The organism is Bythopirellula polymerisocia, from assembly GCF_007860015.1.
Classification (GTDB): domain Bacteria; phylum Planctomycetota; class Planctomycetia; order Pirellulales; family Lacipirellulaceae; genus Bythopirellula; species Bythopirellula polymerisocia.
This window is the reverse complement of the sequence record NZ_SJPS01000002.1, coordinates 576,717-807,402: the sequence shown is the minus strand read 5'-3', so window position 1 is coordinate 807,402 and position 230,686 is coordinate 576,717. Positions and strand designations below refer to the sequence as shown.

The window sequence follows — 230,686 nt, the reverse complement described above, 5'->3', positions numbered from 1 at the left end:
TGAGAAACATAGTGGGGCCCACCGTGTAGCAGTCCGTCGGCAGTACATCGCTGCAACAACTCGGCGTTCTTGATTGCAGCAGTTCCAAATGCCGGGTTGTAGCCAGCCATCAGACTGAAAGCCGGCTGACATCCATCGGAAGTCCGGCTGCCCCAGTAGCTCCACTTCGCCGATCGAGTGCCCCAACTGTTATCCCAGGCGCCATCGGGTAGCATGAATTCGAGGTGACCGTTCATCGAATGGACCAACAGATCGAGCAACTCAGTATCATTCTCTTCCAATGCATACAACACGGCTCCATTGAGGGATTCCTCGACGTTGTATCCTAGGTCGACTGGCAACAGTCCGCGCTCGCTGCGATTGTCACTCGGTTTGCCTTCGCCGTAGATCAACTTGTTCGGTTCTGTGAAGAATTCTTTAATTCGTTTTGAAAACTGCTGGCTGCGGCCGAAGTACTTCTGTTTTCCGAGGACTCGACCGAACAGATTGAAACCGTAGAGTCCGGTCATTCCGTAATTGAGATTTGTGAAGTCGATCTTCTTGAAATCGCGAAGGAGATAGCCGCCAGCAGCTTTGTCGAGCCGGGCGGTCCACGCTTTTTTTCGCTCTTCGTCAAGAACATCTCCGTGATGGTGCAGGGCTTCCGCAAGTGCGATCGCACCGAAGATAGTAGTTCCTCGCCAGGATTTTGGGTTGATATCGTTGGTCCAACTTCCATCCGGCTGGCTTACGTTGTTTTCTGCCCACTCGTAGACATTAATCGCAGCATCGAGGTACGTTTGCTCTCCAGTCACGTGCGCCATGCGCAAGAACGGATACAGTGCGTCGGAACACCGGCCATGAATGTGGCTGCAAGCCGGGCACTTCAAAGCACCATGAAGCTTGGGATTGCCTGGTTCATTAATCTGACACCTGATCATGCCGTCGCACCAATCGGTGAGCAAATTCTTGGTCAACGTGTTGAAGTCGATAGCCTTGTTTTCAGCAGCAAAACCAAGTGGGCCCGTCAACAAGCCTCTTGCACTAAAGGCCAATCCTGCACTTCCGAGTGAAAAAGTTCCCAAGAATTTTCGACGATCCTGCATGTATACGCTCTCTGGTTCTTCTAAATGTGGAGCTTAGTAAACAGGGGTGGAAGTAACCATTCCCCCCTCTTTGAGTCATTTTTTCTTCCTAGTCCGGAGGGGAACTGGTGGATTCGGAAGACCGCGTCATGTGGCCCTCTCCATTCGGTACTTGGATCTCGAATTCTTCTCCCTTCGGCTTCATTGTCGCTTCGATTCTTGTCTTGGTTGGAGTACTAACTTAGCTTCGTAGTTGGTTGGGACTGAAAGATTGTTGATCACTTGCGCGCTCTTGTCCGTATTCTAGGCAATGGATATCTTCCATGGATCGAGTCAAGCTGGTTTTGGCATTGTCAAGATACTCGCATTAAAGGCATCCGTAGAAGCCGCTGTATAAGAAGGTGCGGTCAGGAAACAACAAGCCAATACGATTTATAGTCTCTTCAAAGTGTGACTCAGCCTGATTGCTTTTATGCCTACTGGGAACTAAAGAGATATTGCATTGTCAAATCGAGTTAGACACCAGCCAGATCACTGTTGATGCGTAAACAATTCAAGCGTCAATTCGTTGTCGGCATCTGGTTTTACGTCTACCGTAATTCCAGACGTCCTAGCATTTGTATAGCGCTGCGGTAAAGATTTCGCAGTGGTCGATATAGGCATTCCTTCCTGTGCAGGTGGTGGAATTACGGAGACCGGGTGGGTGCCAATCTTCACCCCATCGGAATTGGTGTCAGTGCCAAGAACGAATGCTCCGTCCGCCTGAATCGTGCCCTTGGCCATTTTGCCCTCAGCTGGCGTCACAAGGACGAAACCTTCGGTAAGTGGCTTTCCATCGAGTGTAACCACACCATGAACGGGTGCGAGGCCGTCTCCACTTCCCCCACATCCTACCAAACACAAAGTGTTAACCATTAGCAGAGCGAAGCACCAAAGACTTCCCAAATCGCACAATTGTTTGCCAAGCGATCTCTCCGCAGTGAGTAACTGCCTGCATGCACCATGTAAACGCAATACGAGGTTTTTTGTTGGAGGCATCATGAAATCATTCCTTAAGTGTTAGCTGAAACCCATTGACCTTGAAAGATTCAAGCAAAGCATGCATCACGTAGGCGGCTAAAAGTACACCATAAACTGAGGCTGATCAGCATCAAGTTACTAGGCTCAGGTACAGGTGCTGGTGATGTGTATGGCTGTGCAGGCACACCATAGTTGTTTTGCCATGCCGCGAGACCAGCTGGTGTGCCATCGTTACGCTGCCACTCGAGGAAGTCGGCCCCATCGACATCGCCGTCGCTGTCGAAGTCGCCGGGGATTACGTCAACCACAGCAGTGATGGCGACATTGTCGATCCAGAGATCGTGGCCACCGGCTCCATCACCGTCTCCACTCGAGAAAGCCAGCAGAAATTCAACGCTTCCACCCACTTCGAGGGTGTGGTCTGCGAGCCCTAGCAAGGAGTGGCTGATATCGTCATGAGCACTGTTGTCCCAGGCACCAGCAACGCTGGTGATCTCATCGTCAGTTGAAGTGTAAATCACACCGTTGGTGATAGCTCCGCTGGAGACACTCAATTTGTAGGCCCGGGCTGCCTTGGGACGGAAAGCGTAGGCATCGAAATGAAAGCCGTCCAAGTCGAGGTCACTCGTGCCATTATTGGTGATCGTGAAGGTGATCGTGCCTCCGGTAGTCGCGTTAGGCAATTCCAGGTTTTCATTTTGCACACCCTCCCCGGCTACGGTGCTTGCTGTTGGGGGGCCCGCGAAGGTTCCCCACGTACCGTCGGCACTGGCGCCCCGCCCGTCGGTAGTATGCCAATTGAGCCCTTCGGTGGTCGTGACAGCTGCCCCGGTGACCCCTGGCGCGGTTAGGGATGCAGTAGGAGTAGCACCACTATCCCAGGTATCCCAGCCCGCGATCAGATTTCCATAGGTAGGGGCGGGGGGTTCGGTGGGGAAGTCAATGTCCGGGTCCACGGAAGCATGACTGACGAAGATCATCGCTTCACTCAAGACCTCTTGGGCTCCGACGTAGATGCCCCAGCGGAAACGTGTGAGAGAATTGTCCCCAGGCTGCTGATTGCGAACGTATTGGCCCGTTGTGAAGGGTTGATCTTGGGCACCAAAATACACCTCGTATTCCAGCCCATTGTCTCGAATGCGAATGTCAAATGGCTGGCCAACAGCATTGTCGATGAGTGTCTCGAATTTTGGTTGTCCCGGCGCCGGAGTCCTGTGTTGGACCTTGACTCTGCCGCTGCTTTCCATGTTGAGTTGCATCGACCATGCTTCGTCGTCGACGTCTTTGGCCTGAAAAATCGCTGCATTGATCGGCTTTATGATTGTGTAACGAGCGACCCATTCGTGCCACTCGCCACCAGCGACATTCCAGCCCGTATTTGCGTCGAACGACTCGACGCGAGCCGCCAATGGTCGACTGTTCCGAACATTCTCTTCACCAGGAAAGAGCCGAAAGATTTGCGTTGCTCCGTCGGTCTGATACCAGCGACTCCAGTTGTCGAAGTCGCTTTCGGGAAGCGAACTATTCGCAAGGGTGTGAAGCCTGAGATTGTCCTCAATCCCAAGCACGCCGAAGAGTCCCCCCTCGACTGCTTCGTTATTCACGTCGATTGTAGTTCCCAAGTAGCCGTTTGTGATACTGTCTCGTATGTCCTCGAATGGTGGATTGATGCCAGGCCCCTCGGTGTACAGCAAGCTTTGACCTATAGAGATTGAATTGCCGCATATCACTGCGAAAAACGCACAAGTAACCACAAAAGGTCTAGTACTCAAGAAATCAACCATTTGATAACACTACTGGTTAAGACTCTCAAATATACGCCGAACGCTCTGAGCTGGTACGCACGAACAAAAAACTGAGTTAAGTAAAAAATACCAATTCCTCGCCCCGCGGTATTGCATGCTATGACCTAGAATTTCGATGGAGGGATGGCAATAACAGCAGTACAAGTAAGTTTAGCGATTGGCTATGACCTCGCTTCCCTCACGACTTGCGTAAGCGATAAGCTCTCGGAGGCCAATATCTTCTTGAATAAACTGCACTGAGCCATCAGCCATAGCGAAGTGGCAGCCTCCCGGATGATCTGAACCGAAGCCGACGTCATTTCTAAGGACGCTTGAGGGGGTCGCACTATTAAGCGGATACGTGAGGTTATGGGCGGTGTAGAACCACGTTGTCGCGGCCCCGATCCACCAGGGGCGTGTACCCTGGTTTTCTGGCGGACCGAATGCTGACTCACCGATGAGAAACGTGTTACTTGTGCCGTCAGTGATCCTGCGAAAACCGATCTCGCCCTGGAAGGTAATCACGCCGTTGATTGCCACTTTACCTTCTCCGCCACTATGGCATCTGCCATTCCCAGCCGAATTTTCAAGCATGGTGTAAGGACTGCCTTCACTGATTCGATTGCCTGCCCCACAACCGGGCACAAGATCTGTCCCTGTATACTCGTCGAGATTGGCCCCCATCACAGCGCAGTAGGCCGTTGCGAGGCCAGAATCTAAAGCCGTTGGGTCTCCGCTCCCAAAATCCGAAGTGTTCACAGGTTGTGTCAGAGAGAAAGACGGACACTTGAACTCTTCGATGGGAGTGTTGTCCAAAAAGTCCCGGACGGCTTGAGTTTGCTGATCGTACTCAAACTCGGGGTCTATCAAGTTTTTCACGTTGGCCTGCTCTACATACGGCGTCAAGAAAGCAAGATAGCCCCAATTCCCCGAATCACGAGAATTTCGCTTCTGTGCGGTAGGAGACAACTTTCCGTTCGCAGGTGGAAACATTTTGCGAGCGTCCGCGAAGTTCTGGCATGCGATCCCAAGCTGCCGAAGACGGTTCTGACACTGGGTGCGTCTTGCAGCCTCTCGTGCCGCTTGGACTGCAGGCAGCAGCAAGGCGACAAGTACTCCAATGATCGCGATTACGACGAGCAATTCTACGAGTGTAAAACCATGTAGGGGCCTGGAGAATAAGTCTTGGTTCTTTGTAGTAAGTCGTCTTCTTCGCGCCTGCTTATCCGCTTTTACCACCTGGCTAGTATTCCGAATCATCTTTTTGAATCCTCCTTAGATTAGATATGCTGGCATTAATATAAACGCATGTACACTAAATGACACTATTTCGACGAGACCGTTAGAGCCAGCCTGACGAGAGTAGATCCGCCCTTGACCACCAAAAAACACGTCAGGAATAACTTAATTGGGCGGCTGGCATCAACTGACGCTACCCTGTCAAGTACGGCCAGCAATGACCTTCTGATTACTAACCACGTCTTGACGCAGGCAGAGTGGACAGGAAAAATTCTTGGAAACATGACCCCAAAGTCCACAAAACCAGTGATTCGATGTACTTAAGGCTGCTTAGTGGGGGGCCCTCAGCTTGCTGAGCCAATGCGCCCACCACGCCATTCCTGCGGCTATCGAAGCTTTCAGGTAGATTTTGCATTATTTTTTCTGGTTTATTAGTCCATTTCCTCACTTCAGGGGCGTGTTATTGGAGATGAAAGACTCCACAGCAAAATCTGGCACTCCCAATGACCCTCAGAGGTACGAGCTATTTGTCAAGCTCTTGCTCGAGAATGAGTCAAGTGTGCGCGCATATTTACGTGGGCTGCTGCCAACTTGGCAGGATGTTGAAGAGGTGGCACAGGAAGCCAGCCTAGTGGCGTGGCGGAAATTTTCAGATTTTGAGGAAGGCACTTCATTCGGTGGCTGGTTCCTGACAATTGCTCGATATGAGGCTATGAGCTATCGCCGTCGCCTCGCGCGAACACCACTCGTTTTTTCGGATGATGTTTGGGGACTTTTGGCGGCAGAAGCTGCTGAGGATGAGGGCGGTCAAATACGTCGCCAGCACCTCGAAAAATGCCTGGATAAATTAGATGCGGCCAGTCACGAACTACTGCTGAAAGTATACTCACCCGGTGTTATGATGCGAGAGGTGGCTAAGCAATCCGGCAAAGGTGAGCAAGCGTTCTATAAGGTTGTTCAGCGATTGAGATCTGCGCTCTTGAAATGCATTTCGAAGGCCATGGCTTTGGAAGGGATAGGATGACTGACAGGGACATTGATAAGCTGATTGCCGCGTGGCTAGATGGCCATCTCGATGCCGATGATTCACAGGCACTCCAAAAAGAATTGCAGGGTTCGGCGGAAGCTAGAGAGAAGTTTCGCAAGTATTCTCACCTGGATGTGGCTCTCCATGAGTACGCTGACACCAGTGGCATGCTGGGCCACGGGCAACTTATTGCCAACTTGACCGAACAGTTGCCCAGCCGCACACAAGGGTCTCAGTTCACAACTTTCGAGAACGCGAGAGGAGGGCAACCCCAAGTTACGTTGCATCCGACGAGATTTGATACTAAAGGTATGTCCGCATTCCGACGGGTGTTGTCATGGTACACGGCCCTTGCTGTTGGGGTTTTGCTTGCGGTTTCGCTAGTTAGCTTCTTTAATTATGGGGAGCGGCGAGCAGGGCATTCTGCTCAGCTTCGGTCCGCTAAAGATTTGGAGGCCGCTGAGGAAGCAAGCGTTGCTAATCTGCGCAAGCCACCTGCGCCAGTTGCCACTTTGGCATCGGAAGTGCGGTCTCTATGGGAGAACTCGCAACTTGAGGTTGGGCAGGCTTTCTATGAAGGTGAGACGGTCAGTTTGCAACAGGGCAAAGCTCGCATCAGTGTCGGGTTCGGGGCAGAAATCGTCGCTGAAGCACCCTTTTCACTGACCTTCGTTGCGAGGGATCAAGTCAATCTGCATCAAGGCAATGTCGCTGTCCATGTCGCGCCCTGGGCTAAAGGCTTCACGGTAGTTACTGAGGAAATGGATATTGTCGACCTCGGAACTACGTTCACGGTTTCTGCTTTTCCTGGCGTTAAGACAAAAACTACGGTCCTTAAGGGGGTCGTGCGAGCATCGAGTACCCGCAATTCACAGCCGAGAGGGTTGCTGATATCGGAAGGTCAACAGGTGTCGATTGATGGCGAAGGTCTGTTCGAAAGTGTTCAGCAACAGGATGTTAAGCACCTACTTGCTAGTTTGGATTTTGGTGACTCGGGAGCATACCGCCCTGTTGCTTTGAACAATACTGGCATTGGGCTTGAAGTTGGTGACGAAGATCTGCATTGGCGGGTGGTAGCCGGGCCGGAGGGAAGTTTTAGCGGTAAGCAATTCGCAACGGTTTGTACACCTGAACGTGGGTATTTACCCAATAGCCCTAATACGTCGCAGTGGTTATCCATTTCAGACTGGCAAACTGCTTCGCCTAATTCCATTTACACATTTCAAACAGAATTCGATCTGGAAGGTTACGATCTTTCCACAATGCAGCTATTCGGTCGATTCTTGGCAGACAATGGCATTGCCGCCGTTCGCGTCAACGGCAATCCAGTGGAAGTTAAGTCTTGGGTTGACAACGTGAAATATCAACCGTTTGGTGATCAACAATTCCGTTTCGTAAATATAACTAAAGGTCTAGTCAAGGGTCAAAACATTATCGAAGTCGATGTTCAGAACGGAATGATGAGGAGTGGTATTGGTAAGAATCCGCCGATAAAGGCAATTCCGAATCCAATGGCGTTGCGTGTTGAGTGGTATGCGTTTGGTCGACAGCAAACTTTTGCGGAGGCTGCTGGCAATGCAAAGTTATTTCACGAATTTCAGAATGATTACTCATCAAGATTGACGCTTTCTGGTGGTCTTCCAAGCATGTGAGATTGGATATTTGCTTTGAACATGTCCCCTGCCTATCTATAGCCAACCACCAGTACCGTGAGGACGTCACGCCGACTTCTAAGTATCTACGAGAAATAAAGCAGCTACTGCGGTGCTCGTCTCTCTATTGATCTTTTTGGTCTGATCGGAGCAGGCCCCACACGAAATAGTCTTCTTTCACGTTTTTTAGCAATACAATTCGAATGCCACTACAAGTTGTGATTAAGGAATGTGCATAGGTGAAAGTTTTCGTGATTAAACCTGCTTGGATTTTCGCATTAGCTCTGGTGGTGCAGTTGGCATTCATGCCGCTTGTCAATGCAGACCCATTCAAGTCGTCCCAGGTGAGTAAAGTTGCGATGCGAGCCTCCTTACCAAAGCTCGATCCCTCAAAGCCCCCTGCTCGTGAGACTGTCGCGATTACTCGGCAATCTCCGCAAACTATAAAATTGGTAGACTCTGACGTAGTGCTAATCGATTTCGGGCGAGTTGCCTTCGGGAATCTTGAGTTGACATCACCCGCAGACTTCGAGGGCACCCTGAAGGTTCGTTTTGGCGAGAAACTGCTAGACGGTTTGATCGATCGTGAGCCTCCAGGCACTGTGCGATGCAGCGAGGTTGAGGTGGAAATCACCCCCGGCGCGACAACGGTTATCGCTCCACCAGCCGACGAAAGGAACACTCAGCAGACAGCAGAGATTGGACGATACGGCAAGCCTACACCGCCAGCAGTGTTAACTCCCCCGGAGTGGGGCGTTCTTACACCATTTCGATGGGTCGAGATCGAGGGCTTGCCCGATGCTTTGAGCGCCAACCAAATCGTGCGTAGAGCAGCTTTCCCTAAGCATTGGGATGAGAACTCTGCCGCATTCGTGTGCTCAAACGAAACTCTCAACCGCGTTTGGGAGCTTTGCCGCTATTCAATTAAGGCGACGATGTTTGCGGGAGTGTACGTGGACGGTGATCGGGAGCGCATTCCCTACGAGGCTGATGCCTACCTAAATCAATTGAGTCACTACTATGTGGACGGTGATCCAGTTATGGCGCGCCAGACTTTTGACTGGCTAACGGCGTATCCCACTTGGCCATCCGAATGGGGTCCACACATGGTTTTTATGGCACATGCTGACTGGATGCGTAATGGCGATGATCAGTGGATTTCTCAGCGGTACGAAAACTTAAAAACTAAAACGCTCATTGAACGGTGTGGCGACTCCGGACTTGTTCACAGCGATGAATTGCAGAGAGAATGGAACGATATCGTCGATTGGCCGCCTCCCGAACGCGACGGCTACGTCCGGACGGAGGTGAATACCGTTATCAATGCGTTTCACTTTGCTGCCATTGAAAAAATGGCTGAGCTCGCTGATGTGGCCGGTTCCGAAGTTGACGCAAAACGCTACAAAGATCATGCAGAGCGGGTTAGGCAGATTTTTTACGATCAATTATTTGACGTGGAGGCAGGTCTCTTTCGCGACGGACTTGGCGTGGATCATCACTCGCAGCACGCCAATTTTTTCCCGCTTGCCTTTGGGCTCGTCGAAACCAAAGACCGCCAGCATGTGGTGGACTGGCTTACAAATCGTGGCATGCAGTGCTCAACATACGCTGCCCAATATTTACTGGATTGCCTTTTTAAGAATGGAGCCGGTGAGACCGCAGTTAAACTCATCATCGCGCCCGGGAAGAGGAGTTGGCGTCACATGCTCGACTCCGACGCGACGATCACATGGGAAGCATGGAACGAGTCCGTTAAACCAAACCTTGACTGGAATCATGCCTGGGGAGCAGCTCCTGCCAATCTGTTGCCGCGATATGTTCTGGGCGCCGAACCTCTTGAGCCAGGTTGGAGCCGTGCGATTATTCGCCCTTATCCAAGCGGCCTAGATTTCGCCCGAGGCATCATACCTACGCCATATGGGCCAGTCTCTGTCGATTGGAATCGCAAGAACTTTTTTGAAATGGAACTGAAGTTGCCCGACAACATGTCTGCTTCAGTTCACGTGCCGACGGTGCCTGGCACCGATAGCGTATTCGTTAACGGTCAACTCGTCGAAGCCAAAATGGAAGACGGCTATTGGATTCTCAAGGAGGATCTGACAGGCGAATCGATTGTCGAACTCCGTTCGGTAGAATTGCAGCAAACTACTGAACAGTCTGCGAGCCAATTGTAGAGGTTTTTCCCGGAGCAGAGCAGAGGGTGGGGTTTCTCATGCGCCGATACGTCAGATGCAAAATAAAAGCCGCGACTAGACCTAGTTTGCATTGTCTAGTTAAAACTTTTATGGCAAGCATCCTTCAGGCCTGCACAGTTCTCTTCTTTTGTCAGTCGATATCTCAAGCGACAGCGCAGCTCATCGTCACTCCCGTGCACGATATGGTACTGGACTCCAATGCGTTGGTGATGCCCACAAGCGGCTCATTCGGCCGCATACTCAATGGCACCACATTTCAGCAAGAGGCACTGATTACGCACGGGGGCTATCAGTATACGGCCTGGTACCACAATGGCTCGAGCGACGAAGATATCTTTGTATCGCGTCGCGATTTGAGCGGAACTACCTGGGAAACGATTGATACCGGGTCCGGTTTGGAAAACGGCGACGCGACTGCCTCTTCAGATAGCCGCCGATGGGATGGGCACAATAGCATCTCCCTGGGTATCTCTGGCGATGGACGAATCCATCTCAGTTTCGACCAGCACGTTGACGAGTTGCGTTACCTAACCACGGATCCCGGCTTCGCGACGAGTGCGAGTAACATTTGGAATCAAGCGGGTTTTAAGCCAGAACGCGATGCACTGAACGTCAATGGCGCTCAGATTCCGAAGGTCACTTATCCTCGATTTACCAATGTGGGGGATGACCTGGTCTTTACCTACCGTGATCGCGTTAGCCAAGATGGCGACCACTATATCGCAACCTACAACTCGCAGACCGGCATTTGGAATGCTCCACATCAATTCACCGATGGGCGACTTGGGAGTTATACCGATGAAACCGATCCTGTGGGTCAGGAACCCTCGCTTGCGCGCAACGCGTACCTAAACGGGTTCGACATCGACACCCAAGGAATGATGCACATCACTTGGACTTGGCGTGAACAGGCAACGAACGCAAACCACGACATCAACTACGCCTATAGCGATGATGCTGGTGTGACCTGGAAAAACAATGCTGGCGTAGGTCTCGGAAGCATCATCAGCCTGAATTCCCCCGGCATAAAGATCGTCGACCTGAATTACCAACAAGCTTTGATCAACCAGCAGGGCCAAGTCGTCGATCAGGAGGGCAGAGTCCACGCACTGATGCGACATCGTCGACAAGAACCCGGTTTTGAATGGCAGCCCGGTGACGCCACGTACGACACGGTTGATGCCGCTTATCACCATTATTATCGCGACCCAGTATCCGGGATCTGGAACGTCAACCGATTGCCCGTAGATGAGCCGGTAGGTAGCCGTCCCAAGATCGGGGTCGATCCCAATGGCAATCTCTTAGGCATCTACAGATCAGGTCGCAACCTAATCGTAGCGGGCGCTGAAAAAACAATAAATGGTTTCACAGATTGGCAAATCCTTTACAAGGACGAAACGGATTATGAAGGCGATCCGCTTTTAGACCCAGTGCGGTTGACGGAGGAAGGGATTCTCTCGGTGTTCCTTCAAGAACGAGCTACGACCAGTTCTGAAACGATCCCAACCGGCAGCCCGCTCCACGTGCTTGAGTTTAATATCTCGGAACACGTGGAGACTACTTATTACCTGCAAGCAAGTCATCCCGGTGGCACAAGTATCTTATCTGCCGAGTTGTGGTTTGACGCTCCCACCGGAGGCACGTCGCTGGCTGATTTGAATGGCTATTTTCCGGGCAACATATTTGTCGTTGATGGACTGAACGCTCGCACTCCAAGTACAAGTGGCACTAGTGTGTTTGCGGGCACGTTGGTGCTACAAGGAACCAGCCCACAATTGATCAACCACACTGGCACAAACATTTCGATTTCGCGAATGGTCGTCAACAGCGACACGCTTTTCGGACAACGCGTGGACGGTCAACAGGCGACTATAGGAGAGCTTGAGTTGAACGCAGAACTCTTGATTCGCCAGCAGTTAGATCCTGGAGGAGACGCAGCTTTTGTTTTTGATGAAATTAGTGGTAACGGCATGTTGAAGTTTGGTCTAAATACACAAGACATCGATAACCATTGGGGGTTCGACGCAGCGGACACCGACGGCGATTTCACCGGTTCCATCCTTCTTGATAAGGGCATCCTGCAGTTCATCTCCAGCGATCTGGAACTGCCACTGGCAACCTTGCAGATTCTCAATGTTGACGCCAATAGTCAGATATCTCTAGTCAGTGACGCGACATTCAAGGCATTTCAGGAGCTAAACGCAAACAACCTAGGTGTCGTCACGCTGTCCGTCGCGCCGGGCACCTACACCGCTGCGGACTTGAACACGCTGTTCGGCACTACCAGTAGATTCACTGGTAGTGGCACGCTGACAGTTCTCATCCCCGGCGACTTCGACGGCGACGGCGATGTCGACGGGGCGGACTTCCTGGAGTGGCAGCGCAATGATGGCACACCAGCTGGTCTCGCGGCATGGCAAAGCAATTATGGTGCCCCCCAGTTGCTAGCTGCTTCTGCAGCAACTGTACCTGAGCCAAGTGCGATATTACTCATTGTGTTCGGAACCAGTCTTCTAGTGAATAGGGGCTACAAGAATTTTACAAGAGAAACGCACCTTCATGAAACACATCTGTAAAGCGAAATACGACTTAGTAAAGAAGCAGAACTTCATTGTAGCTATGCTGCTTGTCGGCTTATTGGCCACCCCTTCTTTCGCTTACGAGGTCTGGATGGGTACGCACCTAGCTCAATCCTCGATGGCGAACAATTTGGATGACTGGGCGCTGACGGCCAGCCTCTTGGATGGGGTGAACATCAACCGCGCACCCAACAATACTGACCCCGCCAGCAACAATGACTGGCGAACGATTTTTGGACAGGTTTCGCACGTGAACAACACATTGATCCCTCTCCCTCGCTCAGGAGTAACGCGTGACACCAGCCAGATTAATGAGCTGGCGTTTGATGAAATTGAAGAGGAAATGCAACATCAGTTCGACCTCGCCGACACCTACAACTACGACTTCGATCACCTCATGTTCTACGACAACGCCACTGGCGGGAATTCGTACAGTTGGACCGAAACCGAAGTCCAGCACATGCGTAGTTGGCTGGACACCAACGGTCATCAAGACATCAGTCTCATGTGGAACGCTCGCAATTTCAGCCAGGCAAATCAAAACTGGAGCGCAAACTCGCTGGTCGATCACGTGATGATCGAGGGCAGCGCTGATGACTTTCTCAACAACTCCAACAACAAGAGCACGCTGCTGAACTGGCTCTGGACCAATCCCAATACGATCGACAAAGACGTCATCTTGCAGATCCCCCGCTCTGAAAACTCGATGACGCAGTATGCCTCGACGCGACGCGTAGCGGTCAAACTTGGCCAAGAGCTCGGCTATGAGAACGGCATGCAGTCCGACCGACTGGTCTTTCTGCCGGTCACCTACAACGACAATTATGATTACCTCCCAGAGACAACTTCTAATGGCACGTCCTACACCGATTCGCTCACCAGCCTCGCGCTCTCGCTGATCGAACAGCGTCCCCTGTTCGAGGGACGCAGCGGGATACCGACCAACGCAGACGCCGATAGCTTTGTGCGGGAGGTTATAGTGCCTACCTACGGCACTCTGATCGCGGGCTGGGATACGTGGGATAGTGCTACCAATCCCTCTGCATCCGTCCTTGCGCCAGGGGTCACCGGGTCAGCCGTGACGACCACAGAACAGCAAGCTTGGAATATTGTCGACGGGCGGGGCGCCAGTGCCGACGGTACGTGGGGAACCTTCGCGGGCCCCCCAACAGCAAGCACCGTAGCCGGGGAGGGTGTGCAAAATGAAAATCTGGAGTTGCCTAACGCTACCACCGGAGGCACGATCACCTTCACGATCACCAATAATGGCACGAGTGACCTCGACTTGGACGGCTTTCATTTCGATGCCTACGCCTTCCGTCCCAAGGCAGCCCGAGCCTACGAATTAAGCGTCTCTAGTGGTGCTATCACCAACGGTGTGATTTACACCTCAACTGACGATGAGATCACCAGCGTTGCTGGTGCCTGGGACAACAGTGCTCATGACGATATCAGCCACTCCTTGCTAGGGCTCGCCGACCACACCCTCGAAGTGGGTGGCAGCGTCGATTTTTTGCTGGCTTTCTCGAGTGGAGACGGTGACGGTTCCGGCGGCCACGATCTCTGGATCGACAATGTCGCCATCACTGCCGTGGTTGACGTAATCCCCGGTGACTTCGACCACGACGGCGATGTCGATGGGGCCGACTTCTTGGCTTGGCAGCGTAACGATGGCACACCAGCTGGTCTCGCGGCATGGCAAAATAATTACGGTGCCCCTGCAATGCTGAGTGAGATGGAAAGTGCCTCGCTGGCGGTGCCAGAGCCATCAAGTGTCACTTTCCTCTTGCTGAGTGTAGCTGCTTGGTGTCGAAGTCGGAAACATAACTCTGGCAACCGAAGATTTAACTTGTGCTTCAGTGCAGCATACTAAGATGGGAAATGCCTGGCAGCAGTTCCCAGCACAAAACGGCCCTGACCCCTTTGGAATATTGATGCGATTCAATGCAATAGGCAGACTGAAGGCTATTTAAAGTCAAATCGAGGAATAGCAGCAAATTGAGGACTAGCGTATCGCTGACGATTCAGATCGTTGTATGTACTCGTGCGAATCAAAGTCACCCCATAATAACTCTGTACAGCCCATGACCTTTCTAGGAGTCAGTGCTCGAATGTTTCGATTCTCCGGCAATGTGATTGCGATCATGCTTTGCTGGGCAAGCGTTGGGCTCGCTCAAGTTCCCTACCCATTTGACTTGCCTACCAACAATTTTAGTGCAACGCTTAATATCGATACGAAGCAGAAGACAGTCCCGGTTCATCACATGCTATTTGGCCTGAACTGCAATTGGCCTGAAGGACTCTATGGTAAGACAGGGTATAATCACCCGAGCGCGCAGAAATTGATTCGTCAGCTAGAGCCCAGCTCGCTTCGGTTTCCTCATGGCGTCTGGTCTAACTTTTATGACTGGGAATCTGATGGGAGGCGAATAACTGACGATTACAAGACTCCTTACGATAGCGCGGTGAAAGGTCATCCGGATCTAAAGTATGGCTTCGATGGATTTAACGCCTTGCATCAGGAGCTTAGTTTTGACGTGGTCTTTACATGGAACGTGAACTACGACAGTCCCGAAAAAGGAGTGCGTCGTTTGATCGACCGACGAGACAAGAACTTTGATGTCAAGTGGATCGAGCTTGGCAATGAGCCGTTTTGGAAGACTCAGCGTAGTGAGGCAATAAGTGACGTTGACAAATACATCGTGGTCGCAAAACAACACACCGAAGTCTTGAAGAAAGCTGATCCGGACATCTTGGTCTCTGTCCCCGTGCATTGGCGTCAGGCTATCACGAATCCTTGGAACCTTGAGATAAAAAAGCATCGCTTTTACGACGCAGTTACGTTGCACAAGCACATTAGGAACAAAGAGAATCGTGACGGTGCGGCAAAGACTCTAGCCGCTGGACGAGAGATGGTTGAAACGGGGGAAGCACTCAGGAAAGTCTTCCCCGGTCGCCCCATCTGGGTTACAGAATGGTCCGTTGGATGCGGCGAGAACGCGATTAGTATTCTGGGCATGGCCGACGTGTATCTGGGTATGGTTGAGCGCCCCGATCTGTTCACAATCGCTGACTACTTTCAGATCAACGCGAGTCATGCTTTGATTAACTATGACAAAAAGACTCAAACACACACAAGAACTAGTTACGGAGCAGCATATGAGATTATCCGAGACATTTTCGAGGGCAGTGAGCGCTTGGTGAGCCACGTCGAATCAACAGTTCTCGGAGACAAGGTCAAAGCAGTCAGCGCGGACGCTGTCTTCAAGAATGGTAGAGTCACTGTATTCGCGATCAACAAAACCACCAAAGCAGTGCCATTGCACATTTTCGTCGACGGAGCCTCCTACACGAAACTCCTCAAGCATCAAGCCTTTTCTTTTTCAAATCTGAATGAATTGAGGACTTTTAGGATGGAAGAAAACGTGCTTTCTGAGGTATCGACAGTGAGTGGTACCCCGGAAGGAGTTCTGTTGCTACCTCCCTTGTCTCTCAATCGGTTCGATACCTCCAGTTTGCACATGTCAGGCCAGCAGAATCCTTAGGCGATCGTAGAATAGGGCTACTTAATCGAAATCTTAACCTCAGCCTCCCCCGGAATAACCATGATGTACATAAAATGTGCCGCCGCAATTCTTTCCCAACTGATTGTGTGTAGTTGTTCCTGGGTATGGGCGTCTTTTCCGCAACAACTGGTAGTTGGTGAGGGGTTCGTGGAACCCGTAGGATTCTATGACGCAACACCAACATTTTCCTGGAAACTCCCTGTCGGCACACTTCGTCAGACGGCCTACCAAATCGAGGTGCGAGACATCCTTGTGGGAACAATTGTATGGGACAGTGGATGGGTCGAGTCAGATCAATCAGTATTAGTTCCCTATGGTGGTGAATCACTCGCTTCGCGACAACAGCTGAGTTGGCGAGTTCGGTTCCGCGATGAATCCCTGACGGATTCCGATTGGAGCCCCCCCGCACATTTCGAGCTTGGACTGCTCTCATCAGAAGATTGGAAGGCAAAGTGGATCGGACTCGACGATGGGGCCAATGCGTTTGAAGAAAGAGTGGCTTTGCTGCGTCGCAAGATCACAGTATCCGACAAAGTGAGCCAAGCACGCCTCTATGTGACAGCGAGAGGGCTGTACGAGGTTTACTTAAACGGTAAAAAAGTCGGTAAAGATGCTTTTACTCCCGGTTGGACATCTTATGCGAATCGGATCGACACTCAGACCTATGATGTGACCGAAAGTATCCTTAAAGGGGCCAATGTTCTAGGAGCGTCGTTGGGCTATGGTTGGTATGCTGGACGTATTGGTTGGCAGAGTCAAAAGCAATTCTATGGCACCTACCCTGAATTCCTGGGGCAGTTGGAACTCACCTACCATGATGGCCGGAAAGAATTAATAGTTACCGATCATTCATGGAAAGCGACCGTGGACGGACCGATCCGTGCATCGAGCATCTACGACGGTGAAGTCTACGACGCCCGAAAAGAGATGCCTGGTTGGAAGAAGTCCGGCTTCGACTCTTCGACTTGGGATCCGGTCGTTGCCAGAGAAGAACTGGGAGCCGTCCAACTTTCACCTAAACCTTTTGCGCCGGTTCAACACACAGATACGTTAGTAACTCAGAAGATAACTGAACCAGAGCCTGGGCGATTTATTTTCGATTTGGGACAGAATATCGTTGGTTGGCCACTGCTAACAATACCAGTAGAAAAAGATCAAACGGTCACGATTCGGTTTGCTGAAATGCTCAACCAGGACGGCAGCATGTACACAGCGAATTACCGGTCTGCCAAGTCGATAGACTTTTATACCCCGGCTAAATCAGGAACGATTTCGTGGAAGCCGACGTTTACCTTCCACGGATTTCGATACGTGGAGCTCTCGGGACTACCCAAGACAGCACTGCCAAAGACCGACTGGGTAAAGGGATTGGTCCTGCATACAAATCTGAATCCTATTGGAGTATTTGAATCGTCTCATAAAAAACTCAACCAATTGCAAAGCAATATAACCTGGGGACAGCGGGGCAATTTCCTAGACATACCGACTGACTGTCCTCAACGAGACGAGCGTTGTGGATGGACCGGCGACGCACAAGTATTCTGCCCGACAGCCATGTTCAACTATGACTGTCATGCGTTTTGGAAAAGCTGGCTCAGGTCCATGCGAGATGATCAATTCCAGGATGGCCGTGTTCCCCACGTAATCCCCGACGTATTAGATAACCGTGGTGGAAGTCCTGGTTGGATGGATGCAGCCACGATCATTCCTTGGCAGGTGTATATTCGAACAGGAGACAAGGAGTTATTAGCCGATAATTATGAAATGATGGAGCGGGTCGTTGGGTGGTACCGCAAGCATGCTCAAGCGGGGATTGTCGAGAATGTAGCTGGCTTTGGGGACTGGCTCCAACCCTACGCACCCAACAACAAGGGCGATACTCCTCACAACTTATTAGCTACGGCTTTCTACGCCCAAAGCGTTCAGATTCTAGCTGATGCTGCCAGCGTGCTAGGAAAGAATTCTGATGCGGATAAGTACAGTGCTGAAGCTGTTGCCACGAAAGCAGCCTTCGTGGCCCACTTTTTTGATGCGAAGGGAAAACTTCGTAATGCACCGGAAACACAAACCGCATACATTCTTGCGATCGCTTTTGACTTGATTCCCTCCGATCTTCAAGAGCAGGCTGCGACGCACCTCGTTCAACTTATTGATGAAGCTGATGGTCATTTGCGTACTGGTTTTCTTGGCACTCCATCCATCACTCAGGTGCTCGATCAAACCGGCCATTTGGATATCGCATATTCACTACTATTCAGGGAGACTTATCCTTCTTGGTTCTTCTCGATTAATCAGGGTGCGACGACGATGTGGGAGCGTTGGAATAGCTACAGCCACAAGGACGGCTTTGGCGACGCGGGAATGAATTCCTTCAATCACTATGCCTATGGTGCCATCGGCCAGTTCATGTATGAGCGAATCGCTGGGCTCGCTCCCGATCCAGCCAATCCCGGTTATAAGCACTTCTTCGTGCGTCCGGTTATAATTGGCCCGCTCACTTCAGCAAAAGCTCAACTCAAAACTGCATACGGCGAGGCTAGCAGCAGCTGGAATAAGGTTGAAGATATGATTGAAATGAATGTCGTGGTTCCGCCAAACACTACAGCTACAGTTCAATTTCCAGATGGCCGCCCTTCGAAGTCGGTTGGCGCAGGCCGTCATCGTTTTGAATGTGAGTTGGTTTGGCGTGAGTGAACTTTGCTTGACGCACTATTTGATTTCTACCGATCCTTTCCAAGAATAGAACACATGAAACTACATCTACAATTCGTTTTCTCACTCTCCTGTTTCTTTGTTCAAGTAGCAGTGTGTGGCGTTCTGACCGTCGTGGCAAATGCACCTCAGATGAACATACTGGTGCTCTATGCGGATGACTGGCGACATGACACATTGGGAGCGGCTGGGAATCCAGTAGTGCAAACGCCTGTGCTGGACCAATTGGCTAGTCAGGGAATGAGGTTCACAGAGAACTGCGTAACCACCTCAATTTGTGGTATCAGCCGGGCTACTCTGTTTACCGGTCAATGGATGTCCCGCCATGGCAACGAAGCATTTGGCTCTTTCAAGACTCCCTGGTCAGAAACTTATCCAGGGTTGCTCAGCGAAAACGGATACTATGTTGGCCACGTAGGCAAATGGCACAATGGAAAGTTTCCTGCTGAGCACTTTGATTTCGGTCGCTCATACGCCGGCAAGCACTGGACACAAATGCCCGACGGCTCAAAAGTCCACGTGACAAAGAGAAACGAAAAAGACGCCCTCGAGTTTCTTCGCACTCGACCAAGCGAGAAACCGTTTTGTTTAACGGTTGCGTTTTTTGCCACACATGCTGAAGACGACAATCCACTCCAATTCCTGCCTCAGCCTCAAAGCATGGACTTGTACAAAGATGTAACAGTCCCAGTTCCTCCAAATGCGACGGCTGGGTCTTTTCATCGCTTACCGGAGTTTATTGCCAACAAAAAGAACGAGGGACGTAATCGCTGGCACTGGCGTTTCGATACGCCTGAAAAATTCCAAACGATGATGAAGAACTACTATCGATTGGCCACGGAAGTTGATTCTACCTGCGGTCTCATACTCGAAGAACTCAAGAATCAAGGGGTTTCGGATAACACTTTGGTCATTTTCACAACGGATAATGGCTACTACCATGCTGAGCACGGCTTAGCCGACAAATGGTACCCACATCAAGAAAGCATTCGCGTGCCACTCATTGTACGAGACCCTCGGATGCCCAAAATAAATCGCGGTAAAACAAACAACCAGTTCACACTAAGTGTAGACTTGGCACCAACGATTCTTAGTGCGGCTGGAATCCCGGCTCCAAAATCTATGCAGGGCCGTGACATCAGCCCTCTTTACGTAGATGCCGATCCTGCAGACACGAAGTCACCATGGCGCAATGAGTTCTTTTATGAACATCCAACTATTCGAAACATCAGCTTCATCCCATCGTCCCAAGCGCTCGTGCGAAAGGATTGGAAGTATATTTACTGGCCAGATTTTGACCGAGAACAGCTATTCGATCTAATAAGCGATCCGCAAGAAGAGCATGATTTAGTAGCTGCTCCAGAACATGCAGAATTACTCGCCGAGATGCGGGCTCGTTTCGCGGAGCTTAGAGCCAAAGCTCGCTGAACCAAGACGCCAAGTGGTTTCGACAACCATACCCCTCGCACACTTTAACGAAAACAGTACTTCAGACGGAATGATGCCTTTTGATGTTCTGCGGAGGATGTTCCAACCATTACGTCATAGTTTCCCGCTTCCAGAACCGGTTTCATGTCCAGTCCGGTAAACGCAAGCATGTCTGGTGTGATCGTGAATTCTACTTTGCGGGTTTCACCTGGCTTCAACTCAATCTTCCGGAAACCTTTCAGCTCTTTGTCGGGGCGGGTTACAGAGCCGATCAAATCCTTCACGTAGAGCTGAACGACTTCCTTGGCAGCAAATTCACCAGTATTGGAAACATCGACGCTGACCACCAATTTGCCATCCCGCGCCAATTCATGGTCCGAAAGTTTCAGATTGGCGTATTTAAAAGAAGTGTAGCTTAGGCCATGCCCAAAGGCGAACAAGGGACCAGGCTTGGAGAACAAGTATCCTTTTTTGTAGTTAATCTCTTTCTGGCTGTAGTGGAATGGGAGCTGGCCGATTGAGCGTGGTACCGTGACCGGCAGCTTGCCCGACGGGGAGAATTCGCCAAACATCATTTTAGCCAGCACTTCATCGCCAAACTCGCTCAGGTCCCAGCAGTCGAGAATTGCATCGGCTTCTTCAGCGATGACGCTGATGGAAAGCGTGCGGCGATGCTTGAGCACAACCACAACTGGCTTACCCACAGCTTTGACTTGCCGCATCAATTCATCCTGCTGTCCAACAGGATCAATACTATCGCGGTCGCCAAGCGCACCATTAAAAAATGCCTCTTTAGCCGTAAACTCGTCTCCGCCTAGGAAGAGTACGGCCACATCTGCCTCTTGTGCCATCGAGACCATATTCTCTATGGCCTGTTCATTATTCTTGGTCAGCTCTGGAACGCCTCGCACTTCATTGGTCAGCTTGAAACCTTTTTCCGCTGAAAACTCTACAGCCGAACCGGCGGCTGCTTCAAATGCAGCCTTTGTGCTGTCATTGAGCAACGGCCCGAGCAAGGCTACTTTTCCGACTTTTTCCTTAATCAGCGGAAGTGTCTTCTTCTTATTCTTCAATAAAATGATCGATTCTTCATCCATGCGTTTCGCTAGCTCGAGCGAGGACGATGCACGGACACCCTGCTTTACTTCGTCGAGCTTGATGTAGGGGTTGTCGAAGAGACCCAGGATAAACTTAGTGCGCAGTACATGGCTCACTGAACGGTCAATGTACTTCATCAGCCTGGCATCCTGCTTCGCCATTTTTGGCAGCAGTGAAAAGGCAATGTCGCTGTACAAATCAACATTCATTCCAGCCTTAATCGCCATTTTCACGGCAGCTTCCGGTGTTTCGGCTACTTTCATGAAAGAGTGCAGGCGGGCAATATCATTTGAATCGGACACCACGTAGCCCTGAAAGCCCCACTCCCCACGCAATACTTCGGTAAGAAGCCACGGGTTCGCATGACTGGCTACTCCGTTAATGTCTCCATGCGAAGCCATAATGCCTAGCGTGTGTGCTCGTTGCACTGCGGCTTGAAATGGCGGGAATATTTCGTCTCGCAAAGTGCGCGGAGAAATTTCAATCGCGGCAAAATTGGTTCCTCCTAGAACCTGACCATAACCAGCAAAATGCTTAGTCACCGCACCGATATGTGTGGTATTACGCCCGGTTCCGTCGTAGCCTCCCTGTACACCAGTTACTGCGGCCACGATCATTTCAGTTGTTAGGTAAGTATCTTCGCCAAACGCTTCACTCATTCTCCCGAATCTTGGATCTCGTACTATGTCCGCTTCTGGAGAATGGCACATGTGCATTCCCCGCAAACGCGCCTCACGCCCAATCGCATCCCAGATGCTGCGGGTTAGTTCCACATTCCAGGTCGCCGCCATATTGATCGGCCGGCCAAAGCGGGTGCTGCCGTGAGCATCTACTCCGTTGTAGGATTCGGTGACAAACAGAGCTGGTATATTAAGTCTACTATTTTCGATGGTGTATTTTTGAAGTTGGTTGTTGAGCAATGCCGCTCGTTCAGGCGTCAAATGCTCTCCTGGATTTTTGATTCCGGCAATACCTTGTGCTAGTCGGTTCTGGACATCTTCCGATAATATTAGCTGGTCATCGTCGCTGAATCGGATCCCCAAATTCGCGTGGAACATCCGCATCTGAGCCACTTTTTCTTCCAGGGTCATGCGGCTGAGCAAATCGTCTAGCCTTTTTTCAACCGGCAAAGATGCATCTTGATAAGCAGCACCGGGGGCTGCACAAGAGGGGTTGATAATCGTGGCGAATAGAACAATTGAAATGCTCACCCGTTTTTTCGTGCAGAGAGTCTTCATTCTTGTTTCCTTATATATTGGCAAGCTATTCAGAAGGCAATTTGCATTTCCCTTGCTTTGGAGCAATGTCGATGTCTTACCAAATGCTAGATTTTACGCCTGCCCCTCAATGTTTTACTTTGACGCGTACATAGGGACGTATTGTTACAGGACCTAACATGCCCGAAGATTGTAAAGTGGCATCTTTACTCCAGTGTTTATAGGCGGTAAAAGCAACACGTTCAGATGGGCGTTTTGTCTCATTCAAAAGCCAACTAGGCCAGTTTTTAACATTAGGGCCTTTCCGTTCAAAGTCCTGGGGTAAATGTTCATCACCAACCAGTCTATTCGGCCAAAGGTTGGTAATTCTTACCTCAAGAGTATTTGCCCCTTCATTTACAATACCGTCCAAATTTAATCTAAATGGAGCCTTCCACAATATCCCCAGGTTCTTCCCGTTCACCACGACTTCCGCAATCATACGAACACTCCCCAGATCCAATTCCAGTGAGATCCCGGTACGAATCAGATGCTTGGGAAGAACGAAAAGCTGTTTGTAATTAGCAGTTCCAGAGAAATAACGTATTCCCTCATTAGACGAGGAAGACCATGAAGTCAATTCGTCGAATATGGCAAGTGCGGGTGCTCCAAGATTAGCGGGAAAGCTTACGTCCCATGGGCCGGTGAATTCAACGAGTTTGGGCACTGTTTTTACGTAAATCGTTTCAGATTCACCTGAAGAAGTTCTGTAAGTCAGCTGTCCCGGATAAGGGGTAACCCAATTAATTTCATCATCCTTAAAAACAAAAGCTGGCTCGGGAACACTCCGCGTTAAATTAAGATTTCGACCCGCAGGTATAGTACTCGTCCGTAGCTCACCATCGGTCGAATAAACGATGCGTAACTCTTTATCTTTACCCTGACCGGACGGGCCACCAATCAATCCGTCGTCTATCGCAATATGAATAATTCCTGACATGACTAAAGATTCTATTTTTTTGGTAACATCCGATGCGGGACTAGAGAAAGGTACGCCATGGGTTGTTCTGTCAAACTTTCCGAATACGGCTCGCAGTACTTTCAATTCGCCTTCGTCACCGGCGTCGATGTCAACGGCTTCCTGTTCCATAGCACAAGTCGCGTGGATGGAATCTCCGATCTTGTATTTGATTCGGAGTTCTTTCTTGTAGCCAGGAGCTGGATCACAATCGCAGAGTTCTCTGTTTGCGATCATGTAGAGTTGGTTGTCTTTGACGGCTTTGGCCGCGAACTGAGTGACATCGACCAAACCTTCTTGTAAAAACGTACCGTACTCAGCTTTGATGATTTTTAAACTTGGAAGCGGCGCTGCTGGGGGTCGATCAAGCTCTATTGTGGATTCAATTATGTGCCCAGAAGAGGAAAGTGATTTCCTGAACACAACAAAAATTGAGTCTTCCGAATCAAACTGGACAGGAATACTGGTGGTTCCATCACCATTGTCCTGCCAGACCAATGCGTTTGTGATTTGTCCAGTTTCAGCATCCCATAGTTCGGGCTGTTTTCCCGTTACTCGAAACCGGCACTGCTCCTGACGCTTTTCCTTTCGAGAGTTGGCAACAAAATAAATATCGACTTCATTCAGCTTTCGGTGAATGAAATCAAGATCCTCCCGGGTGCTGTTCTCGACATCAAAGTCAGGAGGAAAAGATTCTCTTGTAAACAGGTCTACGATTGAGTCTTCTTTGATTAAACCTGCATCCCACAGTTTGTCTGATAGTTGAGTTACTTGTTCATCACATTCGGGATAGTTGTGAAGACTGGGAGATTTTTGAGGTTTGGGACCGAGAATTGTTGCCCCGGCTTCAGCCAGTTCCTGTAATTTCTTGAGTGTTTCAGGTCTTATCCATGTGGTCTCGGGTAGCACTAGTGCTCGATAAGATCCTCCAGCCTTTGTGCGAATTAGCCCGTCGTTTGCTGACAATGATCCTATTTTGTTAACACCTATAAGATCATAGTCGTATCCCATGGCTTTAATCTCTGGCATCTGCAGCGCGTTATTGGGTGACGCTTCACCAGTGAACAGTAGAATATCGGCCACGCTACTGCCCTGTTGGAGCAAGAATTGAGACCGTGCAACATAATCCAGATATGCTACTCCTTGGTCCCACCAGGTATTCAACCGGTTGAATTCAAGACCATGGTAGCTCAACGTCAAACCGGGACCCACATCCCATGGCTGATGAACATAGCTATGGAAAATGAATCGATTGATCCCTTGCGCCCACGCTTTGTCTCCAATGGATTTGATCGTTGCGGGATGCTGCGTCCACCCCCCCATTCCAGTAAAGGCTTCGGCACCAACAATCGAATCGCCGTTCAATTTCGCAATGGAGGCCACGAATTTCGGAGAATCAAAAAAGGCCACATTTCCGCTCCAGAATTCACACATGATGATATCCCCGGTTTCGCCAACTTGCATGCTGTCGAATGGCCCCCAATAGGGTTCAACCGAGAAATTCATTCCATGTTGATGACAACGTTGGCGAAAATAGGCGTAATAATTCTCCGCCATCAAATCACCAATGGTGCGACGAAAATCCCAGAGGAAGCGTTCTGTGATTTCTCCACTCTCAACGTAGTAGCCCGCAAGTGTTGGCAAGAAGGGCAAGCAGTCATAACCGCGAAACCGCTTGAACGCCTTGTCAAAACCCGATGTCCAGTTGGCCGTGCCGACTTCGTAGCTATCAATGAGGCAGTTAGTCAGAACAGAACCGACCAGCGAGTCCAACTTTTCTAGGATGGGGTCGATGCCTCCTTCCCAAAACACATCAGCAGCTTTTCGGCTCATTTTATCGCACTCCAATCCGTGTCCACCGAAGGCGGCGGGATGGTTCTTCTTGCTTGTGGGGGTGTGGCCCAATCGTAGTATCACCCATTCGCCTTCCGCGGCGTTCCATTCCAGGTATCCGTCATCCGTGACCTTGACGGTCAAGTCGACAATCTCCGATTTCTTGATTAGAGCTGCCGTTGGAATTATTTTGGCGTCAGGCATCAAGTGATTGCGAATTCTGCCCGATAAGTTTTTAAAATCCAAATTGTCGATTCGTTGATTGCTTTTTGGTATTGGAAAGGCTAGGACGGCAATGTCCTTGTAGAAGTTTAATCGAGTGTCAGGTTGAGGCAAGCGGGCTTTGAACGGCTTGCCTCCTTTGTGAGTGATCTGGCTGGAGACCAATGTTTGCATGGCGTGTTCAGGTGTAATCCAGGGGCCTCCACTTGAAGACCAACCGGCCCCATTGTGGAATCCGAGCTCAAGGCCCAACCGTTTCGCTTCCAATCCGGCATGTTTAAACAGATCCAGCCATTCCGGACTTAAGTAAGCGGCGGGCCCTTGGGGATCTCCCAAATTGACATTAAAGATTTGAGCCTCTTGGACTCCTGCCTGCCTCATCGCTTCCAAATCGGCGGTGATACCTTCCTTTGTGATATTTCCGTTTATCCAATGCCACCATGTCCGGGCCTTTGCAGAAGAAGGCGGATTTGTGAACCCCGACTCAAGTGCATCACTTGCGTATAACCGAGTGATGGATACTGAGATAATAAGAATAAGTGTAAGAATCAGTCTCATTGTGCAATTGGTTGTTTCGGTGCTGTATAGTGTAAAACCTTTTTTAGGAGACATTGTGTATTGTCCTCTGAAAGCCCAGCTTTCGGACGTCTCTTACTTCTCGTTGTTGGTGAACTAGGCCGAAGTTACTCTAATTGAACCAGAATCTGTGTGCCCTCACGGTTTAGTACAGTTTTCTCCTTCGTTGTCTTGCCTTCATGCTTTACGATCACTGAGTAATCACCCAAGAATCCCCGTAGCTGGCATTCGCCTTGCGGGTCGGTCGTCAGGGTTTGGTTCGTCCACCACTGGTTGGCGACTAAGTCGACGAAAACCTTGCCGCAAGGCTTCACGGTCCAGTCTTCGCGCCACATCGCAGCAGCTGGTTTCCAGTGCATCCTCTCCCAAAACCCCCATTGGACGATCGCTTCAAAGTTTGGGTGGCTAAACGTTGCGATCATGACGTCTCGGTAGTAATCCGCTTGCAACGCTTCGTCGTCGCCCGCTTCGACATCAAACTCACTTAACTGCAACCGTGGCGCAATCTTGGCGAAGTCGTCGTAGACCTCCAGCAACTCTTCGGGGGGCGTTAAAGTAGAAAGGTCAAAATGGCCCATGAACCCAACGATGTCCGGTGCCTGACCCTGCTCGTCCAGGAACCTGATGATGCGTTTGTAGGGCTCGCGTTTGTAGCCATCGGGCAGGACCTTGCCCTCGTTGATCGCGTGGGTCGCATCGGGCGCTAGGCGTCGTGCCTCGGCGAGGATTTCGGAATAAATTTCGGGGCCACCGTATTCAATCTCGTAGGTGTGCTTTCCCCAGCCGACGATGTGATTGATGGTGTCCCACTCAGTCACAAACTCGGACGTCTTGGGCAACACGTCGGCCATGTGCTCCCACAGCCACGCTCGGTGCCCCTCGGGGTCGCCTAAGAAGCGCTTTTCAACTTCGTTGAAATCCATCGGCGCCCACCCGATGTAGTGCCCGCGCGCAGCGATCCCGTTGGCTTTCAACCAGGGAAGGGTTTTCTCCATCAGGATCCGATGCTTGCGGCTCCATTGCGGATCGCCGCTTTTCATCAGTTTCCAATTGCCGGGGCGCAGCTCGGACTCGAACGTCACGCGGTCAAAATACTTCTTGACGATTTCACGATATTTCTGAGCGTCCTCCCAGGTGACGGTCACCTTCCTCTTCGGCTGGATCGGGAATTCGCTCTTGTCGGCCCCAAGCACTTCGGAATTGACAGCGCTGCCGAATCCAAAGGCATGCTTCTGCATGGTGATAGTGACGCTCGCGTTGGCAACTGGGTCTCCTTGGGCGTCGACGACTCGGATTGCGATGTCGCCCTTACGGATATTCTCGATTCGCTTCAACGCCTCTTTGCGCCATGCCGCGTCGGCAGCGCGTCCCGGGTAATTCACCGTCGATCTGGGAAGTGTAGTGGGGTCGCAATGGGGGCCGTAGTTGACAAGCCGCAGGTCTGCGACCTCGGCAACCGTCCCCGCCTCGCCTAGATCGATTCGGATGCTGCTGTTCGTGAGGTCGTAGTCCAGAGGAGCAACGAACGAGCGCACGTGCTGCTTCCACTCGCGATAGGCTGACAGCTTGTACACATACCCCGGCGTATTGGGTCCAGCATTGACCGAGAAGTAGGCGTTGTTGGGTTGACCACCGGCGTTGGGGCGACGCATCCAGAAGGATATCAGCAGAACATCGCCCTTCCGGATCGTTTTTCGTATCGGGACGAACACCTGAATGTTTTTGGCATCACAATATCGCGTGCCCGACTCAACTTGATAAGCCTGCTCGAAAGGCATGCCCTCGATGGAAATCCACTCCCCGCTCGCCTCGACGTTTATCTTACGCAACTGCAACGATTCATCTTGGCTGAACTCAATAGCATCCTCACCGCCTTGGGGTAGTGTGATTGACTCGACCCCATGGACGACGCTTCCCATCAGCAATGAAACCGTCACGAAGAAGACCGCCAGCTTCTGGTCTCTATGAGTCACGATGATGCTTGTATGATGTTCTCTGGTAAAGGTATTTGTCATCATGCAGATGTGAGTCAGATATGGAGATCTTTCCTAAAGTGTGAAACCATGATGGTCATACAAAAAGAAGCTACTGCCCTGCCTTCACTTTCCTTGCCGCGGTTCTTTGATGCGTATCGAGTTGCTTCGAAAGGGTAGAAACTAAATCCGCATATTCGGGTAACTCAACGAGATTGCGTGATGACTCCTGGGAGTCGCGATGATCGTAAAGCTCTCTTGCTATGATTTTCTTGTTTTCTATATTTACCCATTCGGTGTAGCGCCAACCATCGGTTCGTAAACTGTAGCCCATCTTGGTACCTCGAGGATATTGGCTTAGCGCGTAGGGGCGAGTCGCTTCGCCTGGATCCTTCAACACTGGTTCAAGACTTGTTCCTTCGCAGGATTCAGGAATATCGCCACCGGTGAGCTTGACTAAGGTTGGAAATACATCAACCATCTCCACTAGAGCTTCGGTGCGTTCCCCTTTGGCAAATCCGGGAGCAGAGAGGATCAATGGCACACGTGTATCTAGTTCGAGATTCGTATGCTTGCACCAGAGACCATATTCACCCAGTTTGTAACCATGGTCACCCCACAAGACGACAATAGTATTGTCGCGCAGACCCAATCGATCGAGTTCGGCCATGACTTTTCCCACTTGGGCGTCGGCGAAGCTGACGCATGCGGCGTATCCATGCATCAATTCTTGAGTTTGCTCGTCACTCAGCGGTCCTTCCTGAGGTATTCCCTGGTAGAGCCGCAATTCTCCCCAGCTTGTAAAGGCAAGCAAAGGAGCTCCTTGCGGCAGTTTGCGTTCTGGCACAATGAATTGTTCGCGTCGGTAGAGGTCCCAATATCTTTGGGGCGCGGAAAAGGGCAGGTGCGGTTTGGCGAACCCGACGCACATGAAAAACAACTTGTCCTTGCTACGTTGCAACGCATTAATCGCCTGATTGGCGACTGCACAATCCCGATAGGCGTCGTCTTCAACGTCGGCCGCTTCGAACGCAGGTCCTCGCGCTGCTCGGCCTAACGCCACCCCTTTCACCCCTCGTGTTTTTGCTTGTGTCTTTAGCAGTGCGATAGATTCAAGCGATCTTGGATTCGCATAAAGTTCGCCGGGGACATCGGGCAGGTCAGTCCAATACTCTCTATCGTCGGTGTGATGATGGTAAACCTTGCCGAACGACAAGGTCTCGTATCCGTTTTCAAAGAAGTACCGGGGCATGGTCATTGAATCGGGAATCGTACGACGCAGCGGGGACGTCAGATCGTAAATGCCGAGTGTATCCGGATGCTGCCCCGCCATCATGCTGGCACGAGAAGGTGCGCAAATCGCTTGTTGGCAATAAGCTCGGTTAAATAGCACTCCATCTGAGGCCAAGGCATCGATATTCGGACTGTTGATGTAGTCCTGGCCATAGCAACCTAATTCTGGTCGCAAATCATCGATGAAGAAAACTAGGATATTTTTTTTCTCGCTCGCCAACGCAAGGGGAGTTGAAAAAGAAAGCAACAGGTAGATGAAAACAGTAAGGTGTTTCATATCAAGACTAGTGCTCTTGTTGAGCAGCCCAGTGGTCATAATGGTTGCGGATCAGGAACGAATAATTGCCGAATTCGCCAATCCACAATCCATAGGCCAATTGTGGGGCCATGTGCGGATCATTGAAGTTGTCAGGGGCAGCGAACAAAGCACCAGAGCCGGGCATCTCTCGTCGGCCGAGCGGAATGTAATAAAACGACTCGCGCGCGTTACAGTCGCCGTCATGGATGAAGTCGAGGTCGTTTGAGACAACCGAATTAGAAAACTGGGGCTCTGCCCTGGTCGCTCCCACCGACAAGTCGACAGCGACCATTAGAGGGTGTGCGAATTTGTGATGTTTCCAAAACATATTTTTGTGCTACTTCTTCTCGCCTCTCGGGGCGGACTACTTAGTTTTTCCTGGAATCCCTACTCAGCCAGTCCAAATAGCTATTGGAAGGATCGTTCTCACTTAATTGACGGACGAGTCAGATTGGGAGCAAGCTTCCTACGAGCAACGCTAATAAAGAGAACAAAATAACAATAGTGGCTCAGGACCGCTAATTCGCCATCGTTTCACTTCCAAAAAGCCCAACATTGGACAAGAATTCTTACAAAATGTGGTGGATCCACTTCTCAAAGCTCTGATCAGATTGAGATAGAATGCCGCAAACCACCTCCATCCAAACTCGCTAATTTATGATTGTAAAACTGGGTACTTCTCAAAGGACGATCCACTTATTTCACCTCCCTGTATCCTCCCACCAGCCCCCGGAAGGCGAATAGTCTTTCTTCAGAAACCCGGCGTGCTCACGCTCCAGTTTGAGGATCTCGACTTGGCGCGTGTGAATTTGCTGTCGCTCGTATTTGGCTTTGTCGAAGTTTGGATTCACCGTGGGCATACGGGCGCCGGCATTTTCTAACCAACGATCAAGATCTACTTTCAACTCCCTTGCTTTATCAAGGTGATTGGTTAGTGCATTCGATTGCTCGCCGATGTCCTGCGCTAAGTTGTAAAGCTCATCACGACCATCTTCATAGTAGTGGATCAGCTTCCAATCGCCACTAATCACTATCGAACTAGGTTCACCACCTTGGTTTCCATAGTGGGGATAATGCCAGTAAAGATTTCGATCTTCGATGGACCTACCAGAGAGCAGTGGGACAAGACTTACTCCGTCGAGATGCTGGTCAGCTTGACACTCCAGACCAGTTAATTCGAGTAGCGTCGGGTAAAAATCAGTCCCAGTGACCGGCACGTCGCACGTCAAACCGGACGTAATTTTCTCAGGCCACACGATGTAGTAGGGTACTCGAATACCACCTTCCCATTGTCGGCCCTTCCCACCACGTAGTGGCAAATTCGACGTCGCCTTGTTGTCGCCAGCCGATACACCACCGTTGTCGGAAGTGAAGACAATAATCGTGTTTTCGGTCAAGCGGAGCTTGTCAAGCTTCGATAGTACGATGCCGACTGCTTCATCCATCGTTTCCACCAGACCCGCATAGAGGGGATGGTCTTGTACCTGTCGAACAGGTGCCAAGCGATCGACGATGAATCGCCTCTCGGGGACCGCGCCCGCGTTAACGGCTTTGTCACGATACTTTTTCCAAAGCACCTGAGTTGTTTGGACCGGAGCGTGGACTGCGTAGAATGAAAGGAAAGCAAAGAAGGGCTCGCCTTTGTGTGTCTCGATGAAGCTGGCAGTTTCACGGCCGAGCCTTAGCGGCAAATACTCGCCCCTTGGCCCGTCTTTCATTTGAGGGTTGTTCCAGGGTGAAAAAAAACCGCCCGGAGGTGAACCACTGTGATTTCCCCCTATGTTGATTTCAAATCCATGATCGGTCGGAAGTGACCCTTTCCCGCCGAGGTGCCACTTGCCGGCAAAGAAAGTTCGATATTCGTGGTCGCGGAACGCTTCGGCAATCGTCGTCTCTTCTGCGGGCAAAGCATGGTTATAAGTTGGTGGCAGTAGCTTCGCGTTGTTCTTCTTCCCCCAAGCTTCACCTTCTAGCGCTCCGATCCAGTCCGTAATATCAAGCCGTGCCGGATACTTGCCAGTCATTACGCTAGCGCGCGACGGGCTACAGACCTGACAAGTGGAATAGCCCCGAGTGAACTTCATTCCCTCACTAGCGATCCGGTCGATGTTGGGTGTTTCGTATAACGAACTCCCTTCATTACCCAGGTCGCGCCAACCTAGATCATCGGCAAGGATAAACAGGACATTAGGGCGCTCGTTTCGGCTCACCTCTTGAGCTGTAACCGAATCCGTTAAATTCGCCACGAATGCGCAACCGACCCAAAGCCAACTCAGGTATTTCATGACCAATAATCTTTTTCTGCGACTGGAGTCTTGCATCTCAGCGTCACTTCCCCGCGATATCAACTTATCCCGTGTCAAGATATAGCCAATGCACTGATTCGATCTAACCTATCCATCGTGAGCCAAAGTCATCGCCACAGTTTCAATCACTTTGAAAGTGGATGTGATTTACACACCGGAGTTTATAGATAGACGCCCGCATCGCAAGCCGGACGTTCACTTGGGGATGTAATGCGAAATATGAAAACTCAACTTACACACTTAGGTCAGATCAGATAGCTACAAACACTTTCAGATCTCTAATTCCTAGGTTCTTCAGGAATTTTAATCGGTAGAATTAGTGTCCAAGTGTACCGCTAGAGACCTTCGCTCAGGCTCGACAAACGGGCCGCCCTTGCGCCTTAGCCCTCGCATCAGGCCCTCAACGGCGGGGCGAAGGGCCGATGCGTGGGCGACGGCGAAGGGCTTAGCCGGACCCCACTGGATTATCAGTAACCCCTTGAAATTCAGATTGCCCAATAAAAAACCTGAAGAGCCCTAAATCTTTACCCTCTCAGAAAAAATATTGGAAAATTCAGGCGGTCGATTTACTCGGCTTTCGCGATAAACTTCCACGTGCCGGGCACGACTTTAAAGGTAATGTAGTTGCCATCCTGGCCGTTCCAAGTGATGCCCGAAATGTTGTTCGTAAAGACGCCGTTTTTCCAGATTATGGAACCGTTGGCCTCAATCACCTTCGCAGCGATCGACGCTTTTGGAATCCCGACCACCGCCATCGTTCCCTCTGGCGAAATCAGCTTCATAGTGAAGGTTTTGTTCGCAAGTTTGATGTCGACCGTGATATCGCCTTTCACACTTGGTACAACCTGCTTGACGGACGAAAGGTTAAGCAGGTTTGGCTTCACGTAATACGCTTCCCAGGCAACGGAATCCGCGGCAACACCGGCAATATATTTTGAAAGAATATAGTTCGGGGCATTCCAGGCGTGGTTATAGGTTCCGCCTTCCCGAACCCCCATGTATTCATCCAGGGTCGTGCGCACTTCCAGCTCAACTTGAGGAATATAACGCGCCATCATTCGATCAATGGCTTCGTCAAGATATCCCGCCTTGATCATCGCCTCCTCAACCATCCACTCCATATGCGGGCTGGCATTCTGCTCGGGAATCAACACGTTCTTCACAATAGAGTCATACTTCTCCGGGCCCGCGAGACCTGAAAGAATGGCCAATGCATTCGCCCGATCATCCTTGAGCTCTCCGCTGGTATAATAACTTTCATTCCAATACTGCTGATTAAACGCCGATTTCATGCGTTCCATTCGCTCTTTGAACATCGCGGCGTCATCCGGCTTGCCTAAGAGTGTTGCCATATCGGCAGCCGCCTGAGCCGCCATATAATACAAACAGGGCTGGATCGGTTTGCGATCCCGGTGTTTGCCCCAATCCGGCCAGGACGTGTCACCCTCACGCCAGGACAGCACCCCGTCCTCGTCGATCGACCATAAACTCAGGTATGCGCGAACTACGGGATAGGCATTGGCAATCGTTTCCGCATCGCCTGTATTGTAATAATAGTGCCATATGCCCTGACTGATGAATTGCAGGCTTTGCATGACAAACTCATCCTGAAACCCGGGAGCCAAACCGGCAATGATATCATCACGGCTGAATCTAACCGTTACATCAATGGCTTTTTTCAGCAACTGCCGCCCGGCCTCATCCATCGTATAAAAAACCGGACCGGACTGATCGGCCACATCACCAATCCACAATCCGCGTTCACGGTCCGGGCAGTCCATGAAATTATCGCGAGCACAAACGTACAACGTGTTACGCGCCATCCACCAAAGCCGCGTTAAAAACGGATCGCTGCATTCAAAGGTGCCGGTCATCTCCCCAACACCAGTCCAGCGATACTTCAAGGCTTTAACTGTTACCCCCTTTGGAATGAGATAAACCACCTCGTGCCCATTCATCCAGACATAGGATTCAAATGCCTGCTCGCCATCGCACGTTTTGTAGATACCGACAACCCGGTTCGCGGAATTATCGACTCTCATCCGAATCGTCTGCCCAGATTTGGACTCCACCTCTAAGTAAGGTGTAATCTGTTTATTGAACGGGAGCTTACATGTGATTTTCCCACCCGGGCTGACAAACGGAAATTTTGAGGGTGGATAATTATCATAATATTTCAGACCATTGTCTTTCAGCAAGGGAACCCGATTCTTAATCAACAAATTCCACGGAGCGGTAGGTGGAACACCTTTTTCCACGGCATTCCTCCAGTTTGAATCATCAAATTCTGCTGTATACCAGGCTCCATCCGTCCAATCGCCCAACGCGTTGTTCGCATCAAACTTCACATTAAACTGCGGCACCTGACGATGATTACCACCGCCTCCACTGGCCGAATCGTATGCCGGATGGACTTTCATTTTCCAGCTGCGGTCTGTCACAAGCCGTGTTTTTCCAAGATCAGCCTGAAGCACTAGGCCTCCCTGTCCGCTATCCAGGTGGCACTTCCGCGAACGCCCCCAATACCAAACCAGAACGGCTACCGTGTTTTCACCTTTTTTCAGGAATGGTGCCAAATCCAGCTCTTCATAATAGGTATCGTTGGGGTTAGGGCCTCGAGCAATACCGCCCTCGAAATGGGCCATTTCACCATTCACCCAGATCCAGTATTTGCTATCCACCGCAATGCTCGCGACGGCCTTAGCAGGCACATCTGTCAGCTTGAACTCCTTACGAAAAGCCATCCACGTGTTCGTCGGACCGGCCTCCTTCTGCCAAATCCACTGGGCCTTCCAATCGACCGGCGATGTTTCGGCTACGGCTCCAGTTACATTCAGAACGATCGAAAGGATTAACAATAGTAGTCGGTTCATTTGATTCCTAGTGACGGCCCGGGCACAGACTACTTCGACCTTGCCGCCATAAGGTGTCGAATCGACGATCAGTTAAATGCTTATCCACTTGTTGAGACCGTGATAATCACGAATCGCCAGACCAAACTGATTGCTGCATTGCGTAAGGCGCGCTGCCTCTCGCGCCGCCTGAACCGCAGATAGCAACAGGGACAGAAGATCGCCAATAATCGCAACCGAGTCTAGCAACTCAAAGGATGTAAGACTCTTTGGAGGATGAAAATTCGCCAGAATCAAGCATGCAAAACTCCAGTAAGCATTGGCGGTTAGACCACAAGGCGATTCTTGAAAGAAAAACGGACTACTGGTAAACCACCCAAGGAGTGCTGCCTTGGGACTCGTTTAAAGCCTTTGCGGGTCACAATCGCCCTGCCAGAGATAAAACGTCTCGATCGCCGGGAGTTGGACAATAATTCATTGGATCTCTTAAAGAAAGCATAACAAATGTGTAAGAGAATCCCTTCCGATCTGACATAACTGCTTTTACTAAAAGCACTTACTGTAGTTTTTGCAGGCCTTCAGGGCAGCCTGGCTCTTGCAGATGATGCCATTCCCCATCCCTGCATTGCCATCTTGGCTACCGCAATCGTTGTTCCGGAATAATTCTAGCGACGATTTTTTGTCCATTTTCCACCTACATGGAAGTGATACACTGCGTTATCCGGCTGATGCGCTAATCAGCGAAAACGACCTAGTCTCATCTAACCGATTTCAATGGGAAATCCCGCTTGTTCGAGTGGCCTCAATTCTGACGTAGTTAGGAGAACTTAATGCATGTCTCAAATTGACTTACAACGATCACACAGCTTTTCACGCCAGGTGCGGAGTGCGGCTTTGTACGGTTTTACTCTCGTCGAGCTATTGGTCGTGATCGCGATCATCGGGGTGTTGGTAGCGTTGTTGCTGCCTGCGGTTCAGGCGGCCCGCGAAGCTGCTCGCCGGACGCAATGTGTTAACAACTTGAAACAAAGTGGACTTGCCGCATTGAATTTTGAGTCTGCTAACAAACACTTTCCCACGATCGGTCTTGCCTATGTTGGCTATGGTGCTGGATTAGCAGGGCCCAATGGACAGCCAAACGTTCGTAGCAAAGCTGCGGCTGAGAATTTATCTTGGGTTTATCAGGTCATGCCATATATTGAGGCTGCCAACTTGTTCGAGTTGCGTTCCCAGATGGGTTTGGTGCCGGAGACTTTTGAAAAAGTCCTGCCGGGCATGACTTGCCCCAGCCGGGGACTTCGAATTCTCATTGATACGATAGGGGATCAGGCGTTTTACGGTGATTATGCCTCGTTTGCCATGGATTATTACTTTGCACAAAGAATAAAAGGGGATACTGGCACAGATGTGCCATTTCCTAATCAGCTTATTGATCCAATTCGTGGCGATCCCAGCCAGGCAAGTGATATCGAAGAATTTGTCACTCAGGGAATTATTGGCAGAAGCGGATACCTCAGAGCCTCGCAGGCAGCCAGCGCTCTCGTCAAATACGGCAAAATTGGAGTTGCACAAGTTTCGGACGGTACTTCCAATACTCTGATGTTTGCGGAGAAAGCTGTTCCAGCGCACCTGTACACATCCCCCTCAAATCCAACCGAGCGTGGGGGCATCTTTGCAGGAAGTTTCTCTACCGTGCGACTTGGTCGCGGTGGCCCCTATCCTGATAGCATCACATCGGACTCTCCCAATTATAAAGAATTCTCACAAAATCAAAGTTTTGGGTCGGCCCATCCAGAGACACTCATCAGCGTTTTTGGCGATGGCTCCGTCCACACGCTCAACATGAGTATCGATGCATTGACGCTTTACAAGATCTGTCACCGTGCAGATGGCCAGACCGTTGAAATGGGTTCGCTTTAAGTTACTGGAAGAAGTTTCGGATTGAATTCCAAACCGATATCCGGCTGGAATACAATTACATAAGTTTATGTGTAATCGTATTCAAACAATCTAAGGAATTACCCTCGATATGAATATCAAGCTCTTCAAACCAGTTCGTGTCTTGATGTTGCTTTCCCTATGCTTCCTGAGCGGTTGTGGTTCATCTCAGGACGCAGACTTCGTGATGGCGTCCAATGACACAAATATTAAAAAACTGGCCAGTGCCTATCAGCTTTATGCATTCAGATCTGGATACATTGGCCCCAAGTCGATGGATGATCTGAAGAATTTTCTCAAAACTAACGAAAAGATTGCAAAAAACCTAGAGCTGATGGGGCTCGACCGCGAGAAGATCGATGATTATTTCATTAGCGAAAACGATGGACAGGAATTCGATTTCCGTTGGGAAATTTTTATTAATCCAGATACAGAACGCTCAAAAGAGCCATTGGTGTTTGAAAGGGAGGGTAAGGATGGCATCCGACTCGTGATGCTTTCCAATCGGAAGATTCTCGAAGTCGATAACGACAAGAAGTATCAAGACCTTCTTAAAGGACATGTTGATCGAAATGAAGCCAAGACCGACTTGGAGAAGGCAGAAGAAGCAGCAGCTTTGTGAATGACAGTTCACTTTTCGCTACGAGCCTACGCTGAAAGTTGACATAAGTCACGCGGTTTTTTCCTCGCACGTTTTGACTCTAGTTGGAGTCTCCGCTAAAGGGGCGAGTGACTCACCGTTTAAGATCATGAAACGCGCGTATAGTGAAAGCTACTGCGCGTTTCATACTAATAAAGCTACTTCACTGCCAATTTGACAAACTCTTCCAGATCTCGATTTAGAGCCAAACTAACTGCATTGAGAAGAATCTATCCTGGCGTTTTGAGAAGGTATTCGGCAGAGGCAGATTTTGCGAATTCGGCTCTGGCTTGACTGACCCGGACCGTTTTTTCGATGGGTCGTTTTGGCATAGTCGCTGGTCAGTTGGTTGACCTTTTCCTGGATCGTCATCCGCGACAGTAAATCCTCGACCCGCATTTCAATAGGCTGATCTTGATCCTGGTAAAGCACGTCAGTCGCCGAAGAGAGTGGTATTAAACCATAGGCTGTCAGAAATGCCGCCGTGAACACCGGCATCTTACTCACTTAGGCCTTTCCTTCTATCCCATTGAATCGTTGATTATTTGCAGTCGTTTCAGCTGGATCTCCAAATAATCTGCCACGAACAATGCTAGTCGAACATGAGGGGCATATAAGAGAGATATTTTATGGATGTGTATTTGTCATTGATGATAGGGTCAGGATACCAGTAGAAAATTTGAAACATGGACCTACTCAGTCGCAGCCTCAGTTTCCACGAAGCGATAGTCCACTACATTCAGAGGTGAGGGAATTCCGTCGATAGGTTCAGGTCGATTGGTTTTGATTTCCTTCGTGGGCTCTTGCTGGCTGTAGATCGAAAGCACATTTTCCTCTTCCCACCGCTGGAGGTCCAACACTGCATCACCGTAAATTGAATGGTGATGTGTTAGTTTGATGTCCGTCCACTCCCAACGCGTCTGATGAGAATCGGGCTGCCCTTTGGCAATGAACAACTCCTCATCATCGGTGTAGACGAGAACCAATGAACGATTGGATGCGCCGACCAGCTTGGGTCGATCTCCTCTAAACGGAAGAGTCTCGTGATACCAATATCCGTTGCTGGATCGCCAATAATGGTTATAGCATCTTGCCCAGAGACCTTTTATGCGGTGACTCAGCACGACGTGGATGCTACCATCGGCGAAGGCATAGTGGGTATTCTGATTGGTAGGTATAGACCTGGACGGGATGGAGGCGACAACTAGACCGGGAGTGTCAAGATGGATAAAGTCTTTGCCGGTTTTCCCGATGATCTCTCCAGCCGAATTATGCCAAGTTCTACCATGGTCGTCGCTGTAGGCGTAACATAGATCATGTTGATTGGCGGGATCGGTTTTCTCAAATCGATCCCGCCAAACCCAAGAGACATGAAGCCGCTGTCCTGCGTAAGACAATGAGTCCATATACGGGCAGCGAGAGATACTTGTTTTGCCGTTCGCAGTGTACAATCCGATGTCACGCGCAATGAATTTGCCTAAGCTAATATTCCAATCATGCTTCTCACCGTCGTACTCCTCGATCATGCCGTCTCCGTCTCCCGAGGTAACAGCCCGATAATAGAGCATTAGATTGCCGTTCGGGGCCCGAAAAAATCTCGGGTAGGTTACTTGTTTGTCGGGTTGGACCGATCCGAGCGTGTGCATTACTGGGCCGAAAAGATCAGCATTCCAGTCTACCGAGTCTGGATCATGCACGGCCCCCAGTCTCGAAACACGGTAGTTCAATCGCGTTGCGTGGTGATCGAAGGCCATGTGAATTGTGCCATCCTTTTCGCAAATGCCGATGACTGCTGCATTGTGTGAGTCGTTGGATTCCAATCGGTGATCGTCGAACTTGATCACTTTCCAAGAACCACTTGGTAGCTTTCTCCTGCCGATGCACAAGCATCTTTCCGCATCGAAATAGGTCACGTATTGAAAACCCCTATAGGTCGTCAATGGCGTTTGTTGATGCGTCCTCCCATTGACCGTATTCGAGAAGCGAGTTGCGGGACCAGTCGCGAAGGTCAAAGCCTTTTCCTCAACGGTGGTCTTCTCGATCCTTTCGAGCTTGCTCGGGTGAACCTGTGAAGAAACAATTACCGCAATCGGCCCCGATAAGAACAGGCCAAAAACCAATGACCTTGATGTTGATAGCATGAGTCTCTGAGTTTGTGTTGGAGGACGTGATCGCATAAGAGTTAAGCAGCTTCTTTACTTAGATACAGAACCAGCGCTATCCAATATGGCACTCAGCCCCGATGCGTTTCAAATAGCTGCACAAATTCTTTGTGAACTTCGGGGTATTCCACCGAAAGCTCGGTCTGCTCGCCGGGATCGGTTTTAATGTTGTACAACTCGACGGGGGCTTCTGTTCCGTAGTGCACGGCCTTCCACTGCCCCCTCCGGGCCGCTTGAAAGACTTCGCCTACAATTCCTGAATTTGGGTCACCAGCTTGCTTCCCAAATTCCCAATAGAGAGTCCTCTCCGGAATCGATCTCGGATTGTCCTGCAGAAGTCCTCGAATCGAGACACCGTTGGTCCGGGCCCGAGGTACGGTGTCGAGTGACACCCCAGCAACCTCAGCTAAAGTTGGCAGTACGTCGGCAAACGCCCACGGCGTATCGTCTACTCTTGCCTTGGTAATCGCCCTTGGCCAACTGGCGATCATGGGAACATGAAGTCCGCCATCGTAGACGTCGCGTTTTATCCCTCGATAAGGACTCGACGCCTGGAAGAAATTAGGGTCGCCACCACCTTCTTCATGGGGACCGTTATCCGATGTGAAAAAGATCAGCGTATTGTCCGCAATTCCTATTTCCTCGAGTACTGCTACGATTTGCCCTACGTAGTCATCCAGTGCCGTCACCATCCCGGTTAACCTTGCATGTGGTTTCTCGACCGGTTCTGGATAATACCAAGCATATTTGTCACTGGGTTCGCCGCTCGACATACCGGCATACGACTTTTCGGGAAATTGGTCGTGATATGGTTCGATGTAACGCTGCGGTGCGGCTAGCTCGGCATGCGGTGACGAAAATGCGAGCAGAACGAAAAACGGATTTTCATGCGGCTCGATGATGTATTTGATCGCTTCTTCGGTGAATAGTTCTTGTGCGTAAGCACCCTTTTTCCCGCCTTCGTTGGCCTGGATGCGTAGTTTCTTACCGTCATGCCACAACATATCCGAATACTGGCGATGGCCTTCAAGAATTGAATACATGCCAAACCAAGTGTCAAAACCCATCGCGAGGGGGTCCGTAATGCCCATCTGCGAGCCGATCGAATACTTGCCGAACATCGCTGTGTCATAACCCGCTCTCTTCAGCACATGAGCTACTGTTACATCAATCTCGCCTAACTGGACGGTGTTAGAGTTGTTATCCATCAAACGGCTATCACGTCCCGTAAATAGGGACACTCTCGAAGGGGAACAGACCGTATTGCCTGCATAGGCCTGAGTGAACCGAATACCGTTACTGGCGAGCCGATCAAGATTAGGCGTCTTGATAGGGGTACTACCGTAGCAACCTACTTGGTTGAAACCGAGATCGTCGGCAAGAATAAAGATGATGTTAGGTCTCGATTCGGATGCAACCGAGAACTGTTTATCTGCCCCGCCGGCAAAGGAGCAGGCCAAGAGAGAAAAGAACAACAACGTCGAAGCAAACGGTTTCGGTGGCACTATAGGGGAGCCCTTTGCAAAAATAGGTATTTCTAGAGATTCGTCTCGGTTCCCGTCACGGGTGGCACATCAGGGCGACCAAAACACCAATGATCGCAATCACCACTAACAATGCAATCAATGTGAAAACACTAAATTGCCTCCCCCGCTTATCTGGGCAGGTTGCGTTAATTCATGTTGTCGCTTTCTAAGTTAGCGCAACCCATACATCCCTCAAGAGACAATAGAGCCGCGTTTCGGCGTAGCCGGAGTAATCAGAGCCTTACTTTCCGGTCGGCCTCGTGCCCTGATAAATGGTTTTAAGCACGGAATACTTGCCTCATTTCCATTGATCAATAAGTTCCCTAGAGACCGGACTGGAGTAGGCCAAGGCCAATACTTAAAGGCCAGAGTTGCAGGTGGTGCGGTCCACGGCTGTAAGGCTACGTCCCAACAGCGGAAAATTGGACAGAGAAAAATCCAAATTATTTGAGATTCATGGGTCGAGCTGACTAGAGCCCACATCAACAACGACGCACTTAGCAACACGACCCATCTCAGTAGTTTACTTTGGACAGACAACCTCCTAGAGTAAATACGGACTAGAAGCATCACGCCTGGACTCCCGCATAATGCAGCAATCGCCGCGTGACTTTCGTCGAGCTTTGGAAAATGAAAGCGTACTTCTCTAACGGTTCCGGAGCTGAATCGTTAGACACTGCTGCTACTCGGAGTTTCATTTGTAGATTGCACAATAGATTTCAATGAATAGAGGTATTGTCGATGAAAAGGCTTATAAGTCTTGGATTTTGTTTTGTGAGTTTTGTCTTTCTCCTGGGACTTTCGGCGAAGGGGGAGGGCACTTCGATCTCTGGCGAACTTCGCCAGTGGCATAAGGTTACACTAACTATCGACGGGCCGCAGGCCTCGGAAGACGGAGATTTGAATCCATTTCTTGACTATCGCATGCAGGTGACGTTTCGACACCCCGCGTCAGGGCTCACGTATAACGTTCCTGGCTACTTTGCAGCGGATGGCGATGCAGCCAATTCGTCAGCCACGTTGGGAACCAAGTGGCGAGCCCACCTCTCGCCAGATCATTCGGGAGAATGGACCTACACCGTCTCCTTCCGAGAAGGGCCGGGTGTAGCAATCTCTGACGACCCCAACGCAGGTACTGCCGTCGATTCCGTGGACGGCTTAATGGGTTCCTTTGAGGTCTCGTCAACCGACAAGAGCGGACGTGACTTCCGCGGCAAGGGACGGCTAAATTACGTCGGTAAGCACCATTTACAGTTTGCCGGCACAGGTGAGTTCTTTCTCAAGACGGGCGTCGATGCTCCTGAGAACTTCCTCGCTTATCAAGATTTCGACGGTGAATTTAAGAAGGATGGCCAAAAAGACAACCTGATCAAGGATTGGGGGCCACACGTCCAGGATTGGCAGACCAGCGACCCGACGTGGCAGAATGGCAAAGGAAAGGGAATCATCGGGGCGATCAACTATCTGGCTTCTCAGGGACTGAACTCCTTCTCTTTCATCACTCTCAACATCAATGGCGACGATCGTAACGTTTTTCCCTACACAACATACGACGAGCGCGCGAGAATTGATTGTTCACGCATGGATCAATGGGAGACGCTCTTTGCTCACGGCGACAAACTGGGCATGTACCTGCATTTCAAGACCCAGGAAGCGGAAAACGTAAACCTCTTGGACAATGCCAAACTCGGTCTGCAACGCAAGTTGTATTATCGCGAGTTGATCGCACGGTTTGGTCACCATCTGGCACTGAACTGGAACCTGGGCGAAGAGATCGGCCTCTACAATAAGGTCAGCACCGAGGAAAAAGTCGCCTGGGCTGACTATTTCTGGTCACACGATCCCTATCAGCACCACATCGTCATACATAACGGTGACAATCATTTTGACCTGCTGGGTGATGCTTCCGCACTGACTGGCTTCTCGCTCCAGACGAATCAACCCGACTTCCGTTACGTGCATGCTCGCACACTCCAATACATCCGGCGATCGGCCGCAGCGGGCAAGCCTTGGGTCGTGGCCTGCGATGAGCCAGGAGACGCCATGCATTCCTTGCTTACTGACGCCGAAGACCCAACCCATGACGATCCACGCAAGAATGCCCTGTGGGGCAATCTGATGGCCGGGGGCGCAGGGGTCGAGTGGTACTTTGGATATAAGCACCCGCATAGTGATTTGACCTGCCAAGACTTCCGTGTGCGACAAAACATGTGGAAGCAGTGCCGCCAGGCTTTGGACTTTTTCAGGCATCACCGGATCCCCTTTTGGAACATTACCAACGCCAACGAGAAACTCGCTACCAAGGATGCCTATTGTCTCTGCGAACCAGGCAAGTTGTATCTGGTCTATCTGAAGCAGGCTAAACAAGCCTCCCTTGATCTCTCCGATGCAAACGGGTTGTTTGAAGTCCTCTGGTTCAACCCCCGCCATGGGGGACCTCTTCACCTTGGCTCCACACAGGCAGTTATCGGGGGTGGGAAGGTCATGATTGGCAAACCCCCTACCGAGCCAGAGCAAGACTGGTTAGCCGTTGTCCGACTAGGTGATCCCGACCGCGACTATCCCCCAAGGGTCAGCGCGGGAATAGATAATACTATCATGCTGCCCCGTAATAGTGATACGGTCACCCTGAGACTCCAAGGTGACGTCGGAGACGTCGGCAAATCCGCTGCTAGAGTAACTTCCATGTGGACTAAAATCAGCGGTCCTGGGGAGGTTAAATTCGCGGATGCTACAGCGCTAGACACTCAGGTAACGTTCAGCAGTGTCGGCCAGTACGTTTTAAAGCTGGCGGCAACCGATGGCAGTCAGCACGCCGAGACGGATGTGACAATCACCGTCGAACCCTTCCAGCCCAAAGCGACCCAAGCTACGACATCCAACGATGCCTCGGTCCTGTCGGCCATGGCGGATTTCAAATTCGTCATCTCGGGTGAGTTCGTCCGAGGTTACAAGGATAAGAAACAACGTGCGCTGGCAATCAATGCCGCCCAACATCGAAACAAGTTCGCCGCCGCCGAGACGACGTTCCAAGGCAATGCTGGCATTTATGACTTGGTGCTTACCACGCTCACTGAAACCGATGGTGCATCTACCTATCGACTGCTAGTCGACGGCAGGAAGGTGGGCGAGGCACGTAACCCCGATGCAGATCGCGACTACGAATCAGTGATGCATCGCTTCAACGGAGTCTCCTTGAAACCGGGTGACAAGATTCGCGTTGAATTCAACTCGGACACGAACGGCCTGATTCCCGAAGGCAATGGGTTTGCCTTCTCACGCGGTCGTTGGCGATCGCTCACTTTCCTCAAGCCGGGGACACCAATGGCACAGCCTAAGCGGAATGCCAATTCGGGGCAGACCAGCACATCAGACCAGACCAAAGCGAATATTCCGCCGTTTGAGTTTAAATATGATCCAACGCAGGCCAAGAAAGTCCACAAGCAATCCCAGGGGATTGTGGTCGTCGAGGCGGAAGATTATGACGCCGTGGATCGACAGCATCACCGCAAGTGGTACCGGACCTCTTCAAACAAGACCCCCGAAGTGAAGCCCGATCCGGATCCGAATCATGCGGAGGGTGCCAGCGGTGGCGCTTATCTGGAGATCCTTCCCGACACGCGGGTCACGCATGCAGACCCACTCGTCAACGGGGTGAGTTTCTCGAATACCCCCGGCCAGTGTAGCGTACTCTACTACCCGGTCATCATTGAAAAGCCGGGCCGTTACTATGTTTGGGTGCGAACGTGCTGTACGGGATCAGAAGACAACGGTTTGCACGTCGGCATCGATGGCCAGTGGCCCACCTCAGGCGCCCGACTACAATTCAGAGGTCAGCACGGCCGGTGGCAGTGGGACTCTCGCCAACGAACTGAGGAGGTTCATACGGGAGTGTTGGGCCAGATCTGGCTCGACATCGAAGAGCCTGGTTTGCATACGATCATGTTTTCGATGCGAGAGGACGGCTTCGAGTTCGACAAGTTTCTGCTGACACGTTATCCAAAGCCCATGAAGAGCAAGACGAACGAGCTTGGTCCTGCCGCAAGCCCCTTGTTCGCTAGTAGCAGGTAATTTTTCGCTATGCGAATCGTCCACGACAATACGGAACACGAACGCTACATTTCCGGAAGAATACTCAAAAATTCTGGCAAATGACCGGAAAAATTTGTCATTTTTGCAACTTTTCGAGAGATTCTTCGGATTTTTTTGTCCATATACCAGTCGCCGGGAAGTGGTAACGTGGACCACTCGCTTCGTCTGCTCCTTGCGGTCGCTTCTCGCATTGAGAAAACTTCTGCACTCACTTTTCAGCTTTTCATACGTTTCACAGCTAAGAGAGGGAAGTTAATGATAAGGATTTATTTACATGCACTGTTGGGCGCCTTTGTTTCAGTGACTGGGGCAAATATAGCCAGCGCCGACGTCTGGATTGTGGGCGTTGATGGCGCTGCTTCTGTAAGTGGAACTACCACAACTATTGAGGGCGACCAGTTCGACGCAGGTGGCAGCTCGCCTCGCTGGGATAATTTAGGAGTTATTGGGACGGATCTCGTCGCAACAACAAATTCGGTTTCTACGGACCGCTACTTTATAATCACTGCGAATATTGCCGCTTTGAACCTTACTGTTGCAGATAATCGGTATGTTGAAATTTTCTATTCTTCTGACTTGCCATGGACTGGAGATGGCAGTGCTAGTGACCACCGGTTCTTTCTGTCGGATACGGGCCAAGGAAACAACGGCGAAAACTCTCAAGACAGTACGCTCGTCCCAACTTCTGTAGGGGCTCACAGCTTTGTGATTGACTTGTTGAGTACAGACGGAACCACCCTCGACGGTGATTTTGGTCCGACAGAAACTTGGGACCAGCTTCGTTGGGATATGTGGAATAAAACTGCCAATCCTGCTAACCAAGGAATCACCTTCACGCTTGACAAAGTCGTCTTTGGTGGCGCGGTCACTATTATTCCTGAGCCGAATACTTTGGCCCTGTTGGTTCTCTCCAGCGTTGGCCTCTTTGTGAACCGCAGAAATCGACCTGCTTAGCTAGATCATAAGGGAAGGACTCCAGTTGTTGGCTATTGAGAAAACCAGGTTCATTGATAAATACTCAGCCCAATTGGGCTGGGTATTCTTACAGCCATACCGGTGTGACAGGAATGCTAACGAGGAAGACCAGACATGTTTTATGCTAGGATTTTGGTAACTGTTCGTACAATATCAACGGCCCTCTTCTTCTTTATCGTCTTCAGTTCGACGCGAGCTGTCGCTAGCCCGAACGTGCTGTTCATCGCCGTCGACGATCTGAACGACTGGGTCGGTTTTCTCGAGGGTCACCGCCAAGTCAAGACACCCAACATGGATCGCCTGGCCCAGCGAGGGATTGTCTTTTCCAACGGACATTGTGCCGCGCCTCTGTGCGGACCTTCGCGAGCGGCACTATTCAGCGGGAGACAACCCTTTAAGACAGGCGTTTACGTCAACGAGCAACAGATTCGCAAGCTGCATCCTGACATGGTGCTCTTGCCACAGTATTTCCATGCTCATGGCTACCGTACGCTCGGAACAGGCAAGCTGATGCACCGTGAGTTCGCCGACATGTACGACGAGACCTTTTTTACGGAACAGCGGTGGAGTCCGTATGCCAGCCAGGAGCCTCAAAAGACACAGGAATCACCCCGACTGCCACTGCGTCCGCTCAACGGCATGCCCAACGATCGGCAGCAGCTCCAACCCGGTCGATTCAGCTCGTTCGATTGGGGCGCCGTCGAAGTCGAGGACGACGAGATGGGCGACGGGAAAGTCATAAATTGGGCCGCCGAGCATTTGCGTCAAAAAGCTGACAACAAGAGCCCCTTTTTTCTGGCCTGTGGTTTCTATCGACCGCACATTCCGCTCTACGCACCGCGTGAATACTTCGACCTATATCCCGTCGACTCCACGATCGTGCCGGAGGTTCCATCCGACGACTTGAACGACGTCAGTAGCGCTGCCATCGCGCTGGCCCATTCCATCCAGACCGCGGGTTTGCACAAGAGCATTTTGCAGCACGGCCAGTGGAAAGACGCCGTGGCGGCGTATTTGGCTTGTATCTCGTTTGTCGACGCGCAGATTGGCCAGTTGCTCGCCGCCCTCGACAACGGACCTTACGCAGAAAACACCATCGTTATTCTGTGGAGCGATCATGGTTGGCATTTGGGAGAAAAGGAGCATTGGGGCAAGATCACTGGGTGGGAGCGTGCCACACGAGTACCGTTAGTCATTGTCCCAGCTAAGACGGATGCAGCCAGCTACGAGTGTGGTAGCCGTTGTGAAGAGACCGTCGGACTCATCGATCTCTATCCCACATTGATCGATATGTGTGACTTGCCAGCAAAGCCGGAGTTGGATGGAGTGTCGCTTGTCCCTCAGTTGTCCAATCCGGCGATGGAAACGAATCGCGCGGTAATTACCACTGTCGACAAAGGCATCTACTCCGTTCGCGACAACCGCTGGCGGCTGATCCGATACGCTGACGGTTCGGCAGAATTATACGACCACAAAGCGGATCCCAATGAATGGAAGAATCTGGTCGATGACGAGAAGTACGTCACAGTGAAGGAGCGGCTAGCCCAGTCGTTGCCAGACTGATGAGCCGAGTAGGTTAAATTTGGTATGATTCCAGCACGGATAGAAATGGCGTTACACTTGGTTACGAGATTGTAGTATCCAAACGCTGAGGCGACTGAATAATGGCAAGCATCAAAATGAACTTTCATCGCGCAACCGAACTAAGGATTTGGCTGGCTGGGCTTTATCTTGCTTTCTGGTTTGCGTTCTCTTCGAGTCCCGTTTCTGCCCAAGCCCCTGACCCGGGAGATTCGACCAAAGTCCTCAATCTGACCACTTTTGCGACTTTTTCGTCGATCATCAATTCGGGGGCTATCGATCTGCAGCATTCCTACGATGGAACTGGGCGCGTTTTTGTCAGCACCAATGAGGGCAAGATCCATGCGTTTTCGTCCACCGGTGCATCGCTCGGCACCTTCTTGGATTTGGACGCACCTGGAGTACTTCCTGATTTTGAAGAAACGCTGGGGAGTTTTACTACCCGAGGACTCACTTACATGACGTTTCATCCGGACTACGGCAACACGGGTGCCGCCGGCGCAGGGAAACTCTATACCATTTACAAGACCTCCGAACCGTCAACCAGCGACCACACTTACACGGGGGTCGGCCTTCCCACTAAACCTGGCAGCGTCATTAGCGAATATGCAATTGCCGAGTGGACCGTCGATACCAACAATCCCAACAAGATCGATACCACCTCGCGCCGTGAGGTAATGCGTTTTGAGGTCAGTGGACCGAGTGAGAACACACACTCGGTCGGTCAGCTCATCTTTAATCCTTTTGCCAGACCGGGAGATCCCGACTTCGGGAATCTCTATATTCCTCTGGGTGATATGCATAATGAAGGATCGGTACCGAACTGGCAGCACGTTCAAAATGCCAACAATCCCTTTGGCAAGGTTCTGCGAATTAATCCGCTTCAAAATGGGATTAACCCTTACTCGGTCCCAGCGGACAATCCCCTCAACGATGGCGGCAGCTTTCTCGACAATGATGGAAATACCGAGGAGATCTATGCCTGGGGATTTCGCTATCCGCAAAACTTAAGTTTTGCCAAGGATGCAGCGGGCAACGTACGGCTTGTGGTCTTCGACATCGGTGGCGACGACTTTGAAGAGGTGAATCTCGTCGACTTGGGGGACAATCATGGTTGGACACGCTACGACGGGCCGAACTCGGGGAATCTATCCACCACGCTTAACTTGCCACCGGGTTCTACGCTGGAATTCCCGGCAACCGCCTTTGATCATGAAATCCCTCACATACCCGGAGCAACCCCATCTGGTGGACAGACTGCCATCACCGGCGGCTTTGTCGTTTCTGACCCCAACGATCCCAATTTCCAGAATCAACTCGTGTTTGGCGATCTCTCACGAGGGGCCTTTTTCCACGCAGACTTCGAAGAATTGGTCGCTGCAGATGCGGCAAACGCACAAGCTCTCATGTACGTGATGAATGTGAGCATCGATGGCGGCACTCCCGGCGCGTTTCGTGACTTGATCGGTCAACCCCGAGGCGATCAACGCTTCGGAGTCGATGAGAGTGGCCGACTGTTTGTCTTCAGTAGGCGTGAAGGTGAGGACATCATTTATGTCACCGACCTGATAGCTGACCAGCGTCCTGACACGGGTGACTTCAACGAAGACGGAGATGTTGACGGTGCGGATTTTCTGATGTGGCAACGGGGTGAAGTAGCTAATCCACCGAGTGCTACGCACTTCGCAAAATGGCAAGCGAACTACGGAACAACCGGTCTACTTTCCGCCACTTCGACCGCCGTGCCTGAACCAATTTCTGTTAGCTCAAGTCTATTTATCCTAATTGTCATCTTCTGTCAGAGATCCAAGGCAAAATTCGGCTTGTCTCGCCGGGCGAGTTAGGACAAGCCACTTAGCCGCGCGAACTGATGGCCAGTTCTGGAAAGACCACAATGATTCGATTCAGTATCTCATCGCTCACTCTAGCAGTATTTTTCTGCTCACACCTTCTCGCTTTAGCTGGAGAGCTTGACCCGCAGCAGCACAAATGGCATGCGCACTACAAGAGCCAGGAGAATATCCCTAGGCCGGAAGAGATGTTGCTAAATACAGATCCCGAACCAGATCTGACCGACGGATTCACGTCACTGTTCAATGGTAAAGACCTGAAGGGCTGGACATCCAAAGGGGGAACATGCACCTTCGAAGTGCGGGACGGACTACTCGTCGGCAAGTGTGTTCCTGGATCAAACAGTACTTATCTCTCCACAAACCAGGCGGACTATAGGGATTTCGTGTTCACCTGCGAAATGAAGTGGGAAGTTGATGGCAACAGCGGAGTCATGTTTCGCGCTAAATCAAGAACCAACAAAAATGGCACCGAAGACGTATACGGCCCGCAGGCCGAGATGGAAGGATTTTCGATGGATCGACATTGGTCGGGTGGTATCTACGGGCAGAGCTGTGGAGGTTATTTCTATCCGTTGTGGTTGAAGGAACACAAAGAAGCTCGAGCAGCACCGAAGCAGGACGAATGGAACCGATTGACTATTTCTGCCAAGAGCAATGTCGTCAAAACCTGGATTAACGGTGTGCCGGCATCGTATTGGATCGATGATGGATCCTACCCAAAAGGTTTTTTTGGCTTGCAGATTCACAAGGGTGCCAAAGGCACCGTACTTTGGAAGAACATCCGGGTGAAGCGACTTGTGTCAAAACCTAATGTCATGTTCATCCTTGCCGATGATCTCGGGTGGAGCGATACGACACTGTTTGGGACAACCAAATTCTACAAAACGCCCAACATCCAGCGACTCAGCGCGCGCGGTATGACGTTCACTCATGCCTACTCAGCCAGTCCGCTCTGCTCACCAACACGGGCCAGCATCATGACTGGACTCAGTCCGGCGCGAACAGGCATCACTTCACCCAATTGCCATTTGCCTAAGATCATCCTCCGGGCGTCTTCACCTAAAAATGCGGCGCCGCATAGTAAAGCGACTATTCCTACGTCGGTCTCAAGGCTAAACACCAGTTACTATACGCTGGCTGAAGTGCTCAAGGATCATGGCTATACGACTGCTCACTTTGGGAAATGGCACCTCGGGGCAGAACCTTATTCACCGCTAGAACACGGATTCGACTTTGACGTTCCTCACTGGCCCGGCCCGGGCCCGGCGGGCAGTTACGTCGCACCGTGGAAGTTTCCCGACTTTGATCCGCAGACTCCATACGAACACATTGAAGATCGCATGGCTGAGGAGGCCGTCCAATTCATTGAGAACCACAAGAATAGGCCCTTCTTTTTGAACTATTGGATGTTTAGCGTTCACGCCCCATTCGATGCCAAGCAAGAACTGATCGATGAATACAAGAAGCAAGTGGATCCCCTGGATTCGCAACGCAGCCCCACTTATGCAGCCATGATCGAGAGCATGGATGACGCAGTGGGAACCTTGCTCGTTACACTCGACCGACTACAGATTGCAGACAACACGATTATCGTGCTCGCTACCGACAACGGCGGCAACATGTACAACGAAGTCGATGGCACGACAGCAACCAGCAATGCCCCCCTGAGAGGCGGAAAAGCGACGATGTATGAAGGGGGAATACGCGGGCCTGCCATCGTCGTTCATCCCGGTGTTGTAAAGGCTGGTTCTCGTAGCGACCAGCTCATTCAAAGTTGTGACTTCTACCCGACTCTGTTGGAGTTGCTCGCCATTGAAGCCAAGCCCGCACAGTCTTTTGATGGCATAAGCATTGTCCCTGCTCTGGAAGGAAGATCCCTTTCACGCGAAGCGATCTTCACGTTTTTTCCTCACAGCTCAAAGGTTCCGGATTGGCTGCCACCAGCGGTCAGTGTTCATCGAGGCGACTGGAAGTTGATTCGAATATTTCACGGTGGGGAAAATGGAAAGCACCGCTACAAACTCTACAACTTGAAAGTGGATCTCGCTGAAACTACTAACCTGGCCGCGGAGTATCCCGAGCGAGTCATTGAACTCGATGCGCTAATCGATTCGTTCCTTGATGAAACCGAGGCGGTGCTTCCACAGCCGAACCCCAAGTTCAATCCAGCCAAGTATCAGCCGGAGCTTGAAGGCAAGGCAAAAATCAAAGGGACGGGGGACGCTCCAAAGAAGAAGAAAAAGAACAGGCAACGAGTCAAGCAGCCTGCTGGCTAAACGTCCTCGGGTTCCGATAAGTGAGAGGCAGATGCCTGAGCTTCGATATAGATTTTTTCTGTTGTATGATATCGTCGGGATAGGTATCGCTCATGGCGTTGAGTCAGAGCAGGGCAACGGCACCCTGCTGACAATCGACAATGGCACTATCAAAGTCGGCATCGATCACGGCAAAGGGGGGGGCAATCACTTGGGTATCTTCCCGGGACTACCAAAAGAACATGGTGAACGTTGCCGATCCGGGGAGATTGATTCAGCAGTCTTACTATGCTGGCAAACTGCTGGATCGAACGTCCGCGGGGCAAAACCCCAATTGGAGTCCATGGGCTTGGAATCCGATTCAAGGTGGAGGAGTGGGATCATGGGCAGCAGCCTCGGAATTTCGCCGGGAAGACATGACGCTTTACTCTGAGACTACTCCTAAACTTTGGGACATGCCTGACGAAAAAGGCCAGGCCCTCATGCGACAATGGGTATCGCATGAGCATTTGATTCCTAACGCTGTTGTAGTTCAATGCGAGTTCGTGTCACTACGCGACAAGAAAGATTTTTGGGGCGGGACTATTACGAATCCTCAGGAAGTCCCCGCCTGCTATTTCACTCGAAACTTCGCGACTGTAAAAAGTTATCTTGGCAGTGGTCGGTGTCGTAAGGAATCTCATCCACCAGGGCCACTCTGGGGGAAGACAAAACCTCCCCGAAAAGCACTGGCATGCTTTGATGGAGTAGCTCACGGTATCGCTGTATTTAGCCCAAGTTCGACGCAGCATTGGAACTTTGGGCCTCATAGTAACGGATTAAGCGACGATCCCACTGCCGGGCCTTGTATGCATGTTGCGCCGATTGATCGTGCTAATCTCGCCCTGCGATCAACGTACCGCTATCGGTATTGGCTAGTGGTTGGAGTTGAGTCTCTAATTGAGTCGAGTCTAGAGATTTTATGGGCAAGGTATGCAGACGAACGAGTCGTAGCAACTGAGCCGTAACTCGCTTGATAGGGAATTTCTCCGGTAGTACGACAACTTTTCGACCAAATTAGGACATTTTTTGTCCATTTTCACCCTACTGAGGCGTAGTGCATGGGTGGGGGCAAGTTCCAGTGTGAACCGCATGGGTTATACCGGCATTTATGAAAAAACAGGTACTTTTTGTCGTCACGTTGCTTCTCGGCCTTTGGGCGACCCCTGCAGCGACAGAACAGCTTAGCGTCACACCTCTGAACAATATGAAGCTGGACTCGAATGCGTTGGTGTTGCCCACGAGCGGTAATTTCGCCCGCGTGATCAATGGCCGCACATTTCAGCAAGAAGCACTGATCACGCACGGGGGCTATCAATTTACGGCTTGGTACCACAATGGCTCGAGCGACGAAGACATCTTTGTGGCGCGTCGCGATTTGAGCGGTACTACCTGGGAAACGATTGACACGGGATACGGCCTGGAAAACGGAGACGCGACGGCCGTTTTACCAAGCAGGCGTTGGGATGCGCACAATTCCATTTCCATGGGGATATCCGGTGATGGACGAATTCATCTTAGCTACGATCAGCACGCTGACGAGTTTCGTTACCTCACCACAGCCGCCGGTTTCGCCACGAGTTCGAGTGGCGTTTGGAACCAGGCGAATTTCGAGCTGGAACGCAATTCCTTGAACGTAGGCGGCGCTACGATCCCCGCAGTCACTTATCCCCGTTTCACCAATGTGGGCGATGATCTGATTTTTACCTATCGTGATCGCTTTAGCAGCGACGGTGACCACTATATTGGCATTTACGATGCACAAACGGGTCTGTGGGACAATTCACGCAAGTTTATCGATGGACGAATCGGAACATATACCCACATAGACGGGAATCCTTCCCCAAAGCGCAATGCGTACCTGAATGGGGTCGACGTTGACTCCCAGGGAAGGATGCACATCACGTGGACGTTTCGCGAAAACTCATCGAATGCCAATCACGACATTCACTACGCTTTCAGTGACAACAATGGACAAACGTGGAACAACAATGACGGCGTCAACCTGGGCAGCATTATCACGTTGAACTCTCCCGGAATTGAAGTGGTCGATCTCAACTACCAGCAGGCGTTGATCAACCAGCAGGGACAGGTTGTCGATAGCGAAGGTGGCGTCCACGTGCTGGTGCGTCATCGCAGACAGGAACCCGGATTTGAATGGCAACCAGGTGACGGCACCTACGAAGGGAGTGTTTCCGCTTACCACCATTACTACCGGAATCCTGTGACCGGTGTGTGGGACGTCAAACGACTGCCCGTGGACGAGCCCGTAGGCGCCCGACCCAAGATCGGAGTCGATCCGGATGGCAATCTTTTCGGCATTTATACCTCCGGAAACGACTTAATCATTGCAGGCGCGGAGAATACCGTGGGCGGCTATTCAGATTGGGATATCCTCTATGTAGAAGATATTCAGAATTTTGAAGGCGATCCGTTGCTAGACCGTGTACGTTTGACAGAGGAAGGGATTCTGTCGGTCTTTCTACAAGAACGAGCTCCGACAAGTGACCCGGAAATTCCGACCGGTAGCCCGCTGCATGTGCTTGAATACAACATCATTATCCCACCACCACCGCCAACCTTTGGCACTCTGATCGCCGGCTGGGAAAGCTGGTCTCATACTGGGGTTCGAGCGGCAACGGTAACCGATGGAAACACCACGGGCACGACCGCCAACAACATGGGCAACAACAATGGGTTTGGCCTGTTTACCGAGGGCAGCACCGACGGGACCTGGGGAACCTTGGATACTCCTGTGGCCGACGCAACGACAGATGAAAGTACGGATGGATACAGGTTGGTCTTCGGTGAAGATGGTTCCATAGATTTTGTTGTGACTGACACAGGCGGAGTCGATAGAGACCTAGCCCTTTTTCAATTCGATACCGCCACCTTCGGGCCTGACGCTGCTCATATGTGGGAGCTGTCAGTGGTCTCAGGCGATCTCACCGTGGGAACGGTGGCGAGCGGAGACGCCGCGAATATTACTTGGCATGACGTTGATATCGACCTCACCGGGCTGGCTGACCACACCTTGGATGCGAATGGAACGGTCACGTTCCGCCTGAATTTCACAGGGGGTACGCTTGGGGCATCAAATGCTCATCAGGCGCTCGACAATGTTGCCATCTCGGAGCTGGCTAGTATTCCGGGGGACTTCGACTTCGACGGCGACGTCGACGGAGCCGACTTCCTGGAGTGGCAGCGCAGCGACGGCACGGCAGGTGGGCTTACGGCTTGGCAAAACAATTATGGCACGCCGGCATTGCAGGCTAGTTCATCGATAACGGTGCCAGAGCCCAGTGCGATTCTACAACTTCTTTTGGCAACCATTCTCTTAACGAACAGGGGTTACAGGAATTTTGAAACCAGAAAGGCACTTCTATGAATCACATCCGTAAGGCGAATTGCGTAATAGTAAAAAAACAATCGTTCATTGCAGCAATGATGGTTCTCGGACTGTGGGCGACTCCTTCGCAAGCATACGAAGTCTGGATGGGCACCCACAGGATGTCGAGCCAGTTGGCTACCGAACCAACCACTTGGGCTCGGACGGCTGCCTGGGTGGACGGGTTCAACTACAACCGCTCGCCACACGGCACCGAACAAGCAACCGGAGCCCAGCGCAAAGACGTTATTCGTCGGATCAACCACGTCGAAAATACCCTGGTCGGCGTGCCCCGATCTCAAGTCACTCGAACCCAGGTCGATGAAGCTAGCCGCGCGGCCATCGCAGATAGTATCGAAAATTCGTTACAAGTATCTAGCCAAGACGGAGCGCAGCTCAACGAGTTCATGCTCTACGACGAGCGGGGCCCCGACGATGTGTTGTACACCTGGACCGAAACCGAAATTCAAATCTTCCGGGAGGAGCTGGACGCTCAGGGCCAGCATGATACTAGGATCCTCTGGCGCGCGGCCAACAACGCCGCTCGCAACCTTGACTTCGCCTCTTTGCCGCTCATCGATGGCTTGCTGATCGAGGCCAGCGCTGACCGTTTCATGAATAATCATTTCAACGTCAACACGTTGGCCAACTCCTTCTGGAACAGCTCGGTTAACAGCGACAAAGAACTCTACCTGCAGATCCCGCGATCGGAAAACAACCTGACGCAGTACGAAGCAACACGACGAGCCGTTCTTGAGATGACGAATGTGCTCGGCGTCGATGGCGTCCGGAGTGACCGGTTGGTCGTCCTGCCGGTCACCTACGGAGATAACATAGACCAATTGCCCGAAACGATTAATAACGGCAGCGCTTACCCAGACACGATGCCGGGCATTCAGCTGTCGCTGATCGAACAGCGGCCGTACTTCGAGGGCCGCATGGGCGAGCTGCCGGCAAACTTCGCGGCCAGTACCGAGCGATTCGAGCTCCCGGAGGCAATCGCCTCCGCAGCCGACGGCTCGCTGCGGCGAGACAAGAACACCAACGTGGTCGATGGCGCGAACCTGGGCTTCGTCGTGAACAACGCCAGCCTGGAAGTCGGCCAGACCGGCACTGCCCCCTATGACCGGGCGGCGGTGATCCCGTTCCAGCTCCCGAATTTCGGTGAGGTCGACGACCCATTCCTGTCGGCCCACTTCGAGGGCTTCCTCACCCAAACGGCAACGCAAAACGGTGTCACCGCTGCTCTCTACGGACTCGATCGGCGCCCGACGGCGGAGATCCTCGACAGCGACTACTACGGGCTCACCGGCGCCCCTGACCCCAACGCGACCCTGCTCCAAGAAGGCTTTTTGAGGCCGGACATGGACCTCAACGCGCCCTTCTACAGCAACTCAGGCGGCAACAAAAACCTGCTCTCCTTCCTCAACGACCAATACGCCGGCGGGGAAGGCGCAGGCGAGTACGTCTTCCTGCGTGCGAACACTAACGAAGACAGCAACCAGCGCTGGGTATTCGCCTCAGGCAACGACGCAGACGAATCCCTGCGTCCCCAACTGCGGTATCTCACGGTGCCCGAGCCACCAGTAGTGCCTACCTACGGCACTCTGATCGCGGGCTGGGATACGTGGGATAGTGCTACCAATCCCTCCGCATCCGTCCTTGCGCCAGGGGTCACCGGGTCAGCCGTGACGACCACAGAACAGCAAGCTTGGAATATTGTCGACGGGCGGGGCGCTAGTAACGATGGTACGTGGGGAACCTTCCTGGGGCCCCCAACAGCAAGCACCGAAGGCGGGGATGGTGTGCAAAATGAAAACCTGGAGTTGCCTAACGCGACTACCGGCGGCACGATCACCTTCACGATCACCAATAATGGCACGAGTGACCTCGACTTGGACGGCTTTCATTTCGATGCCTACGCCTTCCGTCCCAAGGCAGCCCGAGCCTACGAATTAAGCGTCTCTAGTGGTGCTATCACCAACGGTGTGATTTACACCTCAACTGACGATGAGATCACCAGCGTTGCTGGTGCCTGGGACAACAGTGCTCATGACGATATCAGCCACTCCTTGCTAGGGCTCGCCGACCACACCCTCGAAGTGGGTGGCAGCGTCGATTTTTTGCTGGCTTTCTCGAGTGGAGACGGTGACGGTTCCGGCGGCCACGATCTCTGGATCGACAATGTCGCCATCACTGCCGTGGTTGACGTAATCCCCGGTGACTTCGACCACGACGGCGATGTCGATGGGGCCGACTTCTTGGCTTGGCAGCGTAACGATGGCACACCCACTGGGCTCGCAGCATGGCAAAGCAATTATGGCACGCCGACACCGCTGGCTGCTTCTTCGGCAGCGATTCCTGAACCGAGTACGATTCTACAGCTTCTCTTAGCAACCATTCTCCTAACTAAGAGGAGCTACAGGAAATTCGGAACGAGATTGGCATTGTTAGGAATCACATCCGTGTAGGGCGAATTACATGCTAGTGAAAAAACAGCCAATCATTGCAGCCACGATGCTGCTCGGCCTATGGGCGACCCGCTCGCAGGCGTACCAAGTCTGGATGGGTACGCACCTGATGGAATCGTCTGTGGCAAGCAATCTGGGCGACTGGGCGCTGACGGCCAGCCTCTTGGACGGAGTGAACATCAATCGTGCGCCTGACGACACCAATCCCGCCAGCAACGATGACTGGCGGACGATCCTCGGGCAGGTGGGCCACGTCAGTAACACGATGACCGAGATCGCTCGATCGTCATTGACGCGTAACCCTAGCCAAGTCAATGAACTGGTGTTTGATGAGATTGAAGCGGAGTTGCAGCATCAGTTCCAACTTGCGAACATATTTAATTACGACATCGATCACCTCATGTTCTACGACAATGCCACCACCTACCAAGGTACGCAATATAACTATAGTTGGACGGAAACCGAGGTGCAGTATATGCGCGACTGGCTGGACACCAACGGTCATCAAGACATCAGTCTCATGTGGAACGCTCGCAATTTCAGCCAGGCAAATCAAAACTGGAGTGCGAACTCGCTGGTCGATCACGTGATGATTGAGGGCAGCGCCGATGACTTTCTCAACAATTCCAACAACAAGACCACACTGCTGAACTGGCTCTGGACCAATCCCAATACGATCAACAAAGACGTCATCCTGCAGATCCCCCGCTCTGAAAACTCGATGACGCAGTATGCCTCGACGCGACGCGTAGCGGTCAAACTTGGCCAAGAGCTCGGCTATGAGAACGGCATGCAGTCCGACCGACTGGTCTTTCTGCCGGTCACCTACAACGACAATTATGATTACCTCCCAGAGACAACTTCTAATGGCACGTCCTACACCGATTCGCTCACCAGCCTCGCGCTCTCGCTGATCGAACAACGACCCCTATTCGAGGGACGCACCGGCATCCCAACCAACGCCCTTGCCGACAGCTTTGTGCGGGACGTGATGGAGCCGATGCCGCCTGACTATGGCCCTCTGATCGCTGGTTGGGAGACTTGGAGCGAAGTTGCCGCCGATACCTGGAATGCCACCCAAGCTACTGGAGTCACGGCCCAAGCGGTCGGCACGCCTGAGGCAGGAGGCTCGTGGTTCAACTTTAACAATGCTACTGTCGAAAATGGGGCCAGCAGCGACGGGCAATATGGAGCCTTAGGTCCTACTGGGGCCGATTCCTCTGTTGTCCTCCCGACTGATGGTGTGACTTTGTCGAACGGTTTCGATGGGTTCATCGACTTTACGCTGACAGACACCACGGGAACCGCAAAGGCCCTGACCGGGTTTCATTTTGACCTAGGTGCTTTTCGTGCGAATGCCGCGACAGACTGGGAACTGGAAGTGCTGGCAGGGGGTGACATTACTGCAGGCTTTTTGGCAACGGGAACGGCGACCGTAAATCAAGGACCCATCCAAGACGATGAGAGCATCGATCTCACGGGCTTGGCTGACAGCACGCTGGAGGCGAATGGCACGGTTACTTTCCGCCTGAGTTTCACCGGAGGAACAGCTCCTGAAACGACGGCAAGTGGTCATCATTTGTTTTTGGACAATGTTGGGGTAACCGGACTGACCCTCGGCGTTCCCGGCGACTTCGACCACGACGGCGATGTCGATGGGGCCGACTTCTTGGCTTGGCAGCGCAATGATGCCACTCCGGCTGGTCTCGCGGCATGGCAAAGCAATTACGGTGCCCCGGCAATGCTGGCTGCTTCTGCAGCAGCGATTCCTGAACCCAATGCGAGTATGCTAGTTATTATCGGCATCATTTTCAGCCTGTTGTCAGACAGGTTTCAGTGTAACAGAGCGAAAAGGTAGTTTTTCATGCAGAAGAGGCAACATAGTATGAGCAATGAAAATTTAGTTGTAACAAGATCGGGTCCGCTTTATCTGATTCGGAGGTTACCAGCCAGCACAATGAGCTTTTTCATCGGTCTTCTCATTTGTCAGTCGATCCCTCAAGCGACAGCGCAGCTTAGCGTTAGTCCTTTGTTCGATATGTCACCAGATTCTAATGCATTGGTGTTGGCCACGGGAGGAAACTTCAGTACGGGAATTAATGGCAGACCGTTTCAGCAGGAGGCCCTCATCACGCACGAGGGCTATCAGTACGCCAGCTGGTATCACAATGGTGCCAATCAGGATATTTACATCGCGCGTCGGGATTTGAGTGGTAACACGTGGGAAACCATCGACACCGGTTTCAACATGATCCATGGAAACCAGAACTGGGATTCTCACAATGTAATTTCTATGGGCATCTCCGGCGACGGACGAATCCACTTGTCCTTCGATCACCACGTTGATGGGCTACGCTATGCCACCACGAATACCGGTGTCGCAACAAGTTCCGGAGGCGTTTGGAACAGTTCGATCTTTAATTCGGAGCGAAACTCACTGAACGTAGGTGGTTCTACAATCCCACGAGTCACTTATCCCCGATTTACCAACGTAGGCGACGATCTGGTCTTTACTTATCGCGATTACGGCAGCGGTAACGGAGACCACAGAATAGCAGACTACAACTCGCAAACGGGGCAATGGAGTAATACTCGGTTTGTGACTAAGGGAAGATCAACGAACCAAACTTATGACGACGTCAATAATAATCCCTCGAACGATCGCAATTCTTACCACAACGGATTCCATGCCGACAGTACCGGCAGGTTACATACGACTTGGACGTGGCGTGAAGGCACCCAGGATGGAAATCATGACATCATGTACGCCTATAGTGATGACAAGGGAGTTACCTGGCGGAATAATGCGGATGTGCAAGTAGGGACAAATAGCTCACCGATCACATTAAATTCTCCTGGCATTGAGGTTGTCGATCTTGATCGTCGCCAGGCATTGATCAACCAACAAGGGCAGATCGTCGATCATGAGGGTGGCGTTCACGTGCTGATGTATCACCGTCGACAAGAACCGGGTTTTGAGTGGCAGCCGGGTGATGGGACTTTCTTCACGGGTGATTCCGCTTACCACCATTATTACCGTGACCCATTGACAGGTGTTTGGGACGTTAACCGATTACCCGTGGACACACCGGTAGGAGAACGCCCCAGGATCGGTGTGGATAGCCAGGGCAATCTTTTCGGTCTCTACACCCAAAGCGACGACCTAGTCATCGCCGGAGCGGAGAAAATCACGGGCGGTTATGCAGACTGGGAGATTCTCTACCGAGACCAAACCCGCAATTACACAGGCACACCGTTGCTAGACAACAAGCGATTGTTTGATGAAGGGATATTGTCAATTTTCGTTCAAGAAGAAGCCACGAGCAGTCACCCTACCAATCCGACCGGGAGCCCACTGCACATTCTTGAATTCAGAACCGTCGTACCTGAGCCGCCTACCTACGGCACTCTCATCGCCGGCTGGGCCACCTGGGATAGTGGTGCTACCCCCACTGCATCCGTAACTGCGGCCGGTGTTACTGGGTCAGCTGTGACGACCACTGAAGGGCTCAATTGGCATACAACTGACGGGCGGGGCGCAAGTGCTGACGGTGATTGGGGAACCTTTGCGGGCCCCCCAACAGCAAGCACTGTAGCCGGGGATGGTGTGCAGAATGAAAACCTGGAGTTGCCTAACGCTACCACCGGCGGCACGATCACTTTCACGATCACTAACAACGGCACGGAAGATTTGGAATTAGACGGCTTTCATTTTAATGCCTACGCCTTCCGTCCCAAGGCAGCCCGAGCCTACGAATTGAGCGTTGCTTCGGGAGATATATCCAACGGCGTGATTTACACATCCGCCGACGACGAGATCACTCACGTTGCTGGTGCCTGGGACAACTATGCTCATGACGACATCAGCCATTCCTTGTTAGGACTTGCCGACAACACACTCGAAGTGGGTGGCAGCGTCGATTTTTTGCTGGCTTTCTCGAGTGGAGACGGTGATGGTTCCGGCGGCCACGATCTGTGGATCGACAACGTCGCGATCACTGCCGTGGTTCACTTAATCTCCGGCGACTTCGACAACGACGGCGATGTCGACGGGGCCGACTTCCTGGAGTGGCAGCGTAACGATGGCACACTCGCTGGGCTTGCAGCATGGCAAAATAATTACGGTGCCCCCTCGCTACTGAGTGCTTCATCAGCAACTGTGCCTGAGCCAAATAACTTGCTGTTGATGCTAATCGGTATTGCGTTCTTAAGGAGTCGACGCCAATGAGTGTTTCCGGTCACCTTTCAGCCCTTGCATCGCAAGGTGGTATCCTGGTAGATCAACCGTCCATCGGCGAAACAGACGTCGATGGCTGCTATAAACTCGGATCCTAAGGTGGAATCGACAACGTTGTGATCGGAGCGATTAGTGTCCGCATTTCCACCTTACGCAAAAAGATATCGGTCATTTCGATGACCACCAAAGCAACCTGTACCTCTGGAATTCGATGAGCAAAACAACCAATATCGAGGCAGCTTTTCAACTCGCGCAAGAGCAATATGATTCGCTTGGAGTGGACGTCGAAGCCGCATTGGATCGATTGAGATCTGTTGCAATCTCGATTCACTGCTGGCAGGGTGACGACGTTGCCGGATTTGAAGGAAACGTTGGCAATCTCGGCAACGGGCTTGCGGTCACGGGTAATTACCCCGGACGCGCTAGGACGTCGGGAGAACTTCAGAGCGATCTGGAGTTGGCTTATTCACTCATTCCTGGTAGGCATAGATTGAATTTGCACGCCCTCTACGGTGAGTTCAACGGCCCGGTCGGTCGCGACGAAATGGAGATCGAACACTTTCAGAATTGGATTGACTGGTCACGAAGCCAGGGGGTGAGTTTGGACTTTAACCCAAGCTATTTCTCGCATGACAAGGCGGCTGACGGGTTTACGCTAGCGCACTCCGATCCAAGCATCCGACATTTCTGGATTGACCACGGAATCGCGTGTCGCAAGATTGCCGCAGCAATGGGCGCAGCGCAGGGCAACCCATGCATCAACAATTTCTGGGTGCCCGACGGATACAAGGACACCCCGGCAAATCGAAAGGCGCCACGTGAACGATTGGCTGCGTCGTTGGACGCAATCTTCGCAGAGCCTCTGTCGCCAAGTCACACGCTAGATGCGGTTGAGAGCAAACTGTTCGGCATTGGTAGCGAAAGCTACGTTGTGGGATCTCACGAATTCTACATGGGCTACGCGATTTCGAGAAACAAAGTTTTGTGTCTTGACGCCGGACACTTTCATCCAACCGAGGTGATCTCAGACAAGATTTCTTCCACTTTGATATTCGTCCCAGAGCTGCTACTACATGTCAGTCGTGGAGTTCACTGGGATAGCGACCATGTAGTGACCTACAGCGATGAACTTCAAGCGATCATGCTGGAGATTGTGCGTGGTGGTTACTTGGATCGAGTACACATCGGACTAGATTTCTTTGACGCTAGCATCAATCGTGTCGCCGCATGGGCGATCGGAACTCGTAACGCACTGAAGGCTTTGCTCGCTGCATTATTGGAACCGACCGCAACGCTGCAACGGCTTGAGCGAGACGGTGACTACACAGCCCGATTGGCCTTGATGGAAGAGCAAAAAACAATGCCGATAGGCGCTGTGTGGGATTACTACTGCCAATCAGCCGATGTTCCGATTGGTGCACATTGGTTAGAGAAAGTGCGGCAGTACGAGGCCGACGTGCAAAGCAAAAGAAGTCCAGGGATGCACGCGCAGCAAGTATGATTTCCCCACACCAATGAGTTAGGAACGAATCACCAACCATGGCAGCACTCGTGAGAGAAGTAACTTCAAGCTCAGGCAGGGAATTTGAACGTGAACCGGTGCCAGACTCAGCTCTTTTGGGTTCGGGCAAGTTTTGGGGCATGTACGCGGGGGAACACGCGGCGGGCACAGAGTTTATGATCGGGCCCTTGTTTCTGGCAGCCGGTGCCAGCCTATCCGACTTGATCTTGGGGTTGCTCCTAGGAAATCTCTTATCGGTTCTGACTTGGCGTTTTTTGGTGGTGCCAATCGCAGTGACCAAGAGATTGACTTTGTACTACCAACTGGAACGCATCGCCGGCAGCTCGCTGGTCAAGTTCTACAACCTTGTGAACGGACTACTGTTCTGTTTCCTGGCTGGAGCAATGGTGACCGTTTCCGCATCCGCAGTGGGTGTGCCGTTTGAGATCACTTTCCATGTGCCAGCCGACATGTTTGGTTTGAGTAGTCCTTCATTCACAGTCTTGGTTGCGATTGTTGGTGTCGTTATCGCGGTGGTTGCCGCAGGGGGATACGAAACGGTCGCCTGCATTGCAAATATTGCTGCGCCCTGGATGATTGTTGTATTCGCAGCCTGCGGAATCGTCTCGCTGGGACTAATGGAAGCAACCAACTTGAGTGCCCTGTCGGAAGGCAAGTACTGGACGGACGCAATTGCTTTCGTACAAGAGAAAAATGGCCCGCAGAAGTTTGGATTCTGGCAGATTGTTGTCTTCGCCTGGTTATGTAATGGAGCGATGCACTTGGGAATGGCTGACCTCTCCATCTTCCGTTTTGCTCGCAGCAAAGCATCCGGGTGGGCGCCAGCAATTGGCATGTTCCTCGGGCATTACATGGCGTGGATAGCTGCCGCGTTGATGCTGGCGGCGCTCATCAAGCTCCAGCCCGAGTTAGCTCTAGGATCAGACGGCAAGATCAATGCCAATCCCGGGTTGCTTGCGTTCCAATCACTTGGGTGGACCGGCATTATTTGTGTGGTCATCGCAGGTTGGACCACCGCGAATCCGACGATTTATCGCGCCGGATTGGCGTTCCAAGGCGTGCTACCAAAAAGCTCACGCACAGCAATGACGTTGGTTGCCGGCGCAGTCGCAACCATCGCCGGGGCCTTCCCGAACTTGTCGGCTCAGTTGCTTGGGTTCGTTGGAACCTACGGCACTGTGCTTGGCCCTATGGGAGCGGTCATCTTCGTCGACTTCTACCTGATGAAGAAGCTTGGACTTCGTGAGGAGTACGCTATTCATAGCGGAATGCAAGTCAGCATAGCGGTGATGATCGCGTGGCTATTGCCGGTTGCAGTGGGGCTTTATCTGATTTTTCAACATGGTTTGTTTGCTGCATACGCTGTGATTCCCTGCTGGTTCGCGTGCGGAATGCTGTATCTCGTTCTCAGCAAGATCACGCAAGATTCTGCTGTTACTTCATCGTAATTCATCATGCGATTATGCAGCCGAGTCTTAACTAATGGAACTGAAATGAATACGGTCAGAATTGCTTCTCTGATATCGCTTGGTTTTGTTATTGTTCCTTGCTTGCTGTACTTCACCGGTGCGATTGGCCTCGACGTTGTCAAATGGTCTGCGCTGGCCGGTACTATTGGTTGGTTCATCGCCACACCGGTTTGGATGAGCCGAAGATTACCTGTGGATGCGACAGAAGTCGAAATTTGAAGTCGTTTTGATTTTTTGGAGAAGTAAGGTCTCTCCCAGAGAGAAAGGGATGTTGGCGTGAGCAAAATGCGAAACCTTATCCATCCACGAGACAATATCATACGTACGATGGACCGCATTTACCGCTATCGCATGACAACAACTTCAGGAGGCAATCTGTCGATTCGTGACGACAACGGCGACATTTGGGTAACTCCGGCACGTGTTGACAAAGGCAAGTTAACACGCAACGACATTGTCTGCGTGCGTGCCGACGGCACGATCGATGGCTTGCATCCACCCTCCTCCGAGTTTCCGTTCCATAAGGCGATCTATCAAGTACGCCCCAATATTCATGCGATAGTTCATGCACATCCTGTCGCGCTGGTGGCGTTTAGCATCTGTCGGCAGTCACCAAACACTCGTCTCTTTCCTCAGGCGCATAGTGTCTGCGGCGAAGTCGGATTTGCCCCCTACGCGTGTCCTGGCAGCGAAGCACTTGGAAAAAGCATTGCTGGCACATTCTCTGCCGGATGCGATAGTGTAATCCTGGAAAACCATGGCGTGATTGTTGGTGGTCCTGATTTGGCTCGTGCTTTCGAGCGATTCGAGGCGTTTGAATTTGCAGGAAAAATACTCGTAAAAGCGAATCAATTGGGAGAAGTTCGTTTTCTAAATGACGACCAATTGCAACAAGCAGCCGCTCGTGGTGTGGATTTTGTTTCTTACGCCCCAGCTGCGGCATCTGCACACGAACTAGAACTACGAAAGCAACTTTGCGAATTCGTTCAACGCGGATGCCGACAAAGACTTTTCATCAGCACAGAGGGCAGCTTTTCTGCACGCGTAGACAATCACTCCTTTCTAATCACGCCGACACAGAATGACCGTGAGAAACTTTGCGTGGAAGACCTTGTTTTGGTTCAAGGTGACCAGAGAGAATCTGGAAAGCAGGCAAGCCGAGCTTCACGGGCCCATCAAGCAATCTATGAGAAACATCTGCAAGTGCAAGCAATTGTTTTTGCTCATCCGGTCAACGCAACAGCCTTCAGTGTGACGAATGAGTCGTTAGATGTACGCACAATCCCCGAAAGCTACGTTTTCTTGCGAGACGTCCAGCGAGTGCCATACGGGATCCAATACCGCGACGATGATCGTATCGCCGATTTCGTAAGCGCTAAGAACCCAGCTGCCATTTTGCAGAATGACGGAGTTCTCGTCACAGGCTCAACGGTATTGGATGCCTTCGACCGATTGGAAGTACTTGAGTCGACTGCCGAAGCTGTGATCAACGCCGGTGCGATCGGCGAAGTGTCAGTCATGTCAAGCGATGTCATCAACGAACATGGTACGGCCTTTAACCTGAACTGAGATAAACACGGTGGAACTAGAATACGACACACGGTATCCGAGTGTTGATGACCTGCGTGAACGAGCGCGACGGCGAATTCCTCGATTTGCGTTCGAGTATCTCGATGGCGGGTGCAACGAGGATGTGAATCTACATCGCAACACTGCAGATATTCGCGATGTCGAATTGATACCGCAGTATCTGGCCGAGCATCGTGGCAGTGACATGCGAACGAAGCTGTTCGGCCATACTTACTCTGCACCATTTGGAATCGCACCGGTTGGCTTGCAGGGATTGATGTGGCCAAAATCTCCCGAGATACTTGCTCGCGCAGCATTTAAGCACAACGTGCCATTTGTTCTTAGCACAGTGTCCACTGCAAGTATCGAAACAATTTCCGAAATAACCGAGGGGCAAGCTTGGTTTCAGCTGTATCATCCCGCCGAGGAAAGCGTCCGCGACGACATCATTAGACGAGCCGAAGCAGCTGGCTGTCCCGTTCTAGTCATCCTTTGCGACGTACCAACATTCGGCTATCGGCCACGCGACATTCGCAATGGTTTGGCAATGCCTCCGAAAATGTCGGTCCAGAACATTCTTCAGATTTGTGGTAAACCCAACTGGGCCATTCATACACTCCTTCATGGCCAGCCTAATTTTGAGACGCTTCGTCCTTACATGCCAGCAGGCCTTAACCTGAAACAACTTGGAGCGTTCATGAACAAGACGTTCTCGGGACGTTTGAACGAAGAACGAATCAAACCGATTCGAGACATGTGGCCCGGCAAATTGGTGCTCAAGGGCGTTGCCAGTGAGGCGGATGCCGACCGAGCAATTCGCTTGGGGCTCGACGGCATTATCGTATCCAACCATGGCGGACGACAATTGGATGCTGGGCAATCAGCCATCAAACCGCTTGCTTCGATTGCAGAGAGTTTCGGTGATCAAATCACCGTGATGATGGACAGCGGGCTGAGGTCTGGGCCGGACATCGCTCGCACTATGGCTTGTGGAGCAAAATTCACCTTCATGGGACGAGCGTTCATGTACGGAACGGCTGCCCTAGGCAACCGTGGTGGTGACCATACGATCGCAATCCTAAAACTCCAGTTACAGCAGGTGATGGAACAAATTTGCTGCGAGAGAACAGAGGACTTCCCCGCTTTTCTTGTCCGATCCGAAATAACTGGGTCGGCTGGGAGCACCATGAGCAACAGATGAGAAGACAATGGCCTGTTTGAACGAGATGGTTAACAACAAAGTAGTCAGTTATTTCCTGGCTCGTCCCAATCATCCCGCCTAAGAAAAAATGAGAACTCAGACTGCCTTAGTTCCTTTAGACTGGTTGAATTGTCTATGGAATACACATTCTTCACGCACTGCCAGGCGATCTTGTCTAACGTTCTGGATTCTTCCGTGACTTGGTGTGTTCTGGCATCGCCACCGAACAACGTACTAATTAACTCGCATCTGTTCCGTGACTAGTTTTCGCCATTTTCAAGACAACTCCAGATTCTGTGATTTTTAATTGCAACTTGCTTACAAGGAAAAGAAAAACATGAAACCGAATAAAATCAGAGCCGTATTCGTAACGCTCATTGCGTTGCTCCCGCCCCTAGTTCCAACGACTAAAGTGACTGCTGCAGAAGCGCCACCCAATATTGTCTTGATATTATCTGACGATCAATCCTGGACCGACTACGGATTCATGGGGCATGAGGCCATAGAGTCGCCCAATCTGGATAAGCTCGCGCGGGAAAGTGTGACGTTTCGTCGCGGGTACGTGCCTACTGCCCTGTGTCGGCCGTCACTGATGACGCTGGTGACTGGACTTTATGCACATCAACACGGGATTACTGGCAACGACCCCGCTCCCACCGCCGCGAACCGCGCGCACGCTGAGCGAACAGGGACTGATGCCCGTGAGATGTTGATTGCAAACATCGACAAGCATCCTACGGTCCCGCAGATGTTAGCCGAGAAGGGATACCTTAGCTTTCAGTGCGGAAAATGGTGGGAGGGTAGTTACGGCCGTGGCGGATTCACGCACGGGATGACGCGTGGTTTTCCCGAACGAGGCGGACGACACGGCGACGCTGGCCTAAAGATTGGCCGCGAAGGAATGCAGCCAGTTTATGATTTCATCGAGACCGCGACAGCGGCTGGCAAGCCATTCTTTCTATGGTATGCACCGTTCTTGCCACACGAGCCACATGATCCGCCCGAGCGAATCCTGGCGAAGTACAGGAAGGAGGGTCGACCGAAATCGATTGCGGCCTATTACGCGATGTGTGATTGGTTCGATGAAACCTGTGGGGAGCTACTCGATCAGCTAGATGAAATGGGAATCGCGGATAATACACTGGTGATATATGTCACTGACAATGGTTGGATACCAAACCCAGACAGCGGGGGCTTTGCCGAACGTTCCAAACTTAGCCCGTACGAGGGGGGCACGAGAACGCCAATCATGTTTCGATGGCCAGACAAATTGAAGCCGGACGAGCGGCATGAACTTTGCAGCAGCATTGATATCGTCCCAACTATTTTGGCGGCGGTAGAGGCAGAGATCCCGCACAATTTGCCAGGGCTCAATCTGCTGCCCAGTTTGCAAGAAGGAACTCCGATCAAGCGAAATGTAATCTTTGGTGAATCGTTTGCACATGATATTGCCGATATTGAAAACCCACAAGCGTCACTCCTCTATCGTTGGGTGATACGCGGTTACGACAAGCTTCTGCTCACTTACGATGGCCAACCGGGGAAGTTAAAGTTTCCACCCCAAAGCGGCGAGCCGCAGTTATTTGATTTGCAGGCCGACCCAAAGGAAACTGTCAATCTGGCATCTCAGAAACCCGAGTTAGTGAAGGAGCTGCGCGGACTGCTAACCGAGTGGTACCCGGTGACAGACCGCAAAGTAGATGCGATCGCACCCAAATAACGCGATCCTGAGCAAAAGCCCTCCCCGTAAAAGACCCTCTCCGTAACAATACGCGTGCGAGCGCATTTCAGAAGTCGTTATTGGCAAAGGACTTGCTGAGTTCGAGTCCCTTTCGGTAGCTGCCGCGCGATCGGGACGGTCTTCGAACTTCTCAAATGCATGACACGAGGAAGGCCTACGCGCGAATGCGTAAAGAGCATTGAAAACAAGAGGTTTTCATCACAGCGCGCGAGCGCATTTCCCTTCCCTACCTAGCGGTCAACTGGTGACCGGTACCACAGTAAGTACAATTTAATCGAGCTTTGCTGTGGCGTGCTGGAGAATCACTGGAACGGTGCCTTACTCTCGTCGGCCGAAACTGTGCTGAAATGGTCCAGCACCATGAAATGGCGTGGCGTGGTACCCATTGTCAATTTTGTGGACTGTGAATAGCGTTTGAAAAGTGCGGCGCTTGGCGGTCGAAAAGTACAGCGCTAGGTAGTTGTGGGGATTGTAACATACCTTCCCGCTTAGGTCACGATTGCTCCTTGGTCTTCTTTCGACGTCTTCGCTGGGCGTCCTTGAGTCGATAACTTTCGCCAGTGGTTTCGATGATTTGGCAGCGATGCGTAAGCCGATCGAGGGCGGCCCCCGTGAGTCGCTCACTGCCAAGCACTTCGGTCCAATTCTCGAATGGCAGGTTTGTGGTGACAATAAGACTCTGCCGCTCGTAGGCAGTGCCGATGATGTCGAACAGTAGCTCGGCTCCCACCTTGCTAGCCGGCACATACCCCAGTTCATCCAGGATGAGCAGGTGTTGCTTGGCCAATTGACTGCGTAGTCTCAAGAGCAGTTTCTCATCCCGAGCCTCAATGAGAGTGGTGATCAGCTCGGTCACCCGGAAGAAGCGAACCTTCTTGCCCGCCAGGCAAGCAGCCATTCCCAGCGCTGTGGCCAAGTGAGTCTTTCCGGTGCCGCTAGCGCCGACCAAGATCAGGTTCTCTTGTTTCTCAAGATACTCTCCCTTGATCAGCTCCAGCACCAACGGCTTGTTCACCGAAGGTTGGGCGGTAAAGTCGAACTCATCGAGCGTCTTGTGGGCTGAGAACTTCGCACTCTTGAGGCGACGCTCAGCAGCGCGTCGTTCTCGCTCCACCAGCTCCAACTCGCACAGCGATAGCAGGAACGCCAAGTGATCGAGATTCTCACCAGCACAGCGAGCGGCCACCTTCTCACACTCCCCATGCATGGTGGGCAGTTTTAGCTGCTTGAGGTGATGCTTTACCAATACGGTCGATTTCGTTTCGGTCTTGCTCATGATGCGTCCTCCGTAAGCAGTGTCTGATAAGCAGAAACGTTCGTTTCGGTCACGGCTACCATCTTCAGGTGAGGACGACCTGCAAGCGAAAACAGTCCCACGGGCGACTCGCGTCGATGCTCAAGGATGACACGAATGCTATCGGCATCGTGGATGCCAATGTCGAGGGCGTACTCGATGGCCTCGGTCAACTCCTGGACCGAAGTAGATTCCAACAGCCTGAGAGTGCGAATGTACTCACGGGTTCCCAGGCCCTCGGGCTCGGTCTCCATCCGCCTTCGCAAGACTATAAAGCAGGTAGGAAGATCCCACTGCTCCATTGGCTTGGCATGGTCCAGCCCTCCGGGCTTTCGTTCCAAGAGCGCGAGGTAATGCACTGGGTCAAAGACGTGTTTTTCTCGACCCCAGTGTCGTGAATGCCTAGCGATTAGCTCTCCCTGAAACGTCAAGCGAACTTCATCAACACTCGCCACGATGGTGATCTGCCGATGAGCGTATTTTACAGGAACGGAATATCGGTTCGTATCAAACTGGACCAGCGACAGCGAGTTAGCACTCGCCCCGGTGACCCTTCTGGCGTCAAACGCTTGCCGAGGCAAGTCTAGCATCTTAGCGAGTTCTTCTCGGAGAAGTTCTCGCTTGCTCGCCGATTTACCACGTAAGGTGCGGTCCAGATCGACGCGGCAGCGTCGCTCTAGTTCCTCGTTCAGTTCGGTGAGCGTATTCGCCTTGGGAATCGGTACTAGAAAATTGCGTCTGCAATAGCCCACCAAGTTCTCGACGTGCCCCTTCTCATTGGCTCGACGAACCAAACAGAAATGAGATTCGAACAGGTAGTGACTCTTGAGTCTCAAGAACTCACTGGTCAGCTCACGCTGACGACTGCCGGTGATCTTCGTCACAGCAATTTTTAGATTGTCGTAGCTGATCCGTGTCGGTACGCCACCGAAGAATTCAAACGCTCGCTTGTGACCTTCTTGAAATGATTCGGTACATTCGCGCGGAAACGCCTGCAGGTAAAAGGCGTCACTGTAAGGCAAGGTGATCACCAGCAAGGCAACTTGTTCACGCTCGCCTGCCAAATCCACGTAGGCATAGCCGAAATCAACTTGAGCTTGTCCCGGTGGATGAGACAAAGGTAGAAAGACTTCCTGGGTTGTTCGCTTCCATTCACGCACCGCAATGCGAACACTGGTGTACCCACCGGGGTAACCATGCTCATCGCGCAGACGATGAAAGATGCGTGTGGCTGTGTGGCGTTGCTTCTTCGGCGCCTGCTTATCCGAGGTGAGAATCTCGTAGATGATGGGCAGAAACGGTTCTAGCACCGGCTTGCTTCGTGGCTTGCACTGCCGATAGCCGGGCGGCTCGTCATGCGTGAGCATCTTCGACAGCGTATGCCAGCTGATGTCATATTCGCGGCAAGCCGCGCGCTTACTCAACTCGCCGGTGAGTACCCGGCGACGAACTTCGGTCCATTGTTCCATGTCAGCGTACACTCCTGCGCCTTTCTGAGAATCTGGAGAAGATAAGGGCTAAAGCCCGTATCTTCCCAAATTCAAAGAACTGCACATCTGTGCGCTGCAAATTTCAGTTGCCAAATCACCCCGCCAAGCGCCGCACTTTTCGAACGCTATTCACAGGCCGTCGAAAAAACTGCCACCCCATGCTTAGGACCACGCGGCAGTTCTGCTTAGCGAGTATCGCGATCGCAGCGTTGACGACTAAGCTAATCTGTCATCCCATACGCTGAAAACCTGCAATTCGGAAGTGCTTTCTTCAGTGATTTGGCTTGTTCTAAAGTATAAGAAATTTTTTGCAGGGAAAGCTCTTTAAGGCCCTTGAGTTCCCCTATCGAAGTGAGATCGCGGATCGGCGAGCCATAAAGACTCAAGTATTTTAATTTCGCCAGACCAGCAAGCGATGCGATGTCATTGACTGATGTGTTAGTGAGCCGAAGATTTTCCAGGCTATTGAGTTCAGCAAGCGGCGTGAGGTCGCGGGTCGGCAAGTCATTAATTTCTAACTTTTTCAAATTCGTCAGCCCAGCTATCGGGGTCAGGTCATGGACGGGTGAAAAACACAGTTTTAAGGATTCCAAATTGTGCAGCCCAGCAAGTGGCGTCAGGTCACTGACGGGCGTTTCCCAAAGGCATAAATGTTGCAAATCCGTTTGTTCCGCAAGCGGCGTCAGGTCGCTGGCAGACGTACACGAAAGGGAGAGACTCTTCAGATTCTTTAGGCCAGATAGTGGAGTCATGTCGGTGACAGACTCACCTCCAAGAAGGTCCAGCGTCTCCAACTTCTTGAGCCTAGCAAGTGGAGTCAAGTCGCTAATAGAAGTACTCGAAAGCGTCAACCATTTCAGGTTCTTGAGTCCCCCAAGTGGAGTCAGATCTCTTAAGTCCTTATTTCTAAGTTCCAGCAGTTCCAAGTTCTTCAGGCCAGCAATGGGAGAGACGTCGCTAACAGAAGTGTTTGTGAGCCAGAGCCTTTCTAGATTATTGAGCTCGGCAAGAGGTGTCAGGTCATTTACGTACCTGTGCTGTATACTAAGAAACAACAAGTTTTTTAGTCCAGCTATTGGACTGAGGTCGCACTCAGAAGTATCTCGTTTTCCCTGCTGACCATGACCATGGGGAAGATCTACCCAGTGGACAATATTATCATTTACAACGGAAATCCTCCCTCCGAGGACCTCGTGTGCCAAGTCACGCCACCAACCTTGTGGTTTGTGCTCCGAGTCCAGCCTCCACGAATCGTAAGGCCCCAGATAAAAAACAGATAACCCTTGCTCTTCGAGCTTCTTTCCAATCTGGTGCTCGAAATTCGACTGGCTCCGTTGTTTGGCTATCCAGCCAAGGGGACAGGCCGCCAGCGTGATGAATATTAGGAGGCTCCGCACGCTGAAGCGAAACCAGCGACGTCGAGTTGGTGTGGTCTCGGTATTGAGTGGTTGCACATCGGGCGTCATTGGAGAGTGCCTGCTGTGGTTTTGCGGGAGCAACCTACGCTACTCTGGGCAGTAGCAGTAAGTACTGTCAATTTGGCAATTGGGTAGAGCTCTTTGAAGTTTTTTGATTTGCTCACCGCTGATGTAAGTTCTACCGTGGACGAACTCTACCAGTTTCTTTAGCTTTCCTCCATCAGAAGTGACCATCTTAAGCCTCCTTTGTTTCGAGTAAGTTTTGGTTTTGTAACTGAGTAGGCTTCCTAATGAGATGAGGATGGTTTTATGCTCTAAAGCTGAGGCTCGTGTGACTTAGTTGCCCACAACTCTTGCATTGCCAAGAATGCAAAGGAGGCAGTCCAGGCAATCAGTACCAGTCCCGTGATGGCCTCTACAGCAGCAAGTGCACGCAATGCACCCTCAGGAGCAATGTCCCCGAATCCAAGAGAGGTATAGGAAAGTGAAGAGTAATAGAAATAATCGCTCTTCGTGAGTTGAACCTCATTGGCGAAACTGCCGAATCGCTTGTCATTGCACATCTGCATTATTGCCAGTGAAAATATCCAGATTTCGAAAAGATGTCCTAAGATCGCGGCGAACATGGAAATCCCCATACCGAGAATTGGGAAAAATCGCATGCGGCGAACGAAGTGGATCAGAAAACGTAAGACAGAAAGATGGATAGCGACTGACATAATGACCAGTCCGCAGAGAATAAGAATAACAATGATTGTCATGCTTTTCTTTCGCGATAATCAAAAACCAAGCGAATTCTAGGTCTGCATCGGACGCAACTTATTGACCTAATGTAGTTGCGTATCACAATGCGTGTGAAACTGGGGCACGGCGTCTATTCTTATCGCAAGTCTGCAATCGTCATAGATTAGTATAGCGGGCTCCGTACATTACGCTCAGAGAGCGGGGTCGTGGCTAGAATTCATGCTCCCCGAAACGAGCGAAATCTTCTGAGGGTGCTACCCGAATGATATGGTTCACCGATAGTTAGGAAGCCATAGCCAAATCTATTGCGATTCAGCAGGATACAAAGTGTATCCGGGAATTGTTAGTTCGGGCCAGGGATCATTGCCATGTGATAGGATGAACTCAGTTTCCTTCTCAGACTTTGTTTCAGGTTTTTTGAGCTTTCTGAAAGATTTGGGGAAGGTTGCTACCAGAACCTTTCGAGCCTCTTCGTCCATATCACCTGGCGGCTCCGTGAGAAACCATTTTGACGGAATCCGTGCGTCTGAAACTATTGCATAGCCAACATCATAAACTAGTGGTTTTTGAACCCACCCATTGTCCACGCTCCGGTACGATCCATAGGCCTTCCGATTGTTCAGGACAACAACTTCGACTGCGTCCATCTTCAGGGCATCGGTGATTAGATCAAAGTTCTCAGCATGCATGTTAACAATTCTCCATTCGGCACGTTCTTCCACAGAGTCGACCTCCGCAGCTTTAGTAAAGCTTATCCTCAATTCGTTTCCTTGTTCCCAAGGAGGGAGAGTTTGGTGTCTAAGATCCACAGCCGTTCGATAGAATGTCACCTGTCGAATTGGGAGAACCATTCTTTCCACAGATCTCGGTGCTAAGATGGAAAGTTTTTCTACCTCTATCGTGTCGAGTTCAGGACTGAGAGCTTCTTCTGCATTCGAGGAGCAGCATATCAGAAGCTTCATGGCGAGAATCACCAAAGCTGAAAATGAATTGTTGCGAAAGTGGTTCATGAACAGTTCCTCCTTTATGCATGAATAAAGACCGACTAGATGTGGCTTGTCGACTCCTTCATCATGAGAGATGCGAATGTTAATACCACTACTGCTACAAAAAAGGTCGCTAGGCTTAAGCTTCTCTTGCAGTAGTAGTCGAGTCTACGTCCCACAGAATCACCTGGCTTGTCTCCTTGGCACCGGGCAAATCTTTCCCCGTGTAAAATAGCTCTGTGCCGGAATCGATTTCGAACTCTAGATCCTCTGGGAACAGCGAACGCTGGCCGGGCAGGTACTTGGGGGGTTGAATAGGCCGATAGGAAGAGTCGGTCATCATTATTCCTCCTGACTTCGAAGACCGCGGCGTAAAGGAAATCTGTGGGAGGGCGGTTATAACGCCTCGGGAACTCGACCTACAAGATGTACATTGGTGTACCTCAAAGGGAATTGATCAGCCAAGGATTCTTGCCACTACTATCTCTCACGGCAGTCGCTTCCCATCATCTACTTTGTATTTATTAAGTATCCCCAGCGACCAGCCGCACGAAATCGACTGCCGAAATTATGCCGTATAATTGGCCCCCTTCGTCGAGGACTAGGATCCGGTGAACCCCAGCCTTGCACATCTTTGCTGCGACCTCCCGTACCGGGGTTGCTCGCTCGACCCAGAGCAGACTACTCGCCATGACTTCTTCAACCCGCACGTGGCCGATCTCCTCTAAGGCGAACGAGGACAGACGGATGCTTTCCCACCGCTCCCTCTCTGGGTCGTAGTAACGGGCTTCTTCAGAGTTGCCCTCTTCACTCTCCTCACAGTGTTCTTGCTCGAAATTAAGAATATCAGTGGCCGAGATGAGACCTATGCAACGTGAGTGCTGGTCCACCACGGGCAGCCCTGTGACGTGGTTCTCGGTGAGCAGACTCATTGCGTCCCGCAGAGTGTTGCTGGGAGAAATGGTGATGATATCACGCTGCATAATATCGCCTGCAGTCAGTGTGGCAAAGGTTTTCTCACCCATCGTAATAATCCTATTATCAAAAGTTCTGTAGGGCCAAATCTACTGCGAGTGGATTCGAGCGAGTCGCTCCCGCCGTCTATTGGTCGAGACAATCGAAGCCACCAGGTGACTCGATATCTCATGTGGTTTTCTGTGGCGAATCCACTTGCTGGATATCTGTCACCGATGTTTGTTACGAGGGAACTACAAGCGTAAAGCAAATTAGCCAACGGTGTTTCAGTCCATGATTATGCGACAGCCACGGCCGCTCGACAAGGTGGCAGCTGCCTGGGGAGGGACCGCCAGCAAAGTGGCAAGGATGCGGACCCAGCAGATTGCAGGTGAAACTGTCCTACACAAGTTCATCGCGGAAGAACGAGAGAAAATGCTGTAGCCGAAATATACTTGGATCGCAGTTTAGGCCTCAGTGACGTAAGCTGTCTTAGCTGGCTAGAAACTCAACTTTTTGGTTCGTCTGTTTCTATTGATAATCTCATCAGAGAATAGACGATAAGAAATCAGTGGCGGTTTACCACCGACATATTCCTCATGAATTATGCCAAGCTGTGGAACAGCCGTCTTGTTGAGCAGATTGCTCGGCCTTGAGGGGCGAAGTCACTTGACAGTTTCTCTCGGCAGAGTTCTCCTGCATCACCTACCTTCCTGCCTCAGCAGTCAATAAATTCCTGATGATGCATAGGTAGCTTATTCGTGCGGAATGATCTACATGAAGGAGATCAAAATGGACACGTTACAGGGAAGTTTGAGGGTCGAATCCTACCGTACTGCGAACGATGTGAGTCTTGAAAGCCGTATCGCGAACTACCTCTATCATCGTCATGTTCCAGGATGCGAAGGCATCCAGACAATGGCCAATTTGGGGACCGTGGTAGTTAGAGGCAAGTTGCCCTCTCGACATGCTAAATGGTTATGTATTGAATGCTGTCGTCGAGTGGCAGGAGTGATTAAATTGATCGACCAATTGGGCATCAACCACAATCGAGCCAAAAGACCACGTCGATGCAAAGTCTCGCCTAGCCTATTTAGCGGGACTCAATCAACTCGGCGGCGGCTGTTTTTGTCGAGCTAGCCACTCATTGTGGGACTTACGCATCTGCTTGACGATCTTTTTGGATAACTCCATGAGAGACGCATCGTCTGTTGAATTCGGCTTGACGTAAAAGACTACTTCCTTGGTGTCGAAGTTCTTTTCAACCGACCTGGGTTCAGACTGAGGTTTGCTCATCATAATTTCCAAGAAGATCGACATCCTATTTGGCTTGAATCGCCTTGGCCTTGATCCAAAAACAACGGACCTTCCTCCCAAGAAGTAGACGACCTAAGTCATCGCTAGGTTCACGCCTCTAGGGACTCCAACATCGGCGTGCTAATGCTCTTGGCCGGGATCGTCCTCAACCGCGTTCAGGGTGGCAACTGGGGAGACCTGCCCTACCGATACAAGACAACCGCATTTGTGACGTACTTTGGTGGCTTCGTGGTGGTGCTGGTTGGGAATATAGTGGTGCGAGTATTTCTTTGATCGATGGCTTTGCACCTTTGTGATGTCTACGAACACGAGGACTATCTTTAGCGAATCCTGCGTGCCAGAAGTTTGCCAGTGAGGATCCCAACGATGACTCCGGCAGGTCCAGTGATGAACACGGCCCCAAGTCCGCACAGGTTGCTTTCCGGAAAAAGGATGAGACAAAAGATGACGAACCCCGCCAGATAGCCGATAAAGCCACCCACCAAACCACCGATACAGCCTCCGTGAACCGTTCGCTTAGGACCTTCGTTCATAGCGTTAGTGTTGTGCTCGAAAGGTATTTTTACGTGTACGCCTGATCGGTGCGTTAAATCATAGTTTTCCATCCGCATCTTCGCGATGCCCAGGTGGGCAAGTGGCACAAACCCAGGATGCGTTTCTAGCGGGCGGTCAATAAAGCCGACGGACATATGGCAAGTTTCACGCTCCAACAGACTCCATCTTCTCGTCAAGAATGAATCGAAAATATCAAAAAAAAGCCAGACGTAGTGGAAAGGAATAGAGAGTGCTATTAGCATGTACGGCTGAATGGTTGCTGGAGCGTTTTCAGGACCAGTCCATTTGGGACATATCCGCCTTTTAACTATTGAGGAGTCGTTCTAATGAAGATGAATAGATCTCTCGTGTTTGTTGGCGTAGTTTTGTGCGTCTTCTGTTTGACGCCGTATTCCAAAGCTACCACTCTAAACGTCAATCTGGATCTTCAGTACAGCGATCCAGGCGACGTGAATTCCGGAGGCAATTGGACGGTCTCTGCTCTGGCAGGCAACTTCGGCTTGGCTGGAATTACCTTCAAAATTTCGCCTGCGAACTTCACAGGAGACTTTCTCGTGTCCAACACAGTTTTCGAGGTGCAACAATCCTTCGCTATTGGTGTAGGCATGGGATTTGAGATTGTCAACGGCGACGATCTTGCAACTCCGACTTTAAATGTTGGTGTTGGCACCGCAGTCGACCTTGTGACTGGTACATTCAATCCTGGCGATCTGCCTTCTCTTTCAGACCTCGGAGCTAACCTGTTTAACGCCTCCGCTGCGGCGGTGGAAGTTTCCGGACCAAACCTCACGAACAGCAAGACATCAAATTTCGTGCCGGAGCCGGCTACCTTTGTATTACTAGCCGCAGGGTTAGTCGGTGTGGTCGCAATGGGTCGGCGGCGTAGCTGAAATCGAATGATAAGACGGCAGAATTATTGGTAATGACGTCTATCTACACCCGCCCGGTGCAACTTCGTTCGTACCGGGCGATTTCTTCTTGGCTCAACTTCCCTCGCTGCCTAGGAGTGGAACTCACAAGTAGCGGCGGTCGATAAGCCGCGGAACTTATCGGTAGGCGGTTTCTGACGGAGGATGTGCACACCGTCGCCAGCTTAAGTTGGAAAACAGCCAAAGAGGAAAATATTGGCTTTTTGGAATCCCACTTCGTACAACAAGTGGGATATGTGACGCTCAACGTCGTATTCCTGGACGGATTATCCACGCCTCGGCCATTGACCGGAGACTGTACATTCATTGCACTGTAGCCAAGTGTGATTGACCTGTATTCAGTCAGTTGAATGTGGAAAGCCAGCTTCCCATCATATGCGTGTGAGCTATTTGACCTGCAGTGGGGCGAACAGAAGGTTTCCAGCCAATAATCGGCCGTCTGGGCAGTATCCCAACCACTTGGCGGTACTCCAAGGTCCAATACTCGCATCAAGCACGATCGACTTGGAATTCACATCCCATACCTTCACGCCCGCTTGGCTGCCCATCATTTCGTTCGGGATCATCCAGGTGGCTGCCAACTCTGCACCATCGCGGCGGAAAGCTAAGGCCTCAAGGCGGCCAGGAATCTTTGATTCGTGGACCTTTTCCAGAGTTTCAGTATTGAGCAGTAGCAGTTGATGAGCAGTCACCACCGCCAAATGTTGATTGTCCGGACTCAATAAGACGCTAGACTCCCAATCCAGTTGCACGCTTCGATCAATTTCACCACTAGAGACTCTGATCAAGGTGAGAACGGTTTCATATGGTTCGGAGCAGGAGAACAATTTGCTGCCGTCGCTATTGAGTGCCAGCCACTTTGAAGAATTCTGGGTGGAAGGCAACGGAGTGCGACAGAGGAGCGACTGGTCAGACACTCGCCAGACGCGATTTACGTTGCCATCCGTGGCGAATGTCGCCAATCGCTGTGAGTCACCAGACCAAGCAACGAGTGATACTTTGCGTCCCGAACCTTCGTGGGGTAATTCTGCTACGTCAAGGCCGGTCTCAAGGCTTCGGATTCGTACCAAGCCGTCGCGTAAATCAACGGTGTGTATGCAAACCAGTTTCCCGTCGGGGCTTTCAAGGTAGGCCACATTGAACCTGCGGCGGTCTTTTATGTCTTGAGAGCCATTCTGTGAATAGCGTTCGAAAAGTGCGGCGCTTGGCGGGGTGATTTGGCAACTGAAATTTGCAGCGCACAGATGTGCAGTTCTTTGAATTTGGGAAGATACGGGCTTTAGCCCTTATCTTCTCCAGATTCTCAGAAAGGCGCAGGAGTGTACGCTGACATGGAACAATGGACCGAAGTTCGTCGCCGGGTACTCACCGGCGAGTTGAGTAAGCGCGCGGCTTGCCGCGAATATGACATCAGCTGGCATACGCTGTCGAAGATGCTCACGCATGACGAGCCGCCCGGCTATCGGCAGTGCAAGCCACGAAGCAAGCCGGTGCTAGAACCGTTTCTGCCCATCATCTACGAGATTCTCACCTCGGATAAGCAGGCGCCGAAGAAGCAACGCCACACAGCCACACGCATCTTTCATCGTCTGCGCGATGAGCATGGTTACCCCGGTGGGTACACCAGTGTTCGCATTGCGGTGCGTGAATGGAAGCGAACAACCCAGGAAGTCTTTCTACCTTTGTCTCATCCACCGGGACAAGCTCAAGTTGATTTCGGCTATGCCTACGTGGATTTGGCAGGCGAGCGTGAACAAGTTGCCTTGCTGGTGATCACCTTGCCTTACAGTGACGCCTTTTACCTGCAGGCGTTTCCGCGCGAATGTACCGAATCATTTCAAGAAGGTCACAAGCGAGCGTTTGAATTCTTCGGTGGCGTACCGACACGGATCAGCTACGACAATCTAAAAATTGCTGTGACGAAGATCACCGGCAGTCGTCAGCGTGAGCTGACCAGTGAGTTCTTGAGACTCAAGAGTCACTACCTGTTCGAATCTCATTTCTGTTTGGTTCGTCGAGCCAATGAGAAGGGGCACGTCGAGAACTTGGTGGGCTATTGCAGACGCAATTTGCTAGTACCGATTCCCAAGGTGAATACGCTCACCGAACTGAACGAGGAACTAGAGCGACGCTGCCGCGTCGATCTGGACCGCACCTTACGTGGTAAATCGGCGAGCAAGCGAGAACTTCTCCGAGAAGAACTCGCTAAGATGCTAGACTTGCCTCGGCAAGCGTTTGACGCCAGAAGGGTCACCGGGGCGAGTGCTAACTCGCTGTCGCTGGTCCAGTTTGATACGAACCGATATTCCGTTCCTGTAAAATACGCTCATCGGCAGATCACCATCGTGGCGAGTGTTGATGAAGTTCGCTTGACGTTTCAGGGAGAGCTAATCGCTAGGCATTCACGACACTGGGGTCGAGAAAAACACGTCTTTGACCCAGTGCATTACCTCGCGCTCTTGGAACGAAAGCCCGGAGGGCTGGACCATGCCAAGCCAATGGAGCAGTGGGATCTTCCTACCTGCTTTATAGTCTTGCGAAGGCGGATGGAGACCGAGCCCGAGGGCCTGGGAACCCGTGAGTACATTCGCACTCTCAGGCTGTTGGAATCTACTTCGGTCCAGGAGTTGACCGAGGCCATCGAGTACGCCCTCGACATTGGCATCCACGATGCCGATAGCATTCGTGTCATCCTTGAGCATCGACGCGAGTCGCCCGTGGGACTGTTTTCGCTTGCAGGTCGTCCTCACCTGAAGATGGTAGCCGTGACCGAAACGAACGTTTCTGCTTATCAGACACTGCTTACGGAGGACGCATCATGAGCAAGACCGAAACGAAATCGACCGTATTGGTAAAGCATCACCTCAAGCAGCTAAAACTGCCCACCATGCATGGGGAGTGTGAGAAGGTGGCCGCTCGCTGTGCTGGTGAGAATCTCGATCACTTGGCGTTCCTGCTATCGCTGTGCGAGTTGGAGCTGGTGGAGCGAGAACGACGCGCTGCTGAGCGTCGCCTCAAGAGTGCGAAGTTCTCAGCCCACAAGACGCTCGATGAGTTCGACTTTACCGCCCAACCTTCGGTGAACAAGCCGTTGGTGCTGGAGCTGATCAAGGGAGAGTATCTTGAGAAACAAGAGAACCTGATCTTGGTCGGCGCTAGCGGCACCGGAAAGACTCACTTGGCCACAGCGCTGGGAATGGCTGCTTGCCTGGCGGGCAAGAAGGTTCGCTTCTTCCGGGTGACCGAGCTGATCACCACTCTCATTGAGGCTCGGGATGAGAAACTGCTCTTGAGACTACGCAGTCAATTGGCCAAGCAACACCTGCTCATCCTGGATGAACTGGGGTATGTGCCGGCTAGCAAGGTGGGAGCCGAGCTACTGTTCGACATCATCGGCACTGCCTACGAGCGGCAGAGTCTTATTGTCACCACAAACCTGCCATTCGAGAATTGGACCGAAGTGCTTGGCAGTGAGCGACTCACGGGGGCCGCCCTCGATCGGCTTACGCATCGCTGCCAAATCATCGAAACCACTGGCGAAAGTTATCGACTCAAGGACGCCCAGCGAAGACGTCGAAAGAAGACCAAGGAGCAATCGTGACCTAAGCGGGAAGGTATGTTACAATCCCCACAACTACCTAGCGCTGTACTTTTCGACCGCCAAGCGCCGCACTTTTCAAACGCTATTCACATTGCGGCCATTTTGCGCCACAGACCTTTATAAGGGTCTGCTAAATGCGATGACAGGACCGAGGGGAACATCCATTCCTAGGGGGTACGGTCCCCCAGTTGACCCAGGAATCAGGATGTCAAAGATCGTGCCTAACGGTTCAGGAAAACTGCAGAGTCAGAAAACCCAGAGATAGCATAGCCACCGAGAGCACAGAGAATTCCTTGTTTTCTGTGCTCTGAGATCTCTATGTTCTCTGTGGCCATTTTTTGATTGGCTAAGTTTTCGACTTTGCAATCCTCCTGCCTAATGGTTGGCGAGGCCCATTATCTGAAAGTGGGTGGCTATTAGCTACTAAGTTTTTTGGGCCAGAGAAAAAGTCGAGAGCCGGAAGAGAGGCGCGGGTTACGAGTTTCGAGGCGCGAGACTGGGCAGGCGAGTAGGAAACCACCTCGCACCAATGCTCCTCGTCGCATTGGCAGACATCACCGCGGAGCGGTAGGACTTGTGTCCCCACGAGAGAGCGTGGGGAATTGGGGAAAGGTCAAATGGATTGCGGGGGGGGCATTCTCAAAAATCGCTCCCGACCTCTTCTGTTCGCCGCCTTTTTGGTGGCAGCGACACTCGACTGCGAGTGGGATAGCCCGCTGGCTAGGTATTTCAGTCGAGTGTCGGTGTCGTTCACGACTAGAGGAGCTTCCGGGTCGTAAAGTCTCTTGTGCTCCGCACACCGACACGTGTCCGAATCGCGCGAAACCAGGTTGCTGGCCTATCTGCGGACGAAGTGTCAGTGCTACCCGCTTTGGAACGAACATAATCGCCAGTTATCGGACGGTTTTCTAGCGGCGGTCGATAAAGCCGCCGCGTCGAAGCGGTGACGGCGTTTTGATTGATTTGACTCACTACAGCCTATAGAATTTGCCTTTCGAGTAGCCCGCGTAGAGGTTCTCAATGTGACGGAGTTTCCTGACCTTAGATTCCGTATGACGTCGAGCTTATGAGCACAACCTTTGAGGTCTATCCTGGAACTGCCGACATACCGACGTTTGAGCAATTGATTAGGGTTGCAAATAGTCATCTAAAAGACAGATTGCGGAATAGTGGCATCACTGAGGAAGCAGAGAAGCAACGAAATAAAACAACGCCATTATCCAGCTCAGGATGGCCACTACCCGACGCGTCCCGTGAATGAACTTCCACTGTCCGTCGGGGCTGGGTAGCAACTGTGAGGCGATGGCCAGAAATGCCATCAGACCAGACGCGCACAACACCGGGAACGTGTAATTCTCATACACTGCCCCTAGTCCGACCTTTAACGGAGCTGCTGTCATTTTCCCTCGAAGGGGCTGCACAAGTTTGTCTGCGACGTTTGTCCAAATCGATACAACGATGACGCCAAGACAGATTGAAGCGAGCCACCCCTTCCAACCAATCTCACGCTGCCAATCAGTGTCCCGCTGATTCTTGAATCTTGATAGCAACCGGTGCACGATAAACGCACCGCCGACAGAACCCGTCAGAATGAGAAGTAAGACGAAATATTGTTGCATGAGATTTATCCCTCGAAAGTTCGCAGGACTCACTGCCAGCAGAAGCTGCACTTCGCCAGTTTAAGCTCCCGCTAGAAATAAGAAAGTATCCATCTCTCCAGAATCGAGAGCTTGAATCGAAATCAGTGTTCCCACCCATCCAGAAAGGCAGGGCCTTAGATCGTCATTCACCTGGCTCCGCATCTTAGCGATGCCCAAGTCTACTGGCCTTCAGTTCCACCGATGCAAGTAACCCACCGTTCTGAGAGTCCGCCGCTAGATACGGCACAGGCCAGGACGCGGCGGTGTGCCAAACCGACGCTGTAAACGGAACAGCCTAAGATATCTCGATTTCATCTCCTTAGGCTCACGGAGAGGTTCTTTTTCTCTGGACAAGTAACGTGTAATAATGTACCTAATTACACGTATCCACCGCTTTTCGAGCTATTATTTGCCTTTCTAGCAGGTATTTCAGGGTGTATCGAGTCGATTGTTTTCGTGTAATAAGGTTTTTGGGGCTGCAGGAAAAGTAATCGATATCTCAACTCTAATCCCTCCCCGGCCGCTACCGCGTCCGACCCTCCTGGAGGGAGGGTTTTGAGATTGGCAGTTCGTGTATTCGTGCCTGGATTGGGGGGGGCAACGGGTCTAACTCGCTCCCCTCTGTTGAGCTCCACTCGGCGGACGGGTCGCGGCTAACCAGCTTTGCTGCGGGTCGCGCTAACCAGCTTGCCGCGAGTTGCGGCTAACCGGCTTGCTGCGAGTTGCGGCTAACGAAAGCTCCGCACAAAAAAACTGGCCCGGCATTCCTTGCGGATTGCCGGGCCAGTCGGTTGATTGACCAAATCTAAGTTTCTTTTTGAAGGAAACTATCTAACATCTACTTAATCGCAGCATGGTGCTCCACATGACGGGTCGCTGCAGTGGCAGCGAGGGGCCGGACAGCGGACACATACGGGGACCTGCTTGCAAACTACGCGAGGCACGCAACGGCAAACCGTGTACGGCACCTGGCGAGGAACGCAGCGGGTGACCTTGATGGTCTTCTGCTCGCAAACGGGGACACATACGCTGTAGCACACGGTCTTGGTCCGCTGCTCAGGTACCATGCGGCAAACCTTGTAGCAGCAGGTCTTGGTCTCGGGGACCATGTGGCAGACCTTATAGCAGCAGGTCTTGGTGCACTGCTTAGGTACCATGCGGCAAACCTTATAGCAGCAGGTCTTGGTCTCGGGTACCATGTGGCAGACCTTGTAGCAGCAGGTCTTGGTGCACTGCTTAGGTACCATGCGGCACACTTTGTAGCAGCAAGTCTTGGTCTCAGGAACCATGTGGCAGACCTTGTAGCAGCAGGTCTTGGTCTCAGGAACCATGTGGCACACTTTGTAGCAGCAGGTGCGAGTGTGCTGGCAAGCAACCTGGCGGCAGACCTTGTAGCAGCAAGTGCGGGTCTCTGGCACCATTCGGCAAACCTTATAGCAGCAGGTGCGAGTGCGTGGTTCGCAAACATACTTGGTGCAGCAGATTTCCTTGGTGTGGCATTCAGGAACCCAGACCTTCTTGCAGCAGGTCTTCGGAGGACACTGGCAGCAAAGGGTCTTGCAAGGACCGGGGCAATACACGCATCGGCACTTGCACGGATCGTAGGTAAAGGTGCCTGGCTCGCGAACCGTCTTGGTACAGGTCTTGCCGGGAATCTGATAGGTTTCGGTTTCCCAGTGACCACCGCGGACCTGGATGGTTTTGGTGTAGGGTACAGCTACGCGGACATAATAGGTTTCTTCTCGCTCGCGGGTTTCCCAAACGGGCTTGCATACGGTGTAGTTCCGCTCGCGAGTTTCCCAAACCGTCTTGTAAGTCGTGTAGGGAACTTCACGAGTGCGAGTTTCCCACACAGGCTTGCACACGGTATAGCACCGTTGTTTGGTTTCCCACACAGGCTTGCACACGGTGTAGCAACGTTGCTTGGTTTCCCAAACAGGGTGGTACGTGGTGTAGCAAACATTGCGGGTCTTGGTTTCCCAGACAGGTTTGCAGACAGTGTAGCAGCGTTGTTTGGTTTCCCACACCGGGTGATACGTGGTGTAGCAGACGTTGCGGGTCTTGGTTTCCCAAACAGGCTTGCACACGGTGTAGCAACGGGTCTTGGTTTCCCAGACGGGCTTGCAGACGGTGTAACAAACTTCTTTCTGACGTTGTTCGTGAACGTAGCGGGTGCAGTTGATGACCCGATCTTCGCACACTCGATCGTAAACAGTTTTGCAGCAAGTGACTTGCTGCTTGTGCCATTCAACACACCTCACCGTTTTCATTACGGTGTGACAGTGTTGCTGATAGCAACACGGTGTGCATCCGTTGTAGCGTGCAACTCCGCAGTACCCCGCCCATGCCGCCGAAGGCAGCAAAGCTAAAGCGATGGCAGCAAGAGCCTGCACGACCGACTTGGCTCTCATGATGTTCGTCTCCTTCACTACTGGTTTGGAAAAATAGATGGTTTGGTCAAAATGGGATAGTTCCCGTCCATTGATGATTTCGGTATCTTCAGACATCCCTCCTTAGCCAGATGTTGCATTTTCACTACTCAGTGAAGTCAGCCTGCCATCCTTAATCGATACAAACGCAATGTTGCATTTTGCCGGACCCAAAAGGTCGCAATTGACAATTCGAGTGGTATGAGAAGCACCGCTGGTATCGACTTTGCGGGATTGCCCTTTCGGCCTACTTCTAGAACCATTACGTGCCGCCGAATGTGCACGTAACTCATTGGCTTGATTGATGATCGAGTGATTCCGGCTTGCTAGGTGGAAAGGATTGTGGTTAGAGTGGAACTGCCAATTACGATGCCTGGATGGGTGTCACTCGACCTGTTCCACTTGGATCCTTACATCTCACGCATTTGGTTGTGATCTTGTCTGACGATAGTTCCACATTCCGGCCTAATCCCAACTCCATTCCCGGTGCAGTCGTTAGCCGACTAAGTCTCTATTTGAGGGAGCTTCAGCATCTAATTGCCGATGGCAAAGAGACGACCAGCAGCAGCCAACTTGGCCGGCGGCTGGGTTTCACAGATGCCCAGGTTCGCAAAGACCTGGCCCACTTTGGCCATTTTGGCCATCCAGGGATCGGCTATCGGTGTGACGAGCTTATCACTGCGATTCGCAAGATCTTGGGGACAGACCGCGAATGGCAGGTAGCTCTGGTAGGCGTCGGAAACCTGGGACGAGCCTTGCTAGGCTATCGAGGATTTGCCCAACAGGGATTCCGCCTCGTCGTTGCGTTTGATACCGATGAGGAGAAGGTAGGAACTCGCATCGAAGGGGTTGAGGTTTGCCACCTCAGTCGCCTGGGAGAAGTGCTCCTTGAAAAGCAAATCGAACTGGGGATGGTCGCCGTGCCTGCCGTGGATGCCCAGGAAGTGACGGATGAACTTGTCAAGTCGGGAGTCAGTGGAATCGTAAACTTCGCCCCGGTGACCCTGAAAGTCCCAGAAGGTGTGAGTATGGTCGGAGTCGATCTTGCACGTGAGTTGGAACAAGTCACTTTTACGGTGGCGAATAAGCTTGCAAATCCCGATTGAGGCAAATGTCGAATTCTCACGGCCTAAAGTCCAATTTTTAGGCTACAAGAACAAATCCATTGGTCATTGAGCCTTGGGTATTGTGCATTCAATCGGTCCCCCTTTCGATAATTGCCTGTTTGCCGTAGATTTACGGATTAGGCTGGGCTAGACGGCTCAGTAAGCGATGCCCCGTAGTGTAATGGTAACACTAGGGATTTTGATTCCCTCATTCCAGGTTCGAGTCCTGGCGGGGTAGTTTTCAGCTCAGTTAACGTAACGCCCAGGGACTGCAATCTCTGGGCGTTACGGTTTTCAGAAGTCTTCGATTCATGAATTCTCCTATTGATTGTTCCAAGGTCCGGTTTGCGATCCAAGCCGTGCGCGAAGCGGCTCAGCTTGTTAGGCAGGTCCAGCGAGAGTTGGTCACTGCCGCAATTAGCAAGGACGACAAGTCTCCTGTGACCGTTGCGGACTTTGCTGCCCAGGCTATCGTTTCCAAGCGGTTGTTAGAAGCATTCCCCGAAATGGGATTTGTTGGGGAAGAAAGCTCTGAAGTGTTGCGCACTCCAGCCGGACAGGAAACACTCGAACAGATCACACATTTCGTCCGCCGAGTGGAGCCTACCGCAACTCCTGAAGAGGTCTGTGCGTGGATAGACCGTGGTGCAGGGGAGGCCACCGAAGAGTTCTGGACGCTTGACCCCGTCGATGGCACGAAAGGATTCTTGCGGGGCGATCAATATGCTGTGGCTTTGGCATTTATCCGCGACGGACAGGTACGAGTCGGTGCGCTGGGATGTCCCGAGCTGGGGGAAGGCATTACGCCTAATAAGGGCGGTCTTGGAACTGTGGTCGTGTCTCGCCGCGAAAGTGGTTGCTTTGCCAGTTCCCTGGCCGATGAGAACTCCGACTGGAAGAAACTCGCCGTCTCTGACGAAAGCGATATCTCCGCGGCCCGCATGCTTCGCAGCGTGGAGAAGGCTCATACAGATACGGGAGGAATTGGCGAGTTGGTCACCGCTTTGGGAATATTGGCCGATCCGGTGGGAATGGACAGCCAAGCGAAATACGCGGTGCTCGCAGCAGGCGGAGGCGAGATCAACTTGCGTCTCTTGTCACCTTCGCGACTTGAGTACCGAGAAAAAATCTGGGATCAGGCGGCTGGCTCGATCTGCGTGCAGGAAGCGGGTGGTCGGGTCTCCGACCTCGACGGCAAGCCACTGGATTTCTCTCACGGGAGAATATTGGCTACGAATCGAGGGGTGCTGGCCACAAATGGACACCTGCATGAAGCCGTGCTTGCTGGCCTCAAAACTATCGGAGCTTGATAGAACTCATCGTCGGAGTTCGTTCTCATCCCCGTCGGGTTCACGGGCAGTATTCGGGATCTCAGTCGCCTCAGGAGTCTCTGTTTTCGGTTGGTTTTCTGCGAGCCTTTTTTGCCGCTCCTGTTTGGTGGTTACAACCTCCTCGACAATTGCTCGTAGTTCCGGAGTGGCGATCTGTGCTTCGACCGTGCTGCGTAATTCAGGGTAATCGCCGAGTAAGTTTGCGACCAATTTTGCCAGCATCTGGCCTTCGTGGTCAGGGGTGTTCATCCAATGGAGGGGATGAGAATTCAAGAAGACGTGGTAACAGAAATTGCGTAGATCCGCGGCGTTCAAACTGTAAACCATCTCGACGATTTCATCGGTCGTGGGAGACTTTGAATAGCGATTGCGTTTATATTCGACGAAGAGTTCCCACATGATGGATTTCTCGGGATACTTTAGTTCGCGAGAGGCCCGAGCATAGCGGGTGAGCGCTTCAAATTCTGCATTCAACTGTTCGACCGGATACGGTGAAGAAATGATTAGCTGTCCGTAATGGTCCGTCAGGTCCAGGGCAATACGTTTGGATCGTACACACGTTGTACGAGTTGCTTGTTCCACACGATTGATGTCTTTGACACGATCAGAACGAACCAAGAGGTCGACGAGTTTTTCGATCATCGGCTGGAATAGTGGTTCTGACGAGATTTCGTCGGCGTCAGCCAATTGGTTTGCAGTGTCCACGGCAGCGGTCAGCAAGTTTTCAGGGAATTCGTTCTCGGCCACCTGTTGTTCAATTTCCTCAACGAACTGTTTCAGGGCGTGGTATTGCTCGCGATGTTTCAGGGTCAGCAAGCCACGAGAGGCCTCTTCGGCAACCTGTTGTTTGACCTGACGTTCGATTCCTTTGGTCAGAGCTTCGATCTGATCGGTCAGCAGTTTTTGTAATGCCTGTGATTCGAGGTGCATGGAGGCAATTCGTCGCTCCAATTGTTCGGAGTTGCGAACCATCTCGTTTTGGAATTCACTCGTGCGCTGCTGGACGGCATGATCGATGAACAGCCGCGCGGCCCCGACCAAACCGCTGATGCCAATGAAGGTAATGATCGAAAACAAGATCGTCGAACGGCGATTGCGGCGATCTTCGCGCTCGATCAATACGGCATTGGTCGAGTTGGCAGTCTTTTCGATCAAATACTCAATCAGCTCACGTCCCTGGAGGGTATGTTTGGTTGTTGGTTCGACATCCATGGCGATGCTTTCGATAAGACAACAAAGAGGGGTGGGATAGGGGGGAGAAAGGTAGCAATTCCCTAAGTTTTCCCCAAGAGCAAGCTTAGCGGCGGTGGTTGTCCCAAGAATTGGGCTAACTACTTACGCTGTTTGGGATTAAGTATCTTCATGGCCTGTTGACTACCGCATGGGCGGGAGATAAACTGCAGGGCTAATTTGACTTGTACGGCCCAAGCCAATGATTGTGAGATAACTGGCCGAGTAACACCCCCCCCAACGTCGGACAGTTGCCACAGGCGACGCATGGCTTGATCGCCATGTAGGGCCGATGTGCCTTTTGGAGAAATTGCGTGTCAACGACTTTAGTAAAAGAGCTGGTTGAATCCGGCGTGCATTTTGGGCATCGCTCAAGCCGCTGGAATCCCAAGATGCGGCCCTACATCTATGCCCGCCGCAACCTCATCCACATTATCGACGTTCGCGAGACCATTCGCGGTCTGCTGCGAGCCAAAAAGTATCTGGCAGATGTGGCCAGTCACGGCAGCCTCATTTTGTTTGTCGGCACCAAGCGACAAGCGGGCGAGACAATTCAGAAAGCCGCCGAGAGTTGTGGAATGCCCTACATCAACGACCGTTGGTTGGGGGGCACTCTGACGAATTTTCGCACGATTCGCAGTCGGCTCACTCGACTCGAAGAGCTTGAGCACATCCGCGAAAGTGAAGAAATCAATTCGTATTCCAAGAAAATGCAATCCTCGCTTAACCGCGAATACCGCAAGATGTATCAAAACCTCAACGGCATGCGAAAGATGAACCGTTTGCCAGAGTGCATGATCGTCGTAGATCCCAAGAAGGAAAAGAACGCAGTCAAGGAAGCCCGCAAGATGGGCATCACCACGGTGGCATTAATTGATACCGATTGCGATCCCGACATGGTCGATCTGCCGATCCCCGGTAACGACGATAGCATGCGTTCGATTGACTTGATTATCAACATTCTGGCTGGCGCGATTGCCGAAGGCAAAGCCAAGTCTGCGGTCGAACAGCAGCAACAATCCGAGGGTGCCGAACCGAAGAACGGCCTTGCCACCGCTTGAATTATCGTTGAGAGCTAAAAGTCGAGAGCTAGAAGTATGGCTCTGGACTCTAAGCGATTAGCTAATCATCGCCGGAACTTCGCACAGCCTGTTCCGGCCTACACAATAAGCATAGAGATATACGAGGAGTAATTTATCATGCCAGATATCACCGCAGCGATGGTGAAGAAGCTGCGCGATGAGACGCAGTTGCCCATGATGGAGTGTAAGGCAGCCCTGAGCGAAGCAGGGGGCGACATGGAAGCAGCGAAACGTGCATTGCGCGAAGCCGGTAAGAAGTTTATGGGCAAGCGACAAGATCGCGCCACTGAGGAAGGTCGTATCGGTATTTACTCAAGCGTTGCCGATGGGGTTGGCGCGATGGTGGAATTGCAGTGCGAATCTGCCCCCGTCGCTGCCAATGGAGAGTTCATCCAGCTAGCCGATGACCTTGCCAAGCAATTGGCCGTTGGTCCTGGAGCGAAGTCTCCTGAAGAACTGTGGTCTCAGCCGTCGCCAAGCAAGAAAGGGATGACTCTCGAAGACCAGAGGGACGAATTGCAGAACAAGATACGCGAAGTATTTCGCATCGCTCGGCTGGAGCGGATTGACGCTCCCTCGGGTGGATTTGTGCATATGTCCAAAATCGGGGTTCTCCTGGAAGTCGAAGGGGGCACCGACGAGCTGGCAAAGGAAATCAGCCTGCATGTGGCAGCTATGAATCCACGGGCTACTACCAAGGAAGAACTCGATTCTGAACTGGTCAACAAAGAGCGAGAACTGCAGAAAGATCGTGCCCGTCAGGAAGGCAAACCGGAAAACATCATTGAGAAAATGATCGAAGGCAGGATGAAGAACTTCTATGCGGAGCACGTCCTAGCGGAGCAACCTTTTGTAAAGGACGAAAGTCAAACCGTCGGAAATATCGCCAAAGAAGGTGGGATGAAGCTCAAACGCTTCATCCGCTGGCAACTGGGTGAGACGACTTCCGGCGATGCCGTCGACGCGGCATGATGTTAGAATTGCTAACGCCCGAGGGTTGCAACCCTCGGGCGTTTTTTACGCCTCTTAGCTCCATGGTGAGTGACGGATGACAGTGAAACCTGGAACAACCGACGGGCCCTATCGAAGGGTCGTTCTCAAGCTTTCGGGGGAAAGCTTTGCGCCCCCTGGTGAGCGTGGCATCAGCATGGAAGAGGTCGTCCATATTGCCTCGCAAACCTATCGGGCGATGCAGCAGGGGGTTGAGATTGCCATCGTGATTGGGGGCGGCAATATTTTGCGTGGAGCCCAGTTCACTGCCGGGAATTCCAGTATTCAGGAAGCCACCGCCCATTACATGGGGATGTTGGCCACAGTGATCAATGGACTCGCCTTGCAAGACGCACTGGAGTCGCTCGGCTGCGAGACGCGTTTGATGAGTGCGGTGAAAATGGATGGTGTGGCAGAGCCCTACATCCGACGACGCGCTAAGCGGCACCTTGAGAAGGGGCGCATCGTGATCGTTGCGGGAGGTACCGGTGCTCCATTTGTGACGACTGATACAGCAGCGGCGCAAAAAGCCTTGGAGATCGAGGCGGACATCTTGATGAAGGCGACTCGGGTTGAAGGGGTCTACAGCGAAGACCCAGAGAAGAATCCCCATGCAGTGCTATTTCGCAACCTCAGTTTCCAGGAGGTGCGGGATCAAAATCTTCGGGTCATGGACCCGACAGCGATCGCCCAATGCATGGAGCACGACCTGCCGATTCTAGTCTTCAATTACCGTGTTGACGGCAACATCGAACGCGCCGTTCGCGGTGAGAAACTAGGCACCTCTGTTACCAGTCGCAAAGAAACCGTGACCGCCTGATGGGGATCGCGGTGTAGAACTAACCTCTAGCCACTAACCACCAACCACTATCTGCCATGACTAGCGACGAAATACTTCTCGATACCGAAGAACGCATGGAGAAGGCGATCAGCAAGCTCAAAAACGACATGACCGGGATTCGCACCGGTCGTGCCAATCCAGGGTTGGTTGATACGGTACGAGTTGACGTCTACGGTTCTCCTACCCCGATCAAGCAGATTGCTTCAGTCAGTGCTCCCGAACCAACCCAAATCGTGATTCGGCCTTTTGATCCCTCGACCATTAAAGAGATCGAAAAGGGACTCATTGCGAGTGACTTGGGCCTCACTCCACAAAGCGATGGCAAAGTGATTCGGCTCAATATCCCTGCGCTTTCGGGGGAAGTTCGCCGTTCGATGGTCGCGCGGATCAAGGAACTTTCTGAGGAGTCCAAGGTGGCGATTCGCAACGTTCGCCGTGATGGCAACAAGCACGCCGATCAGTCAGAGAAGGACAAGATCATGAGCGAGGACGACCGGGATTCACTTAAGAAGGAAGTCCAAGACCTTACCAAGACCTACGAAGACCAGGCCAACGAAATCGCCAAGTCGAAAGAGTCAGAAGTGATGGATGGCTAGTGCTGCGTGCAAGCACTGCTAGCAAGTAAGCGGAAACTACTCGTCGCTGGTTGTGGTTCTACTGTTGTTCCTTGCGCATCTCTCTTGTCGCATTCTCCACGCACGGCCTATACTGCGGCCCAACCCCGTAATCTTCGCGCACCCGACGCGCGTTGACCCAATTATTTGCACTCGGTTTATGGAGAAACCGCCATGTCTCGTCCAGACACACTGCGCACGGAAGCAGAAGTAAGTCCTCTCAGAACTCGCCTGGCCTATTGGCTGTGGAAGCATCAGGTCGGCTGGATAGTTGCCGCGGCAGTGATACTAGTGCTGATGCTAAAGTTCAAGCAAGCGGACCCAGTCCGAACGGCTAAGGCCGATACCCAATCAAGCGTAGCAACATCGGCGCGGACTGCCGCTGCTGACGGAACATCTTCTGCGATCAAACGCCTGCCACATGATGTGATGGCTATCGTGAATGGCAAAGACATCAGCCGCAAGGATCTGACTGATGCTTGTGTAAAACGGCATGGCGAAGAGGTGGTAGAAAGCCTGGTCAACAAGCGATTGATTCTGAATCACTGCGAGAAGCGTGGAATCGCGATCACTAATCAGGATATTGCGGTTGAGATTGATCGGATGGCGAAGCGGTTCCAACTCTCGCGCGAGCAATGGTTGGAAATGCTAGAGAAGGAACGGGGCATCACCGCCCAAGAATATGCTCGTGACATCGTGTGGCCAACTTTGGCACTTCGCAGGTTGGCTGAGAAGGATATTCAGGTTTCTAACGCCGAGATCAACGAGGCCATGGAGCGGGAATTCGGAGAAACCATTAACGCCCGACTCATTGCCGTGGGCAATCAGCAATTGGCCAACGAAATTCGTGACAAACTGATTGCAGACCCCGAGCAATTTGCTCGGCTAGCAATCGAGAACTCGGTAGACATTAATTCAGCCAGCGTGGGTGGGTTGATTCAGCCGATTCGTCGCCACGTTGGTGACATTGGAATCGAAAACGCTGCTTTTGCTCTTCAAGAGGGGCAGATCTCTGAGGTGATCCCTGTGGCCGGACAATTTGTCATTCTCAAGTGCATCGCTCGCAATCAACCGCGGGGAGTGAATCGCGCGGAGGTCGAACAGCAAATCGTCGATAAAATCACAGACGAAAAACTGCGAGAAGCATCGCACGAGCTGTTCGGCAAGTTGCAAGAGTCGGCAACGCCGGTCAACATTTACAACAATCCCCAACTGCGTCAGACCATGCCAGGCGTCGTGGCCACAGTCAACGGTGACCGCATCACGATGAAGGAACTTGGGGATGAATGTCTGCTACGCCATGGTGAGGAAGTGTTGGAGACCGAGATTTCGCGTTTGCTGCTGGAGCAAGGTTTGAAAGAAGCCAATCTCGCCCTCACCGAAGCTGACCTTGAGGCCGAGGTGCGTCATGCGGCCGAGTTGGCAGGCGTGGTCGATCAGCAAGGCAACGCCGATCTCAACAAGTGGTTTGAAGCGATTGTCCAGGAGCAGAAGATGGACAAGGACCAATACCTCCGCGATGCGGTTTGGCCTTCGGCGGCGCTTAAGAAACTGACCGCTTCTAAGGTCCAGGTCACGGAAGAGGACATTCAAAAAGGATATCAAGCCAACTATGGAGACCGTGTACGATGTCGGGCGATTGTCTTGCCCACCATGCGGCGTGCCCAAGAAATTTGGGACAAGGCCAGGCGGAATCCGTCGGTCGAGTACTTTGGCGATTTGGCAGCCGAGTACTCTATTGAACCCTCCAGCAAGGCCTTGCGTGGTGAGGTACCTCCTATCCAACGCTTTGGCGGGCAGCCTCAACTAGAAGATGCCGCCTTCCAACTTCAGGATGGCCAGCTTTCAGGAATTATCCAAGTCCGAGACAAGTATTTGATTCTTCGCTGCGAAGGTCGTACCGAGCGGATCGATGTGGATGCCAACAAGGTTCGCGACATTCTGGTCCGGGACATCTACGAAAAGAAGCTGCGGCTGGCGATGAGCGAAAAGTTTGAAGCGATTCGCGAAAGTTCTCGTGTCGACAACTTCTTGGCAGGAACTTCTCAGGCACCCAGCGACCACTCGGCAAAAGGTCAGGCAAAGGTGCGGAATGATTCCGCGGTTCGGCAGACTAGCGGTACCGTACGATAAGGTTCGAAGCCGTCTTCCCTGCGCAGGCGGGGATACACCGGGCAGCACAAAAGTTCTGGGTACCCGCCCGCGCGGGTATGACTTTTCGCTTGCGCGGTGAACTCTCATCGGCTATACTTGGTCCTGCAAGTCAAACCTCGGCCTCGCTTTCTTGGGATCTCGCTATGTCTTCCGCATCGGAACCGTTTCACATCGAAGTAGCCCAGCGCGTGAAGCGTTTGCCTCCTTATTTGTTCGGGCGCATCAATACGATGCTTTACAACAAGCGGCGCAATGGGGACGACGTGATCGACCTCGGAATGGGCAATCCCTCGGATCCTCCGCAGGAATTGGTGATCGAGAAGTTGGCCGAGGCCGCCCGCGATCCGGGCAATCATGGGTACAGCAAGTCGAACGGCATCGTGAATTTGCGCCGCGAGGTCGCTGCCAAATACATGAAGAAGTACGGTGTGCGGCTCGATCCTGATCACGAGATCATCGTCTGCTTGGGATCAAAAGAGGGCTTCAGCCACATGTGTCTGGCAATGATGGGGCCTGGAGATTCTGCAATTGTGCCGGCTCCGTTCTTCCCAATCCATGTCTACTCGGTCGCACTCGCTTCGGGTAACGTAATCGCCCTGGAGGTATCCAACAGCGAAAAGTTCCTCTCAGACATTGCTTACACCTGTGAGACACTCTACCCGCGGCCCAAGCTGTTAATTCTCAACTACCCGCACAATCCATCGAGCGTGGTTGTCGAGCAGTCATTCTTCGACGAAGTGGTGAAACTGGCCAAGAAGTATGGCTTTATGGTGATAAGTGACTTTGCCTATGCTGACGTCGCTTTTGATGGTTACAAGCCACCAAGTTTCCTGGCCTCGTCGGGGGCCAGTGAAGTGGGCGTCGAATTCACGACCATGAGCAAGGGGTACAACATGGCCGGATGGCGGATCGGTTTCTGTGCGGGTAATGCAGAGATGATTGCGGCACTTGCGACGATTAAAGGGTATTACGACTACGGCATGTTCCAGGCGGTACAAATCGCAGCGATATTGGCCCTGCGTCACACCGACGCGGCGGTCGAGGAACAATCTCAAATCTATCAATCTCGCCGCAACGCTTTGTGTGAATCGCTGGCTCGGCTGGGTTGGGACGTGAAACCCCCTCAGGCAGGCATGTTCGTCTGGCAGGCGGTTCCCGAGCCGTGGCGATCGCGGATGAATACGATGGACTTCGCTATGATGCTACTTGAAAAGGGGAACGTCGCGGTAAGCCCAGGGAGCGGTTTTGGCCCCGCCGGTGAAGGATTTCTGCGGATGTCTCTAGTAGAAAACGAAGCCCGCTTGCGGCAGGCCGTGCGGCAAATCAAGAATTGCTTACGTGACGCTGAAGCGAGATTCACTAATGAGCCTGCACCGGTCAATGTATAAGCTAGAGATGTTGTCGCCTTTCGCATCGCGAATGTAGCGCTAATTTCGCGGAGCGAAAGGCAACTAAATTGGAAATTCTCGACTTCAAAAATTGTAAAATGGCGGCATGAACACTCGACCACTACGCATCGAAGTCGTTGACGATCAAATGGCCGAAGTGCTGCGCGGTAAGACCCCAGCGGAGCGAGTAGCTATGATTGGCTCGGCGAACCGCACGGCTCGTGTCTTGGCAGAGGCCGGTGTACGACATCACCACCCAGATTGGCAGGAAAGCCAAATTCGTGAGGAAGTGATTAAGCGAGTGTGTCGTGGACCAAGCTGAGCTATTAAAGTTTCTTGTGAGAAACTTGGAGCGATTGCAATTGCCCTACGCAATTGTTGGATCGTTTGCCAGCGGCATCTGGGGAGAGTCGCGGTTTACCCAGGATATCGATGTCGTCATATGTCCTTCGCTCGCTGAAGTTGAAGCCCTTTGTAAAGCATTTGCTGCTCCGGAATTCTACGTCAGTCCAAATGCCGCTCTGGAAGCGGTTCGAGATCGGAGCCAATTCAACGTCATTCACCTCGACTCCGGGAACAAGATTGATTTTATGGTGGCGGGAAAATCTTCCTGGAACATTGCGCAGTTGGACCGTCGAAAATCAATAGCATTGTTTGAGGATCAGAATGGATTCGTCGCTGCCCCTGAAGATGTCATCCTCGGCAAACTGATTTACTATCGAGAGGGGGGCTCAGACAAGCATCTGCGCGACATCGCTGGTATTGCGAAGATCAGCGGTGAAACGCTCGACTTACAGTATCTAGAACAAAAAGCCCGCGAATTAGAAGTATTTGAAACTTGGCAAGCCGTCCAAGATGCGGTTAGGGAGTCATAGCTTCAAATTTGGCGGGGTGCGGATAACCAGGTTGCGGATTTCGGTCATATCTTCCATGGCGAAGCGGATTCCTTCGCGGCCTAGACCGCTGTCTTTCACGCCTCCATAAGGCATGTTGTCTACCCGCCAACTCGGTACGTCACCGATGATGACGCCGCCGACTTCGAGCTCGTCCCATGCTTTCTGCATTTTGTAGATATCGCGGGTGAAGATGCCTGCTTGGAGTCCGAATTCGCTATCGTTTACCTGATCGAGGGCTTCTTGGAAATTACTGTAAGGATTGAGCACTGCCACAGGGCCAAAGGCTTCCTCAGCACAGAGCGGTTGATCCCTGGGAACGTTTTCCATGATGGTCGCTTCGAGCATGGCACCTTTGCGATTTCCTCCACACAGGATTTTACCACCAGCCTTAGTAGCAGAGGCAATCCAGTTTTCCAGCCGCTCGGCTTCTTTTGCAGAGATCATCGGGCCGATGAAGGTTTTTTCGTCCTTGGGGTCGCCGGCGACGAGTTTCTTGGTGGCAGCGACAAGCCGTTCGCGAAGTTCATCGTAGATGCTCTCGTGAATCAGGATACGCTGTACGCCAATACAGCTTTGGCCAGATTGATAGAACGCACCGATGATGAGTCGCTCGGTGGCGTCATTTAGATCCGCATCGGCATCGACGACACAGGCCGCATTGCCGCCGAGTTCCAGGACGACTTTTTTCTTGCCTGCGCGGGCTTTCAGATCCCAGCCGACTCCTGGCGAACCGGTAAAGCTCAAGAGTTTCAGGCGATCATCAGTTGTGAAGAGGTCGGCACCATCGCGGTGACAGGGGAGGATTGAGAAAGCACCCCTGGGCAAGTCAGTTTCGGCGAGGACCTCGCCGATGATCAAGGCTCCGACAGGAGTGCGGCTAGCGGGCTTCAAGACAAACGGGCAGCCGACCGCAATCGCGGGTGCGACTTTGTGGGCGGCTAGATTCAGCGGGAAATTGAAGGGCGAGATGAACGAGCACGGACCGATGGGGACCAGCTTGAACATGCCCCGATACCCGCGCGCTCGAGGTGAGATTTCCAGGTTCATGATCTCGCCGCCGATGCGGACCGATTCTTCGGCAGCTATGCGAAAGGTGTCGATAAGACGCGACACTTCACCACGGCTGTCTTTGATTGGTTTGCCCGCTTCGGTGCAGAGGGACATGGCCAGCTCGTCCGCCCGCTCCGTGAATCGGTCAACACAGTGATTGAGAATTGCTTGGCGCTCGTACGGAGGGAGTTGTGCCATTGGTGCGGTGGCTTCGACCGTTGCGGCGATTGCTCGGTCTATCGTCTTGGCATCTGCCATGGCAACCCGTGTGGCGACCTCGCCGGTGTATTTGTCCGTTACCTCGAGATCGGTATTCGCGGCAACGGGTTTGTTGGCAAGGTAGTATGGGTAGGTTTCATTTAGCATAGGTAAATCCTCAAAGTTTCGCACTTTGCTCAGCGATTTCGCGATTCAGAATCCGGTCATTGTCTGTGTAGTCGACAGGGACGTCGACGACATGGACGCCGGGAGTCGAGTGACATTCCTGCAATAGAGGCAAGAGTTGATTTGCAGAAGAGATGCGGTGGCCGCTCGCACCGTAACTCTCGGCGTATTTCACAAAGTCTGGGTTTCCGACGTCCAAGCCGAAGTTCTCAAATCCCATATGTGCCTGCTTCCACTTGATCATGCCATAAGCGTCGTCGCGCAAGATCAGCACTACTAGATGCATCCTCAGCCGTACGGCGGTTTCTAGCTCCTGGGAGTTCATCATGAAGCCACCGTCGCCGCAGATGGCCATTACCTTGCGATCTGGATAGACCAGCCGCGCAGCCATGGCTGAGGGCAAGCCGGCACCCATGCTAGCCAGGGCGTTGTCTAAGAGCACGGTATTTGGTTGGCGGGCAGGGTAGTTGCGTGCGAACCAGATCTTATAAATTCCGTTGTCGAGGGCGATGATCCCATCGTCTGGCATCATCTGGCGGACATCAGCCACGAGTCGCTGAGGATACATGGGAAACCGCTTATCACCGGCATCGGCCGCGATGTGCTCAATCATGGCGGTGCGTGCTTGCATGAACCGTTCAAAGTCCCAATGAGATTGTCGAGTGATCCGTTCGCTAATTTGCCAGACGCTGTTGGAAATGTCGCCAATGACTTCAACCTGCGGGAAATAGACAGGATCAACCGACGCGGAGAGAAAATTGATGTGAATCACTTCCACACCACCTGGATTCATAAAAAACGGTGGCTTCTCGACTACATCGTGACCCACGTTGATGATGAGATCTGATTTATCAAACGCGCGGTGGACGAAGTCGTTTGCCGACAGGGCTGCGTTACCGAGAAACAGGGGATCGGCCTCGTCGAGCACCCCTTTCCCCATCTGCGTGGTGACAAATGGAATCCCTGTCCGCTCGACGAGTTGCCGCAACATGCGGCAGGTCAATCGTCGATTGGCAGCGGCACCGACCAATAGCAGGGGATAATGCGCCTTTTCGATTCGCTTCACCGCGGCGAGGATCGCTTTCTCTTCGGCCACCGGGCGGCGGGCGATACTCTGTGGCAGGACCGGCTCATCGGTTTCTTCCCGGGCGATGTCTTCGGGGAGTTCCAGGTGTGTAGCTCCCGGGCGTTCTTCCTCGGCCAGGCGAAAGGCCTCCCGAATCCGCGAAGGGATGTTGCCGCCGCTGACGATCTGACGCGTGTATTTGGTGAGCGGGCGCATCATGTCGACGATGTCGACGATTTGAAACTGCCCCTGCTTGCTGGTTTTGACCGGTTTCTGCCCGGTGAGCATGACCATCGGCATCCCGCCGAGCTGCGCGTAGGCCGCTGCGGTAACGAGATTGGTTGCCCCCGGCCCGAGTGTCGAGAGACACACTCCCGCTTTGCCAGTGAGCCGACCATAGGTTGCCGCCATGAATCCAGCGGCCTGCTCGTGCCGCGTGAGGATCAACCGAATGCTGGACCGCGACAGGGAGTCGAGAAAGTCGAGATTCTCCTCGCCGGGGATGCCAAAGATGAACTCGACCCCTTCACTTTCGAGGGCCTGGACAAACAGATCAGAGGCTTTCATGGAAGTACTTCGAGACTCGGCAGGCAATTGTAATCTTCAACAATCACCAATCTATCAGAAATACTCGCCGAGCGAACTCCCCTTAACGCCCCGCTTTCCAGCCCCAGTCATGCTTGACGGCTAGCCAAGCGATGGTAAAAGGAATTCCAAGTGCCAAGACCATCGCAGTCACAGCGCACTTGGAGAAACTCGGATCAGGGAAAAGCCAGTCAAGCGACATCATTCCCCCAAGAAAAATCGCGAAAGTCAACACGGCGGCGTAAATAGGTTGCCGTAGCAAGCAATAACTTGCCAATGCAAGCGTATAGAGGATTATTAAGGCATAAGTTGTGAAGGTGGTAACGAAGATAGCTTCTTCATAGTGCGCAAAAGCACTTGACTGGAGCAAATAGCCCAATAGAACTAACATGCCGAACGCTACGAATTGCACTGCAAGTCCCGCCATGTATTTTACGACAAACCATAGATGCACGCTTGCTGGTCGAGATCGCCAAAATTTATTAACGCCTGGAGCGAAGTCTTCGAGGAACAGACCGATACCCGTGACAATGATGACGAAGAATCCTGCAGATAGTGACACCATAGTTAACATAAAACCGAGATCAGCTAAGGTGCCGTTTCGCTCATTGAAATAGTGGACTACCGGGACAATCACCAAAATTCCTGCGACAGTCATCGCTGCCAGCGGCCCCGTTTCGCGGAATTGCTTCCAGGCAATAGCGAGCCACTGAAAACGCATCGGTTCTGAATTCTTGCTCTTCCAAAGAGACAATCCGAATTCAAGCCCCACGGCACGCTTCGGTGTAACCGGTACGTTAGCGAATCGCTTGAGGTATGTGGCTAAGATGGCCCCATGGGACAATGCGCCAACTGCTACCACAAGCGGCCATTCAAGTTCGCTATTATTGGCGGCAATTTGTCCAACCATGATTCCGGGACCTCCTGGTAATGCCGCGATTAGATACCACAGAATCTCTTCCCACATTGGACTATGTTTGTCTGCCGAATACATTAGAAGGGCAAACAGCATCCATGCACTGATACAAGTTAGAAAACCAATCGCAGCAGCACGTACCTCATCCGAGCGATTGACGCCTCCTGCAACTATCCAAAGCAGATAACTCGCGAGTCCAAGTATTCCAGAGAATAACCCAACCAGTATCCAGTAAAACAGTTCAGGGTCTTCAGTATGAGTTAGGGTTTTCCTATCGACTAACCAAACAATAGTTGCCATGAGTACGCCCCACATAACTACGATAGGCACCAAAGCCGCTATCCAGCCAGCAATGAGTTTAGTCAATCCTTTGTGCCACGCTGGTGTTGGTATAGCCTGCAAAAATCGCATAGTGTTGTGGGAGTTCTCTCCTCCCGAAACCGTCATGCCAATAAGAGTCCCTGCGATGAGCACGTAGCAGGCAATTAGTGCCGGAACAAGATTGAAATAAGTCCTGAACATTGCGGGATAGGCTATCCTTCCCAAAAGGAAAATCATTGGAATCGAAATGAGACCTGTCAGCGCAACGAACCGCCAGCGTTGTTCGCGCCATTCTTTCCACAGCAGGCTTTTCCAGGTTGAGTTCATGGTTGGTGCTCGCGTATTCTCATGATAAGCTTAGTCGCGATGCTACGCATCGCAGGGTTGGGGACCGGCGACTCGTATAGTCGCGGCTATGGGGCTGCTACGTTTTCCTGCGACGTAGGCTTCGAAAATCTCGTCGAGATTGAGATCGACGATGCGATGCTCGACACCTACTTGCGCTAGTTTCTGAATCACCGTTTCAGCATTTTCGACGATCACGGCCACGTCTGCACCGTCGGGACGTTGATCGAGGATGCGGGTTTCGCTGGCCAATTGCGATGCCGCCTCACGATGGAGAACGATTTGCTTCACGTCGCGACGCAATTCCTCGGTCTCGGCATGTCGCACGATCTTGCCGGCATCGAGAATGGCGACTTCGTCGGCGACGGGTTCCACCTCGTACAGCAGATGCGAACTATAAAACACCGTGCGGCCTTCCCCTTGTAGATGCGTGATTAGATCGCGGTTGAACTGCTTGCGCATGATGGGATCAAGGCCCAATGCGGGGTCGTCGAGAATGACCAACTCCGGTCGATGGGCCAGCGCCAGCACCAAACCGAGCCTCACATTCTGTCCCTTGGAGAGATGCTTGATCTTGGTGGCCAGCGGAACCTCGAAGTCCTTGGCATATTTGAGAGCGAGTTGATGGTCCCACGTGGGATAGAAGGGGGCCATGAAACGCAGGATTTCCTCGCAGAGCATCCAGCCGTACATGGTTTGATCTTCGGCAAGGTAGCCCACTCGCCGGCGCACCTCCACGGGATGCGTGGCGGGATCGAGACCCAGCACGCGTACCGAACCGGCATCGCGGCTGAGTAGCCCCATCATGATGCTGATGGCCGTTGTCTTGCCGGCGGCATTACGACCGAGAAATGCAAACGTGCGACCGCGCTCGACTCGAAATGTTGTATCGCGGAGGACTTCTTGTTTGCGAAACCTTTTGCACACATCGATGAATTCAATGGCAGGATCGATCATGAGGAGACCCCTGTTTTTGACTTTGCGGGTTGTTTGTTGACTGGGGGCTGAACTTGCTCGAGTGCCTTCGATAAGATCTCGTGCAATTCGTCAGCAGTGAGACCTAGAGCAATCCCCTGGCGGGCCATCTGACGGAATTCTTCGCCAAGGCGTTTGCGATGCGACGCCAAGCTGCGGCCTGTAGAGTCTTCCGCAATAAAAGTCCCCTGCCCTTGCCGCATCTCCAGCAGCCCTTCGCGGACAAGTCGTTCGTACACGCGCAGAATCGTGTTTTGGTTGACGGCCAGTTCCCGGGCCAGTTCTCTGACCGAGGGAAGTCGGTCCCCCGAGGCGAGTTTTCCCGCAGCGCAGTGCATGGCGATCTGCTCGGCAATCTGCGACGAGATGGGAACGGCAGAGCCTTTTTCAACGCGAATTAGCATGCCAAATAAGCCTCTAGAAGCTCGGGAAACAGCCAGCTGACTACAGTTATATAACAGTAGTCTTAGGCTGTCAAGCGGATTCGGTGCATATTCAATAAATCATTGATTTGATCCCAAAGGTGTTGGATAATTGCGCTATGGAACTAACAGGACGAATACATAACGGCGTGGTGGTCTTTGATAATGGCACGTCTCTGCCTGAAGGCTTGCCTGTCGTCGTCTCAATACCCCAAGCCGCGGACAAGTCACCTAAGAAGTCCGGCCGAATTGAGTTTCCGTTGTTTCGGTCTCAAAAACCGGGAAGCCTGCAATTGACAAACGAGCGAGTCGCCGAGATCTTGAGCGAGGAAGATGCATCTCCCTTACGTTAATCTATGGCTGGCACTCATTTTTGATACGCATTTTCACCATTCGTCTGCCAAAGAGTGGTTTGACAATGTTGCTGCTGGCACCTGCAATTTCTGTCGCATGACGCAGCAAGGGTTCTTCCGCTTGGTTACGAATCCAAGCGTTTTGAATGACGAAACACTTACCCTACGCGAAGCATGGGACACTTGGGACAGGATGTTATCAGACCCAAGAATTGGTTTCGTTGGGGAACCAGAGAATATCGAATCGCAATGGCGAAATTTTACGGAGAGGGATTCTTTTTCAAACAAGGTATGGAGTGATGCCTATCTAGCCGCTCTTGCTAAAGCGGCCGACATGGAGTTGGTCACTTTTGATAGAAGTTTTGCACAGTACGAAGGCCTGAATTGTAATATCCTATCTTGAGAAGCTTGAACCGCTACTCATAAAACGCAGCGGCGGCGAAGCTTACGCAAGAAGTGCCGTCGGGGGCTACGGCCTGATCGTATTTCAGGAGTTCGCCCCGCTCGGGTTCGATGGTCTTGAGCATCGTGTACATGGGGGCGAGGCCGCAGATGCGGTTGGCGTCTTCTTGTTTGGCTACATGCATGAACCAGGCATCTGCATCGCCTACGCAGGCTTTGGCCAACAGTTGCTGATCGTCGGTCCATTGGTCTTTGAGACGCTCTTCTGCGAGCAACTCTTCATCGCCAAATTGCTGGCCGATGTGGGCCATGTCAACGCCGGCAACGACGCACACTTCTTCTCCATAGGTACGAATTGATTCTCGTAATCCATCGATGAATTCTGCGACTACTGGAGATTCATCGGGCATGCGGCCATGCTCGACAAAGGGGTGGAACGATCCCACGAGAATGGGGACGACGCGAAAATCGCGACGACCTCCCAGGATGAATTGCAGCATGAGCGTCTGGAATTCGATCGAATGTTCGTGGCGGTGCGGGAGTTCATCCTGGAAAACACCGGAATAATTTTTTCCGAGTTGAATGGCCAACGCGTCGATGAATTTGCGGTCGGTCGGCACGGTACCCAATGGGGTCTCGTAATCTTTGCGTGAGACACTGTAAAAACTTTGGAGTGGAGTGTGTGCGGTGCCTAGAATGACAAAGAGTTTGGCCTGGGATTCGGTGACGATGCGATCGTAGGCCCAAGCGAACGCCGGCCCGCCACGATGGAAATCGATGTGAGGACTCATCACTCCGCAGAGTTTGCTTTGCGAAAAGGTTCCATTCTCGCCGTTAACATTTCCCTCCCATGGAAGCAGGCCAGGTCCCCCTTCGCAGGTGAACAAATCACTGAGCTGCTGGCGAAGCCCATCGGGGTCGCCATGATACGCCCCGCCGGCGTGGGCGGCAGGTCGCACTGGGAGAGCGAGGTAGTCTGCCAATTGGGCCTGTTGAAAAGCGGCAAAACTTTCGCTGTCCAGAAAGTGATTTTCGTCTAGTTGGGCTACGAAGTTTTCGATTTCGATGAGTGGAATCGACTGCCCAACGGTCTGTTGAAATTCTGTGCGAATGTCACCCAAGGTCCGCTGGCCATTCATGAGCGAAACAAGAATAGCCGCGTAGGGAGGAAGGACGACCGTACCCGCCAGACCATGAGGATCGCGGAGCACGTAATGGCCCTCAGCGGGATCACCATGCGGCATCATCTCCAGGGGGCGGACTCGCGGGTTGGTGGGGATACTCATTGTAGCTCCCGGGATCTACTCACCGATGATTTTAACCAAAATGCGCTTGCGGCGCTTACCGTCAAATTCATAGTAGAAGATGTGCTCCCAGGGGCCAAGATGAAGTTTGCCCGCGGTGATGGCGACGACAACTTCGCGGCCCATGATTTGCCGCTTGTGGTGGGCATCGGCGTTGTCTTCTCCGGTGCGATTGTGGTGGTATCGCTTGGATGACGGATCGAAGGGGGCCAATTCCTCGAGCCACTTCTCGTAGTCGCGGTGCAGGCCCGGCTCATTGTCGTTGATGAAGACACTTGCGGTGATGTGCATGGCGTTGACTAGCACCAGCCCGTCCTGGACATCGCTTTGAGTAACCAGTCGCTCGACCTCATTGTGGATGGAGACGATCTGCCGGCGCTCGGGCACGTTCATCCACAATTCCTCCGTCAGACACTTCATGATTGATCCTCCCCGGTGAGAACTTTCCCAGCAATGGCACGTATCTCGTCCTGAATCAACTCGATGGAACGATCTGCGTTGATCACATGGACCGAGTTTCCTGTCAGGCCTGCTTCGGTAAGAAAACCTTCGCGCAACTTCTGGCGGTAGGAGTCGCCCCGCTGCTCCATGCGGTCGAGGTCTTCGCCCATTCGCGATCGTGCAGCCAGCGGATCCATGTCCAGCAGGAAAACACAGTCAGGTTTTAGCGAAGCCGTGGCAATCTGTCCCACTTGGCGTACCGCTTCCACATCGAGTCCACCGGCGTATCCTTGATACACGATGTTTGCCAAAAGATAGCGATCAGAAACGACAGCTTTCCCGGAATCCAGAGCAGGTCGAATCACCTCTTCAACCAACTGAGCCCGGGCCGCCATGTAAATCAGCATTTCGCTTATTGGCGCAATCGAAGTCTTTTCGTCGCTGTGTAGCACGATCTCGCGCAGTCGTTCCCCCAGAGGGGTACTACCAGGGTCTCGACAGGAGACGACTTCATGCCCCTCGTCGACGAGCCATTGCTGAAAGAGCTGCATTTGGGTCGACTTGCCGACCCCGTCTATGCCGTCGAAGGAAAAAAACATATCACGAGAATGCTGGGTGACTTGGGGAAACCTTTGTTGTACACCAGCAGGGTGCAAAACGGGTAGTCCCTTGAGCCGCGAGCTTGTTTCCACACCCCCGTCGAGCACCTATCACCTGGCCAGATATGGAGTTGCTCGTCCCAGCTACGGAGACACTACCGAGTTAGCAGTACCCGACGATTCTAGCCTGAAGGGATTATCGATCGGTTCGCTCGGCGGCAAGCCTCTCGTGTTGGAATCAATCCACTGTGTAAACTCTTGGCGATTTGGATTGCGGAACGGATTAGCTGCTGGAGCCGTCGAAGGTGGCATTGAGAGGATTTCAGAACCTTCTGGAACGCTGTTTGTGTAGCCTACTGGTGCAAGCGGAGTTGACGGTACTTCTGTGGGCAAAGGTGTGAACTTTGTACCAAGACCATCCTCTGTGGTTGGAAACATGGCCAGATCGACTCCGGATTCCAATGGTTCAATGACACCACCAGCAGGATCAATTGGTTCGGGCAGCGGCATTGACTCCTCACCTTGCACTCCTTCTTGTTCGGGAGCTAAAGTTGGACTCTCGATCACTTCGAAGTTCTTGCCGTCGATCGATTGGAACTGACCCGCGTGTTGCTCGGTCGGACCCTGGCTGATCACGCGTGGTCTGGTGTAGCCATAGTTGATAAATGTGCTGGCATCCCTTTGTCGAGCAAGGCGCAGGGCATCAAAATATGCCTTGCCGGGCCACGGTCCTTCGGCCAAGTACACGGAGTTGTATTCAAGGAGTGAGCCTTTGCGGTAGTGAACTCGCATGATGGCGCGATTGTAGTCGACCAGCGAACGGTAGTAAGCTGACTCTGCTTCAGCCTGTCGGCGCTGGGCATCAAGCAAGAGATCGATCCGTTCGCGGCCCGCTTCGTAGACTGTGCGAAGGGCATTCACTTCGTCCTGGCTCGCTACACGGCTGTTGAAATTCGTTTGGGTGTTTTGGAAGTTGAAATCAAGGTCTCTTATTGCATCGGTCAACTGATGAGCGACGGTAAGTTCTAGGTCTTCGAGCACCGCACGTTCCCGGGCCAGTAAGAGTTGATGATGACGAACACCAGCCAATGCACGTCGGAAGCCGATTGGCATCGTGAACTGCAGGCCTAGCTGCCATTCTTGAAAACGACCGCTGGTGAGTACGTCGAAGGCGTTCGAACCATCGCCAAAGATCGGCCCTCCGACACTTTGCGAATCCAAGAGTTCATCACCGGCACCTAACCAGCGATAGGTACCTGTGGCATCGAGACGCGGCATAAGATTGTTCTTCGTGGCCACAAGTTCCAGCTCACGTCGTTTAATCTGCCATTTCTGGTTGCGTAGCTCTGCACGTCTGGCTAGGGCTTCACAAAGTACTGTGTTCCAATCAAATTCGATTTTGGCAATCGTGGGTTCATCGGCTGGTCGGATCAAGCGATTGTCTGTGGGGGTGAGTCCCATTTTGTAGCGAAGTCGATTTTCGACTCGGTAGAGGTTGGTAAGTGCTGCCTGCACTTGAGCCTGAAACCGGAAGAATTGAGATCGGGCTTGGGCTTCTTTGTCTGCCTCGCCGCCCTGGGTACCGACTCCCTTGAGGGCTTGCACTTTCCGCCATGTTTCCAACGCACTGTCGCGGCCAATCTTGCGGGCATCGAGATCGCGGTAGGCGAAATACAATTCCCAGTAGACGTCTTCCACTTCGAGCATCATGTCGCGGACTCCTTCTTCGAAGTCCACTAATGCAACGTCCTGACGAATTCGCGAAATGATTACGCCGTCAATTTGGTTCGCTCCACCGGCGGCGGCTTGCTGGAACGAATTGAAGCCAGCGATGCGATTGTATTGTGTTCCCGCACCTTGTAGGAAAGGTTGATTAAAGGACGCCTCAAAGTTGGTAAACCAGTCGCTCGGTTGGATGCGACTTCCATTGTTATTTTGATCGTAGAAGTAGTTGTTGCGGAAGCTGAAAGTGCTACCGTTGGCCGTGTTCTTGGTGATTCCCAGGGTACCGGTGCCTAGATCTTGTTTGAACAAGGGTGCGAAGAAACCAGGCAGGTTGGCCACGCCGAAGTTCTGAGGGCGATCATTTTTATTCCAAGTGATGCTACTATCAAGCGTCGCATCGAACTCCGACAATGCTGCCTCGACGCCTGTTCCGCTAAACGGGCTGCCCGTTCCGGTACCGTTGCCGGTTTCCACGATCGCAGGGTCATAGACGGTTAAGGCATTCGCGGCGTTTTGAACGAGGATCTCTGGGGTCGAGAGGGCAATGTTGCTGCCGCTATCAGTGATTCGTCCACCAAGTGATCGCATTACCTTGCTATTGGTCAGTGTGATGCGTGTGACATCTTCGAGTGTCAGTTCCCAGATGTCGAAGTTTTCTGAATTGCTGAGCGTTAGCGGTGCTTGAGTACCTGTGACTTCATCAATCGGACATGCATCCACGTCGGGGTATTCAAGCTCGGTTGCCACATCGAGATAGTGCGAAAGATCGCCGGTGCCAAACACCTTGCCATCTTCGGCGAAGAAGTAGGGTTGTGTCGGGTGGCACCCTGGGAGGAGTGTCAACACACAGAGCCCTAGCGATAATGTCGCTCGGATTTGCCGGTTCATGATGCAGATTTCCTGGATTCAACCCTTGAGCCGCCAAAAGAGTGGCTGTCAGTTTGAATCTCCTGGGGGAGTTCATATCCTATTGCTTACGCTGCTAGCGGGTGCCGAAGCACATTCGCCTTCCTTCACCGAGCCCCCCCGGGCCCGACTTCCCTTGCTAGCACGTCATGGTCCCGTAAATACGGTGCGCGCAGCCGCTAGGAAAGTCGTTACAACCGTTATCGTCGACCCAATCGTCAAACTTTGACATTCCTAGGAACTTTGGCTGATGGTTCCTGCTACCGCTGATAGCGGTAGGCAATCCCAGACCAAAGTGTTGACCATGCTTGGATGCCTAGAGCCTAGGGCTGAGCGCTAAACGTTCATGCCGGAGAATCCGGCGAGAGTTGAGAGGGAAACATCTTGCCCCAGGTCGCTGGAACGCTCGGTAAGCTGCCCAGCGGCTATGAACCGGTCGAATTCGATAGCAACTGCTTGTTCAACCCGATTTTTTAGCCAGTCTTCGACTTCGGGCGGAATACCACCGCAAGTATCGCTAGCAAGCTTTGATTCCAAATCGACTTGCTCAGTTAGCAGATCGCTAGCATCTGTGCGGACGATTCCATCGAATTCAAAGCGGATCATTCCTTCGATTTCGCTGTTTGCCAACCGAAACACGCAACGGGCGTTGTAGAGAAAATAAGTCCGAGCAGGACCAAATCGCTCCATAGCAGCCGCAAGCAATTCATGCCGACGACGAAACTCAGGAGGGGCGTCCAAAGGCGCATCGAGCCTGCTTATGGACCGCAGAGGCAAGCAATCAAACGCGATATCAACCACCGGCTCGATCATGGCCATGAAGAATGCTCCTTCTGAGTCCGACCATTAACATAAGAATTGAATCTACGGCAGGTGATAGCCGATCGTCAACCAACCATTGTCACAATCGAGTTGGGCCAGCTGCAAGGTCAGCTGATTACCGTCATTTTGCTGCGGCAGCTTGATCGCAGGAATGGGAATCTCTGCAGGAAAGCCTTGTCCTTCGGCTGCCCGCTTGTTGAGATTCTTGGCGAGGTTACTCCTCAAGCCGACCTGTTCGCCGGTCAGTTTGTCATCCCAGCGGGGATCAAATCCGGTTGGAAAGGCTTCGATGTCCCCCTCGCGTTTTAGCAGGACCTCGTTGCCATCCTGGATGACTTTGTAGGTGACGATAAAATCCCAATTTTTGAGGGGTTCATCTTCCTTGACTTCGCTGGCTTGCAATTCCGCCAGTCGCATCCGCAGGGTCAGCTTTTGATCTTCGAAACTCACGCTGGCAGGATGCTCCGTGTTAAACTTAAAATACCAGGGACGGAAAGGCATCGATTTCTTTTCAGGCTCCGCCACGAGTTCAGGAGCAATCTCAGCGGCAGCCGATTGTACGTTCTCAGCAATTTCTTGAGGCGATTTCTCTGACAACTCTTTGAGCCAAGGGGGAACATCCCCTTCTAGTTTTGGACGTTCGTCTTCTCGCTCTTGTCGAAGTACTGCCCCAGCAAGAACGACCGGCAAAAAGTTATTAACAGCCGTCTCATGTAGCTGAACGGTCACGTCGTTGTCGGCAAGTTTGCCGGGAGGTAGAGCGTCTGTGGTAATCTGCTTGTGCGAAGCCAGGACAGCTTGGGTGTGGATGGCGTTGCTATTCGAAGAAAGGTGAATCGCCTCGGTCAGAAGCCCCACCCGAGTCAGGGGAGCCCGAAGTTTTCCTTCGTAATTTACTCGTCCGTTGGATAGTGCCTCCACAACCTGCTGATTAAAACTATCTGCGATTTTCTGTTCGGCGTGGCGAGCGGCAATCCATTCGCTTTGCGATTTCTTTTCATACACTTTTTTCCAAGCAATTTTCTCCACCAGACGCTTACCAAATCTCCCACCCGTCTTCTGGACCGAACGTATGTGGGTATGAGTCCGCGCGCTCACCTGGGGACCCATAGTGGTGAATTGATCGTCGCTGATGTATAGCCGCTTGGATGCAGTGTAGTTCGTTGTGCCTGAGCTGCTGACTCGCACGGGTTTCTTGAAAGCTTGAGTTTGAGAATTGATAACACCAGCGAGATGGATATCCATCTCGATGCGGTTGGAAGATTCCAAGGGATAAAATCGTACCAAGCCACTGGTAATAGCTGTTCCACGAACCGTGGCACCAAGAATACAATCGCGCACCGGCCGCATTTGGCATACGGGAGCAGCGAGTTGGTTTAGTGCACTGGTTGACACGTCGGCCCACACATTCGGGCGTGAATAGGCCTCGTGAACCGCTTGCACCACCTGCGGCGAATCACCCAAGAGTCCAACTGTTCCCAAGGCTTGGCCGACTTGGCGAGTTGTTTCCATTGTCGGAGCTTCTTTGTGGCGGCGGAGCTGCTCAGCAAATGACTTCATGTACGAATCATAGATCGGAGCTGTATCTCTGCGAGCTGCCAAAGCATTCCAAAACGCTACCTCTTGGTAGCGATCCAATGCGGCGGCAGTGCGAGTGAAAACAGGTAGCTCTAGACCAGGATGATTGGCCCGAAAACGGCGGAGGACCGTCTTGAGGTTCTCCAGTGAATCGCGGTCAATCTTCGCGCCTTCTTGGAGTTGAGGGGTGAGTAAATCCCACTTGAGATAGCGTTTCCAGTTCTTGGAAAGGTTTGATCCAGGCACCAAGGCCCTTTCCAAGGCCGCTGAACTATTAATGAGTTCCTGTCGAGTTGGTTCAAACCGGTCATTATCAAACGTGCGATGATCCTGGGATGCAGCGGCTGCAAGTCCCGAAAGGTCTGTTGAATGCTCCTCGGCTTTCTCAATTTCGCTCCAAGCAGGATTTGCAAATAAAAGAAATCCGAGAATTAGAAGATGCGTACCGAGATAAGATCTACGAAGTAAAATTTGCCGCACGACGTGTTCCTCCTAGAACGCGATTCCAGTTTTCCCGTAGTTGGGCATTCTCCTACCAGAGTTGCCTGGCCCACCCTGAGCCTCGCCGCAAACCGAATCGCCGTGATTACCCAACAAGTATAATGCACCCAACTTAGCTGGCCTACGCCGATTATCCAGATAGGTCGGATATTTTGAATAGGTAATCCGGATTGTGCAATCAAAAAGGGAGCTGGTAGATCTACGCCCAGAGGGGAAGATACGCCATTTCGGGAGGAGTCGATCAGCGACCTTCGCGGAGTGTATTAAAGTACTCCTCGGCGTGTTCCCGGCGAGATTTTGGGAGCTGTTCCACGACTTGAGGGTCCGCAAGTGTGCTTCCCACAGAGGCCATCTCTTCTTTGATTGCCTCGGCGACATTCCCGCGCATGTTTGGTCCGTCCGCTTCGCCGGCCAGCACGGCCGCCCCGCGGCCAGGGTTCTGTCTCACGCGGGAATCACGGAAATTCACGTCGTTCTTTTCATCGGGTCGGGGACCAAAGCCGCGGCCCGCTCCCATGCCATTTCCGGCCTTTTCACTAAATTGATTGGAAAACATGTTGCCCTGGCAAGTGGCACACCCCATACCCTGGCACTCGCTACAAGCCATCGCGTCCTTGGCCATTTGCAACTGGTCCATCGCCGCGGTGAGCATTTCGCCTTCTTGCATCTGCTGTTCTAGCTGCTCCATTTGTTCCATCATATCGCTCATCGCTTGGGCAGCCTTGCCGTTGTCACCTTTTTTCATGGCATCTTGCAGAGCACCCATTTGCGATCCAAGTTGGCCCAGCTTGTCGTTCAGGTTCTTTTGTTTTTGCATCTGTTCGAGTTTCTGTTGTAACTCGCCTGCTTCAGCCAGGTTCCCATCTTTCTGCTGCTTCTCGATTTGTTTCTTTAGGTCTTCCATTGCTTGCTCCTGTGCTGCAGCAGCCTCGGCAAGTTTCTCTTGCATTTGTTTCATCTGCTCCATCAGTGCCTTCTTAGCCTCTTCATCAAGCTTCCCTTGGGCGAGTTGCTTTTTCAGTTTTTCGAGTTCCTGACTTGCCTGTTGCCAGTTTCCTTGTTTCATCGCCTCGGCCATTTTATCTGCAGGGCCCTGATTAAGATTGTTCAGCTTTGCCAACTGTTTCCGCAGCTCTTTGTCCCCGCCGAGTTGGTCGCGGCGCTCGGCAAGTTCCTTTGCCAGATCGTTGAGCTTGACGAGTGTCTTTTTGCGATCAGCATCTTTTGCCTTCGCAAGTTTTTCAGTTTCCTTTTCTAGTTGGCCAAACAGTCCCTCGGCTTCTTTAAGCCCCTTCTCGGCAGCCAGCTTGCGTTTCTCTACCAAGCGCTCGCGGAGGGTCTTGCTTACGTTTTCCCGTTGTTGTTTTGCCTGAATGGCGGCATGCGGATCAGCACTACTTAGAGCCACTTGATTTCCGAAGAAACTGACGACAAAGAAAGCCAGGCAAGTTGTTAGCAATGGCAACCAGCGCTTGCGCGGAATCTGAATCCCAAATTGCGACGTGACCTCTAAGCGGTGAACCGCTCTGGCCGCATCGGCCAACAGGGCCTGGCCAGCAGGAGACTCGGCATCATTGCTTGACAATGCCAAACTGCTTGATACTCGTTCGCGCAAATTGAAGCGACTGTCTATCTCCACGGCGGCATCGAGCTCACTCAAGCCATCGACTAGTGACCAAACCAGCGCCGATAAAAATCCCAAGCCAAGGCCTGCCAAAGCACACCAAAGTGACCATCTGGTTGGGAGGTTTTCGATCGCTACAAACTTTGGCACAGCAATAGCCACAAGGGCCAGTGTCAGAGCCACGAAGCAACTTGTGACGAGACGGTTTAGGAACAGCTCGAACCAAAGTCGCCGACGAGCCCGTGAAACTTGGGTAAGTATCTGGTCCATGAGGGTTGCTCCTGGCTTATAAATGCGGTTGAGTTAGAATGATGAGAGCATTCCTATTTTATCGCTATGCGGTTGCCAAGTCACGCCAGTAAAGTTAATTCGCCGCCCAGGGAATGCAATCCCTGGGCGTTAAGTCCCTTTGAGCTGAAAAATGGCTGAAACGCAACTTCCCACCCCAGATGAGCGACCTGACGCCGACGTTGTGGTTTACGACGGTGATTGCCGGATTTGTACGGCACAAGTGAAAAAGCTTCCCTGGTGGGATTGCCAAGGAAAGCTTGCTTATTTGTCGCTGCACGATCCCCAGGTGCAGGCCCGTTGGCCCGATCTCACGCACGAACGCTTGATGCAGGAAATGTGTATCGTCGACCACAATGGCAATAGACATTGGGGACCTGAAGCAGTGCGATATCTCACTCTCAGACTACGACGACTCTGGTGGGCATCTCCACCGTTGCATTTTCCAGGCAGCATGCTCATCTGGCGGCCCATATACCGCTGGATCGCGAAGAACCGCTATCGGCTCAGCGGATCAAGTTGTGAAGACGGTAAGTGCAGTTTGCACCGCTGAGAGTTTATGAATTCGTTATTCAAATCCATGTTCTTTGGCAGGAAACTCACCTCCTCTTACATCATCGCGGTAGTTGCGAACGGCATCCGTAATGGTTGTGCGCAAGTCGGCGTATTCCTTCACAAACTTTGGCACACGACCGCTGGTTAGGCCCAGCACATCGTGTAGCACTAGTACCTGGCCATCACATCCTGGGCCGGCGCCGATGCCGATGGTGGGAATTGAAATCTTCTCCGTGATCTGGCGGGCAATTTCTGTGGGGATACACTCAAGGACCAAGGAAAACGCCCCTGCCTCGGTTGCCGCACGAGAATCGTGGAGCAGGGCCGCAGCGTCGCGCTGGACTCGGTACCCACCCAATTGATGCACGCTCTGCGGGCGCAGGCCACAGTGGGCCATCACGGGGATGCCGGCTGAGACGAGAGCATGAATTGTATCAGCTTGGTCGGCGCCTCCTTCGAGTTTAACCGCCTGGCAGCGGGTCTCCTTCAGGATGCGACCCGCGTTTTCGATTGCCTTGTGTTTGCCGAGGTGATAACTGGGAAACGGCATATCGACGATGACCAAGGCATGGTTGACGGCCCGACCAACCATCTCGGCATGGTAGATCATTTCATCGAGAGTGACCGGCAGTGTATTGTCGTGCCCCTGGACTACCATCGACATGCTGTCGCCGACTAGAACTGCCTCGACTCCTGCCGCATCAACTAATTGGGCGAACGGGTAGTCGTAGGCCGTAACCATGGTAATCTTCTGGCCGCTCCCTTTGAGTGAAGCAAATCCAGGGACAGTGATGCGTTCGGAATGCCCGGTTGATTTTTCGTGTTTTGCCATAGTTTGAGGCTAGCCGACGGGAACAGAAGAAAAAAGGGGTGGGCAAGAACTGTAGAACTTGTTGTATGTCAAAATACCCCGGAGGGGGTTCGCTCCTGATATCAATTTCGTGTATCATTTAGCATAATTAATTCATCCTTCAGAGTTTCCAAGTTTCCAACTTCTATACGCTCGAATATTTATGCCTGCTCTTAAGACTGTAACCCTTGGCTGCAAGGTCAATCAATACGAGACCGAGTTCCTACGTGAAGGGCTCCTGGGTATTGGCTACCAGGATGCCGTTGGCGGGAATCCTGCTGACTTGTGTGTTGTGAACACCTGCACGGTGACTTCGGAAGGGGATTCCAAGAGTAGGCAAATAATCCGCCGGTTGGCAAGGGAAAATCCTGCGAGCAAGATCGTCGTCATGGGTTGCTATGCGACCCGCGCCCCGGAAGAGGTCGCTCGGCTGCCAAATGTGACCGAGGTACTCACCGACAAGCGCGAGCTAGGAGATTTGTTAGGCCGGTTTGGCGTGACCGATGTGCCGACAGGGATTTCTGGCTTTGGTCGTCGGCATCGGGCTTATGTCAAAGTCCAAGACGGCTGCCTGCTAAGGTGCAGCTTTTGTATCATTCCCATGGTGAGACCCGAGCTCGCCAGTCGTCCCATGCTACATATTCTTACTGAGGTGCGGCGCCTTGTCGCGAACGGTTATCGTGAAGTTGTGCTCACCGGCATTCATCTGGGACACTATGGTGTCGATTGGAATCGCCACCAACCCAAAGAGAATTGGACACGGCTCTCGCACTTGGTACGAGCCATTGCCGAGCTGCCGGGCGACTTTCGTGTTCGGCTATCCAGCATCGAGGCGACCGAAGTGACACGCGAGTTGATCGAGGTGATGGCCGAACATCCCGAAAAGATTTGCCCGCATCTGCATATTTCAATGCAAAGCGGCAGCGACAGCGTTCTTCGCCGCATGCGTCGCCGCTGGGGAAGCCGACGATTTATTGATCGCTGCCAGTTGCTCCAAGAACGGCTAGACCAGCCGGCGATCACTACGGACATTATTGTGGGATTTCCTGGCGAGACCGATCGCGAATTTGAGGAGACCTGTGAGACAGCCCGACAAGTTGGATTCTCGAAGATCCATATTTTTCCTTTCAGTGCCCGTCGAGGTACCCCCGCCGCCGAGATGCCTGAGCAACTTTCCAAGAGCGTCAAGCACGAACGAATGCAGGAATTAACGCGCGTCGAAGCGGAATTACGTGATCGCTATTTTTCCAGCCTGGAAGGCCGAAAACTTCGCGTCTTGGTTGAATCCGAATTGGAAGAAAAGCCTGGTTACTATGTAGGAACCTCTTGTCGTTATGCGCCTGTGGCGGTGCCGAGTGGGGCGGCCTCCTCCGGAGAATTTTTGGATGTCATCGCTGGCTCACATGGCGAAGGCCGAATTGTCGCGGAATAAGCCAATTAAGAAAGTAGTGCGGCAGCCTCGTTACATAAACTTTTCGCCTCGGCTGCCATGGGTGCCTCAGCAATTATTCTCACGATTGGCTCTGTGTTGCTCGCGCGGATGAGCAGCCATTTGTCAGGCCAGTCGAGTCGCAAACCATCTAAGCGATCCCCCTTGGCATCTGCAAAATGGTTTTCGAGTTTATAAAAGGACTCTGCTACCCGTTCTCCTGGTAGAGTAACCTTGGATTTACAGATTGCGTATTGTGGCAGTTCATCAGCCAACGCACTGATGGGCATTTCTCTTGCCGCCATGGCGTCTAGAAGGTACCCCATGCCAACAAAACTGTCTCGGACCAATCCGACACGAGGGTCGATCACTCCGCCATTTCCTTCTCCTCCCAGCACAGCTTCTGATTCGATCATTTTGTCGACCACGTTGGCCTCTCCTACCATCGAGCGAATGAATGGCACGCCGTACTTCTCGGCCAAATCCTGCGTCATGCGGCTCGTCGAGCAATTGGTAATGATTGCGCCCGGAGTTCGACGCAGGACATGATCAGCAACCATGGCGAGAGTGAACTCTTCGCCGACATAGCGGCCCAGTTCGTCGATCACTGCCAGCCGATCCGCATCGGGGTCCTGACAGAATCCGATTGCCGCACTCTGATTTCGCACCTCGCTCAGCACGGAGGAGAGATTCTCGCAGGTCGGTTCGGGAGGGTGGGCGAACAGACCATCGGGCGTGCCTCCCAACATCGTGACCTCGCAGCCCAGTGCTTCCAGTAGCGGCAGGGCGAGGACGCTTCCTGATCCGTGGTTGGCGTCAACCAGCACACGAAACTGGCGAGCGCGGATCCGCTCGACATCGCAGATCGCTAGCACCAACTCCAAGTGGGCGGAAGTCGTGTCTTCGATGGAACTCGCAACGCCAAGTTGATCGAACATCTTCCAGGGTGTCTGTCCTGATTGAAATCGGTCCAGAACTCGTTGACCTGCAGCGGAGGGGATAACGCGACCCTTGGCATCAAACAGTTTTAGTCCGTTGTATTCCGGTGGATTGTGACTTGCCGAGATTTGGATCCCCCCGACGGCATCGTGATGACGGACTAGCACGCCAGTAGTTGGTGTGGCAGCGACTCCTCCATCGAGACAGTCTCGTCCCGCTGCCAACAGCGCTGATTGTACTGCGGAAGCGACCATCGGCCCGGTATGCCGACCATCACTCGTGACAACGATCGGCCCTGGGGGCAACTCTAGGCAAAAAGCATTGACGAAACGAATGGCGATTTCGGGAGTCAGCGAATCTCCTACGACGCCGCGTAACCCCGAGACGCTAATGATTAAATCGCTCATAGGATTCCTGGGTGACCGAGCACTTGACTTACGATATTGCTAAGAATGGTAACACTATCCACGGCATTGCAAAACCGGTGCCTCTGCCCATTTGAGGGACCGACGGGCTATAATGGACGCATGGCAGATCGACAGCATCATTCGAGACGTGATTTCTTGCAGGGAAAGGCGGCTGCCGAGACTCTTGTTAATCGGGCTCAGGAATGGGCGCAAGGTTGGCTCGATTCGATGGTGGGGCCACTGGTGGATCGCATGCCGTCTGATCCCGCCATGCACGTCCGAGCGAGCCGCCGTGCAATGGCGTGTGAATTTGCTGTCCAATACCATCAGGCCGACCGCAAGGTGGCAAATGCTTTCATGGATGCCTTTGACTTGATCGAAGCCGTCGAGGATCAACTTACCATTTATCGACCAGAAAGCACTGTCATAGATATCAACAAGCAGGCGGCCAACGGCCCTGTCGAAGTCGACCCAGATTTGCTCGGCTTGCTGGAACAATGCATGTGCCTTTTTCAGGAGACCAACGGGGCTTTTGATATCACTAGCACGCCACTCTCGCGAGTGTGGGGATTTTTGAAACGTACTGGGCAGATCCCAAATGAAGAGGAACTTGCCGAGGCTCTCTCGCATGTAGATACTTCAAAGATCGAACTCAGTGGCCAAGAAAAAACTATCCAATTTCTGCAACCAGGGATCGAGATTAACTTCAACTCGATCGGCAAGGGCTACGCATTGGATCGGGTTGCCCAATTCTTGGACGAACAAGGAGCCAGCGACTATTTATGGCATGGCGGGAGTAGTAGCATCCTGGCCAGAGGATGTAATCGCGCCAGCCTCGATGAATACTGGACCATCGGACTGCGACATCCTTTGGAGCCACATCGCCATATTGCTGAATTTCATTTGCGTAATCGATCGCTCGGGACGGCTGGTGGGGCGACCCAGTATTTTGAAGCTGCGGGGAAGAAATTTGGTCACATTCTTGATCCGCGCACCGGTTGGCCAGCCGAGGGGATCTTTACAGCAACCGTGCTGGCCCCCACGGCGGCGGAAGCAGACGCCCTGGCAACTGCGTTCTATGTATCCGGTGTTGAAGGAGCGGCCGAATACTGCGCAAATCACGCGGAGGTTGGAGCCGTGTTGGTGTGTCCCAAGGAAAACCAATCGGACATCAGTATTCATGCTTTCAACCTACCACCCGAAGACTGGACTCCGAGCACGATTGGAAAAACTTGAACCCGCTCTAGTTTGTTGACGCAGCATTTGTGCGATTCCTTGGAATAGAGTCGTATGTAGCGTTCGCCTAGGAGATAAGTCGTTGCATTTTGCCTCTGGTACACTTCGGGTTACAATGATGAGCCACTGGTTTACCACCTACCCACATTCACCAACGAAAATCGAGACAGACCGAAGTGGATATCTTGATAGAAAGTGGTGGCTATGTGGGGATCGTGGTCTTCCTGCTCTTGACGGGCTGTGGACTTCCCATTCCCGAGGAAGTTCCCATCGTTTTGGCGGGGATCATCAGTTCCCAAGGGAATTTGAATCCCGTCTTGGCCCTGTTGGCCGCCATTGTGGGGGCCCTGCTCGGAGACACTGCCATGTATGCCATTGGCTATCACTTCGGTCATGGCTTGGTCATGCGACATCCCAAGCTAAGTAAATGGCTCGGTGCTCAGCGCGAAGAATATTTTGAGCAATCCATTCAGCGGCACATGTTCAAGGTGATGCTGCTGGCTCGATTCATGGTGGGAGTCCGTGGCCCCGTCTATCTTTCGGCAGGTGTGGCACGTGTTCCTTTTCGTAAGTTCATTCTCTATGACCTGATCTGTGCCACCTTAGTCGTTGGAACCTTTTTTACTCTGGCCTACTACTTCGGCAACGATATCGTGGAGCTGATTCGTGATGCGGAGGTGGGGTTCACGTTGGTCGTGCTTCTTGCGATACTCATCGCATTTCTCTGGTGGTTGCGACGGCAGCGACAACAAGTCCTTGATGAAGTACTCGTTCGCCATGCAAGTAAAAACGATCCTGTAGAGAGGACTTCTGAGGAGAAGAGCCTCAACTAATCCCACCACCAACTCTCGGCGGATGAAGGCAAATCTTTTGAGTCAATGACTGGCATTTGGTCCGGATCGGCAGTCTCCAACTTCAAAGTGCGACGGCTATCTACCCAGACTCCACCACTGATTCCGGCGATGATCTGTCGACGATTGATCATCCGATGATTAACGACCGTCTGGACTTCGCGAGGAATTCTTATGATTGGCAGTGGTAACACCTCCGAATCCTTCAGCAAGGTAGGCTGCCAAGCGGCACGTTCGAGCAGGTGCTCTTTCTCAATAATCGCTAACACCAGCGAGAGATCGAAGAGGTTCTCGAGTTCACCGTAGAGCGGATACTCCCGGCTAATCTGCGAAAAGTCCGTCGTGAAACTGGTCGCGAAACGCTCGTTGAGCACTTCAGATTGGTTCGTATGGACTCTTTCTCCGCGGGCAGCTAAGAGTTCGTTTTCACTCAAGACCTTCACACCATCTCCTGGAAACCGAAAAAATTCGTGGGCCGCATCAGTCGCCACGGGGCTATGATTCATCGTGAACCACCACCGCAACACACTCATTGCAGGGGCTGATCCATCGGGATTCAATTCCACCGTGTCGAGATAACTCTCCACACCTGGGACGCCGTTTGCCAGTCCCATGCCAATGAGCTTCATGTGATAGTCAGCGATCAAGAGGACGAGTGCCGCATGGCTGGTGGGAGCAATACCAAAGAACTCGACATCCTGGCTTCCGAGCGTGTCACGGAGCTCAGTAAGCCACTTCTTCCGCCCCCCCGGTTCAAGCGGCTCGGCCCCAGATACCTGAAGAAATGCCTGAGTCTGGGCGAGTGCTTCCTGGCGCGGCACGATCGAGCAACCAAACGGGGCTGAGACGTCGGGTCGCCGCCAGAGGGCAAGCAAGTCATCCAACCGTATGACTGCTTGACCTGTCTCAACACTGACTAGCGATTTATCCAAGCCGATTTGCCAGTCACCAGCTGGACCTGCCAGGATCAAATCCTTCGTCTCCGGATTGACGATCAGGTACTCTATGCTTTGCAATCCTGCCAGCGTGAGCATCTCGGGGGGGAGAGGCGTTCGCTCCTGCTGGTGCTGCCCGATCGCTCGCTCAAGTCGAGGTAGCGAGACAAACCGCAGCGGGGACGAAAGACGCACGTCGGCAATATCTTGGCTCGGGCGTGTATGAGTACCTTCCTGCAGCTTCGTTGATATTTTGAGCGATTCGACGAATCGCAAGATCCCCTTGGCATCGGCATAAACACCGTTGATGGCGAACGGCGAAATCTCTCCCTCGCCGGTCCCATTCTCCATCCAGGAATCATAGGCCACGGTCGACTGGATCAGATCGATCAGCGTATCGAAGTCGGCTTGGGCTGCACCACCTGCACCGCCGGTATTAATGCCCGCGGGGACTTTGGAGGGTGTGACCTGCTGGGCGAAAAGTGTCGACTCAAGGCAACATCTAAGCAGCACGCAGAAAATAAGAAATCGTGTGAACTGAAAGTGACGCATGACCCAAGTTCCTCGCTATGTTCCGCTAGACGAGATGATGGGGCGTCCCAATTTGTTCCACCCATCTGCCGAATTATCGCAGGATGGGCTTCAATTGTCCACTTGCTTGAGATACCTCTATCATCTGGGGAGCTATGATCGGCAGCGAGTGGTACCAACAAAAAAACGACCCCTTGTTCGTGAGAACAAGGGGCCGTTCAGGAGGGTTCAATCTAAGGTTGTTTAACCTTTGGTTGATGCTAACTTAGCTCAGCCTGCACATCCGCAGGAAGGCTCGCAGCCGCAGCCATTGTTGCAGCAGTCGTCTGCACAACCGCAGCTTGGCTCGCAGCAGCTATCGGCACAGCCACAGCTTGGCTCGCAGCAGCACTTGGCAGCTTTCTTGCAAGCGTGACGGGCTTTCATGCGGGCACAAAGGCCTTGACGCTTTGGCTTGCAGCAGCATGATCCGCAGCAACCGGAGTCGCAGCAGTCATCGGCACAACCGCAAGATGGCTCGCAGCAGCTATCGGCACAGCCACAGCTGGGCTCGCATCCGCAACCATTGTTGCAGCAGTCATCAGCACAACCACAGCTTGGCTCGCAGCAGCTGTCAGCACATCCGCAGGATGGCTCGCAGCAATGCTTGCGGGCTTTCTTGCATGCGTGACGGGCTTTCATACGGGCACAGAGGCCTGGCTTCTTGCAGCAGCAGCAACTTGGGGCACAGCAGCAATCATCGGCACAACCACAGCTTGGCTCACAGCATGCGTCTGCACATCCACAAGATGGCTCGCAACAGTTGTCAGCACAACCACAGCTAGGCTCGCAGCAACCACCGAACATGCCGAAGAACGCATTGGCGTTTCCAGCACAGCTCAGAACGATTGCGACGCCCAGCGTCGACAAAAGGACTTGATTCTTCATTTGGGAGGCTCCTAAAATTGAGAGGGAAACACAGTGGCCACATAGCAATCACAAAGGCCTTCGACCGCACTTACTTTCGTATTGTTGTTGTGCCAGTTCGAGAGGGGTCGCTTCTGATTGCCAGAGGCTAACGCTCCATTGGATATGAAGGCATATCGACGAGCCGTCGCAAAACCCTTGATAAGTTTCAAGAAATTGCTAGCTCGATTGGAGTTAGCAGTTCAGGGTGTTTCGTTCGTACCGGTTGCGACGGTAAACGACTAAAACACACTGCAATTTGCGACTGCTGCAATCGGCGAGAGCGTTACAACTGGACCTGTCGTTCATCTGAGTTGGAATTGAGCGTAGCCGCGTTGGCCGCCTGTTTCCCCAAACGTCACTAAATGCCATTAGTCAATGAACCCACCTGCGGCATGAGCAGCTCCGCTGAAAAGATATTGGCATCGGGTTAGCCGCCAAATGGCCACTCGTCCAGGCCAGATCGCCTATCAATTGTTACTGTTTAGAGCAGTGGGATCTCTATTCCTATTCGAGATAGAGCAGGACGGCATTATCAGTGAAAATGCAATTGACTTCCCTAGTAATTGCGATGCTGACGGTTCTGTCGGGAATAACTGGGCTCAGGAAATTCTCTTCGTTTTCTGTCTTACCTATATCTATAAAACGAATGACAGCAGGACGAAAAGTGGTCTAGGCTTTCTTAAACCCAGCTTGTATCAGTCTCACTAAGTGGACGAGATGGAGAGCCGTCCCAACGTATTGCCCTGACCAGGAGTTTTAACCATGCAAATGTCACAAACGCTGCAAAGTGTCTATTCCGTATATGGCGACGATCCAAATCTTGCCGAGTTGGTGGAGATATTTGTCAGTGAATTACCTCGGCGTGTAGAAACATTGCAATCCCACGCAGAGGTTGAGGATTGGGAATCATTCGCTCGCGTCGCACACCAAATCAATGGCAATGCGAGCAGCTATGGATTTCCCCAGCTCAGCACGCTTGCAGCGCGTATTGAATATGCATGTCGTGGATCGAATTCCACGAAAGCGATTTTGCAATCGTTAGACAACTTCATTGAATACTGCGAACAGATTCGCGCGGGCGTTCCGGGCAAGAGAATCGCTTAACGAATAGCCGCAAGTCGTAGGGCAACCAAGTAGGGTACCGGTTCGCTGCCAAGAGCATTGAGAACCGTGCCTCCGGCTGTGAAGACGTGAGTCACCCAGTCGGGTTGGCCGTAGAGTTCGAGAGCTTTGCCCCCTTCTCCGCCGCCGACATAGACGGCGATGCCTGCTTGGGTCATTCGTTGTAGCTGAGGAATGAAGTTCTTGGTGCCTGCCTCGAAACGCGGGTCTTCAAACATTCCAAACACTCCGTTGTGGAATGCGACGCCCCCATCGGGGTGAGAGGCGATAAAATCGCCGATCTTCTCTTCAAAAAGTTTGCTCGTTTTTGGGCCGATGTCAAATTGCTGCTGGCCGGGCTGTAGTTCGTCCACGACCGAACCATCTTCGATGACTGAATCCACGGGTACGACGAACTTGATCCCTTTGGCACGTCCTTCGGAGACCATACGCTTGGCCTGAGCAATCCGCTCGGCGGGGATGAAATATGGCTTGTCGGCATGGGTAGGATCCTCAGCCACACCTAGGCAACAAGGATTGCCGTCGAGTTCCCCGATTGCTTTCTTTAGCGCCATGGCTAGTGAGCCAGCGGCAAAAACGCATTCGATGCTTCCGCGGCCGATCATTGCATCGAGATCGTCTAGCTTGTCGATCTTGAGACCGCTGAAGATGACCAGTTGCGTGCCTAAGCATTTTCGCATAGGCCCTTCAAACTCTGCCGCTTCATAGAGTCCCATGGCGACACGATCCATCGCGGCCGGCAAGACCGTGCTCGAAGTATCCAGGCTGCCAGCGGAGAGTGCTTCATGGACATAGACACTCGCAATCTTCTCAGCAAACTCGTTGGAGAAATGGGTGAGTCGATCCGCATTTGAGTCAACATCAGCTGCCGATGCCTTCCAAAGGATCCGTTCGATTTCATAGCGACGGGTGTTTTCCAAGACAGTTACCGAACCTGGTTTCGCCGCGGCGATCTTGTCGCGTGCAGAGTCAGTGATGGAATCTGACTTCTCATCGATCCAGTCGCTGACCAATGGCACCTCTTGTCTCAGGAGTTCTCCTAGACGGGCAGCCACCTTTTCGAGCGAGCCTTCTGGCTTTCGACCGATGTGGCCGAAGATGACTTGTTTCCATCCACGTTCGATGCCGAACTTCAAGGTTTCGACCATGGATTGCAGTCGGATATCTCCTTCTCCGATCGTAGCCCCCGGTTTGGCATCAACATCGCCACGCACAGCTACCGCAGTACCTGCGGGGACGTCGGACAGTGATTCCAGTCGAGGGATAGCGGCGAGATAGTCCACCAGTTCCAGATTTGGCGCAGCCGACCGGCCAGCAAGCAGCGTATTGCACCACTCGATCATTGAAGCGCGAGAAACTGACATTTGGTTCTTCCTTGTTTGACGGGAAAAAGGTGGAAACTGTATGATGCGAGGAGTTCTATTGAGATCTACCTACACCCAGCAGATGAATGCACGAAAATAGGAGATTTTGTCGAGCTTAACAAGTCTCTCACAAAACGTTTCACCGAATATTTACATGGTTACAAATCTTGAAACAATCAACCCAGCCGATATCACTCATTCGGGGATCACCATCCTGAGTGCCCATCCTTGTAACCCCCTTTCCGAGAAGGAATTACTGGATCATCTCATGCACGCATTCGATGAACCACTCGACTACCCTTCGCTCTCGAATGCAACTGTCCCAGGTGATCGAGTCGCAATCGCCGTCCAGCAAGGCATACCTTGCGTCAAGCAGATCCTTGCCGGTACGCTGGCGGCACTTTCCCACGCGGGGATCGATGAGGAGAATATCACTGTTCTTGTCACCTCGCAGCATTTGCGATCCGAATTGCAGGAGGCAGCCGGAAGCCAAATTGCGGTGATTGAGCATGTTCCAAATAGCAGCGAGCAACTGGCGTTACTCGGTGTCACTGAAGCTGGTGATCCCTTGAGGCTCAATCGAGTTCTGTCTGATGCGGATCTAGTCCTATCCATCGGACCTGCCCAAGGGGAGCAATCATGCGATCGCCTGATGGCAAGGATATTGCCTACTTTCTCAGACCTAGAAACACTCGGGCGATTTCAGTCGCCTCGTAGCGGGGATACGGCTGGCAAGCGCGCCGTTCTGGCTAAGGAATCAGACACATGCGATTGGTTGCTCGGCTTGGGTCTGGCTTTGCAGGTTGTCCCTGGTCCTGAAGGAACGGTTGTGAGATGCTTTTGTGGAACTCCCTTGGCAGCGGCTAGGCGTTCTACTGAAAGCTATCGAGAAATCTGGAGGCATTCGCTTCCGAAGCGGGCAGACTTAGTTGTCGCATCGATATGCGGCGACAAATCGCAACAGAATTGGAACGCTCTGAGTCGGGCCTTATCAGCGGCGGAAGCACTGGTCGAATCCAAAGGCGCGATCGCGCTTTGCTCGGAGATTGGTTCACCGCTAGGCCCGTCATTGAGGCGAATGCTGGATGCAGCGGACTTGTCGCTCGTTGAGAAAAAGCTAAAGCGCGACCAGTTCGAGGATAGTATCTTTGCCCTCCAATTGTGCCGGGTCCTCCAGCAACATACTGTCTATCTTGCGAGTACGGTTGATCCAACGACCGTTGAAAGGTTGGGGCTGGCACCCATCGCCAATGACTCAGAACTGCGACGACTCATCAAGACCCATCGCAATTGTATTCTGTTGCATGATGCTCAATATCTGGAGGCAGCTTTTTCAGATGATGAATGATTCGAAATGTCCCCTATCATCGAGCTAATCTCTTGACCAAGGAAACTTCAACAGCTTGGGAAGACTCTTATCGCACTCTTTCGCAAGAATGTGGAGTTGTTGCGCTATCGAATTGGTCACAGGTTGATGTCACAGGCATCGACCGAGCGACATTTCTGCACAACTTTTGCACAAACGATGTTCGCCGCCTAGTGCCAGGCCAGTGCTGCGAAGCCTTTCTGCCGAATGTGAAAGGCAAGATTCAAGCACACCTATTCCTGTTTGTCGAAATGGACCGGATTTGTTTACTTTCCGTTCCAGGGCAAGCAGATCAAATCATTGCCCATTTAGGACGTCATATTATCCGCGAAGATGTCGAACTTGCTGACAGCACAGGTAAGGACACTTGGTCAATTATAGTCGGCCCCGCTGCGGAACATCTTTTCGCTTCGCTTCCCGAGGTTAAAGGCGAACTGCCAACTGAGCCATATCAACACATTACCTGTCAAATCGAAGGGAGGCAGTGCTTGGTGGCGCGTCTTCCACTACTATGGCCAGGAGGATTTGTCTTGCGCTCAGAAGGCACTGGACCAATTACCGAAATCTTTGAGCTGCCGATGATTGATACGAGTTCTCCGGCATGGACCTCTCTGCGAGTCGAATCCCAGTTTCCATTGTTCGATACCGACTTCGATGATTCCAATTTGCCTCAAGAAGTGAATCGGGACACTCAAGCGATTAGCTTTACAAAGGGTTGCTATCTGGGTCAAGAGACAGTTGCCCGCATTGACGCCCTTGGTCATGTGAACAAGAAGCTGGTCATAGTCTCACTTGATGGAGAAGCGACACCCAAATCAGGAACGAAATTGCTTCGAGGCGACCAAGAAGGTGGGACGATTACAACAAGCTGTTGGTCTCCTCGGATGTCTCGCCCCGCGGCGCTGGCGATGGTAAAGCGGGAAGCCAATCACCTGGGTAGCGAATTGAAATGCCCCGCAGGAACGGCGGTTGTTGTTGCTTCTATGTGGCGAGAGGATTGAAATTACTTCAACCGAATTCAAAAAACATTTGGCGTCTTGGCAACTGTGAAATCGCAGAATGACTCGAGCCAATTACTGAGTCGCTCAAGTCCTCTCCCATCGACCGGAACCTGCCCCAAGAGGGTAAATTGCTGCTCTGCTAGCGAACTCTTCAATTCTCTCAGTTTTCGAATTAGGTCTTTGCCTAATTGCTCTTGATCGGCGGCCGAGAATTCTCGCCTGACCATGTTTACGCTTCCCGAAGTGCGTAGCGGATCCCAGGCAACAAGTTTGCCCTGGTCTGCCTTAAGGATGTTACCGTCGAGAAATGCCCGACGAAGCTGATTCTCAGAATTAAAATGGTACACGGGGTCGGAATCGAAATAGAGGCTCAGTGCATTGCCGCTACGAAAACCGGCAAAAACTTCCACTGACCGACCCGCTTGGTCCAACTGCAATAACAGGCGAGGAACCAAGGCTGTTGCTTCGCGGAGAAGGTCTTCACGGGCTTTTGTGCGTCGGGACATGGACAGGGAGGATTGGGAGTCAGTACCCCACACTTGCAGCAGAGCTACAGGAGTTTGTCTTCGGTAACGCCACGGCGCCGCTGATAGCGACGACTTGCTCGTTTGAGAAACGCCCGTTCCTCTTCGGAAAGATTTTCGAAGCTCGATCCATGGAGTCTGGCGAGGATTGCATCCACACGTGCATCCTCGTTCGCTTCACGTTCACGACGCTTGCGATCGATGGCATCCTGTTGCTTGTCCTGGATATTCTCGACGAGCACTGCAGCATGATCTTCTTCGATCAAATCAGTAAGCCAGATTTCATCGTCCGAATCGAAGGAGTCAATCTCAAGGCCAACATCGTAATTCTTCGAGGGTAAGATGTTTCGCCCTGAAAACAGCAAGAAGACTGACGCGAGTGCGAGGGGAAACCAATTGGGCACCAAGTCACCGTTGGGGGTGTTGCCAACCAACAATGCACTTGAAATGGCAAGCAGAACCGCCGCCCCTATCGCGACATGAGAAGTCGCAGAGGTTGCCGTGCTGCGTCCAACAACAGGCCATAAGACTCCTCTCAGTATTTCGGCTCCAGCACAGGGGTCTACTGGTAAAAGGTTTATGAGGAACAAACAGCAGTTAATCCAGAGCACTAATTGACAAATTAATTTGAGCGATAGAAGACCAACTCCTGTTGCGGGATAAACAATATTTGGATCCAGAGGGCTGAAAAGCAATTGGAGTACCTTGCTATCACCATTTAATGCCAACAGGAATCCTGCGATCAACATGAAGATCACGGAGACGCTTGGTCCTATCAAACCGGTCAGAAGATGAGCAGGCGGATCAGCAGGAAGATGAATTTTGGTTAGTCCTCCAATAGGACCCAAGACCAAGGAAGTCGCATCGCCTCCCACGCGTTTGGCGGCAATCAATCGTGCGACTTCTTGGAGAGAGACACTGAAAAACAAGACCCCAATCGCCAAGCAAACCAGTCGAGCATCCACCCCGCCCAAAGTATGGGGAATAAGCAAACCATCGGTAGTGATGACGCTCTCTGATTCGATAGGGATTCCATTAAAATCCTTTGTCAGTAGCAAGGAGCTTAACACAACGATTGGCAAGAGAATATGGATGCGGACATCGAACCCAAGCCATCGTCCCACGCACAGACTCAACGGTTCGTTGGAAGGATTCATGCTGTAAATCGCAGAGATTTAGTATCTTGGGAAGAGCTTGTCGGACGCACGCAGTTGGCAAGAACGGCCCGAAGACAGATATGCCAACCCGGTTGGACAACACACGTCATATTTAAGTATCCTACCAACGGTTGCAATAGTCGGCAAACCAGAGTTTCTCTTAAGTGGAAAAAAACCTGCTAGGACCTGCGCCAGCATTCAGGAAAGGCCTAAAATGTCGGAAAATGTTGAGCTGCTGTTGGAAACCAGCCGGTTTCGTGTGGTGGAGCACATCCTGTCGACAGGGGAAGGAAAAAACAGCTTGCGCCGGCAAGTTATTGAGCATCCTGGCTCCGTGGCAATCATCCCGCTCCTGGAAGGGGATCGTGTTTGTCTGATCCGGAATTTCCGCATTGCCGTCGAGAAAACATTGATCGAGCTACCAGCTGGAACCATCGATCCTCCGGAGTCGCCTGCAAATACAGCTGAGCGTGAATTGCAAGAAGAAACTGGCTATTTGGCCGAACGATGGCTGGGACTCCCCGGATTCTATCTGTCACCGGGTATTTTGCATGAACGCATGCACCTTTTTGTCGCTGATCATCTCACAGCAGGTCCAACTGCCCGAGAATCCGGTGAAGAGATCGAAAACTTGATCGTTCCATGGGACGATGCAGTAGCGATGGTGCTGAGTGGTGAGATTGAGGACGCCAAGACAGTCGTCGGCATCTTATTGTGGGATCGGTTGCGGAAGGGCTGAAATCGATGGGCTGATTCGCTTCATTGCAAGCTTCGCAGGAAGAGCGTCAGTAGAGGCGCTGCTGCCAGGCACGCACCGAACACGGCCAATCCCGTCGGAGGGGAGACACTCCGCAATCGATAAACGGCTGGCAACAAGACGAGCGAAACGACACCGACGATCGCTCCCGCAAAAAGTAGCAGTTCTTTGAGCATTGCCAGGCTTTGGGCCTGGGGATCTGCCTTGAGCCAATAGTGGATCGCCAGGACGGCCAGATTACAGCCAAACAGAGTCGTAATCGATACCGTCCAAGCCACTGTGATTGCTTCACTTGCCTTTGATTCTGAGGGAGCACGATAGCGAAGCTTTTTAGAAGGCTTGGGCTTTCTGGGTGGTTTGCTTTTTTTTGTGGACATTGGGAATGTTTCGGGAATCTCACAGTGTTGCAAAAAGGCAGCGTACTGCCGCAAAATCATTAAACTTCTTGCCCAGCGGCCTGACTAGCCGCCCCATCTAAATTCTCGAGGAATATGATTTGCGAACAGGTCAGTTGTAAGCTATTTTTTCTTCGGCGGAGTGTTTTGCTATCTCTTGCCCCTACTTATCCCTGTGCGGCCCTACCCACCCTTGCCGCAATAGCTGCTTCGACAGCCCCATATTCAAGCCCACCCAACAGGTGATACCACCAAATTGGCAGCACTTACTTCGTGTGCGCGAACAAACGGAACTCTAGCCATGTCTACTATCCAGTCATTTGAAACACTGCAGGAAGTTCTAGAGCCATTAGGAGCGATCCGAAATGAAAACGACGATCTTGGAGAATGGATTCATGATTCATTTGCTGCCCTAGAAAAGTTGCATGAGGAACTAACGCAGTGGCAGAGCGAATTGGCACGCAAAGAAACTGAACTTAATCTCCGCGCGGATTCGCTGGAAAAATATCCACAGATTGAATCCGACGTTCAAACGCACCTCGCGCAGCTTGAGAACGAATTGGCGTCCGTCAAGGAAGAATCCAAAAAACTGGAAGAAGCGAATAGCGGGCAACTCTTGGAATTCGAGGAGTTGGAGAGTGAATGCACGAAGCTGAAGGAAGAATTGGCGACTGCCCATGAGCAGATCAATCAGCTTGAGAGTTCGCTCGTGTTTGAACAACAGCGTTCAGGGGCAGATCGGGAACTTTGGCAAGAAGAATTTCGACAATTACGCGACGCACTTGACGAATATCATGCCAGACTCTTTACCCGACTGGAAAAGGTCACGATTCGCAATGAGGAAGCAGTTTCTGACCAACCAATACCAACGACATCCGCCCGTTCGATTGCCAAGAGCGCCGAACTTCGTCAGAGTGCCAAGTCTCGCCGTAAGCCTAAGAAGTGAGAATGTCATGGTGAGTGGGTGAAGTTAATCGTTGTGCCGAGTATCTTTATCCACCCAGCATTTCGCGTACTCACCCTTCTAGATACAAATGGTAATATCCCTATTGGTCTCAATTAATTTTTCTAATCTCATGAACTACCGTCCCCATGCCGCACATTCTAGCCATAGCTTTGATGCTGATGGAAATGAAACTGCACTGGAAGATTTCCCCTCGCGTAGGCTCCACCCGGAGTCGGAGCAGGTGCGGTTGTTGTTAGAAGAACTTGACGACGTGGTGTTCCAGGCGATACGGGGAGATGCGAACTCCCTCGCTCAGGCGCAGCAGTTGTGGCCCCGAGTTATTCATGAAATTGGCTGGGACCTCGTCGAAGAGTCGCGCGAGCAATACTTGCGCTATGCCGTTGATGTTATGCGGAATGTTGAACCCGACCGCAAGCACCAACCGGAACATGCAATCGCTGCTTTGGAGGTGATTGAACTGCTAACGGGAGAATAGTGGAAAGTCGTGACTCAAGAGCCATGCTTCTGGCAATTATCTCTTGAATCTCAGCTCTCGGTTACCCGGCTGTCACGCCCATCGAATCGAAGAATTGCTGGAAGAGGTAGTGGCTATCGTGGGGACCCGCCGATGCCTCGGGATGGTACTGCACACTGAAGGCGGCAACCCCTAGATGTCGCACTCCTTCGATGGTGCCGTCGTTCAGGCTGCGGTGAGTAACCTCTAAATCCGAAGGAAGGGAAGCTTCGTCGACCGCAAACCCGTGATTCTGGGAAGTGATCTCCACGCTCCCATTCCCTAAATGATGGACAGGCTGGTTGGCCCCGCGGTGGCCAAATTTCATCTTGAAGGTCTTAGCTCCACAAGCAAGGGAGAGTAGTTGGTGCCCCAGACAAATGCCGAAAATCGGCTGCTTGCCCAGTAAGTCTTGGATGGTGCCAATCGCATAGTCGAGCGGTTCGGGGTCTCCTGGCCCGTTGGAAAGAAACACGCCGTCCGGATTGAGGGCCAAAACTTCTGCGGCCGTCGAAGTCCCTGGGAGCACTGTCACTCGGCAACCCTGGTCGACCAGATGCCGAGGAATGTTCCATTTCATGCCGTAGTCGAGAGCAACGACATGCGGAAGGTCGTTCGGGGTCGAGGACGACCCGGCTGACTTAGCATTCAGATGCGTCCAATCGCTGACTGATTCGCTCCAATCGGTAGGCTGGCTGGGCATTACTTCTCTTACCAAGTCGCGCCCCACGAGTCCTGGGCTCGCTTGAGCCTTGGCAACTAAACTCGCGTCGTTCAAATCAGTGGTAGATAACACACCACGCATCGCACCTTGTGAGCGTATGCGCCGAACAAGTGCGCGGGTATCGATCGATTCGATAGCGACTACGCCCCATTTTTTGAGATATTCTGCAAGGGACGACTCCGACCGAAAATTGCTTTCGATGCGACTGTGCTCACGTACGACAAATCCCGCCAGATGAGGGTGGCCACTTTCTGAATCTGCTTCGTTGACTCCATAGTTGCCGATCTGGGGATACGTCATCGTGACGATCTGACCGCGATAGCTGGGATCGGTAAGAATCTCCTGGTAGCCAGTCATTGAGGTGTTGAAGCAGACTTCGCCATCGACTTCACCATCAGCGCCAATAGATGTGCCGATGTAGACGGTGCCATCTTCGAGAGCTAGTTTTGCCGGTTGTACCATTTGAGCGGGGTGTTACTTTACGTGCGAGGTGCAGGGAGGGATTTGGCGGTTAAGCCGGGTCAAGCGGCGCGACGATAGCCAGAAATAGGCTGTGGGTCTCCGGAAGTCGGACTCAAGAGAGAGTCCTCCGGTCAGCCTAAACTTCGAGGGTTCTTGCCCCGGCGAGCAGGGACCCTCATTTTTTGCGCTTCGCAGATTCTAACAAGTCATAGCCCGGAGATGTAGGGGCTGAATCAAGATCCGCGAATCGATTAACTGCTAAGCGGCTAGGCTACCAGGTCCAATTGCCGCTGGGTGCGGTCAGCCGCGCACGAACATCGCCTACGGCAGCGACTTCTTCGATTTCTTCGGCGACCTTCCAGGGCAAAAGTTGCACGCCGCCAGAGGCGCTGACTACAAAATCCTTGCGCCGTTTCACAAAGGTCGCCTGGGAATTCACTCGGCGCGGGGCATAGTACTCGCTCAGAACAAGTCCGTGTGTCAACTCGGCCAATTCAAGCTCTGCCTTGTCGAGCAATCCTTGCTTGTCTAGCAGGGCGGCTACGACGGCCAGATCCATCGCATTACGAAGTGCTCCGAAAGAAGAATCGTGGTCGGCCAATTCGTTGAATCGCTCTGTGAATTTATTGGCCCAGGCAGTGGCAGTTGCTCCCGACTTTGAACTGCTTTGGCGTTCGCCAGCAGAGTTGAAATGATCTTCTTCAGTGAGGCATTGAACGCCCTGGCCGCGAAGTTCCCAGGCAAGACCGGCTGCATCTCGAGCCAGCGGTTCGTACTTGGGAGCGAGCCACCAGCGAGGAGTCGCACTGGTACTACCTCGGCTTGAGGCAAGCATTTCCATAAAGCTTGGCATGTCGCCCAACGGAGCCGGCTCAAATCCCATCGCCAAGCGCTTCATGCGGAAGTCGGCTGCGACCATCGTCCGAGCAAAATGGCTCGATTGTGGGACGCCGGTCACCGAAACGACTTGTGGACCGAGGGCATCTTCCATGGCGGCCATGGTTTGGTCGGGATTTCCCATCGAGTGGAATCGACGCATCACACCGCGAAGGCGCTGCATCCCTTCAGGGGTCGGATCGATCGAGCAGGAGATCGCTTCGAGTTGTGGGACATCGCGGGCACGCAAAGCTACGACCAAATCTTCTAAGAGCAACACGGGACGTCCGGTCGTGGCCCCAACAACGTTACCCAGCTGATCGACGCGCCACCCTTCGGCAGGTCCGGCGATGACGACATCATTTTTTTCAGGATAAACAAACACGTACTGCACACGCTGCAGACCAGCTAAATAACGGACTGATTCTGGAAGATCAGTCCCACTGGCTAAGTGTTTTGCAACTTCGGCCTCGAGTTGCTTGAGGGAGACGGCGCGCAGATCGGTAAAGGCCTGCAAGTCCTCGGGCACGGCAGCAAGGGCTGATTCTCGCAGACCGGCCAATACAGCTTTGTCTTCGATCGTGGGGGCCTCGACTACGCCATCTGCATTGACTGCAATTCCACCGACTGCTTGTTGAACGATCTGAGCTGATAGATCGACCGTGGCCAGACACCAGGCGAGACCTAAGCTCAGAAAAAAGAAAGGACAACGATAGCGTGAATAAACTTGGTTCATCTCTGCTGCTTCTCCTCAAGACCAAATCGGTGATGATTCGGTGGAACGATGCGACGCAATCTCGTCGAGTTAGGACAAGACATGGGACATTCGATACCTCGTGCCCACACTCTTTAGACTAGTCGGTAAAGTGCAGAGATTCAATATTTTTCGCCCTATTTCTCTGGCCTGACAAGCCAGAATCCCGTTTGGCTTCGCTGGAAGGGAGTCCCAGGAGATAAATTGAGAGCAGAAGGCACGATTCTGCGGGTTTTGACGACAATTGCTGAAGTGCTCTGTGGAATAGATTTTTGCGGTTTGTGCCAGCGGACCCCGCCTTTTGGGATGCAAACCGGGAAGCGAGGCAGGTCCAAGAAGTGAAGCAATCGGTTACAATGAATACTTTAGATCAACAACTTGCCTCAATTCTACCTGCATGAATGCTTATCTTATCATCCGCGAAGGCTCTAAATGGGCGGATGTCGTGCGCCTTGTGCCCGGAGAATCGGCCTCCGTCGGCCGAGCACCTACCAACACAGTCGCTGTGAAAGACGAGCGGTGTAGCAGGAATCATGCTGAAGTTTTCTTCACCCAGGGAAAATGGATGCTCCGTGACCTGGAGAGCCGTAATGGCACCCTGGTAAGTGGCATCAAACTTTCTAGAGATCACGAGCTTCAGCCGGGGGACATTATACAGATTGGCAACTCCCAGTTGGCATTCGTACATGATCTGACCCAGGCTTTTCCGGAGTCGGGGAGTTTTCTAAAATCGTCGAAGTCGATGGGTGACCCTGACGCCCTCACTGGCGAGATGTTTGAGGACGCCGAGAGCGTTTTCGAATCTTTCGAGCCGACCATGATCACCCATCGCAAAGATCAGAGCCGTTTTCTCGACGAGTCGGATCTGGACGAGAGTGATGAACTTTTCCCCAAGGTGGGGCGTGCTGCGGCAAAGCTTTGCCGACTGGCATTTGAATTGGCTAAGTCAACAGACGTGGTCTCACTCGCGAACGCGACACTCGCCGGACTGTTTGAGGGAACCAACGTAGATGCTGGTGCGATCTTGCTCCGCTCGCATGATAGTTCAGGCAAACGTCAATCCGAAGAACTGGATGTAGTGGCCTCACGTAGCGACAGCGAACATTCCTATCACCGTGTATCGTCTTTTCTTACTTCAACAGTTCTGCGCGACGGCCAAGCGGTGATGGCACGCAATGTGATGGATGACAGTGATCTAGGTAATCGTGACAGCAAAGGTGAAATTCTGGCGACAAGTGTTATTTGCGCACCAATCCGCATGGAGGGAAGCATTTTCGGGCTGATTCATCTCTACACAACCGGAACCGAACATACGACAGATCCCGAGGATCTAGAATTCACGTTGGCGGTGGCAGATACGGTTGGCGTGGCTCTGGAAAACATGAACAAGCGACAGGAGTTGGCTGAGAATCTCAACCAGATGCGCAGCGAGAACGTACAGCTTCGCGAGCAGTTGGGAGTGCAGAGTGAGATTGTTGGTTCCAGCGAAGTGATGATGGCTGTATCGCAGCAGATTGCGCGGGCTGCTCCCAGTCGGGCTACGGTTTTGATTCGCGGCGAGAGCGGTGTCGGCAAGGAGTTGGTTGCCCGCGCTGTTCATTATTCCAGCCCACGAGCAAAAAAGCCGTTTGTGTGTCTCAACTGCGCTGCTTTGAGCGAGTCTCTGCTCGAAAGCGAACTATTCGGCCATGAAAAGGGTTCTTTTACGGGGGCTACGGAGCGAAAGATAGGTAAGTTTGAACAGGCCGACAAGGGAACCTTGATGCTTGACGAGATTGGCGAGATGGGCCAGTCACTTCAAGCAAAGTTTCTGCGTGTGCTCGAAGGACATCCTTATGAGAGGGTGGGTGGTACGCAACAGATCAAGGTCGACGTGCGAGTGATCGCTGCCACCAATCGCGATTTGGAGAAAGACGTTGCGGAAGGAAAATTCCGTCGCGACTTGTATTTCCGTTTGCACGTGCTGGAAATCATTGTTCCTGGACTGAGGAAACGTCCGGGCGACATTCCTGAACTGGCCGAGTTTTTCCTGCGCAAGTTCAGCGAAGAAACTGGTCGCAAACTCAAGGGATACACACCTCGAGCGATGGAGGAGCTACTCCGATACCGTTGGCCAGGGAATGTCCGTGAGCTTAAGAATGTTATTGAAAGGGCAGTCGTACTGGCCCGGGGTGACTACGTCGATCACACCGATCTGGTGCTCACCGCATTGAAAACGGCCGGCGACACTGAGGTTGGTGTGGAATTGGCCAATCCGCAGGACTATGAGCCGATGTCCCTGGCCGACGTGGAACGAATTCATATTCTACAGACTCTCAATTCAACCGGCTGGAACAAGAGCAAGTCGGCTGGGATCTTAGGGGTCGAACGATCCACGTTGGACCGAAAGATCCGGCGGTATGGGCTCGTCGAAGAAAAGTCGCGTGCAAGGTAAGCACTCTTCATGAAATGGTGCCGTGAATAAGATATTCGATGCCATCGTCTGTGGTTCCTGTGTTGTGGATGTGCTTGTACGTCCAGTGCCCTTGGAGACTCCAATTGGCGGCGGGCAGTTGGTGCGTACCGAGCCACTCCTTCTCACCACGGGTGGAATTGTCTCCAATGCCGGGACAACACTCGCCAGAATGGGTATGCGGACAGCAGCCTTGACTTATGTCGGCAACGACGAGTGGGCCGAGGTCATTCGCACTCGCTATGCGTCGGAAGGTATTGATACATCACAACTTCTCACCCACCCATCGGAGCCCACAAGCACAACGGCCGTGCTGATCGATCCCCAAGGAGAACGCAGCTTCTTGCACGCCGTTGGCGCACCAAAGCAACTCAAAAAGAGTGTCTTCCTCTCAAAGCTTGATTTCTTCGCCCGTAGTCGAGCGATGCTGCTGGGGTACTATTCGCTTTTGCCGAACCTTCAGGAAGACTTGCCAGAGGTGCTGAAAGCTATTCAGGGGGTTGGATGCATCACGGCTCTTGATGCGGCAGGAGATGGTGGCACAATGGAACCACTTTCAGCCTGCTTGCCTTTTCTCGATGTGTATATTCCCAGTCTTAAGGAGGCCAAGCATCAGACTCGCCAAAGCGATCCACAGAAAATCCTGCAGACATACCGCTCCGCTGGAGCGAAGGGGCTTCTAGGCGTGAAGCTCGGGGAACAGGGCGCCCTGCTGAGTCCACGTGCTGATGAATTCACAGAAGTTTCACCGATTACTCCGCCTGGACCTGTAGTCGATACCACGGGAGCGGGCGACAGCTTCCTGGGAGGATTGCTGACAGGGATCTTGCGAGGCATGAGTGTTGCAGATGCCGGACGGCTCGCTGCAGCATCCGGGGCGTGTTGTGTGACGGGTTTAGGGGCAACCAGCGCGATTCGAGATTTTGAAGCAACAGCGAAACTGGCGGGCGTTGGATGAGGTATACGTTCTTAGACTGCGAATCTTAGATTCGTAGGAATCGCTATCAAAAATCATTCGCCGCGACATACGCATCGATCACCGCCTGCTCGCCAGCGGCACCCTCTTGCGAGTTGCCGTGTTCCATACCACAGACTCCCTCAAATCCTTTTTTGTAGATGTGGTGGAAAACGTTGCGGTAATTAATCTCCCCGGTGCCAGGTTCTTTGCGCCCGGGGTTGTCTCCAATTTGGAAATAGGCGATCTCGTCCCAGGCCCTGTCGATGTTGTGGATCAGATTCCCTTCGGAGATTTGTTGATGGTAGATGTCAAAGAGGATCTTGCACGAGGGGCTGTTGACCGCTTTGCAGATTAAGTAGGCCTGAGGCGTGTGTTGTAGGAACTGCCCTGCATGGTTGGCCCACCAGTTCAAGGGTTCTAGTACCATCACTAGGTTGTGTAGTTCAAGTATTCCTGCAGCTTGCCGTAAACACTCTATCACGTTGGCTGTTTGAAAATCCAGTTGCAATTTGTTGTCAACGTGTCCAGGCACAACCGTCATCCACTTTGCATTGACGCGCTTCGCGACGTCGACAGACTCGCGAATACTTTTGAGAAAACTATCGCGGCTTTCTTGGCTGCCGCTGGAGAGATCTGGTTTCTCCCATGAAACTTTATTGGCAACGAATACTCCCATGGTCATGCCGAGGTCAGCCATGGTCTGGCCTATTTTCTCCTGCACACCGACAGGTCGACTAGGCATGCTGTTGTCTTCCCAGGCAGTAAATCCTTGTTCGGAGGCGAAGCGTAGTTGGTCCAGCAAGTCGGGGCCAGCCAACGACTCGAACATGCCAAAGTGTGGTGCAAATTTCAGGTTGAAATGATGCTTGGGCGAAGCAGGTTGGGCAAATACAGTGGCTGCTCCTGACACTAGGCTCGCACCTACTACCCCCGTGGTTGTCAGAAAATCTCGACGTTGCATAAGGAGGTCTCCTATAGACGTTGCAGACAAGTTGAGCGATTATTGTAGCCAAGAATATCCCGATGCGAACACGTTCGGTTTGAATTTCCTGCCGAAAGTTATGTCGGCGGCTATTCGAAAGTTATTCGCGAGTGTCTAGACTTCGAAACGAATACCTTGAGCGAGGGGCAGATCGGTAGAATAGTTGATCGTGTTGGTAGCACGGCGCATGTAGAGTTTCCAACTATCGCTGCCTGATTCGCGACCGCCGCCAGTTTCTTTTTCTCCACCGAAGGCACCACCTATTTCAGCACCGCTGGTGCCAATGTTTACATTCGCGATGCCGCAATCGGAGCCGGCTGCCGAGCAGAATAGCTCTGCTTCGCGGACATCGTTGGTGAGAATCGCGGAAGCGAGTCCTTGGGGAACACAGTTATGGATGCCAATGGCTTCGTCGAGACTCCTGTACCGCATGAAATACAGAATCGGAGCAAACGTTTCCTGCTGAATGATCGGTGCATCCGAAGCGATCTCGACAAGGGCGGGTCGGACATAGAAGCCACCTTGAGGCACATTCGAGGTCATGCGACCTCCACCATGCACAATGCCACCTTGTGACTTTGCAGCGGCGAGAGCCGACTCCATGGAATCGAAAGCGCGTTCGTCTACCAGAGGGCCGACTAACGTGCCATCAGAAGTAGGGTCACCGATGGGAAGCTTCTCGTAGACGCCTAGCAATTGGTCGCGGAGCTTATCGGCGATCGATTCATGGACAATCGCACGTCGGAGCGAAGTGCACCGCTGCCCGCAAGTTCCAACAGCGGAGAATGTAATCGAGCGGATTGCCAAGTCAAGATCGGCAGAGGGTGCGACGATCATACCGTTGTTGCCCCCCAATTCCAAAAGTGAGCGACCCAAGCGGGCTGCCACATTCTGGGCAACCGCTCGGCCCATCGGGACAGATCCGGTGGCCGAAATGAGCGGTAGTTTGGGCGAAGTCGCAAGTGATTGGCCCACGTCTGCTCCGCCTACGATCAGACTTGAGATGGCCGGGGGCACTTCGGGGTTATCGGCAAGAACTTGCGAAAACAGTGTCTGGCAGGCGATGGCGGTCAGGGGTGTTTTTTCGGAAGGCTTCCAGATTACTGGATCGCCGCATACCCAGGCGATCGCAGCATTCCAGGCCCAAACGGCGACGGGAAAGTTAAAGGCAGAGATTACACCGATAGGTCCCAGCGGATGCCATTGCTCAGTCAGCCGATGGCTTGGGCGTTCGCTAGCAATCGTTTTGCCATAGAGTTGCCGGCTTAGTCCTACAGCGAAGTCGCAGATATCGATCATCTCCTGCACTTCACCGAGAGCTTCCTGAGTTATCTTACCAGCTTCCCAACTCACGAGGGTTGCCAGTGACTGCTTGAACTCACGGAGTTTCTCGCCGTACTGACGGACAAATTCGCCTCGCACAGGCGCTGGGACAGTTCGCCATTTTACGAAGGCAGCGGTTGCTTCCTTCACAACCGCTTCCACTTGGCGAGCATCTGCCATCTTGAATTCGGCGAGAGTCTGGCCATCGATAGGTGAACGAACGTTAAGAGATTCTCCTCGGCCTGGTTGCCAGTTACTGCCGATTGAGATGGCTAGATGATCATTTGGTAGACCCAGTTGTTGGCAAGCTTTTTGAAGGTGTGCGTTCATTCTTAAGTTCCAGTTGGGGACCAGCGACTCGTTGAGTCGCGGCTAGGGCCTTGGATCAGATTGAGCGATTACTCGTCATGTTCCGTGGTGCTGAAGCGAGTAGCGGTGAGAGAGTCGTAATACTGCCCGAAGCGATTCGTGATGAAGCGTTCAAAGTCGACTTGCTCTTGCCGTACGAAGCCACTCGCTGGCAGTTCGCCCTTAGCATGCATGTCAAGGACCGTACAGATGCCCGCGGCGGTAGTGATTTGGATTGCGCTCCAGTTTTCCTCTTGAATTTTTTCATGATAAATCTTGCGAGCATCAGTGATCTGCACCAGTTGTCCGCGGCGCATGCCGGTGACAGTGCAGAAGGTTACCACCACGTCTTGATACGTAATCGGCACCGCATTTTCCAAGATGTCCTTGAGAATCTCGCGGCGTTCGTTGAGGCGGAGTTCGTTGACCAGCAGCAGCATATGCTCTTGATGGCCGATGTATCGGATCGTTTTGTAGTTGAGTTGCCGTACCTTGCCGTCGAGTGTTTCACACAAGGTTCCCAAACCGCCGCTGGTATTGAAGGCCTCATAGCGGACGCCATCGAGTGAAAAATGTTCCAATCCTTCCAAAGGCAAGACGTCGATGCGTTGATTCTCGTGGATCGCTTCACATGGATTGCAGTATTCGTTGATCAAACCATCGGTCGACCAGGTGAGGTTGTACTTCAGCGCCCCTGTGGGAAACTGTGGCAAGGCCCCCACTCGCATCCGGACCGAATCAATCTGGTCGAAGGAATGCGTAAGATGATTAGCAACTATCGAGATGAATCCAGGTGCCAACCCGCATTGCGGCATGAAGATTTGCCGCTGGGCAGCTTGTGAAGCGATATGTCGCACAGCCTGCGTTGTGGAGACGTCCTCGGTCAGGTCGAAATAGCTTGTGCCAGTCTCCAAGGCGACTTGAGCCACTCGTGGATTGAAGGCAAAGCTCAGCGCCGAGATCACAGAATCGCAGTTCTGCATAGAAGCCGTGAGTTGCTTGCTGTCCGAGGCGTCAATCTGCAAGGTTGTGACCTTAACTCGGTCAGCAATCCGCTGGAGTGCAGCCGCGTTTGCGTCGCCGACGGTAACTTCGTAGTCACCTGAGTCGACCAAGAACCGAGCGATCATCCGGCCGATTTTCCCTGCACCCAGCAATAATACGCGATGCTTCATTCTATTCTTCTCTGGAAAGGTAGTGTTAAAATGGTTGATGGGTTGGCTTGACAGTGAGAATAGCAGATGGGTGGATGATAAGGACAGTCGAGTTGCGCTATTACGTGAACTTGCTGCGCACAAGTTTCAATTGTCTCAAAGTCAATCTTTTGGTCCACTGGAAAGCAGGGAAATCCAATAAAGTCTGAATTGTCAAGAGAGGGAGTTATGGCCAACGATACGATCGACGCACTGACCGCTTTTACCTGGGAACGCCAACCATCCGCATCCCGTTTGGTCTCGCAGCTTCTAGAAAAATTCGTGACCGCGAACACGGACATTGCCCGCCTCTCCGAAAGACTCCGCGACGAAACGGGAAATCGAATAGGGGATTGGGTGGATGCGTTCGTGGTTCCCGTCGATTGGTTTAGCGATTTGCCCAACAGTCTCGTTGAAACGGGGTTCATCGATTCGGGGCAAAATACCTGGAAACACCCGGAAGGCATATTCCCGGTGGTTAAGCTCACTGAGAGCGGATCAGCCAGTCTTCATGTGAAAGTGGAAAGTGTTGACGACTTTGCGGCTTGCTATCCGGTCCTTGCTGCGAAACCCCGAGGCAAAGCGGGGAGCGCTCATCGTACTCTGCTTGTTTCAGAGGACAACGATACGCTGCTTGTGGCTGTTGAGCGACACGGGTGGAGCGGTTTTGGTTTTTCCAGTGAAACTGATGCTGACATCGCTGCAGCTCGCGAACATCTTGCCGTATTCTGCGAACGTAAACGCCACTTCGCCGACGCCGAGGCGGGTTACGCTTATACCAAGAAACTGATTGAAGATGCAGTCGCCGAGATTGGCATTGATCGGGCTTGCGCGTTATTTTTTGCAGCTGAGCGACGTTATTGGCAAAGCCGTAACCACGCAGCACAGGTTCAGTTCGACCGCCAGCAGAAGTTGGGGCTTGGCTGGGCAAACCACGACCATCACACTTACCGTTCAAGTCGTGCTTGCTTTCACCACTTGGTAGAGATGCTCGAGTTATTGGGCTTTCATTGCCGCGAAAGATTTTACGCTGGTATCGAAGCGGGCTGGGGAGCGCAGGTTCTAGAGCAATCTGGGGCGGGATTCGTCGTATTCGCCGACGTCGATATGTCGCCCGAGGAAATCACTGGCGATTTTGCCCACCTCGGCTTGCCCTTGCGGCCTGAGTTGGGCACGGTTGGACTCTGGTGCCAACTCCACGGCGAGGCGTTTCTCTCAGCGGGGATGCATCATCTCGAATGTCAGTTCGATTTCGATCGGGCACGTCAGCAGCTTGCCGACGCTGGAGTCAATACAATGGCTCCTTTTACCGATTTCCCTCATTTGCGTCAGGCCTTCACTACGGGAGAAATTTGGAAAGTCGACTCAGTGCGGATCGACGTCGCCCTTTCTGCTGGCCAGATTTCTCCCCAGGATGCTGAACAATTCCGCCGCGAGGGGGCCATTGGTTCCCACTTAGAGATTCTGGAACGCAATGACGGCTACAAAGGTTTCAATCAAACCGGCGTCAGCGACATCATTGCACGTACTGATCCACGCAAGTGGTAGGGAGTAGTTTCTCAATCAATTTTGAGTTCGAAGATAGCTTCGATTTCCACCGCCATCCCCGCGGGGAGGGAGGCCGCTCCAACGGCACTTCGGGCAGCGATGCCAGCCTCCTCGCCAAAAACATCTCTCATCAATTCACTAAACCCGTTGAGCACTGCAGGTTGATCGACAAAATCTGGTGTGCAGCGCACCAGCCCAAAAGTCTTAACCAGTCGCTTGATGCGGTCGAGGCTGCCACAGTGGGCTTGCAGCGAAGCCAAGACAGCCAAGCCAGTTAGTCGAGCGGCCAGTTGTGCGGCGGCGAGATCCAAATCTTGCCCGACGATACCACAGGTCAGTTTGCCATCCGGTTTCAGGGGGCCATGTCCTGACAGATAGAGGAGATTGTCGACTTCGACAATGGGTCGATAGAGTCCCATAGCTTTGGGGGCTGGGGGTAATTCGACTTTCAAGGCTTCCAAGCGGGCGTCTGCACTCACGGTATTGCTTCTCTCAATTAAGGTTTGTCATAGACTTGACTGGGGTCGAAAACACGTTCGCCCTCCAGGACGAATTCGGAGCCGTTCCATTTGCGGAAAAAACAGCTGGGGTAACCTTCGTGGCAGGCAGCCCCACCGATCTGTTCGACTTTCAACAAGATTGTATCCGCGTCACAGTCCAAGTAGATCGCTTTTACGATTTGGAAATTCCCGCTTTCTTCACCTTTGTGCCAAAGCCTTTTCCTGCTACGGCTGTAGTAGACCGCTTGGCCGGTGGCAAGCGTTTGGTCCCACGCTTCTTGATTCATATAGCCAAGCATGAGTAGCTGTCCACTTTCTGCATCCTGAGCAATGGCGGGTAAAAGGCCATTGCCCTGGGCGAAATCGGGAACTGTTCGTGTTTCTTTAGGCATGGCAATGGAGAGATAGCATCGATCCTGTTGATTATCTGAGCCCGCATCGGGGCCAATCGTTAGCTTACTCTTTGCAGTTGGCGTTGAATACAGGTCCGTCTAGTCTCGTGGGTTAATCGCTAAGATCGTCAGCGTGGGTAAGATTGAATCAATCGGTGGGTATTGCCAAATCCTCCAGGTCAGTGGGAAAGTGAGTCGATGCTTCCGATAGTGAATCTCAATATTGAGCAGCGTTCGATTTCGTCGGGCACTGTCCTTTGATTGACCCTCAGACAGGAGTCAGCATGTTGAAAGAGCAACTCACGGTCGTCTTGCCGATGCATAATTGCGAGCGGGTGATTCGTTCGTCAGTGCACAAGATACTTGAATTTTCGGTTCATGCTAAACTGAGTCTTGATCTAGTGATCGTCGATGATGGCTCGACCGACGACACCTTTGAGACAGCGTGCGAGCTCGCTTGCAGATTTCCTCAGGTCAAGGTACTCAGGCAACCCTTCCGTAGTGGTCTAGCAGCCGTGTTGGATTTGGTCCGCAATCGGCTCTCCCTCGAAATGGTCGTCCTGCATGATGGGGTTTCGCCAATAAGCTCATTGGAACTTAGGAACTTATTGCTAGACGAGCAAGGAAATCCCCGACTCGTGAACGCGAGTGAAGCACAGACCCAGTCAGGCCTCGACTCACACGGATCCAGGCGATTCAGCGCTGTGCGAGCCTTGCAGAACACCATGGAGCGTGCCCATCGGCAGGTCGTTGGATTTAGTTGGCTTCATTTGGAAAAACCCCTAGTGCCTCGTCGTCGGCACCAAACCACAGACCAAGTTCGGCCGACTCCATGCGCCGGAGCGACTGGCTTGCCGCTTGCTGATTGTCTTGCAGGCATTCCTTCGGGATTTTCTTCACTACCAATGCTTCCTTGACGTGATGGGTGTTGGCTCAAGTATTTGTTCAAGCTTGCATTCGACAAACTCAAAGAAGCGCCTGATTGATTTTTCGCCTAGATGTCCATGAAAGCTATCGAAGCATCCAGCCCAAATAGAGGCTGTTCATGGTACTTTCTTGATTGCTGCCATGGTTTGAGTTCAATGCATTCGTAGACTCTTGACCTTGCAACGCGACCAGGATACGATGCAATCTGTCAGTGGAAAATCGCTTCGTGGCACCTGACGTATAACTTGGAGATACAGAAGCGGCTTTTCAATATAGGCATTCACCGCGGGCAAAACCTCTCTCGGCTGGTTGGTTGGTGAGTTTCCTACATTTCGCAACTTAAAAGCAATGACGGCTATTTGTTGCGCCTTTTTCTACATTGAAGATGTAACCAGCTATTTTCCGGAACAAAAATAGTGCTAGAGGCTCTATGCTCGGCAGGTTTCTCTGCCGTCGATAGGCAGTATGCCCCTAGCACGATAATTCATGGAGACTTGGTTTCTAGTCTCGTGGAGGAGTGCGCCCAAAATGAGTACCGTCGAATACAATTACGATAACAACGGTTTCGAAGTCCCAGTCCCTCGAACGAATCCTAAAGCTGATCATTCTGCTCAGCCTGCTCAAGCACCGATCACTTATCATCGCATCCAGGAAGTCTGCGCTCAGCAAGGTGCGACGACTCGGGCCCTTTCACGCAAAATGGACATTGGCGTCAACGAGATTCGCGAGCAGGAGAACCCCCACACCGATCTAAGGATATCAGATTTGCTGCGGTGGCAAAAAGTCTTGGAGGTCCCGTTGGTCGACCTGTTGGTAGACAATGAAGGACCTCTTTCTGAACCTGTCACGCGGCGGGCAAATATGCTTCGTGTGATGAAGACGGCGAAAGCTATTCAAGAATCGACGCACGATCGTTCGGTCAAACGACTCGCCGACATGTTGGTGAGCCAGATCGCGGAGATTATGCCCGAATTGTCAGACGTTTCTGCCTGGCACACCGTGGGTCAACTTCGCACACAAAACGACTTAGGACGGATCGTTGAACGATCCATTCCGGACTCGTTTTTTACAGAACCCAATCGCGGCTATTAAGAAGGTGAGCCGAAGGCGAAATCCTCCGGTATTGCCGTTCCTTTACTTCAAGAGAGCTTGTACTTGATCAAACAACTCAGGTGAACTAGCCACGCAATAGTCCCCCTGGGCAAGTTGATATTCATTTCCAGCAAAAGAACCAACAACCCCGCCTGCCTCGGCCACCAACAGTACGCCGGCTGCAGAGTCCCAACTATGGATCGCCGCTGCCCAGTGGGCGTCTAACCAACCGCAAGCCACATAGGAAAGGTTGAGCGCAGCAGACCCGGTCCGACGCACCGCTTGACAGGCAGGACTGATGCGCAAGAAAGCTTGAATGTCCGGTGAGTCAGGGTGTATTTCCGGCGGAAAACTCACCGCCACCAAGGCCCGGCTCAAATCGGTTTCACGGCTGATCCGGATCGGTTCTCCATTGAGCCAACTTCCTTGTCCCAATGCTGCCTTGAAGCAGTTGTTGGCAATTGGATCAAAAACTACGCCAGCAACTACCCGGCCGGCTTCCGCCACGGCCACCGAAACACAGTAACAGGGAAATCCATGGACGTAGTTGGTCGTGCCGTCCAGAGGGTCGACCACCCAGCAGTAGGGCTCTTCGAGCTGAGTTGGATCAGGGCTTTCTTCCCCCAGGAAACCATGCTCAGGAAATGCCGAGCTTATTACCTCGTGAATCGCCTTCTGTGAGGCTAGGTCGGAATCAGTGACCAGGTCGTGAGCTGATTTTTCACGTGTCGTGAATCGCGAACGCCAGCGGATGAGTTCTTCCGCGCCCCGGCGAGCTGCAAGTTCACAGGTTACAAGCAATTCTGTTGATTCTGGCATGAATAATGCTCTTCCTGATAGTTTAGCCAATTTGCATCAACGTAAAACCTTATCGAATAGGTAATAAGGGCTGAACGTAGCAAAATTGAACAGCGGTTCAAGCAAAAATCTAGAAGATTCTCCCCAGAAAGCTGGACACAGAGTTCTGAATTGGTATGATTATGGATGAACAAGTGAACTGGGGACAAGTGTTTCTTCAGTCAACCCAACCGCGAAAGTGTGGAAGGTGTTTGCCTAATATCTATTATCCCCCCCCAAGAAAACATTTGGCCTCTTCTCTGTTCCGGCCCCGTCGCAGCACCTCGGTGTTCGGCGGGGTTTTTTTTATCCTCAGAATCCAAGCTGGGATTACGATAGCAACAATTTGCAGTGCATTCATGTTTCTCAATGAATTTGGAGCATAACAATTCTACTGAGGTAATGTGGCAGCTTCGTGGTCACGATGCGCTACTCAAGACAGGCTCTTTTAGTGCGCATCTGAATCTTCAACGCCCTGTCTTAGGTCTTCGCACGATCTCTGCAGAATCCGTTTCTCTTACTGGGAGTGTGTTAGGAATTGGACTTGCGCAAGGTTTTTCCGAGCAAGGCCTGTCAATCAACGAGGGGTTTGACTGCTTTGTCCGTGGCAGAGACCTAGTGGCGAGATATCCAGAGACCCACTCGCAGCCATTTTCACTGGATGTATATTGGCGAGTTGAAATAACTGATTCGAGACTAGTGATAATCGATGCAATTGTCTCGCTGCAAACATCTCTTCTGGAAAGTTATCCCAAGGTGCAAACGATCACTTCGATTCATGCCAAAGAAGCCTGGTTCGTTCCTGATTCTCATAAGAAAGCAAGACTGATCTCCTCTGGACAAGAACTTACATGTGATGAATTCGCAGGGGTATTGCTGCGTGGTGCAAAGGGAAGTTGGAGCTATTTGGAGATGACACATCCAGAGGACTTGGGCACTTGGCAAGCCGTTGATGATCAGTCCGACAGTTGGACATTGCAGCGAACTCTTGGTGGCGAATTCCAAGAGAAAGGGGTCATTCGCCGCTTGCGAGTCCGCGGCCTCTTTATCCCGCGCGAGGGAGATATCGAAACCGCACCCCGCCTGCTCAAAGATTTCGCAAGTTCACTACCTCCACTGACAGCTTAAGGCCAAGGGTTTCTTTGGGAGGAACGGGTCGGCCCCGCTCAAGTAAGCTATGGAAGCTGGCGAAGTGAGGTGGTGCAAGGAAGAGTTTACTATTCCTGCCACGAGTGTGGTGTAGCGAAGCGAACTTGATCCGCCTCGCTTGCTAGACATAAACTTTGCTGAGGTTGCAAATGTACATTCAGAGTGAAACCGATTCACACTTAGTGCTAGTCGGCATTCCGGGTCGGCGGATCTGGATGATCGTGTTGTGCGGTTGCGGGGCACTCATTACTACCGGTGCAGTCGCTTTGATCTGGATGACCTACCAAGCGAGCGGCGGATGGAGATGGTCGTTTCTACCTCTATCGATAGGAGTGCTCATTGGCCAAGGGTTATTCTGGATAGGGGCTATCACTCTCGGAGTTGGGCGATTGACGCTGGTGCTCGACTCTTCGACAGGGACAGGCGATTATCAAGTAAGATCGCCCGTGATTGAAGTAGGAAAGCCATGTAGCTTCAAACTCGAACATGTTGATAGTGTGATCGTTGAAGCTACCAACGAGTGGCGGCCCGGTCATGATGACCGACCTGAAACTACTGCCACTGTCCAGAGAGCGATTTTGCGTATTAAGAGTCCGCGAAGATCGATTACGCTTGATGAAACCGAGAACAATCGCAATGAGCGCGTGGAATCCTTAGCCAAATCTGTCGCAGCATTCCTAGGCAAGCAGGTACAGTACATGGTTGGAAGCTAGCCAGTCGAGGTGTAACCCGTCGCAACGAGTAGGCCCCTACGCTATTTAGCCCGACGAAGTAAATGGTTTTTTTGATTAGATAATTCCCACAAAATGCTACGGTCGAAAGAACCCGTCGATTATCTTCAGCGGTCAATCATGCGCTTCCACTCCTTCGCTGTTTAGGAGTAGCGGTACGACTCTGCTTTCCCAAGCACCATCATTTATGGAATTGAATGCCCCGTGAGGATGATCGCCGATCCGTGAAGGGAAATATCGGCCAGCATTGACATCATTTTTCTATGAGTGCATCCTCTCCACCGCACAGATGCTGTAAAAGCTGATTTTTTGGGCAATAGGATTTCAAAGAGCTGCCAAGAAGTGGCATAGATCCCGAAGAAAAAATAAAAAGTAGTCCGGGAGGGACTCGAACCCCCGACCAAGGGATTATGAGTCCCCTGCTCTAACCGACTGAGCTACCGGACCGAGCGAACCTCCGAGTATTGCCGATCGCATGTAATCTGGCAACATGCCCCTGAATTAGCTGATCGGATCTGTCTCATTCACTGGCGAATCCTGAGAGCCCTCTTTCAAAATCTCCTGTCTGAAGCGGTAGCACTCCCTTCGGGTGCGGACCTATAATCAAGGCAGACACCCTTATGAAGGGTGAGTAAATGCGATTCATCCCCTAAGGATTTCCAATATGCCAGTGGCCATGGAATTAGCGCGGATCGTGATCAGTGAGGTCACCAGCGAGCAAGTCATTTGGTTGCGCGAAATCGATGGCCAGCGGATGTTTCCCATCCTGATTGGCATATTTGAAGCCACGAGTATCGACCGTCGGGTGAAGGGGTTTGAAGCCCCGCGGCCGTTGACGCACGATCTATTAGTTAACGCAGTGGAAACACTCGGTGGCGAGTTTCAGGACGTTGTGATCAATGAACTCAAAGAACACACCTACTATGCCCAGCTTAGAGTGCGTCATGAGGGAGAACTAATTGAAATCGATTCCCGCCCCAGCGATGCAATTGCTGTAGCTGTCAGTTGCAATCCTGCTCTCCCGATCTATGTCGCTGAAGACGTGCTGCACGACGTGATCGACGAAAACAACCTTTAAACAGTTGCGGATTGAAGCATGTGGAATGAGAATTGATTCATTCCGCTTTCATTCATCCGATGACGTCGGCAAATGCGGCTTGTAGGGCTTGCAGGCCTGCAGGGCCTTTGTCTGCGTCGACGACCACATTCACACGCATCTCACTGGAGCTGACTATTTCGACGTTGATGTCTGCACGGGACAATGCTTGAAACATTCGTACGCCGACCCCTGTGTGAGTGCGGATGCCTATGCCGAACACGGAGAGGATCGCGATTTTTGGATCGCTCGTGACGGGACCACATTCCATTTGTGCAGCGACTGATCGAACAATCTCGGTAGCGGTTGACACCGCTTCCATTGGCACTGTAAAGCTGACGTTTGCTAAACCGTCACGACCGGTCCCTTGCACGATCATGTCGACCATGATCTCTTCAGCAGCGACTGCCTCGAAGATCTCGGCGGCGATGCCTGGCTTGTCGGGGACCTGGGAGACGGTAACGCGACCTTGAGTTTCGTCGAGTTGGATATCATCGATCGTAAGATCTTCCATGCGTTGTAGGCGGTCAACGACATCAACAGGACTTGGTTGAAGAGTGACTGTTGATTTGTTGCCAAAAGCTGCGCGGTCTCCTGGCTGTTTCTCAAGTTCAAATTCGCCATGGACTGCCCGCAGTGCTTTCATGGCTTGATCGCGGGGCACGAGGGCAGAAATCTTTATCTGGCTGGTCGTGATGGCCAGGATGTTGATTGCTTCATCGGCCAACGCGCGAAACATGCGGTCGGCGACGCCCGTCTGAGTGGCCATTCCCAGCCCGACGATCGACACTTTGGAGACGTTTGCTTCGTGGGTAACTTCGACTCCTCCCAGATCTTTGGCAACTATGTTGACCGCCTTCAAAGTCGTGGGTAGGTCGGATTCCAGTACAGTAAATGAAATCTCGGCTTTGCCCCCTTCGCCTACGTTCTGCACGATCATGTCGACCGCCACATTCACGCTACCAAGTTTTGAAAACAGGGTGTCCATCGTGCCGGGTTGGTCGGGGACATCAGCCAGGGAAATCCACGCTTCATTCTTGGTCAATGCAACGCCGCTCACAGGGCGATCTTGGCTCTCGGAATGCAGGCCTATGACGGTGCCGGGTTCGTCGCTGAAGCTGGCACTATTGCAGACATGAATCGGCACGCCGAACTTCTTGCCGAATTCAATCGAGCGGCTATGCATTACGCCCGCGCCCATGCTAGCTAACTCCAGAATTTCGTCATGGCTGACACGGTCCATTTTGCGGGCTTCGGCGACGATCCGCGGATCGGTGGTGAAGACGCCATCGACGTCGGTGTAGATCTCGCAGGCATCGGCCTGCAGCACCGCAGCTAGTGCAACGGCGGTCGTATCACTTCCGCCGCGACCGAGTGTAGTGATATTGAAATCGTCATCAATTCCCTGGAAGCCAGCAGCAATGACGATATGCCCGTCGTCGAGATGTTTACGCATCCTTTCAGTTGAAATGGACTGGATGCGGGCTTTGGTGTGAGAATTATCAGTCTTGATACCTATTTGCCCTCCGGTGAGGCTCACTGCTTTGCTTCCCAGTTCGGTAATGGCCATCGCCATGAGTGCAACGCTCACCTGCTCACCCGTAGAGAGTAACATATCCATTTCCCGCGCGGGTGGATTGCTGGTGATCTGGCCGGCCAGGTCCACCAAGACGTCGGTGTTTTTGCCCATGGCACTGACCACCATGACCACTTGATGGCCTTGCTGTTGAGTTCGAATTGCCTTGCGAGCAGCGGCTAGTATTTTGTCGGCGTCGGCCACACTAGTGCCGCCAAATTTTTGAACGATGATACCCATAATTAAATGCAGAATGCAGAGTGCGGAATTCGGAAATGGAACTTTGCGCTATTTGCTTTTTCCTGTGAACCAGCCCATGGTGCGCCAGCCTTCGTCGAATGCCAGTTGTGAATTGGCGGCGTTGGTGTCGCCGTAGCTGATGAACTGGTCAGGTTCGATGCCGGTCCCCGCTATGGCCACAGGGACATGCCCGTGGGTGTGCGTTTTCGTGCTGAGGTACGTAGGGTGATCAGGCGAGATCATGATTCGCCAATCCCCGCTGGACTTCAATGCCTCAAGCACTGGGCCGACAACGTGCGTATCAATTTCTTCGATTGCGGCGACTTTCTTGCCGCAGTCTCCTTCATGAGACGCCTCGTCGGGTGCTTCGACGTGGACACAAATGAGGTCGACCTCTTTAAGGGCGTCAACGGCGTAACGTCCCTTTGCGGAGTAGTCGGTGTCGGTATAGCCAGTTGCTCCTGGGACTTCTATTCGCTGCCAACCGACAAGCGTAGCGAGGCCACGCAGCAGATCAACCGCCGTGATCATTGCCCCTTGCGGACCATAGACTTGTGCGAATGGTGCGAGTTTGGGTGCCTTGCCGATGCCCCACAGCCAAATGTTTGTGGCGGGAGGTTTTCCGGCAGCGATTCGCTTCTTGTTTACAGGATGATTGGCGAACATATCAATAGTGGCTGCCATGAGGTCGTTGAGGACATCGCTTCCAGGTCCTCGTGGAAAATTGTCAAGGACAGATTTATCGGTGAGATCATGCGGTGGAGTAGCGCGCATCTCCATGGTGAACGGAGCGGGACGCTGATTACCTCGCCAGATGAGCAGATTGCGATAACTAACCCCGGGGACAAACTCGAGTCCGTCGCCGCCAAGCATTTCTTGTGCGGAAGCCAACAATTCGGTTGCTTCTTCAGTGGAGATGTGCCCTGCCGTGAAACTTTTCATGATCTGGTCTTCAATGGTGACCAGATTACAGCGGATAGCCCAATCTTCGGGTGAGAGTTCAATCCCCTGTGCGGCGGCTTCGATGGGTGCCCGACCAGTGAAATTGATCAGGGGGTCGTAACCCAACAGGCTCATGTTGCCTACTTCAGAACCGGCGGGAAGTACCGCCGGCGTGTGACATGCGCGTGCCACGACGCCAGCGGCAGCGATGGCATCCATTTCAGGGGTGCGAGCTGCTTCGAGGGGAGTCTTTCCTTCCAGTGTGGACTGAGGCTCGTCAGCGGCACCGTCGGGGATGATGATGGCGTATTTCATAAGTTTTGAATTAACTTGTCGTACAGTGACCGATCCATAGAAAAAGCGAACAGTCCTTGGTTGGAGTCAGCCTCGCACCCACATACGGACCAGGTCACCTTGGACGCTTTTAAAGGCAGCGATTTCTTCGCAAGCTTTCGCGGCAGCACCTTCAGTGGTCTCGTGGGTCATTATTACTAGGGGCAATACTTGGCTCCCTTCTTCGGCTTCGTGCTGCAGGACCGAGGCTATTGATACTTGCTGACGACCCAATGCGGTAGCGATCTGGGCAAGCACGCCGGGGTGGTCCACCACATTTGCTCGCAGGTAAAACCGGCCTTTGGCCTGGGCATAGTCGTTGGCAGTAACTCGGGCCTGGCGGTTAGACCAGAGTTCGAGTGTCTTGAAAGTAATCTTTGTGCGGCCTACGGCAGTGTCGATCAAGTCGGCTACTACGGCCGAAGCAGTCGGCATCTGTCCGGCCCCAGCACCATAGAAGAGCAGGGGTCCGACGGCGTCGCCGACTACTCTGATGGCGTTGAATGGACCTCCCACTTCGGCGAGAGGTGTGCCCGCCTTTACAAGAGTCGGTGAGACGTGGAGTTCCAAACCATCGCCCACCAACTGGGCCACGGCCAAGAGTTTGATTTTGTAACCCATTTCTTGGGCGTAACGCACATCGGCCACGTCGAGCTTGTCGATCCCGGTGCGAGGAATATCCTGCCAATCAACGCGAGCTCCGAAGGCCAGATGCGCGAGAATTGCCAGCTTTTGAGCTGCGTCTGCTCCATCGACATCCATGGTTGGGTCGGCTTCGGCATAACCAAGTCGCTGGGCCTCGGCAAGCACGTCGGCGTATGCGGCACCATCTTCGTGCATCTTGGAAAGTATAAAATTGCTCGTGCCGTTGAGGATGCCGAAGAGCGACTCGATCTGGTTGGCAGATAAACACTGGCCGATATTGGCGATGATCGGAATCCCACCGGCGACGGAGGCTTCGAAAGCGATGGAACGACCAAGCTCACGGGCACGGTCGAATAGTTCTGGTCCATGTTGAGCGAGCAAGGCTTTATTGGCGGTGACCACGTCTTTGCCGCTCTCGAGTAGCTTGAGCATGATTGTGCGGGCCGGTTCGAGTCCCCCAATGAGTTGGGCCACAACTTCAATTTCAGGGTGGTTAAGCACCTCCTCGATATCATCGGTGAGCACACTGGCAGGTAAATCGCAGTCTCTAGCCTTAGCCAAGTCACGGACGACGGCTTTTTCCAGCCACAATGTGCGGCCAGCGTGCCGCCCCGTGCGGTCGCCAAAGTCAAGCAATAGCCTAGCAACGCCTGAGCCGACGGTTCCTAGCCCGATAATGCCTACTTTTGTCTTATCCATGTCTTCTTTTGGGGCCTTAGCCGGTTATTTGTCTGCACGTTGTCAGAGCGGCTATCGTAATTGGCCTGGGCCACGAACGTCAACTGGCACGCGGTTTGCGCAAGTGCTTTGCTACTGTAGAATTAGCGATTCTCAACGATTAAGAACCTCAAACAACCAATTTGAATTTCGCGATTTTTATATGCCCCGTTACAACCCGGCCACCGTCGAACCTAAATGGCAAGCCTACTGGGAAGAGCATCAGACTTTTGCGTCTCCTCAGATGCCCACGGGGGAGAAACTCTACGCGCTTGATATGTTTCCCTACCCTAGTGGTGACGGCCTGCACGTCGGCCATCCCGAGGGATATACGGCGACCGACATCGTTTGCCGGGCGGCCCGCATGCAGGGAAAGAGCGTTTTGCACCCAATGGGGTTTGATGCCTTTGGACTCCCTGCCGAAGAACACGCGATTAAAACTGGTGAACACCCTCGGATTCAAACTGAGAAGAATATCGACACATTCCGTCGGCAGTTGAAGATGCTCGGTTTCAGCTACGATTGGTCGCGGGAACTGGCCACGACCGACGTCGAATACTTTCGATGGACTCAGTGGATATTTTTGCAGATCTACGACACATGGTTCGATGAACAGCAGCAAAAAGGGCGGCCTATCTCGGAATTGCCTATTCCTGATGAAGTGGCCGATGCGGGAGCGGATGCGGTGCGGGAATATCGCGATGAGCACCGCTTGGCGTTCCAAAGCTTTGCACCGGTAAATTGGTGCCCGGCGCTGGGGACAGTACTCGCCAATGAAGAGGTGATCGATGGCAAGAGCGAGCGGGGAGGGCATCCTGTCGAGCGCCGTCCCTTGAGGCAATGGATGCTGCGGATTACCGCGTACGCAAGTCGCTTGGAAAGTGATTTAGAATTCGTGGATTGGCCTGAGAGTGTGAAAGCGCTGCAGCGAAATTGGATTGGGCAAAGCATAGGGGCGGAGGTGGATTTCTATTTGGGGTCTGAAGAGGACTGGTCACTAAGGCGACCAGTCCATAAGTTCCCAAGGAAGCCTGGTGACGATGTGCTGCGGATTTATACAACGCGGCCCGACACTCTGTTTGGCGCGACTTATATAGTGATCGCTCCCGAACATCCGTTCGTCGAGCGGCTTACGACCGCCGAAAATGCCGCGGCGGTGAAAAAGTATTGTGGACAGGCTGCCGCTAAGAGCGATCTCCACCGAGCAGAACTCGCCAAGGAAAAGACAGGCGTTTTTACCGGGAGCTTTGCCATAAACCCAGCCAATGGTGAGAGAATTCCGATTTGGATCGCTGACTATGTACTCATTAGTTACGGTACGGGAGCGATCATGGCGGTTCCCGCTCATGATGAGCGCGACTTCGAATTTGCTAAGCAATATGAGATTGCAATCAAATGCGTTGTTAAGCCCGGAGAGAAGGTCTCCCATGGTGAATTGCAAAGGATTCTCGCTGGCGTGCAGGTTTATGCAGCTCACGGAACGGCAATCAATTCTGGCGAATTTGATGGTCTCCCTACCGCCGAGTTCAAAAGGAAAATAACAGAATCCCTTGCCGCTCGCGGCTTAGCGCGCGAAGCCGTTAACTACAAGCTCCGCGACTGGCTTTTTAGTCGTCAGCGATTTTGGGGTGAGCCATTTCCGGTCCTCCATGAGCTTGATGATGCAGGAAATCCAACCGGTCGAGTTCGTGCAGTCGACGAAGCCGATTTGCCGGTTGATCTTCCCCATCTCGAGGACTTCAAACCTCATGGCCGGCCCGAACCCCCTTTGGATAAGGCTCCCGACGAATGGCTTTATCCTGTGATCGACGGGATTCGCTATAAGCGCGAAACTAACACAATGCCCCAATGGGCAGGTAGTTGCTGGTATTACCTGCGGTTTCTAGATACCAACAATTCGAAGGCAGCAATCGATCCTACAATCGAAAAGGCTTGGATGCCCATCGATCTCTACGTGGGAGGAGCTGAACACGCCGTGTTGCATTTGCTCTATGCGCGTTTCTGGCACAAGGTGCTTTACGACCGGGGAGTTGTAAGTACTCCCGAGCCATTTCAGAAGTTGATCAACCAAGGAATGATCCTCGGCGAGAACAACGAAAAAATGTCGAAGAGTCGAGGGAACGTCGTCAATCCAGACTCAGTAGTGAAGGAATATGGCGCCGATTCCTTGCGGTTATATGAGATGTTCATGGGCCCTCTGGAGGCCACCAAGCCGTGGAGCATGGAAGGGGTCAATGGCATGTTTGGGTTTCTCGGTCGGGTTTGGAGGATGATCATCGATGACCGATCGGAGTCGATTGCCTTAAATTTAGCGGTTTGTGACGATGAACCCACTGAAGAGGCACAGAGAGTGTTTCACAAGACGGTGAAAGCCGTAACCGAGGATATTGCCAAATTATCGTTCAATACGGCAATTGCCCGAATGATGGAGTTTACTAACTACTTTACCAAGTTAGATCGACGCCCCCGGGCAGTGCTGGAGCCTTTTGTTCTTCTATTGGCGCCCTTTGCACCACACATTGCTGAAGAGTTATGGCGGGCCTTGGGGCATGAGAAAACACTAGCCTATGAAGCTTGGCCAATTTACGATGATGATGTGCTGGCCGAATCGACAGTGGAGATTCCAGTACAGATTAACGGTAAGCTGAGGGGCAAGATTACCGTGCCCGCCGATGCGGATGCGGAAGAGATGGAGAAAATAGCTAGGAACGATGCTCAAATTGCTCCTTTGTTGGAAGGGAAGCAAGTCACCAAGAAGATTGTAGTCCCAGGTCGGATGGTGAGTTTTGTGGTGAAGGACTAAGTCCCTTTCCGTTACTGAAACGTATTGTTTTTTTTGATAAGGCCCTGCTTCTCATGCGAAATACGATTGCCGTTGTTCTTGGAGGAGGCCAAGGTTCCCGATTGATGCCGTTGACCAAATATCGGTCCAAACCGGCGGTCCCGCTGGCGGGAAAGTATCGACTCATTGATATTCCCTTGTCAAATTGCCTCAATAGTGGCCTGAATCGCATTTATGTGCTGACCCAGTTTCTTTCAGTGAGCTTGCACCGACACATTCGTGGTACCTATCGATTCGACAATTTTAGTGCTGGGTTTGTCGAAATCCTTGCAGCCCAGCAAACGATGGCTGAAGGGACCGATTGGTATCAAGGCACCGCTGATGCCGTGCGGAAGAATTTGCGTTATATCACGCAGCCAGGTACGAAGTACGTTGTCATTCTCTCTGGCGATCAACTTTATCGCATGGATTTTGCGGAGATGCTCAAGACTCACCGAGAATCAGGGGCTGATATTACGATTGCCGCCAAGCCAGTGCATAGCCACGAGGCTTCCGGGCTAGGTATCATGCGGGCCGACGATTCGGGCCGTGTGATTCGATTTGCAGAGAAACCCAAGAGTGAAGAAGAATTGAACTCAGTCCGTACTTCGCCGGCATGGATCGATGCTCACGGTGTGTCCAGTCTTGGCCGCGATTGCTTGGCAAGCATGGGGATCTATATATTTAATGTGGATGTGTTGACGGCAGCATTGGAAAATACAGACCACCATGATTTTGGCAGGGAAGTGTTTCCCACTTCGATTGGAACCCGCAAAGTTCAGTTGCATCTGTTTGATGGTTACTGGGAAGATATCGGCACAATTCGGTCCTTTTTCGAAGCGAATTTGCAGCTGACTTTGCCGGATGCACCTTTCGAATTGGCGACCTCTTCAGCGGTAATCTATTCACGCCCCCGTTTTTTGCCGCCAACTCGAGTTGATGGCTCAACAATTGAGAGCAGTTTAGTAGCCGATGGTTGCATCATTGAACCTGGTGCGCACATCGTGAACAGTGTCATTGGTCTTCGCTGCAGAATTGGCCGTAATGTGACCATCCGCGATTCGATTATCATGGGAGCAGACTTTTATGAATCGCCAGGTGCAACCAAACATACCGACGAGTGGCCTGCCATTGGGATCGGGGATGGCACACTCATTGAGAAAGCGATTGTCGACAAGAATTGCCGTATCGGCCCGGGTTCCCAAGTCGTGAATCCTGGAGATCGGCCTGACTGCGAAGTGAGTGACGTATGCTCGCTTCGCGATGGAATCCTTGTTGTCGAAAAAGACGCGTGCCTGCGTGCTGGATGGCATGTTTGACGCAAGGAAATCATGCTAATCCATTCATTCCCTACAGGATTACCCGGTTGGCCAGAATTGTGGCGAAGGAACCATGTCCCTCGGACTTTCGTAGAAGAGATCAGATCATACTAATTTGTTGGGCACTTTTGTCCTCTTAAGATAATTCTCCATTAACGTTGTGAGTTACTTTGCATAGGAATATTGCATATGAGCTATTTCAAACATCTCCTCCCAGGCATAGGGTTAGCTTGGATGTTTCTATTTGTGCCTGGATTGATGGCACAAACGCCGAAATCGGAACCCGTATATCTTGAGGAACCTGCCGAAGAACCGCCTCCATCAGTTGTCACGCATCGTAAGGCACAAGGAAAATATGAAGATGGACAGTTTCGGATGGAACGCGAAGAAGCGTTGCTGTCTGACGACACGGTTGTCAGTGACGGTACTTATATCGAATACTATCCAGATGGTCAGAAATTTTGCGAAGGGAAATATGAGAATGGTGTCATCTCGGGTACGTGGGACTACTGGCATCCCAATGGTCAACTTAGTAAGAGTGTCGAGTTCAAAAACGGCAAGCCGGACGGCAAGATTGAAATCTATCGCGCTGACGGCACGTTAGAAGCTGTACAATCATATAAAAATGGTGTGCGTCATGGCGAATGGATTTCTTACTATGAGGATGGCAAGACCCCCAAGGCTAAGGCGGCGATTGTGGATGGCAATTTCGATGGGGAGCGAACCACCTACTATTCTGATGGGACAATAAGGCAGCAAACCAATTTCGTCGCTGGTTTGCTCGATGGCGTTGCAACAGAGTACGATGAAACCGGCAAAAAGATTGGGGAGGCTACTTTCGAAAAAGGCCAGCGGAAATCGACAGAGAGATTCGATCAAGATTCTAAATGATGACCTTGGGCTGGATATGCAGACTCAGGTTTACCAGTTGGAATTTGTTCACAAGTTTATTTATGAAAGAATCTTTCCAGGATTTGAATGAACGAACCGCAAGAAGACCGCGCCAAAAAAACTCCGCAACCGCGCAGGCCGCTGCAGTGGTTTACTCTATCACTGTTGGCAATCGCGTCTGTGTTTCTGATCCTCTCCACCTGGAGAGATGAAACGACGATTTCTTATAGTCAGTTGATTGAAGAAGTCGAAGCGGGCAACGTCGCACAGATCAAGATCTCCAAGAATAATGTGGTAGGAGAATTCCGTGAAGGAGTCGTGCCACAGCCGATCGATCGCCAGACTCCTGCCGACGAAAAGCAGGAGCCAATCAAACAGTTTAAGTGCACCTTGCCAGAGCAGGTAGGGGAGGATTGGCTTGCCGAGCTTCGTTCGAAAAAAGTAGAGGTTACCGCAGAAGATCCGGCCAATTACGACGACGTCTTCTTCCTCATCTCACTTGTGGGAATGGGACTGTTGATCGTGTTTGCCTGGAGCATGATGAGACGCACAAGGGACCAAATGCTCGGCGGAGGCATGTTGGGTGGAGTCACCAAAAGCCCTGCGCGTCGATACGAAGCCAGCGATACCAAGATTTCTTTCTCGGACGTTGCGGGGCTCTCGGGCGTCAAAAAGGACCTCGAAGAGATCGTTTTGTACCTCAAAGATGCTCCCAGGTTTCAACGGCTTGGTGCCCAGGTTCCCAAGGGCGTTCTGCTGATGGGTCCACCTGGCACGGGGAAGACCCTACTCGCGAGAGCCGTCGCAGGCGAAGCGGGTGTCCCTTTCTTCTCGATCAATGGTTCCGAGTTCATTCAAATGTTTGTGGGTGTCGGGGCTGGGCGTGTTCGTGACATGTTTAAGACTGCTCAAGATAATTCACCGGCCATTCTGTTTATCGACGAAATCGACGCTGTTGGCCGACAGCGAGGGGCTGGACTGGGTGGCGGGCACGATGAGCGTGAGCAAACACTCAATCAGATCCTCAGCGAGATGGACGGATTTAGTCCTACTTCGACCGTAATCGTTCTAGCTGCCACGAATCGTCCCGATGTGCTTGATCCAGCTTTACTTCGACCGGGGCGTTTCGATCGCCATATCACCGTCGATCGGCCAACCGTAAAGGGACGTCAAGAACTGTTTGAGTTACACAGTCAGAAAGTTCCGCTCACGGAAGACGTCGATTTCGAAAAGCTAGCTCGTGCGACTTCGGGTCTTACGGGGGCCGACATTCGGAATTTGGTCAACGAAGCCGCCCTATGGGCAATTCGGCACGACAAGGATAAGGTCGGCCCGGAGGATTTTGAATACGCTCGGGACAAGATCCTGATGGGTTCCGCACGCGAGGAAATCCTTACAGCCGACGAAAAGAAACTCGTCGCGTACCACGAAGCTGGACATGCGCTTGTCGCCTGGTTAGTGCCAGATTGTGAGCCTGTCCACAAAGTGACAATTATTCCTCGAGGTCGTTCACTGGGTGTGACACAACTTGTTCCCGAAGAGGATCGTTACAACACTAGCCAAAGTCAGATGATTGCGACATTGACGATGGCACTGGCCGGACGAGCCGCAGAGAAGATTCAATTTGATGAATTCAGTGCCGGTGCTGAGAGCGATCTGAAGCGAGCAACGGATTTGGCTCGACGCATGGTGACACGCTGGGGTATGAGCGAGCGACTAGGCCCAGTGGCCTACAGTAATGGTGAAGAACATCCCTTTCTTGGGCGAGAGATGGCCCATGAGCATCGCACGTTTAGTGAGCGAACGGCTCAAATCATTGACGAAGAAGTTGCCAAAATCCTTCATTCCGCTGCCGACAGCGCGAATCTTCTACTCACAGAGCATGCCAGCAAACTTGAAGCACTTTCTCAAGCACTTCTCGATCGAGAAATGCTTGACACGAAAGAGATAGAGGAAATTCTGGGTCCTTCGGCTCGAGATGCTCGTCGAAACTCGAATCATGCACCGGTATAAAACTGCTTACTATGAGTGGCAGAAACTGGTCCTGAGGCCGATTTTCAGTCCTTTCTCTATCTTTTCAGGTAAACTTCCTCCTCGCTTCTTCACATGCGGAAGCTACAATTGAGGGGTTATACGTCTTTGTTCAGCCAATTGCCTATTGATTCGTCCTGTCATGAGCACCTCGATACCAACTTTTCAACACGAACATTTTATCAACCGCGAATTGAGCTGGCTGGAATTTAACGCACGCGTTCTTGAAGAGGCCCAAGACTCATCGAATTCGCTCATGGAACGCGCTAAGTTCCTGGCAATTTTCAGCTCTAATCTGGACGAATTCTTTATGGTTCGCGTGGCGGGATTGCGTGAACAGGCGTTTGGTGGTGTCGCACCTCAAGATGTTTCCGCAGATGGATTCACTCCTTTGGCTCAACTACAGCGTATCACAGAACGCACGCGCCAATTAGTCGTCGATCAGTATGCATGCCTCAATGATGCTATCCTGCCGGAGCTTGCGCAAAATGATGTACACATCCTAGCCGAGAAGGATCTCGATAAATCGCAGCGCAAGTTGATCAATGAGTTCTTTCGGCAACGAGCGTTCCCCGTACTCACACCGATGGCAATTGACCCCAGTCATCCCAGCCCGCGGTTTCACAATCGAGGGCTTTACTTGGTTGCCCTTTTGCATCGGTCGAAAGGATTTGGGCCGGCAGATTTGTTTGCCGTAGTTCAATTGCCGACAGTGCTTCCCCGCTTCGTGGACCTAGGAGAACCTGGCGAAAACAAATACATCATGCTGGAGGATCTGCTAGCAGCAAAATTGCCGGAACTGTTTGGCGGCTATGAGATATCGCATCACGCGACTTTCCGGATGACTCGCGATATGGACATCGACGTGTTAGAGCAAGAGGCCGATGACATGCTCCGTGCGATCGAATTGCGGCTTCGAGTGCGGCAGCAGTCGGAAGCCGTTCGGCTCGAGGTGCAGGCGGGCATGGGGGAGGATCTCTTGGAGATGCTTGTCAATGAAGAGAGCTTACACGTTCGTGACGAGGTAGATGGTCGCGTTTATTCGGATGTGTATCACGTGCAGGGCATGCTCGATATGACGTGCATGTGGGATCTGATTCGGCTGGTTGAAAAAGACGCCCTCCGAGATCCTCCTTTGATACCTCGTCAGCCGGTTCGACTGCGCCGTGGCGAGGGAATGCTATCTGAGATAGCGCAACATGACATACTGCTGCATCACCCTTTCGACTCCTTCGATCCGGTGGTGCGATTCATCGAGGAAGCCGCTGAGGATCCTGATGTCTTGGCGATTAAGCAAACCCTCTACCGCACCAGTGGTGACAGTCCCATTGTGCGGGCCCTGATCAAAGCCGCCGAGAATGGTAAGCAGGTTACAGCACTCGTTGAATTGAAGGCCAGATTTGACGAAGCGAATAACATCATTTGGGCACGGCAAATGGAACGTGCCGGAGTGCATGTAGTGTACGGGTTTATGGACCTCAAAACTCATAGCAAACTGGCTATGGTAGTACGTCAAGAAGGTAAGAAGGTACGTCGTTACGTCCATCTCAGCACGGGCAACTACAACCCAACCACGGCCAGACTCTATACGGACCTGGGTCTATTCACGTCCGACAAAGAATTCGCCGAAGATGCTTCCGCCTTGTTCAATTTCCTGACAGGCTATTCCCAAGGGCATGAGTGGCAAAAGCTCATCCTTGCTCCCGTAGATTTGCACCGGCTTACGATTGAACTCATCCAAGAGCAGACCGAACGCGCTCGAGCTGGGAAGAAGTGTAGCATCTTCGCAAAACTGAATTCGCTCGTTGATCGAGAGACCATCGAATCACTTTACATTGCCAGCCAGGCGGGTGTGCCTATTGAATTGGTGATCCGAGGGATCTGCTGCTTACGGCCCGGACTGCCAGGGATTTCGGAAACTATCCAGGTCAGGAGCATCGTTGATCGATTTCTGGAGCATAGTCGTATTTTGGTGTTCGGAGAGGGCAGCAAGGCGAAAGTGTTTCTCTCTAGTGCCGACTGGATGCCGCGGAATTTTGATCGCAGAGTTGAAGTTATGTTTCCGGTTGAAGCCCCCGAATTACGAAAACGGATCATTGAAGAAATTATTCCAACCTACCTACGTGATAACACTCGCTCCCGTATTCTCATGGCTGACGGATCCTATGTTCGTCCGGTCGTTTCGCCGGGGAACACGGAGTATCGAGCGCAGTATGAGTTACTCGGATTGCCACCCGTTGCCGCCGAAAATCGAGCCGTCGCTGTAGAGGAGCCCATGAACGGGCAGGCTAAAGAATCAGAAACGAAGGATATGGCGAAAGCCGAATAGCTTCTTTCTTTTAGTTGCAGTTCACTCGGTGTTCGCCTTCTCTAGCAAAACTAGCCAAAAAGGGCGTGCCGCCTTGATCTCATTAGTGGCTGCTTGATCTCCTGCAAATTCTCGCTCAGCAACATCCAGCCAATCGAGAAAGAATTGCACACTACGTCGGCTAACACGGGGTTGATACTCAGACTGCACGTAGTACGGGCCCGTGGTGGCGAATTGGTAGTTTTTCGTGTTGCTCGTCATTGCCCTAACGGCAAACCAACCGCTGGAATTGAATGTTAACAGTGGCAACCGTCCTTGATTTTGTGCGAGATCCCGCAGTCGTATTTGGTGGACGACATGGCCATCTTTCAGGATTTCCAGATACTCGACTGCTGCTTTTTCATAAAAAGTGAGACTCAGCGAGATCTGGAAGTCGTGCGATTCCCCCGCTCCAAGGGAAAACACATGTCCTGGCGGGTGGCCTTCGACGTTAGTCCGTAGCAAGGGACCATTGGTCACCATGACTTGTCCCGCACGGAGCGCGTCAAACCAGGCTTCACGGGAGAATTCTCGTTCGCACCAGGCATAAACCCGGTTGGTGCCCACAGGATTACCGTTGATTCCCGAACCACTCCCAGCGACTGGCGGGATCTGTAAACCACAATTGAGCAAATGATGGTAGATCGCCTCGCTCCAGCGCCCGTTGCCCATTGCACCGGGATAGAACTTCTTGTCCCGGCGATATCCCCCTTCCTCATTATCAATGACTTTGTCCACGAGCGCATGCCGGTGGATTAACTGGATGGCATCAAGTTTTCCTGTGGCGATCCAGAGTGGTAGGTCCCAGGCAAAAGGGCTAAGTGCTATTATTTGGTCCCCTTGCTCTGAAGCTGAACGAAGTACTTCGAGAGAGGGTTCATCGGCATCCGCCGCACAAACCGGGTAAGGGGTTTCCTCAGCAATCAGGATCAATCCGCCACCTCGACGATTGTCGAGCGTAGCCCAGGGGCCAAACAGCGGTGGCGAGAGGGATGACAAGGGTTCATTGCCTCGCAGCTTCATCTCACTACACTTGCCGTGATTATTGGCAGAGACAGTGACGGGAATATAGTCAAGTCCTGCGGCGCGCATCAGCAGTGGCATGTTTTCAAATTCTTGTGAGACGTCCAAGTCAGCTGCCCACCATCCTTCGTTTTGCATGTTCACTCGTCGTGCCAACTTGAGGTCGGTGGAGTCTTCGGCGTGGCGGTCGATCGTGAAATGACCTTTCCGAGTTTCGAATTCGGGTCCTGCTTCTACAAAGAATTCGTAGTTCCCTTTTTTCAATTCCAAGGTGATCGAGCCATCGAAGACGAGATAATCGTCGAGGACAACCGCTCCCTCCGGTCGCACGCGCACCGGCTTCCCACGGGAATTTCGCAGTTCCATGCGAACTGCCAGCGGTTTGCCCGTCTGTTCGTCAGCGACATTGATAGTCAGGATGCCGTCGTAACTGGCACCCGACACGATACTGACCATTATCAACGTCAGCATTGAAGGAGCAAGCAGATGAACAGCGGTGCGTATCATTGGGGTTTTCTCAACCGGTTTGGGCCGCATTTTTTACCGAGAATGCAAAAAGTACCAGAATTCGCTTATCAGAAGTCTAGCACGCGTGACGACTTACGTTGCCGCTACCCATCTCGGCTCCGACGAGTAGAATGGAACTCTCGTAAACTAACTTAACATAAGCTCAATACCTATTGAAAAATGGCAGATGACTATTACGAAACACTGGGCGTAACTCGGCAGGCTTCGCAGGATGAAATCCGCAAGGCGTACCGCCAAATGGCTCGCAAGCACCATCCCGACCTGAACCCAGGCGACACCAAAGCCAAGGAGAAGTTTCAGAAGGTCCAAGAGGCTTTCGATGTGCTGAACGATGCCCAGAAGCGTGAATTGTATGATCGCTATGGGAGTGCCTATGAGACAGTGGGTGGCGGGGCAGGCCCGCGACCTGGTGCGTGGCCTGGGGCGGGCGGCGGGCCGGGGGGGCCAGAAGGTTTCGACATCAATCTGGAAGACCTGTTCGGCGGAGGCGCGGAGCCGGGAGGAGGTGGCTTTGCTGATCTGTTCAAGACCTTCAAGCAACGCAACAAACGTAGTGCCCCGACGCGCGGCAGCAATATTGAACATGCACTCACGGTTTCCTTTGCGACGGCGGTGCTTGGAGGGGAAGCAGAGATATCGCTGCGACGCGCAGATGGGCAAACTGAGTCGCTGCGAGTGAAGATTCCGGCGGGCATTGCGTCGGGCAAGAAAATTCGCCTGCGTGGCAAAGGGGATCCCAGTCCGATGGGTGGTCCTGCGGGTGACATCCTTATCCGAGTGGACGTCGCGCCTCATCCTAATTTTCGCCGGCAGGGGAATCGGCTGGACATACGTGTGCCGATCACACTTGCTGAGGCAATTGGTGGTGGCAAGATCGACGTGCCGACTCCCCATGGCACGATTTCGCTGACCCTCCCTCCCGGCACATCGAGTGGAAGCAAGCTCCGCGCGAAAGGCCAAGGGGTTCGTCCAGCCGATGGTGAGCCGGGAGACCTTTTTGCCGAAGTACAAATCATCTTGCCGAAAGATTTGGAAGCTTCCGACCGCCAGAGTATCCTGGAGTCGCTGAAGAAATATTCTCAGAACCCGCGATCGGACCTGCGATGGTAGCTTCCATAGGAGTCTGCATGTTGGTCGCTCAGGCGAGTGAGCCAACCATTCCTGAGCCCTTACGCGCGATTCTCCTAATGGCCTTGTTGGGAATCGCATTGCTTGGGTTGTTGTTGATCGTGAGTACGATGCTCGGTGCCCATTGGGTGCGTCGGCTGGGCAGGTTTCGCCGTGGTCCGGCTGTTCCGACCGATGTAACTCCCTTGCGAGCGAATCCTTCTCACCGAAATGATTCGGACTCGTCTAAGGGTTTCCCTGAAGAGGCAATCGATACGGTGATCTCGGGAGATAAACATTCCGATGATGACACCGTAACCCCAAAATGAATTCCAACAGATTCCCCAAGTCGGCTCGCTTGCTGAAATCGGACGAGTTCGACCGCGTTTTTCGGCGTCGTTGCGTAGTGAGCGACGACCTGTTGGTGCTCCACGCGGAGCGGGGACTTGCCGAGGAGACTCGCATGGGTTTGGTAGTATCGCGGAAGTGCGGGAATGCCGTGGTTCGCAATCGTTGGAAACGAATTCTACGCGAGGCCTTTCGTTTGGTCCGTAGCGAGTTGCCACAAGGACTCGATCTGGTCATTGTACCCCGGCGAAACGGCAAGCCCGGGGCAATTCCTTCATTGGTCGCAGCGCAATCTTCGCTCTCCGAACTCGTCAAGCGAGCAGCGAAAAAACTCGCTTCCGCTAGCAAGTAATCGCCATGAACCAGTTGTGGAGGATCTGTCGCCAGGTGCCAGCACTCTTGCTGATCGCCGCTGTGAAGTGCTATCAATGGACGATCAGTCCCCTGCTGGGTCAATGCTGTCGCTTCGAGCCGACATGCAGCGTGTATTTCATTGAGGCAGTGAAAAAACACGGTGCCGTACGCGGCGCATTGCTGGGAATTCGTCGCATCGGCCGCTGCCATCCTTGGCATCCGGGCGGTTACGATCCGCCGTGAGTGCTGGCAGGACTCTCTTGACCGGGATTCGTGAGGCTCGTATTCTTCGCACCCCTTGCTAGACCGGCAATCGGCTCTCAAGCTGCGGGCAAGACAAGTGAGATTTGCTTGACTTGCCGGGAAGTCGTTGTCGGATCGAATAAAGAAGAAATCGCGTTCTAAAACGCCGAGGAGAAAATTGGCATGAGGTCTGTTCGCTCGAGCCGCGTGAGTTTGGCCGTTGCACTTTCTGTGGGAGCCATGTGGACTGGCTGCATGGGTCCTATCTTGCGCCAACAGAGCCCAGAACTTCCTGAGGAAGAATCTAAGGCAGAACTGACGCTCGTTGGCAATGCAACCCAGCCCTATGGTCTGACGTATGTGAAAGTGGAAGCAGTGGCACTCGTCACAGGTTTGGCGGGCACGGGCGAAGATCCCCCCCCTTCGCCGCAGCGTGCCTCTTTGCTCGCCGAAATGAATCGCCGTGAAGTTCCCAATCCCAATAATATTCTGGCGTCCCCCAATACAGGACTGGTTTTGGTGCGTGGCCTCTTGCGGCCAGGCATCCGAGCGGGGGATCATTTTGATCTTGAAGTTCGCACGCCCAGTCGCAGCGGTACCACCAGCTTGCGCGGTGGTCGACTGCTGGAAACACGACTTACCGAAACTGCCGTCCTGGGAGATCAACTCCGCAAGGGGCACCTCTTGGGAATGGCACAGGGGCCGATCCTGGTCGACCCAACTGCCGATGCCGACGAAGATCAGGTACTGGTTCGCAAAGGGCGCGTGTTGGGAGGGGGCGTTGCAAACAAGGCTCGCAATCTGGGATTGGTGCTAAACAGCGAACATCAATCGATACGTTTGAGCCAGATGATTGGCAAGTCGGTTAGCAAGCGATTCTTCAGCTACGTCGATGGACAGCAGCGAGGCATGGCGACTCCCAAGACGGATGAATTTGTCGAGTTGGATATCCATCCGCGCTACAAGGATAATGTTGGTCGCTACATGCGGGTCGTGCGGAGTATCGCCCTGAACGAAACGCCCAGCCAACTCCAGACGCGACTTGGTTTGCTGAAAACCCAATTGCTCGATCCCGTCACCGCGGCCACAGCAGCCATTCGGCTTGAAGCCATCGGAGACGATCAAGCCAAGCAGGCCTTGCTCGAAGGCATTCACTACGACGACCCCGAAGTACGGTTCTACGCCGCCGAGGCGCTCGCCTATCTCGATGTGACCGAGGCGGTTGAACCATTGGCAAAGGTCGTCCGCGATGAGCCAGCTTTCCGTGTCAACGCACTGGCGGCATTGAGCGCGATGGACGACGGTGCGGCCTACGATGCACTTCGTTCGCTGCTGTCGGTGAAGAGTGCGGAAACACGTTATGGCGCTTTCCGTGCGATGACTGCAATGACCCCCAACGATACGCTGTTGGTGGGGGAAAGCATGAATGGCAAGTTCCGCTTCCATAAGCTCGATTTGTCGGGTGATCCACTGATCCATGTGACTAGTAGTCATCATCCGGAAATTGTCTTTTTCAGTTTGGAGCACAAATTCAAGCTGCCGTTGGTCCTCGATGCGGGGCCAAATATTTTGGTCAATGGCCTGAGTGGCGCGCAAATCAAGGTCAGCAACTTTGGCTCGACTACTCAGCAGCGGGTAGTCTCGACCGATGTCGAAGAGGTGATCCGCGCAATTGTCGAATTGGGTGGCGACTATCCAGATGTGGTACAGATGCTTGAGCAAGCCAAGCAAAATGGCGCCCTGACAAGTCGCTTCCGCGTGAACGCCCTGCCAGAAATCGGTCGTGAGCGAATCAAGCGAGATCGTGAGAGCACCGGAACCGAAGCGGAAGAAGATTCTACGCACAATTTCGATATCGAGACGCCTGAGCCGGAGTTGTTCAGCCGGAAGTAGAGGCGTCAAGCTTGAAAAGCTGGCCGGCGAGGATAGCAATTGTGCACTTGCTGCGGAGGGTCCCACATTTGCGTGCAAAATGCAGCAAATTGTGCGCGGCTCTGGAATGGCTTCTCTCCCGTTTGAAGAGACTCGCCCCGGGTAAGAAAAGAGGAGCGACAGCGAGTATTTTCGCCACCCGGGGTTACGATGATGAATTGAGATTCGTTTGAGGAGTTGACTATGGTTGCCGGTAGAATATTGCCGAGGACGAGATTCGCCCAGCGCGGCCTGTTGCCGCAACCCTAAGACTTTTCTCGCAGAGGCGCAGAGACACAGAGAGAATAGTAACAGATGCTCTGCGATCTCTGCGCCTCTGCGAGAGATTGCCTTCTTTCTTGAGAACAAGTTGAGATCTTTTGACGTGTGTGGAGTGTTAAAAGTTTGTCAAGAATCAAGAATTCCGTACGTTAGTAGCATGGATTATTTCGGCCTCGTCAAATTGCCGCCGGTAATCAACGCTTGTTGCTCGGCCGATGAAAATAATTGTTCTGTGACCCCGGGTGGCGGCGAAGTTCGCAGAACTCACTTCACCCCAGTAATTTAAGAATGCTGGCGGGGCTATGGGCTGTCATCCCTTCAGGATAAGAACCGCATCGATAGCTTTCCGTCCTCTCATGGGAGTCGCTCGTTCGCTGCTGTCGCTGGTTAGCCCGCTTCTCCACTGGTCATTTCGACTTCAGTGCATCTGCTACGGCATCACAGAACAACCAGTCGTCGATGGCATACTCCGCCATAGGCTCGGGCCGCGCTCCCCAGGCCACGACCACGACCTTCGCGACTGGATTCACGTAGAGAGTCTGCCCGTGGATGCCGATGGCCATGTAGGCGCCGTCCTCGCGTGAAGCGGGAGTCGTGCCCGTCCACCACAGGTAGCCGTACTCCAAGGGGGTTCCCCCCTTGAGGACCTTGGGTGTGGTTGCCTCACGGATCCAGTATGATGGCAGAATTGCTTCCCCGCCGGCTCGGCCACCATTGAGTAGGAACTGGCCGAAACGTCCGTAGTCGCGGAGCGTCGCGCTGAATCCGCTGCCACCAATCTCGATGCCGTCGGGAGACTCAAGCCACCAGTTCGCATCGGCCTCCATCCCGAATTTGCTCCAAATTCGCTCGGAGAGGTACTTCGCCAGCGTCTGGCCAACCGCACCTCGCAGTACTTCTGCCGCCACCTGGGTCTCGCCCGTGTTATAGTTGTTCACGGTGCCGGGCTCTGCCACCCTCGGCAAACTCTTCATCACGGCCAGGGCCCCGCCAGGCACTTGAGCGATCTGCGCCTCTAGCAGCCGCCGGCGATCGGATGCGGGGTCTGTATACTCCTCGCTCCAGCCGACACCCGACGACATCATCAGCACGTCTCGGATGGTGACCCCATCGTACGCGCTTCCGGAAAGTGACGGAACGTACTCGGTCACGTCATCGGTGAGACTCTCTATGTATCCCTGCTTGACAGCAGAACCAATGAGTGTGGAGGTAATCGACTTCGCTACCGACATCGACATCCAGCGGGTTCGTGCGGAGTTACCGAACCGATACAACTCCAGCTTCACCCGCCCCTCCTTGAGCACCAAGAGAGCGGCGATCTTGTTAATATAGAGGTAGTCGATGAGATCATATGCTTTGTTTCCAACTTGAAAACTTACGTTCACGAGCGGGACCGCAGCCGGTGGCAATGGCATCGGCGCTAAAGATCGCGGAACGGTACGCGCGGGAAAAAGCCGATCGATGTTCCGAAAGGTATTGACCGCCATTTCGGGCGTCAGCACGCCATCGTAAGTCTCTCGTACCGAGCCGATCGGTTCGGTGGCATGAGGATAAGAGGCGCGAGCCGCTGCCGGAGCGGGTTGCTCTAAGGTTTCGACTTGTCCCAGCGCCGACGTCGCCAGGAGCGTTGCCGACAGAAACAAAGGAGTGACTGATCGTAAGCTCATCGCGATTTTTCTCTCAGCTCGCCTCTGAATCACGAACCAAAATCTCAACCCTGCGGTTCGACTGCAAGACGCCCAAGCTCCGCTTCCCCCTAAAATAAAGAAGCGGGATTGCACTCAGTACACACTCTTTGAATGGAATCGCCCAAACGCGTGAATCGCCAACGGGGCAACTGTATCGAATTGTTAGGCCAGTGCCGATTGAACGTCGTCCCAAAGCGCCGGGGATACGTCTGAGGCTCTTTCCCCAGCTACACAAGCCAGAGCCTCTGCCGGCGAGCAGCCAGCAGCCACGATGAGCGCAGCCGCCGCAATAGCGGGAGTGCGGCTCATGCCTGCACCGCAATAAACGAGCGTCTGCACATCAGCACGCAGTAGCGCCGCTACTGTGTGTACCGCGTTACGCAACAACCAAGCCGGGTTTTCGGCACCGTCGATAAGAGGAAATCGACAGTGAACGAGTTCCCGAGGAAGCGGCTCTGGCGATTCGTTCGCGGCCAAATCAACCACCGCTCCAATACCTGCGGTGAGAAGACTCTGTGGGTTACGAACGTCGCTGACATTGCCTAAGCACAGCGGATATCCCTCAACCTGTCGCACAATAGGATGCCTAATAGCCCAACTTCTTAATTGATTGAAACTTCTCAAGTATGCCGTGCTTAATGAAACAAACCTTCAATAAGCAGTTTCATAGCGGGAACACGATAAGTATTAATCTTGTCCAATTGTCCATCGCGGCCTTGGAGTTGCTAAATACATGAAACGAGTCTACCGGTTCCCGAATGCAGAATCAAGCTATACTGCTCGCGGTTCAAAATAGCCGAAATAGTCGCCATTCGCTCCGCGAAAGTAGCGATACTTCCGCGGAGCGAAAGGCGACACAAGTGCTAATATTAGCCATTCAGGAAATGTGTCAAAGCTGCCCGCGTGCAGATTATTTCCAACTTCCCAAGATGCTCGATCGATTGTGGCAAGTGCTACGATCGAAGTTTTAAGCTGAGGACAATGACAGGCACATATAGTTATGTGGGTGTGGAGATTGTCCCATCTTTTTCTCTTAATTGCTTCGTCCTCAATCGAGGGATAGAATGCGGCCACGACTTGCTGACTAAGAACCCTTTTCGCGTTTTGCTTTTAGAACAAGTTTTCTGCTCAGGTATGCGATGCCAAGAATTGAGCTTTCGACGCGAATCAACGCTTCTATTCAAACGGTGTTTGACCTCTCGAGAAGCATCGACCTACATGTCGAGTCGACGTTGCAGACAAACGAGAAAGCGGTGGCTGGCCGCACCTCGGGATTGATCTCTATGGGGGAAGAAGTAACCTGGGAGGCGACGCACTTTGGCGTAAGACAGCGTTTAACGTCGAGGATCGTCGCGTTCGAACCTCCCCGATACTTTCGAGACTCAATGGTTGCCGGGATATTCAAGCGATTTGATCATGATCATTTCTTTGAACCGGAAGAGGAGAATACGCTGATGGTGGATATCTTCGACTTTACCGCTCCACTTGGAATGCTGGGCCGGGTCGCTGATGTGCTGTTTTTGGAACGGTACCTACGCAACCTGTTGCAAACAAGAAACCAATTCATCAAGTCTGTGGCAGAGACTGGACGCTCTTCAGTTCGTTGCTAACAACAGAGCAACGGATTCATTCGGGACAGGTTCCGGAGCAAAGCATGATGAAACGCCTGGCAAATCTTTTTGAAATCAGTGTCATACTTTCGATTGCCGTTGTGTGTGCCGGCCTCTTTGGCAGATGGCATTACTTATTGGATCTGTGCAGCCACTTTCGCGTTCAGGCGGCGTTTACTTTGGTGGTTTCCGGGTTGCTCCTGCTACTGTTGAAACGACGACGGTGGGCAACTGTTGGTCTGGTCGCTGGGTTGGGACTGACGGCCACCTTGTGGCCGTTTTTTGCTCCTGCTTCTGACGCTGGAAACAGTGTATATCGGCTGCTCACGTTGAATGTGCTCACAACTAATCCTCGTCATGACCGGGTGATTGCGTTCATTCGCAAAAGCGATCCTGATTTTATTGTGCTGCAGGAAACGAGTCCGGAATGGATTGAATCGCTGGATGAGGCACTTGGGACTAGCTGGCCGTATCAGAAATCCATCGTAAGGAGTGACAACTTCGGCATTGCGATGTATAGCAAGCTGCCGTGGGTCAGTTGTGAAATGAAGGAGTATTCCTCGACTTTACCGGTCCCATCTCTATCTGCCTTATTTGAATTTCCAGATGGTGATAAAATTCGCTTGATCACGACGCATCCCCTTCCGCCAATGAATCGAGATCTTTGGGATGCAAGAAATTCACAATTGTCGGGGTTAGCAACGGACGTACAAGGAGGTGAATCTGACCGCACGATCGTGGCTGGCGACCTCAATTGCACTCCCTGGTCTTATTGGTTTGGACGACTCTTACAAGAATCCGGTCTGCGCAATTTAGCTGATGAACACGGGCTTAGTGTCTCATGGATGCCGATTCCTATACCAGTTTGTGGGTTGCCGATTGATCACGTGTTGGTTGGGTCAGAGATTCGGGTCTCGAAGCGCACGGTCGGGCCTTATGTTGGCTCGGATCATCGGCCGGTGGTGGTGGAGTTTGAGTGAGTGTTCATGGGGGTCGACAGGTCATTGGTTCGCTCAATTGAATGTTGAAAATTGAGTTCAGTTCGCTATCCAACGAAGGACTTATTAACATGGCTGCACGTCTTGAGCATGCGAATCTCTGCGTCCACGACATTGATTCCGTTGTCCAATTTCTTCAGACAGCATTTCCCGAGTTTGATGTTCGACATGATGCTACGGGTGCGGATGGGGTGCGCTGGGTACATGTCGGCACGGATGATACCTACGTCGCTCTGACACAGGCCAAGCCCGATGCTGAGAAACGTGGAATGCCGTACAGAGGTCGACCGGGCTTAAACCACCTCGCCTATGAAGTTGATGATGTGGATGCGTTGAGCAAACGACTCAGTGATGCGGGCTATCAGAACTCGACCGTTCCTAACTCACATCCGTATCGAAAACGAGTCTACTTTTACGATCCTGAGGGAAACGACTGGGAGTTTATCGAATACCTTTCAGAAGAGTGTTCAGAAAGACATGACTACGAATTGCCTGAGTGTTAGCACAGCCAGTGGAAAAGGTGACATTTCCAGTCTTCACTGAGTCGCAAGTCCGAACTCTGGATTCCCGCCTGCGCGGGAATGAAAGGAATGTCGAGAGTGCAACTGATCGTTTCGCAACTTAGGTTACTAGCGCAATGATTGCCACCGCTGCGATGATTGAGGCGACGAATGTTTTTGCACCTGTGCCGAGGATGCGGCCCCAGAAGGCGGCTTGGCCGACTTTGAGAGAATGGCCGGCCAACTCTCCGCGGGTATGTTCAGCAAAGGCGGCGCCGCCGAATGCGCCCAAGGCTCCTCCGACGACGGCCGCAATCGCGGAACCGAGGATGGGGATCGGAATTCCGACGGTGGCGCCACTGATGGCGCCGATCAGGGAACCAATGAGAGAGAAGATTGCTGCGCGGCGGCTCCCGCCGGCGCGATGGGCGCCGACCATGCCGGCAGCGAATTCGGCGATTTCTCCCACGCCGGCCAGGACTGTGAGTACGATCACTGTGCTCCATTGAAGCTGGGGCAGTCCGGTCTGCGGGCCGAGCCAGGCGTATCCGGCGGCGGCGAGGACCATGAGCCAAATTCCCGGCATGGCCACGAGAGTGAGTATCCAGCCGATTGCGAGGGTCAGCACAAGCAGAATCGCAGCCAGGATGTGGAGGAACATTTCCATGGTGGTGGCAGGGGAGGGCGGTTTGGTTACAATGAGTCGCTGGTTCATCGTAAGCTAGGGGCGGGAGATAGCAAGTCGCATTTCTCGCACCAATGGGGACGAGCCATTTCGTGAGAACTTTCTGTGCGGAGGAACAATAGGTGCCAGGAACTTGTGTTATCGGACTGCAATGGGGCGACGAGGCCAAAGGGAAAATCGTCGACCTGCTCACGCGCGATCACGATATTGTGGTCCGCTATCAAGGAGGCGCGAACGCCGGGCATACTGTTGTAGCTGGGAGCGAAGTCTATAAACTCTCGCTGCTGCCGAGTGGCGTACTCACGGCGGGAGTGACCTGTGTTATCGCCGGTGGAGTCGTCATTAATCCGGCGAAGGCGATCGAAGAACTCGACGAGTTGGCCTCGCGCCATGTTGAAGATTACGACAACTTGCTCCTAAGCGATCGGGCGCACGTGATCTTCCCCTGGCACTTTGCCGAGGATCGCGCGATGGATCGTAGCACTTCCGATGGCGAGAACATCGGCACGACAGGGCGCGGCATCGGACCGTGCTATCGAGACAAGGTGGGGCGATCTTTTGCCGTCCGGCTTGGGGACCTGTATCGCGACACTTTTGCGGATCAGGTACGACACAATGTCGCCGAAAAGAATCGCTTGCTCGCAGCGATGCTTCCCGCCGAGGAGTTTGTGGCTCTGGATGCGGAAGCGATCATCAAAGAGTATTCGGCGTACGCCGAACGACTACGGCCTTATGTTGCCGATACGACGGAATACCTGCTCTCAGCGGCGGAGAGTGGTAAGCGAATTTTATTTGAAGGGGCCCAGGGTGCTTTGTTGGACGTGGACCACGGCACCTATCCATTCGTCACGAGCAGCAATAGTTCGGGAGTGGGAATCTCGAATGGTTCCGGCGTGCCGGGTCGCTATATCGACAGGGTAATCGGCATCGTGAAGGCGTATTCCACGCGTGTGGGGGGGGGGCCGTTTCCCACGGAGCAGGATAACGAGATCGGCCAGCGGATTCGCGATCAGGGCAATGAATACGGTACTGTAACCAAACGACCACGCAGATGTGGGTGGTTGGATGCGGTGGCAGTCCGCTACACCTCGCGTTTGAGCGGAGTCGGCTCGATCTGTGTGATGCTGCTCGACGTTCTGAGTGGACTGGAAGAGCTGAAGATATGTACGGCCTACGAAATCGATGGTCTGCGATCAGAGCATTTTCCTAGCCATGTCGACGACATTCGCAAGGTGGTCCCTGTGTATGAGACATTACCTGGGTGGCAGGAAGATCTCTCGAGTGTTCGAACTTTGGAAGATTTGCCCCAGGCAGCGCGGGATTACTTGGATCGCATCAGTGAACTGATTGGCATCCCCGTGGAGATGGTGTCGGTGGGACCAGATCGCAGTCAAACGATCCCTGTTGGCGATTGGAGTCCAGTCGCTGCTTCGTTGTAAAACCTTTCGGCCTAATCATGTCAGCGGAATGCCTCCCTGCGAACCTTGCCAGTGTGCCGCGTGAGCGGTGGCCGCGACATATTGCCATCATCATGGACGGTAACGGGCGATGGGCACAGCGGCGCGACTTGCCACGGATCGAAGGTCATCGCTTGGGAGTGGAGACAGTCCGCAAGATCACTGAAGAGTGTGCGAATCTGGAGATTGAGCAGCTGACGCTCTACTGCCTTTCGAGCGAGAACTGGAAACGTCCGCCGCAAGAGATCGATTTCCTCATGCATCTGCTCGAGCAGTACATGATTGGCGAGCGAACCACGATTATGGACAACAATCTGCGAGTGCGGATGGTTGGTCGGCGAGACAGTATCCCCTCCCAGGTTCTGCGGGAACTCGATGAAACCGTGGCGATGAGCCGATCGAATCAGGGGATGTGGCTCAACCTGGCGATCAATTACGGCAGTCGCGCCGAGATTGTTGATGCCGTGCAAGAGATAGCGCGCAAGGTTGCCAGCGAGGAACTGAAGATCGAACAGATCGATGAACAAGCGATTTCGGATCATCTCTATACGGCTGGGAACCATGACCCGGATCTTTTGCTGCGCACAGCGGGTGAGATGCGAGTGAGCAATTTCTTGCTATGGCAGATTAGCTATGCCGAGATTTGGGTTACGGAGAAATGTTGGCCAGAATTTGATGAGTTGACATTGCATGAGGCAATTGTGGATTTCGCCCAGCGGAATCGGAAGTTTGGCGGATTGAATGGGTGAAGAATTGGGGAATGGAATTTCCTTGATTTATTCCTCCTCTTTACCTGTTACTTAATTCCTCCCATTTTCCTTAGAGATAACGAGAAGAACCTTGCTTCGTTGGCGACTCATTATTGGAACCGTGTTGGTCTGCTTGTTGTTAGGACTTTGCTGGCTCGATGCGCACGCAAAGCAACCGGGGATTTATCTATTTCCTCTGGTGGCTGCGATATCTCTGTTGGCTACTGCTGAATTGATCCGCATGTTCCGCGCCCTGGGTTACGACCCGTTATCGTGGGCTCTGCAGGCCGGCACCTTGTTGGCGGTTCTAGGGGCGTGCGTACCGATTGCTTGGCAAGTGCCTGACTCACCCGTGGGTTCGCTTGGGTTTCTCGCGGGGGGAATGATTGCAGGACTCGTGGTGAACATTGTGGCGGAGATGCTCCGCTATCGGCAACCGGGCAAGACGATCATGCGTATAGCCCTGGCTTCGTTTACGGTGTTGTATCTGGGAGGACTGTTGGGGTTTCTGGTGCAGTTGCGTCTTTTGCCCGTGGATGGCAATGTTTCACTCGGAGGCATGCTTGTGCTGTTCTCGATGATCGCCGTAGTGAAGTTTACCGACATCGGGGCGTACTTTGCCGGACGAATTTGGGGCCGACACAAGATGGCCCCAGTGCTGAGTCCTGGCAAGACGTGGGAGGGTGCAGCAGGAGGGATGCTGCTCGCTGTCGTGGCTTCGTTGTTTTGCTTGGGGCCACTGGGGCGGATGATAGATTTCTCAACCAATCGAGAGTGGCCGATGTGGCTGGCTGGTGCGGTGGGTTATGGGTTCGTAGTGGGGCTGGCGGGAATGTTGGGCGATCTGGCTGAGTCGCTGTTGAAGCGTGATGCGGGGGTTAAGGATTCGAGTGATTGGCTGCCTGGATTCGGCGGAGTGCTCGATTTGATGGATTCGCTGCTGATTGCTGGTCCTGTGGCTTATCTCCTGTGGGTTAGCGGCTGGGTGGGACCATAGGCGAGGAAATGGAAGGAATGGAGGAATGCAAGAATGGGGGAATAGTCAGCAATTGCGCTGAAAAAGTATTTCTCAATTCAGGCATTCCCCCATTTCGTCAATAGCACGACGCGGCTGTTATGGCAGGCTGAAGAAAACTGTCACCGCTCCACGGCGTCCGTAAAATCCATATAATCCATTCACGGTGAAGCGTTTAAGCCGGTTGGGAAGAGTTTGGGTGGTCCGGACAGGTATCAATTGAGTATATTTGAGGATGTGAGAGAAGCGAAGTAATACGTAGTACAACGTTCTCTTCGGTCCAAGAGGTTCAGAGCGGCTGCTGACGCACCGTGTCCTGCATGATAGAATCAAGCATCTCGGTTGGTGATCCAGAAAGTCTCGTTCTCATGCTAGGAACGAAGGATCAGCATCTCAAACAGATTCGCGAAGCGATACCGGCGAACATATCCACGCGTGACGGGAGAATCTTTGTTCATGGCGAGGAAGATGCTGTGATCAAAGCCACTTCGGTTTTGGAGGAACTTCGCACTCTGCTGGGGCGAAACTTGCCACTCGATTCAGATCAGGTCCAACAGGTAATTCGTCGCGTCACCAATGGTGAGAAGCCATACCATGCCGACCCGATTGGTGTGCGCGGGGGACGGTTGATTCATGCCCGTACTCGTGGGCAGGCAGACTATCTCAAAGCGATCCGCGATCATGCACTCGTGTTTTGCACAGGGCCAGCGGGTACGGGTAAAACCTATCTCGCTGTGGCGACGGCGGTCGAAGCCTTGCGGGCGAAGAAAGTCCGCAAGTTGGTGCTGGTGCGTCCGGCAGTTGAAGCAGGCGAAAGTCTGGGTTTCTTGCCGGGAGATTTGCAGGCGAAGATCAATCCTTATTTGCGTCCACTCTTGGATGCTCTGGGAGACATGATGGATCGCGATCAAGTCCAGCGATACATGGATGACGACCTGATCGAGGTCGTGCCACTGGCATACATGCGCGGGCGAACTTTGAACGATGCGTTCATTATCATGGATGAAGCACAGAATACGACGGTCGCCCAGATGAAAATGTTTCTGACCCGGATGGGTGAGGGATCTCAAGTAGTAGTCTCAGGTGACACGACTCAGGTTGACTTGCCTCCGCACACGAAGAGCGGGTTGATCGATGCGTTGTCGCGGCTACGTGATATCGAGGGATTTGCCAAAGTGCACCTCTCGACCGAGGATATAGTCCGTCACCGCCTGGTGCAGGATATTGTCCGCGCATATGAGGAGGGCTCGAAGAAAAAGCGCTGAACAGGTCAGCGTGAACTGCTGGAGAACCGGGCATTTTGTCTGAGTACCAGTGTCGAGTAATTTGCTTATGTCTCAAGGAACCAAGAAACGCACCCGCCAGCAGCGCGTTGCCATGGTGGAGTTGCCGCCCGGTTTCTGGGGAAACTTGGTCGGACAAATACAGCGAGGATCGGTACTGCTGAGGCTTGCTCTGTGCGCACTAGTGGCTATCTTGCTGCTGGTGATCACTCGAGGTTGGGATCCTCCATTTCGGTATCGACTGAACGAAGTTCCCGAACGTGATATTGTTGCCAGCGTCAGTTTTGAGCAACCTGACCTGGAAGCTACAAAAGAAGCTCGAACTCGGGCTCGAAGATTGACCGTGGCCGTTTACGATCAGGATCCTGCTCCACTTGAGCAAATGAGAGCAGAGTTACGGCTGGAGATAGCCAAGTTGCTGGCAGCGGAGACCTTTGATCAGGTTGATCTTCAACTCTGGAAGACGTTCCAACCCCCACTTGCGGAGGGAACCCCTGATCCAAGCCCTGAGGAGCAGCAGGAGCAGTTCCAACGATTTCGTGAGACCCTGACTGGCGAAGGGGCATTAGAGAACTTCAGTACGCAGCTAGCGGAAGTGATGAAGCCCTTGGAACAATGGGGCTTGTTGGAAGAACTTCCTAAAGAACATGACGCGAATTTGGAAAAGATTTTCGTCCGCACTCGCGAGAAGGAAGGGTTTTCTGCGGAGGCAGGTCGTGATGTTCCTGACGTACTGATTAAGAACGTCAGTTCCAAGCTACAGCAATCTCTCAATGAAAAACTTTCGTCGGTGGAATTAGCTCAGCAGGTCTTCGCTTGGCTGAGGCCGCGCCTGGTGCCCACCTTGAAATTAAATGTGAATGCCACCCACGAAGCACAGGATGAAGCAGCGGCGGCAGTTGCTGTCGTGAACAAGCAATTTCACGCTGGTGAAGCCACGCTCGTCAATGGTGGCGAAAGCATCACTATCGATAAGTTGGAACTATTGAAGCTGGAATATGCTGAGCAAATTGCAGAGCGCGGGCTGGGAGCCAGGATACGGCGGGTTTTTGCCGTCTTGGGAATGTATACGGCGATATTTACGTTGTGTGGGTTTTACATCCATTTCCGCGAGCCGAGGGCCATTTCTGACTTGCCCAGCTTCGTATGTTTGTTGTCGCTGTTCGTGGTCACGATTGTGCTGGCCTGGTTGGTGAGTCAATATCTGTGGGGTACCGAGGTAATTGCTCTACTGCTTTTGGGTATGACGATTGCGATCGCCTATCAACAGGAAATGGCGCTATTGCTCGCGGCGAGCGTGAATCTGGTAATCACGGTTTCTATTGGACTCGATCTCCAGCAGTCACTAGTACTAATGGCCACGGTCACGGGAGCCATTCTCGTTCTGCGTCAGGTCCGCACGCGAGGCAAATTGCTCTCAGTAGGAACTGTTTCGGCTTTCGTGGCACTCATGACAACTGTTGGCGTGGGAACCCTCTATGGATTACCAGGATTTGAACTCTGGAAGAGTGGGCTCATGCTCGCTTTATGGGCGCTTATCGCTGGTACTTTAATGACTGCGTTGCTGCCGGTTGTAGAGAAGGTGTTTGGGGTACAGACTGATTTGAGCCTGATTGAACTGGGTGATCCAGCTCATCCGTTGTTGCAAGAACTCATTCGGCGCGCACCGGGTACATATAACCATTCGATCACGGTGGCATCGCTCGCGGAAGCTGCAGCAGAATCGATTGGTGCGCGGGGCCTGTTGGTTCGGGTGGGAGCATATTTCCACGACATCGGCAAGATGCTTAAACCAGGCTACTTCATCGAGAATCAGGTCCAGGGTCAGAACCGACACGACACTTTGGTTCCCGCCATGAGTACGCTTGTGATAATCGCCCATGTGAAAGATGGGGCAGACCTCGCACGGCAGAACAAGCTCCCCGAGCAAATCATTGACTTCATCCAGCAGCACCACGGCACGACGCTGGTGGAGTATTTTTATCGACAAGCTAACGAGAAGCGTAATCAGAACCCTGACAGCGCTGAGATAGATGAAAGCTCGTTCCGGTATCCGGGCCCTAAGCCGCAGACCAAAGAGGCTGGGGTTCTTATGTTAGCCGACGCGGTCGAAAGTGCCAGCCGGGCACTGAAGGAGCCAACACCCTCGCGGATCGAAAATATTGTCGAGCAGTTGTCGAGAAAACGGCTCCTAGACGGGCAATTTGACGAATGTGGGTTGACTTTGGAAGAGGTGCGCAAAGTTGGCGAGAGTTTGGTAAAATCGCTGACGGCCGTGTACCATGGCCGCGTGAAATATCCCGATCAGGAAACAGCGTAGCTCCGTTATACCTAGATGACGGCGGTGAAAACTGGATTCCTGCTTGCGCGGGAATGACGAGTATACAAGCCAAATAAGAATGAACGAAAACGGAACAGCAGAAATTATCTTACAGTTTGAAGAGGTCACCGATGGCGACTCGGAACCTTCTGAACAGACACTCCGCGTTTTGGTCGCGGATGAACAAGACACGCTGGCAATTGACGAAGTGCGTCTCATAGCAGCTGTGCAGTCTGTACTTGCTGATTCTAAGTATTCTTCTGCCACGGTCAGCATCGCCGTTGTCGATGATTCGGCGATTCACGCTTTGAATGTTGAATTCCTTCAGCACGACTATCCAACTGACGTATTGAGTTTTGTGCTCGAAGACTCGCCGGATTATCTTGAAGGTGAACTGATAGTGAGCACCGATACGGCTCGCGGCGCGGCTACGGAGGCAGGCTGGCCCGCTGAGGATGAATTGTTGCTTTATGTCATTCATGGCGCTTTGCATCTGGTTGGCTATTGCGACAAGCAAATTGATAGGCAGGCTGAGATGCTCGCAGCGGAAGTCGCTTGTCTGCAGAAGTTGGGAATTGCTTTGCCTGCAGATACTTCTCGTTGGGAGACCGCTTTGAAGGAAACTAGTATGCACCCTGGCACTCGGTCGAGTAAGGAATTGCTGTCGTGAGCACTGTGCAACTATTCTGGACTACATTCGCGGCGATTTTTGCTGCCACAGTCACCAATCTGGCGGCACGATCGCTACGAGAATTTTCGCGGCACGATCTGGAAGAAATCTGCCGGCGGCGAGAGATGCCGGAGCGATTTACGCAAATTCTGCAGGGACACGATCGCGTCGGTTTGGGGATTGAAATCCTCTCGGTCCTGCTTGCTGTGTTCGCCGTGGTCGCAGGCTGTGCTTGGACTGTAGCCCGCGGGGGCATCGATCTATCCAGCGGATTAGCGATTCTTGGCACCGCTGCGGTATTGGCACTGGTGCTGGTGACATCCATGGTGTGGATATCGCGTGCCGTGGCGCGTGTGTTCTCTGAGGAATTTCTCTACTACAGTTGGCCATTGTGGAAGTTATTGGCGGTGATCGTGTCGCCACTTACTTGGGGTGCCCGCATGCTGGACGTCGGTCTGCATCGACTGGCTGGTCGGGAATTACACGACGAGGAGGATGAGCGGATCGAGGAAGAAATCCGCACGATTGTCAGCGAAGGTCACCGCGAAGGACTTCTAGAGGAGGAAGCCCGTGAAATGATCGAAGGAGTGATTGACCTGGGGGATGCCGACGTGGCGGAGATCATGACCCCGCGGACCGATATGAATATGCTCTCAGTCCATCTGGATTGGGACGCATTAATTGCTGCTGCCATCGAGACGGGCCACACCCGCATCCCGGTGTACGACAAGAATCGCGACGATATCATTGGCATCCTGTATACCAAGGACCTGATTCCCGAATTGGCGACAGGGGATCTGGAATCCCGTACCCCTATTCGCGAACTATTGCGCAAGCCTGTATTTGTTCCCGAGACTAAGCCGGTACACGATTTGTTGCAGATGCTCCAACAGTTGCGGACTCATGTAGCTGTGGTACTCGATGAATATGGGGGCGTGTCGGGACTAGTCACCATTGAAGATGTGCTCGAAGAAATCGTGGGCGAAATCATCGATGAATACGACGACGAAGTCGCCGACGAGATTCGCCAAATCGATGACGATACCTGCGAAGCCCTCGGCAAAGCACATGTTGACGAGATCAACGAGCGGCTGAACATCCAGTTGCCCGAAGATGCTGATTACGACACAATCGGCGGGTTCGTCTTCAGTGAGCTAGGTCGGGTTCCAGTAGCGGGCGAGTCGCTCATCTGGCAAGAGCAAGTGGAGATCCATGTGCTGGAAGCTACGCGCCGCCGCATCGAACGGGTACGGGTGCAGCGATTGGGAGATGACCAACGCGAGAGTGCATGAGTGGAAGCCCGGAACGTGTAACACGAGTTCCGGAATTCCCGTTCGACGTGTACATCGTGCAGGAAGTGGACGCGGCTTGTGCCGGCTTACGACATCCGGTGGCAGATCTGCTAGCATTGATTCTCTACAGAGGCTCAGAGGCTCGACTCTAACTCAGTTGCCCTTGACGCCCTGCCCCTTCTCTCCGTACGGTTCCGCGAGTTCCGGTCCCCGGCTGCGCGCAGTGTTGGCAGTCGGATTGATGTGTTCCCCTACTTATCGATTGAACCCATGCAGCGCCACTCGTCATTTACGCTCGCGATCTCTTGTTTCGCCGTGTTTTGCCTGGTTGGAATCCAAGCGTGTCCCGCCTGGGGTCCTACGGATTGGTTTGGTGCTTCAGAAGAATCCACCCAGGTAGGAACGCCTGCCTGGTGGAAGAAGCATAAGAAAACTGCGGTGTTTGTGCCGGGCGAAGGCTTTCAAGTGGAAGGGGTAGCTGGATATTTTGATGATCAGGGGCGTCCGATTCAGACGAGCGTCGCTAAGGTGGTCAAAGAGAAAAAAAATAAGGGCCTCTTGAACGACATCCATGTCGTAGAGCAAGTCGACGGGATAAAAAGTCAATTTGGGATGGGTGCAGATGCTACCCTGGCGCAGCAGTCCTATTCGCTCGGGGAAGATTTCTTTCGCCGTCAGGAGTACAGCAAGGCCGCGAAAGCATTCAAGGAAGCCATCGCACGCGGCCCTGATACCCAGATCGAACAGGATGCGCTCTTCTATCAGGCGGAAAGTAATTTCTTTGACAAGAAATACTCGAAGGCCATTGGACTCTACGACGAACTACTCGATAAATATCCGAATTCCTTGCACCTCGACAAAGTCATCCGTCGTCAATTCGACATCGCGCGTTATTGGGAACAATATCATGACTATGATCCCAACTGGGTGACGACTCCCAACTTCATCGATGATACGCGTCCCTTGTTTGACACGATAGGACATGCGATTAAGACGTATGAGAACATTCGCTTGAAAGACCCGACGGGGCCGTTGGCTGACGCGGCAGTGATGACGACTGCCAACTCCTACTTCTTGAGGGGACGATTTAACGACGCAGATTATCAGTACAAGTTGCTGCGCGAAGAGTATCCTCAGAGCAAATATCAATTTGAGGCCCATATTCTCGGATTGCAGTGTAAGCTGCGGATTTATCAGGGACCGAATTACGACGGCGGACCTTTGGAAGATGCCAAAAAACTGGTCAAGCAACTCAAGCAACAATTCGCTGGAGAGCTCTCTCAGGAAGAACGGGAGCGCTTGGCGACGATCCAGGCCCAGTTGAATGAAGCGCTCGCCGAGCGCGATTTTGCAATTGCTACCTACTACGACGAGACCGAGCACTTTGGGAGTGCGAAATTCTATTATGCCAAGGTTGCCAGGGATTACCCAGAGTCGACACTCGGCACCAAGTCGCGAGAGCGTTACGGAGAGATCGCCGGCGAGCCGGACCATCCCGAGACTCAGGTGGGTTGGTTCCTGAGTTTGTTCCCGGAGAACCGAGAGCGAAAAACGCTGCAACAGGTCCCGCTGCTTGCGCCGGAGAGCGAAATCAGCATCGCAACTCGACCGGAGGCAGGCCTGAGTGATGGCAATTCAATCCTCCGCTAGACTCTGCTGGTGTTCCCCTCACGGCAGGTTTTTTTCTCTCTTACTTTGCATTCTGTCGAGCAATGGCTGTGCTTCCTACCGCATGGGTGCCGAGTCGCTTTATGCCCCGGACGTGCAGACTGTGTACGTCCCGATGATCGAATCTGACAGTTTTCGTCGTGACCTGGGGGAACGACTGACCGAAGCAGTAGTGAAAGAAATCGAGCTAAAATCGCCCTTTAAGGTAGTCGGCACCCCAGATGCTGACAGCATTCTTGCTGTCCGGCTCGTCAGTGACACAAAACGTGTGACCGTGGAGAACCGCAACGACGATCCTCGGGCTCTAGAAATCAACATGCTTGCAGAGATCACCTGGATCAACCGCCGCCGCGAGCCACTCCGACTGCCGTCGACCGTCCCCTTACCTCCCGAATTGCTGCCAATCAATCAGACCGCGACCCAAATTACTGCCGCAGGACAATCTACCGCATCTACCTCGCAGCAAGCGATCGAGCGGCTAGCCCAGCAGATCGTATCGACGATGGAAGAGGGATGGTGAGGAAGCTGAATGCTGAGAGTCTAGAGTCGAAAGCCAGTACAAGAATTGAGACTATCGGAAGTCTGGCTCTGGACTCTCGACTCTCCGCTCTCGACAATAGTCAGCATGAAACCCAACGGCCAACAACTCTCTGAGAGATTCCCTCAACGTGCGGATCGCTGGGAGCTACGCACGCGGGCGCTGACTTTTGGGCGGCGGCCGTTGTTGATGGGGATTGTGAATGTGACCCCAGATAGTTTTTCTGATGGGGGAAAATTCTGGGCCCACGAAAAGGCTGTCGAACATGCATTGAAGCTTGTCGCAGAGGGTGCGGATATTCTCGACATTGGGGGTGAAAGCACACGGCCCTACTCGGTGCCAGTGGATGCCGAGGAAGAATTGCGGCGGATCATCCCGGTCATCGAAGGATTGGCGTCTGCAGTGAGTGTGCCAATTTCAATTGACACAAGCAAAGCAGTCGTGGCCGAGGATGCTCTGGCGGCAGGCGCGGAGATAATCAACGACGTGACCGGGCTGACTGGTGATTCTCGCATGTTGCAACTTGCTGCAGAGTCTCAGGCAGGTGTCTGTGCGATGCATATGCAGGGGACGCCGCAGACCATGCAAGATGCACCGCGGTATGATGATTTGGTGGCGGAAATCAATGACTATCTGGCCGAACGACGGGATGCATTGTTGGCGGGTGGAATTGCCCCGGATCGGATTTGTCTCGATCCAGGGATTGGGTTCGGCAAGACCCACCAGCACAATCTGACATTGATGGCGAACTGCTGGCGATTTCACGATCTGGGCTGTCCACTTCTGGTGGGGCATTCGCGTAAGGGGTTTCTCGCCAAGGTATTGGGTGACTCTTCGCTCGACCGCACATCAGCCACCATGGGAGCATCATTGGCACTGGCAAGCCAGGGTGTCCAAATTCTACGGGTTCACGACGTGCGGCCTGTTCGTGAGGCCCTGCTGGCCTACGAGGCATCGGGCGGCATCGACGGCGAGCATCTTGTGCTAGCAGAATAGCCCTGGCGTAGACTTCTGGCCCGTGCACGCTGGATAGGTTTCAGCCCGTGGCATTTGACGGCCCAAGATGGTTACTCCGCGAATTCATCGACGTTGACCCTATTGGGGGCTTGGGTGATACTGGAGTTAGGAAAGCATCACAAGAAAAAAAGCCTTCAGACACCTTATTCCCGCGAATGAGAATCCTTGAAAAGACCACTACCGAAGTGCCTCCACTGGGTGATCCTCAACTGGGCGATTATTGCCGTCGAATTGCTCAGCAGGCTCAAGCTGCGTCAGTTAAACTCGCGCAGCTTTCTGGGGAAGCCAAAATCGCCTGGTTGCGGCTCTCAGCGGAATCCCTTCGGGCTGAGAGCAAAGCGATTGTGCAGGCCAACGATCAGGATCTGGAGGCCGCTCCTGGGTACGGACTTACCGACGCTGCGATTGATCGACTGCGTCTTACGCCTGATCGGATCGAGTCGATTGCCGTCGCTTTGGAGCAGGTTGCCCAACTGGCGGACCCCATCGGAAAAGTGATCGATTCGACCGTGCGTCCCAACGGGTTAGTGATCAACAAGATTCGCGTTCCCCTGGGAGTTGTTTTTTTTGTGTATGAATCGCGGCCCAATGTGACGGCTGACGCGGCGGCGATTTGTGTTAAAGCTGGTAACGCTGTCATTCTGCGGGGTGGCAAAGAAGCGATACACTCAAGTCAGGCGATCGTCGACATTATGCGAGCCGCTGCTCGTAAGACACGAGTTCCTGCTGATGCAGTGCAGTTGGTTGATACAACGGATCGCGAGGCAGTCGGACACTTTTTGCGATTGCCAGACTATATCGATGTGGCGATTCCTCGCGGCGGGGAAGGGCTAATAAGGCGAGTCGCGGCCGAGGCTCAAATGCCGGTGATCAAGCATTTCACGGGTAATTGCCATGTTTATGTAGATGCTGCTGCCGATATGAATATGGCAACCGAGATTTTGGTTAATTCGAAATGCCAGCGGATGGGGGTCTGCAACGCGGCCGAATCTTTGCTGGTTCATGCCGATATCGCGAGCGAGTTTTTGCCACTTGCTGCCACGGCTTTAGAGAAGCATGGCATTGAAATTCGCGGAGACGATCGGACTTGTGAACTCGTTCCGAACGCGTCCATTGCGACCGAAGAAGATTACGCTACCGAATTCCTGGGCCCCACAATTTCCGCGCGAGTCGTGGGTTCCGTTGCTGAGGCGATTGAGCACATCAATCGGTATGGATCAGGGCATACCGATGCGATTGTGACCAACAACTTGTTGGCTGCCCAGGAATTTACGGCACAGGTGGATAGCGCTGCGGTGATGGTCAATGCCAGCACTCGCTTCAATGACGGGGGCGAATTTGGACTCGGGGCAGAAATCGGCATAAGCACCGATAAATTTCACGCTCGCGGGCCCTGCGGCATTGAGGAATTAACCAGTTACAAGTACGTAGTTTACGGACGAGGTCAGACACGAAAGTAGGAAGAAAAGGTTCCTGACACCTTTTTTCAAGGGAGTACGATATGGCAGGCGATGTACTGAGCCAGGATGAAGTAGAAAATCTACTAAGTTCCTTGGAGAGTGAACCCGATCTCCAAGAGCAGCAATTGAGTGTTCCTCTCCCGGCGAAGCCTCGTGAGAAGGTCACCGTTTACGATTTCAAACGTCCCGAGCGGGTCGGCAAGGAACAGATGCGGGCCCTGCAGACAATGCACGAAGGTTTCGGCAGAAACTTTGGCGCTGCCTTGTCGGCGATGCTTCGCAACATTGTCGAGGTGAAACTGACGAGTGTCGATCAGTTAACCTACAGCGAATTTGTATTCAGCCTTGAGAACCCGACTTGCTTCAATATTGTCAACGCCCCTCCGTTGGAAGGACAATTAATTCTCGATCTCAATCCTTCGATCTTGTTTCCAATCATCGACCGGCTGCTAGGTGGGAACACGATGTCGTCGGCACCTGTGCGGAGACCTCTGACGGAGATTGAATTGAGACTCGTCTCACGCATCACTGGGTTGTTCTTGAGTGAGATGCAGCAGACCTGGGAAAATGTACTCAAGTTTGACCTGTCTGTGGATCGGGTTGAAAGCAATCCACAGCTTGTGCAAATCATTCCTGCCAACGAAGTGATCGTGCTCATAAGTTTTGAGCTAACGGTTGGTGAGACTCGAGGGATGATCAATCTCTGTATTCCCTACAACTCGATCGAGCGTGTAAGCCACAAACTCTCCTCCAACAACTGGGTCAGTTATCGCAAGAAGCCCCCGACAGAAGAATCGATCCAGATGCTTAGTGACCGACTGGCGGACGCCGCTGTCGAGGTGGTTGTCAACTTGGCAGACACCAACATCTCCACCGCTGATTTGATCAATCTGAAGGTCGGCGACATCATCGCCACCGAGCAGGATGTCTCAAAACCGCTAGTCGTCTCGGTCGAGGGAAAATCAAAATTCCACGCCAAGCCAGGACAATACAAGGGCCGCAAGGCAGTCGAGATTACCGCTCTTCACGAAGATCATCACCTGCAATTCGACCCTCAGAAGGCTATGTCGCTGAAAAAGTCACAGGCTGAAAGCGCCTGATTTTCAGATATTATCCCCCGGGTAATTGACATTCGAGGGGGTTGCAAGCGACAATAAAAGCATAGTTAGTACTTTTCTAATTTTGAGAATGAATAAAGTTACAAGCGGTCTCACGCTTGTTCATTGGAATCCCCTCAGTGGGATTTGCCGGGAAGAGGGCCTGAGTTCGGAAGTGATCAACTCCAGTCGATGGGGTAGTTACACCGAACTTAGTCGAATTGCGTTGTAAAGTGTTCTTGCCAAGATACGGGTTCGATGGTTGTGTTCCATTCGCTGGAACGCTATTGCTTGAATCATAGGCCGTAGGATCTTTTTATCTTGTCAAGGGCTTTTTAAGATCAGCTTGGTCTCTTGTCTCAATTGACCGCTCGGCTGGCGGTGTGACCACCGCGTGTAATCGCAAGGAGACCTGTGATGGGTATCTCGGTGACTTGTCCCAACGGGCATGAATTTAAGGTCAAAGATAAATATGCAGGCAAGAAGGGTTTGTGTCCCTTCTGCCCCGGCCAGGTCAAGGTCCTTGTGCCTGATGCGAATTCTTCAGGCGTGCTTGAATCCGCCGCATTTCGCGCGGTTCGTGAGGAACACAATCCAGGCGGGTCGTCGGTGCTTGATGAAGGGGATTCCCATTCCAACGAAAGTAGCGTCAGTTTGCTGGGCTCGTCGGTGATTCGTCACAATATCAAATGCAAGTGCGGCGAAAGGGTGCCGATGTGGTTTGCCAAGTGCCCCAAGTGTGGGTCTTTCTTAGAGCATTTTTGACGAGGAATGCGACTGATTATGCTGATTGTATCGAACGAATGCCGTCTTATTCACGAGAAACTTGACAGTCGAAAAATCCTCTGCCTAGTATGAAGTTGGGAATCTCTCATTTCAGTTTCCAGGGGTATTCATTGTGGTTCGTGCATGTCTGCAAAAAATTGTTCTCAGCATTCTCCTTTCGTTGATTACTTTGCCATGGGCGGTGAGTGCAGAAGTTGCTCCAGTCTATCAACGGGATCGAGGAAACAATCACTCGGGTGGTCCTTGGCGACATCCAGGGGGATACCAATTTGGGCTCGGCTATTTCGGCTTTCCGCCACAGGTCTACGGGGGCAACTGGTATCAGCGTCCTTACCCGACCCATTTAGATTTCTTTCGACTGCGAAGTGCTCCGCCAGCTGAAGTTCTCGGTTATCCCTGTATAGTTGATGACGAGAACCAGGAGCCGTGATTAGCGACCGAAGCCAAGGCTGAAGCTAAATACCTGCTCGCGATCAAAGGAGGCGCTTGCTACCGGGAAGGCGAAGTCGAGTGCGATTGGGGCAGGGCCCATGGCGGGAACAGTTACCCTCAAGCCGAAACCAGGGGCGGCGCGGAAGTTGTCAAGATTTACGTCTTGCTCGACCGTTCCAAAGTCGCAGAAGACAACGCCATTGAGCATGTCGTCAGCGGTGATGGGGAACAGATACTGCAATGAATTGAGCCACTGGAAATCACCGCCGGACTCGATATTTTGCCCACTCACGTTGGTTACAGGATTCGCCCCGCGGAAGCGGAATCCACGGAGGGTCGCGTAACCACCTGCATAAAACCGATCGTAAATCGGTGCGTCTTGTCCCATCCAGCCTACGGCGGTGGAGTAGCTCACCACATGGCGACCGGAATGGTCGGGTCGCTCGCTCATCAGCCAGTAGGTTCGGAATTCGGCCTCGATGCGGGGGTAGACAAACGACCCCAAGACTTGCTCTGCTCCCAATTCCAGGTAGTGCCCTTGGGTTGGTAGGAAGCTGCTGTCACGTGTGTCGTTGATGACTCCAACCTTGAATCCTTGCAGGTTGTTATTGCCCACAACTTCGTCCAGATCGGGGAAGGCTCCTGGTGCCGTGGCGATATTGCTAATGTTGACGTTTTCGCCACGATAGGTGAGCAAGGTCGAGAGATCTTTGTCTAGCCATTGATAGCCTAGGGAAACTCTGCCACCCAACCGTCCTTCATCCCAATCATCATAACGACGGTCGAAGTAGGAACCACTCAAACCGAGGCTAATAGGTGAATCGAAAAGGTAGGGTTCCTGAAAGCTCACAAGATAGCGATTCACACTACTACCAGGTGAGGCATCGATGCGAAAACGCTGCCCAGCACCGCGGAAAGCGGTTCCATTGCGAATGTCTTCCCAGCTGCGAGGCAAACGCTTCCAGTCGAAATTGCGTTCGTCGATGACGATGTTACCTACGATACCTGCATTGGAGTTGATGCCGGCACCTATCTGCAGGCGGCCGGTTTGAGTTTCCTGACCATCGAAGATGATGTCGACCGTTTGTTCCGGGTACGGTTGCCCTGCGAAGCCAAAGTCTCCATTGGGCAAAACCTGATACCCAGGGACGGGATTTGCAGGGAATCCGAGAACTGCACCAGAAGACTGCGAGGGGGGAGGAAGTGACTCCGAAAATTGAACCTGTTGGACCGTGTTGGTACGGGTAGGGGGTTTGGTAGCAGGTCCGGTCGCGCCTACAAGTTTTCCGCCATAGGGAGAGTTGGCCGAGTTGGGAAGCGTAGCATAGGCACTCTGAGTTTGATTAGCAGGGCTTTGGCCTCGAACTGATTGATAGGGATTGCCCGAAAGGGGAGGCGTATGCTGAGCAACGGTCGGTCGCACCCACCAAGCAGATTGGGGCGCAGTGGATTCAGGGCTTTGACCACGAATGGTCAGGGGTTCTTCGACCGTGTTCTCGTTTGCCGGAAACTCAACCTGGCGAGGTACCAAGCCTTCTTCCTCTAGCCACTCTTGATAGTGCTGCCAGTCGTGGCATTCGACGTGAATATCCAAAGGTTGAGAGTCAGCGAGTGGGGAGGGCAATGGTCTGGCAATTTGGTACCCAGGTGGTGGCAACACACGAGGTCCAAAATTGTCGGGGCTCTGACCTCGCAAGCCAGATCCTTGGGGGTTGCTACTAACGCGCGCTCGGGGGCCATCCCCTGGAAAGTCGTCGGCTAGCCCCATGCTCACATCTTCGGGGATGCGATACGTAATTTTGGGCCTCAATCCAGACGCGGGATCGGAGTGATAGAGTCCACTTGCAATCAGGCGCCGCTCGCTGGCTTTGATTTCACGAATGTCGACGATATCCCCGGGGCGGACTGACATACGGTTTATTGCCGTCTGAATCCGGGTATGGGGATTATCTCCTCCGATGTGGACAATGATCCGTCCAACACGGAATTGCTCACCCTCGCCGATGTGATAGAGCAGATCGACTTCCCCCGGTTCTTCGAGGAAAACCGGTTCGGGTCGAACATCGGCGAAGACATAGCCGTGACTGCCGTAGAGTTCTTGTATCCATTGGGCATCGGCACTCATTTTTGCTTGCTCGAAGGGTTCTCCCCCTTTGAGTTTAGCTGCTTCAGCCAGCGCAACCGGCTCGAACTTGGAGTTGCCGAGGAATTTCACACTACGAACTTCATAGCGAGGACCTTCGGAGATGACAAATGTCACCTGAGCCCATTTCTTCTCGTCGTAGTAATCGACCTTGCGACTGATCTTGGCTTGGAAAAAACCAAACGACCGGTAGTACGCAGTGAGCAGGTCCACGTCTGAATCGATTTGGTCGCGGTTGACATAGCCTTTAAGTAACTTCAGCATCGGCGGCTTAGTCTTAATGATGGACTTGAGGCGACCAGACGAAACGAATTCGTTGCCAACGAACTCCACGTTCCAGATTTTTTCGGTGTTTCCTTCATTGATGAGAAATGAAATCCCTTTGTCGGTCGGCTTGGTCCCTTCCAGGATGGTAACCTGGGCATGGTTGAAACCCCTCCCCTGGTAGTACTCCTCCAGCTTGCGACGGGCTTCTTCGACGGCGTAGGGATCAACTGCTCCGCCGGACTTGAGCCCTGTTTCCTTAGCGAGTTTTTTGTCAGAAACCTCTTCATTGCCGAGGTAAGTGATGTAGCGAATCGTGGGTCGTTCGACGACCTGAAATATTACTACCCGGCCTTGAGGTGTCGTCTCGTAGAGCGGTTTGACATCGATGAACCAACCCAGATTAGCCAGTCGCCGGACGTCTCGCTGTACCACGGAGCGGTCGAATGGCCGGCCGACTCGTGTGGTGAGATGGCTGGCAACTTGCTCAGCAGAGATTGTATCATTGCCAGTAAAACGGATTTCCTTGACCAGTTCTGCCGGATTCAAGGCAACGACTGCCGCAGAGGGATTCGTGTCCTGGGCCTGACTGGCACCAATTGGCCCCCAGAAGCAGACTGCCATTAGCAAAGGTATCTTTACGAAAAGCCCCTGAATTCGACGGTGTTGCATGTTTCGATGCATGGGCAATTCGAGATTCACTTTGCGGAGATAAGCTTGGTGTATTGGTCGACCACGCGCAAAGTGCGTGTAGAGACCACCTTTCAGGCCGCAGAGAAATAGCGGATAGACAATGCCCCGACAAGCCGAATTCTCAACGGGATGGGGCGAGAATGAATGAACTTCGGGGCTTTTGCGGCAAGAAATAGAATCCGCCGCCAAAAATGCTAGCAGAAAGAGGTGAGTAGGTGAGGCCAAATTGTCACCTACTCACACTCAATCAAATTCTTCGTAGGCTTTCTGAGAGAAATTGCGAAAACGCGTGAAATCGTGAAGGAAGGCAAGTTTAATGTCACCCGTGGGGCCGTTGCGTTGCTTGCGGATTAGCAATTCCGCCTCGCCACGGAGTCGTTCTTTCTCCTCCGGATTGTTTTCGTAGTATTCCTCCCGATGAATGAACATCACCAAGTCGGCATCCTGCTCGATGGCACCCGATTCACGCAAATGGCTAAGTTGTGGCTTGTTGTCGCGCGAGGACTCGACTTGTCGATTCAGCTGAGCCAGGCACAGGACGGGAACGTTCAACTCACGAGCCAAGCCCTTGAGTCGCCGAGCAATCTTCGCCACCTGTTCCTGACGCGGGTCGCGGGCGTTGTCGGGATCGATCAACTGCAGATAGTCGATCACAATCAGGGAAAGGTTTTCTCGTCGCTTGAGTCGCCGTGCATTTGCTGCGATTTCCGTCATCGTGCGACTAGGTGAATCGTCGATGTACAATGGTGCTTCGCTTAGTTCACTCGCACATCGCACGAGTTTGCGGCGTTCTTCGGCGGTGATAGTTCCGTTGCGGAGTCGATGTCCGTTGACCTCAGCAACTGAACAGAGTAGGCGATCGCCGAGTTCCAAGGCAGACATTTCCAAGCTAACAAACAACACCGGCGAACGCAGTTGAAACGCGACGTGCTCGGTGATATTCATAGCCAGTGCGGTTTTGCCCATGCTAGGTCGGGCAGCAAGAATAATCAGTTCCGAGTTTTGCAGGCCTCCAGTTAATTGATCGTAATCGTCAAATCCGGTTTCCAAACCGCCGAAGGCGTGTTGATGGTCCATGCGGGCATCAATTCGCTCCAGAGATTCGTGCAAGACCTCGTTGATACTGCTGAGGTCATGCGACCCACGTGATTCGAGGATGCCGAAGACTTTTTCTTCGGCGCGACTCAGAGCCATGCGAGTCTCAAGTGAAGGATCGAAGGCATCGTGAACGATGTCGGTACCGGCATGGACTAGTGACCGCAGGACTGCCTTATCTGCCACGATCCGCGCATAATACTCGGCGTGGGCGGCAGTAGGGACGATCTGGCCAATCTCGGCCAAGTAGGCGGCCCCACCGATCGACTCGTACTGATCGGCCGAGCGAAGTCTTTCTACGAGCAGCATCGGGTCGATGCTTTGACCTGCGTCGTGCATCTGAAGCAGGTGCTCGTAGATACAGCGATTGGCGTCATCGTAGAAGTCGCTTTCTCGCAAGATCAAGGCGACTTCATCGAAAACGGAAGGAAGCAGCAGAATACTTCCCAGGACCGATTTCTCGGCTTCGGTGTTTTGCGGCAATTGCCGCGCCATAGGAGAATTTGCTGAATTACGCTGGGCCGCAGAAGGACTCCGTTCAACAGCTGCCACGGTGAGTACGCTCCATCTCTACGAGGCAGTGAACCCATGCAGGTTCACAAGAATGCAACAGGCAATGCCACAGGCGGTTAAGGCGCGAGCAGCGGCTATTTGTCGTCGGAACCGACGGTGGGGACGACCCACACCTTCAGTTCGCCATCGACATCATTGGAGAGTCGGAACTTGACCGTGTACAGCCCCAATTCCTTGAGTACCCCCTCCAGACGGATCTGATCGATCTTGAGCTGAATATCCACTTTTTTCAGGGCCGCTACTATTTCCGTAGCACCAACGCTGCCATACAAGTGGCCATCTTCGGTGGCATTGGCTTCGATGGTGATACTCTGCTTAGAGATCTCGGTAGCCTTCTTGCGCAGATTCGATTGATGCACTTTTTCCAAGGCTTGCAGCTTAGTGCGATGCTTGTCGACCATCCGTTTGTGGTGATCGGTGGCGAGGGTGGCCATTCCCTGGGGGATCAGATAGTTGTAGGCGAACCCCGGGCGAACTTGCACGACATCCCCTTGATGTCCCAGGTCTTCCACACTGTGAATCAGTAGTAACTCGATCCCTCCGTTATCACCCTTGGGAAGGCGCTTTCCAGCATGGGGAAGTCTCTTGAGTTTTCGTGGCTTTGTTTTCATGTTTTTATCGTTGTTGGGTAAAACAGCTTTGTCTGATGGTTATCTAAGATTGAATTCGCGGTGGGAAACTAGAAGGGGATCTCATCGGAAGGTGGTGATGATGAGCTTACGGCCGCTTCGGAGGCGTATTCCTGCGACTCGTCTCTCGCCGAGGAACGACTACCGCCGCCCCCTCCACCGCCACCACCGCCGCGTCCGCCGACCATTTGCATTCGCTCGCCGATTACTTTTAGCTTGGAGTGCTTCTGTCCGTCTTTTTCCCAAGTGTCTAGCTTGAGTCGGCCTTCGATGAGTACGCTGGAACCTTTGCTGAGATACTCGTTGGCGACTTCAGCAGTGCGACCCCAGAGAGTAATGTCCACAAAAGTGGTTTCCTCCGTCCATTGGTCGTTGCGCTTCACCCGGTCGTTGACGGCCAGACCAATATCGGTCACGGCCATGCCACTCCCGACATAACGCAGTTCAATGTCGCGGGTTAGATTGCCGAGCAGAACAACTCGATTGAAACTTGCCATGGCAACGATCCTTCTTTCAAATACTCTCGAAACTTAAGCGGACTCGAAAAATGCGGGGCGATGTGAAATACGATTGAAGGAGGCACTATACGCCAACTTCTTCTTCCTCGATTTCTTCCTCAGCATTTTCATTGTCATCTTCTTTATCACTGACCGGTACGGCACGGACGACTCCGCCGCCACGGGCGTGCTCCAGGATGGGTTCTACCAGAGCTCCCGGCAAGCGAATGAACAGTTGCCGCAAGATATTGTCCTGAATTTCACACTCGCGCGTTAGACCGGTGAGATTCGAGGTAGGCATGCGGAAATAAGTGATCCAATAGGCACCTTTGCGATGTCCTTTGATGGGGTAGGCTAGACGCCGTTCTTCCCAGAGCCGACTGACCTCGATGTGGCCTCCGGCGGCTTCGATCAATCCATTCACTTCTTGCGCCAGACCATCGTGATCCCGCGCATAAGCGTTCGCATCCAGAATAAACAAGCCTTCGTAAACGCCAATATTTTCTTCCAAAACCATTACTCCGATTTACTAGATAATCCACTCGATAGCTTTAGGGCTATTGTAAATGTCTAGTCGACCCTATTCGGGCAGACTCCCATTGAATTGACTCATTGCCAAGTTAATTCCTTCACTTATCCAGACCTCGATTGCTTCGACTGCTCGAGTCGTCTGGTTTTTCACGACTTTGCGTTCAAGGGAGGTAAACTTTCCCAAAACGTAATCCACCGGGTCCCACTCTGCAGGCACCGGGCCGATTCCGAGCCTCAAACGCGAAATCCGGTCCGTGCCAAGCTGCCCAAACGTGCTGGCCAGTCCCTTTTGCCCCCCATCGGATCCCGCAGCACGAAGCCGGAGGGTTCCGAGGGGAATGTTAAAATCATCGCATACAACCAGCAGGTCTTCGTTGTCGATCTTATAGAAGTCCATCACTTGCCGAATGCTGCGTCCGCTCAAATTCATGAACGTCTGAGGCATTAATAGCAAGGTTTTCTCAGTACCGACCAAACACTCCTGGAGGTGTCCTTCAAACTTCAAACGCCCAGTTGCTGTTGCAAAGCCTTGAGCCAACAACTGGATGACTTCAAAGCCTATGTTGTGTCTTGTTCCTTCGTATTTCTTGCCGGGATTTCCCAGGCCCGCGACCAGCTTCATAGCCCCTGTCCTCCTGTAACCCCTGTACTCCTAAAACTCAGGGGCCCGAAACCCAGAAGGTTGAGCAGCAAGGACTATTCCTCGGCTTTTTCCTCGTCGTCATCCTTGCGACCAATGATCTCAGGCTCAGCACCACTGCCAGCCAATTCATCTTCCTCAGGCACAACAGTGGGCTCAACGCATTGCACCAAGATCATATCAGGTTCGCCAAGCACAAGGGCTCCTTCGGGCAAATCCTCAATGTCAGCAACCCGAAGTTCGCCACCCAAATGGAGATGGTTAATATTCACATGCAAGTGTTCGGGGATGTGGCCCGGATCGGTCTCGATTTCCAGAAAATGAACGAGATGTTCAACGACACCCCCTTCGTGTTCGCCCGGGGCTTCACCACGCAGTTGCAGGTCTACCTCGACCTTCACTCGGTCTTGTGCTTCTACCCGCAGCAGATCGACATGCAACACATGCTGCTGGAAGGTGTCCCATTGGATGTCTTGCAAAAGTGCCTGACCTTCGGCAGCCCCTTTGAGTTGTACCAGCTTGGCGCCGTGGCGAAGTGAGGTTTTCAGATTTTCGGCGGAGATCTCAAGACTCAAGCATTCCTTACCATGGCCGTAAAGAACCGCTGGCAGTTTCCCCGCCCGGCGGAGACGGCTGTTATTGAGTTTCCCTAGTAGATCACGTTTTTTGACTTCCAAGACTTCCGACATCTCTACCTCTGTAAATTAACCGCCGCGGTACTAGCCGCCCGTCAATTGGGCCAATGCAAACCTTCGATTGTCCGCTATTTCGGGAGAAATTCAACCCCATGAAATGCCGCAGAATGGAGTATTTTGAGCAGCTCGTTAGGCACCAGAGGGGAAGGTCGTCGGCGCCACTTGCCTAACTAACAGATCCGATCGCTGGGCGACACGGAAAAAAGGCAGCCGCGTCAATGAAACAACCGGCTGATCGACTCATTGCGGTGGATTCGTTTGACGGCCTCTCCCAGGAGGGGGGCAATGCTCAGGACCTTGGTCTGAGGGAGCATTTGCTCGGGGGTCAGCGGGATCGAGTCGGTGCACACGATGCTGTTCAGGTTGGCTTTGCTGAGACGCTCGATGGCTGGGCCACAAAGAACGGCGTGGGTACAAGCGACGTGAATCTCTCGGGCTCCGCGATCTCTCAGAACGCGAGCCGCACCACAAATGGAGCCTGCGGTGCTGATCATGTCGTCGAACATCAGTACGATCTTGCCATCCACGGGGCCACCGATGACGTTCTCTTGAGTTGTGTTCTCGGCACTGGTACGGCGTTTATCGACGATCGCTACCGTTCCCCCTAGTCGCTTGGCGTGTCCAAGTGCCCGTTTGATACTCCCTTCGTCGGGGCTGGCGATCACCAGATCGTCGCTGGGGATGTTCATCTTCAAGAAGTGCTCGTTGAGCACGGGGGCTGCATAGAGGTGGTCTACGGGAACATCAAAAAATCCCTGAATCTGGGCGGCGTGTAGATCCATTGCCAAAACGCGGTCTGCTCCAGCTCGGGTGATTATGTTCGCCACGAGCTTGGCAGTAATCGGTACACGTCCCTCGTCCTTGCGATCCTGCCGGGCGTATCCAAAGTACGGAATGACTGTGGTGACACGCTCTGCACTGGCTCGTTTGCAACTATCGATCATCACCAACAGTTGCATGAGTGTTTCATTGGCGGGGGGAGAGGTCGGCTGGATTAAGTAGACATCGCGTCCGCGGATATCTTCTTCAATCTTGCAAGAGGTTTCGCCGTCGGGGAATGAGCCCAGCGCGATCTTGCCGAGGCCGACTCCCAAATAGTCGGCAATTGCCTTGCTCAGTTTGGGGTTGGCGTTGCCACTAAAAATCTTGAGATCGGTCATGGAGAATAGCCTAGTTTGAAGGGGACATGCTCTGGATCGCTGCCTCGACCAGTGCCAGCTCATCCCGGTTGTTAATACTCATTGATTCGCAAGGCTGTAACACTTTTTCTGCCATGACTCGTTTGCCAGCAGCAAAGAGAACTGCCGGGCAATCGGTAATGTAGTATTCCTTTTGAGCGTTTTCATCGGTCAGTTGATTTAGCGCGAAAAGCAATGCTTGCGAATCGAATAAGTAGGTGCTGACGTTGACTTCGCAAAGTTCTCGTTGGTCGGGGGAGGCATCTTTTTCCTCGACAATGCCGACAAACTCGCCAGCCTGATTGCGGACGATTCTACCGTAGCCGATGGGGTTCTCTTTATCCACCGTTCCTATCACACAGTCACAATCTGCGGCCGAGAAGTTCTCCAAAAGCCTGCTGATGGACTCAGCCTGTAGGAGCGGCGAATCTCCTGCCACGATAAGCACTGGGCCTTGGTGCTGGGACAGTTGGTCGCGACACATCATCACGGCATGCCCGGTGCCAAGCTGCTCATGTTGCTCGGCAAACTCGATTTTCGGCTCAGTAGATAGCTCAGCCCGAACCAGTTCAGCCCGATAGCCGACGACCACCAAAATGCGGCCAACACCAGCAGAATGGATGGCGTCGATCACATAGCGAATCATTGGCCTCCCAGCGACAGGAACGAGCACCTTGGGGAGCTCGGATTCCATGCGGGTGCCTTTTCCCGCCGCCAGGACGATAGCCAACGTGGTGTTTTCAGGCAGATTTTTTGGCATGGCAGGGTAGACGAATCGAGTCAAAGCCTAGGGAAATCCCCTCGAATCAATGTCTGGTGGTGGAGACTCCAGACAGTTGGAATCCATGGACAGGCTCGAGGCTTGCCCCGTGGAGCTATCTTGCCATGAATGCGCCTCTGTTGCCAGGGTCAGGGGAAATCCTCCTGGCTTGCCTCTGAGCGGGTCTTTCGTCCGTCGAACCCAGGCGCTAAAATGCAGGATTCTGCCCCACGTGCAAACTTATGCTGTCTGGCAGCAACCCCGAGAGTACCCTGTGAATACTGTCCTCAATCCACCGCTCCAGAAACGCTCCAAACCAAGGAAAATAGTTTTGCAAGACGCGATTCAAAAAGCCGACGTCCTCATCGAAGCGATGGGTTGGATCCGTCAATTCCGGGATAAGATTACTGTCATCAAGCTCGGCGGTAGTGTCATGGAAGACCCCGATGCACTGCGCCACCTCTTGGTCGATATTGTGTTTATGGAAACTGTTGGCATGAAGCCGATTGTCGTCCACGGCGGAGGAGCAGCCATCAGTCGGGCGATGGCCGAGGCTAAGATCGAACCTCGTTTCATTCATGGCCGACGCTATACGGACGAGGCGACCCTGGCAATCGTCGAACGCGTGTTGGCAGGTGAGATCAACGAGTCCCTGGCTGAGAGCATTGAGGAGTTTGGTGGCCGGGCGATGCCGCTCAACTTTTCTGGACAGAACAACAACGTACTTTTTGGGGAACGGCTTGAAATCCTGGATGAAGAGGGCAAGCCCATCGATCTGGGTTATGTTGGCACCGTAACTCAGGTTGACCGCGAAACTCTCGACAATCTGACCTACGCCGGGCAAGTGCCGGTGATTCCTTCTATGTGTGAGACGGCTTCCGGAGAGCGTCTCAACGTGAATGCCGATACGGCTGCCACTGCGGTGGCTCAAGCCGTGGGAGCCGAAAAGCTGATTTTTCTCAGTGATGTGAACGGAGTTCGGCGAGACAAGGAAGATCCCGATTCACTGATTCATACTCTCTCAGCCGACGAGGCGCAGGAGCTGATTGCCGACGGCCGGATCGAATCAGGGATGATCCCCAAAGTGCAGGCTTGCCTGGAGACGCTAACCAAGGGAGTGGGCAAGATTCATATCATTGATGGTAGGCTACGTCACTCGCTTCTGTTGGAAATCTACACAAACCGAGGAGTCGGGACCGAAATCATTGCCGAACCTATTTGAGCCCTGCCGCCTCTGTAGGAGACTCATGCTCCGCACCTCAACCTAAGGAAATATCAGTGCCCATTGCCGAGAAAACAGCTATTTCGCAAGCCACCTTGCAGTTGTTTGATGACTATGTAATCCCAAACTACGGGCGTTTTCCTCTGTCTCTGGTTCGAGGCGAGGGTTCGCACGTGTGGGACGACCAGGGGAATCGCTATCTCGATTTTTTCCCCGGGTGGGGCTGTAATCTCTTGGGACACTGTCCGGATCCCGTCGTAAAAGCAGTTCAGGAGCAGGTGGCAGAACTCATCCATGTGCCGAACTCTTGGTACATGGAGGCTCAAGGCCAGTGGGCAAAGCTCTTGAGCGAGCGGAGCTTTGGCGGCCAAGCGTTTTTCTGCAATTCGGGTACCGAAGCCAACGAAGCCGCGATCAAACTGGCACGCCTGAACAGTTCTTCCACGAAGTACAAGATCATTTCCTTCGAGGGAAGCTTTCACGGTCGTACCTACGCAGCGACGACCGCCACAGCGCAGCCCAAATACCACGAAGGGATCGGACCGCTACTGCCAGGCTTTATTTATGCCCCGTTCGGCAACCTTGAAGCTGTTGCCGCAAAGGTTGACGATGAAACGACCGCCATCCTGGTTGAACCAATCCAGGGAGAAGGTGGCATTCGTATTCCTCCCGAGGGATTCTTAAATGGTTTGCGGAAGCTGGCCGACGAAAGAGGCTTATTGCTCATCTTTGATGAAGTTCAAGCCGGCTGTGGTCGCACGGGCAAGTGGTTTGCTTATCAGCATTTTGGTGTAGAGCCGGACATCATGACGCTTGCCAAAAGCTTGTGCGGCGGGATCGCAGGTGGGGCGATGTTGGCTAGAAAAGAGATCGCCAAGAGTCTTCGACCAGGAATGCACGCTGCTACCTTCGGGGGCAACCCTATCGCTGCCCGTGCAGGGATTGCCACGATCGAGATGATCGAAGAACTTGGGCTCTTGCAGCGGGCAACCGAACTGGGCGAAGGGTTTCGTAGGCAGCTAGCTACGTTGGTCGATGAGCTTCCCTATGTTGCCGAGTTGCGAATTTGCGGTCTGATGATTGGCTTAGAACTCCGCGTGCCAGGGGCTCCTATCGTGCAGCAGTGCCTCGATCGTGGCCTGTTGATTAATTGCACTCAGGGCAACGTCATTCGCTTGCTCCCGGCGATGACCCTCAGCGATGAACTGCTGGAAAGTGGTTGCGAGATTCTTGCCAACGTGCTTCGTGAACATAACCCTTGAGCCACATCCCAGGCCAATCTAATCGAACGCTCAACTGGACGAAGAGGATTCAATAATGAGACACCTGGTAACCTTACGTGATGTAACAACCGAAGAGATTCAGAGAATCTTTGCGCTGACGTCCGATTTGAAAACCAAACTGGCTAAAGGGATTCGCGAGCCGATCTTGCCCGGACGGGTTATGGCTCTGGTATTTGAGAAGCAATCACTCCGTACGCGGGTGAGTTTCGAAGCCGGCATGGCCCACATGGGGGGATCCTCCATCATGTTGGGAGACGACGCTGGTTTTGGCAAACGGGAACGAATCGATGATTTTAGCCGCGTGCTAAGCGAGTACATCGATGTGCTGGTGATGCGCTGTAAACTGCATTCGACCGTAGAGGAAGTGGCCAAGTACGCGTCCTGTAGTGTGATCAATGGGCTCACCGATCAGGCTCATCCATGCCAGGCGCTGGCAGATTTGTACACAATTCAGTGCCATGTGAAGTCACTCAATCAGTCCAAGCTTGCCTGGGTAGGTGATGCGAACAATGTGGCGCGCAGCCTGGCGCTTGCTTGCGGCAGGCTGGGTGTGCACCTTGCAGTGGCCAATCCTCAGGGCTACGGTTTTTCTGACGAGTTTATTGCCGACTTGAGCAAAGAGTGTCCCGGCATGAACCTCACACTTACCAGTGATCCTGTGGAGGCCGTCCGCGGCGCTAATGCTGTTTACACCGATGTATGGGCAAGTATGGGACAAGAAAAGGAGCAAGAGCAACGCCGCAAAGATTTTGCTCCTTTCCAGGTGAACGGAAAGCTGATGGCCGCAGCACCTTCGGATGCACTCTTTATGCATTGCTTGCCAGCCAAGCGGGGTGAAGAGGTTACAGATGAAGTAATGGACAGCCCTAATAGCGTAATCGTCGAACAGGCGGGTAACCGCATGCATGTTCAGAAGGGAATCCTGGCATGGTTATTGGCCGCACAAAAATAATCCCTTCTTTCATCAAAATTTCCCCCACGGAAAGTGAACATGATGCCTGATCGCGCAAACAACCGCGCCGCCGACACCTTGCGGACATTTTTACTCGAACGCAATGTGCCCGGGGCGGCTGCTGGAAAAGTGCTTGTTCGTGCGGGTAGTACCACGGTCCTTTGTACAGCCAGCATTGAGAATCAGGTGCCGCCGTGGCTTGAGGGACGTGGCAAGGGGTGGGTGACCGCCGAATACAACATGCTTCCGGGGAGCACATCTCCGCGAAAACAGCGTGATAGAAGCGGGAAGGTCGATGGCCGTAGCTCCGAAATCCAGCGTCTGATTGGTCGTAGCTTAAGAGGGATAGTCGATCTTGCGGCTCTCGGTGAACGCACAATCACGGTAGACTGCGACGTACTCGAAGCCGACGGTGGGACACGTACCGCTAGTATTTCCGGCGGTTATGTGGCTCTGGCGGAGGCAATAGGGTCCCTCCCAGAATTCCAATCCGGCCAACTTCCCTTTACCGACAGTATTGCAGCGGTAAGTGTCGGAATCGTCGACGGCGAGCCCTTGTTGGACCTCGACTACTCTGAGGATGTGCGGGCTGATGTCGACATGAATGTCGTGATGACGGGTCGCGGCAGATTTGTCGAAGTCCAAGGATCCGGCGAGGAAGCCACCTTTGATAAGGCTCAGCTACTGGCCATGATTGATCTGGCAGAACGGGGCATCACCCAGCTCAGCCAATTTCAAGCAAAACATCTCGAGCATTAATCGTGGCGAGGCTAGATTCCGCCACCACCACCGCCGCCACCGCCACCACCGCCGATACCACCGCCGCCGGCACCTCCCGATTGCACTTGGGAAGCAAAGCTGAAGTTCTGCACGTTTCCGATACCAGTGAACGAAGGAGTGGCTGAAACTCGCACGTAGCGACGGTCTGCAGAAACTACCGCTGTGGCGGTCATCTGGACGCCGTCCGGAAGTACTTGAATGATTGGCTGGAATCCGACGGCACCGATCTGGCCTGCCAAGGCCATTCGACGAGCCAAGTTGTTGTCGCCACCCGCCCCACGTAGGGCAGCGATCCGGGGATCAGAGAATCCCCCCAATTGCTGGGCTAAGACTGACTGGCTGAGCGCCTGTTGACGGCCTACAGCAATTTGTAATTGCTGATCCTCGAGTGATTCCAGACGGCGACCATCTTCAAGTTCAAAGACTGCCATGGAGTCAGAATCGTCTTGTATTTTGACGTGTTGCCGTTCATGAGCCTGGCGATCAGTGCCGTAATGCTTGTAAATATCGACGATAACTTTGTCGGCGACAACGTCGCCATCTATTTTCCGCAAGCGAGCACGGTATGTGCCTGGGAACGCTTGGGCACAAGTGTAGGTTTCGGTAAACGATGAGGCACGTTCGGGAGTATCGTCCTCAGGAGAAATATCACCGCTGCAAACTCCACCCCCTGGTGTGCGTGGTTGCTGGAGTGAGCACACCGTGCCACCAGGTTCTTCGACGATCAAGTCGATGTCTGCATCACCCGACCAAGTAACTTTTATGACCACATCACGAGACAAGGCTTTCTCGCATTGTTCTCGGTACTCGGCATAGAGTGGATCACTATTTTTCTCCATCGCTTCGAGAGTGGCTTTGGCAACTCGGAAAGCCGTGTCATAGACGTGTTGCTGATCGCTGGGCCAAGAATTCTCAAGAATTCCCACGGTTGCCCAGCGAATCCCTGCGGAATCATCAACGCGTTGCGCCGTTTGCAAACCAAGGGCATACGCCTCGGGATGGAGTCCAGGCAACTTGGTAATCTGGCGATAGACGTCCAGTGCGCGCGAATCCAAATCGATATGCGACAGGTACTGGGCGATCAACAACAGCTGGTCAGGAGAAGTGCTAAAATCGCAAGCCGACATCACAGCCCGCTCAATTTCACTTTTGGGGCGGCCATCCAATTCCATCGCAATCCCCAAGGTTTCATACATCCATGGTTGGGATTGTCCGTGTTGGATCGCTGCTTGAATCATGTCGATCGTTTCAGCTGGATTGTCCTTTTTCATTAAGTCGCGGGCGATCTGGCGCACTTCGACTGCATCCAACTGCTCGTTCGCGAATCGCAGTTGCCAATCCACTTTATTCGCACTCTCGGGTTTACTCGAAGAGACACTGTCTTTCGAGGAGACGGCTGTTTCTTCGTTTGGCTGTAATACCTGATCTGGTTTCTTGGTCAGTTCATCACCGACGTTAAAGAATCCACCGCCGCCGCCACCTCCCATGCCACCACCGCCACCTCCCATGCCACCACCCATGCCACCGCCCATACCACCGCCCATACCACCACCCATGCCGCCACCCATGCCGCCACCCATGCCGCCACCACTGGAACCGACTCCTGTAAGGCCTGCATTCTGGATGGGAAGTACCAAATCGGCCACGGGATAAACCTTGACCTTCAGAGACTCGTTAGCTTTTTCTTCTGTCGTGATCAACAGCACTTCTTCATCAATCGTATACGTAAGATCTTCCAGGCCAGGTTGACGCAACAGCAGATTCAATGCCGAGCGGAGTGAAATACTACGCAAATTGATTGTGACTTCCGTATCGGGACTAATCGCTACTTCATCCAGAGCCGCATTGTCAAAGATGATGGGAATGTCGTACTCTTCCTGAAGGGTATTAATCACTTCGTTCAGGGGTTGATCTTCGTATTGAAGTGGAGCTTTGAGAGGTTCACGGAGTGCCGACTCGATTTGTTCTTCAGCCTTACTCCGTGCACTCAAATCCACCGAAGCGTATTTCTTGCGACGAGCTGTGAGAGCTTCCCACTCTTCTGCATCGGGATAGATGATTGGAGGATCGTCTGGGAACGGAATGCTTGAAAGTTCATTCTGATACATCGTGTCAAAGAATCCTTGCCAACGCGCAGCTCTGGTAACGGCTTGCAAATAGTGGTGTCGCTTGAAGGTTGCGTAGAGACTCGCTACGCGTGGTGTTACGCCATCGGGATCAATTTCTTCCACAACTTGGGCGACCTCTTTAGCTTCCAGATATCGCTTTTCGTCGATCAGCGCACTGAATCTCTCCATGAGTTGTTTCTGACGTTCAATGCGCTGTTCAAGTCGATCGTTGATTAGCTTGCTCTCACGGGCCGCGGCCAATGATTCTTCGCGTTCGCGATCAATCTCGTCCTTCAAGAAGGCCTGATGGCGTGCTTCTGCAAGAGTCGACTTCAATTTGCCTAGTAATTCGGCTCGTTTTTCCGGAGATAGATCCACAGCCCGTTGCACGCTCTCTAAGGCCAGTTTCAAGTCTTGGATCGTGCTCTGAGGGTCTGCTGACATGCCTGATCGCGCATTGATGACGACGTTCTGTATTTCTTTACTAAGCATGTCTGCATAAACACGGCGTTCTTGCTCGACTTGGTCAAGAAATTCGCCATCACGGGACATAGGTCCAAGTAGTTCCTCATTGGGTTGCACGAGCGTGATGTCTCCCGAGAGTGGAACTCCAGGTTCTACGACATACTCTTCTTGGGGATAAATGATGGTTTCATCTTCAATGGGCACTTCGCTTTCGACAAAGTTCTGTACGGTCCGAGCTTGCACGTTCCCCGGGTCGCTCCGGAGGACAGCTTTGGCAATGCGACGGGCAGATTTGTGGTCACCCATGGCGGCTGCACGCTGTGCAACTTGAGTGAATCCGTCTAAGCGTGCACCGATCATGCGAGCAACGTCTCTGAGGCCGTTCGAACCAACCGTCGGCAATGAAAGTCCCTGATCAGGTTTAGCGATCTCGATAACTTCCGTCAGAAAGGCATTGTCGTCCGAAGTTTCCTCGGGCGCTACGCTCCATTTGAAAGCCTCATTGCCAGCTTTGATTTCAACATCGAGTGAAGCTGGCATTTGGTCGGTAGTTGACCCAACAATTATTGTGTCCCGATCGGACCTCAGTGGAGGCACTGCGGAAGGATAGTATTGTCCCATTTCCGGGGGGAGTTGGGCTTCAGTTGGCCACATTACTTTTCCATTGATGGTGGCAATTAGGTCTTTGCCAGCTAACTGTGCGTTGCGAATCAGGTCACCTTCGTTTTGTTGGATAGTGAGATTGCCACCGCTTTGGTTCGCAAGAACGGCCAAGAGTTGCGAATCGAGTCGTGGCCCGACTGCGAAGCTTGATACACTCGCCTGAGTCGCTCGAAGCTGGTCGATTGCTTTTTTGAGGGTTGGGGTGTCGAGTAAATTGGCAGTGCTGATTCCGTCACCGATGTAAATAATAGATCGTTGGACGCCATCCACGGAGTTCAATTGCCCGACGGCTTTGGTAAGGGCTGCAACCATATCAGTTGAGCCCAGCGGGACCTGCCTGCGAAGCTCTGCGACGGCGGCTTGCATTTCTGCGCTCTGGGGCGCTACGAAAGCCTTAGTAAGTCGATTGGTATCGAGATCGACACCCATGAGTTCGACCTTATCAGTTGGACGCAAACCAGCGAGTAAGGTGTCGAGTGCTGCGAGTGCTGATTCTCGGTACTCACCCTGTTGGCTGGCCGAAGTGTCAAACAAGACCACAACCGCTGACCGTTCAACTTCCTTTTGTGGCATGTCGGCCATGAGACTTACTGCGTATGCAGTCTGGCCCTCGTGCTCATAGGTGATCATTCGTGACGAGTCCGCGGCTATGGCTGAATTAGCCTTTGAGCCGATCAAGATCGTCGTAACAAACAAGCAGGCTGCAATTAATGGATACTTACGCATTGAAGCGCTCCCGTTCTGTAACTTCGGCGAAGGTGCCTGGATCTGTTCCGTTGGTGCAACCCACGCGGGGCAGGGAAACTCCCCCCTGACACAGAGCGCAGATCAGCTATGAATCTCCAACTACTCTTAGTTTAAGCTGACTGAATTCGATCTGCCACAAGAAATTGGGCAGAATAAGTCGAGATATTTCGGCTTGAGGATTCCTCTGGGTAGCCAAGTGAGGCAAAATTTCACAGGAGAATCGCTACGATCTGCATTTCTGGGTTGTAGTTTTGGGCTGACTAGCAGCATAATTGCCCCGATTCGCTGCTTTCGGTTTTGCGACAGACCAGTCGCGAGAGGCACATTCAATATAGTCATGCGGATTAAGCCATAGGCCATTTTTCTGTTCCTCCTGGGTCTGGGATGGCATTTTGGACACCTGTGTGGCATTTTGTTCTCGGAATGGGCAACCCTAAGCTTCTGACAAGAATTGGACTTTTGTGTGTTTGAATGGCCGTTGATTTTAGCTCAGGCGCCCTCGCTCTCGTTCGACGGGAAGATTGCCATATTCACGACGGTGGCGATTTTCTTGGCCATGCAGCGCAAGCGGGTTGTACCGATTGACTTACTGTTCCTCTCGGGCTTGGTAGTGCTGACACTTACCGGCGTGTTGACTCCCAGCCGCGCGTTAGCTGGGTTTTCGAACAAGGCAGTCGTGTTGATCGCAGCGTTGTTCGCTGCTTCAGCCGGACTGAGATCGACAGGGGCCTTGGACTGGATTGGCAACCGGTTGCTTGGTAGTGCTACTACGGAGCGAAGTGCGTTATTCCGATTGGCAGCGGCCGTCGTTCCTTCTTCGGCCTTTATTCTCAATACCCCTCTGGTAGCGATGATGGCCCCGGTGGTAGTTGACTGGTGTCGACAACGCAACATCTCCCCCTCTCGGCTGCTGATTCCACTTAGTTATCTAACGATCGCTGGAGGAGTCTGCACACTTATCGGTACCAGCACAACGCTCGTGATTAACGGCAGATTGGCTGCGATGGTGAAAGAAGGGATTTACTCTCCCGAGATCAAAGAACGAATTGGCGAGCTTACTTTTTTTGAGATTACTGCGGTGGGAGTACCCGTGGCTCTAGTGGCGATCGGCTATATGCTGTTCGTGATTCCTCGCAGATTACCGGATCGATCCGAACTACTCGAGCAGTTTGGCGAAAAGCATCGAGAGTATCTGGTCGAAATGCACGTAGAAGAAAAATGTCCGTTGATCGGAAAGAGCGTTCAGAATGCAGGGTTGCGGAATCTTCCAGGTTTGTTCCTTATCGAAATCGACCGTGGTGGTGAGACTATTACCCCTGTGAGTCCCCAAGACAAAATACAATCGGGCGATCATTTGGTCTTCACGGGAGTAGTGACTACTATCGCGGATCTGGAACGAATTCCGGGATTGGTCCCCGCAGTCGATTCGACGTTTGAGACGACACCCTCAGAGCGGACCCATCGGCAATTGAGTGAGGCCGTGCTTTCGTCCACATCACCACTGATCGGACTCACTATCCGAGATGCCGATTTTCGAAAGCTCTACAATGCGGCTGTGGTGGCCGTGCATCGCAATGGTGAAAGGCTGACAAACAAGGTGGGAAACGTTCGCCTTGAACCGGGAGACACGCTTCTCTTGCAGACCCGCAATGAGTTTGTGGGTGCCCATCGGCACAGTCGCGACTTTTATTTGGTCAGCAGTGTAGGGGCAACCACAGCACGCCGACATGATCGCGCACTACTCGCGGCAATCCTATTTGTAGGACTAATTGGTTGGCTGACTCTGAGCAGTCTGAAGCCCGACCTGCTGGCATGGGGCAACTTTTCAGCCAGAGATGTTCACTCAATTGCAGCGATCACAGTCGTGCTGCTGATGATTGTTACCCGATGCATGACCACCTCGGAAGCCCGTACAGCAATCGACTTACAGGTTTTGTTAACGATCGCGGCAGCCCTGGCACTTGGAGAAGCACTTGATCAGAGTGGAGCTGCGAGGTGGCTGGCTAGCACAATGGTGGATGGTGCTACGACACTCGGAGTGAATGATACATGGAAACCCTATTTCTTACTTGCCTTGACCTATGTCATGGCGCAGCTTTTTACCGAGTCGATCACTAATGTGGCGGTTGCTACTACCATGATCCCCGTTGCGGTAAACCTAGCAATCGTCGCCGGGTACGATCCGAGGCCGTTTATTGTTGCAGTCACAATGGCTGCCAGCTTGAGTTTTGTTACCCCGATCGGCTACCAGACCAACCTAATGGTGATGGGCCCCGGCGGGTATCACCCCCGGGATTATTGGCGAGCAGGTTGGCCTTTGGCTTTGATCTTGACAGTGACGGCGCTCACGCTGATCCCCCGTATCTTTCCCTTCATTCGCTGACTTGCCATTGCCAACGGACCTTTTTTGCCCCGAAGTTCGACTCACGAAAAAGCCAAGTCTTTTCATTTGGAGCTTGTGATTTCAGAACTTTCATTCTGTTCGCTTTCGGCAAGCAGGTCGTCGACTAGGTCTTCGATAACTTTGTCGCTAGTTGCACCTTTCCAGTTCAATTCGCCTTGCCACCAGTGACGAATGTAGCCATTTTTGTCGACGACGTAGACGGTCGGCCACATGGTGTTACCCCAAACCTTCCAGTTCTCTGATTCCAAGTCGATCATGATCGGAAAATAGAGGCCTCTCTCTCGGGCAGCTTCTTTGACCGCTTGGGGATCCCGTTCAAGACTCGTTTCAGGCGTTTGAATGCCGACGACCGCCACCCCCTTGTCGGTCAGCTCTTGGTACCAGCGTTGATAGATTCCAAAATTGGCGTGACAGTTGTGGCACTGAAAGGCGTAAAAATGAACCAAAACGACTTTGCCACGCAATTCGGCCAACTTCAGCGGTGCTGAATTGATCCAGTATTTGACGCTGACGAATTCCGGCGCCATGGGATAGATGCGTTTGAGTTTCGTCGTATCGAACGCTTCGCCGAGAATCTTGCTGAGTTGTTCTTTTTGCGAGGTGGTTAGGTACTGGGTCAGTCCTGCCCGCTCCGCCTCAGCTGCTTTTTTGAGTTCGGATTGAAGCTCGGGGATCTTCGGATCGCCGTATTGGGTGTTTTGCAAGTTCTGTTCAGCAGCTTGGACATCCCTGGCCAACTCGGCAAGACTTGCTTGCTCAGCGGCTTGCAATTCGATCTGTTTGGCAAGATCGGGTCGCAACAACATGCGTCCCGCTTGTGAATAGTACTCGAGTTGTTGTAGCCGCTGTTGCTGGTCAGGCTTGGTATGCTTATCAAACCAATTCCAGACTTTGCCCTCCAATTCAGTGACAATTGTCGACTGTTGATCGCGCGGCAGGATTCGCGCAGCGAACCAGCGACCGTCGATTTCCGAGAAGAGCCCTTCCAAATCTTTCACTTGCTCGTTCGTCAAACCCAATTCTTTGTGGACCTCCGGGGCATGCAAGAGGCTTAGTAGATGTCGTGGGATCAGATCTGAGTATTGACCGAGATCAGTTGGAGTCTGAGGTGCTGCGACGACCGGAATCGCCAGCAGAGTGAGCAAACTGATTAGTACCAGAGTTGACTTCATTATGGATTACCTCCATTTTATCGTTGAAAGCGGATCATCCCCGCATTGATGTGAGTCGCTTGCTGGGTACGGAATCTTACAAACAATTTACCGAATTCTATGGCCTTGTCGAATAATCTCCAATTTCCACAACCTGTCGTCGCTGGCGTGAAATTGCCAACTTTGAGATGTCCGAATAATGGGGCAAGGGCAGTCATAAATATCAATGAGAGGTTCGCACCGCCAGAGCCCATTATTTTCGGCCACTAGCTGTAACATTAGACATTTTTTGGGAAACGGATTGAATTTAGACTTCCGCAGAATCTGTGTTTCATCCGTAAAAAACCGAGGCTAGAATTCTCTCAGTCCAGCTACAGGTCATCCTCTCCGGAAAACCTTGCAAATGAACCGCTAAATCACCATGATCGTAGGGAGTTATGGTGCGCCAGGCAATTTGCGTGGCTGACGCGGTTTTGAGTTAGTTTTTTGCTCACCTAGCATGTGGGGCTTTCGAACATGAAACGATATTTGGCATTTGGCTGTTTGATGGGACTCTTGGGACTTGCCGTGGGTACATCCTCTTCTGAGTGGATTAATAATCTTACTCATCCTTCTGGAATTGCGTATGCCGTGCAACCGGGCGTTGCGGCAGGAGTGGATTCCTCGCCGAATTGGGAGGTTCGCCCAGGTGCGGGCAACTCTCTAACTCCCGAAGAGCAAACGAACATCTACGTTTATGAACACGCCAACCCGAGTGTCGTGAATATCAATACTCGTAGCGTTCAGATCGATCGCTTCTTCATGATGCAGCGCGAATCCGAAGGCTCAGGTTCGGGAGCCATCATCGACAAGTCGGGGCACATTCTCACTAACTCCCATGTGGTTGACGGCGCCAATGAGGTCGAGGTAACACTCGCATCCAACAAAACCTATACCGCTGTGCTGATTGGAGAGGACAAGGAACACGACATCGCCGTGTTGAAGATTCAAGCACCCAGCAAGGAACTGACACCAATTGTATTGGGGACATCGGAGAACGTACGAGTTGGCCAGCGAGTATATGTCCTGGGCAATCCCTTCGGATGGGATGGGACACTTACAACCGGAATCGTCTCTAGTCTCAACCGCGATTTGCCAAGTCGCGTGCCGGGCCGCGCGATGAAGTCGCTCATTCAAACCGATGCGGCCATGAACCCAGGCAATTCGGGTGGTCCGCTCTTAAGCACGAATGGCGAGATGCTCGGCATGTGCGTAGCGATTGCCACCAAGACGGGGCAGAATGCCGGCGTTGGTTTTGCCATTCCCATCGACCGCATCAAAATGATTGTTCCGGAGTTGATCGAGCACGGTCATGTCGTTCGCGCAGATATTGGTATCACACACGTTATGGAAACGGAGTCGGGTCTGGTGGTCGCGCGTCTGGCTCCCAATGGACCTGCTGAGCGGGCTGGGCTGCAAGGATTTCGCAGAGTCGTTCAACGTCGCCAGCAAGGTCCTGTTATTTATGAGACCGAGACGGTCGATCGCAGCCACGCAGATCGCATCCTGGCCGTCGACGGAGAAGCGATTCGGACGGGGGCCCGTTTTCTCGACAAGATATTGGAATACAAGCCCGGCGAGGTGGTTTATCTCACGATTCTTCGCGACGGTCAGCAATTGGAAATCCCAGTTACCTTGGTGGAAGAGTAGATCTTCTACTTTTATTCATTTCGACGTAAGTCACTTCCAATACAAGAGTTAGGATGCATGACTCCCCTGGCCTGGGGGGCTTAACGGCCATACTTTATTTGCAATGTTTGGCAACTGGCCGGTTTTGGTGGTTGCAGTTGCTGCTCGATTCGTTAAGATTCTGCGAAAGATAAATGCACGTTACGATATCCCATTGTGCGTGCCTAGTTATTCACCCCCGCCTTAGAGTTTCTCACTCACCATCCCCCAGTCAGGATGACATTCGTACCAGGCCTTCGTTTCAGGCCGCACTAAACGGAATTGGTCGTTCTCAGTATTCAATGCACACCCTGTAGATTCTCGCCCGGTGTGTTGCCGGTCGGTTTTTTTTCTAGTGGCGAAGCTACAACATAGTTCTCGCCTCGAAAGGAGTTGAAATGGTTGAAGTTTTAGCAATGACCGCAATCGCTTTGATGTCATTTGGAATTTCTAGTGATTCTGCCGAGTGGCAGTCTGACTATGGCAAGGCCTTGGAAGCGTCTCAAGCAGATTCTCGACCTTTGTTGATTGTACTCGACAATCCTAGCGATCCCGCCGCGGCCGCTTCTGAAGAACAAATGGTGGCCGAAGGTGAGCAAGAAGAATTGCTCAACGCCTATGAGCGCTGCCATGTGGATGTTTCCACTGAATACGGGAAGCGAGTTGCAGATGCATTCAAAGCGACGGAGTTTCCCTTTGCGGCGATCATCGATAAGACCGGTTCAGTTGTTCTCTGCAAGAAGACCGGCAAGGTTTCCGATGAAGAATGGCAGAAGACTTTGAGTACCTATCAGAGTGGTGTAAAACCTCTGCGTATTGAGCAGACTTCCTTCTTCCGTGGGAGCGAAGGCGTCGACACGTCGGTCGTGAGTCCTTCGTACTGCCCTTCGTGTCAGAAAAAGGCCCAGCAAGGCTATTGAGTTCTGCACGCAAATCGATTGCATTCCAAGGTGCGGCTTGCTACGGCGGGTCGCACCTTCTTCAATTTGATGATCCTCAGCAATTAGCTAGTGCCGCACAAGCCCAGGACAAATATCGAGCGATAACTGTTCGAACAAGCCGGCCCGATAGCGTTCCACGGCGATCGCTCCCATTACCGCATTATCGGTGCACAGCTTTAGGGGGGGGATGAAGAGTTCATATCCGATGCGACCAGCGTGGTCAGCGATCCGCTGGCGGAAATGTGAATTGGCGGCGACGCCTCCTCCGATGCATAGGCGCTGGAAACCCGTTTTAATGAGGGCAAGTTCGGATTTGGCAATGAGGCAGTCGACCACGGCGTCCTGAAAACTGGCTGCCATGTCGGCAATTCGCTGCGGATCGAGTTCGGCGATTGCTTCTGGATCGACTTTGCCGGGGCCAAACAGTTCGTATCTTACGGCCGTCTTTAGACCGCTGAAACTGAAATCAAGTCGCTCTGGATTGTCCTTCAGGGGTCGAGGCAGTTTGAATCTTTTCGGATTGCCGTTTTCCGCTGCCTTTTGGATCGCCGGTCCACCGGGATAGCCCAGTCCCAACATGCTGGCCACCTTGTCGAAAGCTTCCCCAGCGGCGTCGTCGATAGTGCTGCCAAGTGGTGTGAAGTCCAGAGCCGTTTCGCAACGATAAAGGTTCGAATGCCCGCCGCTGACAATTAAGCCCACGCAGGGAAACACGTTGAGGCCACTATCTATTTGACAGGCGTAGATATGGGCCTGGAGGTGGTCGATGGCGATCAACGGGATGTCGTGCGCGAAACTGAGTGTTTTGGCAGCAATCAGTCCCACGAGAAGCGAACCGGCCAGGCCCGGTTGATTGGCGACAGCAATCGCGTCTAAGTCGGCAAGATCAACCTGCGCCTGCCTCAATGCTTGGTCGATGACCGGCATGATTCGTTCGACATGTGCCCGCGAGGCGATCTCGGGTACCACTCCGCCATAGCGGTCGTGGAGATGACTCTGCGAAGCGACCACCGAGGAAAGCACATTGAGTTGATCGTCGACAACGGCCGCAGCGGTCTCATCGCAGGTGGATTCAATCGTTAAAAGTCGAATCATGGTTTAACAGACGGCGGGCTGAACAACTGGGTATTCATCGGAGCAGGGGAGGGGGGCAGCGAAACGCAAATGATGGACCCAAGCCGGTGGGACATTGGCCAAAACGATTTTACGCTGGAATTCCCACCTAGCTAATTCCTGCCGCAGGATTTGATCGATGCCTTGTAATCGTTTTCTTTCATCCCTAGAACTGACCATTGCTTTGAAGTTGCGAATGGCCACGTACTCAAAGAAACTCAGCGTGCACCCTTCGGAAGCCAGGCTATGAAAGTGGTCGAGAACCTGCTGCACAAATTCGCAACTAAAATTGTTAAGTGGAAGGCCAGAGACGATGCACTCGTATTTCTCACTAAGGGGAAGTTGTTCAACAGGCAACTGCATGACTCGAACTCGATTTGCCACTCTCTGCCACTTCTCATCTTCATTCAAGCGTTGCCGCAGTATCTCAGCAAATCGCTCGTTAAGCTCCACCAGATCGAGTCGATCTTCAGGGCCAAGACGCGGGATAATCTCCGCAGTGACTGCCCCGGTGCCGGGGCCGACTTCGAGAATACGACGAGGTCGTTCGTCACGCCCCACCTGTCTGGCCAATGCCCGACTCAAGCGGCGGCCACTGGGCAAGACCGCTCCAGTAGTGTGAAATGTCTGGCGAAACTCCTGCCAGAAAACCCGGTATTCTGAGAACCACTTGCCCATGCAGACATTCTAAGAGTTCTGAAAGACGGTTCCTAGGCGTCAAAGTTGGCCAGGTTCAAAAGTCGTACCACAATCCCATGCCGATCTGTTGCTCGAATTGCTCAAGTGGACCGTTGAATGCAAATTGGCTGCTTTTGCCGTTGTAGTAGTGCACGCCCGTGCGAAGCACTTTGCCAGAGTAGCCACGCCAGAGCCAGCCTGCCTGTCCGGTGAAGCTGCCGCCGAAATCGAGTTCCTCGCGCAGATATCCATTCACGGCGAAGAATGGTGTGCCTAGACATCCGGTAGGACCGGGTTGGGCGTAATCGAGGCCGAATTGGAATTCCCAGGGGTCGGCTCCTTCATTCGCGTAGAAGGCCCACCCTCCTTCGGCATACCATCTCCAGGCGGGTAGAGGGAAAAAAGAAAAGCCAAGTATGATTTCGTCGCGGGCATAGTTGACTCGATCCGAGGCAGGTATGCCGGTTCGCTCGATGTATTCATCCCCCAAGTGGGAGCTGAGGTGATAGTAGCTTAATTTCCATTGGACACGCTCCGCGCCGTAGATAAGTGGCATACCGAAACGGAAGTCTGCAGCTTCAAGGTCCCAATTCTCATCGAGATTGATGCGAGGCATCCCCGCACCTTCGATCTGCAATTCCCACCCCATAGGCCGACCATGGCAGCGAGTCCCATAGCGAACTATTGAGGCTCGTCCTCCGAGCGTCACATCAAGAAGAGTCATTCCATCGCTGAGTTCTTGGAACACAACGCCTGACATGCGAGATTCTTTTACACCGGCCCAATAGGAATGCCATATCACATCGCCGGGCAAGAGTTCCCAACTCCAAGCTCCGTTTCCTTGGGCTACGATGTTCTGGTAAGGCATCATTTCGCCTTGCACCGGCATTGCCATTGGCATGCCGTTAGTCGGATTTACGCACATCGGTTGGGTGCACATTTGTTGCAAGCCGACACATCCCGGCTGGCACGGTCGCATCTGCTCAAGGTCCAAGTCTGAGATCACATCGCTGTAGACCGGCTCACAAGGTTCGCACATGACATATTGCGATGGGGTAACTTCGATAGTCGCTGTTGGCTTATGAGATGGCGATGACGATTCGGCAACACGATAGTTTTTGACGGGTTCGACTGGTCGATAAGGCGTCCAGGAAGAGTTTCGCCCTCCGACAGATTGGGCCGTGACTATGATTGCCGAGAAGCAATGCGCTGCCAGAACCAGTACTGTGATGAAGCGAAACAAAACCATTTGAGTCAGAGCCAATTGTGATTTCTCGGATAGGGCAAGCAGCGAAAGCCCCCTCTGGGAGGGTGCGGAGGATAGGCGATGATTAACTTGCCGCGAAGGCCGATCTTGTTGCTTCTGGAGGCGGAACTTACAGAATCAGCTCCGTTTTGCTAGCATGTTGTGATCGACACTGTGAATGTTCAACGTAAAATACCTTTTTGCTAGCAAGATATCGCTACAGAGTGTTTCTAAGCATGGTCCTATTGGAAATGAGCATCGTCCCGATGGGCTCTGGGGAGAGCGTGAGCCAGTACGTCGCCCAATGCGTCGATCTGGTGGACAGAAGTGGACTGAATTATGAGGTTCATTCGATGGGAACGATAGTTGAGGGTGAGCTGGCAGAGGTCATGGATTTGATGAAGCAGTGTATCGAAAAGATGGCGGAAAAATCCAATCGCGTTACCTGCTCGGCCAAGCTCGATTTTCGTCGCGGGATGAGTGGGCGACTCACTTCTAAGGTCGATCGCGTCGAACAACATTTGGGGCGATCCATTCGTCGTTAATCAGCCTCGCTGTGATTCAAGGAATCATCGCAAGCGTTCTATCTTAATATTGAGAATACAAAATGACAAAATTTGACTGTGATGCAGTGCTTGGCCGTGTTCCCAGCGGTCTCTTTATTCTGACTGCTGGAAGTGGCGAGCGGGCCACCGGCATGCTCACCAGCTGGGTCATGCAGGCGGGTTTCGAACCGCCCATGGTTACGGTTGCCGTGCGATTGGGTCGTTATGTAGAAGAATGGCTAAGTAGGGGGGAACCCTTTGTACTGAATATGTTGGGTGAAAATCATATGGAGATGATCAAGCATTTCGGCAAAGGGTTTGAGCCAGACGAGCCCGCCTTTACGGGACTCAATTTGAAACATTGCCCACGGGCGGTTCCCATCTTGGCCGACTGTATGGGGCATCTCGAATGTGAGCCGGTGTCGCACATCAGTTCGGGTGACCACCGCATCTTTCTCGCCAAGGTGGTGAGAGGTGCCCTACAAAGTGACACCATGCCGACGGTGCATATCCGCAAGAGTGGGAGCAATTACTAGTTCGCCAGTCTCTTGCGTCCTTGGCTCGCCAAGCAAATCATCGCAAGGACGGCCAGAAAAATCGCCCCTGGCTCGGGCACATGCTGCGTTGCCAGCAGAATACTGTCGCCAAGCGATTCACCGTACTGCTGCTGCCAGATTAGCAAGTCCGCGGCATCCACGACTCCGTTGAGCGAAGCATCCGCGACTGTTCGTGTCGTCGAATCAAATAGACGTTGCCAAACTAAAAGATCCCGCCCATCTACGTCGCCATCGATGTCATAGTCGCCGCGTGGGCCGGCGGCACGGTTGATTGCCAGCGCACCGGTCGCATAGTCCTCGACACCCACACCATAGGCAAACGCCAGAAGAAACGGCTCCGAGGCATTAAAGCCCGGAGAGAGTACTCGTGCGAAAACTCCATAGACTCCGAATGCGGCAGCAGGAGAATTATCGAGTTCGTAGCGCAGGTAATGCTGATGCGAGTCGGGGGTAATTGATTCGGACACAGTCAATTCGCTTTGTGCCGGCTGTGTGAATTGATCGATCGTCAGGGAACCTAGTAAATCCGTTCTGCGGAACTTGAAATCGGGGTCATTCTCTGCCTCGCTAACATCGTGGCCCGTAGAATCCCAATACCAAAGCCACCGCAGCCGTTGGTTGGAGTCGGTTAAGTCGTGTCGTCCAAGGATTTCAAGCTGCAAAGTTGAACCGCTCGTCAAGCCTGATATGTCAAAGCCAGGCAGATCAGTTCGCACAGTTAAGCCAGGAAAGTCGAGGCCTGCATCCTCCGACGGGTCGAATGCCTTCGTCGAGAAACCACTGGCCAATGCGAGACCCCCGTTTGTAGTCAACGTGCCGGCTTCAACATCGATGTGGATGGGTGATCCGTGCCCCACGGCATTCGTCGCTGAAAGTCCTGCTGTCAAGAACGCTAAACAGATGGACAAAAAGTGGTTTTTCATCTTTGGTTTCCCGATAGGTTATTGGGGTTTAGCAAAATCAATCACTGACGTGGCCCACTGTGCGATTTGGTCTGAGGGGATCGTGGCAACGTGACCATCCAGGTAAAGATAATGAGCCGTCTCATTGTGTCGATCGATCTGCACCTCTCGTCGTATTTCCTCAAGGACAACGTCGTCGAATACGTTGATTGGTGAAAACCAGTCGGTCGAATGTGTGTGTTCGTTATCTGGTATGGCCGATAATTTGTCAGCGATTTCCATCGACACGATCGTGCGGCTAGTGGCGGAAATCTGTCGGAGGTTGCGAGCGGAGTATTCACCCGTCGTGGTTAAGTAGTTGTTGATGACATAACTCGAAGCGCGGTTTTGCAGGCGTTCGTCGGCTCGGAGGTCTTCGGGACAGATTCGAATGCTATCGACATTCTCCAGGTACGGAGCGAGAGTAAAAATCCAGCTTCGCTCTCCTTTAACCTTGCCGGCGTGCCACCAATCGGGCAATTCGCCGTCGTGCGTATCAACATATCGGTGAGTTGCCAGCCCAATCTGCCTCAGGTTGTTCTTGCATGAGGCAGAGCGCGCGGCAGACCGCGCGCTCTGCACTGCTGGCAAGAGCAAACCAACCAGCGTGGCAATGATCGCAATCACTACCAGCAATTCAACTAACGTCATCGCACGTTGGCAGTTTCTCATGGCATTTGCCGACGAGAGGATCGACTTAGATCACCTAAAACAATCAGAGACAAGAGACCAACTACAGAGATGCTCAGCATCGAAGGTTCGGGTACAATCACTTGGACCAAGCTAGAATCGATTGGCAGCCAGGCAATTGCTTCTTCAAGATCACTCGCACCATTTTTCGTTAACATAAAATAAAACGGGTCCGATGCGGCTATTGACTGGTCTGAGCTCGAGAGTTGCATGCTCAAGAGGTAGATGCCGTCTGGCAAAAAGCTAGTATCTGAATTACCGTCGCCAAGCATGCGGTAATTGACGGTGTTATGCACTTCGCTTCCTTCAGAGGCATATGAGATGCCTGCGCCGCCGGGAAACTCTAAGCTTGCAAAAGGTCCCGAGTCAGATGTTCTTGCTAATGCCGATGGTGCTACCGAAGTGCCGCGATACGCTTCGGCTTCACTCGCCCCAGCATCTGCGAATGCACTCCCGTTCCAAGATTTCAGTCCGTCGATAAATCCCAATACGAACTTTGACCCGACTGGGAAGGGCTCTGGATTAGTCGTTGCATCATAGCCGAAGCCGTATGCAAAACCTGGCCAACCAATGAAGGCGGAGTCGGGCTGAGCCCGCCAAACGCTGGCAACCTTTGCGAGTGGCATCACATAAACTTGTTTGGGATTCGTCAATACAGTGTCGTAATCGGAAGCATCGACAATTTCACGTGTTACAATTTTACCGGAATCATTGGTCGTTTGAATTTGCGGACCATGAGCCATCACGCTGGTCAAGCAACAACACATTGCCATGACCAAAACACACATTTTCGAATACATGTTTTGTTCTCCTCTCGAGAAACTGGGAATACACCGGACCAGCGCGCACGTTCAGTTGTCGCGAAGCGCCTACGAAATTCCTTAGAAACAGAATTTGCCTTGCGGAGTTAACTCGCTGCGAATTCTGGAGGAGGCTTCACCGAATCGAAAGAAGGGGATCCGTAAAGAGATTCGAATGGCAAGGCAATCAAGCCATTTCTGTCGAGCAGATTGTCGCTCGCCAAATTGCTCACTGGAAGTGATGGGGGCAGCAGGGATACTGTAAGCGAATGCCCGTGGCACTTGAGGGCATGGATCGCAATGATACCCGGTAGCCGAGCAGTAGTTTTGACTCGTGAGGGCTGAGAGCAGCAGCTGGACTTATCGGCTTGCCGCGCAGCAAGTACCCTAGCTCGGCAGCACGGTTTTAGATTCGCCAGTTCAACGTCCAGCTCATCGCATTGAGTTGCTTTGCAATTATCCTCCACTGTTTCGTCTTCGCAGTGTTCTACCCCGGATGCTAGTGCAGCTAGAAACGCCGGGGGCTGCACGCCATGTTCCTTCGCCCACGCCAGTTTTTCCTCGGTAGAAAAACAGCAACATTCCTTCCAGCAAGTGGCCGCATCGGTACACCCGCAGCCACAGTGCATACATGGAAAGGGCTCGGTAATGACTTTCATCACCTGTTGCGGAAGGGGAATTCCCAGGGTCGCAATTGCCACCGCGATAGCACTCACTAATCCTGCGACGCGCCGCAGAGTGCAAAATCGCCAGTGAAAGAGGCAGGAAAACACAGGGGTGATCGGAAATTTGGGGGGAAACGGGAAGATTAATTGTGCAATCTATGATTTTGCTGAGGGGAGGTCAATAAGCTACGAGGGACAGCGAATACAACGCGAATGCAACGAATACAGGGCATTTGCGACTTCAGGAGGAATAGAACCAGAAAGAATGCCCTTATTTCACGGTGCAAGGCTGGAAACCCCGTTTTTAAGAGTGCTATGATGCATAATAGGTAGACAATTCACCACGTCACCTTGTCCTTGCTTATAGAGGCTAGCGTGACGAAACATTTTTTTGAAAGGACATTACTATGCGATTTTCATTTCTGATTGGTTCGTTGGCGATATGTTTGGCAACCGTTGTGGGTTGTGGGCAGGGCGACAAACAAAAAGCGGCCGACACGATGAAGGATGCAGCCACTGAGGTGGAGAAGGCTGCCGAGAAAACTAAGGAAGGCGCAAAAGACGCGATGGACGCTGCTAAGGATGCAACGGACAAAGCTGCCGACAAGGTAGGCGATGCTGCTGATAAGGTGAAGGACGCTGCCGAATCGGCTGGTAAAGCTGTGAAAGATACTGCCGTAGACGCCGCTGAAGGTGCTGCAGACGCAGCTGATGCCGCTGCCGATAAAGCACGAGAAGCCGCCGACGCCATCAAGTAGTTCGTGGCTATTTTTCGGATCCGAATTCAAAGTGCAGCAATTCCCAAGGATGCTGCACTTTTTTCGTTTACCGTCGGCGAACGGATATGGGCACGATGACGGCAGCGAGCAGGGCTAAGGCTAAACTGCCCGGTTCAGGGACAGCCATAAAGAACACATGATCCTGCAAGTTCGTGATACCACTGTTCAAGCGAATGATGTCTGAAAGCCTGAGCGATGATAGCCAAGCAAGGTCTCCGGAAAGTTCTTCATCACGGGTGTACCAAAATCGGTCGCCATCCCGCGCACGGGTGAATTGTTCGACCAAGCCCGCAGCGATTAACTCTCCGACTTGGCAACCGACGACGTGGTCTTCCGACAATGCACCGACCCAGGCGTCGATTTCGTCGACCGTGCCATAGAGAGACTGCAAGCCTGTCTGTACGGTCAGATCGGAACTAATGTCGGCAAACGTCAGCTTTGGGCTGAGCCCGAAGGCCACCCTCATTGAATTGTAGTCCGGAAGTCCGTGGTCACGCCCGCGTTGGATGTTCAGGCTGGCCAGGTCAAAACCGCCTGGGACAGGAATTCCAAAAAGAAAGTTGCGCACATCATCTACCATGTGCATGTCGACATCCTGCTGAACCTCCGATGCCAGCCCCTTGAGGTGGTACTCCAATTCATTGGTTGCTGCGAGATTTTGAGGCAGAAAGAAGGCATCTCGTAGTTCCATCGCTCCGCCTGGAGCCTCACTTCCATCATTCTGCATCCGCATCAGACTTTGCGGCAGCATCGTATGACCAACTCGGTATAGGGCCGTCGAGAACTCATTGAGAATCGAGGCGTTTAGCCCAGGATCATAAACGCTATTGATGTCGGGGGCGGCCGATCCCAAAAGTGCCGGCAGGAACTCCTGGTAGGTGATTGCTTGGATTTGGGCACCCACGAGCTTACGGGCCCGTTGATAGATCTGTTCATCGTCCCAGAGAGGATTAGCAACTGCGATTTCGTCTGCCAATCGATTGTGCTCTCGCATGAACAACGTATGTATCGCGGTAAGCCCCACTTGCTCGTTGGCCCGCACATCTCCTGCGACATAAAACTGGGTTGGATCGGCGGGCCCCCCGGTATCGTTGGCCAGTCCAAGCGTGTTGAGGGGGAGGAGATCGCCAGCACTCGTTTTGAGGCGGCCGCCACTGAGGGTTCTTAATGCGGCTGCCCTGGCACCATCTGATCCATAGACGTTTGAAGCATCAAGGTAGGAAGTGATCTGATTGATTTGCTGACGTGGGTTGGCGACCGATGTGCCAGTGGTCGTGTCGTAATTCGACCGATTGAAAGACATAGTTTGCGTTCCCGTATCGCCAGGATCAAAAATCGGATCACCGGCGGGAATCGAGATATGGTACGGCTCACTGGGAGAGGCTGATCCTGTCAAATCTAGATCGTGATCGACGAATTGGCCCCATTGAAAGACCCAACCGGTCATCGAGTGGGCGTTGGGTTGCGAGGCGGCCTGGGCAACGACCATGTTACTCACATCGCGAGGATTTGGCAGAGTCAGAGAGGAACCACGAGGTGTTGAGATGCCATCGTCATAAGCAGGGGCAGACATGCGGGCAAGGTTCGTCCCGGCGGCACCCCATGTAGAGTTAAGTAAATTGTTCCCCGTCCCATCGATAGATCGATTTTCTCCCAGAGCGATGGTCGAACCAAGGAAAAACACGACGAAAAAACTCGCCACGAACGGAAATCTTGGCGATTGATGAATGGCCGAGAACATAGCTGTCGTTTCTTCAAGAGTGGCAAAAAATGTGCTTCCCTGCATTGTCAGCCGTAATTACCTGCGAATATCCTAAACCCGGACTACTGAAATCGTACCGTAATGGGGAGAGGGAACACAAGGAAATTCTCGCCTTTTCAGCAGAATCCTGAGCCTTGGCAGGCTCAGTTGCCTAGTAAAACACGCTTCCAAACCGGTCTTCGCGAAATCTGCCCGATCTTCGGTGGATTGCGGTATAAGTGGCAATGCGGCTCGAAATCGGTTCCGAGCTTATGTAAGTCTCTCTGCACTCTAATTGTGGCATTCCCGGGTGTCAAAATTTTGGGGAGCTTCGATGCATTTTCACTCATGAATTTTTAAAAAGGAGTGATTTAGATGTCATAAACGGCAAGACTGTCAGCGTCAGACCCTTACAAAGAGTGAATCACATGCGGCAATTGACCACTGTCGATGGTTGGCTAGCAAATCGACATTTTTGTGCCCGTTGAGTAAAATATAGCCGCAAACTGGTTTACGAAGCTAACCTGCAACTCCTTAGATAGACATTCGATGCAACTACGAATCTTTTTGGCAGCCTCATCAATCGGGCTGTTATTTTCCCTAACTCAAGCTAGTGCGCTTCTCCCCGTTGGGAATCCACTCAATGCAACCATCTCCAAGACTTCATGGTCGGTAGAGTTGCAGGATGTAGTTACGATCCCGAATAGCAGTGGCTCTCTCAAGCCTCGTCTAGAGTTTCTGACCTCGGGGGGGATGCCCGGTCTGGCCTACGTCATTGACCAACGTGGGAAAATCTACTCTTTCGACCCGGCAGCCAGTTCGCCAAGCACTTCGCTTTTCCTCGATCTTTCTACTTCCGTAGGGAATTTCAACGATCAAGCTCAAACAGGCGTACGCGGATTGGCATTTCATCCAGATTTTAACAATCCTGGGACGAGCGGATTCCGAAAATTCTATACGTCCCACAGCCGGAATGGCTTTGCCCCCTTGGTCGGCAATCCCGTGATCTTTCCCTCGCCACCGGGACTCAATCACGATTCAGTTCTGGGAGAATGGGAATTGAATGCCAATGGAACTGTGAATACCAGTTCTTACCGCGAGCTACTTCGCATCGGTCAGCCGTTCAATGACCACAACATCGCTCAGATCAGTTTCAACCCGAATGCGACTTCGGGGGATCCAGACTTCGGCAACCTTTACATCGCCCTGGGGGACGGTGGCAACATTTCACCACCCATACAGACCATCGATCCGCACAACCTAGCCCAAGACCTCGGGCAACCTTATGGTTCAATTCTGCGCATTGATCCTTTGGCAAATGGAGGAAATCCTTATACGGTCCCTGTAGATAATCCATTTCGAATTAGCACAAATCCTGGAACTTCCCAAAACTTGATTTGGGCTTATGGTCTGCGAAATCCCCACCGGTTTACCTTCGACACGGCGGGAGAACATAAAATGCTCATCTCGGATATTGGTCAGGCGAACATCGAAGAGATCAATCTAGGTACGGCCGGTGCAAATTTCGGCTGGGACCTCCGCGAGGGAACCTTTCAAACTACGTCCATAGTTTCAAACGGATTGAATATCATTGATAACCTTCCTGCCAACCATGCCACGGATGCCTTCACCTATCCGGTTGCACAGTACGACCACAGTAACAATCTGGTCAACGGAAGTGGTGCCATAGTAGGGGGGTCCGTTTATCGAGGCACGGCTGTACCGCAATTGAAGGGTCTCTATATCTTTGGTGAATTCGCCAGCAATAGCGGGCCGCTTTTTGCCGTCGAGGTCGACGAACTCGTCGATCGCGATGATTTTTCCAACCTCAATAGTCTCAATGATGGACACCTCGCCCCCTTCCAAGAGATTCGACTCACTCACAATGGTGTCGAGAAGTCACTGCTTCAAATCATAAACGATGCCATTCCGGGATCTGTCTCCCGTACCGACCTCCGCTTCGGTGTAGGCCCAGACAACGAGATTTACGTGCTCAACAAGCGTGATGGTGTCATCCGTAGACTGGTCTCGGTGAGTGGTGTACTCGATGGCGACGCCGATCGCGATGGCGATGTGGATGGGGCCGACTTTCTCGCCTGGCAACGCGGAGTCGGTAAAACAGACGGCGCCTGGAGCGATGGCAACTTTAACGGAGACAGCACAATCGATGCCCTGGATCTGACCATTTGGCAGCAGAATTACAGCAACACCTTGCCGCTATTGGCATCGCAGATCGTACCGGAGCCAGAATCATTTCTTTTTGGAATTGGGCTCTTGCTCACGCTTCCATTGATAACTGGACGCACGCTTTCATTGAGATGTATTAGGGATTTGGCAATTTGAGATTTGATCCAGGAGAACAATTCCAGCCCACGACTGCTCAATGGTTTTACTCCTCCTTCGAGGTCCTCGAAGGGTAGTCCTAGGGTTCGTTCGAGAAGACGAGAACGGGGATCCCACCATCCTGGTAGCCTGGAGCTGGTTGTTGTCGATTTGGTGGCGCAACTACAGAGGTTGCCACCACCTCTATCAGTTTGAGGAGAGGCTAAGACGCAGCGGTTGGTCCATCTTCAGCGACTTGGCGTTGACGCAAAATGCCCGAAGTGATGAGCTCCGCCGGCAGTTAGCGGCATGTACTTGACGACTGCGGTGGGGGCACTGAACTTCCGGAAAGGGGTGGGTAGTTGTCAGTGTCACGCATAAGAGAGTTCTTGAGACTGTCTAGTAGATTTACCTCTTCCTTGAGAACACTCCTCCCACTGCAGCGAACAATAGAAAAACCCAGTTTGATGGCTCGGGTACGGCTGTTGACGCTGCAACTACCGGCGTTCCGTATTGGGCCTGCCACAATGCCAAATCGCCGCTGCCCGTTCCATTGGGAGATCCACCCCGTTGCCACACAAGAAAATCGTGACCATCGACGTCACCATCTTGATCATAGTCGCCCAAGACGAGCATTCCAGGTACTTGAAGCGTGTGGTCTATTACCTCCTGGGGAGTGAGCACGCGGTCATAGAGTGCGATTTCGTCCATGGTCCCGTCGAAATGTCGCAGATCAACGAAATCTCTTCCCCGGTTAATGCGAAAGGGAGTTGAAGTTACGTCGATGGAAGTGCCACCTATGAAACCTGGTGTCAAATTTGGATCTTGTTCCAGCGGGACAGGCAAGCCGTTAACGTAAAGTGTCGAGCCTGCGTCCGATGAGACGCCTCCTTGACGGGTCCACACGAGGTGCAGCCATTCTCCTAAGGGAACGGTATTTTGTGTCCGCTTGCCTCCGTTATAAAACCCGGTATAGACACGATTCAGGTTTGTATTTTGCGCTCCGAAATAAACCTCTTGACCAGTGCGAGATAAACTGCCGCTCACGCCACCCCCATCTCCCCAATGGAGATAAGGTCCCCACAGTCCAGCGGCACCACCTACTGGAAAAAAAATCAGTGTTTCGATCGAGAAGGTAGGGTTCCCCACTAGTGGCGACGAGCCCAGGGATTCAAGAAAATCGTCGATCGAATCGAATTCGACTCCAGCATCTCCGCTCGATGTCGGCATCTGTCGGCCAACAGTGCCATGGTAAGTCGCGTTGTATGCTGAACCCAAGCTGCCGAAGTTAACCGCCTGACCGGTTCCTTCCGCTAGTTGATACCACAGCAGGGGATTGTCATCTTGGATAGCCAATTGAAAGTCAACCGGTGCGGCAGAGACTTCAGACGGGAGCGTGATTAAAAGGAGTGCAATGGTAATAGCGCAAATTCGATACATGAAACCCTCGAAGAGTAGTTGGGTGCCTCAAGAGGTATAGTCCATTCTACGCAATTTCCGGCAGACTAGCCTTAGGCTACCAAGTAAGAAAAACAGGGTCAAACTTGCCGGTTCTGGTACGACATTCGCGATGGCGGCCAGGGGTAACACATTACCATGCTGCGTTTGCCAATCGCCCAAACTTCCAACGCTAGGATTTCGCTGCCACACCAGAAAGTCATTTCCATCAACGTCGCCATCTTGGTCAAAGTCGGCGGAGAATGGCGAAACCACTGCGAGCACCACGTTGGTCGCGTTGTAATTCACGTTCCACAAGAGTCCACCAATGGGAGGGAGATTCTCGACTGCGAAAACATCGTCCACGTCGACCGCCGTGATAATCTCAAAGCTGTCGCCAATACTCGGCATGAAGCTGTTGATGAGCGACACGTCGAGCCTTCCTCCCAGGTCAGCAATACCTGCGCCGAGGATGTGATTGAGTTGGTCGAAGTCACTGCCCGGATTGAGTCCTCCGATCTCGATTTCCAGGGTGCCGTTGTAGCTGACACTTCCACGGTTGACCGCCGCAGGCGAGAAACCAGGGGCATCGGTGCCCGTGATGTTGCAGTTGTCGCAGGTGCCTACGCCTTTGACGTAGCCGTTGAGGGTGATCGGATTGAGCAGGCTGTCGCCCACGATGCTGCCATTGTTGATGATCGGTTTGGTGGAATCATCCGGCGAACTAATGAGCCCTTCGCCGGTGACGTTATCAGTAAAATCGATCACGGC

Annotated in this window: 182 protein-coding genes, 2 tRNA genes and 2 pseudogenes (2 of these 186 only partly in view); 104 read left to right on the top strand and 82 right to left on the bottom strand. The window is 52.5% G+C overall.

Annotated elements, in window-relative coordinates; all coding sequences use genetic code 11:
- The 4 genes from Pla144_RS09340 to Pla144_RS09325 all read right to left on the bottom strand — a co-directional run.
- A protein-coding gene (locus Pla144_RS09340; protein ID WP_146450371.1) for a hypothetical protein crosses the window boundary here: on the bottom strand, positions 1–1,085 show its 5' portion. The gene continues 859 nt to the left of window position 1, outside the view; only the first 1,085 of its 1,944 coding nucleotides appear in the window; its start codon is at positions 1,083–1,085; the stop codon falls past the left edge of the window.
- 510 nt (positions 1,086–1,595) lie between these two features.
- Complete coding sequence (locus Pla144_RS09335) at positions 1,596–2,105, bottom strand: hypothetical protein (RefSeq protein ID WP_146450370.1); 510 nt, start codon at positions 2,103–2,105, stop codon at positions 1,596–1,598.
- 47 nt (positions 2,106–2,152) lie between these two features.
- Positions 2,153–3,856 (bottom strand): hypothetical protein, encoded by a 1,704-nt coding sequence (locus tag Pla144_RS09330; RefSeq protein WP_146450369.1) that lies wholly within the window; start codon positions 3,854–3,856, stop codon positions 2,153–2,155.
- 183 nt (positions 3,857–4,039) lie between these two features.
- Complete coding sequence (locus Pla144_RS09325) at positions 4,040–5,128, bottom strand: DUF1559 domain-containing protein (protein ID WP_146450367.1); 1,089 nt, start codon at positions 5,126–5,128, stop codon at positions 4,040–4,042.
- 448 nt (positions 5,129–5,576) lie between these two features.
- Here Pla144_RS09325 and Pla144_RS09320 point away from each other — a divergent pair, with 448 nt between their 5' ends.
- From Pla144_RS09320 to Pla144_RS09285, 8 genes are all read left to right on the top strand, one after another.
- Positions 5,577–6,131, top strand: coding sequence for a sigma-70 family RNA polymerase sigma factor (locus Pla144_RS09320; protein ID WP_146450365.1), 555 nt, complete (start codon positions 5,577–5,579; stop codon positions 6,129–6,131).
- Positions 6,128–7,786 (top strand): FecR domain-containing protein, encoded by a 1,659-nt coding sequence (locus Pla144_RS09315; RefSeq protein WP_197530527.1) that lies wholly within the window; start codon positions 6,128–6,130, stop codon positions 7,784–7,786. The genes Pla144_RS09320 and Pla144_RS09315 overlap by 4 nt, the downstream gene beginning before the upstream one ends.
- A 251-nt stretch (positions 7,787–8,037) precedes the next feature.
- Positions 8,038–9,960: a family 78 glycoside hydrolase catalytic domain gene (locus tag Pla144_RS09310; RefSeq protein ID WP_146450361.1), complete on the top strand. Its 1,923-nt coding sequence runs from the start codon at positions 8,038–8,040 to the stop codon at positions 9,958–9,960.
- Between the two features lie 110 nt (positions 9,961–10,070).
- The gene (locus Pla144_RS09305; RefSeq protein ID WP_197530526.1) at positions 10,071–12,557 is read left to right on the top strand and encodes a BNR repeat-containing protein; all 2,487 of its coding nucleotides are present in this window, start codon (positions 10,071–10,073) and stop codon (positions 12,555–12,557) included.
- Complete coding sequence (locus Pla144_RS09300; RefSeq protein ID WP_146450357.1) at positions 12,541–14,433, top strand: hypothetical protein; 1,893 nt, start codon at positions 12,541–12,543, stop codon at positions 14,431–14,433. The genes Pla144_RS09305 and Pla144_RS09300 overlap by 17 nt, the downstream gene beginning before the upstream one ends.
- Positions 14,434–14,671: 238 nt before the next feature.
- Positions 14,672–16,105: a hypothetical protein gene (locus Pla144_RS09295; protein ID WP_146450355.1), complete on the top strand. Its 1,434-nt coding sequence runs from the start codon at positions 14,672–14,674 to the stop codon at positions 16,103–16,105.
- A gap of 60 nt (positions 16,106–16,165) precedes the next feature.
- A complete protein-coding gene (locus Pla144_RS09290) occupies positions 16,166–18,820 on the top strand; it encodes an alpha-L-rhamnosidase (protein WP_146450353.1) in 2,655 nt (884 codons plus the stop codon).
- A gap of 54 nt (positions 18,821–18,874) precedes the next feature.
- Positions 18,875–20,266, top strand: coding sequence for a sulfatase family protein (locus tag Pla144_RS09285; protein ID WP_146450351.1), 1,392 nt, complete (start codon positions 18,875–18,877; stop codon positions 20,264–20,266).
- A 44-nt stretch (positions 20,267–20,310) separates the two neighbouring features.
- On the opposite strand, the gene Pla144_RS09280 is transcribed toward Pla144_RS09285, so the two are convergent.
- The 7 genes from Pla144_RS09280 to Pla144_RS09250 all read right to left on the bottom strand — a co-directional run bounded on the left by Pla144_RS09280 (position 20,311) and on the right by Pla144_RS09250 (position 34,952).
- Positions 20,311–22,602: a glycoside hydrolase family 3 N-terminal domain-containing protein gene (locus tag Pla144_RS09280; RefSeq protein ID WP_146450348.1), complete on the bottom strand. Its 2,292-nt coding sequence runs from the start codon at positions 22,600–22,602 to the stop codon at positions 20,311–20,313.
- A gap of 106 nt (positions 22,603–22,708) precedes the next feature.
- Positions 22,709–26,245, bottom strand: a complete 3,537-nt coding sequence (locus tag Pla144_RS09275; RefSeq protein WP_197530525.1) for a glycosyl hydrolase — start codon at positions 26,243–26,245, stop codon at positions 22,709–22,711.
- Positions 26,246–26,316: 71 nt separating this feature from the next.
- On the bottom strand, positions 26,317–28,182 hold the full coding sequence (locus tag Pla144_RS09270) for an endo-1,4-beta-xylanase (protein WP_231936258.1): 1,866 nt from the start codon (positions 28,180–28,182) through the stop codon (positions 26,317–26,319).
- Positions 28,183–28,294: 112 nt separating this feature from the next.
- The gene (locus Pla144_RS09265) at positions 28,295–29,752 is read right to left on the bottom strand and encodes a sulfatase (RefSeq protein WP_231936256.1); all 1,458 of its coding nucleotides are present in this window, start codon (positions 29,750–29,752) and stop codon (positions 28,295–28,297) included.
- 7 nt (positions 29,753–29,759) lie between these two features.
- Positions 29,760–30,065 carry a hypothetical protein gene (locus tag Pla144_RS09260; RefSeq protein WP_197530524.1) on the bottom strand — a complete coding sequence of 102 codons (306 nt, stop codon included), beginning with the start codon at positions 30,063–30,065 and terminating at the stop codon, positions 29,760–29,762.
- A gap of 409 nt (positions 30,066–30,474) precedes the next feature.
- Entirely contained in the window at positions 30,475–32,058 is a 1,584-nt protein-coding gene (locus tag Pla144_RS09255; RefSeq protein ID WP_146450342.1) for a sulfatase, read from the bottom strand.
- A gap of 587 nt (positions 32,059–32,645) precedes the next feature.
- A complete protein-coding gene (locus Pla144_RS09250) occupies positions 32,646–34,952 on the bottom strand; it encodes an alpha-L-rhamnosidase-related protein (RefSeq protein ID WP_146450340.1) in 2,307 nt (768 codons plus the stop codon).
- Positions 34,953–35,774: 822 nt separating this feature from the next.
- Here Pla144_RS09250 and Pla144_RS09240 point away from each other — a divergent pair.
- Together Pla144_RS09240 and Pla144_RS09235 are read left to right on the top strand one after the other, a co-directional pair.
- Positions 35,775–36,851: a DUF1559 family PulG-like putative transporter gene (locus Pla144_RS09240; RefSeq protein WP_449240213.1), complete on the top strand. Its 1,077-nt coding sequence runs from the start codon at positions 35,775–35,777 to the stop codon at positions 36,849–36,851.
- A 109-nt stretch (positions 36,852–36,960) separates the two neighbouring features.
- Positions 36,961–37,491 carry a hypothetical protein gene (locus Pla144_RS09235; RefSeq protein ID WP_146450336.1) on the top strand — a complete coding sequence of 177 codons (531 nt, stop codon included), beginning with the start codon at positions 36,961–36,963 and terminating at the stop codon, positions 37,489–37,491.
- A gap of 228 nt (positions 37,492–37,719) precedes the next feature.
- On the opposite strand, the gene Pla144_RS09230 is transcribed toward Pla144_RS09235, so the two are convergent.
- From Pla144_RS09230 to Pla144_RS09220, 3 genes are all read right to left on the bottom strand, one after another.
- The gene (locus Pla144_RS09230) at positions 37,720–38,016 is read right to left on the bottom strand and encodes a hypothetical protein (protein ID WP_146450334.1); all 297 of its coding nucleotides are present in this window, start codon (positions 38,014–38,016) and stop codon (positions 37,720–37,722) included.
- 185 nt (positions 38,017–38,201) lie between these two features.
- Positions 38,202–39,650 (bottom strand): BNR repeat-containing protein, encoded by a 1,449-nt coding sequence (locus Pla144_RS09225; RefSeq protein ID WP_146450332.1) that lies wholly within the window; start codon positions 39,648–39,650, stop codon positions 38,202–38,204.
- A 92-nt stretch (positions 39,651–39,742) separates the two neighbouring features.
- Entirely contained in the window at positions 39,743–41,176 is a 1,434-nt protein-coding gene (locus Pla144_RS09220) for a sulfatase-like hydrolase/transferase (protein WP_449240211.1), read from the bottom strand.
- 762 nt (positions 41,177–41,938) lie between these two features.
- On the opposite strand from Pla144_RS09220, the gene Pla144_RS25080 reads away from it, so the two are divergent.
- The 17 genes and pseudogenes from Pla144_RS25080 to Pla144_RS25515 form a co-directional block, all read left to right on the top strand.
- A complete protein-coding gene (locus tag Pla144_RS25080) occupies positions 41,939–45,268 on the top strand; it encodes a DUF5060 domain-containing protein (RefSeq protein ID WP_231936254.1) in 3,330 nt (1,109 codons plus the stop codon).
- 276 nt (positions 45,269–45,544) lie between these two features.
- The gene (locus Pla144_RS09210) at positions 45,545–46,243 is read left to right on the top strand and encodes a PEP-CTERM sorting domain-containing protein (protein ID WP_146450329.1); all 699 of its coding nucleotides are present in this window, start codon (positions 45,545–45,547) and stop codon (positions 46,241–46,243) included.
- 135 nt (positions 46,244–46,378) lie between these two features.
- Positions 46,379–47,827 carry a sulfatase gene (locus tag Pla144_RS09205; protein WP_146450326.1) on the top strand — a complete coding sequence of 483 codons (1,449 nt, stop codon included), beginning with the start codon at positions 46,379–46,381 and terminating at the stop codon, positions 47,825–47,827.
- Between the two features lie 101 nt (positions 47,828–47,928).
- The gene (locus Pla144_RS09200; protein ID WP_146450324.1) at positions 47,929–49,689 is read left to right on the top strand and encodes a PQQ-dependent sugar dehydrogenase; all 1,761 of its coding nucleotides are present in this window, start codon (positions 47,929–47,931) and stop codon (positions 49,687–49,689) included.
- A 50-nt stretch (positions 49,690–49,739) separates the two neighbouring features.
- Positions 49,740–51,974 carry a sulfatase-like hydrolase/transferase gene (locus tag Pla144_RS09195; RefSeq protein WP_146450322.1) on the top strand — a complete coding sequence of 745 codons (2,235 nt, stop codon included), beginning with the start codon at positions 49,740–49,742 and terminating at the stop codon, positions 51,972–51,974.
- Positions 51,975–52,114: 140 nt separating this feature from the next.
- A complete protein-coding gene (locus Pla144_RS09190; RefSeq protein WP_231936252.1) occupies positions 52,115–52,960 on the top strand; it encodes a hypothetical protein in 846 nt (281 codons plus the stop codon).
- Positions 52,961–53,103: 143 nt separating this feature from the next.
- Positions 53,104–55,380, top strand: coding sequence for a BNR repeat-containing protein (locus tag Pla144_RS09185; protein ID WP_146450320.1), 2,277 nt, complete (start codon positions 53,104–53,106; stop codon positions 55,378–55,380).
- Positions 55,377–57,851 (top strand): hypothetical protein, encoded by a 2,475-nt coding sequence (locus Pla144_RS09180; RefSeq protein ID WP_146450318.1) that lies wholly within the window; start codon positions 55,377–55,379, stop codon positions 57,849–57,851. Before Pla144_RS09185 ends, Pla144_RS09180 begins: the two co-directional genes overlap by 4 nt.
- Before the next feature lie 10 nt (positions 57,852–57,861).
- Complete coding sequence (locus tag Pla144_RS09175) at positions 57,862–59,709, top strand: hypothetical protein (RefSeq protein WP_146450316.1); 1,848 nt, start codon at positions 57,862–57,864, stop codon at positions 59,707–59,709.
- Positions 59,710–59,736: 27 nt separating this feature from the next.
- On the top strand, positions 59,737–62,079 hold the full coding sequence (locus tag Pla144_RS09170) for a BNR repeat-containing protein (RefSeq protein ID WP_197530523.1): 2,343 nt from the start codon (positions 59,737–59,739) through the stop codon (positions 62,077–62,079).
- Between the two features lie 220 nt (positions 62,080–62,299).
- The gene (locus tag Pla144_RS09165; RefSeq protein ID WP_146450314.1) at positions 62,300–63,589 is read left to right on the top strand and encodes an L-rhamnose isomerase; all 1,290 of its coding nucleotides are present in this window, start codon (positions 62,300–62,302) and stop codon (positions 63,587–63,589) included.
- A gap of 38 nt (positions 63,590–63,627) precedes the next feature.
- Positions 63,628–65,058 (top strand): hypothetical protein, encoded by a 1,431-nt coding sequence (locus tag Pla144_RS09160; RefSeq protein ID WP_146450312.1) that lies wholly within the window; start codon positions 63,628–63,630, stop codon positions 65,056–65,058.
- Positions 65,059–65,103: 45 nt separating this feature from the next.
- Entirely contained in the window at positions 65,104–65,298 is a 195-nt protein-coding gene (locus Pla144_RS09155) for a hypothetical protein (protein ID WP_146450309.1), read from the top strand.
- Between the two features lie 66 nt (positions 65,299–65,364).
- Positions 65,365–66,648, top strand: a complete 1,284-nt coding sequence (locus tag Pla144_RS09150) for a class II aldolase/adducin family protein (RefSeq protein ID WP_391580962.1) — start codon at positions 65,365–65,367, stop codon at positions 66,646–66,648.
- A gap of 10 nt (positions 66,649–66,658) precedes the next feature.
- The gene (locus Pla144_RS09145) at positions 66,659–67,849 is read left to right on the top strand and encodes an alpha-hydroxy acid oxidase (protein WP_146450304.1); all 1,191 of its coding nucleotides are present in this window, start codon (positions 66,659–66,661) and stop codon (positions 67,847–67,849) included.
- A gap of 337 nt (positions 67,850–68,186) precedes the next feature.
- Positions 68,187–69,569: a sulfatase family protein gene (locus Pla144_RS09140; RefSeq protein WP_146450302.1), complete on the top strand. Its 1,383-nt coding sequence runs from the start codon at positions 68,187–68,189 to the stop codon at positions 69,567–69,569.
- Positions 69,570–69,854: 285 nt separating this feature from the next.
- A pseudogene (locus Pla144_RS25515) lies at positions 69,855–70,001 on the top strand (ISAzo13-like element ISMae28 family transposase); the annotation flags it as partial.
- Between the two features lie 82 nt (positions 70,002–70,083).
- Here Pla144_RS25515 and istB (Pla144_RS09130) read toward each other — a convergent pair.
- From istB (Pla144_RS09130) to Pla144_RS09100, 7 genes are all read right to left on the bottom strand, one after another.
- Positions 70,084–70,866, bottom strand: coding sequence for an IS21-like element helper ATPase IstB (gene istB / locus Pla144_RS09130; RefSeq protein WP_146450269.1), 783 nt, complete (start codon positions 70,864–70,866; stop codon positions 70,084–70,086).
- A complete protein-coding gene (gene istA / locus Pla144_RS09125; protein WP_146450299.1) occupies positions 70,863–72,353 on the bottom strand; it encodes an IS21 family transposase in 1,491 nt (496 codons plus the stop codon). The genes istB (Pla144_RS09130) and istA (Pla144_RS09125) overlap by 4 nt, the downstream gene beginning before the upstream one ends.
- 242 nt (positions 72,354–72,595) lie before the next feature.
- Complete coding sequence (locus Pla144_RS09120) at positions 72,596–73,576, bottom strand: leucine-rich repeat domain-containing protein (protein ID WP_146450296.1); 981 nt, start codon at positions 73,574–73,576, stop codon at positions 72,596–72,598.
- Positions 73,577–74,106: 530 nt separating this feature from the next.
- Positions 74,107–74,553, bottom strand: a complete 447-nt coding sequence (locus tag Pla144_RS09115; protein ID WP_146450294.1) for an ion channel — start codon at positions 74,551–74,553, stop codon at positions 74,107–74,109.
- A gap of 285 nt (positions 74,554–74,838) precedes the next feature.
- A complete protein-coding gene (locus Pla144_RS09110) occupies positions 74,839–75,498 on the bottom strand; it encodes a hypothetical protein (protein ID WP_146450291.1) in 660 nt (219 codons plus the stop codon).
- A gap of 163 nt (positions 75,499–75,661) precedes the next feature.
- Positions 75,662–75,865: a hypothetical protein gene (locus Pla144_RS09105; protein WP_146450289.1), complete on the bottom strand. Its 204-nt coding sequence runs from the start codon at positions 75,863–75,865 to the stop codon at positions 75,662–75,664.
- 181 nt (positions 75,866–76,046) lie between these two features.
- Entirely contained in the window at positions 76,047–76,547 is a 501-nt protein-coding gene (locus Pla144_RS09100; RefSeq protein ID WP_146450281.1) for a CBS domain-containing protein, read from the bottom strand.
- 223 nt (positions 76,548–76,770) lie between these two features.
- Here Pla144_RS09100 and Pla144_RS24525 point away from each other — a divergent pair, with 223 nt between their 5' ends.
- Entirely contained in the window at positions 76,771–76,920 is a 150-nt protein-coding gene (locus tag Pla144_RS24525; RefSeq protein ID WP_197530521.1) for a hypothetical protein, read from the top strand.
- A 996-nt stretch (positions 76,921–77,916) separates the two neighbouring features.
- Complete coding sequence (locus Pla144_RS24520) at positions 77,917–78,066, top strand: hypothetical protein (protein ID WP_197530520.1); 150 nt, start codon at positions 77,917–77,919, stop codon at positions 78,064–78,066.
- Positions 78,067–78,113: 47 nt separating this feature from the next.
- Here the strand turns inward: Pla144_RS24520 and Pla144_RS09095 are convergent, their stop codons facing one another.
- Positions 78,114–78,482 (bottom strand): hypothetical protein, encoded by a 369-nt coding sequence (locus Pla144_RS09095; RefSeq protein ID WP_146450279.1) that lies wholly within the window; start codon positions 78,480–78,482, stop codon positions 78,114–78,116.
- Between the two features lie 198 nt (positions 78,483–78,680).
- Between Pla144_RS09095 and Pla144_RS09090 the strand changes: the two genes are divergently transcribed.
- Positions 78,681–79,238, top strand: coding sequence for a PEP-CTERM sorting domain-containing protein (locus tag Pla144_RS09090; protein ID WP_197530519.1), 558 nt, complete (start codon positions 78,681–78,683; stop codon positions 79,236–79,238).
- Between the two features lie 425 nt (positions 79,239–79,663).
- Here Pla144_RS09090 and Pla144_RS09085 read toward each other — a convergent pair whose 3' ends face one another.
- Positions 79,664–80,413: a WD40 repeat domain-containing protein gene (locus Pla144_RS09085; protein WP_146450274.1), complete on the bottom strand. Its 750-nt coding sequence runs from the start codon at positions 80,411–80,413 to the stop codon at positions 79,664–79,666.
- 195 nt (positions 80,414–80,608) lie between these two features.
- On the opposite strand from Pla144_RS09085, the gene istA (Pla144_RS09080) reads away from it, so the two are divergent.
- On the top strand, positions 80,609–82,099 hold the full coding sequence (gene istA / locus Pla144_RS09080) for an IS21 family transposase (protein WP_146450271.1): 1,491 nt from the start codon (positions 80,609–80,611) through the stop codon (positions 82,097–82,099).
- Positions 82,096–82,878, top strand: a complete 783-nt coding sequence (gene istB, locus Pla144_RS09075; protein WP_146450269.1) for an IS21-like element helper ATPase IstB — start codon at positions 82,096–82,098, stop codon at positions 82,876–82,878. The genes istA (Pla144_RS09080) and istB (Pla144_RS09075) overlap by 4 nt, the downstream gene beginning before the upstream one ends.
- A gap of 1,175 nt (positions 82,879–84,053) precedes the next feature.
- Here the strand turns inward: istB (Pla144_RS09075) and Pla144_RS09070 are convergent.
- Positions 84,054–84,497 (bottom strand): hypothetical protein, encoded by a 444-nt coding sequence (locus Pla144_RS09070; protein ID WP_146450266.1) that lies wholly within the window; start codon positions 84,495–84,497, stop codon positions 84,054–84,056.
- 863 nt (positions 84,498–85,360) lie between these two features.
- A complete protein-coding gene (locus Pla144_RS09065; RefSeq protein ID WP_231936250.1) occupies positions 85,361–87,025 on the bottom strand; it encodes a hypothetical protein in 1,665 nt (554 codons plus the stop codon).
- A gap of 299 nt (positions 87,026–87,324) precedes the next feature.
- Here Pla144_RS09065 and Pla144_RS09060 point away from each other — a divergent pair, with 299 nt between their 5' ends.
- The 3 genes from Pla144_RS09060 to Pla144_RS09050 all read left to right on the top strand — a co-directional run bounded on the left by Pla144_RS09060 (position 87,325) and on the right by Pla144_RS09050 (position 89,363).
- On the top strand, positions 87,325–88,053 hold the full coding sequence (locus Pla144_RS09060) for a redox-sensing transcriptional repressor Rex (RefSeq protein WP_146450263.1): 729 nt from the start codon (positions 87,325–87,327) through the stop codon (positions 88,051–88,053).
- A 167-nt stretch (positions 88,054–88,220) separates the two neighbouring features.
- Positions 88,221–88,291, top strand: a tRNA-Gln gene (locus tag Pla144_RS09055).
- 73 nt (positions 88,292–88,364) lie between these two features.
- Positions 88,365–89,363 (top strand): 3'(2'),5'-bisphosphate nucleotidase, encoded by a 999-nt coding sequence (locus tag Pla144_RS09050; RefSeq protein WP_146450261.1) that lies wholly within the window; start codon positions 88,365–88,367, stop codon positions 89,361–89,363.
- Between the two features lie 6 nt (positions 89,364–89,369).
- Here the strand turns inward: Pla144_RS09050 and Pla144_RS09045 are convergent, their stop codons facing one another.
- Positions 89,370–90,596 (bottom strand): hypothetical protein, encoded by a 1,227-nt coding sequence (locus Pla144_RS09045; protein ID WP_146450258.1) that lies wholly within the window; start codon positions 90,594–90,596, stop codon positions 89,370–89,372.
- Between the two features lie 332 nt (positions 90,597–90,928).
- Here Pla144_RS09045 and rpsB point away from each other — a divergent pair, with 332 nt between their 5' ends.
- From rpsB to Pla144_RS09005, 8 genes are all read left to right on the top strand, one after another.
- Entirely contained in the window at positions 90,929–91,675 is a 747-nt protein-coding gene (gene rpsB / locus Pla144_RS09040; protein WP_146450256.1) for a 30S ribosomal protein S2, read from the top strand.
- Between the two features lie 138 nt (positions 91,676–91,813).
- Entirely contained in the window at positions 91,814–92,668 is an 855-nt protein-coding gene (gene tsf / locus Pla144_RS09035; RefSeq protein ID WP_146450254.1) for a translation elongation factor Ts, read from the top strand.
- 76 nt (positions 92,669–92,744) lie between these two features.
- Positions 92,745–93,506, top strand: a complete 762-nt coding sequence (gene pyrH / locus Pla144_RS09030) for a UMP kinase (protein WP_146450251.1) — start codon at positions 92,745–92,747, stop codon at positions 93,504–93,506.
- A gap of 56 nt (positions 93,507–93,562) precedes the next feature.
- Positions 93,563–94,123, top strand: coding sequence for a ribosome recycling factor (frr, locus tag Pla144_RS09025; RefSeq protein WP_146450249.1), 561 nt, complete (start codon positions 93,563–93,565; stop codon positions 94,121–94,123).
- Positions 94,124–94,315: 192 nt separating this feature from the next.
- Positions 94,316–96,274: a peptidylprolyl isomerase gene (locus Pla144_RS09020; protein WP_146450247.1), complete on the top strand. Its 1,959-nt coding sequence runs from the start codon at positions 94,316–94,318 to the stop codon at positions 96,272–96,274.
- A gap of 164 nt (positions 96,275–96,438) precedes the next feature.
- Positions 96,439–97,683, top strand: coding sequence for an aminotransferase class I/II-fold pyridoxal phosphate-dependent enzyme (locus tag Pla144_RS09015; protein ID WP_146450244.1), 1,245 nt, complete (start codon positions 96,439–96,441; stop codon positions 97,681–97,683).
- Between the two features lie 106 nt (positions 97,684–97,789).
- On the top strand, positions 97,790–98,005 hold the full coding sequence (locus Pla144_RS09010; RefSeq protein ID WP_146450241.1) for a hypothetical protein: 216 nt from the start codon (positions 97,790–97,792) through the stop codon (positions 98,003–98,005).
- A 40-nt stretch (positions 98,006–98,045) separates the two neighbouring features.
- On the top strand, positions 98,046–98,558 hold the full coding sequence (locus Pla144_RS09005) for a hypothetical protein (protein ID WP_146450239.1): 513 nt from the start codon (positions 98,046–98,048) through the stop codon (positions 98,556–98,558).
- Here Pla144_RS09005 and Pla144_RS09000 read toward each other — a convergent pair.
- The 5 genes from Pla144_RS09000 to Pla144_RS08980 form a co-directional block, all read right to left on the bottom strand.
- Positions 98,553–99,995, bottom strand: a complete 1,443-nt coding sequence (locus Pla144_RS09000; RefSeq protein ID WP_146450236.1) for an aldehyde dehydrogenase family protein — start codon at positions 99,993–99,995, stop codon at positions 98,553–98,555. The genes Pla144_RS09005 and Pla144_RS09000 overlap by 6 nt on opposite strands.
- Before the next feature lie 10 nt (positions 99,996–100,005).
- The gene (locus Pla144_RS08995; protein WP_146450234.1) at positions 100,006–101,646 is read right to left on the bottom strand and encodes an acetolactate synthase large subunit; all 1,641 of its coding nucleotides are present in this window, start codon (positions 101,644–101,646) and stop codon (positions 100,006–100,008) included.
- Between the two features lie 82 nt (positions 101,647–101,728).
- Complete coding sequence (locus Pla144_RS08990; RefSeq protein WP_146450232.1) at positions 101,729–103,228, bottom strand: hypothetical protein; 1,500 nt, start codon at positions 103,226–103,228, stop codon at positions 101,729–101,731.
- 42 nt (positions 103,229–103,270) lie between these two features.
- Positions 103,271–104,203: an ABC transporter ATP-binding protein gene (locus Pla144_RS08985; RefSeq protein WP_146450230.1), complete on the bottom strand. Its 933-nt coding sequence runs from the start codon at positions 104,201–104,203 to the stop codon at positions 103,271–103,273.
- On the bottom strand, positions 104,200–104,625 hold the full coding sequence (locus Pla144_RS08980) for a GntR family transcriptional regulator (RefSeq protein ID WP_146450228.1): 426 nt from the start codon (positions 104,623–104,625) through the stop codon (positions 104,200–104,202). Before Pla144_RS08980 ends, Pla144_RS08985 begins: the two co-directional genes overlap by 4 nt.
- Positions 104,626–104,762: 137 nt before the next feature.
- On the opposite strand from Pla144_RS08980, the gene Pla144_RS08975 reads away from it, so the two are divergent.
- Positions 104,763–104,996 carry a hypothetical protein gene (locus Pla144_RS08975; RefSeq protein WP_146450225.1) on the top strand — a complete coding sequence of 78 codons (234 nt, stop codon included), beginning with the start codon at positions 104,763–104,765 and terminating at the stop codon, positions 104,994–104,996.
- Positions 104,977–105,399 carry a TA system VapC family ribonuclease toxin gene (locus Pla144_RS08970; RefSeq protein ID WP_146450223.1) on the top strand — a complete coding sequence of 141 codons (423 nt, stop codon included), beginning with the start codon at positions 104,977–104,979 and terminating at the stop codon, positions 105,397–105,399. Before Pla144_RS08975 ends, Pla144_RS08970 begins: the two co-directional genes overlap by 20 nt.
- A gap of 13 nt (positions 105,400–105,412) precedes the next feature.
- Here Pla144_RS08970 and amrB read toward each other — a convergent pair whose 3' ends face one another.
- The 4 genes from amrB to Pla144_RS08950 form a co-directional block, all read right to left on the bottom strand.
- Complete coding sequence (gene amrB, locus Pla144_RS08965; protein ID WP_146450220.1) at positions 105,413–106,684, bottom strand: AmmeMemoRadiSam system protein B; 1,272 nt, start codon at positions 106,682–106,684, stop codon at positions 105,413–105,415.
- A gap of 15 nt (positions 106,685–106,699) precedes the next feature.
- Complete coding sequence (locus tag Pla144_RS08960) at positions 106,700–107,122, bottom strand: secondary thiamine-phosphate synthase enzyme YjbQ (protein ID WP_146450217.1); 423 nt, start codon at positions 107,120–107,122, stop codon at positions 106,700–106,702.
- Positions 107,119–107,742, bottom strand: a complete 624-nt coding sequence (tmk, locus tag Pla144_RS08955) for a dTMP kinase (protein WP_146450215.1) — start codon at positions 107,740–107,742, stop codon at positions 107,119–107,121. Before tmk ends, Pla144_RS08960 begins: the two co-directional genes overlap by 4 nt.
- 144 nt (positions 107,743–107,886) lie before the next feature.
- The gene (locus tag Pla144_RS08950; RefSeq protein WP_146450213.1) at positions 107,887–110,355 is read right to left on the bottom strand and encodes a TolC family protein; all 2,469 of its coding nucleotides are present in this window, start codon (positions 110,353–110,355) and stop codon (positions 107,887–107,889) included.
- On the opposite strand from Pla144_RS08950, the gene Pla144_RS08945 reads away from it, so the two are divergent.
- Positions 110,354–110,602: a hypothetical protein gene (locus Pla144_RS08945; protein ID WP_146450210.1), complete on the top strand. Its 249-nt coding sequence runs from the start codon at positions 110,354–110,356 to the stop codon at positions 110,600–110,602. The genes Pla144_RS08950 and Pla144_RS08945 overlap by 2 nt on opposite strands.
- 107 nt (positions 110,603–110,709) lie before the next feature.
- On the opposite strand, the gene Pla144_RS08940 is transcribed toward Pla144_RS08945, so the two are convergent.
- The 3 genes from Pla144_RS08940 to Pla144_RS08930 all read right to left on the bottom strand — a co-directional run bounded on the left by Pla144_RS08940 (position 110,710) and on the right by Pla144_RS08930 (position 115,168).
- Positions 110,710–111,192: a hypothetical protein gene (locus Pla144_RS08940; protein ID WP_146450208.1), complete on the bottom strand. Its 483-nt coding sequence runs from the start codon at positions 111,190–111,192 to the stop codon at positions 110,710–110,712.
- A gap of 45 nt (positions 111,193–111,237) precedes the next feature.
- Positions 111,238–113,253: a hypothetical protein gene (locus Pla144_RS08935; protein WP_146450205.1), complete on the bottom strand. Its 2,016-nt coding sequence runs from the start codon at positions 113,251–113,253 to the stop codon at positions 111,238–111,240.
- Positions 113,254–113,515: 262 nt separating this feature from the next.
- Positions 113,516–115,168, bottom strand: a complete 1,653-nt coding sequence (locus Pla144_RS08930; RefSeq protein ID WP_146450203.1) for a hypothetical protein — start codon at positions 115,166–115,168, stop codon at positions 113,516–113,518.
- Between the two features lie 151 nt (positions 115,169–115,319).
- Here Pla144_RS08930 and Pla144_RS08925 point away from each other — a divergent pair, with 151 nt between their 5' ends.
- Positions 115,320–115,739, top strand: coding sequence for a thiol-disulfide oxidoreductase DCC family protein (locus Pla144_RS08925; protein ID WP_146450200.1), 420 nt, complete (start codon positions 115,320–115,322; stop codon positions 115,737–115,739).
- Positions 115,740–115,754: 15 nt separating this feature from the next.
- Here Pla144_RS08925 and panB read toward each other — a convergent pair whose 3' ends face one another.
- Positions 115,755–116,573, bottom strand: a complete 819-nt coding sequence (gene panB / locus Pla144_RS08920; RefSeq protein WP_146450197.1) for a 3-methyl-2-oxobutanoate hydroxymethyltransferase — start codon at positions 116,571–116,573, stop codon at positions 115,755–115,757.
- Between the two features lie 181 nt (positions 116,574–116,754).
- Between panB and mtaB the strand changes: the two genes are divergently transcribed.
- On the top strand, positions 116,755–118,023 hold the full coding sequence (gene mtaB / locus Pla144_RS08915; protein ID WP_146450195.1) for a tRNA (N(6)-L-threonylcarbamoyladenosine(37)-C(2))-methylthiotransferase MtaB: 1,269 nt from the start codon (positions 116,755–116,757) through the stop codon (positions 118,021–118,023).
- 5 nt (positions 118,024–118,028) lie between these two features.
- On the opposite strand, the gene glmM is transcribed toward mtaB, so the two are convergent.
- Positions 118,029–119,366, bottom strand: a complete 1,338-nt coding sequence (gene glmM / locus Pla144_RS08910) for a phosphoglucosamine mutase (RefSeq protein WP_146450193.1) — start codon at positions 119,364–119,366, stop codon at positions 118,029–118,031.
- A 45-nt stretch (positions 119,367–119,411) separates the two neighbouring features.
- Here glmM and Pla144_RS08905 point away from each other — a divergent pair, with 45 nt between their 5' ends.
- Together Pla144_RS08905 and Pla144_RS08900 are read left to right on the top strand one after the other, a co-directional pair.
- Positions 119,412–120,602 (top strand): FAD:protein FMN transferase, encoded by a 1,191-nt coding sequence (locus Pla144_RS08905; protein WP_146450191.1) that lies wholly within the window; start codon positions 119,412–119,414, stop codon positions 120,600–120,602.
- A gap of 176 nt (positions 120,603–120,778) precedes the next feature.
- Entirely contained in the window at positions 120,779–121,435 is a 657-nt protein-coding gene (locus tag Pla144_RS08900) for a DedA family protein (protein WP_197530517.1), read from the top strand.
- On the opposite strand, the gene Pla144_RS08895 is transcribed toward Pla144_RS08900, so the two are convergent.
- Both Pla144_RS08895 and Pla144_RS24515 read right to left on the bottom strand, forming a co-directional pair.
- Positions 121,432–122,940: a DUF1598 domain-containing protein gene (locus Pla144_RS08895; protein WP_146450187.1), complete on the bottom strand. Its 1,509-nt coding sequence runs from the start codon at positions 122,938–122,940 to the stop codon at positions 121,432–121,434. The genes Pla144_RS08900 and Pla144_RS08895 overlap by 4 nt on opposite strands.
- Before the next feature lie 401 nt (positions 122,941–123,341).
- Positions 123,342–123,500, bottom strand: coding sequence for a hypothetical protein (locus tag Pla144_RS24515; protein ID WP_197530516.1), 159 nt, complete (start codon positions 123,498–123,500; stop codon positions 123,342–123,344).
- 61 nt (positions 123,501–123,561) lie between these two features.
- On the opposite strand from Pla144_RS24515, the gene Pla144_RS08890 reads away from it, so the two are divergent.
- Positions 123,562–123,861 (top strand): hypothetical protein, encoded by a 300-nt coding sequence (locus Pla144_RS08890; protein WP_146450185.1) that lies wholly within the window; start codon positions 123,562–123,564, stop codon positions 123,859–123,861.
- Between the two features lie 768 nt (positions 123,862–124,629).
- Positions 124,630–124,971: an Hpt domain-containing protein gene (locus tag Pla144_RS08885; RefSeq protein WP_146450183.1), complete on the top strand. Its 342-nt coding sequence runs from the start codon at positions 124,630–124,632 to the stop codon at positions 124,969–124,971.
- Here the strand turns inward: Pla144_RS08885 and pgk are convergent.
- Complete coding sequence (gene pgk / locus Pla144_RS08880) at positions 124,968–126,353, bottom strand: phosphoglycerate kinase (RefSeq protein WP_146450180.1); 1,386 nt, start codon at positions 126,351–126,353, stop codon at positions 124,968–124,970. The two genes, Pla144_RS08885 and pgk, sit on opposite strands and share 4 nt — an antisense overlap.
- A gap of 154 nt (positions 126,354–126,507) precedes the next feature.
- On the opposite strand from pgk, the gene Pla144_RS08875 reads away from it, so the two are divergent.
- Both Pla144_RS08875 and ygfZ read left to right on the top strand, forming a co-directional pair.
- Positions 126,508–127,701, top strand: a complete 1,194-nt coding sequence (locus Pla144_RS08875; protein WP_146450178.1) for a lactate racemase domain-containing protein — start codon at positions 126,508–126,510, stop codon at positions 127,699–127,701.
- Positions 127,698–128,720, top strand: a complete 1,023-nt coding sequence (gene ygfZ, locus Pla144_RS08870) for a CAF17-like 4Fe-4S cluster assembly/insertion protein YgfZ (RefSeq protein WP_146450176.1) — start codon at positions 127,698–127,700, stop codon at positions 128,718–128,720. The genes Pla144_RS08875 and ygfZ overlap by 4 nt, the downstream gene beginning before the upstream one ends.
- A gap of 17 nt (positions 128,721–128,737) precedes the next feature.
- On the opposite strand, the gene Pla144_RS08865 is transcribed toward ygfZ, so the two are convergent.
- Both Pla144_RS08865 and Pla144_RS08860 read right to left on the bottom strand, forming a co-directional pair.
- On the bottom strand, positions 128,738–129,226 hold the full coding sequence (locus Pla144_RS08865) for a hypothetical protein (RefSeq protein ID WP_146450173.1): 489 nt from the start codon (positions 129,224–129,226) through the stop codon (positions 128,738–128,740).
- A gap of 44 nt (positions 129,227–129,270) precedes the next feature.
- Positions 129,271–130,401 (bottom strand): hypothetical protein, encoded by a 1,131-nt coding sequence (locus Pla144_RS08860; RefSeq protein WP_146450171.1) that lies wholly within the window; start codon positions 130,399–130,401, stop codon positions 129,271–129,273.
- A 214-nt stretch (positions 130,402–130,615) separates the two neighbouring features.
- On the opposite strand from Pla144_RS08860, the gene Pla144_RS08855 reads away from it, so the two are divergent.
- Positions 130,616–131,140 carry an NUDIX hydrolase gene (locus Pla144_RS08855; RefSeq protein WP_146450169.1) on the top strand — a complete coding sequence of 175 codons (525 nt, stop codon included), beginning with the start codon at positions 130,616–130,618 and terminating at the stop codon, positions 131,138–131,140.
- A gap of 20 nt (positions 131,141–131,160) precedes the next feature.
- Here the strand turns inward: Pla144_RS08855 and Pla144_RS08850 are convergent, their stop codons facing one another.
- Positions 131,161–131,535: a hypothetical protein gene (locus Pla144_RS08850; RefSeq protein WP_146450167.1), complete on the bottom strand. Its 375-nt coding sequence runs from the start codon at positions 131,533–131,535 to the stop codon at positions 131,161–131,163.
- A gap of 319 nt (positions 131,536–131,854) precedes the next feature.
- Between Pla144_RS08850 and Pla144_RS08845 the strand changes: the two genes are divergently transcribed.
- Both Pla144_RS08845 and Pla144_RS08840 read left to right on the top strand, forming a co-directional pair.
- On the top strand, positions 131,855–132,499 hold the full coding sequence (locus tag Pla144_RS08845) for a hypothetical protein (RefSeq protein ID WP_146450164.1): 645 nt from the start codon (positions 131,855–131,857) through the stop codon (positions 132,497–132,499).
- Between the two features lie 88 nt (positions 132,500–132,587).
- Positions 132,588–132,995, top strand: coding sequence for a hypothetical protein (locus Pla144_RS08840; protein ID WP_146450162.1), 408 nt, complete (start codon positions 132,588–132,590; stop codon positions 132,993–132,995).
- A 61-nt stretch (positions 132,996–133,056) separates the two neighbouring features.
- On the opposite strand, the gene carA is transcribed toward Pla144_RS08840, so the two are convergent.
- Positions 133,057–134,199: a glutamine-hydrolyzing carbamoyl-phosphate synthase small subunit gene (gene carA, locus Pla144_RS08835; RefSeq protein WP_146450161.1), complete on the bottom strand. Its 1,143-nt coding sequence runs from the start codon at positions 134,197–134,199 to the stop codon at positions 133,057–133,059.
- A 271-nt stretch (positions 134,200–134,470) separates the two neighbouring features.
- Positions 134,471–135,811, bottom strand: coding sequence for a DUF1598 domain-containing protein (locus tag Pla144_RS08830; protein ID WP_146450158.1), 1,341 nt, complete (start codon positions 135,809–135,811; stop codon positions 134,471–134,473).
- Between the two features lie 415 nt (positions 135,812–136,226).
- On the opposite strand from Pla144_RS08830, the gene Pla144_RS08825 reads away from it, so the two are divergent.
- On the top strand, positions 136,227–138,263 hold the full coding sequence (locus tag Pla144_RS08825; protein WP_146450156.1) for a sigma 54-interacting transcriptional regulator: 2,037 nt from the start codon (positions 136,227–136,229) through the stop codon (positions 138,261–138,263).
- Between the two features lie 22 nt (positions 138,264–138,285).
- Positions 138,286–139,239, top strand: a complete 954-nt coding sequence (locus Pla144_RS08820; RefSeq protein WP_146450154.1) for a carbohydrate kinase family protein — start codon at positions 138,286–138,288, stop codon at positions 139,237–139,239.
- 46 nt (positions 139,240–139,285) lie between these two features.
- Here Pla144_RS08820 and Pla144_RS08815 read toward each other — a convergent pair whose 3' ends face one another.
- From Pla144_RS08815 to Pla144_RS08805, 3 genes are all read right to left on the bottom strand, one after another.
- Complete coding sequence (locus Pla144_RS08815) at positions 139,286–140,200, bottom strand: hydroxypyruvate isomerase family protein (protein ID WP_146450152.1); 915 nt, start codon at positions 140,198–140,200, stop codon at positions 139,286–139,288.
- A 135-nt stretch (positions 140,201–140,335) separates the two neighbouring features.
- On the bottom strand, positions 140,336–141,874 hold the full coding sequence (gene amaB / locus Pla144_RS08810) for an L-piperidine-6-carboxylate dehydrogenase (RefSeq protein ID WP_146450150.1): 1,539 nt from the start codon (positions 141,872–141,874) through the stop codon (positions 140,336–140,338).
- A 68-nt stretch (positions 141,875–141,942) separates the two neighbouring features.
- Positions 141,943–143,067 (bottom strand): saccharopine dehydrogenase family protein, encoded by a 1,125-nt coding sequence (locus Pla144_RS08805; RefSeq protein WP_146450148.1) that lies wholly within the window; start codon positions 143,065–143,067, stop codon positions 141,943–141,945.
- A gap of 207 nt (positions 143,068–143,274) precedes the next feature.
- Here Pla144_RS08805 and Pla144_RS08800 point away from each other — a divergent pair, with 207 nt between their 5' ends.
- Positions 143,275–144,633: a hypothetical protein gene (locus Pla144_RS08800; RefSeq protein ID WP_146450145.1), complete on the top strand. Its 1,359-nt coding sequence runs from the start codon at positions 143,275–143,277 to the stop codon at positions 144,631–144,633.
- A gap of 11 nt (positions 144,634–144,644) precedes the next feature.
- Here Pla144_RS08800 and Pla144_RS08795 read toward each other — a convergent pair whose 3' ends face one another.
- Both Pla144_RS08795 and hisI read right to left on the bottom strand, forming a co-directional pair.
- A complete protein-coding gene (locus tag Pla144_RS08795) occupies positions 144,645–145,112 on the bottom strand; it encodes a RidA family protein (RefSeq protein ID WP_146450143.1) in 468 nt (155 codons plus the stop codon).
- 17 nt (positions 145,113–145,129) lie between these two features.
- Positions 145,130–145,525 (bottom strand): phosphoribosyl-AMP cyclohydrolase, encoded by a 396-nt coding sequence (hisI, locus tag Pla144_RS08790; RefSeq protein WP_146450141.1) that lies wholly within the window; start codon positions 145,523–145,525, stop codon positions 145,130–145,132.
- Between the two features lie 284 nt (positions 145,526–145,809).
- Between hisI and Pla144_RS08785 the strand changes: the two genes are divergently transcribed.
- Both Pla144_RS08785 and Pla144_RS08780 read left to right on the top strand, forming a co-directional pair.
- A complete protein-coding gene (locus Pla144_RS08785) occupies positions 145,810–146,442 on the top strand; it encodes a glycosyltransferase (RefSeq protein ID WP_146450138.1) in 633 nt (210 codons plus the stop codon).
- Between the two features lie 538 nt (positions 146,443–146,980).
- Positions 146,981–147,544: a helix-turn-helix transcriptional regulator gene (locus tag Pla144_RS08780; RefSeq protein WP_146450136.1), complete on the top strand. Its 564-nt coding sequence runs from the start codon at positions 146,981–146,983 to the stop codon at positions 147,542–147,544.
- Positions 147,545–147,586: 42 nt separating this feature from the next.
- Here the strand turns inward: Pla144_RS08780 and Pla144_RS08775 are convergent, their stop codons facing one another.
- A complete protein-coding gene (locus Pla144_RS08775; protein ID WP_146450133.1) occupies positions 147,587–148,363 on the bottom strand; it encodes an inositol monophosphatase family protein in 777 nt (258 codons plus the stop codon).
- Between the two features lie 387 nt (positions 148,364–148,750).
- On the opposite strand from Pla144_RS08775, the gene Pla144_RS08770 reads away from it, so the two are divergent.
- Positions 148,751–149,509 carry a hypothetical protein gene (locus tag Pla144_RS08770; RefSeq protein WP_146450130.1) on the top strand — a complete coding sequence of 253 codons (759 nt, stop codon included), beginning with the start codon at positions 148,751–148,753 and terminating at the stop codon, positions 149,507–149,509.
- A 170-nt stretch (positions 149,510–149,679) separates the two neighbouring features.
- The gene (locus Pla144_RS08765) at positions 149,680–150,243 is read left to right on the top strand and encodes a hypothetical protein (protein WP_146450127.1); all 564 of its coding nucleotides are present in this window, start codon (positions 149,680–149,682) and stop codon (positions 150,241–150,243) included.
- 391 nt (positions 150,244–150,634) lie between these two features.
- On the opposite strand, the gene Pla144_RS08760 is transcribed toward Pla144_RS08765, so the two are convergent.
- A tRNA-Ile gene (locus tag Pla144_RS08760) sits at positions 150,635–150,708 on the bottom strand.
- A 217-nt stretch (positions 150,709–150,925) separates the two neighbouring features.
- Here Pla144_RS08760 and Pla144_RS08755 point away from each other — a divergent pair.
- A complete protein-coding gene (locus tag Pla144_RS08755) occupies positions 150,926–151,339 on the top strand; it encodes a bifunctional nuclease family protein (RefSeq protein WP_146450125.1) in 414 nt (137 codons plus the stop codon).
- A gap of 52 nt (positions 151,340–151,391) precedes the next feature.
- On the opposite strand, the gene Pla144_RS08750 is transcribed toward Pla144_RS08755, so the two are convergent.
- The 3 genes from Pla144_RS08750 to Pla144_RS08740 all read right to left on the bottom strand — a co-directional run bounded on the left by Pla144_RS08750 (position 151,392) and on the right by Pla144_RS08740 (position 155,792).
- Positions 151,392–153,173 carry an aspartate kinase gene (locus Pla144_RS08750; protein ID WP_146450123.1) on the bottom strand — a complete coding sequence of 594 codons (1,782 nt, stop codon included), beginning with the start codon at positions 153,171–153,173 and terminating at the stop codon, positions 151,392–151,394.
- A 48-nt stretch (positions 153,174–153,221) separates the two neighbouring features.
- Positions 153,222–154,430 (bottom strand): cofactor-independent phosphoglycerate mutase, encoded by a 1,209-nt coding sequence (locus tag Pla144_RS08745; RefSeq protein ID WP_146450121.1) that lies wholly within the window; start codon positions 154,428–154,430, stop codon positions 153,222–153,224.
- Positions 154,431–154,496: 66 nt separating this feature from the next.
- A complete protein-coding gene (locus Pla144_RS08740) occupies positions 154,497–155,792 on the bottom strand; it encodes a homoserine dehydrogenase (protein ID WP_146450120.1) in 1,296 nt (431 codons plus the stop codon).
- 181 nt (positions 155,793–155,973) lie between these two features.
- Here Pla144_RS08740 and leuS point away from each other — a divergent pair, with 181 nt between their 5' ends.
- The 5 genes from leuS to ppk1 all read left to right on the top strand — a co-directional run bounded on the left by leuS (position 155,974) and on the right by ppk1 (position 165,201).
- The gene (gene leuS / locus Pla144_RS08735; protein ID WP_146450119.1) at positions 155,974–158,613 is read left to right on the top strand and encodes a leucine--tRNA ligase; all 2,640 of its coding nucleotides are present in this window, start codon (positions 155,974–155,976) and stop codon (positions 158,611–158,613) included.
- Between the two features lie 53 nt (positions 158,614–158,666).
- Positions 158,667–159,950: a glucose-1-phosphate adenylyltransferase gene (locus tag Pla144_RS08730; RefSeq protein WP_146450118.1), complete on the top strand. Its 1,284-nt coding sequence runs from the start codon at positions 158,667–158,669 to the stop codon at positions 159,948–159,950.
- A 189-nt stretch (positions 159,951–160,139) separates the two neighbouring features.
- The gene (locus Pla144_RS08725) at positions 160,140–160,841 is read left to right on the top strand and encodes a toxin-antitoxin system YwqK family antitoxin (RefSeq protein ID WP_146450116.1); all 702 of its coding nucleotides are present in this window, start codon (positions 160,140–160,142) and stop codon (positions 160,839–160,841) included.
- An 87-nt stretch (positions 160,842–160,928) separates the two neighbouring features.
- Complete coding sequence (gene ftsH / locus Pla144_RS08720; RefSeq protein WP_146450113.1) at positions 160,929–162,854, top strand: ATP-dependent zinc metalloprotease FtsH; 1,926 nt, start codon at positions 160,929–160,931, stop codon at positions 162,852–162,854.
- A gap of 160 nt (positions 162,855–163,014) precedes the next feature.
- Positions 163,015–165,201: a polyphosphate kinase 1 gene (ppk1, locus tag Pla144_RS08715; protein WP_146450111.1), complete on the top strand. Its 2,187-nt coding sequence runs from the start codon at positions 163,015–163,017 to the stop codon at positions 165,199–165,201.
- Positions 165,202–165,222: 21 nt separating this feature from the next.
- On the opposite strand, the gene Pla144_RS08710 is transcribed toward ppk1, so the two are convergent.
- Complete coding sequence (locus tag Pla144_RS08710) at positions 165,223–166,749, bottom strand: CehA/McbA family metallohydrolase (RefSeq protein ID WP_146450108.1); 1,527 nt, start codon at positions 166,747–166,749, stop codon at positions 165,223–165,225.
- Between the two features lie 180 nt (positions 166,750–166,929).
- Between Pla144_RS08710 and Pla144_RS08705 the strand changes: the two genes are divergently transcribed.
- The 5 genes from Pla144_RS08705 to Pla144_RS08685 all read left to right on the top strand — a co-directional run bounded on the left by Pla144_RS08705 (position 166,930) and on the right by Pla144_RS08685 (position 170,715).
- The gene (locus Pla144_RS08705) at positions 166,930–167,880 is read left to right on the top strand and encodes a DnaJ C-terminal domain-containing protein (protein WP_146450106.1); all 951 of its coding nucleotides are present in this window, start codon (positions 166,930–166,932) and stop codon (positions 167,878–167,880) included.
- Positions 167,881–167,897: 17 nt separating this feature from the next.
- Positions 167,898–168,206, top strand: coding sequence for a hypothetical protein (locus tag Pla144_RS08700; RefSeq protein ID WP_146450103.1), 309 nt, complete (start codon positions 167,898–167,900; stop codon positions 168,204–168,206).
- Complete coding sequence (gene rnpA / locus Pla144_RS08695) at positions 168,203–168,577, top strand: ribonuclease P protein component (protein ID WP_146450101.1); 375 nt, start codon at positions 168,203–168,205, stop codon at positions 168,575–168,577. Before Pla144_RS08700 ends, rnpA begins: the two co-directional genes overlap by 4 nt.
- A 5-nt stretch (positions 168,578–168,582) precedes the next feature.
- A complete protein-coding gene (gene yidD, locus Pla144_RS08690) occupies positions 168,583–168,822 on the top strand; it encodes a membrane protein insertion efficiency factor YidD (RefSeq protein WP_146450099.1) in 240 nt (79 codons plus the stop codon).
- A 183-nt stretch (positions 168,823–169,005) separates the two neighbouring features.
- Positions 169,006–170,715 carry a flagellar basal body P-ring protein FlgI gene (locus Pla144_RS08685; RefSeq protein WP_146450096.1) on the top strand — a complete coding sequence of 570 codons (1,710 nt, stop codon included), beginning with the start codon at positions 169,006–169,008 and terminating at the stop codon, positions 170,713–170,715.
- 707 nt (positions 170,716–171,422) lie between these two features.
- Here Pla144_RS08685 and Pla144_RS08680 read toward each other — a convergent pair.
- Positions 171,423–172,682 carry a serine hydrolase domain-containing protein gene (locus tag Pla144_RS08680; protein ID WP_146450093.1) on the bottom strand — a complete coding sequence of 420 codons (1,260 nt, stop codon included), beginning with the start codon at positions 172,680–172,682 and terminating at the stop codon, positions 171,423–171,425.
- A 183-nt stretch (positions 172,683–172,865) separates the two neighbouring features.
- Positions 172,866–173,279 carry a dual specificity protein phosphatase family protein gene (locus Pla144_RS08675; RefSeq protein WP_197530515.1) on the bottom strand — a complete coding sequence of 138 codons (414 nt, stop codon included), beginning with the start codon at positions 173,277–173,279 and terminating at the stop codon, positions 172,866–172,868.
- 563 nt (positions 173,280–173,842) lie between these two features.
- On the opposite strand from Pla144_RS08675, the gene Pla144_RS08670 reads away from it, so the two are divergent.
- The 3 genes from Pla144_RS08670 to Pla144_RS08660 all read left to right on the top strand — a co-directional run bounded on the left by Pla144_RS08670 (position 173,843) and on the right by Pla144_RS08660 (position 175,814).
- Complete coding sequence (locus Pla144_RS08670; RefSeq protein WP_146450089.1) at positions 173,843–174,313, top strand: SRPBCC family protein; 471 nt, start codon at positions 173,843–173,845, stop codon at positions 174,311–174,313.
- Between the two features lie 44 nt (positions 174,314–174,357).
- The gene (locus tag Pla144_RS08665; protein ID WP_146450087.1) at positions 174,358–175,293 is read left to right on the top strand and encodes an endonuclease/exonuclease/phosphatase family protein; all 936 of its coding nucleotides are present in this window, start codon (positions 174,358–174,360) and stop codon (positions 175,291–175,293) included.
- 89 nt (positions 175,294–175,382) lie between these two features.
- A complete protein-coding gene (locus Pla144_RS08660; RefSeq protein WP_146450084.1) occupies positions 175,383–175,814 on the top strand; it encodes a VOC family protein in 432 nt (143 codons plus the stop codon).
- Between the two features lie 118 nt (positions 175,815–175,932).
- Here Pla144_RS08660 and Pla144_RS08655 read toward each other — a convergent pair whose 3' ends face one another.
- On the bottom strand, positions 175,933–176,526 hold the full coding sequence (locus Pla144_RS08655; protein ID WP_146450082.1) for a DUF456 domain-containing protein: 594 nt from the start codon (positions 176,524–176,526) through the stop codon (positions 175,933–175,935).
- Positions 176,527–176,618: 92 nt separating this feature from the next.
- Between Pla144_RS08655 and Pla144_RS08650 the strand changes: the two genes are divergently transcribed.
- From Pla144_RS08650 to Pla144_RS08585, 15 genes are all read left to right on the top strand, one after another.
- Positions 176,619–177,935, top strand: a complete 1,317-nt coding sequence (locus Pla144_RS08650) for an adenylosuccinate synthase (protein WP_146450080.1) — start codon at positions 176,619–176,621, stop codon at positions 177,933–177,935.
- Between the two features lie 17 nt (positions 177,936–177,952).
- On the top strand, positions 177,953–178,702 hold the full coding sequence (locus Pla144_RS08645) for an isoprenyl transferase (protein ID WP_146450077.1): 750 nt from the start codon (positions 177,953–177,955) through the stop codon (positions 178,700–178,702).
- 91 nt (positions 178,703–178,793) lie between these two features.
- Positions 178,794–179,699 (top strand): phosphatidate cytidylyltransferase, encoded by a 906-nt coding sequence (locus tag Pla144_RS08640; protein WP_197530514.1) that lies wholly within the window; start codon positions 178,794–178,796, stop codon positions 179,697–179,699.
- A 338-nt stretch (positions 179,700–180,037) separates the two neighbouring features.
- Positions 180,038–180,982 carry a PhoH family protein gene (locus Pla144_RS08635; protein WP_146450073.1) on the top strand — a complete coding sequence of 315 codons (945 nt, stop codon included), beginning with the start codon at positions 180,038–180,040 and terminating at the stop codon, positions 180,980–180,982.
- Between the two features lie 67 nt (positions 180,983–181,049).
- Positions 181,050–183,320: an HD family phosphohydrolase gene (locus tag Pla144_RS08630; RefSeq protein ID WP_146450070.1), complete on the top strand. Its 2,271-nt coding sequence runs from the start codon at positions 181,050–181,052 to the stop codon at positions 183,318–183,320.
- Positions 183,321–183,399: 79 nt separating this feature from the next.
- Positions 183,400–183,990 (top strand): rRNA maturation RNase YbeY, encoded by a 591-nt coding sequence (ybeY, locus tag Pla144_RS08625; protein WP_146450068.1) that lies wholly within the window; start codon positions 183,400–183,402, stop codon positions 183,988–183,990.
- Positions 183,987–185,282, top strand: coding sequence for a hemolysin family protein (locus Pla144_RS08620; RefSeq protein ID WP_146450066.1), 1,296 nt, complete (start codon positions 183,987–183,989; stop codon positions 185,280–185,282). Before ybeY ends, Pla144_RS08620 begins: the two co-directional genes overlap by 4 nt.
- Positions 185,279–185,434: a hypothetical protein gene (locus Pla144_RS24510; RefSeq protein WP_197530513.1), complete on the top strand. Its 156-nt coding sequence runs from the start codon at positions 185,279–185,281 to the stop codon at positions 185,432–185,434. Before Pla144_RS08620 ends, Pla144_RS24510 begins: the two co-directional genes overlap by 4 nt.
- Positions 185,435–185,552: 118 nt before the next feature.
- Complete coding sequence (locus Pla144_RS08615) at positions 185,553–186,932, top strand: tetratricopeptide repeat protein (protein WP_146450064.1); 1,380 nt, start codon at positions 185,553–185,555, stop codon at positions 186,930–186,932.
- Positions 186,910–187,470: an LPS assembly lipoprotein LptE gene (gene lptE / locus Pla144_RS08610; RefSeq protein ID WP_146450062.1), complete on the top strand. Its 561-nt coding sequence runs from the start codon at positions 186,910–186,912 to the stop codon at positions 187,468–187,470. Before Pla144_RS08615 ends, lptE begins: the two co-directional genes overlap by 23 nt.
- 105 nt (positions 187,471–187,575) lie before the next feature.
- The gene (folP, locus tag Pla144_RS08605; protein ID WP_146450060.1) at positions 187,576–188,484 is read left to right on the top strand and encodes a dihydropteroate synthase; all 909 of its coding nucleotides are present in this window, start codon (positions 187,576–187,578) and stop codon (positions 188,482–188,484) included.
- Between the two features lie 176 nt (positions 188,485–188,660).
- Positions 188,661–189,965, top strand: coding sequence for a glutamate-5-semialdehyde dehydrogenase (locus Pla144_RS08600; protein WP_146450058.1), 1,305 nt, complete (start codon positions 188,661–188,663; stop codon positions 189,963–189,965).
- Between the two features lie 41 nt (positions 189,966–190,006).
- Positions 190,007–191,065: a flagellar motor switch protein FliM gene (gene fliM, locus Pla144_RS08595; RefSeq protein WP_146450056.1), complete on the top strand. Its 1,059-nt coding sequence runs from the start codon at positions 190,007–190,009 to the stop codon at positions 191,063–191,065.
- 414 nt (positions 191,066–191,479) lie between these two features.
- Positions 191,480–191,827, top strand: coding sequence for a hypothetical protein (locus Pla144_RS08590; protein WP_146450054.1), 348 nt, complete (start codon positions 191,480–191,482; stop codon positions 191,825–191,827).
- 133 nt (positions 191,828–191,960) lie between these two features.
- On the top strand, positions 191,961–192,278 hold the full coding sequence (locus tag Pla144_RS08585) for a hypothetical protein (protein ID WP_146450051.1): 318 nt from the start codon (positions 191,961–191,963) through the stop codon (positions 192,276–192,278).
- Here Pla144_RS08585 and Pla144_RS08580 read toward each other — a convergent pair whose 3' ends face one another.
- The 9 genes from Pla144_RS08580 to Pla144_RS08540 all read right to left on the bottom strand — a co-directional run bounded on the left by Pla144_RS08580 (position 192,279) and on the right by Pla144_RS08540 (position 201,978).
- Positions 192,279–195,311: a POTRA domain-containing protein gene (locus Pla144_RS08580; RefSeq protein WP_197530512.1), complete on the bottom strand. Its 3,033-nt coding sequence runs from the start codon at positions 195,309–195,311 to the stop codon at positions 192,279–192,281.
- A gap of 312 nt (positions 195,312–195,623) precedes the next feature.
- On the bottom strand, positions 195,624–197,027 hold the full coding sequence (gene dnaB / locus Pla144_RS08575; RefSeq protein ID WP_231936248.1) for a replicative DNA helicase: 1,404 nt from the start codon (positions 197,025–197,027) through the stop codon (positions 195,624–195,626).
- A 95-nt stretch (positions 197,028–197,122) separates the two neighbouring features.
- A complete protein-coding gene (gene rplI, locus Pla144_RS08570; protein ID WP_146450047.1) occupies positions 197,123–197,659 on the bottom strand; it encodes a 50S ribosomal protein L9 in 537 nt (178 codons plus the stop codon).
- A 68-nt stretch (positions 197,660–197,727) separates the two neighbouring features.
- On the bottom strand, positions 197,728–198,174 hold the full coding sequence (ssb, locus tag Pla144_RS08565; protein WP_146450045.1) for a single-stranded DNA-binding protein: 447 nt from the start codon (positions 198,172–198,174) through the stop codon (positions 197,728–197,730).
- A gap of 85 nt (positions 198,175–198,259) precedes the next feature.
- Positions 198,260–198,685, bottom strand: a complete 426-nt coding sequence (gene rpsF, locus Pla144_RS08560; protein WP_197530511.1) for a 30S ribosomal protein S6 — start codon at positions 198,683–198,685, stop codon at positions 198,260–198,262.
- Positions 198,686–198,754: 69 nt separating this feature from the next.
- On the bottom strand, positions 198,755–199,327 hold the full coding sequence (gene pth, locus Pla144_RS08555; RefSeq protein ID WP_146450040.1) for an aminoacyl-tRNA hydrolase: 573 nt from the start codon (positions 199,325–199,327) through the stop codon (positions 198,755–198,757).
- A 74-nt stretch (positions 199,328–199,401) separates the two neighbouring features.
- On the bottom strand, positions 199,402–200,034 hold the full coding sequence (locus Pla144_RS08550; protein ID WP_146450038.1) for a 50S ribosomal protein L25: 633 nt from the start codon (positions 200,032–200,034) through the stop codon (positions 199,402–199,404).
- 221 nt (positions 200,035–200,255) lie between these two features.
- Positions 200,256–201,200, bottom strand: a complete 945-nt coding sequence (locus Pla144_RS08545) for a ribose-phosphate diphosphokinase (protein WP_146450035.1) — start codon at positions 201,198–201,200, stop codon at positions 200,256–200,258.
- 10 nt (positions 201,201–201,210) lie between these two features.
- Entirely contained in the window at positions 201,211–201,978 is a 768-nt protein-coding gene (locus Pla144_RS08540) for a sugar phosphate nucleotidyltransferase (protein WP_146450033.1), read from the bottom strand.
- Positions 201,979–202,309: 331 nt separating this feature from the next.
- On the opposite strand from Pla144_RS08540, the gene argB reads away from it, so the two are divergent.
- From argB to rph, 4 genes are read left to right on the top strand one after another with little or no spacing between them, the layout of a single operon-like run.
- Positions 202,310–203,200 (top strand): acetylglutamate kinase, encoded by an 891-nt coding sequence (argB, locus tag Pla144_RS08535; RefSeq protein WP_146450452.1) that lies wholly within the window; start codon positions 202,310–202,312, stop codon positions 203,198–203,200.
- Between the two features lie 56 nt (positions 203,201–203,256).
- On the top strand, positions 203,257–204,462 hold the full coding sequence (locus Pla144_RS08530; protein ID WP_231936247.1) for an aspartate aminotransferase family protein: 1,206 nt from the start codon (positions 203,257–203,259) through the stop codon (positions 204,460–204,462).
- 55 nt (positions 204,463–204,517) lie between these two features.
- On the top strand, positions 204,518–205,435 hold the full coding sequence (gene argF / locus Pla144_RS08525) for an ornithine carbamoyltransferase (RefSeq protein ID WP_146450031.1): 918 nt from the start codon (positions 204,518–204,520) through the stop codon (positions 205,433–205,435).
- 39 nt (positions 205,436–205,474) lie between these two features.
- Entirely contained in the window at positions 205,475–206,194 is a 720-nt protein-coding gene (rph, locus tag Pla144_RS08520; protein WP_146450029.1) for a ribonuclease PH, read from the top strand.
- A gap of 11 nt (positions 206,195–206,205) precedes the next feature.
- On the opposite strand, the gene Pla144_RS08515 is transcribed toward rph, so the two are convergent.
- Positions 206,206–210,177, bottom strand: coding sequence for a VWA domain-containing protein (locus Pla144_RS08515; RefSeq protein ID WP_146450027.1), 3,972 nt, complete (start codon positions 210,175–210,177; stop codon positions 206,206–206,208).
- A gap of 484 nt (positions 210,178–210,661) precedes the next feature.
- Between Pla144_RS08515 and Pla144_RS08510 the strand changes: the two genes are divergently transcribed.
- The gene (locus Pla144_RS08510; RefSeq protein WP_146450025.1) at positions 210,662–212,581 is read left to right on the top strand and encodes an SLC13 family permease; all 1,920 of its coding nucleotides are present in this window, start codon (positions 210,662–210,664) and stop codon (positions 212,579–212,581) included.
- 62 nt (positions 212,582–212,643) lie between these two features.
- On the opposite strand, the gene Pla144_RS08505 is transcribed toward Pla144_RS08510, so the two are convergent.
- Positions 212,644–213,774 (bottom strand): redoxin domain-containing protein, encoded by a 1,131-nt coding sequence (locus Pla144_RS08505; protein ID WP_146450023.1) that lies wholly within the window; start codon positions 213,772–213,774, stop codon positions 212,644–212,646.
- A 495-nt stretch (positions 213,775–214,269) separates the two neighbouring features.
- Here Pla144_RS08505 and Pla144_RS08500 point away from each other — a divergent pair, with 495 nt between their 5' ends.
- Complete coding sequence (locus Pla144_RS08500) at positions 214,270–215,442, top strand: S1C family serine protease (protein WP_197530510.1); 1,173 nt, start codon at positions 214,270–214,272, stop codon at positions 215,440–215,442.
- Positions 215,443–215,858: 416 nt separating this feature from the next.
- Positions 215,859–216,380 (top strand): hypothetical protein, encoded by a 522-nt coding sequence (locus tag Pla144_RS08495; RefSeq protein ID WP_146450021.1) that lies wholly within the window; start codon positions 215,859–215,861, stop codon positions 216,378–216,380.
- 87 nt (positions 216,381–216,467) lie between these two features.
- Here Pla144_RS08495 and tsaD read toward each other — a convergent pair whose 3' ends face one another.
- Genes tsaD through Pla144_RS08480 form a run of 3 tightly spaced genes read right to left on the bottom strand, consistent with a single transcriptional unit; the run spans position 216,468 to position 219,456 of the window.
- On the bottom strand, positions 216,468–217,496 hold the full coding sequence (tsaD, locus tag Pla144_RS08490; RefSeq protein ID WP_146450019.1) for a tRNA (adenosine(37)-N6)-threonylcarbamoyltransferase complex transferase subunit TsaD: 1,029 nt from the start codon (positions 217,494–217,496) through the stop codon (positions 216,468–216,470).
- Between the two features lie 3 nt (positions 217,497–217,499).
- On the bottom strand, positions 217,500–218,192 hold the full coding sequence (locus tag Pla144_RS08485) for a class I SAM-dependent methyltransferase (RefSeq protein WP_146450017.1): 693 nt from the start codon (positions 218,190–218,192) through the stop codon (positions 217,500–217,502).
- Between the two features lie 55 nt (positions 218,193–218,247).
- Complete coding sequence (locus tag Pla144_RS08480; RefSeq protein WP_197530509.1) at positions 218,248–219,456, bottom strand: DUF1207 domain-containing protein; 1,209 nt, start codon at positions 219,454–219,456, stop codon at positions 218,248–218,250.
- 218 nt (positions 219,457–219,674) lie between these two features.
- Between Pla144_RS08480 and Pla144_RS08475 the strand changes: the two genes are divergently transcribed.
- Both Pla144_RS08475 and Pla144_RS08470 read left to right on the top strand, forming a co-directional pair.
- The gene (locus tag Pla144_RS08475; protein WP_146450012.1) at positions 219,675–219,983 is read left to right on the top strand and encodes an MTH1187 family thiamine-binding protein; all 309 of its coding nucleotides are present in this window, start codon (positions 219,675–219,677) and stop codon (positions 219,981–219,983) included.
- Between the two features lie 62 nt (positions 219,984–220,045).
- Positions 220,046–220,519 carry a flavin reductase family protein gene (locus Pla144_RS08470; protein ID WP_146450010.1) on the top strand — a complete coding sequence of 158 codons (474 nt, stop codon included), beginning with the start codon at positions 220,046–220,048 and terminating at the stop codon, positions 220,517–220,519.
- Here the strand turns inward: Pla144_RS08470 and Pla144_RS08465 are convergent.
- The 3 genes and pseudogenes from Pla144_RS08465 to Pla144_RS08455 all read right to left on the bottom strand — a co-directional run bounded on the left by Pla144_RS08465 (position 220,516) and on the right by Pla144_RS08455 (position 222,971).
- Positions 220,516–221,463: a hypothetical protein gene (locus tag Pla144_RS08465; protein WP_146450008.1), complete on the bottom strand. Its 948-nt coding sequence runs from the start codon at positions 221,461–221,463 to the stop codon at positions 220,516–220,518. The two genes, Pla144_RS08470 and Pla144_RS08465, sit on opposite strands and share 4 nt — an antisense overlap.
- A 432-nt stretch (positions 221,464–221,895) precedes the next feature.
- Positions 221,896–222,153 (bottom strand): annotated as a pseudogene (locus Pla144_RS25665) (type II secretion system protein); the annotation flags it as partial.
- A complete protein-coding gene (locus Pla144_RS08455; RefSeq protein WP_146450004.1) occupies positions 222,150–222,971 on the bottom strand; it encodes a hypothetical protein in 822 nt (273 codons plus the stop codon). The pseudogene Pla144_RS25665 and the gene Pla144_RS08455, both read right to left, overlap by 4 nt.
- 1,072 nt (positions 222,972–224,043) lie before the next feature.
- Here Pla144_RS08455 and Pla144_RS08450 point away from each other — a divergent pair.
- Positions 224,044–224,394 carry a hypothetical protein gene (locus Pla144_RS08450; protein ID WP_197530508.1) on the top strand — a complete coding sequence of 117 codons (351 nt, stop codon included), beginning with the start codon at positions 224,044–224,046 and terminating at the stop codon, positions 224,392–224,394.
- 67 nt (positions 224,395–224,461) lie between these two features.
- Here the strand turns inward: Pla144_RS08450 and Pla144_RS08445 are convergent, their stop codons facing one another.
- Positions 224,462–226,156, bottom strand: a complete 1,695-nt coding sequence (locus Pla144_RS08445; RefSeq protein WP_146450002.1) for a peroxidase family protein — start codon at positions 226,154–226,156, stop codon at positions 224,462–224,464.
- A gap of 549 nt (positions 226,157–226,705) precedes the next feature.
- Between Pla144_RS08445 and Pla144_RS08440 the strand changes: the two genes are divergently transcribed.
- Positions 226,706–228,499: a PQQ-dependent sugar dehydrogenase gene (locus tag Pla144_RS08440; RefSeq protein WP_146450000.1), complete on the top strand. Its 1,794-nt coding sequence runs from the start codon at positions 226,706–226,708 to the stop codon at positions 228,497–228,499.
- Between the two features lie 387 nt (positions 228,500–228,886).
- Here Pla144_RS08440 and Pla144_RS08435 read toward each other — a convergent pair whose 3' ends face one another.
- Positions 228,887–229,918, bottom strand: a complete 1,032-nt coding sequence (locus tag Pla144_RS08435) for a LamG domain-containing protein (protein WP_146449998.1) — start codon at positions 229,916–229,918, stop codon at positions 228,887–228,889.
- Between the two features lie 27 nt (positions 229,919–229,945).
- Positions 229,946–230,686, bottom strand: the 3' portion of a protein-coding gene (locus Pla144_RS08430; protein ID WP_197530507.1) for a hypothetical protein. It continues 2,712 nt past the right edge of the window; the window shows 741 of its 3,453 coding nt (coding positions 2,713–3,453); its start codon lies beyond the right edge, outside the window; it ends in the stop codon at positions 229,946–229,948.

Coding starts and splice junctions, on each gene's coding strand:
- Pla144_RS09335 (WP_146450370.1), bottom strand. CDS start 2,105: ATGATGCCTCCAACAAAAAACCTCGTATTGCGTTTACATGGTGCATGC.
- Pla144_RS09325 (WP_146450367.1), bottom strand. CDS start 5,128: ATGATTCGGAATACTAGCCAGGTGGTAAAAGCGGATAAGCAGGCGCGA.
- Pla144_RS09320 (WP_146450365.1), top strand. CDS start 5,577: ATGAAAGACTCCACAGCAAAATCTGGCACTCCCAATGACCCTCAGAGG.
- Pla144_RS09315 (WP_197530527.1), top strand. CDS start 6,128: ATGACTGACAGGGACATTGATAAGCTGATTGCCGCGTGGCTAGATGGC.
- Pla144_RS09305 (WP_197530526.1), top strand. CDS start 10,071: ATGGCAAGCATCCTTCAGGCCTGCACAGTTCTCTTCTTTTGTCAGTCG.
- Pla144_RS09300 (WP_146450357.1), top strand. CDS start 12,541: ATGAAACACATCTGTAAAGCGAAATACGACTTAGTAAAGAAGCAGAAC.
- Pla144_RS09295 (WP_146450355.1), top strand. CDS start 14,672: ATGTTTCGATTCTCCGGCAATGTGATTGCGATCATGCTTTGCTGGGCA.
- Pla144_RS09290 (WP_146450353.1), top strand. CDS start 16,166: ATGATGTACATAAAATGTGCCGCCGCAATTCTTTCCCAACTGATTGTG.
- Pla144_RS09285 (WP_146450351.1), top strand. CDS start 18,875: ATGAAACTACATCTACAATTCGTTTTCTCACTCTCCTGTTTCTTTGTT.
- Pla144_RS09280 (WP_146450348.1), bottom strand. CDS start 22,602: ATGAAGACTCTCTGCACGAAAAAACGGGTGAGCATTTCAATTGTTCTA.
- Pla144_RS09275 (WP_197530525.1), bottom strand. CDS start 26,245: ATGTCTCCTAAAAAAGGTTTTACACTATACAGCACCGAAACAACCAAT.
- Pla144_RS09265 (WP_231936256.1), bottom strand. CDS start 29,752: ATGAAACACCTTACTGTTTTCATCTACCTGTTGCTTTCTTTTTCAACT.
- Pla144_RS09260 (WP_197530524.1), bottom strand. CDS start 30,065: ATGGTCGCTGTCGACTTGTCGGTGGGAGCGACCAGGGCAGAGCCCCAG.
- Pla144_RS09255 (WP_146450342.1), bottom strand. CDS start 32,058: ATGAAATACCTGAGTTGGCTTTGGGTCGGTTGCGCATTCGTGGCGAAT.
- Pla144_RS09250 (WP_146450340.1), bottom strand. CDS start 34,952: ATGAACCGACTACTATTGTTAATCCTTTCGATCGTTCTGAATGTAACT.
- Pla144_RS09235 (WP_146450336.1), top strand. CDS start 36,961: ATGAATATCAAGCTCTTCAAACCAGTTCGTGTCTTGATGTTGCTTTCC.
- Pla144_RS09225 (WP_146450332.1), bottom strand. CDS start 39,650: ATGCTATCAACATCAAGGTCATTGGTTTTTGGCCTGTTCTTATCGGGG.
- Pla144_RS25080 (WP_231936254.1), top strand. CDS start 41,939: ATGAAAAGGCTTATAAGTCTTGGATTTTGTTTTGTGAGTTTTGTCTTT.
- Pla144_RS09210 (WP_146450329.1), top strand. CDS start 45,545: ATGATAAGGATTTATTTACATGCACTGTTGGGCGCCTTTGTTTCAGTG.
- Pla144_RS09205 (WP_146450326.1), top strand. CDS start 46,379: ATGTTTTATGCTAGGATTTTGGTAACTGTTCGTACAATATCAACGGCC.
- Pla144_RS09200 (WP_146450324.1), top strand. CDS start 47,929: ATGGCAAGCATCAAAATGAACTTTCATCGCGCAACCGAACTAAGGATT.
- Pla144_RS09195 (WP_146450322.1), top strand. CDS start 49,740: ATGATTCGATTCAGTATCTCATCGCTCACTCTAGCAGTATTTTTCTGC.
- Pla144_RS09190 (WP_231936252.1), top strand. CDS start 52,115: ATGGCACTATCAAAGTCGGCATCGATCACGGCAAAGGGGGGGGCAATC.
- Pla144_RS09185 (WP_146450320.1), top strand. CDS start 53,104: ATGAAAAAACAGGTACTTTTTGTCGTCACGTTGCTTCTCGGCCTTTGG.
- Pla144_RS09180 (WP_146450318.1), top strand. CDS start 55,377: ATGAATCACATCCGTAAGGCGAATTGCGTAATAGTAAAAAAACAATCG.
- Pla144_RS09175 (WP_146450316.1), top strand. CDS start 57,862: ATGCTAGTGAAAAAACAGCCAATCATTGCAGCCACGATGCTGCTCGGC.
- Pla144_RS09170 (WP_197530523.1), top strand. CDS start 59,737: ATGAGCAATGAAAATTTAGTTGTAACAAGATCGGGTCCGCTTTATCTG.
- Pla144_RS09165 (WP_146450314.1), top strand. CDS start 62,300: ATGAGCAAAACAACCAATATCGAGGCAGCTTTTCAACTCGCGCAAGAG.
- Pla144_RS09160 (WP_146450312.1), top strand. CDS start 63,628: ATGGCAGCACTCGTGAGAGAAGTAACTTCAAGCTCAGGCAGGGAATTT.
- Pla144_RS09155 (WP_146450309.1), top strand. CDS start 65,104: ATGAATACGGTCAGAATTGCTTCTCTGATATCGCTTGGTTTTGTTATT.
- Pla144_RS09150 (WP_391580962.1), top strand. CDS start 65,365: ATGCGAAACCTTATCCATCCACGAGACAATATCATACGTACGATGGAC.
- Pla144_RS09140 (WP_146450302.1), top strand. CDS start 68,187: ATGAAACCGAATAAAATCAGAGCCGTATTCGTAACGCTCATTGCGTTG.
- istB (WP_146450269.1), bottom strand. CDS start 70,866: ATGAGCAAGACCGAAACGAAATCGACCGTATTGGTAAAGCATCACCTC.
- istA (WP_146450299.1), bottom strand. CDS start 72,353: ATGGAACAATGGACCGAAGTTCGTCGCCGGGTACTCACCGGCGAGTTG.
- Pla144_RS09115 (WP_146450294.1), bottom strand. CDS start 74,553: ATGACAATCATTGTTATTCTTATTCTCTGCGGACTGGTCATTATGTCA.
- Pla144_RS09110 (WP_146450291.1), bottom strand. CDS start 75,498: ATGAAGCTTCTGATATGCTGCTCCTCGAATGCAGAAGAAGCTCTCAGT.
- Pla144_RS09105 (WP_146450289.1), bottom strand. CDS start 75,865: ATGATGACCGACTCTTCCTATCGGCCTATTCAACCCCCCAAGTACCTG.
- Pla144_RS09100 (WP_146450281.1), bottom strand. CDS start 76,547: ATGGGTGAGAAAACCTTTGCCACACTGACTGCAGGCGATATTATGCAG.
- Pla144_RS24525 (WP_197530521.1), top strand. CDS start 76,771: ATGATTATGCGACAGCCACGGCCGCTCGACAAGGTGGCAGCTGCCTGG.
- Pla144_RS24520 (WP_197530520.1), top strand. CDS start 77,917: ATGCTCTTGGCCGGGATCGTCCTCAACCGCGTTCAGGGTGGCAACTGG.
- Pla144_RS09095 (WP_146450279.1), bottom strand. CDS start 78,482: ATGTCCGTCGGCTTTATTGACCGCCCGCTAGAAACGCATCCTGGGTTT.
- Pla144_RS09090 (WP_197530519.1), top strand. CDS start 78,681: ATGAATAGATCTCTCGTGTTTGTTGGCGTAGTTTTGTGCGTCTTCTGT.
- istA (WP_146450271.1), top strand. CDS start 80,609: ATGGAACAATGGACCGAAGTTCGTCGCCGGGTACTCACCGGCGAGTTG.
- istB (WP_146450269.1), top strand. CDS start 82,096: ATGAGCAAGACCGAAACGAAATCGACCGTATTGGTAAAGCATCACCTC.
- Pla144_RS09070 (WP_146450266.1), bottom strand. CDS start 84,497: ATGCAACAATATTTCGTCTTACTTCTCATTCTGACGGGTTCTGTCGGC.
- Pla144_RS09065 (WP_231936250.1), bottom strand. CDS start 87,025: ATGTCTGAAGATACCGAAATCATCAATGGACGGGAACTATCCCATTTT.
- Pla144_RS09060 (WP_146450263.1), top strand. CDS start 87,325: ATGGGTGTCACTCGACCTGTTCCACTTGGATCCTTACATCTCACGCAT.
- Pla144_RS09050 (WP_146450261.1), top strand. CDS start 88,365: ATGAATTCTCCTATTGATTGTTCCAAGGTCCGGTTTGCGATCCAAGCC.
- Pla144_RS09045 (WP_146450258.1), bottom strand. CDS start 90,596: ATGGATGTCGAACCAACAACCAAACATACCCTCCAGGGACGTGAGCTG.
- tsf (WP_146450254.1), top strand. CDS start 91,814: ATGCCAGATATCACCGCAGCGATGGTGAAGAAGCTGCGCGATGAGACG.
- pyrH (WP_146450251.1), top strand. CDS start 92,745: ATGACAGTGAAACCTGGAACAACCGACGGGCCCTATCGAAGGGTCGTT.
- frr (WP_146450249.1), top strand. CDS start 93,563: ATGACTAGCGACGAAATACTTCTCGATACCGAAGAACGCATGGAGAAG.
- Pla144_RS09020 (WP_146450247.1), top strand. CDS start 94,316: ATGTCTCGTCCAGACACACTGCGCACGGAAGCAGAAGTAAGTCCTCTC.
- Pla144_RS09015 (WP_146450244.1), top strand. CDS start 96,439: ATGTCTTCCGCATCGGAACCGTTTCACATCGAAGTAGCCCAGCGCGTG.
- Pla144_RS09010 (WP_146450241.1), top strand. CDS start 97,790: ATGAACACTCGACCACTACGCATCGAAGTCGTTGACGATCAAATGGCC.
- Pla144_RS09000 (WP_146450236.1), bottom strand. CDS start 99,995: ATGCTAAATGAAACCTACCCATACTACCTTGCCAACAAACCCGTTGCC.
- Pla144_RS08995 (WP_146450234.1), bottom strand. CDS start 101,646: ATGAAAGCCTCTGATCTGTTTGTCCAGGCCCTCGAAAGTGAAGGGGTC.
- Pla144_RS08990 (WP_146450232.1), bottom strand. CDS start 103,228: ATGAACTCAACCTGGAAAAGCCTGCTGTGGAAAGAATGGCGCGAACAA.
- Pla144_RS08985 (WP_146450230.1), bottom strand. CDS start 104,203: ATGATCGATCCTGCCATTGAATTCATCGATGTGTGCAAAAGGTTTCGC.
- Pla144_RS08980 (WP_146450228.1), bottom strand. CDS start 104,625: ATGCTAATTCGCGTTGAAAAAGGCTCTGCCGTTCCCATCTCGTCGCAG.
- Pla144_RS08975 (WP_146450225.1), top strand. CDS start 104,763: ATGGAACTAACAGGACGAATACATAACGGCGTGGTGGTCTTTGATAAT.
- Pla144_RS08970 (WP_146450223.1), top strand. CDS start 104,977: ATGCATCTCCCTTACGTTAATCTATGGCTGGCACTCATTTTTGATACG.
- amrB (WP_146450220.1), bottom strand. CDS start 106,684: ATGAGTATCCCCACCAACCCGCGAGTCCGCCCCCTGGAGATGATGCCG.
- Pla144_RS08960 (WP_146450217.1), bottom strand. CDS start 107,122: ATGAAGTGTCTGACGGAGGAATTGTGGATGAACGTGCCCGAGCGCCGG.
- tmk (WP_146450215.1), bottom strand. CDS start 107,742: ATGTTTTTTTCCTTCGACGGCATAGACGGGGTCGGCAAGTCGACCCAA.
- Pla144_RS08945 (WP_146450210.1), top strand. CDS start 110,354: ATGATGCAGATTTCCTGGATTCAACCCTTGAGCCGCCAAAAGAGTGGC.
- Pla144_RS08950 (WP_146450213.1), bottom strand. CDS start 110,355: ATGAACCGGCAAATCCGAGCGACATTATCGCTAGGGCTCTGTGTGTTG.
- Pla144_RS08940 (WP_146450208.1), bottom strand. CDS start 111,192: ATGGCCATGATCGAGCCGGTGGTTGATATCGCGTTTGATTGCTTGCCT.
- Pla144_RS08930 (WP_146450203.1), bottom strand. CDS start 115,168: ATGGACCAGATACTTACCCAAGTTTCACGGGCTCGTCGGCGACTTTGG.
- Pla144_RS08925 (WP_146450200.1), top strand. CDS start 115,320: ATGGCTGAAACGCAACTTCCCACCCCAGATGAGCGACCTGACGCCGAC.
- panB (WP_146450197.1), bottom strand. CDS start 116,573: ATGGCAAAACACGAAAAATCAACCGGGCATTCCGAACGCATCACTGTC.
- mtaB (WP_146450195.1), top strand. CDS start 116,755: ATGCCTGCTCTTAAGACTGTAACCCTTGGCTGCAAGGTCAATCAATAC.
- glmM (WP_146450193.1), bottom strand. CDS start 119,366: ATGAGCGATTTAATCATTAGCGTCTCGGGGTTACGCGGCGTCGTAGGA.
- Pla144_RS08905 (WP_146450191.1), top strand. CDS start 119,412: ATGGTAACACTATCCACGGCATTGCAAAACCGGTGCCTCTGCCCATTT.
- Pla144_RS08895 (WP_146450187.1), bottom strand. CDS start 122,940: ATGCGTCACTTTCAGTTCACACGATTTCTTATTTTCTGCGTGCTGCTT.
- Pla144_RS24515 (WP_197530516.1), bottom strand. CDS start 123,500: ATGACTGCTGCAACAATGGTTGCGGATGCGAGCCCAGCTGTGGCTGTG.
- Pla144_RS08890 (WP_146450185.1), top strand. CDS start 123,562: ATGCTTGCGGGCTTTCTTGCATGCGTGACGGGCTTTCATACGGGCACA.
- Pla144_RS08885 (WP_146450183.1), top strand. CDS start 124,630: ATGCAAATGTCACAAACGCTGCAAAGTGTCTATTCCGTATATGGCGAC.
- pgk (WP_146450180.1), bottom strand. CDS start 126,353: ATGTCAGTTTCTCGCGCTTCAATGATCGAGTGGTGCAATACGCTGCTT.
- Pla144_RS08875 (WP_146450178.1), top strand. CDS start 126,508: ATGGTTACAAATCTTGAAACAATCAACCCAGCCGATATCACTCATTCG.
- ygfZ (WP_146450176.1), top strand. CDS start 127,698: ATGATTCGAAATGTCCCCTATCATCGAGCTAATCTCTTGACCAAGGAA.
- Pla144_RS08865 (WP_146450173.1), bottom strand. CDS start 129,226: ATGTCCCGACGCACAAAAGCCCGTGAAGACCTTCTCCGCGAAGCAACA.
- Pla144_RS08860 (WP_146450171.1), bottom strand. CDS start 130,401: ATGAATCCTTCCAACGAACCGTTGAGTCTGTGCGTGGGACGATGGCTT.
- Pla144_RS08855 (WP_146450169.1), top strand. CDS start 130,616: ATGTCGGAAAATGTTGAGCTGCTGTTGGAAACCAGCCGGTTTCGTGTG.
- Pla144_RS08850 (WP_146450167.1), bottom strand. CDS start 131,535: ATGTCCACAAAAAAAAGCAAACCACCCAGAAAGCCCAAGCCTTCTAAA.
- Pla144_RS08845 (WP_146450164.1), top strand. CDS start 131,855: ATGTCTACTATCCAGTCATTTGAAACACTGCAGGAAGTTCTAGAGCCA.
- Pla144_RS08840 (WP_146450162.1), top strand. CDS start 132,588: ATGGTAATATCCCTATTGGTCTCAATTAATTTTTCTAATCTCATGAAC.
- carA (WP_146450161.1), bottom strand. CDS start 134,199: ATGGTACAACCGGCAAAACTAGCTCTCGAAGATGGCACCGTCTACATC.
- Pla144_RS08830 (WP_146450158.1), bottom strand. CDS start 135,811: ATGAACCAAGTTTATTCACGCTATCGTTGTCCTTTCTTTTTTCTGAGC.
- Pla144_RS08825 (WP_146450156.1), top strand. CDS start 136,227: ATGAATGCTTATCTTATCATCCGCGAAGGCTCTAAATGGGCGGATGTC.
- Pla144_RS08815 (WP_146450152.1), bottom strand. CDS start 140,200: ATGCAACGTCGAGATTTTCTGACAACCACGGGGGTAGTAGGTGCGAGC.
- amaB (WP_146450150.1), bottom strand. CDS start 141,874: ATGAACGCACACCTTCAAAAAGCTTGCCAACAACTGGGTCTACCAAAT.
- Pla144_RS08805 (WP_146450148.1), bottom strand. CDS start 143,067: ATGAAGCATCGCGTATTATTGCTGGGTGCAGGGAAAATCGGCCGGATG.
- Pla144_RS08800 (WP_146450145.1), top strand. CDS start 143,275: ATGGCCAACGATACGATCGACGCACTGACCGCTTTTACCTGGGAACGC.
- hisI (WP_146450141.1), bottom strand. CDS start 145,525: ATGCCTAAAGAAACACGAACAGTTCCCGATTTCGCCCAGGGCAATGGC.
- Pla144_RS08785 (WP_146450138.1), top strand. CDS start 145,810: ATGTTGAAAGAGCAACTCACGGTCGTCTTGCCGATGCATAATTGCGAG.
- Pla144_RS08780 (WP_146450136.1), top strand. CDS start 146,981: ATGAGTACCGTCGAATACAATTACGATAACAACGGTTTCGAAGTCCCA.
- Pla144_RS08775 (WP_146450133.1), bottom strand. CDS start 148,363: ATGCCAGAATCAACAGAATTGCTTGTAACCTGTGAACTTGCAGCTCGC.
- Pla144_RS08770 (WP_146450130.1), top strand. CDS start 148,751: ATGAATTTGGAGCATAACAATTCTACTGAGGTAATGTGGCAGCTTCGT.
- Pla144_RS08765 (WP_146450127.1), top strand. CDS start 149,680: ATGTACATTCAGAGTGAAACCGATTCACACTTAGTGCTAGTCGGCATT.
- Pla144_RS08755 (WP_146450125.1), top strand. CDS start 150,926: ATGCCAGTGGCCATGGAATTAGCGCGGATCGTGATCAGTGAGGTCACC.
- Pla144_RS08750 (WP_146450123.1), bottom strand. CDS start 153,173: ATGGGTATCATCGTTCAAAAATTTGGCGGCACTAGTGTGGCCGACGCC.
- Pla144_RS08745 (WP_146450121.1), bottom strand. CDS start 154,430: ATGAAATACGCCATCATCATCCCCGACGGTGCCGCTGACGAGCCTCAG.
- Pla144_RS08740 (WP_146450120.1), bottom strand. CDS start 155,792: ATGGATAAGACAAAAGTAGGCATTATCGGGCTAGGAACCGTCGGCTCA.
- leuS (WP_146450119.1), top strand. CDS start 155,974: ATGCCCCGTTACAACCCGGCCACCGTCGAACCTAAATGGCAAGCCTAC.
- Pla144_RS08730 (WP_146450118.1), top strand. CDS start 158,667: ATGCGAAATACGATTGCCGTTGTTCTTGGAGGAGGCCAAGGTTCCCGA.
- Pla144_RS08725 (WP_146450116.1), top strand. CDS start 160,140: ATGAGCTATTTCAAACATCTCCTCCCAGGCATAGGGTTAGCTTGGATG.
- ftsH (WP_146450113.1), top strand. CDS start 160,929: ATGAACGAACCGCAAGAAGACCGCGCCAAAAAAACTCCGCAACCGCGC.
- ppk1 (WP_146450111.1), top strand. CDS start 163,015: ATGAGCACCTCGATACCAACTTTTCAACACGAACATTTTATCAACCGC.
- Pla144_RS08710 (WP_146450108.1), bottom strand. CDS start 166,749: ATGATACGCACCGCTGTTCATCTGCTTGCTCCTTCAATGCTGACGTTG.
- Pla144_RS08705 (WP_146450106.1), top strand. CDS start 166,930: ATGGCAGATGACTATTACGAAACACTGGGCGTAACTCGGCAGGCTTCG.
- Pla144_RS08700 (WP_146450103.1), top strand. CDS start 167,898: ATGTTGGTCGCTCAGGCGAGTGAGCCAACCATTCCTGAGCCCTTACGC.
- rnpA (WP_146450101.1), top strand. CDS start 168,203: ATGAATTCCAACAGATTCCCCAAGTCGGCTCGCTTGCTGAAATCGGAC.
- yidD (WP_146450099.1), top strand. CDS start 168,583: ATGAACCAGTTGTGGAGGATCTGTCGCCAGGTGCCAGCACTCTTGCTG.
- Pla144_RS08685 (WP_146450096.1), top strand. CDS start 169,006: ATGAGGTCTGTTCGCTCGAGCCGCGTGAGTTTGGCCGTTGCACTTTCT.
- Pla144_RS08680 (WP_146450093.1), bottom strand. CDS start 172,682: ATGAGCTTACGATCAGTCACTCCTTTGTTTCTGTCGGCAACGCTCCTG.
- Pla144_RS08670 (WP_146450089.1), top strand. CDS start 173,843: ATGCCAAGAATTGAGCTTTCGACGCGAATCAACGCTTCTATTCAAACG.
- Pla144_RS08665 (WP_146450087.1), top strand. CDS start 174,358: ATGATGAAACGCCTGGCAAATCTTTTTGAAATCAGTGTCATACTTTCG.
- Pla144_RS08660 (WP_146450084.1), top strand. CDS start 175,383: ATGGCTGCACGTCTTGAGCATGCGAATCTCTGCGTCCACGACATTGAT.
- Pla144_RS08655 (WP_146450082.1), bottom strand. CDS start 176,526: ATGAACCAGCGACTCATTGTAACCAAACCGCCCTCCCCTGCCACCACC.
- Pla144_RS08645 (WP_146450077.1), top strand. CDS start 177,953: ATGTCAGCGGAATGCCTCCCTGCGAACCTTGCCAGTGTGCCGCGTGAG.
- Pla144_RS08635 (WP_146450073.1), top strand. CDS start 180,038: ATGATAGAATCAAGCATCTCGGTTGGTGATCCAGAAAGTCTCGTTCTC.
- Pla144_RS08630 (WP_146450070.1), top strand. CDS start 181,050: ATGTCTCAAGGAACCAAGAAACGCACCCGCCAGCAGCGCGTTGCCATG.
- ybeY (WP_146450068.1), top strand. CDS start 183,400: ATGAACGAAAACGGAACAGCAGAAATTATCTTACAGTTTGAAGAGGTC.
- Pla144_RS24510 (WP_197530513.1), top strand. CDS start 185,279: ATGAGTGGAAGCCCGGAACGTGTAACACGAGTTCCGGAATTCCCGTTC.
- Pla144_RS08615 (WP_146450064.1), top strand. CDS start 185,553: ATGCAGCGCCACTCGTCATTTACGCTCGCGATCTCTTGTTTCGCCGTG.
- lptE (WP_146450062.1), top strand. CDS start 186,910: ATGGCAATTCAATCCTCCGCTAGACTCTGCTGGTGTTCCCCTCACGGC.
- folP (WP_146450060.1), top strand. CDS start 187,576: ATGAAACCCAACGGCCAACAACTCTCTGAGAGATTCCCTCAACGTGCG.
- Pla144_RS08600 (WP_146450058.1), top strand. CDS start 188,661: ATGAGAATCCTTGAAAAGACCACTACCGAAGTGCCTCCACTGGGTGAT.
- fliM (WP_146450056.1), top strand. CDS start 190,007: ATGGCAGGCGATGTACTGAGCCAGGATGAAGTAGAAAATCTACTAAGT.
- Pla144_RS08590 (WP_146450054.1), top strand. CDS start 191,480: ATGGGTATCTCGGTGACTTGTCCCAACGGGCATGAATTTAAGGTCAAA.
- Pla144_RS08580 (WP_197530512.1), bottom strand. CDS start 195,311: ATGGCAGTCTGCTTCTGGGGGCCAATTGGTGCCAGTCAGGCCCAGGAC.
- rplI (WP_146450047.1), bottom strand. CDS start 197,659: ATGAAAACAAAGCCACGAAAACTCAAGAGACTTCCCCATGCTGGAAAG.
- ssb (WP_146450045.1), bottom strand. CDS start 198,174: ATGGCAAGTTTCAATCGAGTTGTTCTGCTCGGCAATCTAACCCGCGAC.
- pth (WP_146450040.1), bottom strand. CDS start 199,327: ATGAAGCTGGTCGCGGGCCTGGGAAATCCCGGCAAGAAATACGAAGGA.
- Pla144_RS08550 (WP_146450038.1), bottom strand. CDS start 200,034: ATGTCGGAAGTCTTGGAAGTCAAAAAACGTGATCTACTAGGGAAACTC.
- Pla144_RS08545 (WP_146450035.1), bottom strand. CDS start 201,200: ATGACCGATCTCAAGATTTTTAGTGGCAACGCCAACCCCAAACTGAGC.
- Pla144_RS08540 (WP_146450033.1), bottom strand. CDS start 201,978: ATGCCAAAAAATCTGCCTGAAAACACCACGTTGGCTATCGTCCTGGCG.
- argF (WP_146450031.1), top strand. CDS start 204,518: ATGAGACACCTGGTAACCTTACGTGATGTAACAACCGAAGAGATTCAG.
- rph (WP_146450029.1), top strand. CDS start 205,475: ATGATGCCTGATCGCGCAAACAACCGCGCCGCCGACACCTTGCGGACA.
- Pla144_RS08515 (WP_146450027.1), bottom strand. CDS start 210,177: ATGCGTAAGTATCCATTAATTGCAGCCTGCTTGTTTGTTACGACGATC.
- Pla144_RS08505 (WP_146450023.1), bottom strand. CDS start 213,774: ATGAAGTCAACTCTGGTACTAATCAGTTTGCTCACTCTGCTGGCGATT.
- Pla144_RS08500 (WP_197530510.1), top strand. CDS start 214,270: ATGAAACGATATTTGGCATTTGGCTGTTTGATGGGACTCTTGGGACTT.
- Pla144_RS08495 (WP_146450021.1), top strand. CDS start 215,859: ATGGTTGAAGTTTTAGCAATGACCGCAATCGCTTTGATGTCATTTGGA.
- tsaD (WP_146450019.1), bottom strand. CDS start 217,496: ATGATTCGACTTTTAACGATTGAATCCACCTGCGATGAGACCGCTGCG.
- Pla144_RS08485 (WP_146450017.1), bottom strand. CDS start 218,192: ATGGGCAAGTGGTTCTCAGAATACCGGGTTTTCTGGCAGGAGTTTCGC.
- Pla144_RS08475 (WP_146450012.1), top strand. CDS start 219,675: ATGGTCCTATTGGAAATGAGCATCGTCCCGATGGGCTCTGGGGAGAGC.
- Pla144_RS08470 (WP_146450010.1), top strand. CDS start 220,046: ATGACAAAATTTGACTGTGATGCAGTGCTTGGCCGTGTTCCCAGCGGT.
- Pla144_RS08465 (WP_146450008.1), bottom strand. CDS start 221,463: ATGAAAAACCACTTTTTGTCCATCTGTTTAGCGTTCTTGACAGCAGGA.
- Pla144_RS08455 (WP_146450004.1), bottom strand. CDS start 222,971: ATGTATTCGAAAATGTGTGTTTTGGTCATGGCAATGTGTTGTTGCTTG.
- Pla144_RS08450 (WP_197530508.1), top strand. CDS start 224,044: ATGCGATTTTCATTTCTGATTGGTTCGTTGGCGATATGTTTGGCAACC.
- Pla144_RS08445 (WP_146450002.1), bottom strand. CDS start 226,156: ATGTTCTCGGCCATTCATCAATCGCCAAGATTTCCGTTCGTGGCGAGT.
- Pla144_RS08440 (WP_146450000.1), top strand. CDS start 226,706: ATGCAACTACGAATCTTTTTGGCAGCCTCATCAATCGGGCTGTTATTT.
- Pla144_RS08435 (WP_146449998.1), bottom strand. CDS start 229,918: ATGTATCGAATTTGCGCTATTACCATTGCACTCCTTTTAATCACGCTC.